Genomic DNA, 228,554 nt, shown 5'->3' with positions numbered 1-228,554 from the left:
GGCCTCGTCGATGGAGGCATCCAGTGCGCCGCGGAGTTCGTCCGGCGACTGGGCGGTCCGGAGCGCCTCCTCGGCCCGATTGCGCAGACGTGTCAGCGGCGTCTTGAGATCATGCGCGATATTGTCGGAGACCTCCTGCATGCCAGACATCAACTCGCCGATCCGGTCGAGCATGGCATTGAGATTGAGCGCCAGCCGATCCAGCTCGTCGCCGGTACCGGAGATCGCGAGCCGTCCCTTGAGATCCCCCGCCATGATGGTCTGGGCGGTATCGGTCATGTCGTCGATGCGCTTGAGCACGCGCCGCGCCACAAACCAGCTCGCGAAGCAGCCCAGCACGAAGACGAGCAGAAGCGACCAGCCGGCCGCCCGCCGGATCACCACGCCCAGCCGGTCCCGTTCCTCGAGATCCCGGCCGACGAGCAGCCTGAAGCCGGCCGGAAGCACGAAGACCCGGACGATGGCGCGGCTCGGCGAGTCGAGCGCGTCGCTGCTGCGGGAATATTCGATCTCGCTCTCACCCGGCAGGTCGAGAGCGCCCGGCTGCAGTGCCTCGACATTTCCGGCCAGACGCTCGCCGACCGGCGTCGTCACGAGATAAAGCGAAGCGCCCGGCGCGCGCGAGCGCCGCTCGATGATATTGACGAGGCGCCTGATGCCACCCAGGCGCTGCTGCTCGGCGAGCCCCTGGATCTCGGCGTCGATCGTCGATCGGATCTGGTCATCCAGCAGCCGCTTGGCATTCCAGGCGACATAGCCGAGCACAAACCCGGCGAAGAGCGCGAAGATGACGAGATAAATCGCGGTCAGCTTGAAGGCGGTGGTGCGGAACAGGTTCGGCAGGAAGCGCTGCTTCCTCTTCGGAGCCTGAGACGCACCGGAGCCCGGCGAGACGATGTCAGCGGGTCGTGTCACGAACCATGTATCCCGCGCCGCGAATGGTGTGGATCATCGGATGCTCGAAGCCCTTGTCGACCTTCGAACGCAACCGCGAGACATGCACGTCGATGACGTTGGTCTGCGGATCGAAATGATAGTCCCAGACATTTTCGAGCAGCATCGTGCGCGTCACGACCTGCCCGGCATGCTTCATCAAATACTCGAGCAGGCGGAATTCGCGTGGCTGCAGCGGTATCTCGCTGTCGCCGCGCGTGACCCGGTGGGCCAGCCGGTCGAGCACGAGATCGCCGACGCGATAGGTCGTCGGCTCCGAGGCCGGCGCCGCACGCCGCCGCGACAGCACCTCGACGCGCGCCAGCAGCTCGGAGAAGGCATAAGGTTTCGGCAGATAGTCGTCGCCGCCGGCACGCAAGCCCTTGACGCGGTCATCGACCTGCGCGAGCGCCGACAGGATCAGCGCCGGCGTCGCATCGTTCTGCTCCCTGAGCGAACGGATCAGCGACAGGCCATCGAGGCGCGGCAGCATGCGATCGACCACCAGAACGTCATAGCCGCCCCCCTCCGCCATCGCATAGCCCTGCAGGCCGTCGGCGGCATGATCGGCAACATGCCCAGCCTCGCGAAAGGCCTTGACGAGATAGGCCGCCGCTTCGGCGTCGTCTTCAACGATAAGGAGTCGCATGACGGCAGGTTACCTCAGGAAACTGAAAAACGGCAGGCCGGATGAATACATCCGGCCTGCCGCGTTAAGGCTGGTTTACCTGGCAGGGGCGACTGAAGGCCAGGAAGCCTGCCCAACCTTGTTTAGGCGGCCGGCTGACGGCCGACCTCGAAGCTGACCTCGCGCTCCTTGCCGTCGCGCCACACGGTCAGGGTCGTCTTGGTACCCGGTGCGAAGACCGCGATCTTCTTGGAGAGATCGCGGGCGTCGGCGACCTTGTCGCCATTGACGGCGATGATCGTGTCACCACGCTTGATGCCTGCCTTGGCGGCGGGACCATTGGCCTGCGCCTCGGCGATCAGGGCGCCATGCGGCTCCTTGAGGCCGATCGCATCGGCGACTTCGGCGGTGACCGGCTGGATCTGGACGCCGATGAAGCCACGGGCCACGGAGCCATCCTTCTTCAGCGAGGCGACGACGCTGTCGACCGTGGCAGCGGGAACGGCAAAGGCGATGCCGACATTGCCGCCCGACGGCGAGTAGATCGCGGTGTTCACGCCGACGACCTCACCCTTCTGGTTGAAGGTCGGGCCACCCGAGTTGCCGCGGTTCACGGCCGCATCGATCTGCAGGAAGTCGTCATAGGGACCAGAGCCGATGTCGCGCCCCTGGGCCGAGACGATGCCCGCGGTCACGGTGCCGCCGAGGCCGAAGGGGTTGCCGACAGCCAGCACCCAGTCGCCGATGCGCGGCTTCGTCTTGGCGAGCTGGACGAAGGGGTAGTTGCCCTCCTCGGTGACCTTCAGCAAGGCGATATCGGTCCGCGGATCGGTGCCGATGACCTTGGCCGCAAGCGTCTTGCCGGAATCGGTGACGAGCTGGACCTCGGTCGCGTTCTGAACGACGTGGTTATTGGTCACGACATAGCCGTCCTGGCTGACGAAGAAGCCCGAACCCTGCGACATGCCCTGACGCGGCTGCGGCTTGCCCTGACGCGGGCCCTGGCCCTGGCCCTGACCCTCTTCACCGAAACGGCGGAGGAAGCGCTCGAGCGGGTGGCCGGGCGGCAGACCTTCGATGCCGCTCTCGCCATCCTCGGCGGAGGCGGCAGCGACGCTGGTCTTGACGCGAACGGAAACGACAGCCGGCTTCACGTGATCGACCATGTCCGCAAAGGACGGGAGCTGGGTCTGGACGCCGGAGAGCTGGATCGGCTGGGCAAAGGCGCTGTGATTCTGCATGAGAGCGCCATCCGCGAGACCAGCGGCAAGACCGATGCCCAGCGTGGCCGCACCGGCGATCAAGGCGCCGCGCTTGAGGATGGACTTGGAAGTGGTAGGGGTCGTCATGGTTTTACCTCTGCGACTGACGGCAGGGGCATTCCCTGCTTGGTGTCGTGACCATGACGGGTGGCGCCTTACCCCGTTTTCGCGCCGAGATGACGTTTTTGTAAGGTTGAGCGGACGGCGCCCCCCAGTGCGCTTGACGATTGAGACGGCGCTCCTGTCTCATGGGGGGACGATGACTTTGCCGGACTGGCCTTGACGATGCGCGTTCTCACATTCGCGGCGATTGCCGCCCTCGCACTGGGCAGCAGTGCCGCTCCTCGCAAACCATCACGGCCTACCAAACCGGTTTGCGGCTCGCCCAGAAGCGCGGCTACGCGAACGCGGAATGCTACGCGCAGGTGTTTGCACGGCATGCCGTCGTGGTCGAGAAAGCCAGCGGAAACCGAGGTTGGTTTGCTCCCTCGACACCGGCCTACAATGCCGAGCTCCGCCGCCGCTGCGGCGTCGACCGGCTGGCCGATCTCGCGGCCCGCAAGCCCGCCCGCATCGCAGGCCGCAACACCTATGCGGGGCCCCAAACCCAGGGCGGAGCCTACCTTGCGGGCACGAAGATCGCGGCTCAGCGCGGATATTCAGGAGACAAGGTGGCCTGCTTTGCCCGGGTCTTCGCCGAGCACGCGACGTTCAGGCCATCGCCGATCCGTACCGGCTTTGTGGATTGGAGCGCCAACCTGGGCCCTACCATAACGGGCGAGATGCAGAATCAGTGCGGCATCTCCATCTGACCTGAGCGTCGGTGTTTGCGGCGGATTTCCCGAAGAGTGTAATCCGCCCTTCGGGCCGATGCTTTAGTTGCCGTCCCGCCTGATCAGCGCGTCAACCCGTGCCTGTTCGTCGTCGCTCAGGGGTTTCGTCTGCTGCCCGGCCGACGTCCGCATCAGCCGGCTTCTCCGGCCGAGATAGGCAAGGCCGAAGGCAAGGATCAGGAACGGCGCGACCCACAGCGCAATGGTGCGGATATTGAGGGGAGGACTGAGCAGGACGAAATTGCCGTAACGTGCGACGACGAAATCGCGCACGGCCTCATCCGTATCTCCGGCCACCAGCCGCTCGCGCACGAGGATGCGCAGGTCGCGGGCAAGTGGCGCGTCGGAATCGTCGATCGACTGGTTCTGGCAGACGAGGCAGCGCAGGCCGCCGGAAATCTGGCGCGCCCGCTGCTCGAGCGTGGCGTTCGGCAGGACCTCGTCCGGCTGCACCGCCCTGACCGGGCTGGCGCAGAGCAGGCCGAGCATCAGCAAGGCAAGGACGCGACGCATGCGTTCACTCCGCCGGCTGGATGACGGCGCGCGTCGCGGCACGCCGCGGCACGGCGAGACGGAAGCGCCGGTCGGTCAGCGACAACGCTCCGCCGAAAGCCATGACGACGGCACCGATCCAGATCAGCAGGATGAGCGGCTTGTCATAGACCCTGACCGCGATTCCGCCGCCCTGCGGCTCGCCAAGGCTGACATAGACCTGGCTGAGGCCGTCGGTCCGAATGCCGGCCTCCGTCGTCGGCATGGCGCGGGCGGTATAGACCCGCTTCATCGCCTCGACGGGTTTCAGCTGTCTGTCGCCGGCAGAAACGCGGAAGCGCGCCACATCCTCGGTAAAGTTGGGGCCCTTGCGCGGCGTGACCGTCTCCAGGACCACGGTATAGCGGCCGCTGGTCAGGCTCTCGCCCGGCTTCAGCACGCCGATCCCCTCCGCGCTCCATGCGGCAGCCGCGATACCGATCACGCTGAGGCCGACGCCGGCATGGGCGAAGGCCGTACCCCAGGCCGAACGCGGCAGGCCGATTGCGCGCGACAGCATCGCCGAGGCGCCGCTCGCCCGCCGCACCACGCGCTCGCCGATATCCCAGGCCGCACCTGCGATGAGGAAGACGCCAAGCCCGATACCAAGCGGCGCCAGGACGGGGCCGCCACGCATGACCGCAACGACCGCAAGCCCGGAGACGATTGCGAGCACGAGAGCAGCCGACATGCGCTGCGCCGCACCAAGCAGATCACCGCGCTTCCAGGCCAGCGTCTGGCCGATCGGCAGCAGCAGCAGCAAAGGCACGACCACGGGTACGAAGGTGGCGTTGAAGAACGGGGGGCCGACGGAAATCTTGTCGCCGGTCAGCATCTCCAGCACCAGCGGATAGAGCGTACCGATGAAGACGGTCGCGCAGGCGGTCGCGATGAAGAGATTGTTCACGACCAGCGCGCCCTCCCGCGAGATCGGGGCGAAGAGGCCGCCCTGCCGCAACAGTGGCGCGCGCCAGGCGAAGAGCGCCAGCGAGCCGCCGACGAAGAAGACCAGGATCGCAAGGATGAAGAGGCCGCGGCCGGGATCGCTGGCGAAGGAATGCACCGAGGTCAGGACGCCGGAGCGAACGATGAAGGTGCCCAGCAGCGAAAGCGAGAAGGTCAGGATCGCGAGCAGGATCGTCCAGACCTTCAGCGCATCGCGCTTCTCCATCACCACGGTGGAGTGAATCAGCGCCGTGCCGGCCAGCCAGGGCATCAGCGAGGCATTCTCGACCGGGTCCCAGAACCACCAGCCGCCCCAGCCAAGCTCGTAATAGGCCCAGTAGGACCCCATCGCGATGCCGAGCGTCAGGAAGACCCAGGCCAGCAGCGTCCACGGCCTGACAGCGCGCGCCCAGACGGCATCGATGCGCCCGTCGATCAGGGCGGCGACCGCGAAGGCATAGGTGATGGAGAAGCCGACATAGCCGACATAGAGCAGCGGCGGGTGGATCGCGAGGCCGAGATCCTGAAGGATCGGGTTGAGGTCCTGGCCCTCGCCCGGTGCCGGATCGAGCCGCCGGAACGGGTTCGAGGTCAGGAGCACGAAAGCCAGGAAGGCGACCGTGACGCAGCCCTGCGCAGCGAGTGTTCCGGCCCTGAGACGCGTGGGCAGCGAGCGGCGCGATAAGGCGACCAGCGCGCCGAACAGCGTCAGGATCAGCACCCAGAGCAGCATGGAGCCTTCGTGATTGCCCCAGGTCGACGTCACCTTGTAGATCAGCGGCTGAGCCGAATGCGAATTGGCGACGACGTTCTCGACCGAGAAATCCGAGCGCACATAGGACACGACGAGCGCAAGGAAGGAGAAGGCGACCAGCAGGAAGCAGGTCACCGCCGCCGTCGGGCCAACCGAAGCCAAGGCGGCATCCCGCCGCGAGACGCCCCAGAGTGGGACGAGCGCCTGGACGACGGCGACACCCAGCGCCAGCGCGAGCGCGAAATGTCCGATCTCGACGATCATCCTGCCCTCACCGCTGCGGCTTCTGCGCACCGGCGTCGCCGGGCTGCCAATGGCCTTGCTTCTTCAGTGCGTCCGCGACTTCGCGCGGCATGTAGGTTTCGTCATGCTTGGCGAGAACCGAATCCGCTCGGAACCGGCCTGCGGCCTCAAGCACGCCTTCCGTGACGACGCCCTGCCCTTCGCGGAAGAGATCCGGCAGGAGGCCATCATAGCTCACCTGGACAGTGGTCTTGCTGTCGGTAATGGCGAAAGTCACGCGCTGGCCAGGCCCGCGAGACACGGACCCCGTCTCGACGAGGCCGCCGAGCCGCATGCGCGTGCCGGGCTGCAGCCCCTTTTCGGCGATTTCCGTCGGTCCGTAGAAGAAGACGATCGAATCGCGCATGGCGAAGAGCACGAGGCCGGCGGCAAGGCACAGGACTGCGCCTGCCGCTCCGATCAGGGCAAGGCGACGTTGCTTGCGGCTCATCCCGCGGCGCGGCGCCAAGACTCGCGACGGTTCTGTGGCGGTCATGGCGCGGGCTCCCGCAATCCGAGTTCTCCGGCCAGGGCATCGAGTTGGCCAAGCGCTGCACCATCATCGGCGAAGCGCTGGCGGGCCGCGATGATCGCCTCTCGCGCTGCCGGCTTGTCGCCGAGCACGACCTGCGAACGGATCAGTCGCGTCCATTCGGCGAAGGTGCCGCCGCCCATCTTGAGGCGCTCGGCAAGACCATCGACCATGCCCCGGATCGCGAGCTGCTGCTCGCCCGGCGGCAACGCCGCGATCGAGGCGCCGGTGGACGGTGCGGCCTCCAGCCCCTCCAGGCGCAGGCGCACCGTCCCGACCCAGGTCGCATCAGCTGGAGCATCGGCGAGCAGAGCGCGCAGATCCGCAATCGCGCCGGCACTGTCGCCGTCCTGCTCCTTGGCAATCGCCAGGAAGAAGCGGGACCGGGCATTGCCGCCATCGAGCTTGACCGCTTCGGTCAGGGGCTGGCGCGCTTCAGCCGTCACCACGCCGCCTGCGGCAAGCGCACGCGCCTCGCCAAGGCCGGCCAGCAATTCGGCATTGGCTCCGCCATGCTCCAGCGCCGCCGCGAAGGCCCGCGCCGCCTCGTCGTAACGACCCTGGCGCAAATAGACCGGCGCCACGACGGACCAGCCCCGCGCGTCGCCGGGGTTGGCCGCCAGATGGGCCTCGATGCGGCTGACCGCGAGCGCAAAATCCTGAGAAGGGTCCGATTTCAGCCGCGCCGAGAGCGGCTGATCCGGTCGCTCGGGCGAGCCCTGGGCGCCATAGAGCAGAAGGGCAAAGAGCGGCACGCAGGACAGTGCGATCGCCGAGGCTGCACGCCGCCGACGCAACGCAGGCTCGCTGTCTCCCGTGGGGACAGCCTCCCCGTCCGCCGCACGCAGCAGCCTGCGCCCGGCCTCGGCGCGCGCAGCGTCCGCCTCGGTGCCGCCGATCAGCCCGCGGCCAAAATCGCGGTCGATCTCGGCAAGCTGGGAGCGATAGAGACTCTTTGCGTCGGTAACCTCGGCAAACGCGTTCGCGTCTCCGCGCCCAAGGGGCCAGAGCAAGGCGAAAACCGCCGCCGCCGTCATTGCCGCAAAGATGATCCAGATCAGCATGTCGCGTTCATAGCCAATCGCTGACGCCGTATCATGTCTGCCGATGGCGACAAAGGGTCACGTCGGCACCGTCAAACCGAAGGAAGCAGCAGGCGCGCCCGCAAGCCACCGAGGCGGGAGCGCTCGAGCGTGAGCTCGCCGCCATAGAGCTTGGCGAGATCGACCACGATCGAGAGCCCGAGGCCGGAGCCCGGCGTCGTCTCGTCGAGCCTGCGGCCGCGCTTGAGCACGTCGAGCAGGGCCTCGGACGGCAGCCCGGGACCATCATCGTCGATCAGCAGCGCGATCCGCCCCTCTTCGGCTTCGGGAGCCAGGCTCACCTCGACCGTCGAGCGCGCCCATTTGAACGCGTTGTCGAGCAGATTGCCGAGCATTTCCTCCAGATCCTGCCGCTCGCCGCGAAAGCGGACATGGGGCGGGACGTGGTGCATGCCGGTGATGCCGCGCCCCTGCGAAATCTTGGCGAAGGTGCGGATCAGCGCGTCGAGCGAGGGCGCAACTTCGGTGACGCTGCCGAGCGCGCCGGAGAGTGCGGCCGCCCGCGCGCGGTCGAGATAATACTGCACCTGGTCGCGCATGATCGCCGCCTGGTTCCGCACCGTCTGCGGCAGATGCGGGTCGCTTGCCTCGGCTTCGTTCAACATCACGCTGAGCGGCGTCTTCAGGGCGTGGGCGAGATTTCCGACCTGAGTCCGGGCCCGTTCCAGGATTTCGCGGTTGGCGTCGATGAGCTGATTGAGTTCGCCAGCCAGCGGCGCAAGATCAGGCGGGTATTTTCCGGCGATCCGGGCGGCCTCGCCGGTTCGCACCGAACCGACCGCTGTCCCAAGCCTGACGAGGGGGCGCAGACCGAAGCGAACCTGGATCAGGGTCGAAGCCACGAGCGCGAGCCCGAGCAGCAGGAAGGTCAGCGTCAGCGCCAGGCGGAAATCACGAATGTCGCCTTCGATTTCGTCGGCGGGGGCCGCGACGCCGACGATGAAGCGGCCATCCTCGCCGACATCGATCTCGCGCTCGATGATGCGCAGGCCTCTCTCGTCCGGCCCAGAGACATAGCTCTCACGCAAGCCGCGCGCATTCGGTGTCAGCTGCTGGTCGAGAAGCTTCGGCAACTGCCCGCCGACGAGGGAGCGCGAGGTGCGCACCACGGGCTTCTCGCCGTCGAGCCGGACGATCTGCCAGTACCAGCCCGATAGCGGCAGATCGAAACGCGGCTCGCCGAGATCACCGATCGCCTGGCGTTCGGTTTCCGGCGGCGCGGCGAGATCCGCGACCAGTTCCTTGATGTAGACGCTGAGCCGCTCGTCGAAGCCACGCTCGGCCGAACGGCGGTAGAATGTCGTCAGGCCGAACCCGGCGAGCGCCAGCACCAGCGCGCAGCACACGGCCGCCGACAGGAAGAGGCGAGCGCCGAGCGAATAGCGATGCGATTTGCCCGGCATGGACCGTCGTCAGACCTTGGCAGGCGCAGCGGCGATGTAGCCAAGCCCACGGACTGTCTCGATGATCTCGACGCCGAGCTTCTTGCGGAGACGGCCGACGAAAACCTCGATGGTGTTGGAGTCCCGGTCGAAATCCTGATCGTAGAGATGCTCGACCAGCTCGGTACGCGAGACGACACGCCCCTGATGATGCATCAGATAGGCCAGCAGCCGGTACTCGTGCGAGGTGAGCTTGACCGGATTGCCGTCGACGACGACCCGGCTGGCGCGTGTGTCGAGCCGCACCGGGCCGCAGGTCAACTCCGAGGTGGCATGGCCGGCCGCGCGGCGCAGCAGCGCCCGGACGCGGGCCAGCAGTTCCTCGATATGGAACGGCTTGACGACATAGTCGTCGGCGCCCGCATCGAAGCCCGAGACCTTGTCGCTCCAGCGATCCCGTGCAGTCAGAATCAGCACCGGCATGGTCTTCTCGGCCCGGCGCCAGCCCTGGAGCACAGTCACGCCATCGACCTTCGGCAGGCCGAGATCGAGGATCACCGCATCATAGGGTTCGGTCTCTCCGAGATAGAGCCCCTCCTCGCCGTCGAACGCCTTGTCGACGGCATAGCCGGCATTCTCCAGCGCGGTCACGATCTGGCGATTGAGGTCCTTGTCGTCCTCGACGACGAGCAGTCTCACGTCGGCTCACTCCTGTCTTGATGTCCCGGGGCCGGATGCCTTCGCCTGAAGGCTGCCGCTCAGCGAATGGTTGAGACCTTGCCGGACTGGCCCTCGAGCGTCACCCGGGCCACGCGACCGTCGCGCTTCAACGTCGTTACAACATAGACGAATTCATCGCCCTGGCGACACAGCCTGATACGGACGACCTCGCCCGGCGCGGCGTTGCGCGCATGCCTGGAGGCCTGGGCCGGCTGGATCACCCGCCCATCCGACACCGCCTCGCGCATCTCGTCCGCCGACAGGCAGGAGATGGGCTCCTGGCTGTCGATCGTGACAATCGGGAGGGGCTGGGCAAGCAGTGTCAGGGCGAAGATCGTTTCGACGGGCATCATCGACATTCGCTAATCCCGAGCAACTGAACACGCCATGAATGGGCGGCTCGCGTATCGTCAGGATATGCCAGTGCACCGCCAGCCGTCCACGCCATTCCTGTCCCTTGCCCACAACCTTGCGGATTTATGCATAGACGATCTCAATCTCGGTTTGCAGACGCCCGTCTCGCGGAGTCCGGCATTTCCGCGTCCCGCCGGCCGCGCGCGCCGCTGGCTGGCCTGACGAAAAAGCCCCTCCAGCGTCAGCCGCCGGCTCCGATTGCAGGTTCAATTATGCGGTTCGACGCGCTATCGCTCCCAGCACACGAGGAGAGGAGATCAGATGAGCGTCAGAGGTTCGATTGGCCCTGGCGGGCTCGCGCTCGCAGCGATTCTGGCGGCAACGCCGGCCCTGGCCGTGCTCGGCGGACGCGACGGCGGACCGTCTGCCGCGTCGACGCTGATGGTTCTCAATGCGCGCGGCGGCGTCTGCTCCGGGATCGTCCTGTCACCGCGAACGATCCTGACCGCGGCCCATTGCGCCGACGGCGGCGTCGAGCTGCGCATCCACTGGAAGGACGGCAGCGGCGAACCGGTGCTGATCGCTCCTGCCACGGTCTCGTTCCACCCCGGCTTCGATGCGAAGGCGATCACGGCGCGGCGCCGCTCGATCGATCTCGCGCTGGTGCGCCTCTCCGCACGGCTCCCGTCGCGCTTCTCGCCCGCCGCCTTGATCGATGGCGGCCTGCCACGCGCCGGTTCGGAGATAACGCTTGCGGGCTATGGGGTCTCCCGGGAGGGAGAGGCCCGCACCACCGGCACCTACCGCTCCGCCACTCTGGCGACGGTCGAGCCCTATGGACCAGGGAAGATCCTGCTCTGGGCGGCAGATCCTGCTGGTGCGGGCAGTCGTCCCGGCGCCGGCGCCTGCCAGGGCGATTCCGGCGGCCCGATCTGGCAGGGCAGTGACGGTGTTATCGCGGTGACAAGCTGGTCCACCGGCCCGAAGGGCAAGAATTGCGGCCTGCTCAGCCAGGGCGTTCTCGTCGCGCCGCAGCGAAACTGGATCGACCGCACCTTGTCGCAATGGGGCGAGAGCGCATCCTGGACAACCGGTCGCTGATCGAAACACTGGACTGGCTCGAAACAGGCCATAGAGTGGCAATGTGAACCCGGCGGTTGCTTCATGATGTCTCGTGCTCCGATCCTTGCCCTTGCCGCAGCACTTTGCGCGGCAGCCTCCCCGGCAGCGGCCGTCGTCGGTGGCGCTCCTTCGCGAGGGCTCGATGGCCCGCGCGCGTGGACGGTCAGGGTCGAGACCAGCCGCGGCGAGCTCTGTTCCGGCGCGGCGATCGCGCCTGAACTCGTCCTGACCGCGGCGCACTGCCTGATGGGCGGTGGGGCCGTCCGTGTGGTGAGCCTGGATACGCGCTTTCGCGAGCGCAGCCACCCGGTGATCGGGGTCCTGCCGCATCCGAGCTTCGTTCCCGGCACCACGCCGCGCACCCAGCCCGGGACCGATCTCGCCGTTCTCAGGCTCGCCTCTCCCCTTCCCGCCGATATCGAACCACTCTCGCTGGGCAGCGGTCTCTGGCAGGGCGAGACCGTGACGATGGCAGGCTATGGCCTCTCGTCCGAGAACAACAAGCGCACCGCGCGGCGGCTGCGGGAGACGCCGCTCGTCAATGCCGGAAACTACACGACGTCGAACACGGTGAAGGTCGCGGTCGACACGCAGGCACTGGGCGAGACGCCTGGCGCGGGTGCCTGCCGTGGCGATTCCGGCGGCCCCGTCCTGCGCGGCTCGGCGGCCTCGCGGGATCTGGTCGGCATCGTCAGCTGGTCGAGCGGCCCGCTGAATTCGCGCGTCAGACGGATTTGCGGCGGTTTCACCGCCATTACGCCGATCAGCGAGCACCGCTCCTGGATCACCGAGGCCAGCGGCCGGCTTCTGGCGCTTGGCGAAGGCGGGCGCCAGGAGGCCCCGGTCGCGCCGCGCGCCAGCTATAGCTGGTGGTTCAGCCGCTGAGCCGAACCCGGCGGCTCAGGCGGCCGCTCGCGTCGGCAGGGCCGCGCGACGCGTGAGGTTCACAACCCGGCCGGGAACGCCCGAGCCGGGCTGCAGAGGGCAGACCACGGGGAAGCGCGGCGGTTGAAGGAGACTCAGGTCTCCTCCTTCTCCACCCATTTGAACGTCGCGGACGGAACATATTGATCCATCCTTTCGAGCAGGGTCGCCGGCTCGGTATCCGTCATGGCCATGGCGCGGTGGTTCTGCTTCAGGAAGCCGGCCTCAACCGTGTTGTCCAGGAAAGTCGCGAGCGGATCGTAGAAGCCGCCGATATTCAGGAAGCCGAGTGGTTTGGTGTGAATGCCGAGCTGGCCCCAGGTCCAGATCTCGAAAATCTCCTCGAAGGTGCCAATGCCGCCCGGCATCGCGATGAAGCCATCCGAGAGTTCGGCCATCCTCGCCTTGCGCGTGTGCATGGTGTCGACCACTTCGAGCCGGGTCAGCCCGTTATGGCCGATCTCCTTTTCGCGGAGCGCGCGCGGGATGATGCCGTGGACCTCGCCTCCGGCCGCGAGCGCCGCATTGGCAACGGTGCCCATGAGACCGACAGCACCGCCGCCATAGACGAGCGTCAGCCCGCGCCTGGCGATCTCGGCGCCCATGGCCCGGGCGCCGGCGGCGTAGACCTCGTCATTGCCCGGGTTGGAGCCGCAAAAGATACAAACCGATTTCATGCGCCCAGCGCCTGCAGGATGCGGGCCCAGGAACGCTGGCCCTTGTGGAAGGAAGAGAGGTCGTATTTCTCGTTCGGCGAGTGAACGCGGTCATCATCGAGACCGAAGCCGACGAGCAGAGTGTCCATGCCGAGCGTGCGCTTGAAGTCCCCGGCGACCGGGATCGAGCCACCCGAGCCGATGGTCACCGCCTTGCGGCCCCATTCCTCGGTCAGCGCGGCCTGCGCCTTGAGCAGGGCCGGCGAATCGACGGGAACGGCGATCGCCGGCGAGGCGCCATGCGCTACGAACTCAGCCGTGACATCCGCCGGCAGTCGCGCCCGCACAAAGGCCTGGAAGGCGGCCGCGATCTTCTGCGGATCCTGCTTGCCGACGAGGCGGAAGGAGATCTTGGCCGAAGCCTTGGCCGCGATCACCGTCTTGGTGCCTTCGCCGATATAGCCGCCCCAGATGCCGTTGACGTCGCAGGTCGGGCGCGACTGGATCTGCTCGATCAGCATCCGGCCCTTCTCCCCGATCGAGTGCTTCAGGCCGATCCCCCCGAGGAATTCCGCTTCGGTCAGGCCGAGCGCCTGCCAATCCGCCTTCTGCTCGGCGGTCGGTTCCTCGACCCCGTCATAGAAGCCGGGAATGGTGATCCGCCCGGTCTCGTCGTGGAGCGCCGCGACGATGCGTGAGAGCACATGGATCGGATTGGCGGCGGCGCCACCGAACAGGCCCGAATGCAGGTCGCGGTCGGCGCAGTTGATCGTCACCTCCTGATAGACCAGCCCGCGTAGCGAGGCGGTGATGGCCGGCGTTTCCCGGTCCCACATGCCGGTGTCGCAGATCAGCGCCACATCGGCCTTGAGCTCCTCGGCATTCGCCGAGACGAAGGGCGGCAGATTGGGAGAGCCGGACTCCTCCTCGCCCTCCACCAGGATGGTGATGCCGACCGGCAGGTCGCCGGTTTCCTTCAGCGTCGCCCGCAAGGCCTCGATGAAGGTCATCACCTGGCCCTTGTCGTCACAGGCTCCGCGCCCCGTGATGACCTTGCGGCCGGGCGCGATCTCCTTGACCACGGGCTTGAAGGGGTCGCTCTCCCACAGGTTCAACGGGTCGACCGGCTGGACGTCGTAATGGCCATAGAACAGCACATGCGGCGCACCAGGCTTGGGCCGATGGCCGACGACGATCGGCTGGCCGGGCGTTTCGCGCAGCGAGGCCTTGAAGCCGAGCGATTCGAGATCGTCCCGCAGCCATTCCGCGGCGCGGCGGCTATCGGCGGCATAGGCCGGATCGGTGGCGATCGACGGTATCGCGATCCACGACGCCAACCGGGCCAGCGAGGCATCCAGTTCGGCATCGAGGCGGGAGAGAATCGCAGGAAGCTTGGGCATGTCGCTCGATCTCACTATGGGCTCAAGGCATGAGCGGATTTTAGGTTGCATCATCATGACAAGCCACGGGGCCGGCGCCAGCAGGCCGGCCGGCATGGCTGCCCCGCGTCGCCGGCTATTTTCGCCCGCCCATCATCGATCCGAGCACTCCGCGCAGGATGGCCGAGCCGATCTGGCGCCCCATCGTCGAGGCGGCCGAACGGGCTGCCGACGTAATGATCTTTTCCGTCATGCTGGGCGGAAGCCTCCCGCCCCGGCTGCCCGGGCCGGTCTTCGGCCGCTCGCCATTGCCGACGGCATCCCCGAGCCAGCCACCGATCGTATCCATGATGCCGCCGCCGCCAGTCGAGGCCTCGACCGGCGAGCCATCGGCGTTCAGGCCCTTGCGCTTCATCAGTTCTTCATAGGCCGACTCGCGGTCGATCATCGTGTCGTATTTCCCGGCAAAGCCGGAATCGCGCATGCACTGGGCACGCTCCTGCGCCGAGACCGGGCCGACCTGCGCCATGGGCGGCGCGATCAGCGTGCGCTCGACCATGGTCGGCGTGCCCTTGCCCTCCAGCGTCGAGGTCAGCGCCTCGCCGACCGCAAGCTGGGTGATCGCTTCCTCGGTCTTGAATTTGGGGTTCTGGCGGAAGGTTTCGGCGGCCGCCTTGACCGCCTTCTGATCGCGCGGCGTGAAGGCGCGCAGCGCGTGCTGCACACGGTTGCCGAGCTGGGCCAGAACCGTGTCGGGAATATCGAGCGGGTTCTGCGTGACGAAGTAGACGCCGACGCCCTTCGAGCGGATCAGCCTGACGACCTGCTCGACAGCCGTCAGCAGCGCCTTCGGCGCGCCGTTGAAGAGCAGGTGAGCCTCGTCGAAGAAGAACACCAGCTTCGGCTTGTCGAGATCGCCGACCTCCGGCAGTTGCTCGAACAGCTCCGAGAGCAGCCAGAGCAGGAAGGTGGCATAGAGCCGTGGATTGGCCATCAGCTTGTCGGCCGCGAGCATGTTGATGACGCCGCGCCCGTCACGGTCGGTCCGCATCAGGTCGTTGATGTCGAGCGCCGGCTCGCCGAAGAACAGATCGCCCTTCTGGTTTTCCAGCACCAGCAGGGAGCGCTGGATCGTCCCGACCGACTGGGCCGTGACATTGCCGTATTTCGTCGTCAGCGACTGCGCGTTCTCAGCGATGAAGGAGAGGATCGCGCGCAGGTCCTTGAGGTCGAGCAGCAGCAGCTTCTGCTCGTCGGCAATGCGGAAGGCGATGTTGAGCACCCCCTCCTGCGTGTCGTTGAGATCGAGCAGGCGCGAGAGCAGCAGCGGCCCCATTTCCGAGATGGTGGCGCGGACAGGATGGCCCTGCTCGCCGAACACGTCCCAGAATACGGTGGTGAACTGGTCGGGCTGGTAGGTCACGCCGATCTCCTCGGCGCGCTTGAGGAAGGGCGGCTTCGAATCGCCCGGCGCGGCGACGCCGGACAGGTCGCCCTTGATGTCGGCTGCAAAGACGGGAACGCCGTGACGCGCAAAGCCTTCGGCCAGAACCTGCAATGTCACCGTCTTGCCGGTGCCGGTTGCGCCGGTGATCAGGCCATGACGATTGGCAAGCTTGAGCAGGAGCGATTCGGGCTTCCAGCTCTTGCCGATCAGAATCGTGCCGTCATCCGCCATGAGATTCGCCTATGCTGTTGTCGAAGCGTCAAGCGATGGGTGTAGCGAAACGGGCCGACCGGCGGAAGCCTGAACCCTGTTTGATTCAGATCGTAAATATGTAAACTATCGCCCAGCGGCACAGGCCGACCCCTTGAAGAGGACAAACCGATGGATGAACTGATCTCCCGCATCGTGGCGGCTTCCGGTCTTGATGAAGGCCTCGCCCGCAAGGCGATCGGCATCATCCTCGCCTTCCTGCAGAAGGAAGGCCCCGCCGCAGAGATCGAACAATTGATGTCCGCCCTGCCCGGCGCACAGGAGCTCGCTGATTCCGCCAATGGCGGCAAAGGCGGCCTGATGGGCATGGTTGGCGGCCTGATGGGCGGTAGCGGCGGCGTCATGGCACTCGGCGGGCAACTGATGGGCGCCGGGCTCTCGATGGGCCAGATCCAGAGCGTGTCCAAGGAGATGTTCGCGGTCGGCCGCGAAAAGGCCGGCGAAGACGCGATGGGCGCGATCGTCGGAGCGATTCCCGGGCTCGGCCAGTTCGTCTGATCGCCATTCCGGCTTGAGGTCGGAACGCCGCCCGGCAACGGGCGGCGTTTTTCGTTTCGGCCGGGGGTTTGCGCACGCGGCGTTGGACGAAGTAGGGATGGCGGTGCGTCTGCGCACGTGGCATCACGCATTCGCAATTGCAGCATGCCGCAAGCAGGGAGACCGGCGCGCATGAACTCGGCCTCGACATCCGATCTGCCCTTCATGGAGGCCTTTCCGCTGCCCGATCAGGCGCAGTGGCGCGCCGCCGTCGACAAGGTTCTGAAGGGTGCCGACTTCGAGAAGCGCCTCGTCGGGCGGACCGCCGACGGCATCCGCATCGAACCGCTCTATGCGGCAGTCAGCCCGCAGACGCGGCCGGCGCGGTCACAGGCCGGGCGCTGGCATGTCAGCACGCGGGTCGACCACCCCTCCCCCGCAGAGGCCCGCGACCTGGCGCTCGCCGATCTCGAAGGCGGCGCTGACGCGCTCGTTCTCAGCTTTGCCGGCGCCCGCGCGGCCCGAGGCTATGGGCTTGTCGCCGATGATGTCGCCACGCTGGATGCCGCGCTCGACGGCGTGATGCTCGACCTGATCAACTTGCGGATCGACCCCGCGGCGGGCGGCCGCATCAATGCGCTCCTGCTTGCCGCGCTTGTCGAGCGTCGTGGACTAGACCCCGCGACGACGACAATCGACTTCGGGCTCGACCCGATCGGCATCCTGGCCAGCCAGGGCGTGTTCGCGGCCTCCTGGCCCGAAATCGGTCGCCGCCTTGTCGAGACGATCGACGCACTGAAGGCGCGCGGATTCGCAGGCCCCTTCCTCACGGCCGATGGACGCCCCTATCAGGAGGCTGGCGCGAGCGAGGCGCAGGAACTCGGCGCGGTCATGGCGACCGCGATCGCCTATCTGCGTGCGCTGGAAGCCGACGGCATGTCGCTCGATCAGGCCCGCGACGCCATATCCTTCGTCCTCCTCGCCGATACCGACGAGTTCATGACCATCGCCAAGCTCCGGGCCGCTCGGCTGCTCTGGCAGCGCGTGCAGCAGGCGTGCGGGCTTGATCCCAAGCCCATGGTGCTGAACGCCGAGACGGCATGGCGCTCGCTGACCCGGCGCGACCCCTGGGTCAATCTGCTGCGTGCGACGGTCGCAACCTTCTCGGCCGGCATAGGCGGGGCGGACTCTCTCACCGTCCTGCCATTCACCGCCGCGCTCGGCCTGCCCGACGCCTTTGCCCGCCGCGTCGCCCGCAACACCCAGCTCGTCCTGCTGGAGGAAGCCAATCTCTGGCGCGTCGCCGACCCCGCCGCAGGGGCTGGCGGTTTCGAGGCTCTGACCCAGGCGCTATGCGAGCAGGCCTGGACCAAAATGCAGGATCTGGAGCGCGAAGCCAGTGACGGCCGGCCCGGCATCGTCGCGGCACTCACCAACGGACATGTCCAGCAGGGCCTTGCCCGACAGCGCGATATTCGCGCCAAGGCCATCGCGACCCGCCGGGAGCCGATCACGGGAACCAGCGAGTTCCCGAATCTCGCAGAGGCTCCGGTCAAGGTGCTCGACATCGCGCCGGTCGAGCGGACACGCTCCTCGCCATCCACGACCAGGGCAGCCGGTCAGGAGCAAGCGGTGTTGATCAGCCAGCTTGCAACGGGTGCGACGCGCGCGGATGCCTCGACGGCTCCTGAACAGGATGGGCTGAAGGTCGAAGCGCTGCCCTCAATGCGGCTGGCCGAGGCGTTCGAGGCCCTGCGCGACAAGGCGGATGTGCTGACGCAGGAGCGCGGCAAGCGCCCGAGCGTCTTCCTCGCGACGCTGGGGCCTGTCGCCGATTTCACGGGGCGCGCCGGCTTCGCGCGGAACCTGTTCGAGGCCGGAGGCCTCTCGGCTCCGGGCCATGACGGCTTCCCCGGCAATGGCGGGACCGACATTCCGGCACTGGTTGCGGCCTATCGGGCCTCGGGCGCGCGCCTCGCCTGCCTCTGCGGCTCGGACGCCGGCTATGCGGCAGAAGCGGTTGCCGCCTCGGAGGCGCTGCGCGCCCAGGGCGCGACGGTTTGGCTCGCCGGCAAGCCCGGTGAAATGGAACATGCGTTGAACCAGGCCGGTGTGGCCGCGTTCGTTTTTGCGGGAGCCGATGTCGTCGCCGCGCTTGAACAGGCGCAGGCGATCGCGGCTGCCTGATACGGAGAGCAGTGCCTTGACGCCCATCGCCCTCACCATTGCCGGCTCCGATTCCAGCGGCGGCGCCGGAATTCAGGCCGATCTCAAGACTTTTGCGGCGCATCAGGTCTATGGCGCCAGCGTCATCGTCGCGCTGACCGCGCAGAACACCACGGGCGTCACCGCCATCCACGCCGTACCGGCCAGTTTCGTCGCCCAGCAGATCGACGCCGTCTTTTCCGATCTCGACGTGGCGGCGGTGAAGATCGGCATGCTCGCCACGGCCGAACTGATCGCGACGGTTGCAGAGGGCCTGGTTCGACACAAGGCACGCAACATCGTGCTCGACCCGGTGATGGTCGCTGCTTCAGGGGCTCGTCTGCTCGAGGACAACGCCATTGACGCCATCCGCCGCCTGCTCTTCCCGCTCGCGACGCTGGTCACGCCCAACCTGCCGGAAGCAGCGGCGCTGCTTGGCTCCGCGATGGCGACAAGCGATGCGGCGATCGACGAACAGGCCGAGAGGCTGATCGGCTTCGGCGCCGAAAACGTGCTGTTGAAGGGCGGGCATGGCAGCGGCGAGACCAGCACGGATCTGTTGCTCCTGGCCGGAGGCCAGCGCCAGCGCTTCAGCGCGCCGCGCCATGATACGCGCAATACCCACGGCACCGGCTGCACGTTGTCCTCGGCGATCGCGTCCGGCCTGGCCAAGGGATTGGCGCTGCCCGAAGCGGTCGGCCAGGCGAAGACCTATATCTCGGCAGCCATCGCTGCCGCCGACCAGGTTCCGGTTGGCCATGGCCATGGACCGGTGCATCATTTCCACCATTGGTGGGACAGGACCGACGGGAGAAAGCCATGACCGCGATCCCGGATTTCACGACGCTCGCCTTCGACGATCGCACCCCGGCAGCGGCCCTGGTTCCGGCCCCGGCAATGGAGCCCTGGCTGACGCCGGAGAGCATCCCGGTCAAAGCCATCTATAACGCGGCCGACCGCGACGGGCTTGGCTTCGTCGACAGCTTGCCGGGCCTGCCGCCCTATCTGCGTGGCCCCTACCCCACCATGTATGTCAACCAGCCCTGGACCATTCGGCAATATGCCGGCTTCTCCACGGCGGAGGATTCGAACGCCTTCTACCGGCGCAATCTCGCCGCCGGGCAGAAAGGGCTCTCGGTCGCCTTCGATCTCGCGACCCATCGCGGTTATGACAGCGACCATCCGCGCGTCGGTGGCGATGTCGGCATGGCAGGCGTCGCGATCGACTCGATCTACGACATGCGGACGCTGTTCTCCGGCATCCCGCTCGATCAGATGAGCGTGTCGATGACGATGAACGGCGCGGTCCTGCCGGTTCTTGCGCTCTATATCGTCGCGGCCGAGGAACAGGGCGTGCCGGCGGCCAAGCTCTCGGGGACCATCCAGAACGACATCCTCAAGGAGTTCATGGTCCGCAACACCTATATCTACCCGCCCTCGCCCTCGATGCGGATCATCGGCGACATCTTCGCCTATACCTCGGCGAACATGCCGAAATTCAACTCGATCTCGATTTCCGGCTATCACATGCAGGAGGCGGGAGCGACGCAGGACCTGGAACTCGGCTACACGCTTGCCGATGGCGTCGAGTATATCCGCGCCGGGCAGCAGGCCGGTCTCGGCGTCGATGTCTTCGCGCCGCGGCTCTCCTTCTTCTGGGCCATCGGCATGAACTTCTTCATGGAAGTGGCAAAGCTGCGCGCGGCCAGGCTGATCTGGGCCAAGCTCGTCAAGGATTTCGGCGCCCGGAACGAGAAGTCACTGCCGCTGCGCACGCATTGCCAGACCTCCGGCTGGTCCCTGACCGCGCAGGATGTGTTCAACAACGTGCCGCGCACGATGATCGAAGCGATGGCGGCGACGCAGGGCCACACCCAGTCGCTCCACACCAATGCGCTCGACGAAGCGCTGGCGCTCCCGACCGACTTTTCCGCCCGGATCGCCCGCAATACCCAGATCCTGCTGCAGCAGGAGAGCGGCACGAGCCGGATCATCGATCCCTGGGGCGGCTCCTATTATGTCGAGCGGCTCACCGCCGAACTCGCAGCCAAGGCCTGGGGTCATATCCAGGAAGTCGAGGCTCTCGGCGGCATGGCCAAGGCGATCGAGGCGGGCATTCCGAAGCTGCGCATCGAGGAAGCAGCCGCCAAGACCCAGGCACGCATCGACGGCAAGCAGCAGTCGATCATCGGGGTCAATATCTTCAAGCCGGAGAACGAGGCCTCGATCGATGTGCTCAAGGTCGACAATGCCTCGGTTCGCACCCAGCAGCTCGACAAGCTCCGTCGTCTCAAGGCCGAGCGAAACGAAGCCGAGACACAAGCCGCGCTGACGGCGCTCACCCATGGTGCCGCCGGCGACGCCAACCTGCTCGATCTCGCGGTCAAGGCGGCCCGCGCCAAGGCGACCGTCGGCGAGATTTCCATGGCGATGGAGACAGTCTTCGGGCGGCACCGGGCCGAGATCAAGTCGATTTCCGGCGTCTACAAGCGGGAGGTCGGCATGGAAAATCCGGCGGTGACACGCGTGCAGATGATGACTGAAGCCTTCGAGGAGGCCGATGGTCGCCGGCCGCGCATCCTCGTCGCCAAGATGGGCCAGGACGGGCATGACCGCGGTCAGAAGGTGATCGCGTCGGCCTTCGCCGATCTCGGTTTCGACGTCGATATCGGACCGCTTTTCGCGACGCCGGACGAAGCCGCGCGGCAGGCCGTGGAGAACGACGTCCATATCGTCGGCGTCTCCTCGCTGGCGGCCGGGCATCTGACGCTGGTGCCAGAGCTGAAGGCGGCGCTGGGCAAGGCCGGCCGGCCCGACATCATGATCGTGGTTGGCGGCGTGATCCCGCCCCAGGATTTCGAGGCGCTGATCGAAGCCGGTGCGAGCGCGATCTTCCCGCCGGGTACCGTGATCGCCGATGCGGCCGAGAAGCTGCTCGAGGAACTCAACCAGCGGCTCGGCTACAGCCAGCGCACCGCTGCGGAATAGCAGACGGGCGCGGCTGGAAGAGCCGCGCCCGCGCCATGATCACCAGCTGTCGCTACACGAGATCAACGCCAGCCGTAGCCGTAGCTCTCGTAGTGACGAGGGCGGGCATAGCGCCGGTCGTCCTCGCCGAAGCGGCGCCACTGACGCTGTCCCCAATAGCCGTGGAACGCGGGCGGTGCCGGGCGCCAGCCATAGGCCGGGCGCTCCTGATAGCGATCCCAGCGGCCGTCAAAGGCTGCGGCGGAGCCCGTCCCCGCCAGGCTTGCCGCGCCCAGGGTCGCAGCGCCGATGATGAAGGTCGCGAGGCCGGCTGAGGCGAGTTTGCGGAACATGGTCCTGATCCTGTGTGGCGGCCCGGGCGATCCCCTTGCCTGACACCGACATTCGCAGGTTCCGTCTGAACGGCCCTTGAGGGGGCTATTCACCAGCCGTTCAAGCGCTGGCCATTTGATCGCGCTTCAGGAGCAGGGAAGCCGCAATGACGACGAGCGCGACTGCGCCGATCATGATCGTGCAGGCCGCATTGATCTCAGGAGAGACGCCCAGCCTGACTGCCGAATAGAGCCGCATCGGCAGGGTCGTCGCGCCCGGCCCGGTCGTGAAGCTGGCAATCACGAGATCGTCGAGCGAGAGCGTGAAGGCGAGCATCCAGGCGGCGGCGACCGCCGGCCAGATCAGCGGCAGGGTCACGGTCCAGAAGGTGACGACAGGAGTGGCGCCGAGATCGCGCGCCGCTTCCTCCAGCGAACGGTCGAAGCCGGCGAGCCGCGACTGCACGACAATGCAGGCGAAGCCGAGGCTGAAGGTGGCGTGGGCGATCGTGACGGTCCAGAAGCCGCGCTCTACCTGCGCCGAGACGAAGAGCAGCAACAGCGACAGGCCGGTGATCACCTCCGGCATCACCAGCGGCGCCAGCACCATGCCGGAGAACAGGGTGCGCCCGCGAAAGGCGCCATAGCGTGCGAGCGCCAGCGCGGCCAAGGTCCCGAGCGCGGTGGCGACCGTCGCCGAGACGAAAGCGAGACGGATGCTGAGCCAAGCTGCGGTGAGCAAGGGCTCATTCGCCATCAGCGCGCCATACCAATGCGTCGAGAACCCGCCCCAGACCGTCACGAGCCGCGAGGCGTTGAAGGAGTAGGCGATGAGCGCGAGGATCGGCAGGTAGAGAAAGGCGAAGCCCGCCACCAGCGCCATGATCAAGCCGGGACCGAGCCGCTTCATGCCGCCCCTCCCCGCGTCAGCCGCGCCCGCTGCAGCAAAGCGAGCGGCGCGACCAGCACGAACAGCAGGACGACCGCGACGGCGGAGGCAAGCGGCCAGTCGCGGTTCGAGAAGAATTCGCTCCAGAGCACCTTGCCGATCATCACGGTATCGGGGCCGCCGAGCAGATCGGGAATGACGAACTCGCCGACCGCCGGAATGAAGACAAGCGCCGAACCCGCCAGGATGCCGGGGATGGACAGGGGCAGCGTCACCGTCGCGAAGGCGGTCGATGCCGGGGCACCGAGGTCGGCGGCAGCCTCCAGCAGCGAGCGATCGAGCTTCTGCAGCGTCGCGAAGAGCGGCAGCACCATGAAGGGCAGATAGGAATAGACCATGCCGATCAGTACGGCGGCTTCCGTGTTGAGCAGCCGAAGCGGCTCGCTCGTGACACCCATGCCGGTCAGGACCGTGTCGAGCAGCCCGTCGGGCCGCAGGATTCCGATCCAAGCGTAGACGCGGATCAGGAAGGAGGTCCAGAACGGCAGGATGACCAGCACCAGCAGGATGCCCTGCCAGCGCCTCGGCGCACTCGCCATCGCATAGGCCAAGGGATAGCCGATCGCGAGCGCGATCAGCGTCGTCAGCGCGGCGATGCGCAGGGAGTAAAGATAGCTCTGCCAGTAGAGCGGGTCGTCGCCAAGGAGCTTGAAATTCTCGAGGTCCAGCGCGGCAATGAACTCGCCGAGCTGGGAGAAGCCCTCGAAATGCGGCGTATAGGGCGGCAGATCGGTCGCGGCGTCCGAGAACGCCATGCGCAGGACGATCGCAAAGGGCGCCAGGAAGAACAGCAGCAGCCAGAGATAGGGCACGGCCACGACCAGGCGGCCAAGCCGGCGCGCCGAAGCATTCCCCGTCCTCATGGCGGCAGGACCAGCCCGGCCTCGACATCCCAGGAGAGCCAGACCCTGTCCTCCCAGGCGAAGGGACGGTCGATCCGGCGGGTGCGGTTGGCAAGCGCAACCTTGAGCAATTGCCCGTCATCGCCGCCGACCATCACCTGCACCATGGTGAAATCGCCGAGATAGCCGATATCCCAGATCTCGCCGGCGACCTTGTTGGCCGCCTGCGCCGGCTCGTCATGGCCGAGCGTGATCTTTTCGGGCCTGAGGCCAACGAAGATCGTCTCTCCCGTGGCAAGCGAGGCCGCCTCCTCGTCGAGCTCGACCGCGCCGGCCATCGCCGTCTCGACCCGTACGATCTCGCCGGCGACGGATGTCACACGACCTTCGAGGATGTTGATGTCCCCGACGAATTCCGCGACGTAGCGGCTGGTCGGCGCCTCGTAGATCTCATCGGGCGGGCCGATCTGGACGAGCCGGCCATGGTTCATCACCGCCATGCGGTCGGCCATGGTCATCGCCTCGTCCTGGTCGTGGGTGACGACCATGAAGGTGAGGCCGAGTTCGCTCTGCAGATCCATCAGCTCGAACTGCGTCGACTCGCGCAGCTTGCGATCGAGCGCCGCCATCGGCTCGTCGAGCAGCAGGAGCTTCGGACGTTTGGCGAGCGAGCGTGCCAATGCGACGCGCTGGCGCTGGCCGCCGGACAGCTGGTCCGGGCGACGTTTCTCGAGCCCGTCGAGCTTGACCAGAGCCAGCATCTCGGCGACGCGGCGCGTGATCTCCTCGCGCGGCAGCCCTTCCCGTCTCAGGCCATAGGCGATGTTGTCGCCGACGCTGAGATGCGGGAACAGCGCATAGGACTGGAACATCATGTTGATCGGCCGGCGATGCGGCGGCACGGCGGTGATGTCGACGCCGTCGAGCAGGATCTCGCCGGCATCCGGCTGCTCGAACCCTGCCAGCATGCGCATCAATGTGGTCTTGCCGCATCCAGACGCGCCGAGCAGCGCGAAGAATTCGCGCGGGTAGAGCGCAAGCGACAGGTTGTCGACCGCCGTCACCATGTCGAAGCGCTTGGTGACATTTCGGAAGACCACCAGCGGCTCTGCCGCCGGGTCATTCCATGGCTGGAAGGCCCGGCGAACGCTGCCGGGCGAAGCCTTGCGCTTCGCCCGGAGCGGAGCCGCAGCCCCGGCATCGCGCGCGTTCATTTGCCGGTCTTGATGCGGGTCCAGAGCCGGTTGACCACCCTCTGGCTCTTCTGATCGTAGGGAGTGATCGTGTAGAGCCGGCTCATCACGGCTTCCGAGGGATAGATGCCGGGATTGTCGCGCACCGCCGCCGAAAGCAGCGGTTTTGAAGCGATATTGCCATTGGCATACTGGATGAAGTCGGAATTCTTCGCCGCCATCTCGGGCCGGTTGACGAAATCGATGAACTTCAGCGCCGCATCCGGATTGGCGGCATCCTTCGGAATGACGAAGGAATCGAACCACATCAGCGCGCCTTCCTTCGGGATGGAATAGGCGATCTCGACCTTGTTCTTGGCCTCTTCCGCCCGCTTTTTCGCCTGCAGGATGTCGCCGGAATAACCGACCGCGAGGCAGATATCGCCATTGGCGAGAGCGTTGATGTATTCCGAGGAATGGAATTTCTGGATGTGCGGGCGGATCTTGCGCAGCAATTCGCCGGCCTTGTTCAGATCCGCCTCGTTCTTCGAATCCGGATTCAGGCCGAGATAGCGCAGCGCCGCCGGGAACATCTCCTCGACCGCATCGAGGACGTGCACGCCGCAATTCGAGAGCTTCTTGAGCTGGTCGGGTTCGAACAGGATGCGCCAGGAATCGATCACCGCGTCGGGGCCGAGCCGCTCCTTGATCTTGGCGACGTTGTAGCCGATGCCGGTCGTGCCCCACATGTAGTTCACGGCAAACTTGTTGCCGGGATCATATTTCGCGAGACGCTGCTGGATCTCGGGCCAGGCGTTCTTCAGGTTCGGAACCTTGGCCGTGTCGATCGGCGTGTAGAGATTGAGCGGGATATGGCGCGGCAGGAACGAGGCCGTGACCACGATCAGGTCATAGCCGGTCTTGCCCGCGAGCAACTTGGTCTCGACCGTCTCCATCTGGTCGAAGGTGTCGTAGACGACGGTGATGCCGGTTTCCTTCTTGAAGGCATCGAGCACCTCCGGATCGACATAGTCCGACCAGTTGAAAATGCGCAGCTGCTTGTCCTGCGCGCTAGCGGCCGTGCCCGAAACCAGCGCCCATCCAAGCGCCATGGCTGTCGCAAGGCCCTTCAGCCCCCGTACCGATGAACCCAATCTGCCCCTCCTTAGCGGGTGAATCTCCACCCGGCGCGCGGCACGCTATCAGCTTGCAGCGAAGCCTCAACCACCTTTTCGTGAAGTCATGTCGCAGTGTCTTTTCTTGCGATGCCGCAATCGGGCTCACTATCGTCCTGCGATGCATCATCTGCGCCGCGTCTTGACTCTCTTTGTCGTCCTTTTCCTGCTGCCCGTCGCAACGCATGCGGCCTGGTGGCAGCTGCAGCCGCTCGCCGCCGACTGGCGCCGGGCGGACTGGTCCAGCGCCAGGCTCCTGCCGGCCGCAGCGACCGTGCCCGAGGCGACGATCCATGTCTTCGCCGCCCGCGTCGGACGCTGGCGCGGGATCTTCGCGCATCATTCCTGGCTGGTGGTCAAGGAGGCGGGCGCGAGCGCCTATACGCGCTTCGATGTCGTCGGCTGGGGCAATCCGGTGCGCATCAACCATCGCGAGGCCGATGGCCGCTGGTTCGGCAACGTGCCGGAGCTGGTGACGGAGGTGAAGGGCGACGCAGCCGAGGCGCTGATTCCGCGCATTCGCGCTGCCGTGCAGAGCTATGCCTACAGTACGTCAGGCAGCTATTCCGCCTGGCCGGGGCCCAATTCGAACAGCTTCGTGCAGCACGTGCTCGCCGAGATTCCCGAACTCGCCCATGCCCTGCCGCCAACGGCGATCGGGAAGGATTGGCGCGATGACGGCTTGTTTCTCGGCATGGCGCCGAGCCGCACCGGCATCCAGGTCTCGCTCTTCGGGGTCGCCGGCATCACGCTGGCCTGGGTCGAAGGCGTCGAGGTCAACCTGCTCGGGCTCGTCACCGGATTCGACATCCGCCAGCCGGCACTGAAGCTGCCGGGCTGGGGAAGAGTGGGCGTCTAGGCGCGCTCGGCATGCCGCGCCAAATCAGAGGCCGAATGCCCGTAAATGGCAAGCAGGGATGGCCGGTTCGACACCGGCCATGAAGCTCCCGCTCAGACCGCCTCGAAGGCCTGCGCCAGATCCGAGATCAGATCCTCGATATTCTCGATGCCGACCGAGATGCGGATCAGCGCATCGGTGAGGCCGATCTCCTCGCGCAACTCGCGGGCGACACCCGAATGGGTCATCGCGGCGGGATGCGAGACGAGCGTCTCCGTGCCACCGAGGCTGACCGCGAGCTTCATGATCTGGAGATTGTCGAGCAGCGCGAACGCTTCCTTCTCGCCCCCTTTGACGTCGAAGGAGAAGGTCGAGCCCGGCGCCGAGCACTGCTTGTCGAAGACCGGCTTGCGCGGATCGCCGTCCTTCAGATCGCCAAGGTAATGCAGCTTGGCAACCTTGGGATGGCCCGCGAGATATTCTGCCACCAGCCGGGCGTTCTCGTTGGCGCGGCTCATGCGGATGTCGAGCGTCTCCAGCGAACGCATCAGCATCCAGCAGGAATTCGGATCAAGCTGCGTGCCGAGCGACGAGCGCCAGCCCTTGACCTGGCGGACGAGCGCATCCTTGCCGCTGATCGAGCCGCCGACGAGATCGCTATGCCCGCCGACATATTTGGTGAGCGACAGCAGCGAGAGATCGGCGCCATGCTGCAGCGGCTTCTGGAATTTCGGGCCGAGCATGGTGTTGTCGACCACCACGGGCGGGCGATGCCCCTGGGACTTCTCGAGCTCGTCGGCGATCATCGCGCAGGCTGCGAGATCGACCAGCCCATTGGTCGGGTTGGCCGGCGTCTCGACCAGGATCATCCCGACGCGCCCCTTGGCGGCGGCGGCCTTGGCGGTCGCACGCATCTGCGCGACATCGACGCCGTCGGTGAAGCCGAACGGCGTCACCCCGAAAGCACCCATCTGGTTCTTCAGCAGCGTCTCGGTGCCGCCATAGAGCGGCCGGCTGTGGATGACGGTGTCTCCGGGGCGCAGGAAGGCGAAGCAGGTCGTTGCGATGGCCGCCATGCCGCTGGCGAAGACCGCGCAGCGTTCGGCCTCGTCCCAGATTGCCAGGCGATCCTCGAGGATCTCCATGTTCGGATGGTTGAAGCGCGAATAGACCAGGCCGGACTTCTCGCCGGGCTTGAGCTGGCGGCGCCCCGAGGTGAGGTCGAAGAAATCCTTGCCCTGCTGCGCGCTCTCGAAAACGAAGGTCGAGGTCAGGAAGACCGGCGGCTTGAGCGAACCCTCCGACATCGCCGGCGAGTAGCCATAGCCCATCATCAGCGTCTCGGGATGGAGCTTGCGGTTGGCGATGCGGTCCTTGTGATAATTGTCCTGGCTCATCGCACTCTCCTCTGCCGGTCAGGCTGCCGACCTTGCGGCACCAGAAAGGCAGGTTAGGCCGATCCGCGCGGCATTGCATGAATGATCCCGTCGGGATTACATCCCGTTTGCGCATCTTCCTGCTCAGATATCGAATTCGAGGAGCATCTTATGCTCGATACGACAGACCGCCGTATGCTTGCCGTGCTGCAGGAGGACGGACGCATCACCAATCAGGACCTGTCACAGAAAATCGGCCTGTCGCCGACGCCCTGCCTGCGCCGGCTGAAGCGACTGGAAGAGACGGGCGTGATCAGGGGCTATGCCGCGGTCGTCGATCCCAAGGCCTATGGCCTACCCTTCAGCGTCTTTGTCTCGATCCGCCTGAGCCAGCAGACCCAGGAGCATATCAGCGAGTTCGAGAAGGCCGTCGAGAGCTGGAACGAGGTCGCCGAGTGCTACCTGATGACCGGGTCTCAGGATTACCTTTTGCGGGTGCTGACGGACGGGATCGAGGGCTATGAGCGCTTCCTGAAGCAGAAGATCACGCGGCTGAAATGCATCCACTCGGTCGAATCCAATTTCGCGATGGCGACTATCAAGAAGCGCAACGGCCTGCCACCGCTCTGAGCCCTATCTGCCGCCAAACAGCGCCTGCGCCGCCGCATTCGCCATCTTCCCCTGCTCGTGTCCGACGCCCGGCACGACGATTTCGCGCCATGGGCTGGCAACACCGAGGCGCTTGGCTTCTGCGGCTGCAACTCGCGTGAAATTCTCTCCACGCGCGAAGCGGTTGGGGCCTTGCGCCTCTGCGCCCCTGGACTTGTTGAGTTGCGGGTGGCCCGAGTCGGTATCCTGGTCGCCCAGCATGATCAGCGTCGGTTTGGCGAGGGCGGCCTTCGTGCTCGCCTCGGTCGCCGGCGTGCCGTCGAGCGAATAGGGGTAGCTGAAGCCGCCGGCCGCCTCTTTGCCGACAGGCAATGTGCAGTAGCCGGCGTTGGCGGTGACCGCTGTCGAGAACCGCGCCTCCGGCATCAGGATCGCCATGCGGTGGACGAACTGCGCCCCGGCTGAATGGCCAAACAGCACATAGCCCGTGTCCGTGACACGACTGCTCTTCAAGGCCTGGTCATAGAAGCGCTCGATGACCGAGTAGACCCATTTCGCCCGGTCCGGCTCCCCCTGGACTCCGCCCTGCTGATAGAGGCGTGTCGGAAAGCGCTCCTTGTCGAAATGCGGGGCGGCAATGATCAGGCCGTGCCGGTCTGCCGCCTCGACCCAGCTGTCGCGCGCCGACGCGGCGTTGCGCAGCAGTCCGTGCAGCGAGATCACCAGTGGGCAACGCTTGTCGGCGCAGGCCTGCGGCACATAGGTCTCGATGTTGATGGTCTCGGTACCGGTGGGCGAAACGTCCTCATGCAGGACATGCGAGCGCCCGGCTTCCTGGAACGGGGTCAGGTCATGCGCCTGCCCGGCCAGAGGCATGAGCACAAGCAGGCACGCAGCGCGCAACAACACTCGTGGCATCGGCGTCTCCCTGAAGGCAGCGCGATGCTGCCCCCAAGACGAACCGCTCCGCAAGCCTCAGGAGCCTGTACGGTCCATGGCGCGCCGCACCACCTGCGTCACTTCGCTGTCCGTCAGGAACAGATCATGCCTCAGCATGCTCCAGCCGCGGCCGGAAGTGTCGGCGACACGCACGCCCAGAGCCTCGAGCCGCGAGCGCTCGGCCGCGCCGGCCCGCGCCACGCCACCGGCGATACGCGAGGAGATGGCGAGGGCCCTGTCATCGGGGTCGATGATCAGGGTCATGCGCTGGGCAAGCGGACCCAGCCGCGAGACCGTCTGCTCGAACGCGTCGATGTCGATATCGGGCGATGCGAAGACGATCGAGCCGATCTGCGAGGAGACGTCGGCGGAGTCCCGGAGCTCCCGCAGGCCTTCCAGCGTCAGGAATGTGCCCATCGAATGCGCGACGATGTGGATGCGCCCCACGGTCGGGTTGGCGACGAGGGCGCGCAAGGCCTGGACGAAGCCCTCGCGCGACCACAGCGCGCTCTCGCGGTCATAGCCGTAGTCGAAGAGCTTGCCGCCGGAGGGCCAGGTGAAGAGCGCGGTGCGCCCCTGGAACTTCAGCGCATGCGAAAGCTGCCCGGCGCTGCGGGCGGCGGATTCGAATGTCTCGTTATAGCCGTGGACGTAGAGCAGCACGTCACGCCCGGTCGCAGCCTCGCCGAAGGCACGGGCCGCATTGGTCGAGGTCCGGTTGCTGACACCGACGACGCGCCAGTCGCTGCCGACGGTCGCCGCGACAACCCCGCGTCCCGGAGGGGAAAGCCGCGCTTCGGCGAAACTCAGGCCCGTGCCGCGATCCGGCCCGAAGAACGGCTCGCGGTCACCGAGAGACTTTCGCGTGGTCGCGACCAGGAGCACCGGCTCTCTGCCGAAAGGGGACGACTCCGCATGGGCCGTTTCCGAGAATGGCGAGATCGCCGCCTCTGTCTGCGCGCAGGCCGACAATGCGAGCGAAAGCAGCGCTGCAAGCGCAACGAAGCGACGGGAAGGGGCGTGCCGCGCAGCGGACATGGGCGATCGAGAATTCCAGTGTTGCAGGAATGCGGGCGGAAATGGCCAGCCCGGCCTTAAGGCCAAGCTAACGCGGCCATAATGGGGCAACCTTGCAGCAATCTTCGCGCAAGGCTCGCGCGTGTCCCTGGTGCAACAGCCGCTCTATTGCTGGATAATTGCAGCCGGGGCCGTGACCACGAGCTCCAGCGTGCCGCCGACGGTGCCGACCACGCCGCCGGCGATATCGCCCAGGCGATCGCCGAATTGAGGGCCGCGCATTGCGATTCCCCTGTCCGCCTGCAGCCGCTTGCCGATCATCTGGACGACCTTGGGTGAGGCGGCGAACTTGCCGTGGTTGAGACTGTCGCTGGTCGAGACTTCGGACAGATCGATGATATCGACCCCGGATTTCGCCAGCTCCGCGACCGTATCCTTGTCGCTCGCGGAGATCGCCCCCAGGCGCTTCTTGTCGCCGGCGAAGCGGCGCGAAAATTCGAGCGCCTTGTCGTCGGCCGAGACAAAGACCGTCACCGGCGTCTTGATCTCGCGCATCACCGTCTTGAACACATCGAGATCAACATCGGGCGCAGCCAGCATGACGTCGCGGAGCTTTCCGCCGAAATTGCCGTCGCCGCGAATGGATGCCTGCCGCAGGGTTTCCAGCGTCAGCTGCGTTCCCATGGAATGGGCGAGAATGTCGATGCGGCTCGGACCGAGGTCTTTGGCGATCGCGCGCAGGTTCATCTCGAGGAAATCGCGGGAATAGAAGGCGCTTTCTCGGTCGTAAGGGTAGGCCAATAGCTGCCCGCGCGAGGGCCACGTGAACAGCACCGGCACGCCCTTGAAATCCGAGTCATGGACGATCTGGGCGAAACGATAGGCCGCGTCGGCAAAGCTCGTGTTGTAGCCGTGAACGAAGACGAGGACCTCGCGCTCCTTTGCCGGCCTTGCCGCGATCTCGCGCCGGACGCGCGCGACAATCGGGGAGAGGTCGATCCGCTCCACCGAAGTCACCGCGAAATGCTCGGCCGGGTTGGTCTTGCCGTAGCTGCCGGGAAGCTCGAGCTCACCCGACTTGTGCGCCTTCGGCACCGAGATATCGATCTTGGCGAAGGAGAGGTGCCGTCCCCGTTCTCCGGTGAAGTATTGCGGTTCCGCTCCCATCTCACGGGTCGAGGCCACGAAAACCCGCACGGTCCCGACGATATCGGCTGGATTGACGCTGGTGAGCGACAGGTCTCTGGGCGGGCCGCCGCATGCCGCGAGGCCAAGTGGAGCCAGCAAGGCCAGCGCAATCAATCGAACCCGGAACGCCGCACGCATCATGACCGATCTCGTCTCATTGACGTTGCGGATGTTCAAGAGGCGCGGATGACACAGTGATGACCGAACTCGCGGCTTGTCGCCCGAGGCCAAGGCTTGCTAGGTGCCTGTCATGGCTGACGTCTCCACCCTCGCCGATGCAATTCTCTCCGGTGAACGGGCGGCCCTGGCGCGTGCCATCACGCTCGTGGAATCCCGCCGGGCCGATCATCGCAGGCAGGCCCATGCACTGATCCAGCAGGTGCTGCCGCACACCGGAAAATCGATCCGGGTCGGCATCACCGGCGTTCCCGGGGTCGGCAAGTCGACCACCATCGATGCACTCGGCACCTACCTGACAGGGCTCGGTCACAAGGTCGCCGTGCTGGCGGTCGATCCATCCTCGACGCGGAGCGGCGGTTCGATCCTGGGTGACAAGACGCGGATGGCCCGCCTTGCCATCGACCCCAGCGCCTATATCCGCCCCTCCCCGTCTTCCGGCACGCTCGGTGGCGTCGGAGCCAAGACGCGCGAAACGATGCTGCTCTGCGAGGCCGCCGGCTTCGACGTCATCCTGGTCGAGACGGTGGGCGTCGGCCAGTCGGAGACCGCGGTCGCCGATCTCACCGATTTCTTTCTCGTGCTGATGCTGCCCAACGCCGGCGACGAATTGCAGGGCATCAAGAAGGGCATCATCGAGCTCGCCGACATGATTGCCGTCAACAAGGCGGACGGTGCCGGAGCCGTGGCGGCGAAGGCCGCAGCGGCGCAGTACCGCGCGGCCCTGCACATTCTCGCCCCCGTATCGAGCGTCTGGTCCACTCCGGTGGTGACGGTCTCGGGGCTGACGGGCGATGGGCTCGACGCGCTCTGGGCGAAGGTCGAGGATCATCGCCAGCGGATGGGTGCGAGGAATCTGATCCAGGAGAAGCGTCGCCAGCAGGACGTCAAATGGATGTGGGCCATGGTCGAAGACCGCCTGCGCGCCAGGCTCCGGCATGATCCCGTCCTCAAGGCACGAACCCCCGCGCTTGAAGCAGCCGTAGGGGCAGGAGAACTCAACCCCACCCTGGCGGCCGACGAGATCGCGCGGGCGCTCGGCCTTTGAGGTGAGTGATCGCGACGGATGGGGCTGGCCGGCCGGCGCGCGGGCCTGAAACGGTACAACCAGGCCGGCACGCGGCTTGTACGCCTGCGGCGTCATGGAGGCCCTCATGGCGATTTCTCGACGTTCCCTGCTCGCCGCGACCTTTTTTGGGACAGCAGGATCCGTTGCTCCGGCGGCAGCGCAGCAGGCAATGCGGAGCGAACCGGTGCGCGCGCTCGGTCAGCTCGGACTGGAGGCCACTCATTTCGGACTTCGCCCCGGCTCCGCCGACGATCAGTCGCGGCCACTTCAGAATGCGCTCGCGGAAGCGGCCAGGCGCGGCGCGCCCTTGCTGCTGCCGCCGGGGCGCTACCGCGTGTCCAACGTCATCCTGCCCGAGGGCTCACGGCTGGTCGGTGTCCCCGGCGCCACGCAGCTCGTCGCGGCGCAAGCAGGCCCGCTGCTCATCGCCCGCCGCATCAAGCGCACGGCGCTGACAGGGCTCAGTCTCGACGGGCTCGACATCCGCGCCAGCGAGCGAGCCGGACTTGTGGCAGCCGAGGAGGTCCTGGAGCTCACCCTGAATGAATGCGAGTTCGCCAATGCGGGCTCGGTCGGCCTGACCCTGAGCCGAACGGCGGGGCGGATCCAGGCCAGCAGGTTTCGCAGCATGCGCGAATCGGCGCTGTTCTCGCTCGATTCGCGCGGGCTTTCGATCGAAGGCAACCAGATCGAGGATTGCGGCAATAACGGCATCCAGATCTGGCGCAGCCAGGCGGGCGACGATCAGTCGCTCATTCGCGGCAACCGGATGAATCGCATCCGTTCGGATTCCGGCGGCGACGGGCCCAATGGCAACGGCATCAGCCTGTTCCGCGCCGGCGGTGTCATCATCGAGAGCAACAGCCTGCGCGACTGCGCGCTGACCTTCATCCGGAACAACTCCGGTTCGACGGTGCAGATCATCGGCAACCAGGGCAAGCGCTGCGGCGAGACCGCGCTCTATTCGGAATTCGCCTTCGAGGGCGCCATCATCAGCGGCAATCTGCTGGAGGATTGTGCCATGGGCATAAGCGTCACCAATCTCGACCATGGCGGGCGGCTCGCCGTCGTCGCCAACAACATCATCCGCAACGCCCAGAAAGGTTATGCCCCGAAAGGCAAGGAGCCGGTCGGGGGCATGGGCGTGCATGTCGAGGCGGAGGCCACCGTGACAGGCAATGTCGTGGAGAATGCCAGCGATGTCGGCATCGCGCTCGGCTGGTCCTGGGCCATGCGCAACCTCGCGGCCACCGGCAATATCGTCCGCAAGACCGGGATCGGCATATCGGTCTCGCTGGTGCCGAAGGAACGCAACGCCCTGATCGCCAACAATGTCATTGCGGACGCGAAGCTCGGTGCCGTCCTCGGCACCGAATTCGGCAAGATCGTCACTGGCGACCTGACGCAAGGCGCCGACAAGCGGGCGACCGGCATCCGTGTCGAGAACAACGCGGTGAGCTGAAGCACCGGCCCGAAGGTGGGTAGCGGTCCTTCGGGAAAGCGGAAGGAAATCACAAAAGGTTAGACGATCGGACCGGATACGGTATCCGGTCCGATGATTTAGGCGCTGGCTGCCGCCCTCACCCGCCCGACCTCGATGCCGTTCCAGTTCTTCAGGACGCTTTCGCGCAGCGGCGCAAAGCTCGCCGCTTCCGTCTCGCTCATCGGCAGGAAGCGCGCGATCAGCGAGGCCATCACCACCTCGGCCGCGCGCCCTGCCCCGTCATCGCATTTCAGCGCAATGCCCAGCCCGAGTTCCGGAATCGCGCCGCAATAGACGCCTTCCGCGCCGGTCTTAATGAAGATGCGCTCGCGCAGGAGTTCCATCGCGCGCGTGTCGAACCGGCCGGTTCCCGCGACCATGAAGGGGTGAGCAGCGACCGCCTTGCGGATGCGCAGTGCGGCCTCGGCGCGCTTCGGCCCAAGCCCGTGGCCGGAGCCGAGACGGGCGAAGCCCAGCGCCAGCGACGTCAGCGGCACGGCATAGGTCGGAATCGAGCAGCCGTCGGTGCCCATGAGATCGGCGGAGTGGGCCGCGCCTGTCACCTCTTCGAGCGCGCCGCGCACCGCCTTCTGGACGGCGTGGCCGGCCTTCACGTAGCCGGTCGGGTCCTCATCCAGGCCGCAGGAGAGGCAGACGAAACCGGCATGCTTGCCCGAACAGTTGTTGTTGAGAGCGGTCGGTTCCTGGCCTGCCTTGGAGATGGCGCGCGCCGCAGCCTCGTTCATCGGCCAATGCGCACCGCATTCGAGGCAACCGGCATCGCGACCGGCTTTCTTCAGCATGCCGAGCGAGGTTTCGGCATGAGCCGGCTCGCCGGAATGCGAGGCGACGGCAAGCGCGATCTCGGCTTCGGTCAAACCGTAGCGGTCGGCAGCGCCGCTCTCGAACAGCGGCAAGGCCTGGATCGCCTTCACCGCCGAGCGCGGGAACACGGGGCGCTCGACATCCCCCAGCGAAAGCACCACAGCGCCGTCCGCATCGACCACGATTGCAGCGCCGCGATGGCGCGATTCGACGACGGCGCCGCGCATCACCTCGGCAAGAACGGGGTTTTCCATAACGATCTCCAGGCTCGCAGAGGCCATGCACATGGTGCCCAGCCTTGTGGCGTTTGCGTCTCGACCTGTCAAAAGCCATAGCGCAGACTGGCGTGGCCTGCGATTCAGGACGTGGTCCGCAGCCGCAGAGCCGGAGAAGCCGAGCCAGCCATGTCGACGGATTACGAGACAGAATACAATAACCGCGCCCGCGTGCCGGAGCATCCCGGAATCATTGCCGGCTGGCAGGCGGACGCCGCGGCCTATCGCGGTATCGCGGTCAGCGAACTCGGCATCTCCTATGGCCCGGGCGAGCGGCAACATTACGACCTGTTCAAGCCCGAGGCGGTCAAGGGCAACGCCATCGTGCTCTTCATCCATGGCGGCTACTGGCAGGCGCTCGACCGTTCCTATTTCTCGCATATGGCGCGCGGCGTGAACCGGCTCGGCGTCCCCATGGCGGTCGCGGGCTACGATCTCTGCCCACAGGTCGAGCTCGGCCACATCGTCTGGGAGCTGCAGCAGGCGGCGGCGGCCCTCTGGCGGCAGTTCAACCGACCGATCGTCGCATCGGGCCATTCGGCCGGCGGCCATCTCGCCGCCTGCCTGCTCGCCACCGACTGGAAGAATGTCGACCCCGACCTGCCGGACCAGCTGGTGCCGGCAGCCTATGGCATCTCCGGCCTCTACAACCTGAAGCCCCTGACCGAGACGAGCATCAACAAGGCGCTCGGACTCGACATGGAATCGGCCGAGCGGGAGAGCCCATTGTTCTGGCCGGCCCCCTCGGGATTGCTGATGGACGCCGTGGTCGGCGGGGCCGAGAGCGATGAATACCTGAAGCAGAGCCGCCGCATCACCGATGTCTGGGGCCTGGAAGGCGTCAGGACGCACTATGGCGAGATCGACAGCGCGAACCATTTCACCGTCCTTGCCGATCTTCCCGACCCCGAAAGCGCAATGAGCAAGCGCCTCGCCGAACTCGCAGGCGCTTGATCTTCCGGCGCGAGGCTCTATCCAGAGGGACAGGATTTTCGGAGCGCGTGATGCAGACCTTCTTCGTCGAGATCAAATGCAAGCTCGGCAAGACCTATGAGGTCGCCAGCGAACTCGCCGATCGCGAGATCGCCTCGGAGATTTATTCGACCGCCGGCAATTACGACATCCTGGCCAAGTTCCACGTCGCCGCGGATGTCGATATCGGCCATTTCGTAGCGCAGAAGGTGCAGTCGATCCCCGAGATCGCCGACACGCACACGATCATCACCTTCAAGGCGTTCTGAGGCCCTTTACCGACCTCATCCTGCCACGTGCAGGCATGCTCCGGCCCTACGAATCCGTGGAGAAGGACATTCTCCACGCGGAGGCTGCTGGCCATGCCGACACCGATCCGCCAAAATATCCACTGAACTCGGGAGGTTCTTTCAATGAGAAACGTCGCTACATTCGCCAGCCGCGCCGCCATGGCCGCGGCGCTGTCTCTGGTCGCGGGTGGCGCTGTCGCGCAGGAATTGCGCATCGGCATCTCGGCCGAGCCGAGCGCGATGGACCCGCACTATCACAACCTGACCCCCAACAACATGCTGGCCCGGCACATCTACGAGCCGCTGGTCGGCCAGGACGCCTCGCAGCGGCTGGTGCCCAGCCTCGCCGAAAGCTGGAAGGCGATCGACGACACGACCTGGGAGTTCAAGCTCCGCCAGAACGTCAAGTTCCATGACGGCTCGCCCTTCACCGCCGACGACGTGCTCGCGACGTTCCAGCGCGCGCCGAACGTGCCCAAGAGCCCCTCGAGCTTCTCGGCCTATGTCCGCGGCAAGGAGATCAGCAAGGTCGACGACTACACGATCCGCATCAAGACCGCCGCGCCGGCGCCGCTGGTGCCGACCGATCTTTCGACCTTCGGCGTCATCTCCGCCAAGTGCAAGGACACCACCACCGAGGAATTCAACGCCGGCAAATGCGCGGCGGGCGGCACCGGCCCCTACAAGCAGGCCGAGTTCGTCTCGGGCGACCGCGTCGTCATGACCGCCAATGACAGCTGGTGGGGCGGCAGCAAGGATCTCTGGAAGAAGGTGACGTTCCGTATCGTCACTTCGGCGCCCACCCGGGTCGCGGCCCTGCTCGCCGGCGATGTCGACATGATCGAAGCCGTTCCGACCTCGGATGTCGCCAAGCTCAAGGGCGACAAGAACCTGAACGTCGTCAGCCAGGTCTCGAACCGCGTGGTCTATTTCCACATGGACCATTTCCGCGACATCTCGCCCTTCATCAAGGGCAAGGACGGCTCCGAGATCAAGAATCCGCTGAGGGATGTCCGCGTCCGCAAGGCGCTGTCGATGGCGATCAATCGGCCGGGCATCGTCGAGCGCATCATGGAGAAGGAGGCGATCCCCGCCGGCCAGCTCCTGCCCGATTCATTCTTCGGCACCTCCAAGAACCTGAAGCCGGTCGCCTTCGATCTCGCCGGCGCCAAGAAGCTGCTGGCCGAGGCCGGGTACCCGAGCGGCTTCAAGATGAAGATGCACGGGCCGAACGGGCGCTACACCAACGACACCAAGATCATCGAGGCCGTCGCCCAGATGTTCGCGCGACTCGGCATCGAGACCGAGGTCGAGACGCTGCCCCCGGCCAACTTCTTCACCCGCGCTTCGCAGGGCGCAGCGGGCAATGTACCGGAATTCTCCTTCATCCTCGTCGGCTGGGCGGCCGGAACGGGCGAGTCCTCGGACTCGCTCAAGGCGCTGCTTGCGACCTTCAACCCGCAGAAGGGCATGGGAGCGACAAATCGCGGCCGCTACTCCAACCCGGCCTTCGACGCGAAGGTCGAGGAAGGCCTGCGCACGGTCGACGACAAGAAGCGCGATGCCATCTTCGGCGAGGCGATGGAGATCGGCATGAACGATGTCGGGCTGATCCCGACACATTTCCAGCTCAACACCTGGGCTGCCCGCAAGGGCTTCAAGGTCGAGCCGCGCTCCGACGAGTACACGCTCGCGACCTCCGTCACCAAGCAGTGACCGCGTCGGCGGATTGACGTCGTTCCCGGGCTCAGGCCCGGGAACCTCTCGCCGATGACCGCTGGTCACCGAAGGGTCGGAGCAAACCCGGCCACGCTGTTTTGAGCGCTGCGTTCGCGCACACCATCCCGCTCGCGAAGGAACCAACCCGATGGCTGCCTTCATCCTTCGTCGCCTGGCGCAGGCCCTCTTCGTCATCGGCGCGATGCTGGTCATCGTCTTCTTCGGCGTGAACGTCGTCGGCGACCCGATCTACATGCTCGTCTCGCCGGAGATGAACCAGGAGCAGATCGCCGAAACGGCCCGCTCGCTCGGCCTCGACCGACCGATCTGGGAACAGTTCCTGATCTTCCTGAAGAATGCCATGCAAGGCGATCTCGGCCGCTCCTTCGTGCATGGCGAGTCCGCGATCAAGCTCATCCTGTCGCGCATGCCGGCGACGCTGGAACTCGCCCTTGTCGCGCTTTTCATGGCGATCGTGATCGGGCTGCCGCTTGGCCTCTATGCGGGGCTGAAACCGGAGAGCAAGGCCTCGCGCGCGATCATGGCGATCTCGATCCTCGGCTTCTCGCTGCCGACATTCTGGGTCGGGCTGATGCTGATCCTCGCCTTTGCCGTCGGATTGGGCTGGTTCCCCGCCACGGGCCGGGGCGAAACCGTCTCCGTCTTCGGCATCGAGACTTCGCTGCTGACGCTCGACGGCTGGCAGCATGTGGCCCTGCCGGCGCTGAACCTCGCACTGCTCAAGATCTCGCTTGTCATCCGCCTGGCACGGGCCGGGGCACGCGAGGCGGCCCTGATGGACTATGTCAAATTCGCCCGTGCCAAGGGCCTTTCGCAGTGTCGGATCATCGGCGTCCACATCCTGAAGAACATCATGATCCCGATCGTCACCGTGCTCGGGCTCGAATTCGGCTCGCTCGTCGCCTTTTCCGTCGTGACGGAGACGATCTTCGCCTGGCCCGGCATGGGCCGCCTCCTGCTGGAGGCGATCACCCGGCTCGATCGACCGGTCATCGTCGCCTATGTCATGGTTGTCGTCGTGCTGTTCGTGACGATCAACCTGCTGGTCGATCTCGTTTATTCCGCGCTCGATCCGCGCGTCCGCCTGACGGAGGCCAGCACGTGAGCGAGACCAGTCTGCCCACGGTCACGACGACCCCGACCGCGCCGGCCAGGGAAGAGACGCCGCTGCGGCGCTTCGTCCGCAGCTTCATCGAGGATCGCGTTGCGCTGATCGGCCTCCTGGTCTTCGCGACGATCGTGCTGCTGGCGCTCGCCGCGCCGCTGATCGCCCCGCAAAACCCCTATGACCTCGCGGCGGTTGATGTGATGGACTCCCGCCAGCCGCCAGGCGCCGTGGCCGGCGAGGGCTTTACGATGTGGCTGGGCTCCGACGGTGTCGGCCGCGATCTGCTCTCCGGCATTCTCTACGGCCTGCGCATTTCGCTGATGGTGGGGGCCTTCTCCGGGCTGATCGCCGCGACCGTCGGCATGACCGTCGGACTGATCGCCGCCTATGCCGGCGGCAAGGTCGAGACCGTGATCATGCGGCTCGTCGACCTGCAACTATCGCTGCCCTCGGTCCTCGTCGCGCTGATCCTGGTCGCTGCGCTCGGCAAGGGCGTCGACAAGATCATCATTGCCCTCGTCATCGTGCAATGGGCCTATTACGCCCGCACCGTCCGCGGCTCCGCGCTGGTCGAGCGCCGCAAGGAATATGTCGAAGCGGCGCAGTCGCTCGGCCTCTCCCATGCGCGCACCGTCTTCCGCCATATCCTGCCGAACTGCCTCGCCCCGGTCATCGTGATCGCGACCGTGCAGACCGCGCATGCGATCTCGCTGGAGGCGACGCTCTCGTTCCTCGGAGTCGGCCTGCCGCAGACGGAGCCCTCGCTCGGCGTGCTGATCGCCAACGGGTTCCAGTACATGATCTCGGGCAGCTACTGGATCTCGGTCTTCCCCGGCCTCGCCTTGCTCATGACCATCGTCTCGATCAACCTGGTCGGCGACAGGTTGCGCGACGTGTTGAACCCGCGCCTGGAGAAGTGAAGCCATGAGCGATCACGTGCTCCAGGTCAGCGATCTCAAGACCCATTTCTTCACCCGCGCCGGCACGGTGAAATCGGTCGACGGGGTCTCGTTCCATGTCCGTCGCGGGGAAGTGCTCGGCCTGGTCGGCGAATCCGGCTCGGGCAAATCGGTCACCGGCTTCTCGATCATGGGGCTGATCGATCCCCCCGGCCGCATTGTCGAGGGCTCGATCAAGCTCAACGGCAAGGAGCTCGTCGGCCTCGGGGAGGACGAATTCCGGAAGGTCCGCGGTCGCGAGGTCGCGATGATCTTCCAGGATCCGATGATGACGCTGAACCCGGTCCTGCGCATCGACACGCAAATGATCGAAGCCGTCACCGCCCACGAGAAGGTCTCGCACAAGGCAGCGCGGGCCCGCGCCCGGGATGCCCTCGCCAAGGTCGGCATCCCCTCGCCCGAAGAGCGGTTGAATGCCTATCCGCACCAGTTCTCGGGCGGCATGCGCCAGCGTGTCGCGATCGCGATCGCGCTGCTGCATCGTCCACCGCTGATCATTTGCGACGAGCCGACCACCGCGCTCGACGTCACCATCCAGAGCCAGATCCTTGCCGAGATGCAATCCCTCTGTGCCGAAACCGGGACTGCCCTGGTCTGGATCACCCATGACCTCGGCGTCGTCGCCGGGCTCGCCGACCGGATCGCGGTGATGTATGCCGGCCGCATCGTCGAGGCGGGCGCGGTCGATCCCGTGCTCGACACGCCCTTGCACCCCTATACCGCCGGCCTGCTCGGCTCGCTGCCGAGCGAGGGGGAACCTGGTGAGATGCTGCGCCAGATCAGGGGCTCGACGCCTTCGCTCGCTCGCCTGCCGCAGGGCTGCGCCTTTGCCCCACGCTGCGACTACGCTCAGGGCGACTGCCTCACGATCGCGCCAGCCACGACGGCTTTCCCCGGCGAGCGCGGCGTGCGCTGTCATCATCCCCTGAGCGGAACCGGGGTTGCGGCATGAACGATACACCGATCCTCACCCTCGAAAGCGTCTCGAAGCGCTTCGCCAAACCGCTCGACGCGGCCGCGAAATTCGCGAACTGGTTCGGCGCCGGCAATACCGAAGAGGTCGTGCACGCGGTCGACAGCGTCGATCTCTCGATCCGGGCCGGCGAGGTCGTCGGGCTGGTCGGCGAATCCGGCTGCGGCAAATCAACGCTCGGACGGGTCGTCGCGGGGATTCACAAGGCGAGCGCCGGCCGCGTGAGCTGGCGCGGGCGCTATACCGACGAGATGGGCACCGAGGAGCGCCACGCTGCGACGCTGGCCATCCAGATGATCTTCCAGGACCCGATGTCCTCGCTCAACCCGCGTATGCGGGTCAGCGACATCGTCGGCGAAGCGCCCGTCGTGCACGGGCTGACGACACGCGCCGGCCAGGCGGATTATGTCGACGATATTCTCAATCGCGTCGGCCTCGACCCGACCTACAAGCGGCGCTATCCGCACCAGTTCTCGGGCGGCCAACGTGCCCGCATCGGCATCGCGAGAGCACTGGCGGTGAAGCCGGAATTCCTCGTCTGCGACGAAAGCGTGGCTGCTCTCGATGTCTCGATTCAGGCCCAGGTCCTGAATCTTTTCATGAAGCTGCGCGACGAACTCAACCTGACCTACCTCTTCATCAGCCACGACCTCGGCGTCGTCCGGCACCTCTCGGACCGGGTCGTGATCATGTATCTCGGCCGTGTCGTCGAGGCCGCGCCCTCCGCCGCCCTCTTCAAGGGGCCGCAGCACCCCTATGCCCAGGCACTCCTCGCCAATGTGCCGACGATCACGGCTCGCAAGAAGCGTTTTGCGCCGGTCAGCGGCGAGATCCCCTCGCCGCTGCACCCGCCATCAGGTTGCCATTTCCACCCGCGCTGTCCGCATGCCGGGCCGCGCTGCAAGGCGGAGCGGCCGGAGCTGAAAACGATCGCGTCCGGCCATGTCGCGGCCTGTCACTTGCATGACGGCGGCGTCGGAGCGATGGCGGCCTGAAGCGATCCTGTCGTTTCGGTTGAATGATTGTTGCCCCCGGCACGCTTGACGGCACCGCGTTTCCGGGCGACCTCCAAGCTGATTTGGCCTTGGGCCGTGGAGCCAGGAACGCAGGACGATGAAAAGCACCTTGTCGACGGATCTTCGCTCGGGCGCGCTCGTCTACCACCGCCTGCCCCGGCCCGGTAAGCTCGAGATCCAGGCAACGAAGCCTCTCGGCAACCAGCGCGACCTGGCGCTCGCCTATTCTCCCGGTGTGGCTGCCGCCTGCGAGGCGATCGTCGACGACCCCGCGGAAGCCGCCGAACTGACCTCGCGCCAGAACCTCGTCGCGGTCATCACCAACGGCACGGCCGTTCTCGGCCTCGGCGATATCGGCCCGCTCGCCTCCAAGCCGGTGATGGAGGGCAAGGCGGTCCTGTTCAAGAAATTCGCCGGGATCGACTGCTTCGACATCGAGGTCGACCAGAAGAACATCGAGAAATTCGTCGATGTCGTTGCGGCGCTGGAACCGACCTTCGGCGGCATCAACCTCGAGGACATCAAGGGTCCCGAATGCTTCGAGATCGAGGAGCAGCTCAAGGCCCGGATGAACATCCCGGTCTTCCATGACGATCAGCACGGCACCGCGATCATCGTCAGCGCCGCGATCCTGAACGGGCTCGATCTCGCGGGAAAACAGATCGGCGACGTCAAGATCGTCGTCTCCGGCGCCGGCGCAGCCGCGCTTGCCTGCCTCAACCTTCTGGTCGAGCTCGGGGCCAAGCGCCGGAATATCTGGGTCACCGACCTTGAAGGCGTGGTCCACAAGGGCCGCAACACGCTGATGGACCGCTGGAAGGAGGTCTATGCGCAGGAGACCGATGCGCGGACGCTCAGCGACGTGATCGGCGACGCCGATGTCTTCCTCGGCCTGTCTGCCGCCGGCGTTCTGAAGCCCGAGATGGCCAAGCGCATGGCGGCGAGTCCGCTGATCCTGGCGCTGGCCAACCCGAACCCGGAGATTACGCCGGAGGATGCGCTTGCCGCACGTCCTGACGCGATGATCTGCACCGGCCGCTCGGACTATCCGAACCAGGTCAACAACGTCCTGTGCTTCCCCTACATCTTCCGCGGCGCGCTCGATGTGCACGCCACGACGATCAACGAAGCGATGAAGCTCGCCGCCGTGCGCGCGATTGCATCGCTGGCGCGGGAGGCCACGTCCGACATCGCGGCGCGCGCCTATGGCGGCGAATCGCAGACATTCGGCGCGACCTCGCTGATCCCGAATCCGTTCGATCCGCGCCTGATCCTGCGTATTGCCCCGGCAGTCGCGCAGGCTGCGATGGATACCGGCGTCGCACGCAAGCCGCTGGCCGATATCGAGGCCTATCGCGAGGACCTGTCGCGCTTCGTCTTCCGTTCCGGCTTCATCATGAAGCCGCTCTTTGCGCAGGCGAAGGCCGACCCCAAGCGCGTCATCTACGCCGAAGGCGAGGATGAGCGCGTGCTGCGCGCCGCTCAAGTGGCGCTGGAGGAAGGCATGGCCGTGCCGATCCTGATCGGCCGCCCGAGCGTCATCGAAACCCGGGTGAAGCGCTTCGGCCTGACGATCCGGCCAGGCATCGATTGCGAGGTGATCAACCCCGAGGATGATCCGCGTTATCGCGACTACGTGCAGACCTATCTCGAGATCGCCGGCCGGCGGGGCATCACGCCGGAGGCCGCACGCGTGCTGGTGCGCACCAACAACACGGTGATCGCGGCACTCTCGGTGATGCGCGGCGAGGCCGATGCCATGATCACCGGCCTGGAAGGGCGCTTCCTGTCGCGGCTGCGGCACATCAAGGACATCATCGGGCTTGCGCCCGGCGCACGTGACATCTCGGCGATGACGCTGATCATCACCAACAAGGGCGCCTTCTTCCTGGCCGACACCCATGTGAAGCATGATCCGACCGCCGAGGAGATCGCCGACATGGCGGTGATCGCGGCGAGCCATGTCTCGCGCTTCGGCATCACGCCCAAGATCGCCCTGCTCTCGCATTCGGATTTCGGCGCGGCCGACACCCCCTCCTCGCTGAAGATGCGCAAGGCGGTCTGCCTGATCCGCGAGCGCGCGCCGGAACTCGAATGCGACGGTGAGATGGAGGCCGACACCGCCCTCCTGCCGATGGTGCGCGACAGGGTGCTGCCCTCCTCGCATCTCAAGGGCGTCGCCAATGTGCTGATCTTCCCGAATCTCGACGCCGCCAACATCGCCTACCAGTTCGCCAAGGTGCTGGCGGATGCGCTCCCGGTCGGCCCGATCCTGATCGGAGCGGCCAAGCCGGTGCATATCCTGACCGGTTCGGTGACGGCACGCGGCGTCGTCAACATGACGGCCGTGGCCGTGGTCGAGGCGCAGGAACGCGCTGCGGCTTCGCCAGCCTAGTCAGGAGGCGTTGCAGCGGCGCCGTTTCCTGCCATTCTGCGGTGCTCCGGCGGACCGGGATTGCGGGGAACAGGCCATGCGCATCACCAGGATGCTGCTGCGGCTCGCGGCTGTCATGCTTCCGATCCTGGCCGCGGCAGCGGCCAGCGCGCAGGAGCCCCTGCGCGAGGAGAGCACCTTCCTCCGGATCAAGCTCGACGGGCGTGACATCAGGCTCGAGGCGCTGATCGTCAGGCCGGAGCGTGCTGAGGGTCGCCTCCCGCTGGCGCTGATCACTCATGGCAAATCCTCGAGCAGCGTCAGCATGGGCGATTTGCGGGCGGCGTCCTACGCCACCGTCGCCCGGGATTTTGCCCGGCGTGGCTGGCTCGCTGCCGTCGTCATGCGTCGTGGCTTCGGCCAGTCGGACGGGCCCTTCCCGGCCTCGACCTCCTGCGCCGATCTCGATTTCACCAGCCGATTCGAGGCGGATGCCAGCGAACTCGAAGCCGCCCTGCGGGTGCTGCAACAGCGCGACGATGTCGACCCGGCGCGCGCCATTGCGGTCGGAGAATCGGCGGGAGGCGCGGCGGTCCTGGCGCTCGCCCAGCGCAAACCAGCGGGCTTGCGCGGCATCGTCAATGTCGCCGGCGGCCTGAATATCGACAGCTGTGTCGACAAGGCGCGCGATGCGCTGGTCGGCATCGTCAAGGGCTGGCAGGTGCCCGGCGCGCCACCACAGCTCTGGATCTATGCGAAAAACGACGAGCTGTTTCCGCCCGCGCTCGTCGACCGCATGCGCGGCGCCGCACGCGATGCCGGCGGCGATATCCGCTTCGTCGAGCTGCCCGAAGTCCGGCCCACTGGTCACCTGATCTTCCGTCACGGACAGGCCCGGTTCTTCTGGCTGCGCGAGGTGGACGCGTCGCTGCGTGCCTGGAAGCTGCCGACCTGGTCGCCTGCCCAGGCAAGGGAGCTCTTTGCCAAGCTGGGGCTGACGGCACGCGCCGCCGCATTCGAGCAGTATTTTGCAGCGCCCGGCGAGAAGGCGATGGCGCTCAGCCGGTCACGCAAGCATTTCCGCTACACCTTTGGCTCCCAGACGCTCGATCGCGCCAAGGAAGCGACGCTGAACGATTGCGCCAAGGCCGCTGGCGATTGCGTGATCGCCTTCGAGAACGACACGTTCATGCTGCCCTCCGGCGGCGCCCCGTAAACGAAAACGGGGATCAAGACTTTTCCTGCCTGCAAGTTTTTTTCCTGCTTGGCAGCGCGCGAGCAGCGCGCTCTACTCTCCCGGTCATGTCAGGAACAGGCAGGAAGACCTGCCCTCAGGGGAGTTTCGTCATGTTCAGGATCACGCGCCGCGCGGCGCCGCTCGCCATTGCCGCGGCTCTGGCGCTCGCCACCACCACGGTCGCACAAGCCCAGGTCACCTTCCATCGCGGCAACGACTCCGATCCCGAGACGCTCGACGCGCATAAGACCTCGACCGTGTCGGAAGCGCATCTGCTGCGTGATCTCTCCGAAGGGCTCGTCATCCACCACATCAACGGCACCGTCGTGCCCGGCGTGGCCGAAAGCTGGACGATCAGCCCGGACGGCAAGACCTATACGTTCAAGCTGCGCCCCAATGCGAAATGGTCGAACGGGGACGCGGTGAAGGCCTCGGATTTCGTCTTCTCGCTGCGGCGGATGGTCAATCCCGAGACGGGGGCGAAATACGCGAACATTCTCTATCCGATCCTGAACGCGGAGAAGATCAACAAGAGCGACGGGGGCGCGAAGCTTGCCGATCTGGGTGTAACGGCCGTCAATGACACGACGCTCGAGATCAAGCTGGAGCGATCGACCCCGTATTTTCTCGAATTGCTGACGCACCAGACCGGACTTCCGGTCCATCCGGCCTCAGTCGAGAAATTCGGTAGCGATTTCGTCAAGCCGGAGAACTGGGTTTCGAACGGCGCCTATGTGCTCAAGGAGTTCGTGCCGAACTCCCATATCAAGCTTGAAAAGAACAAGGCCTTCCACGACGCGGCCAACGTCAAGATCGATACGGTGATCTATTATCCGTCGCCGGACCTCGCCGCCGCCGCCCGGCGCTTCCAGGCCGGCGAACTGCATATGACGACCGACATCCCCGCCGACCAGATCAAGCAGCTGCGCGAAAAACTGGGCGATCAGGTCAAGATCGCGCCCTATCTCGGCACCTATTTTCTCATCATCAACAGCTCGAAGAAGCCCTTCGACGATGTCCGCGTCCGCCAGGCCCTGTCCATGGTGCTCGACCGTGAGTTCATCGCCGACGAGATCTGGGGTGGCACGATGCTGCCGGCCTATGGCGTCATTCCGCCGAATATCGGCAATTACGGCACGGCCGCCGAAGCCGACTTCAAGAACGCCTCGCCGCTCGACCGCGAGGAGAAGGCCAAGCAGTTGCTCAAGGATGCGGGCTTCGGGCCCGGCATGCCCTTGAAGATACAGCTCCGCTACAACACGACCGACAACAACCGACGCACCGTCATCGCCATTGCCGAGCAGTGGAAGGCACTCGGCGTCGAGACCAGCTTCATCAACACCGACGGCAAGACCCATTTCGCCCTTCTGCGTGACGGTGGCGATTTCGACATCGCCCGCTATGGCTGGATCGGCGATTTTTCGGACCCGCAGAACTTCCTGTTTCTGTTCCTCAGCGACAACAAGGGGTTCAATTCCGGCAAGTACAACAACCCGACCTTCGACGGCTTGCTGGCCAAGGCCGCCGACGAGATCGACCTGACCAAGCGCGCCGCGATCCTGCGCGAGGCCGACGCGATCCTGGCTGCCGAGGTGCCGTGGATTCCGGTGATGTTCTATTCGTCGAAGAACCTGGTCTCGCCCAAGCTCGTCGGCTTCCAGCAGAATCTGCGCGGCGCGCTGCCGACACGCTTCATGAGCCTGAAGCCGTAAGAAACCCGCGTGTCATGGCCGGGCCTGCCCGGTCATGACACCGCAGACGGCCCGGTTCATTCGGAATGCTCTCCTTCATCCTGCGTCGCCTCGCCATCGCGATCCCGACCCTGTTCGTGATCGTGACGATTTCCTTCTTCCTGATGCGCGTCGCACCGGGCGGGCCGTTCGACCTCGAACAGCCGCTGGAAGCGAAGGTGATGGAGAACCTGCGCCGGATCTATCAGCTCGACCGGCCGCTCTATCAGCAATATCTGACCTATCTCGCGGCTTTGATCAGGGGTGATTTCGGCCCTTCCTTCTACTTCCGCGACTTCTCTATCGCCGAGCTCTTCGCGCAGGGGCTGCCGGTCTCGATGCGGCTGGGCGCATCGGCACTCGCTCTTGCCCTGCTGATCGGCGGCCCGCTCGGCGTGCTCGCAGCCTTCCGCCAGAACGAGCATGCCGACCATGCGGTGATGGGTTTTGCCACTGCCGGCATCACCATTCCCAATTTCGTGGTCGCGCCCGTGCTGCAGATCGTCTTCGGGCTGATGCTGGCCTGGTTGCCGGTCGGTGGCTGGAATGGCGGTGCGGTCCGCAACACTATCCTGCCGATCGTGACTTTGGCGCTGCCGCAGATCGCGGTGATCGCGCGGATGACCCGCGCGGCGATGATCGAGACCCTGCGCGCCAACCATATCCGCACCTTGCGGGCACAAGGGCTTTCCAGCGTGACGGTCGCACTGCATGCGCTGCGCGGCGCGGCCCTGCCCGTCGTCTCCTATCTCGGGCCGGCCGCCGCGGCCTTGCTGACGGGCTCGGTCGTGGTCGAGAGCATCTTCGCCGTTCCCGGGATCGGCCGCTATTTCGTCGAGGGTGCGCTCAACCGCGACTACACCCTGGTGATGGGCACGGTCGTTGTCGTGGCGATCTTCGTGCTGGTCTTCAATCTCGTCGTCGACGTTGTCTATGCGCTGCTCGATCCGCGCGTCAGGCTGGAGTGAGCGCATGAGCGAGATCACGCTTGCCCCCCTGCCCGTCACCGGGCGCTCGCTCTGGCAGGATGCGCGCATCCGCCTGATGCGCAACCGCGCAGCGGTCGCGAGCCTGATCGTGCTGGCGCTGATGACGCTGGCCTGCCTGATCGGCCCGTTGATGACCGGGCATCCGCATGATCGGGTCTACCAGGACTATGTCCGTGTGCCCGCCAGCATCGACAGCTATCCCAAGGCCGAGGCGATACCAGCCGCCGTGCAGCGCATCGCCTCGCGCGTCCGGGCGACGGCGAGCGATATCGCTGTAGGCCAGGATAGCGTGCGCCTGACGCTGACGTCACAGCGCCCGATCGATCAGCGGCTTCTCGTCTATTTCGATCGCTCAGACCAGTTCGGCACACCGAAGATCCTGGCCAATGAGGAAGATGGCCGCAGGCTCGCTCTGGAAGTGCCGATCAAGCGGCAGCGCTTCTGGTTCGGCACCGATGCCAATGGCCGCGACCTGCTGACCCGCACGCTGATCGCCGGGCGGGTCTCGCTGGCGATCGGACTGCTCGCGACGGGTGTCGCGCTCGTGATCGGCGTCAGCTACGGCGCCACAGCAGGCTATCTCGGCGGACGCATCGACATGCTGATGATGCGCATCGTCGACGTGCTCTATTCGCTGCCCTTCATCTTCTTCGTCATCCTGCTGGTCGTCTTCTTCGGCCGGAATTTCATCCTGATGTTCCTTGCCGTCGGCGCGATCGAATGGCTCGACATGGCCCGGATCGTTCGCGGACAGACACTTTCGATCAAGCGACAGGAATATGTGCTGGCGGCCGAGGCGCTCGGCGTCACGACCGGCGGCATCCTGAGGCGCCATGTCATTCCCAACACGCTTGGCCCGGTTATCATCTATGTCACGCTGCTGGTGCCGAAGATCATCCTGCTCGAGAGCTTTCTCTCCTTCCTCGGCCTTGGCGTGYAGGAGCCGATGACGAGCTGGGGCGTGCTGATCTCGGACGGCGCCCGCTCGATCCAGGGCGCGCCGTGGATGCTGATCTTCCCGGCGAGCTTCCTGGTGACCACGCTGTTCGCGCTGAACTTCCTCGGCGATGGCCTGCGCGACGCGCTCGATCCCAGGGATCGCTGAGATGGGGGACGCTCCGATCCTCGACATCCGCGACCTGCGCGTGCGCTTCCGGACCAATGATGGGCTGCTCGATGCGGTGAACGGCGTCGATATCGCTGTCGGAGCCGGCGAATTCGTCGCCATCGTCGGCGAATCCGGTTCCGGCAAAAGCCAGACAGTGATGGCCGCGATGGGCCTGCTCGCTGGGAATGGCGAGGTGGAAGGCTCGATCCGCTATCGCGGCACGGAGCTGCTCGGGCTGAAACCCAAGCAACTCAATGCCTATCGCGGCCGGAAGCTCGCGATGATTTTCCAGGAGCCCATGACATCGCTCGATCCGCTGTTCCGGATAGGCAGCCAGATGGCCGCGCCTCTGCGCAAGCACCAGGGATTGTCACGCAGCGCCGCGCGGGCGCGGGCGCTCGAACTCCTGAAACTCGTCCAGATTCCCCGGCCGCAGGAACGGCTCGATGCCTATCCGCACGAGCTCTCAGGCGGGCAGCGCCAGCGCGTCATGATCGCGATGGCGCTGGCCAATGATCCCGATATCCTGATTGCCGACGAACCCACGACAGCGCTCGACGTCACCATCGAGGCCGAGATCCTGGCGCTGATCGCCGATCTCAGAAAGCGGCTCGGCATGGCCGTCGTCCTGATCAGCCACGATCTCGGGCTGGTGCGGAAATATGCAGAGCGCGTCTATGTGATGAAGTCTGGCGAAGTGGTGGAGAGCGGAACCACTGAGGTCCTCTTCGCAGCACCGAGCCATCCCTATACCAAGCTGCTGCTCTCGGCAGAGCCCGCAGGCCATAAGAAACCTGCGCCGAAGGGCGCCCCGATCCTGCTCGAGGCCCGTGACCTGCGCGTCAGCTACGATCTCGGTCGTGGCTTTCTCAAGCGCAGGAACGCCTTGCTCCACGCCGTCGACGGTGTCGATCTGACCCTGCAGCGCGGCCAGACCATCGGCATCGTCGGGGAGTCCGGCTCGGGAAAGTCGACGCTGGGAAAGGCGCTCCTCAGGCTCGTGCCGGCCAGCGGGCAGATCCGGTTCGAGGACCGGGCGCTGGCGCCGCTCGATCGCTCGCAGATGCGGCCCCTGCGCAAGAGCCTGCAGGTCGTCTTCCAGGACCCGTTCGGCTCGCTCTCGCCGCGGCTCACCGTAGGCGAGATCGTCAGCGAAGGGCTGCTGGTCCACGCGCCCCATCTGACGCGCGCCGAACGCGACATGCGCGCGGCGCAGGCCCTGGAGGAGGTCTCGCTCGATCCGCGCCTGCGCAACCGCTATCCGCACGAATTCTCGGGCGGCCAGCGCCAACGCATCGCGATCGCGCGCGCGATGATCCTGCACCCGGCGCTGGTCGTACTGGACGAGCCGACCTCGGCGCTCGATCGTACCGTGCAGAAGAGCATCGTGGCGTTGCTCAAGGACCTCCAGGCCCGCCACGACCTCTCCTATCTCTTCATCAGCCACGACCTCGCCGTGGTCCGCGCCATGGCCGACACGATCATGGTGATGAAGGATGGCAGCGTCGTCGAAAGCGGACCAACCGAGGCGATTTTCGCCGCACCGCGAGAGGGCTACACGCAGAGGCTGATCGCGGCCGCGCTCAAGGCGTAAACGGAAGATATCCGGTCCGGCCCGGTAGCCGTGGCGGTCCTTGTCCGTTCGGCGCGGCAGTGTTGCGCCCGACGCCGATCTGCAAGCCGGCTTTGGCACTCGCCTCCCGCCCGCGCCTCCGCTACCAATGCCGACGTTCCTTCAACCACGAGACCGAAGCCGATGAGCCGTATTGTCTATGTGAATGGTGAGTACCTGCCCGAGGAAGAGGCCAGGATCTCGATTTTCGACCGCGGCTTCATCTTCGGCGACGGCATCTACGAGGTCTCGGCGGTGCTCGGCGGCAAGCTGGTCGACTGCGACGCGCATCTTGCCCGTCTGGAGCGCTCCTGCGGGGAAATCCGGCTCGCCCTGCCCTGGTCGCGCGCCGAACTGACCGCCATCCATGAGGAGCTGATCAAGCTCAACAACATCGACGAGGGCGGTATCTATCTCCAGGTCTCGCGCGGCGCTGCCGACCGTGACTTCGCCTTCCCGAAGGATGTGGCGCCGACCCTGGTGATGTTCTCGCAGGCCCGCAACCTGAGCGAGGCCCCCGCCGCCAAGACCGGCATCAAGGTCGTCTCCTGCCCGGACCTGCGCTGGGCCCGCCGGGACATCAAGAGCGTCAACCTGCTCGGGCCGGTGCTGGCCAAGCAGTTCGCCGCCGAAAGCGGCGCGCAGGAAGCCTGGCTGGTGGAAGATGGCGTCGTCACCGAAGGTGCGTCCTCGACCGCCTGGATCGTCAAGGGCAAGACGCTGATCTCGCGGCCGCTCTCGAACAAGGTCCTGCCGGGCATCACCCGCAAGGCTGTTCTGGCTTTCCTCGCCGAAACCGGCTTCACCTTCGAGGAACGCACGTTCACGCTGGATGAGGCGCTCGACGCCGAGGAGGCCTTCATCACCTCGGCCAACAGCTTCGTGATGCCGGTGGTCTCGATCGACGGCCATACGATCCACAATGGCGCGCCGGGCCCAACCGCGATCCGCCTGCGCGAGATTTATATCGACTTCGCCAGGAAGGGCGGCGTGCTGGGCTGATCGCCCACACGCTCCCCCGCGACATAGGTCGCGGCGACATTGCGCTCGTCACCCAGCGTGACGAGCACGAAGAGTTCCTCGGCGAGATCGCGCGCCGTTTCCAACCGGTGCGCCATGGCCCGCGTCGCAGCCGGGTCGAGCACCACGACATCCGCCTCACGGCCGGGCTCGAGCGAGCCGATGAGATGATCGAGCCCCAACGCCACCGCATTGCCGCGCGTGATGGCATGGAGCGCCGCAAACGCCGAAAGCGACTGGCCCTGCAGCTGCAGCACCTTGTAGGCCTCGGCCATGGTCCGCAGCATCGAATAGCTGGTGCCGCCACCGATATCGGTCGCGACCGCAACCCGTACGCCTTCTCGCTTCGCCCGGGCCCAGTCGAACAGACCTGAACCGAGGAAGAGGTTCGAGGTCGGACAGAACACGGCGACAGCTCCGGCCTCGGCAAAGGCACGCCATTCGTGCTTGGTCATGTGGATGCAGTGGCCCATCAGGCTCTGGCGGCCGAGCAGGCCGTAATCCCGGTAGATGCCGGCATAATCATCGGCATTCGGATAGAGCTGGCAGGCCAATGAGATCTCGGCCTGGTTCTCATTGATATGGGTCTGGACGAAGCAGTCCGGATGTTCAGAGGCGAGCCGCCCGGCAGCGGCCAGCTGCTCTGGTGTCGAGGTCACCGCAAAGCGCGGCGTGATCGCATAGAGCTGGCGTCCCCGGCCGTGCCAGCGCTCGATCAGGGCCTTGCTGTCGGCATAGCTGCTCTCGGCCGTATCGGTCAGCGCCGCTGGGGCGTTGCGGTCCATCATCACCTTTCCGGCAATCATCCGCGTGTTGCGGCGCTCCGATTCGGCGAAGAAGGCTTCGGCCGATTGACGGTGAACGGAGCAGTAGACGGCCGCCGTGGTGGTGCCGCTCGCCAGCAGCTCGTCCAGCAGGAACCGCGTCAGCTTCTCCGGATGTCCCTGCTGTGCCAGCTTCTGCTCCTCGACGAAGGTGTATTTGTTCAGCCACTCCATCAGCGGCGCCCCATAGGAGGCGATCACCTGGGTTTGCGGCATGTGCAGATGCGCGTCGATGAAGCCCGGCATGATCAGGTTCGGCCGGTGATCGACGATTTCCGCCTCTTCCGGCAGCGTCGGCAGCAGCTCCGATGCGGCGCCGACGGCCTTGATCAGTCCGTCGGCGATGACGACCAGGCCATCCCCGATGAAGCGATGCGCCGCGTCGCCGGAGGTCTCGGGATCGCCGACGAACCAGAGCAGGCGGCCACGCAGGGCGCGAAGGCGACGGTCTTCGTTCACGGGCTCGTGCTCCGGCTCAAAATCACGTCATATCTGCACCAAATCAAAGCTTTCGGCCAAGCGTCGAACATGCCTAATCTGGAGGCATGATTTGGATCTGTGAGCGGCCGGGCCGCCATGCGTGAGATAGTGCGCTTCCTCTACGGCGATGAGCTGGTCGAGATCGCGTCCAGCGATCCGACCCAGACGCTGCTCGACTGGCTGCGCCTCGAGCGCCGCCGGACCGGCACGAAGGAAGGCTGCGCCGAAGGCGATTGCGGAGCCTGCACCGTCGTCGTCGGGCGCCTCGACGGCGGCCGATTGCGCTATGAGGCGATCAACGCCTGCATCCGCTTCCTGCCGACGCTCGATGGCTGCCATCTGCTCACCATCGAGCACCTGAAGGGCGCGGACGGACGCCTGCACCCGGTGCAGCAGGCGATGGTCGATTGCCACGGCTCGCAATGCGGCTTCTGCACGCCGGGCTTCGTGATGTCGCTCCTTGCGCTCTGGCTGAACGAGCCGGCGCCGGAGCTGGGGCGAATCGAGGACGCGCTCGCGGGCAATCTCTGCCGCTGTACCGGCTACGAGCCGATCATTACCGCGGCCCGTCGCCTCTACGAACACACCGACCGGAAGCAGGATCGCTTCGCGCTTTCGGCGCCCGGCATCGCCGCCCGGCTGCATGCTTTTGTGGATCAGGAAACGCTGGCACTCGCCCATGGCGCGCGACGCTTCCTGTCGCCGGCGACAACAGACGCCCTCGCCGATCTCGTCATCTCCCATCCCGAGGCCGTTCTCGTCGCCGGCGCGACCGATGTCGGTCTCTGGATCACCAAGGGGATGCAGCAGCCGCAAACCATCATCCATCTCGGCCGTGTCGAGGACCTGCGTGCAGTCAGCGACGAGGGCGATCATCTGCGCATCGGCGCCATGGCGAACCATATCGATGTCCGCACGGCACTCGCGGCGCTCTCGCCGCAACTCGACGAGCTGATGCGCCGCTTCGGCGGCGAGCAGGTGCGCAATGCCGGGACGATCGGCGGCAATATCGCCAATGGCTCACCGATCGGCGATCTGCCGCCAGCGTTGATTGCGCTTGGCGCAACTCTGGTGCTGCGGCGCGGCAGCGAGCGACGCGCGCTGCCGCTCGAAGCCTTCTTCCTCGACTATCGCAGCCAGGACCGGAAGCCAGGCGAATTCGTCGAGGCCGTGCTGGTGCCGAAACTGCAGAATGACGCTCTGTTCCACATTTCGAAGATCTCAAAGCGCTTCGACGAGGATATCTCGGCGGTGTGCGGCGCCTTCCTGCTGCATCTCGACGAAGCCAATCGGGTGAGCGAGGCACGGCTCGCCTATGGCGGCATGGCCGGTATCCCGAAACGGGCCGCCGCCGCGGAAGCCGCGCTGCTCGGGAGGGATTGGGACGAGGCTGCGGTCGCTGCCGCCATCGCCGCCCTGCCCCGGGATTTCACACCGCTGACCGACATGCGCGCCTCGGCGGCGTACCGGCTGAAGGTGGCCGGCAATCTCCTGCGCCGGTTCCTGATCGAAACGACGGCGCTTGACGTCGACACGCGCGTCGCGGGCCTGCTTGCGGAGGCTGCCCATGGCTGACGCGCGCAAACGGCTTGAGACCGAGGTCGTGGCCGGGCCGCTCGGCCGGACCAGCAATCATGATTCCGCCGCCAAGCATGTCGCGGGTGAAGCCCTCTATATCGACGATATCGCCGAGCCGGCCGGCCTTGCGCATGCCTATCTCGGCCTTTCCCAGGTCGCGCATGGGCGGCTGATATCGCTCGACCTCGCGGCCGTGCGCACGGCCCCCGGCGTTCTCACCGTGTTGACGGCCGAGGATATTCCGGGCGCGAACGACATCAGCTCGACGCATCGACATGACGAGCCTGTCTTCACGACGCAGAATATCCTGCATCACGGCCAACCGCTTTTCGCGGTTATCGCGGAAACCCGGGATCTGGCGCGCCGCGCCGCCGCGCTGGCCAAGGCGGCCTATGAGGAAGCCGCTCCGCTGCTGGATGTCGCAGCGGCCCGCGCGGCCGGCGGCGAGCTTGTCACCGACCCGCTGAAGCTGGAGCGCGGCGATGTCGCGGAAGCGCTTGCTGCCAGCCCGCGCCGGCTCAAGGGGTCGATGGAGATCGGCGGGCAGGATCATTTCTATCTGGAGAGCCAGATCGCGCTCGCCATCCCCGGCGAGGACGAAGACATGCTGGTGCTGTCCTCGACGCAGCATCCGAGCGAAGTCCAGCACATGGTCGCGCAGGTGCTCGCCGTCGGCTCCCACGCCGTCACCATCGAGGTCCGGCGCATGGGCGGCGGCTTTGGCGGCAAGGAGACGCAGGCCAATCTCTTCGCCTGCGTCGCCGCGCTCGCTGCCCGCAAGCTGAAGCGCCCGGTAAAGCACCGGCCCGACCGCGACGACGACATGGTCATCACCGGCAAACGCCATGATTTCGTGGTCGATTACGAGATCGGCTTCGATGACGAGGGGCATATTCACGCGGTGGACGCGGTCTATGCGGCGCGCTGCGGCTGGAACGCCGATCTCTCGGGCCCGGTCACCGACCGCGCGCTGTTCCACATGGACAATTGCTATTTCTACCCGGCGGTGCGCGGACGTTCGCAGCCCCTGCGGACCAACACCGTTTCGAACACGGCCTTTCGCGGCTTCGGCGGCCCCCAGGGCATGGTCGGAGCGGAACGCTTCATCGAGGAGGTTGCTTTCGCGACCGGGCTCGACCCGCTCGAGATCCGCAGGCGCAATCTCTATGGCGCGGTCGGTCGCGACATCACGCCCTATCACCAGCAGGTCGAGGACAATATCGCCGGCGACGTGATCGCCGAACTTGAACGGCGTTGCGATTACCGCGCGCGCCAGGCGGGGATCCGTGAGGCCAACCGCAAGAGCCCGGTCATCAAGCGTGGCATCGCGCTGACCCCGGTCAAGTTCGGCATCTCCTTCACCGCGACCTGGTACAATCAGGCAGGCGCCCTGGTGCATGTCTACACGGACGGCACGGTGGCGCTGAACCATGGCGGCACCGAGATGGGCCAGGGCCTCTATGTGAAGGTGGCGCAGGTCGTGGCGCAGGCTTTCGGGATCGGCCTCGACCGGATCAAGATCACCGCGACGACCACCGGCAAGGTGCCGAACACCTCGGCGACAGCCGCCTCCTCCGGCTCCGATCTCAACGGCATGGCCGCGCTCGATGCCTGCGAGACGATCAAGGCGCGGCTCATCGCCTTCGCGTCGAAGCGCTGGGAGGTTTCAGCCGAGGAGATTGCCTTCCTGCCGGGCCGGATCAGGATCGGCACGCAGGAGATGAGTTTCGCCGAATTCGTCGCGGCAGCCTACATGGCCCGCGTCCAGCTCTCGGCGACCGGCTTCTACGCGACGCCGAAGATCCATTGGGATCGCAAGGCCGGGCGTGGCCACCCGTTCTATTATTTCGCCTACGGCGCTGCTGCGGCCGAAGTCGCGATCGACACGCTCACCGGCGAATACAAGGTCGAGCGGGTCGACATCCTGCATGATTGCGGCACGTCGCTGAACCCGGCGATCGACAAGGGCCAGATCGAGGGCGGCTTCGTGCAGGGCATGGGCTGGCTTACCACCGAGGAACTCTGGTGGGACGACAAAGGCCGGCTCAAGACCCATGCGCCCTCGACCTACAAGATCCCCGTCGCCTCCGACCGGCCGCGCATCTTCAATGTCGACCTGCTCGAGAACGCCCCCAATCGCGAGCCGACGATCCACCGCTCCAAGGCGGTCGGAGAGCCGCCGCTGATGTTGGCGATCAGCGTGCTCCACGCCTTGTCGGACGCGGTCGCGAGCGTCGGCGATCATCGCTTCTGTCCCCGTCTCGACGCGCCGGCGACGCCGGAGCGCGTACTCGATGCGGTCGACCGCATGCGGGAGCAGGCACGGGGCGCGGCGCCATGACCGGGCTGGCGACTTTCCTCGAAGCCCATCTCGAGCAAGGCGCCATCCTTGTCAGCATCGAGCGCGCCGAAGGATCGACCCCACGCGAAACCGGCGCGACGATGGTCGTCACCGCCGAGGGCAATTCTGGGACGATCGGCGGCGGCCAGCTCGAATTCCACTGCACCGACATCGCCCTTGAGATGCTGGCGAGCGGCGAGATCTCGCGACGCCTCGATATTCCGCTTGGGCCGCAAATGGGCCAGTGCTGCGGCGGCCGGGTCGGTGTCGTGCTGGAGCGGGCCAGGCCGTGCCATCTCGCGACTCTCCAGGCCGCCGAAGCGGCAAGGTGCGCAGCGCAGCCTGCCGTCCTCATCCTCGGCGCCGGCCATACCGGGCGCGCGCTTGCCGAGGCCCTCATGCGCCTGCCGCTGACGGTCATTCTGATCGACGACCGCGAAGCCCAGATGCACGATCTTCCCGTTGGTGTCGCACCGCTACGACTGGACGACCCGGCCGAGGCGATCACATCGGCCCAGCCCGGCACCGCCTTCGTGATCCTTTCGCACAGCCATGCGCTCGACTACCGGCTGACCGAGGCTGCGCTCCTGCGCGGGGATGCCGCCTATGTCGGCATGATAGGCTCGGCGACGAAGCGCGCACGCTTCGCTGCCAGCTTCCGCCGCCGGCACCCTGCAAGCGATGCCCTGGCGCGCCTGACCTGCCCGATCGGCGGGGATGATGTGGACGACAAGCGCCCTGAGGTCATCGCCGCCTTGACGGCAGCCGAACTGGTGCGGAGCTTGCTTGCCAAGCAACTGGCTTCCGGGCAAAGCGTGGCGCAGGGCCGACAAGGTCCGGGGAGAAGGGCAGGAGATGACGGCGTCGCCGCATGACAGGACGGATACGCCGCCCCGGCTCGTGCTGTCGGGCATCTCCAAGAGCTTTCCCGGCGTGAAAGCCAATGACGACATCAGCTTCAGCGTGAAGCCCGGCGAGATCCACGCCCTGCTCGGCGAGAACGGAGCGGGCAAGTCGACGCTGGTCAAGGTCATCTACGGCGTTCAGCAGGCCGATTCGGGCAGCATCTCCTGGGATGGCCGGCCTGTTTCGGTCCCCTCGCCCAAGGCGGCGCGGCGGCTCGGCATCGGCATGGTCTTCCAGCATTTCTCGCTGTTCGATGCGATGACGGTGATCGAGAATATCGCACTCGGCCTCGACGAGGCCGTGGATCGCGAGGAGCTGAAGACCCGCGTCGCCAAAGTTCTGCAGAGCTATTCGCTGCCGCTCGATCCCGAGCGCGAGGTCCATACGCTCTCGGTCGGCGAGCGGCAGCGCATCGAGATCGTCCGCTGCCTGCTGCAGAAGCCGAAGCTCCTGATCATGGACGAGCCGACTTCGGTCCTGACACCGCAAGAAGTCGAGCGTCTGTTCGAGACCCTGCGGCAGATCGCGTCCGAAGGCTGCTCGATCCTCTACATCAGCCACAAGCTGCACGAGATCAAAGCCTTGTGCGACACCGCCACGATCCTGCGCGCCGGCCGGGTCGTCGCAACCTGCGACCCGCGGCAGGAGACGACGCGGCGCATGGCCGAGCTGATGATCGGCGCCGAATTGCGCCAGATCGAGAACGCCCATTCCGGCAGGATCGGCAAGCGCCGGCTGATCGTGTCGGGCCTCTCCCTGCCCGGCGAACCGCCCTTCGGCACGAGCCTGCGCGACATCAGTTTCGAGGCACGGGCCGGCGAGATCCTCGGCATCGCCGGCGTCGCCGGCAATGGCCAGGCCGAGCTGCTCGGCGCGCTGTCCGGCGAGCGCCTCAGTGCGGTGCGGAACGCCATCATGCTCGACGGCAAGCCCGTCGGCAGCGAGGGAGCGGGCGAGAGGCGCAGCGCCGGCCTCGCCTGCGTTCCGGAGGAGCGCAACGGACACGCCGCCGTGCCGGATTTCTCGCTGGCCGAGAATGCCATCCTGACGGCGCGCTACCGGCTGCCACTGGCACCTCGCGGCTTCATCCGCCTCGGAGCGGTTCGGCGCTTCGCTCAGGCCGTCATCGGCCGGTTCGACGTGCGCACCACCGGTCCAGGCTCTCCGGCCCGCTCATTGTCCGGCGGCAATCTGCAGAAATTCATCATGGGCCGCGAGATCGGCCAGGAACCAGGTGTCCTCGTGGTCTCGCAGCCGACCTGGGGGGTCGATGCGGGCGCCGCAGCAGCGATCCGGCAGGCGCTGGTCGATCTGGCGGCGAAGGGCTCAGCGGTCGTGGTGATCTCGCAAGACCTCGATGAACTGCTCGAACTGGCAGACCGGCTCAGCGTCATCAACGAGGGTCGGCTCTCGCCGCCCCGCCCGGTCGCAGAGCTCGCGATCGACGAGATCGGCCTGATGATGGGCGGCATTCACGGCGCAGCCCAGCCCGAAGGAGCGCCGCTTCATGCTTGAATGGCGCCGCCGCCGCGAACCAAGCCGGGCGATGCTCTATCTGAGCCCGTTGATCGCGATCGCGCTCACCATGGCGACCGGCGCGATGGTCTTCACGGCAATGGGTTATGACGGGCTGACCGCGGTCTTCGACTTCTTTCTCGTACCCTTCCTCGAGCCGCATCGCTGGCCGGATCTCGGCGTCAAGGCGGCGCCGCTGGTGATGATCGCGCTCGGCCTCGCCATCGGTTTTCGCGCCAATGTCTGGAATATCGGCGCCGAGGGCCAGTACATCATGGGCGCCATCGCCGGCACCGGCGTTGCCCTCGCCACCTATGAGATGAGCGGCTGGTGGATCCTGCCGGCCATGGCTCTCGCCGGCATCCTCGGCGGCATGGCCTGGGCTGCGGTCCCGGCTCTGCTGCGCGTCAGGCTTCAGGTCAGCGAAATCCTGACCAGCCTGATGCTGACCTATGTCGCGGTGCAGGTGCTGTACTACCTCGTGCGCGGTCCATGGAAGGATCCGGACGGCTTCAACTTCCCGCAGACGCGCATGTTCACGGCCGATCAGACGCTGCCGGTCGTCATCCCCGAGACGCTCGTCCATCTCGGCATTCCGCTCGCACTCGTCATTGCCGTCATTGCCTGGCTGGTGTTGGAGAAGACGACCGCGGGCTATGCGGTGAAGGTTGTCGGGCTCGCACCGGCTGCGGCGCGTCACGGCGGCTTCAGCGCCGAACGGACGACCTGGGTGACGTTGCTGATCGGCGGCGGCCTTGCGGGTCTTGCCGGCATTTTCGAGGCTGCAGGCCCCTTCAGCCAGCTTACCCCGCAGTTCCCGGTCGGCTACGGATTCACCGCCATCATCGTCGCCTTCCTCGGCCGCCTGCACCCGCTGGGCATCGTGCTCGGCGGCGTCGTTCTGGCGGCAACCTATGTCGGCGGCGAGATCGCCCAGACGACCGTGCGCCTGCCCCAGGCCGCGACCGGCATGTTCCAGGCGATGCTGCTGTTCTTCCTGCTCGCGACCGATGTGCTGGTCCGTTATCGCATCGCCTTCAGGGCAAGGCCGGCGAAAGTGGCGCCGCGATGAACAGCGTCATCCTGGTCTCGATCATCATGACGCTCGTCGCAGCGTCGACACCGATCCTGCTCGCGGCGCTCGGCGAGCTCGTCGTCGAGAAGTCGGGCGTGCTCAATCTCGGTGTCGAGGGCATGATGCTGACCGGGGCCGTCGCCGGTTTCGCGGTCGCCTTCAGCACCGGCAGCGTTGCGCTTGGCCTCATCGCCTCCGTGATCGCCGGCATCGCAACCGCGATGATCTTCGCCGTGCTGACGCTCAGCCTGACCGCGAACCAGGTCGCGACGGGCCTGGCGCTGACGATTTTCGGCGTCGGCGCCTCCTCGCTGATCGGCGCCGGCTTTGTCGGCCGCACGATCGATCGTCTGGGGCCCCTGTTTCCCGAAGCGCTTTCCGGCCATCCCTGGCTGCGTGCGCTCTTCGGGCACGACATCATCGTCTATCTCTCGCTTGCCCTGGTTCTCGGCGTGAGCATTTTCCTGCGCCGGACGCGCGCTGGATTGATCCTGCGGGCGGTCGGCGAGAATGACGCCTCGGCCCATGCCATCGGCTATCCCGTCATTGGCATCCGCTATGCGGCGATCGCCTTCGGCGGCGCGCTGGCGGGCCTCGGCGGCGCCTATTTCTCGCTGGCGCTGACGCCGATGTGGGCTGACCGCCTCACTGCCGGGCGCGGCTGGATCGCGCTCGCGCTCGTCGTCTTCTCCGCCTGGAAGCCCGGCCGACTCCTGCTCGGGGCCTATCTCTTCGGCGCGGTGATGACCTTCGAGCTTCAGGCCAAGGCTGCCGGCATCACCTGGCTCGCGCCGGAGGTGCTGGCGATGGCCCCCTATCTTGCGACAATCCTGGTTCTGACGATGATGTCGCTCGGTCGCAAGACGGGCCGGCTCGATGCGCCCGCATGTCTCGGCAAACCCTTCTCGGCGTCCTGACGGCGCCGCCAACCCCGTGGGGAGAACAACCATGTCATCCATCATCACCCGCCGCACGCTCGTAGCCGGCGGCGCCGCGGCGTCCGCCCTGCCCCTGCTCGGCCGCAGCGCCTTCGCGCAGGCGCCACTGGGTGTCGGCTTCATCTATGTCGGTCCGATCGGCGATCACGGCTGGAGCTGGACGCATGATCAGGGCCGCAAGGCGCTCGAGAAGCAGTATGGCGACAAGATCAAGACCAGCTTCATCGAGAACGTCGCCGAGGGGCCGGATGCGGCGCGCGCGTTGCGCCAGCTGGCGCAGGCCGGCAACCAGCTGATCTTCGCGACCTCCTTCGGTTTCATGAACCCGACCATCCAGGTCGCAAAGCAGTTCCCGAAGCTGAAATTCGAGCACGCCACCGGCTATCAGCGCGCCGAGAACGTCGCGACCTACAATGCCCGCTTCTATGAGGGCCGCGCCGTGATCGGCACGATTGCAGGCCACATGTCGAAGAGCGGCCAGGCCGGCTACATCGCCTCCTTCCCGATTCCAGAGGTCGTGATGGGCATCAACGCCTTCACGCTCGCCGCCCGCAAGGTCAACCCGAACTTCAAGACCAAGGTCATCTGGGCCTCGACCTGGTACGACCCGGCCAAGGAAGCCGACGCCGCCAAGGCGCTGATCGACCAGGGCGCCGATGTGATCACCCAGCATACCGACAGCCCCGCCGCCCTGCAGGCGGCCGAGCAGCGCGGCGTCTTCGCCTTCGGCCAGGCGTCCGACATGAGCGCCTTCGCGCCCAAGGCGCATCTCTCGGCGATCGTCGACGACTGGTCGGGCTACTACATCAAGCGCGTCAAGGAGGTCATGGACGGCAGCTGGAAGTCGGGCGACGTCTGGGGCGGGATCAAGGACGGCTTCGTCAAGCTCGCCCCGTTCAATCCCGCGATGACGCCGGCCGCACGCGCAGGCGCGGAAGAAGTCCAGAAGGGCATCGTTGCCGGCACGCTCCACCCCTTCACCGGCGAGCTCAAGGACCAGAAGGGCGTGCTGCGCCTCAAGGCCGGCGAGACCGCCCCCGACGAGATGCTGGCGAAGATGGACTGGTACGTCGACGGCGTTCAGGCCTGAGCGCGCAGGCCAACCTATCCTGACGTCATCCCCGCAGCCGGATCGAGACTTCGGCTGACGGGAATGACGGAGGCGGCATGACGCCCCGAACGATTCAGCATCAAAGCCTCTTGCAGATATTTTAAGCTTGAAACAAAATGAGGAACATACGAGCCGGAAGGGGATGGGGATCTCCGCCGGCCAGTAGGCTCCTTGCAGGTCCCGGGAGGACATCGGACATGAAGCTCAAACTCGCATTGTCTATCGGCACGGCGCTCGTCGCGCTGGGTGTTGCCGGCGCACAGGCCCAGGAGCCGATCAAGATCGGCGTCGTCAGCGTTCTTTCCGGCCCGCAGGCGGCTCTTGGCCAGCAATTGCGCGACGGCTTCCAGCTCGCAGTCGACCAGATGGGCGGCAAGCTCGGCGGACGGCCGGTGCAGATCACGGTGATCGATGACGAGCTCAAGCCCGATGTCGCGGTCGGCAAGGTTCGCGGCTTCGTCGAGGGCGGCAAGGTCGATTTCGTCGTCGGACCGGTCTTCTCGAACATTCTCGGCGCCATCGCCAAGCCGGTTCTGGACTCCGGCGCGGTGCTGATCAGCCCGAATGCCGGCCCTTCGACGCTTGCAGGCAAGGCCTGCCACCAGAACTTCTTCGTGACCTCGTACCAGAACGACCAGGTCCACGAGGTGCTCGGCAAATACGCTCAGGACCAGGGCTTCAAGCGCGCCTACATCATGGCGCCGAACTACCAGGCGGGTAAGGACTCGCTCGCCGGCTTCAAGAACTACTTCAAGGGCGAGGTCGTCGACGAGGTCTATGTCCCGTTGAACCAGCTCGATTTCTCGGCAGAGCTCGCCAAGATCGCCTCGGCCAAGCCCGACGTCGTCTTTGCCTTCATGCCGGGCGGCCTCGGCGTCAATCTGGTCAAGCAGTGGTCGCAGGCCGGCCTGCAGGGCAAGATCCCGTTCCTCTCCGCCTTCACGGTCGATGAGTCGACCCTGCCCGCACAGCAGGACGCTGCGGTCGGCCTCTTCGGCGGCATGACCTGGGCCCCCAATATGGACAATCCGCAGAACAAGAAGTTCGTCGCGGATTACGAGGCTGCCTACAAGATCGTCCCTGGCTCCTACGCCATGCAGGCTTACGATGCCGCCCTGCTGATCGACTCCGCGGTCAAGGGTGCCGGCGGCACGGCCGACAAGGACAAGCTGCGGGCCGCGATCCGGAAGGCCGACTTCAAGTCCCTGCGCGGCAACTTCAAGTTCAACAGCAATGGCTACCCGATCCAGGACTTCTATCTGGTCAAGGTCGCCAAGCGCGCCGACGGCAAGTTCCAGACCGAGATCGCGCAGAAGGTGTTCTCGGACTATGCCGACCCGCATGCGAAGGATTGCGCGCTGAAGTGAGGAGACTGCCCGGGGGAGCTCATGTCCCTTCGTCTCTCTGGGAGGAGAGAAGAGCTTGGATGATGGCAGGGTGCCGGAGAGCAGCCGCCTGTCATCGGAGCAGGACATCAGCTCCCCTTGGCGACATCCTCACCCTCGCCGCCGCCCCTGCCCTTTCCGGGGACGGACGCCCGCCCATGCCTGACTTGCGTCTCGCTGCGCCCGCCTAGCATGCTGCGAAAAGTTGCGACGGTTTTCGCATTCGGCATGCTCTAAATTATGAGAATCGATCGCGTTTTCTGCGTTGGACGACTTTGTCCAAACGCAGCGTGATCAAGGGGCGCCCCGCGCCGGCCAACGAATATCGAGCTGATGACCACCAGTCTCCTCATCGTCCAGATCCTGAACGGGTTGCAGCTCGGCATCCTGCTGTTCCTGGTGGCAGCGGGGCTGACGCTGGTCTTCGGCGTCATGGATTTCATCAACCTGGCCCATGGCGTGCAGTACATGCTGGGGGCCTATCTCGCCGTGACCTTCGTCGGGCTGACCGGAAGCTTCGTGCTGGGGCTGCTGCTCGCCCTGGCGGCTGCGCTCGTCATCGGGCTAGCCCTCGAATTCCTGGTCTTCCGCCATCTCTATGAACGCGACCATCTCGACCAGGTTCTCGCGACCTTCGGGCTCATCCTGCTCCTGAACCAGGGCGTCAAGATCGTCTGGGGTGCGGCGCCTCTCTCCGTCCCGGTCCCGGAATTCCTCTCGGGCTCTGTGCGCTTGATGGACGGCATTCTCTATCCGACCTATCGCTTCGCCCTGATCGGCGCCGGGCTCGCGGTCGGCGGATTGCTCTGGTTCATCGTCGAGCGGACGCGTACCGGCATGCTGTTGCGGGCCGGGGCCTCGAACGCGCCAATGGTTTCGGCACTCGGTGTCGATATCCGCAAGCTCTTCATGGTCGTCTTCGCCTTCGGAACCATGCTGGCCGGATTTGCCGGCGCGATGGCGGCGCCGATCCTCTCGGTCGAGCCCGGCATGGGCGACACGGTGCTGATCCTCGCCTTCGTCGTCATCGTCGTTGGCGGCATCGGCTCGATCCGCGGCGCCTTCGTCGGTGCGCTGATCGTCGGACTGGTCGACACGCTCGGGCGCTCCTTCATGAATGACCTGCTGCGCCTGTTCATGAGCGCCCCCTCGGCCCGTGCGACGGGAGCCGCTCTCTCCTCGATGCTGATCTACCTGGTGATGGCCATCGTCCTGTTCGTGCGTCCCGAAGGCCTGTTGCCCGCCAAGGGCCGGACATGAGCGCGGCGCCCACCATCGCCGGCGCAGCCGGGTCCATCCCATCCCGGCCGAGATCGCGCTCCGTCCTGGCGCTGGTGCTCTTCGCGGCGCTCGCGCTTGCCCCGGTCGCCGTCTCGCTCGGCGTCCCAGCGCATTGGCTGTCATTGCTGACGCGGGCGATGATCTTCGCGATCGCGGCCCTGTCGCTCGACCTCATCCTCGGTGTCGGCGGGCTGGTCTCCTTCGGGCATGCCGCCTTCATCGGCATCGGCGCCTATGTGACCGGCATCATGATCACCGAGGGTCGCACCGAAACCCTGCTGATCCTGCCCGTGCTCCTCGTCGTCTGCGCCATCTTCGCGGCGGTCACGGGCGCGGTCTCGCTGCGCACGCGCGGCGTCGCCTTCATCATGATCACGCTGGCCTTCGGGCAAATGGTGTTCTTCCTGGCGCAGGCGCTCTCGGCCTATGGCGGCGACGATGGCCTGACGCTCTATGCCCGCAGCACGATCGCCGGCCTCGACATCGCGGCAAGCCGGACCGGCTTCTTCTACATCGTGCTGGGCGCACTCATCGGCTGCTACGGGCTGGTCCGCATCATCGTCGCCTCCCGCTTCGGCCGCGTGCTGCGCGCGGCGCGCGAGAACGCGACGCGCGTGACCGTGACCGGCTACGATGTCGGACGCGTGCGCCTGATCGCCTATGTCATCAGCGGCATGATCGCGGGCCTGTCCGGCTTCTTCCTCGCCAACCAGACGGAATTCGTCAGCCCCGCCTTCATGTCCTGGCAGCGCTCGGGCGAACTGATCTTCATGGTCGTGCTCGGCGGTGTCGGCTCCCTGCATGGCGCGATCATCGGCGCGCTTGCCTTTCTCTTCGCCGAGGATGTGCTCGCCGGGATCACCGAACACTGGAAGGCGATCTTCGGGCCTCTCATCGTTCTCTTCGTGCTGTTCACACGCGGCGGCATCGTCGGCATCCTCGCAAGGATACGGGGACGCAGCGATGGCTGAGCCCGTCCTCGCCCTCGATGGCGTTCGCAAGTCCTTCGGTGCGCTGAAGGTGACCGATGGCGTCAGCTTCTCCGTCGCTCCCGGCGAATTGCATGCCCTGATCGGCCCGAACGGCGCCGGCAAGACCACGCTCGTGCACCAGATCTCCGGCATGCTGCGCCCGGATGCCGGCAGCATTCGCTTTCGCGGCGCCGACATCACCGGACTATCGCCGGAGAAGCGCGCGCGCGCCGGGCTCGCGCGCACCTTCCAGATCACCTCGACCATCGCTTCGCTCTCGGTGCTGGAGAATGTGGCTCTCAGCGTGCAGGCGCGGGCGACGCATCCGCTGGCGCTGTTCCGCAACGCCGCCCGCGACGAGCGCCTGAACGGTCCCGCCTGGGCGGCAATCGAAGCGGTCGGTCTCGGCGAGCGCGCCCATGTGCCGGCCGGCCGGCTCTCGCATGGCGAGAAACGCGCGCTCGAGATTGCGATGGCACTGACCCTCGAGCCCGCCGCGATTCTGCTCGACGAGCCGCTGGCCGGTGTCGGGCACGAGGAAGGCGCACGCCTGATCGCGCTGCTGAAGAGCCTCAAGGGTCGCTACGCCATGCTGCTGGTCGAACACGACATGGAGGCGGTGTTCGCGCTCGCGGACAGGGTCAGCGTGCTGGTCTATGGCCGGGTCATCGCCTCTGGTGAACCGGCCGCCGTCCGTGCCGACCCGACCGTGCGCGAAGCCTATCTCGGCGAGGAGGGCTAGGCATGCTCGTCGTCGAAGCTCTGGATGCCGGCTATGGCGAAGCGCAGATCCTGTTCGGCGTTGATCTCGCGATCGCCGAGGGCGAGGTGGTGACCTTGCTCGGCCGCAACGGCATGGGCAAGACCACGACGATCCGCGCCATCATGGGCCTGATTCCGGCGAAGGCCGGCCGCATCAGCGTCTCCGGCCGCGACCTGACCGGCGCTCCACCCTTCCGGATCGCGCAGGCCGGAATCGGGCTGGTGCCTGAAGGCCGCCAGATCTTTCCGACGCTCAGCGTGGAAGAAAATCTGATCGCCACGGCAGCCAGCCGCTTCGGCAAGCCGCGCTGGGATGTCGAGCGCATCTACACGTTCCTGCCGCGCCTCAAGGAGAGGCGAACCAATCGCGGCAACCAGCTTTCCGGCGGCGAGCAGCAGATGCTGGCGATCGGCCGGGCCCTGATGACCAACCCCAAGCTGGTCATTCTCGACGAGGCGACGGAAGGGCTGGCGCCGATCATCCGCCAGGAGATCTGGTCCTGCCTTGCCGCGCTGAAGGCTGATGGCGAATCGATCCTGGTCATCGACAAGAATGTCGATGCGCTGGCCAGGATCGCCGACCGGCATATCGTCCTGGAAAAGGGCCGCGTCGTCTGGCGCGGATCGAGCGACGACTTGCGCAGCGACAGTGCTGTGAAAGATCGCTTTCTGCATCTTTAGAGAAGGAGAGACCGATGAAGCCACTGACAGCCGGCGTGACGAGGGCCAATCAGGGCATCGATGCCATCTCATGGAATATTCTCGGCCAGACCTATGTCCCGAAGACGCTGAGCGAGGATAGTTTCTCCTGGCATGCGACCTTCCCGCCCGGGACCTTCGTGCCGCCGCATGTCCACCCGACGCAGGACGAGTTCATCTATCTGCTCGAAGGCCGGCTTGACCTCGTTCTCGACGGAGAGGAAGCGCATGCCTTGCCCGGCGACCTGATCCGCCTGCCGCGCAACGTTCCGCACGGCATCTTCAACAAGAGCGACAGCCCGGCCAAATGCCTGTTCTGGGTCGCCCCCACCGGCCGGCTCTACGACCTGTTCTGGGCGATCCATTCGATGCCGGAGCAGAACCCCGCGGAGGTCGTCGCGCTCGCCGCCAAATACGAGATCGACTTCCTGCCGCCGCCTCCAGACGGGGCGTGACAAACCCCGCGGCGGGGAAGAAACCGGCCCGCGCGGAAACCGCGCCCGTGCATCCTGCGTTCATCTGCCGGCACTAGTCTGCCGAGCAATGATGGAGGATGAAACATGAGGAAGGCGACGCTTTCCCTTGGCTTGCTCGCCGCGTTCGCGGCGGGCAACGCGGCAGCGATGCCGCTCCCGGCGCCTGGCGAAGCGGGCCTGCCGCTCACGCGGGCCCAGATGCGCTGCAATGAATTCCGCTGCATCAATCCGCGCAGCGGCGTCTACACCGAAAGCACCTGCGACTATCGCGGCTGCTATCCGAGCAGCCGCCCGCGTGGGCGGCTTGGCCCCTATGGCGAGGACTATCGCTTCGGGCGCCGTCGGCTTGACGATGATGACGACTATCCGCGCTACCGGGGATATCGCCGCTATCGCGAAGACGACGATGACGACGATTGATTTTCGCGGCCCCCTGCCCTCCGCGTTCGAGCATCCGCCACGATCCGACATGCAGCGTGCTGGAAGGACAACGCGTGCCGAGCCGTGCCCAGAGGAATCTGCTGAACAGCCGTTAAGGTTAATGCAAGGTTAAGGCTGCGCGACTCGCGCTAAAGTGGCAATTGTCCCTCTTACGTAGCGGTAGGCAGAATGCCTGCGGCGGAAGTTTGGAGGGGGCGGCATCATGACGACCGAACGCCGTGAAGTTCCACGGCAGCGCACCCTGCTGGGCGCGCGCATCGTCTTCAACAACCGCCAATCCACGCTCGACTGCGTGGTGCGCAACCTTTCGGACGTTGGCGCCATGGTGCTCATCTCCGATGCCGTTGCCTTGCCGGCAGCATTCGAGCTTGAGATCGAGCATAAGCGACACGTCTACGGCGCACGCTTTCGGTGGCGCGATGGCGAGCGCGTCGGGATCGCCCTGGACGGGCGGCCTGCCTCAACCGCCGAAATCGTGCCTCTCGACCACGCCCGGCGCTTGAAGCAATGCGAGCAGAGCAATGCGCAGCTGAAGGCGCGCATTCAGCAACTGACCGAAGCCGGCTGATCGCCCCTCAGCGCCGGGTCAGCTGCTCCGGCGCAAAGCCGGCCTTGCCGGCATAGGATTTCACGATGGCCTCACGCCTTGCGTAACTCATGACCCGTTCGACATCGTCGAAACCATTCGGCGCGAGCGCCTCGACGGCATCGATCACACGTTCGGGGCCGCCAACCCGGTTCAAGGCCACGACCTGCGCCGTTGCCGGCAGGCGCACAGCCTCATAGGCCGCCAGCGCCTGACGCGGATGCTCGCTGCGGACCAGCGCATCGGCAAGCGCGCGCGCATCAAGGATCGCCTGCGAGGCCCCGTTCGAGCCGACCGGGTACATCGGATGAGCGGCATCGCCGAGCAGCGTGACGCGGCCATGGGTCCAGCGCGGCAGCGGATCGCGGTCGCACATCGGGTAATCCCAGAATCCGGGCGAGGCCTGGATCAGCGCAAGGATGTCGACGCCGGGAATCGAGAAGCGGCGGGCATAGGGCAGCACATCCTCAAGCCTGCCCGGTTTCGACCAGGCCTCCTTCGGAGGTGGCTTCGCCGGATCCCCCGTCCGGATATTGACGACCCAGTTGGTCAGCCGCGTGCCGGGCTTGCTGCCCACGGCGATCGGATACAGCACCAGTTTTCCGGCCATGCCGCCGGCGATGATCATGCTCTCGCCGTCGAGGAAGGCCGGCCAGTCACAAGCCCCGCGCCACATCTGCACGCCATTCCAGCGCGGCGCCCCCTGGTTGGGGAAATAATGTCCGCGCACGCTGGAGTGGATGCCATCGGCCGCGATCAGCACGTCGGCACGCGCCGTCTCGCCGGCCTCGCCGCGCCGCGCATCGGTAAAATGGGCTGTCACTCCGCCCTCGTCCTGGACGAAACCCTGCAGCCGGCGCCCGGTTCGCAGAGCGCCCTCCCCCAGGCGCTCGCGCACAGCCGCGCAGATCACCCCCTGCAGGCGGCCGCGATGGATCGAGAACTGCGGCACCGGCGCCCCCGCATGGAGGCCACGCGGCTCGCGCCAGACGGTCTGGCCAAAGCGGTTCATGTAGATGAGTTCGCGCGTCCGGATCGCGACGGCATCAAGCGCCGGCAGCAGGCCGAGCTCGTCCAGTTCGCCGATCGCATGCGGCAAGGTGTTGATGCCGACGCCGACCTCGCGGATATCACTCGACTGCTCGTAGACGGTGGCGGCGATGCCGCGCGCGTGCAGCATCAATGCGAGCGTCAGGCCGCCGATTCCGCCTCCGACGATAACAACCTTCATGCGTCCCCCCGCATCAGTGTTCATTATTTTAAACTTGAAATAACAGGGTAAGATTTGTCAATGACCCCTGTCCTGGTGGCCGCCCCGCTGATTTTTTGCACTCCAGAGGCGGGAACGAAGCGAAATGCTGTGCGTATCTAGCCCCAATGCCGTGTTTTTGGACGTCAACCGTGCCAAGTGGCAGTTTCGCATAGGGCGGACATCCAGTCGTCGCGCGATTCGCGACGGCAGCAGGAATTAGCGTCCTCCCCAGCGACGACTAAGCAACACCGTTCTTCAGGAGAGTTTCATGACCAAGAACGAACTGATCGCCGCCATTGCCGACGAAACCGGCAAGACCAAGACCGACGTGTCCGCCATCCTCGGCTCGCTCGCAGCCGTCGTCGCCAAGACGCTGAAGTCCGGCGACGATGTTACGCTCGGCGGCGTCGGCAAGCTGTCGGCGGCCAAGCGCGAAGCCCGCGAGGCCCGCAACCCCTCGACCGGCGCCATGATCCAGGTTCCCGCCAAGACCGTCGTCAAGTTCAAGGTCACCAAGGACCTCGCCGACGCGGTGGCGTAAGCCGATCATATTTTAAAGCAGCACCTGGCCTTCGGGCCGGTGCTGCTTGACCCCGCCGCGGCCATCCGCACAGTGGGGCGATGTTCCTCCGTCTGTTCACCGATCTGCGCGCCGCCAAGGTTCCCGTCACGCTGCGGGAGTACCTGGCCTTGCTCGAAGGCGTGGAAGCCGATCTCGCCGAGCACCGCGTCGACGAATTCTATTATCTCGCTCGCACCTGCCTGGTGAAGGACGAGCGCCATCTCGACAAATTCGATCAGGTCTTCGCCCAGGTATTCAAGGGCATGGAGACCCTGCAGCAGGCGATCGAACAGGCCGGCATTCCCGAGGAATGGCTGCGCAAGCTCGCCGAGAAATTCCTGACCGACGATGAAAAGCGCGAGATCGCGGCAATGGGCTGGGACAAGCTCTGGGAGACGCTGAAGCAGCGGCTCGCCGAGCAGCAGGGCCGGCATCAGGGCGGTTCGAAATGGATCGGCACTGCAGGAACCTCGCCCTATGGCGCCTATGGCTATAATCCCGAGGGCGTCCGCATCGGCCAGGACAGCAACCGCAACTTCCGGGCGATCAAGGTCTGGGACAAGCGCGAGTTCAAGGATTTCGACGACACGCGCGAACTCGGCGTGCGCAACCTGCGCGTCGCATTGCGGCGGCTGCGCCGCTTTGCCCGCACGGGAGCGGCTGAAGAACTCGACCTCGACAACACCATCTCGGAAACGGCAAAGCACGGCTATCTCGACGTGCAGTTGCGGCCCGAGCGCCGCAACGCGGTCAAGGTGCTGCTATTCCTCGATGTGGGCGGCTCGATGGACTGGCATATCGAACTGGCGGAGGAGCTGTTCTCGGCGGCGCGGGCCGAGTTCAAGCATTTCGAGCATTTCTACTTTCACAACTGCCCCTACGAACGGGTCTGGCGCGAGAACAGGCGCCGGCACGATCAGGTCATATCGACATGGGACATCCTGCGGACCTATTCGGCCGACTATCGCATCGTCTTCGTCGGCGACGCCTCGATGAGTCCCTATGAGGTTGCAATGCCCGGGGGCTCGGTCGAGCACTGGAACGAGGAAGCGGGCGAGGTCTGGATGCAGCGCCTGGCCGGTCATTTCCCGAAATCGGTCTGGCTCAACCCGGTCCAGCAGCACCTCTGGAGCTATACCCAGTCGATCCGTCAGATCGGCGGGCTGATGGGCGGGCGCATGTTTCCGCTGACACTGGACGGGCTGGACGGCGCCATGAAGGTACTGGGCCGCTGACAAGTCCGCGGGGAGCCGCTATGGCTGCCGCCATGCAAGATGACGATGATGCGCTCCCGCCGTCCTGGCGCCAGCGTCCCAAGCCGGTCGGCTTCGAAATCACGTACCGCCTGAAGGGCGATACGCTCGAGATCGACAGCACACGCAAGGTCGATCAGGTCAGGCTCTCGGCGGTCGAGCAGGTTCGCTTCGTCTATGCGCCGAGCAATATCTCCTCGAAGGGATTCAAGACGCAGCTCAGGCTGAGCGACGGCAAGAGCATCACCTTCGGCAACCTGTCCTGGCGCTCGCTCACCGACATGGAGCGTGACGATGCCGGCTATCGTGCCTTTGTCGAAGCGCTGTCGGCCGCAATCGTCAGGGCCAATCCGCGCGCCCGTTTTCTCGCCGGCAAGCCGAACTGGAACTGGCTGCTGCTGACCGTGGTCAGCGGCCTGTCCCTGCTCATGTTGATCATGTTCACGCTGCGCGCCTTCCTGCAGGGCTCCAGCTCGGCGGGATGGCTGGGTATCCTGCTTGCCCTCGCCTCGCTCTGGCAGGTCGGGCCGATGGTCAAGCTCAACCGCCCCCGCGAGCTGCAGACAGGCGAAGTACCGGACGACCTGGTGCCGCGCGCCTCGGCAGGCTGACAGGCCGCTTTCCGGCCGCCTCAGCCGCTGCGCACGACCAGCACCGAGCACTTCGCGCGGCGCACGATGGCCGATGCATTGGAGCCGATGACATAGGCGAGCATGCCGGGCTCATGTGAGCCGATCACGATCAGATCGGCGCCGCTCGCATCAGCTTCCGCCAGCACCTCTCCATGGATCGAGCCGACCAGCACCTTTGCGGAAACACGATCCGGCGGCAACGGAATGCCCGCCGCGATATCGGCGAGCTTGGCCTCCGCCTCGCTCTGTTGTTCGGTGTCGAAATCAGCCGGCACGAACTCCATGTAGGTGATCGGCACGAGCGACCGGACATAGACCAGCCTTATGGTTCCGCCTGACGCTTCGGCGAAGGACACCGCCGCGTTAATGGCGAGCGCCGCGAAGTCAACCTCGGCAAGATCAACGGGAACCAGAATCGATCTGTACATCGCATCCCCCCGATTTTCGGCATCGCCAGATTCCGCAGCCGCCGCCCTACGATACCACATCCAGGCACGCGCAGCGTTCCGCATGGTTGCCATGATAGGGCGGAATTGACGCAGCCCGGGCCTCGCCTAAGAGTATCGCCGCACGGAAGCAGTCTTGTGAAGTCCGTGGCGGCGCCGATGGCCGTTCCTCCTGTCCGGTAATCCGATGACCGACGCCCAGCCCGCCTCACGCCCGCCACGCGGGCTGCTGCACTCGCCTGCCGCCTTCCTGATGGTGCTGGCCTTCGTCAACTGGCTCGGCTTTGCAAGCTGGAGCGCGCTGCTCAACAATTTCGCCAAGGAAGCCGCCGGCTTCACCGGGCAGGATATCGGCATCCTGCAATCCGTCCGCGAGATTCCAGGCTTCCTCGCCTTCACGGCGATCATCCTGTTCTGGTTCATGCGCGAGCAGATCCTCGCCTATCTCAGCCTGCTCACGCTCGGCTTCGGGGTTGCGATCACCGGCTTCTATCCCAGTCTCGGCGGGCTCCTGATCACCACCACGATCATGTCGCTCGGCTTCCATTACTACGAGACCGCGCAGCAATCCCTGCAGCTGCAATTGCTGCCCAAGGCGGAGGCCCCAAGGCTTCTCGGCAAGATCGCAGGCGCCTCGGCCGCCGCACAGCTGCTTGCCTTCGGCTCGATCGCGCTGATCTGGCGGCTGTTCCAGCCGGGTTACACGATCATCTTTGTGGTGGCGGGCCTGCTCACCATCTGCCTGACCGGCGCCACCTGGCTGCTGTTTCCACGCTTCCAGGGTGCCGTGCCGCAGAACAAGGGCTTCGTCCTGCGCAAGCGCTACTGGCTCTATTATGCCCTGACTTTCATGTCGGGCGCGCGCCGGCAGATCTTCATGGCCTTTGGCGGCTTCCTGCTGGTCGAGCGTTTCGGCTACGATGTCGCAGCGACGGCTACGCTTCTGCTTGCGACCTACGGCATCAACACCTTCGTGGGGCCGATGCTCGGCCATCTCGTCGGGCGTGTCGGCGAACGTGCGACGATCCAGCTCGAGAACATCTCTCTGATCGCCGTCTTCGTCGGCTATGCGCTGGCAAGCCACGGGCATTTCGCCGGCTGGGGCGTCTTCGTCGCCGGGGCACTCTTCATCGTCGACGGGGTCTTCTTCACGCTCGTCCTGGCGCAAAGGACCTATTTCCAGAAGATCGCGGACCCGGCCGATATCGCCCCGACCTCTGCAGTGGCCTTCACGATCAACCACATCGCCGCAGTCTTCCTGCCCGTGACCTTCGGACTGCTCTGGATCCGCGACCCTGCGATCGTCTTCTACATCGGCGCGGCGGTCGCCACCGTCTCGCTGACGCTGGCTTTCCTGGTCCCGCGCCATCCCGTACCCGGGCGCGAGACAATGCTGGCGTCAGTCGTGCCGGCTGCGGCCGAGTAAGACCGCCCTAGGCCCGACTGCTCAGCCCTGACGGGCCGGCGTGCGCACGACGAGACCGTCGAGTTCGTCGCGAACCCTGATCTGGCACGAGAGCCGCGAGGTCGGGCGCACGTCGAACGCGAAGTCGAGCATATCCTCTTCCATGGACTCGGCATGGCCGGTCTTCTCGGCCCAGGCATCGTCGACATAGACGTGGCAGGTCGCGCAGGCGCAGGCACCGCCGCATTCGGCTTCAATGCCGGGAATCCCGTTGCGCACGGCCGTTTCCATGACCGTCGAGCCGGTCTCGGCCTCAACGGTACGGCTTTCTCCCTGGGCATCGATGAAAGTGATCTTCGGCATCATAAACTCCGGCGGGGCCAACGCCGGCACCGCTTAGAGCATTTCCAGGCATTGTGGAAAGAGCGTTGACCGCCTGACCGCCCCTCAGGCGGCGCAATCGATCGTGGAAATCGCAGCGCGTGCCTCGGCCGCGGCCAGGGCCAGGGCATCCATCGCATTGTCCCTGCGCGCCGGATCATCGCCAGCCAGTTGGCGTTCCATGGCATCGGCGGCTTCGGCAACCGACCAGGCTCCGATCGCGCTGGCCGCTCCCTTCAGGGTGTGCGCCGCGTCCATTCTGGCCTTGATGTCGCTGCCGGAATGGATCGTCCGCAAATGGCTGATGCATTGCTGCGCGAAGAGCGTCAGCAGCTCGCGCTCGAGGTCGTGATCGCCGCCGGTCTGGCGGGCGAGGTGAGCAAGATCAATGGCTTTTTGGGGCATTGGAGCACTCGGAAACACGCATTTTGTACGAGCCGACTTGGCGGCTCCCATGCTCAAACAAGCCCCAACATGGTGAACGAGGCGTTAACGACGTTTGTGAATCGGGGCCTCAAATGGGTTCCAATCGCATAGAGCCTCCACTACCCTTCCAACTGGTAAATGATGGGCGCATTGTCCCTCCTGATGTCGGTCGCCAGAGGCGGCGCCCGGCAGCGCGAGGGTCGCGGCGATGTCGACCCATCGAAGTAGCGTTGCGAGGCGGCAATCATGACCCGACAGAACAAGCTCCAGGACCCGACAGAAGCGGCGATGTCCGCGATCGAGGAGGCCCTGCGGCTCGACCAGTCGAAGCCCCTCGGTGCGGAGCCCCACCCATCCGAACCGAAGCTGCCTTCGGCCACTGAAGGCGATCTCAAGCTCGACCTGCCTCGCGTCGAGCCCGCGCCCAGGCCGCCGGAACCCGCCCCCGCACCGCAGGCAGCGGCCCCACGCCCGGCGATCGCGCCCGATACCAGCCGCGTCGCCAATGACGACCGCCGCGATTCCAGTTCCCTCGTCCAGGCTTTCTCGGTCCGCCCCTCGCGCCGCCCCTCCTGGTTCGCGGGCTTTGCCTCGCTGCTCTGGCTCGCCGGCGTCGCCTTCGTGCTCGTCGGCCGCTTCGGGTCGTTCAGCGGCGGCGTGCCGGAAGGCCTCGCCGGCTTCGGCCCTGGCGAATGGGCCATGCTCGCATTGGCGATCGGCACCCCCATCGTCTTCTTCTTCGTGCTCGCAGCACTGTACCGCCGCACCCAGGAGATGCGCCTCGTCTCGCGGGCGATGACTGAGGTCGCGTTGCGCCTGGCCGAGCCGGAAGTGGTCGGCGCCGATTCCGTTCTCTCGTTGAGCCAGACGATCCGTCGCGAAGTCGCTGCCATGGGCGACGGCATCGAGCGCGCCGTCGCACGCGCCGGCGAACTGGAGACGATCGTGCGCGGCGAGATCGCCACGCTCGAGCGCGCCTATGCGGATAACGAAATCCGGCTGCGCGCACTTATCGACGAGCTCGTCACCCAGCGCGAATCCGTCGTGGGCAATGCCGAGCGCGTGAAATTTGCGATCAGCGGCGCCCATGAGTCCCTCTCCAAGGATCTGGAGAGCGCCAGCCGCAGCATTGCCGAAGCCGTCTCTCAGGCCGGCGACCGCGTCACCGGCTCGCTCGGCGAGAAGGGCGACCAGATCACGGTCGCCCTCGGCCGCGCCGGCGAGCGCATGATCGACGAGATCAGCGGCCGCAGCCACGAACTGGTCGAACGCCTGCAGATCACTTCAGGCGAGGTCAGCGAGCGGCTGTCCGGCGCCAGCGACAACCTGTCGACGATGCTCGACGGGCGCGCCCAGGAAATTGCCTCCTCGCTGGAGCGTACCGGCCAGGTTCTGACAGAGGGCCTAACCTCGGGCGCCCGCGACGTCACCAAGGCGATCAGCGAGACCGGCTCGCAGGTCGTCGAGACGCTGACGGCGCGGGTCGAGACCGTCAACGAGACCCTGAGGCAGACGGGCGAAAGCCTGGCCCAGGAGATCTCGGAGCGGGGCACCACCGTCGCCGAGCGCTTCGAGCAGAGCGGCCGCACGCTGGTCGGCCTGATCGAGGGCCAGAGCGAGACGCTGACCCAGCGTATCGCGGAGACCGGAGAGACCCTGCGCAGCTCGCTCTCGAGCGAAGGCGAAAGCGTCACCACGCGCCTCGCCGAGGTCGGCCGCGGCGTCCACAGCCTGCTCAGCCGGCAGCATGAGAGCATGGCTTCGCGCCTGCTTGAAGTCGGCAACAACGTGCACGGGCTGATCGACAGCCAGGGCGAGACGCTGGTCAGCCGCCTCACCGAGACGGCCCGCACCGTCGAGGACGTGCTGCGCGAACGCGGCGACGCCATCGTGCTGCGTTTCGACGAGGCGAGCAAATCGCTGGGGGATACGGTCGGCCGCCAGGGCGACGAACTGACGACCCGGATCACCGATGTCGGCACCAGCCTGCATGGGCTCTTCACCGAGCAGGGCGGCAGCCTCGTGACCCGCCTCTCCGAGACCGGCGAGATCGTGCATACCCTGCTCGATCAGCAGGCCGAGAAGCTCACCAGCCGCGTCTCCGGCGCCGGGAAGGATGTCGAATCCCTGCTCGACCGCCATGGCGAAACGCTGGCCGCCCGCCTCGGCCAGACCGGCGAGGACGTGCACAAGCTCCTGAACGAGCAGGGCGATGCGCTCGTCGCCCGCCTCGGCCGCAGCGGCAAGGATGTCCAGAACCTGATCGGTCAGGAAGGCGACAACCTGGTCGCGCGCCTCGGCCTTGCCGGGCAGGAAGTCCACAGCCTGATCAGCGAACAGCGCAGCTCTCTCATCACCAGCCTGTCCGAGACCGGCACCAAGGTCAGCGCCCTGCTCGAAGAGCAGACCGGCGGCATGACGGTGAAGGTCTCGCAGGCCGGCCTCGACATGCAGGATCTGCTCAGCGGCCAGAGCCAGGCGCTGGTCACGCGGGTCGCCGATGTCGGCCGCTCCGTGCACAACCTGCTCGCCGAACGCGGTGGCGCACTGATCACCCAGCTTGCCGAGACCGGAGAGAACCTCCACCTCAAGCTCGGCGAACAAGGCGATGCGCTTGCGACCCGCGTGACGGAAAGCGTCGAGAGCGCCCGCTCCGCACTTGAGCAGCAGCAGGCCGGCTTCATCGCCCGCCTCGGCGAAACCAGCCAGGAGGTCGGCGCCCTGCTCGGCGAGCAGCGCGAGACGATGATCCGCGATCTCGTCAGCACCGGCCGCGAGGTTCACACCCTGCTCGGCGAGCAGAGCGAGGATCTGGCACGGCGCATGACCGACGCCACTCGCAGCCTCACCGAGACCATCAATGTCGATGGCCGCCATGTCGCCGAAACTGTCAGCGAAGCGACACAGGGGTTGCGCGCCACCTTCACCGTGCATGCAGAAGACGCGCGCACGCTTCTTGCCGACACCGGCAGGGAAATCGTGCTGGCGCTGACCCAGCAGGGCGGACGCGTCAACGAGGCCCTGGCCGCCAATGCCGAGTCGATGCTGCGCTCGGTCGAGAACCGTGCCCAGGCGCTGAACGAGACGCTGGCAAGCCGCCACGACGCGCTGAACCAGCTCTTCGATACGCAGGGCCGCCAGATCGACGGCACCCTGGCTGCGCGCCTCGCTGCCTTCTCCGAGCTGTTCGAGACCCAGGGTCGGGGTATCGAGGCCACGCTCAACGAGCGGCTTGTCTCCCTGTCCCAGCTCTTCGACTCGCAAGGGCGCGTCATCGAGCACGGCCTCAACGAGCGCCTCGCCGCACTCACGCATCTGTTCGACTCGCAGGGCCGCGGCATCGAGACCAATCTCAGCGAGCGTCTCGTCGCCTTCACCCAGCTGTTTGAAACGCAGGGTCGTGGCATCGAGACCAGCCTTAACGAACGCCTCGCCGCCTTCACCCAGCTGTTCGACACGCAGGGCCGTGGCATCGAGACGGGCCTCAACGAGCGCCTTGCTGCCTTCACTCATCTGTTCGACACGCAGGGTCACGGCATCGCGAATGGCCTCGACGAACGCCTCGAAGCGTTCAACCAGCTGTTCGACAGCAAGGGCCACGGTATCGCCAGCGGCCTCGACGAACGCCTCGAAGCGTTCAACCAGCTGTTCGACAGCAAGGGCCAAGGCATCGCCGGCGGCCTCGACGAACGCCTCGAAGCGTTCAACCAGCTGTTCGACAACAAGGGCCAAGGCATCGCCAGCGGTCTCGACCAGCGCCTCGCCGCCTTCAACCAGCTGTTCGATACCAGGGGCTACGGCATCGCGAGTGGCCTCGACCAGCGCCTCGCCGCCTTCACCCAGCTGTTCGATACCAAGGGGCACGGCATCGCCAGCGGCCTCGACGAACGCCTCGCAGCCTTCACCCAGCTGTTCGACAGCCATGGTCACGGCGTCGCGAGCAGCCTCGACGAACGCCTCGCGGCCTTCACCCAACTGTTCGACACGCATGGCCACGGCATCGCAAGCGGCCTCGACGAACGCCTCGCCGCCTTCACCCAGCTGTTCGACACACAGGGCCGCGACATCGAGAGCGGCCTTGGCGAACGCCTTGCCGCGTTCACGAGCCTGTTCGACACGCAGGGTCGCGAAGTTGAAGCCGCGCTCGGCATCCGCCTCGACGCTTTCGAAGACATCGTGGTCCGTCAGGGCGGAGCCCTTGCAACCAAGCTCAGCACGGACACGCGCGAATTCACCGAATCCGTGGCGGCGCGCCTGAACGAGGCCGAGCGGCTGCTGACCGGCGACGGCCAGGCGCTGGCCGACCGCATCGGCACCCGCGCGGCAGAGGCCGCCGATATTCTCGCCGCCCGAACCCAGGAAGCGGCGACGGCCATGGAAGAGCAGATCAAGGTGTTCGAGGAGCGTTCCGGCGCCAAGAGCGCCGAGATCGCCACCTCCCTCGACGGGCTCATTGCCCGCATCGACGGCAATCTCGGCTCGCGGGCCACCGCGCTCAACGAGGCGCTGGTCGAACGCACGGTCGACATCGCCCGCGTGCTTGCCGAAGGCGGCCGGGAGGTCACCCGAGCCCTGGCGGCAAAGGCAGACGAGATCGGGGATGTCGTCACCTCGAAGAGCGAGTCGCTCACGCGTACGCTCAGCGAGAAGGCCGATACCATCAACGCCACCCTTGGCGGGCGGGCGTTGCAGATCGCCGATACGCTCGACCAGAGCGTCGCGCGCTTCGAGGAGCGCGTGGTCAACCGTCTCGACTCCGTCTCCGGGACGCTCGACACGCGCGGCCAGCAGATCGCCGACACGCTGCACAACAAGTCCGAGGAGATCTCGGTCTCGCTCGGGGCCCGCGCCGACGAACTGCGCGCCCTGTTCGACGACAAGGGCGGCGGCATGGTTGCGGCGCTCGGCCTGCGCGGCGAGGCAATCGCCAACGAGGTCGCGTCGGTCGGCGAAACCGTGGTCAGCGCCATCGAGAGCCGCGGCTCTTCGATCCTCGCCGGCCTGCGCGAACGCGGCACCGAGATCACGGCTGCGCTCGACACCTCGTCGGCGGGGCTGCGCGACACGCTCGAGGTCGGAACGCGCCAGTCGGTCGAAGCCCTGGTCAGCACCAACGAGCAGCTTCGCGGCGAGCTCGGCGGCATGCTTGGCCGCCTGGGCGAAGCCAACAAGCTGATGCAGCAGATCGTCAACGGCGCGAACAAGAACCTCGGCGCGATCGAGGCCGGCCTGTCGGAGCGCGTCAGCGACCTGCAGGCAGTGCTCGCCACCGTCATGGACGAGACCAAGGGGGCGACGGAACAGGTCGCGGCCCAGGTCGAGGAGCTCAAGGCCTTTTCAGAAGGCACCTTGCGCCAGACCGCTGCGCTTGTCGGCCAGCTCGACGGCCAGGGCACCTCGCTTTCCGAGGTTACCCAGGCAAGCACGGCTGCGCTGCATGCTGTTGCCTCGCGGCTCGAGCAGGTCGAGGCGCGTGTCGGCAAGGCTCTCACCGATCGCAAGGACACGCTCGAGGAAGTGCATGGCCTGATCTCGGGCAAGACCGACGACATCGAAACGATCACGCGCTCCTTCGCGGCCTTGATCGACGAGTCGCTGAGCAGCGCCGAAGCACGCGCACGCCAGATCGGCGGCGTGCTGACAGAGTCGGCCGAAGCCACGACCGGCGCGATCATGCAGCAGTTCGAGATGATCCGTGCCACCACGGGCAAGGAGCGCGAACGCACTGCGCACGCTCTGCGCTCGGCCTATGAGCAGGTCAGCGGAGAACTCGGCAACGAGCTGTCCAAGGTCACGGAACGCTTCCAGGGCGCCGCCGAGGACATGCGCAAGATCTCCAGCGAGATCCAGCGCGAGCTCGAGGCGACACGCTCCGAACTGAAGCGCGGCGTCCTCGACCTGCCGAAGGAGACGCAGGAATCGACGGCTGAGATGCGCCGTGTGGTTGCCGAGCAGATCAAGGCGCTCAACGAGCTGACCGAAATCGCGACGCGCGCCGGCCGCAATGCCGGCCCTGCCGAAGCCCCGGTTCGCCGTCCGGCTGCGGTCATGCCGGCAGCCCCGGCCTATTCCGCCTCCGTCACGCAGGCACGCGTGACGACCCTGGCCGAACCGCTGCGGCCCTCGATCGATGCGACAGCCGAGGCTGCCAAGCCGGAACCGCGCGCCGATACGAAGGCAGCCCCGGCTCGCCCGACGCCCGCACCGGACGCTTCGCGCCGTCAGGCCACACCGGAACAGCCCCCGGCCAAGTCCGGCTGGCTGTCCGATCTGCTGAACCGCGCCTCGCGTGAGGACCGGCAGGCGGAGCCGAGCAAGCCGACTGCGCACTCGATCGAGAAGCTCGATTCGCTCTCGGTCGATATCGCCCGGATGATCGACCACGATGCGGCCGTCGAGCTCTGGGACCGCTACAAGCGCGGCGAGCGCAACGTCTTCACGCGCCGGCTCTACACCCTGCAGGGTCAGCAGACCTTCGACGAGATCCGGCGGAAGTACCGCCGCGATGCGGAGTTCAAGGAGACGGTCGACCGCTACATCGACGAGTTCGAGCGCCTGCTCGGCGAGGCGGCCAAGGACGACCGTGACTCGATGGTGGCGAAGACCTACCTCACCTCCGAGACCGGCAAGGTCTACACCATGCTGGCCCATGCGAGCGGGCGCTTCGAGTAAGCGCCCCTCCACCACCCCGAAATGCAAAACGGCCGCCCAATCGGGCGGCCGTTTTCATTGAAGTCTTGCGAACTCGATGTCGCTTTCGCCTAGCTGTGGAGCGTCAACAGGTTGTCCGCGTCGCGAGCGAGTCTGCTGATGGGTGTCTTGGCCTAGATTCCGCCGTGGGGGCGATGCCAGTTGTAGTGATGGAGCCAGCGCGGCAGCTCTTCGGCTCTGCGCTCTGAGTGGGGATAGGGTCTGGCATAGGCCCATTCGCGTAGCGCCGTCTGGATGAAGCGTTCGGCCTTGCCGTTGGTTCTGGGCGTGTAGGGCCTGGTCCTGATCTGGCGCAGGCCGAGGTCGCGGCAGGCGTGGCGGAAGGCATGGGCTTTGTAGCAGGGGCCGTTGTCGGTCATGACGCGCGCGACGGAGACGCCGAGGCCTTTGTAATAGGCGACGGCGGCCCTGAGGAAGGCGACCGCGCTGAGCGCCGTCTCGTCCGGCTTGATCTCGACGAAGGCGAGCCGGGAGGCATCGTCGATGCAGACATGGGCGAACTCCCAGCCCGCCCCGACGCTGCGGCCGGCGCTGCGATCCCCGGTGATGCGATGCCCCGGCTCCCTGAACCGGTTGAGCTTCTTGATGTCGAGATGGATCAGTTCGCCGGGGCGAGCGCGCTCGTAGCGGCGCGCCGGCTCGGCCGGGTCGAGGTCGCGCATCCGGCTCAGCCGCGCCCGCCGCAGGATCCGGCTCACCGTGGCCGGCGAGACCTTAGCCTGCTTGGCGATGGCCTGGCCGCTCAGCCGCTGGCGCCGCAGTGCGATGATCTGCTCGACCCGGCCTGCCGGCGTCGGGCGATGCAGCCGGCGCGGACGCGACGAGCGGTCCGCCAGCCCGGCCATGCCCTCGGCGGCGAAGCGGGCGATCCATTTATGGACGGTCTTGAGGCTGACGCGGGCCGCCTTGGCGATCACGCCAGAAGCCGTGCCTGCCGCCGCCATGCGCACGATCCGCTCTCGACCCAACTGCGTCAGACGGGCATTCTTGTGAATGTTCATCCGGTCCTCCTTCGATGGAGACTGAAGCTTCGCAACCTCAGCTTCCTCGCTCGGGACCGGATGGACAACCTATTGAGAGCTCACACCTAGATCATGCTGCGAAAGAGCGGCAACGGCTTTTCGCATCGAGCAATGCTCTCAACTATGAGAGTCGATCACGTTTTCTGTGTTTGGACGATTTCGTCCAAACACTGCGTGATCTAAGCAGCCCAGCGGACGATATCGATCAGCACCTTCGACAGCGCCTGGTCGAGCGCGTGGGCGGCGGCGGCACCGTCGACGGCACCGACGGGCACCCTGGCCGAGAACAGTTTGGCGCGCTGGATGTGCCCGGTCCGGTCCCCGACCAGCTTCGCGGTGATCTCGACGACGGCGGAGTTCGTCGCAGCATCGATATTGAAGCTGCGGATATCCGTGTTGAGCTGGAAATCGGGAACGATCCGTTCACCCGGCAGCGAAACCGACGCGATGCGGCTGCCGTTCTCGAAAGTCTGGAGCAACCGTATCTGCACCAGCTTCGGAACCCGGTCGGCCCATTGCGTGCCGCCGAGGAACGACAGCGCGCCGGCAGAGTCCCGGACAATCATGCGATCGGAATCGAGGGTCTGGACCGTCGTCGGCTCGTTGATGACGAGGGCTGCGCGCGCTCCTCCGACCCGGCCGAAATCGCGCGGTGCAGACAGATCGTAGGTGGTGGGCGTCGCGCCGCCGCTGCAGCCGCTCAGCGTGAGCGAGACGGCCAGGACGAGAGCGGCGATCGGCGTGAAGCCAGGTTCTGGCGCAAGGCGGGACGACATCGGCATCTGACTAGCGCGATCCGCTATACTGGGGAAGCGGCGGACGGCCGCCAAAGATGAACTGTTGCGGATTGCGCTCGATATTGCGCAGCGCCCGGTTGAAATCCGTCAGCGTCCGACGGCCTTCGGCTGCGAGGTTCTCGATGTCGCGCAAGCCCGGCCCGGTAAAGCGGTTGATCCCGGTCGTGATCTCCGCAGTGCGCTTGTCGAGGTTCTCGGCAAGGGTGCGGATCGAGCGCGCAGCATTGCCGACCTCGGCCAGCGCCCCCTGCCCGTCCCCGGAATTCAGGAACCCCTGCGCGGCCTTGAGCACGCCCTCGACCTGATCAGCCGCCTTGTTGAGCTTCTCGCTGATCGAGGCGACATCCTTCACCACCTTGCCGACATCCTCGCTGTTGTCGCCTAGTGCGGCGGTGAACTTGTCGACATTGGCGACGATGTTGGCGACCTTGCGCTGGTCGACGGACTTCACAACCTCGGTCAGTTCATCGCTCAGGCTGCCGAGTTTCTGCGAAAGCGGGGCGATTGTATCGGCGATCTGGCCGAAGCTGCTCATCAGCTTGTCGATGCCGTCGGAATTGTTGCCGAGTGCGGCGGAGAATTTCTCGACATTCCTGACCGTGTTGCCGATCGAGCCGGCATTGTCCTTGACGAGCCCCTCGATGCCGCCGAGCACCTCGTCGGCCCGCTTGGCGATCGTGCGCACCGTTTCGAGAATGTCCTGGAACTCGGACCGTTCGGCAATGATCGTCGGCAGGCTCTGGCCAGGCTGAGGCTTCAACACAGGGGAATCCGGGTCACCACCCAGCAACTGCACGGCGACGACGCCCGCGAGGCCCTGAGCCTCGATCCGGGCCCGGGTGTCCACCCTGAGCGGCGTGGTATTGTCGACCTGAACGACGGCGTAAATCCGGCGAGGATCGTCCGGCAGCAGTTCGATGCGGGTGACCTCGCCAACACGCAGGCCATTGAAAAGCACGCTGGAACCGCGCCCCAGTCCGGTGACGGTGCCGCTGAAGACGATCCGGACATCCTGCCGGCGGCCCGCCAGGCCACTGTTGAACCAGTAGACGAAGCCGAACATCGCCGCGAGGACCGCGAGCGTGAAGAGACCGACCAGTGCGTAGTTCGCGCGCGATTCCATTAGCGCAACGTTAGAGCAGGATTCTTCAAGGGGCGAAGCAGCTTTCGGGCAACATTCTCCTCCAACGCGTCAATCGAGGCCGGGTTTCGCGGCCCTGGTCGCTTATCGAACGCGCCTCACGACCTTCTCTGGTCGGCAGGGAGGCGAGCCTGGGCCCGTTCGCCACCAAAATACGCCTTCAGCCAGGGGTGATCGGAGGCCAGCATCGTCGCGATCGGCCCGACCGCGATGACGCGTTTGTCCGCCAGCGCAGCGATCCGGTCGCAGGCCGAATACAGGCTGTCGAGATCATGCGTCACCATGAAGACGGTGAGGCCGAGCGTTTCCTTCAGCGTCATGATCAGTTGGTCGAATTCGGCAGCGCCGATCGGATCGAGGCCCGAGGTCGGCTCGTCCAGGAAGACGATCTCGGGATCGAGCGCCAGCGCCCGCGCGAGCGCGGCGCGCTTGATCATGCCGCCCGAAAGCTCGGAAGGCGCCTTGTCCGCCGCATCGGGCCTGAGACCGACCATCTCGAGCTTGAGCATCGCCATCTCGTCGAGCAGCGCGGGCGACAGCTTCAGGTATTCCCGCATCGGCACCTGGATGTTCTGCTTGACGCTGAGAGCCGAGAAGAGAGCGCCGTGCTGGAACATGACGCCAAAGCGCTGTTCAAGGGTGCGTCGCGCAGGCCCTTCGAGATCGTCGACATTCTCGCCGAAGACCTCGATCGTGCCGCGCTGCTTGCGCACGAGCCCGAGGATCGTGCGGGTGAGGACGGATTTTCCCGTGCCGGAACCACCGACGAAACCGAGGATCTCGCCGCGCATGACGTCGAGATCGAGGCCGTCCATGATCACCTTGTCCCCGAAGGCGACCTTGAGATTGCGCACCTTGATGACAGGCTCCGGCGCGTCCTGGTTGCTCCCGGACGGTTCGGCCGCGTCATGCGACGGCGGATATCCCGCCGACTGGCCCCAGTTTGCGCTCATGCCCGGCCCACCGCCCTCAAAACTGGATGGATGCAAAGAACATGGCGAAAAGCCCGTCCACCAGGATGACCATGAAGATCGCCTTCACCACCGAGGCCGTGACCTGACGGCCGAGCGACTCGGCCGAGCCCTGGACGGCGAGACCTTCGATCGAGGCGATCAGACCGATGACGAAGGCCATGAAAGGAGCCTTGATCAGCCCGACGGCGAAATGCTTCCAGGTGATCACCGATTGGAGGCGCGCCAGGAAGGTATCGATGCCGATGCCACCATAGAGCCAACTCACCAGCGCCGCCCCCGCCAAGCCGGCCATGGAAGAGATGAAGGTGAGGATCGGCAGCGAGATGATCAACGCCAGGATGCGCGGAACGACGAGGACCTCGATCGGGTCGAGCCCCATCACCCGCAGGGCATCGATTTCCTCGCGCATCTTCATCGAGCCGATCTCGGCGGTGAAGGCCGAGCCTGAACGGCCGGCAATCATGATCGAGGTGAGCAGTACCCCGAGCTCGCGCAGAATCAGGATGCCCGTCAAATTGACGACGAAGGCCGAAGCGCCGAACTGCTGCAGCTGGAATATGCCCTGCTGGGCGACGATGCAGCCGACCAGAAACGAGATCAGCATGATGATCGGCGCGCCATTGAAGGCGATCAGCTCGATCTGATTGACGAGCGGCGGTCCCCTGAACTTGCGCGGACCGAACATGACGCTGACGGAGCCGACCACCACCTCGCCGAGGAACATCGCTCCGCCGACCATGTCGCGCCCGAAGCGGACCATGGCCTCGCCGATATTCACCAGCACGCTGACAATGCCGAAATGATGGACCGTCGGCGGGACGGAGCAGTCGTGGATATTGACCTCGGCCAGCAGCACCGCGTGCTCCGGCCTCCGGCTGACGAGTTCGACCGAGCCCCCGGCGGCCTCGCGCTGGTTCTTCAGCCGGTTGAGAACATAGGCGCCGAGCGTATCGAGCCGGATGATCGCGGAGAGATCGAGGGTCGCGCGCGACACCGAGGCGATGCGTTCGCCCATTTCAGCGATCAATTCCTCGATGCGCGGCGCGCGCTCGGCGCTCCAGGAGCCGGTCAGCTCGATGGCGAGGCTACCTGCATCGTCGTGAAAGACGGCCTGGGGTTCGGCGGTGTCGAGGCTCGCCATGGTCTCCCTGATGTCCCTCGATCGGCCTCATCGGACCTCCGTCCGCGCATGGCACCCTAATGCCAGGTCAGGCCCTATCCCCGAAACCTGTATCGCCGTGCCGGGCACGCTTGGCAAGCGTCGTCGCGCTGCATCGCTGTCGCTGCGAACGCTCCCACCGCGTGATCGGCGCGCTCCGGTTTTTTTGTGCATCGAGGCGCCTTTCAATGCCGCATGGCAGCACTTCCTTAATCAATTCTGTCGCACGGTTTTCGCTGGATCATCACGACTGCCCGGCCCGAATCGGTCAGTCTCCCCGAGAGCAGGTTCGTCATGGGCGACGCGCGTTCGCTGACACCGCTGAGCGAGACCGACTACGAGGCTATCGCCGCGGCAGTGATGGAGACCGCGCGCGGGCGCTGGTTCATGGCCGAGCACGCCAAGCGAAACCGGCAGGCCGACACCGCTCAGGTGCTCGCTGCCATCGACAGGCTGCAGCATGCCATGGGCGTCTCTGCTGCTCCGGCGTCGAGCGGACCAGATGTGAGCGAGGCCATCGCGCTGATCATGGATCTGCGCAGCGATCTGGAACGGATCAGCGGCAAGGCCGGCGAGCCGTCGTCGCGTCTCGCTGCACGTATCGAGACCGCGGCCGGCAGCATCGTCGGCGCGACCGAGAGCATCCAGGAAGCTGCCTGGGGCCTGCGCGAGAGTGGCGCAGCGGAAGTGATGTGCGACCTGCTCGATCGGCGGGCGACGGAGATCTATGCGGCAAGCGCCGTTGTCGAGGGCACCGCGCAGCAGATCGGCAAGATCGCCGACACGATCGCCATGCTCGACAGCAGCCTGCGGGCCATCGCCGGCAGCATGCATGTCGCCCCCGACACAAGCCGGATCACGCCGCTCCCGATGCCTGCCAAGGCGCTTGATCTGCGCGAGGCCGTTCCACTCTCGACCTATGACGACATCGAGATCGTCGAGATCGACGACAAGCCGCGCTCCACCCTGCACGAGACCCCGCGCATCCGGACGAGAGCCTCCAATCATCGGCGACTCAGCACGATTCAGATGATGGAGGAAGACCTCGTCTTCGCGGAAGCCCCCGAGGCTGCGGTCACAGTGGCTGCGCCGAAGCCGAGAGCCGCGGCGACGACGTCGGAGGTCGAGCTGCGCAAGATCGAAGCGCTCCCGGTCGACGAGAAGCTCGCCTTCTTCGCCTGATCAGCCGGGTTTCGCGACAAAACTATCCATCTTGCCGGGGTTCAGCAGGCCGTAGGGATCGACCTCGTGCTTGAAGCCGAGCTGGTCGGCATCGGCCCGCTTGTGGCGGCTGCCACCTTCGAGCGAGACGACATGCGGGTTCGCGATCATCACGCCCGCCTCCTCATGCAGCGCGATGATCTCGTTCAGCCGCTCCGGGGTCGTGTAGCGCAGAATCGGCAGGGCGCTCGCGGTCACGCGTCCACCGAAGCGGATGAATTCGTGATGAGGCAGCACCTCGTCCGGGAAGCGTGTGATCATCTCGCGGGCGCTCGCGACCAGCCGGTCATGCGGGAACAGGCACTGCAGATAGGTGATCGAGCGATCGCTCTTCAGCCATTGCAGCGTCGTGTGGTTCCAGGTGTACTCATAGAGCGGCACCGTGCCCGGCCCCTCCTCCGAGGGCGCCTCATAGGTCACCGTTCCGCGCGCACCGATGATCGCCTTGAAGGGGCCAAGCGAGGCCTCCGCGATCATGCAGATCAGGATGCTCTTGCCTGGCGGGCAATGCTGCTTCAACGCGCCGAAATAGGACGGGATCGGCGATGAGATCGGCGTCACCAGCTTCTTGACCACGCCGTCTGCCAGCGCGACGTCATAGCCGGCCTGGAACGCCTCGATGTAATCGTCGAAGGCGACGATGACGTCGATCCACGGCCAGGCCGGGGCCAGCGGCATTTCGAGCGCGGTGATGATGCCGGTCGTGCCGTAGGCGCGGTTGACCTTCTGGGCTGCGTCGTCGCGCAGCTCGAGAATGCGCGGCTCCTCCTCCACCGTGACGACGCGGGCCGCGAGGATATTGCCCGGTTCGCGCAGGCCGCCATAGGTCACGGAGCCAACGCCGCCCGAGCCGCCCGCGACGAAGCCGCCGACAGTCGCCGACCGTTTGGTCGAGGGATGCATGCGCAATTCGTAGCCGGATGGCCGGGTCGCCATGTCGATATCGAGCAACCTGGCGCCGGCCTGGACGCGGATCGCGCCGGGCTTCTGCCACTCGATCGCGGTCAGTGCGGTGATATCGAGCAGGACGCCGCCTTCAAGCGGCACGGCCTGACCGTAATTGCCGGTTCCCGCGGCACGCACCGTCAGCGCGATGCGTCGCCTGGCACAGGCCGCCGCAACGCGCACCACATCGGCCTCGTCGCGCGGACAGACGATGATATCGGCCGACTTGTTCGCCAGTTCGGCATTGAGGATCGGCGAGTACCAGAAGAAGTCGCGCGAGCGCTTGCGCACGACCTGCGGCTCATCGATCAGCGGGATGTCGGCGATATCGGTCTTGAAGCCCGCGATATCGTAGCGCGAGGGCTGAACCGCCCTCGGTTTGCGGTCCGGGACGGCGTTCATGATCAATTCTCCCGCTTCAGCGCGCTTTCATGCCAGCGCCGCAACAGCAGATGCGAGATCCAGCTCGTCACCAGGAAGATCGCGATGCCCGAGAGCGAGATCATGATCAGGGCGGCGAAGACCCGCGGAATCTTGAGCTGATAACCGGCTTCGAGGATGCGATAGGCGAGGCCCGACTCGCTCCCACCCGTTCCGGCAACGAACTCCGCCACCACCGCGCCGATCAGGGCAAGACCGCCGGAGATCTTCAGGCCCGCCAGGAAGTAAGGCAGCGCGGCCGGCAGCTTGAGATAGCGCATCGTCTGCCAGCGCGTCGCGCCATAGAGCTGGAAGAAATTGATCAGGTTGTGGTCGGCCGAGTTCAGCCCGAGGATCGTGTTCGACAGGATCGGGAAGAAGGCGACGATCCAGGCGCAGATCAGCAGCGACAGGTTGATGTCGCCGGCCCAGATGATGATCAGCGGCGCGATCGCGACGATCGGCGTGACCTGGAGGACAACCGCATAAGGCAGAAGCGACATCTCCAGCCATTTCGACTGGGTGAAGAGCACGGCCAGCGTGACGCCGACGACCACGGCTGCGAAGAGCGCCATGAAGGTGATGCGCAGCGTGATCCAGAGCGAGCCCGAAAGCGTGCCCCAGTCGGCGATCAGCGTTTGCCCGATCAGCACCGGCCCGGGCAGGATATAGGGTGGGATCTCCTTCCAGCGGACGAGGAACTCCCACAGGCCAAGCGCCAGCACGCCAACCGCGATCGGCGCCAGGATGCGGGGCCAGGCGCTGGCGGGCAGGCCGAGGATGCGGGGCTCGGCCGCGAAGATCGGGCGCGCTTCCGCATCGGTCCCGTCATGGGGCACATGCGGCATGGTGGTATCCAGGGACGGCGCGCTCATGAGCCGATCGCCTCCTTGAGCTTGCCGGAAACGACACGACACAGATGCGCGTAATCGGCCGAGGTGCGGAACAGCTCGTCGCGCGGATAGGGAGCATCGACGTCGAGATCGGCCATGACGCGCCCGGGACGAGCCGCCATGACGACGATGCGCTTCGACAGGTAGACCGACTCGAACACCGAATGGGTGACGAAGACGGCGGTGAACTTCGTCTTCCACCAGAGCTCGAGCAGGTCGTCATTGAGGCGGTGACGGGTGATTTCGTCCAGCGCCGCGAAGGGCTCGTCCATCAGCAGGATCTTTGGCCGCATCACCAGCGCACGGGCGATCGAGACGCGCATTTTCATGCCGCCGGAAAGCTCGCGCGGATAGGATTTCTCGAAGCCCTTCAGCCCGACCAGCGCCAGCATCTCGGCCGAGCGCTCCTGCGCCTCGCGCTTCGGCACATGCTTGAGGATCAGCGGCATCATCACGTTGGACAGAGCATCCGCCCAGGGCATCAATGTCGGGTCCTGGAAGACGAAGCCGAGATCGCGCTCCGGCTTGCCGGAGGCGTCATGGCTCGTCGTCGGCCAGTCGATCGTGCCCGTCGATGGCGCACCCAGGCCTGCGATCATCCGCAGCAAGGTCGACTTGCCGCAGCCCGAGGGGCCGAGCAGGCTGATGAACTCGCCCGTGCCAAGGTCGAGATTGACGTCGCGCACGGCCAATGTGCCGTTGGCGAACTGCTTCGAGACATGCCGGACTGATACGAGCGGCCTGGCGCCGCTGCCTTCGACATGAGGTCTGCTCAGATAGGCTGTGTCCAAAGCCTGATGATCCATCTTGCTGCTGTCGAACGTCTTCCGGTCATCCCGGACGGATCGGCGCCGCCGCGCCGACCCGGGGTCCATGAAGGGCGGAAGCCGCCTACGCCTTGCCGACGCCCTTGTTGATGAACTCGAGGCTATAGGCCTTCTTGATGTCGATGCCAGCAGGGAAGACGCCGGCCTCCGTCATCATCTTGTAGAAATCGGCCCAGCGCGCATCTGTCATCGCGCCGATGCCAAGCGTCAGCGCGTCCCCCGAGAGCACGATGCCGTTCTCGTTCATGACCTGGCGGGCATAGGCGAGCTTCTCGCCGTCCATGTCGGGATTGTCCTTGAGGATCAGCGCGTTGGCGGCCTCGATCGCCGGGCCGCCCTTCATGTACTCGGCCCAGCCTTCGAGAGTCGCGGTGACGAAGCGCTGCACCACGTCCTTCTTCTCGGCGACCATCTTCTTCGAGATGTTGATGGTCGTGTTGTAGTTGCCGAAGCCGGAATCGGCGAGCAGGTGCACGACCGGGTTCACGCCGGCCTTGCGGATCGCGAAGGGCTCGGAGGACAGGAAGCCCTGCTGCGAGATCGTCTTGTCGGCCAGGAACGGCGCCATGTTGAAGGTGTAGGGCCGGATCTGCTCGTCGGTGAAACCGAACTTCGCCTTCAGGAAAGGCCAGAAGCTGGTGCGTCCGCCGGCGCCGACCAGGATCGGCTTGCCCTTGAGCGCAGCCAGCGTGTCGTTGCCCTGGCCCGGATGCGAGATCAGGACCTGCGGGTCCTTCTGGAAGATCGAGGCGATGCAGAGGAAGGGCAGGTTCTCCTGGGCATAGCGGATCGCCTCGAACGAGTTCGACATGATCATGTCGACCCGGCCACCGAGCAGGAGCTGCGACGGGTTCTGCTGCGGGCCGCCCATGCGGATATCGGCGTCGATGCCGTATTTCTTGTAGATGCCGTTGGCGAGGGCGAGATAGAAGCCGCCATGTTCGCCCTGGGCGCGCCAGTTGGTCTGGTAGCTGACCTTGTCCAGCGTCTGGGCATTGACCCTGGCTCCGGGAACCGGGATCAGAGCGGAAGCGGCCGAGCCGCCGATCAGGCCGAGCGCAGCGCGACGGCTCAGGCGATACTTCATCGTCATGGAACGGACCTCCAGGAACAGGCTAGCCAGCGGCGTCCGCGCCGCGCTGTGGCCACCAGCGAGCAACATATATGCCACGCTGCCAGGCGCGCTGGAAATCCGGCATCGCATTATTACGCACAGAGATCGGGCATTTGCCCAATTCCTCGCCAGATCTGCAACACCTGAAGTGATCAACAGCCGCGACGGCGCCATGCGGCCACGCGGCTTCCTCCGCCGGCACTTCCGGCTATGGTGGCGCCGTCCACGGAATCCGAGATCAGCATGACCAGCCCTGCCCTCTCCGCACTTCGCGCCGAACTCGCAGATCTGACGATCTATGACGACGCGCCGTCGCTCAGGATGCACAGCCGCGACTTCTTCTGGTTCTCCCCCGTGCTGAAGCCGGATCTCGAGGGCAAGCAGGCTGAACTCGTGATCCTGCCGAAGACCAAGGACGAGGTTCGCCGCGTCGCCTCGGCCTGCGCGCGCCATCGCGTGCCATTGACGGTTCGCGGCGGCGGCACCGGCAATTACGGCCAGGCCGTGCCGCTCGAAGGTGGGGTCGTGCTCAACCTGTCCCGGTTCAGCCGCGTGGTCTCGACCACGCTCGGCGCGGGCCGGTTCGAGGCTGGCGCGAACATGCTCGATATCGACAAGGCGCTTGCCCCGCTCGGGCAGGAGTTGCGCATGCATCCCTCGACCCGGGCACAGGCAACGCTCGGCGGCTTCATCGCAGGCGGAGCTGCCGGCGCTGGTTCCTGCACGTGGGGACAGATCGACAATCCAGGCGCGGTCATCGCTGCCGAAGTCATGACGGTCGAGCCGGAGCCGCGGCTGATCGAGCTGCGCGGCAAGGACATCCTCAAGGTCATGCACGCCTATGGCGTCAACGGCATCATCACCGAGGTCGAGGTGCCACTGGCACCCGCCCATGCATGGGCAGAACGGATCGCGACCTTCGAGACCCTTGGCCAGGCGGCCGCCTTCGGCCAGGCCTTCACCGAATGCGACGGTATCGCCAAGAAGCTGATCAGCATCCACGATCCCCGCATTGCCCCGTATTTGCGCCGACTCGCCCCCTGGCTGGGCGAGAACAAGGCCTTCGCCATCCTGATGGTCTCGGAGCCGCAGGGCGACGAGCTCGACCGGCTGATTGCCGAGATGGGCGGAACGGTCACCTTCTCGCGCGCAGCGGCTGAAGCCCGCGCCGCGGCATTCGGGGAGCATCGCGAGAAGGGCGCGCCCGGCCCGCTCTACGAATACACCTGGAACCACACCACGCTGCATGCGCTGAAGGTCGACCCCGACATCACCTATCTGCAACTGCGCTTCCCGCCGGTCCGCAACCTCGAACTGCTGGCCTGGGCCGAGACGCATTTCCACGAGGATGTGCTCTTCCACATCGAGTTCCAGCGCCGGCAGGGCAAGGTCTACCATTCCAGCCTGCCGCTGGTGCGCTTCACCACGGCCGAACGCCTGCACGAGATCATGGCGCAGGCCGAAGAAGCGGGCATCCAGGCCTCGAACCCGCATAGCTGGGTCCTGAACAACGCCGGCTGGAAGAAGGTCGATGCGCCGCAACCGGAGTTCAAGCGGATCGCCGATCCGCAAGGACTGATGAACCCCGGCAAGCTGTTGAACTGGCAAGCCGATGCTGCGCAGGCGGCGGAATGACGAGCAGACAAGGACGGATTGAGCGATGAGCGCGCGTTTCTGGGGCGACCTGAAGACCACCGATTTCGAGGGGCTGTCGCCCGACAACACCGTGGCGGTGCTGCCGCTGGCGGCGATCGAGCAGCACGGGCCGCATCTGCCGGTCTCGGTCGACACCACCATCATGAATTCCATGCTGGCCGAGGCGATGCCGCTGGTTCCCGCCAATCTCGATGTGCTGGTGCTGCCGACGCTGCCGATCTGCAAGTCGAACGAGCATCTGCATTCGCCGGGCACGCTAACCCTGTCCTGGGAGAGCGCGACGCAGAGCTGGCTCGAGATCGGCGAAAGCGTTCGGCGCGCCGGCCTGCGCAAACTCGTCATCGTCACCTCGCATGGCGGCAATATCGACCCGATGAAGGTGGTCGCGCGCGAACTGCGCGTGCGCCACGGCATGCTGGCTGTCACCACCGCCTGGCGCGCCTTCGGTCTGCCGCAAGGCGTCTATGCCGATCTCGATGCCAATCACGGCATCCATGCCGGCGACATCGAGACCTCGCTGATGCTGCATTTCCGGCCGGATCTCGTCGACATGGGCAAGGCCGGCCATTTCGAGCCGAGCACGATCAAGATGCAGGGCGAGTACGCCTGGCTCAGGCCGACTGGCCTGCATGCGCATGCCTGGATGGCGCAGGACGTCAATCCCAGCGGCGCGGCAGGCGATGCCAGCCTGGCGACGGCCGAAAAGGGCAAGGCGACAGCGGCCCTTCAGGCGAAGGGTTTTGCCGAGCTGCTGGCAGACGTCGCCAGGTTCCCGCTCTCGCAACTGCACAAGGCGTCGTAATCGGCAGCCTCAATCGGGGTCGAGCAGGCGCGGTCCCGCGCCCTGCTCGCCCAACCGATCCCAGGGATTGTGCAGCGGGCAGCTCTTCACCGAGAGGCAGCCGCAGCCGATGCAGTCGGTCAGGTGGTCGCGCAGCCGCGTCAACCGGTCGATCCGGCGCTCCAGCTCAACCTTCCAGACCGATGACAGGCGTGACCAATCCTCCGCCGTCGGCGTGCGCTCCGATGGCAAGGCCTTGAAGGCGTCGCCGATCGTCTTCAGCGGGATTCCCGTGCGCTGCGCCACCTTGATGATCGCCACGCGCCGGAGAACCTCCCGCGGATAGCGGCGCTGGTTTCCGCTGCTCCGCGCGCTCCGGATCAAGCCTTTCGCCTCATAGAAATGGATGGTGGAGACAGCGAGCCCGCTGCGCCTCGCCACCTCGCCGACGCTCATCTCATCGAAGAAATGGGCGTGATCCGCTTTGCTCATCGACGCTTGACCTTAACCTTGCTTGAGGTTTTATAACCCTGCGCTTCCGATGTGCAAGCAGCCTGGAGCGCGACCATGCACCGCCCGTTAGACCGCAGGATCCACCTCGCCCTGATCTATGGCAGCACCCGTGAGGGGCGGCTCTGCGACCGGGTGGCCAACTGGGCGCTGTCGCAGATCGAAGGCGAAGGCCCCTTCGTCGTCGATGTCCTCGATCCGCTGACGCTCGACCTGCCGAAGCGCCACCCACGCGGCGAAACTCCGACAGTGCGCCTGCTCAGGGAGCGGATCGGGCGCGCCGATGGCTTCATCGTGGTCACGCCGGAATATAACCGCGGCTATCCGGCGCCGCTGAAGTTCCTGATCGATCTCGTCGGGGCGGAGTGGCGCGGCAAGCCGGTCGCCTTCGTGTCCTATGGCGGCGTCTCGGGCGGCTTGCGCGCCATCGACCAGTTGCGCCAGGTTTTCAACGAGTTGCACGCGGCCACTATCCGCGACGTTGTCTGCTTTGCGCATGCCTGGAGCCAGTTCGACGAGACCGGCCAGCTCCTGGATGCGACCAAGGCCGAGCAGGCGATGGCAACCATGCTGGCGCAACTGCACTGGTGGGCGACAGCGCTGCGCGATGCCCGGGAAAACGTCCCCTATGGTACATTCGCGGCTTGAATCGATCAGCAATCACCGACGACAATAGGTCGGAGAGGGGTCATCAAATGGCCCCTTTCAACCTACATATTTTATAAGACGGCTAATGAAATTCAGCTAGATTGGCTGCGCTTCGCGAGGCCCTTGGCACCCCCGATTCGGAGACCACCGTACGAGATGAACGCAGTCGACAGCACCACCTCGGTCCTGATCCACCTCGCAGGGGCGGTGGCTCTGCTGATCTGGGCCGTACGCCTGGTCAGGACGGGCGCCACGCGGGCTTTCGGCTCCTCGCTCCGACAGGCGCTCGCGCGTTTCACGCGCAACCGCTTCACGGCGCTGGCGAGCGGAGCGGCGGTGACTCTGGTGCTGCAAAGCTCGACGGCGACGACGCTGCTGCTCTCCTCGTTCGCGGGCCAATCGCTGATCACGCTGCCGATGGCGCTTGCCGTGCTGCTCGGAGCCAATATCGGCACGGCGCTCGCAGCCTTTCTCGTGTCGCTCGATCTTGGCTGGATCTGGGGGCTTTGCCTCGCCGTCGGTGTGGCGCTCTATCTCGCCAACGAGGCGATGGACCGGGCCCGCAATATCGGCCGTGTCCTGGTCGGCATCGGGCTCATCCTGCTCTCGCTCGTCGAGCTGAAATCCGCTGCCGCTCCGCTCGCACAGTCCCCGACCTTCAAGCTGATTCTGCAGGCACTGGCCGGCGAGCCGGTCATCGCCGTGCTTGTGGCCGTCGCCGCGACCTGGCTGACCCATTCCAGCCTTGCCATCGTGCTGCTGATCGCTTCGTTCTGGTCGGGCGGGCTGCTCTCCCCGACCATGGCCGTGACACTGATCGTCGGAGCGAATCTCGGCAATGCCCTGGTCCCGGTCATCGACCAGCTCGGCGCCCCGATCGCGCAGCGCCGTGTCGCGGTCGCCAATCTGCTGACGCGCCTCGTCATCGCCGTCATCGTGATCCCGTTCGCCGGCCCGCTCGCCGGCTGGTTCTCGTCCCTGTCTCTCCATCCCGGACGGCTCGCAGTCGAGCTGCATCTGGCGCTGAACATCGCCGGCGGGCTGCTGTTCCTGCCCTTCATCACACCAATTTCCAACCTCGTCCTGCGGCTCATGCCGAGCGCGCCGACAAACGAACGCGTGATCCGCCCGCTCTATCTCGACCCCGGTGTGCTCGACAGCCCATCGGAAGCGCTTGCCTGCGCGATGCGCGAGACGCTCCATCTCGGCGACCGCGTCGGCGAGATGCTGAAGGACACGCTGACCCTGCTCGATGGCGACCAGATCAAGCTCTCCCGCGAGATCTCGCAGGCCGATGACGGTGTCGACACGATCCACGAGGCGATCAAGCTCTATCTGGTACGGCTGTCCCGGTCCGAGCTGAGCACAGAGGAAAGCCGCCGGCTGCTCGAGATCGTCACGTTGAACACCAATCTCGAGCATATCGGCGACGTCATCGACAAGAACCTCCGGGAACTGGCCGAGAAGAAGATCCGCAAGGGCTATCGCTTCTCGGCGGAGGGGCTTGCCGAGATCAGCGCACTGCATGCGCGGGTGTCCCACAGCCTGCGGCTGGCCTTGAACGTCCTCGCGACACGCGACATCGCATTGGCGCGTCAACTCTTCGATGAGAAGGCCGTGATGCGTTCCGCCGAGCGCCGCGCGACCGAAAGCCATTATGAGCGGCTGCGCAGCGGCGTGCCGGAATCGATCGAGACGAGCTCGATCCATCTCGACGTGCTGCGCGATCTCAAGCGCATCCACGGGCACATCACGTCGATCGCCTATCCCATCCTCGAGACGGCCGGCGAATTGCGGGAGAGCCGCCTCAGGCACCGCGAAGCATCCGCTGCCGAGGCTGATTTCGATCTTGGCATGGTACCGCAACCCAAGGGCTGAGCCCGCTCGCCAGCCCTCGCGGATGTATAGTCCAAAGGCGTAGGTCTTTGGGAGGCTCCGAGGGTTTCTCCTTGATCTCAATCCGGAGCGAGCATTGATCAACGCTGAGCACTATCGACTTCACAAAATAGAACTGGCCGCTGGCGAGCGGGAGAACGCATGATGAGCTGCATTGCCACTATCCGGAGACACTCATGCGGCTCCAACTCCTCCGCAATGCCACGCTCAAGCTTGTCTATGCGGGCAGGACATTCCTGATCGACCCTGATTTCGGCCCCATGCACGGCCGTCCATCTTTCACCGGCAAATCCGCAAACCCGATGGTCGAGCTGCCCGAGCCGATCGAGAGCATTCTCGATGGTGTCGACCAGGTGATCGTCTCGCACCTGCATTCCGACCATTTCGACAGCGTCGCGAAGGAGCGCATTCCCAAATATCTGCCGCTGACCTGCCGCCCCGGCGACGAGGACAGGATCGTGGAGGCGGGTTTCCAGTCAGTCAGCCCCGTGGAGTGCTTCCAGCGGATCGGACCGATTATCCTGAAGCGCGTTCCGGCGCAGCATGGCAGCGGCGCGGTCGTCGAGAAGATGGGGCCCGTCATGGGCTTCAGCCTGGAGGCCCCAGGCGAGCCGACGCTCTATTGGTGCGGGGACAGCATTCTCTATCCGCCGCTGCTCGAAGCAGTTTCAGCGACCGCGCCGGATGTGATCGTCACCCATTCCTGCGGTGCCCTCTGGGACAACACCCTGATCGTGATGGACGACGCCCAGACGCTGGCACTCTGCGAAGCAGCCCCCGAGGCCATCGTCATCGCGACCCATATGGAGGCGCTCGACCATGCGAGCATCAACCGGGCGGCCCTGCGCAAGGCCGCCGAACAGCGCGGTATCGGGCCAGAGCGCCTGCTGATCCCCGGCGACGGCGAAACCATCGAAATCAGGGAGCCCGCGCGGGTTTGACCGCGCGGTGCTGGGTTACTCCCCCGCTTTGGCGGTCTTGGCGTAGATGTCGCGATAGCTGTCGCGCAGCAGGTTCTTCTGGACCTTGCCCATGGTGTTGCGCGGCAGTTCGGGCACGATGAAGACCTGCTTCGGCAGCTTGAACTTGGCGAGGCGCTGGTCGAGCGCCTTCGAGATCGACGCGGCGGTGATCTCGGCCCCGGGCTTGACCACGACCACGGCCGTGACGCCCTCGCCGAAATCGGGATGGGGACAACCGATGACCGCGCTCTCGATCACGCCCGGCATCTCGTCGATCTCGGTCTCGACTTCCTTCGGATAGACATTGTAGCCGCCGGTAATGATCAGGTCCTTGCCGCGCCCGACGATATGGACATAGCCGGCGGAGTCGATCTTGCCGAGGTCCCCGGTGATGAAGAAGCCATCGTTGCGGAACTCGGCCTTGGTCTTCTCCGGATTGCGCCAGTACCCCTTGAAGACGTTCGGGCCCTTGACCTCGATCATGCCGATCTCGTCGGCACCGAGCGTCCTGCCGGTTTCCGGGTCGGTGACGCGCGCGCTCACGCCTGGCAGCGGGAAACCGACCGTGCCGGCAACACGCTCGCCCTCATAAGGGTTGGAGGTGTTCATATTGGTCTCGGTCATGCCGTAGCGCTCGAGGATGGCGTGGCCGGTGCGCTCGCGCCATTCGCGATGCGTCTCGGCGAGCAGCGGCGCCGAACCGGAGACGAAGAGGCGCATATGCCGGGTCGCCTCCTTGGTCAGGCGCGGATCCTGCAGCAGCCGGACATAGAAGGTCGGCACGCCCATCATACTGGTCGCCTGCGGCAGGTATTTCATGATCTGCTCGGGATCGAATTTCGGCAGCAGGATCATCGAGGCGCCGGCGAAGAGCACGACATTGGTCGCGACGAAGAGGCCATGCGTATGGAAGATCGGCAGCGCATGCAGCAGCCGGTCATTCCTGCTGAAGCGCCAGTAGTCGACGAGCGCGAGCGCATTCGAGGCCAGGTTGTCATGGCTCAGCATCGCGCCCTGGGAGCGCCCGGTCGTCCCCGAGGTATAGAGGATGGCGGCTAGGTCGTCCGGTCCACGTGCGACATCGGCGAATTCTGCGGAAGCGCCGCCGGCCTTGTCGAAGAGCGTACCTGTCGCGACACCGAGCGTTTCCAGCTTGGCACCGGCCTTCTCGGCGTAGGGCCGCAGGGCCTCGGCCTTGCCCGGATCGCACACGAAGACCGCGGGCTCGGCATCTCCGAGGAAATACTCGATCTCGGCCGGCGTGTAGGCGGTGTTCAGCGGCAGGAAGACGGCGCCGGCGCGGATCGTGCCGAGATAGAGCATCAGCGCCTCGATGCTCTTTTCCACCTGCACGGCGACGCGATCGCCCGGCTTCACGCCGAGCGCCACCAGGGCATTGGCGAAGCGGGCGGACACCGCGACCATCTCGGCATAGCTGTAGCGACGGCCGTCACCGAGAAGCGCGAAGGGCGCGTCGGGTGCGGGAATGCGCGCGGTGACGAGGTCGAACAGATGATTGGCCATGACAGGTCTCAGGTTTTGGTTCAGGCGGAGACGGGACGGAGCAGCTTGCGGACGGCGGACGATGCGACGACGGTGTTGCGGCTGGCGAAGGCCTCGTGATTGGCTTCGATATCGCCGAGATCATAGCGGTAATTGACCATCACGCCGTGCGACTCGCGCAAGCCCCGGGCCGAGAGATTGCCGCCTATATTGATGCGTTCCAGCCTTGCGCCGTTGCCGAGATGGAAGCGCGCGACAGGGTCGATGACCCGCCCCGACGACGCGCGGGCGCGCAGCAGATACTGCGCCGCCATCTGGCCCAGCAGCTTGTCGCGCCGCGCCCTCTCCTGTTCGTCGAGAGCCATGGTCTCGCCGACCGGGCGCGCAAGCTCGGAGAGTTCCTCATTGGTGAGCAGCGGGTCGCCAGGCTCGGCGACGATGCCCGCGAGCCAGCGCGCAAAGCCGGGAACGGGCGAAAGAGTGACGAAGGTATCCAACCCGGGCAGTTCGCGCTTCAGGTCCTCGGCGACCTGCTTGATCAGAAAATTGCCGAAGGAAATGCCACGCAGCCCCTCCTGGCAGTTCGAGATCGAATAGAACACCGCGGTGGACGCATTCTGGGCCGCGAGGACCTCGCGCTCTTCACTCAGGACTTCGGCGATGCTGCGCGGGATCGCGCCCGTCAGCGCAACCTCGACGAAGATCAGCGGCTCGTCGACAAGCTGCGGATGGAAGAAAGCGAAACAGCGCCTGTCTGCCGGCTCGAGCCTGCGGCGCAGATCATCCCAGCCCTGAATCTCGTGCACCGCTTCGTAGCGGATGACCTTTTCCAGCACATTGGCCGGTGTGTGCCAGTCGATGCGGCGCAAGACCAGGAAGCCGCGATTGAACCAGGAGCCGAAGAGATGCCGGAAATCATCATCGACCGGCTTCAGGGCCGGGTCGGCCTCGATCGCCTCGAACAACGCCTCCCGCATGCGGACCAGCACATGGGTGCCGCCGGGCGCGAGGTTGAGGCGGCGGAAAAGTTCCTGCCGGCGCGGCTCGGAGGCAATGTGCAGCGCTGCGATAGCAGCCGCGTCCGGCTCATTCTGGTAGCGCGCGATGGCGGCGTTCAACTTCTCCTGATCCGGACCGAAGCGATCCTGCAGCAGGCGGAAGAAACCGAGGCGCCCGGGCGGATCGAGCCGTTCCCATTGCTCGAGAACGGCCTGCGCCAACGCCATGCCGGAGGCCTCACCACGCCCTGACAGCAGGTCCTCGCAGAGCCGGTCAAGCGAGCGGTTGCGGTTCCCGGCAAAACGCTCAAGGCCAATCAGTGCGCGGCCCCGGTCCGCCACACTCGTCAGGAGTTCGCCGAGAAACGCCATGTCCATCCCCGTCTCCGCTGCCGTCGTGGTGCGATCCTATACGAGTTTTTCTGCGCCGGAATGAACGGCCTGTCCTGCTCGAGCATCGGCCCGAAAAGTGGATTGCGGTTTTCGGAGAAGCCGATGCGAACATAGAAGCTAGGTCATCGGACCGGATGCGATATCCGGTCCGATGACCTAGCGGAGCAGGCTCCATGCCTTCAGGAAGAAATCGGGCGCGCCGAAATTCCCGGATTTCAGGGCAACCGCCATCGCAGGACTGCCGACGACGCGGGTCCACGGCACACCGGGGTCGATCTCGGGGCCAATCTCGAGCGTCTGGATGCCGAGGCCCTGGACAACGGCGCCCGAGGTCTCGCCACCGGCGACGAGCAGGCGCGTGACACCGCCCTTGGCGAGCAGGCGCGCCGTTTCAGCGAAAGCCTGCTCGACGATCTCACCGGCCTTGTCGCGGCCAAGCTGCCCCTGGATCGCGGCGACTTCGGCCGGGTCATCGCTGGAATAGACGAGGAAGGGTCGATCGGCCGGTTGCGCCAGCGCCCAATCGGCCAGAATTCGTGCCGTCTGCTCGCCGGTGGCCAGAGCGAGCGGATCGACCTTCAGCGCGGGATATCCGGCTTCAAGCGCCGCCTTGATCTGCCCGCGTGTGGCAGTGGAGCAGCTGCCCGAGATAATGCCGGCCCGCCCCTCGGGCGCCTCGAGATGGGCCGCGATATCGCGATCCGGCAACAGCCCTGCCTTGCGGAAGTTCTGCGGCAGCCCCATCGCGATGCCGGAACCGCCGGTCAGCAGGACCGCCCCATCGACAGCAGCGCCCAGCACCATCAGGTCGTCATTGGTCAGCGCGTCGGTCACGACATAGCGCACGCCCTGCCCCGCCAGTTCCACAAGCCGGTTCTTGACCGCGCCGGCCCCAGCCAGGACCGTGGCGTATCCGATATGGCCGACAGGGGTCTCGGTCTGTGCCGCCATCAGGCGCATCAGGTTTGAATCCCGCATCGGCGTCAACGGGTGGTCCTTCATCGAGCTCTCATGCAGAGGCACGGAGCCGACGAAGAGATAGCCCTGATAGATCGAGCGGCCATTCGCCGGAAAGGCCGGGCAAATGATGACGCTTTCCGCGCCGAGCCGGCGCATCAGCGCGTCCGCCACGGGGCCGATATTGCCGTGCGGGGTCGAGTCGAAGGTCGAGCAATATTTGAACAGGATCTGGCGCGCGCCGGCGGCGAGCAGCGCCTCGCAGGCGGCGAGCGACTGCGCCACTGCTTCCGAAACCGGATTGGTACGCGACTTCAGCGCGACGACGACCGCATCGGCCTCCGGCAGGGTTGCATTGGCCGATGGCGCGCCGATCACCTGAACCGTCCGCATCCCGGCCCGGTTCAGCATCAGGGCGACGTCGGTCGCACCCGTCATGTCGTCGGCAATCACACCCAGAAGCATCCGTCCCATTCCCTGTTTCCAGCGCATACAAACTGCGCCTGATACCCGTATCCGTCTGGCGCAGTGCATATCAGAGATCATGCCCTGCGTGCGCGTAGCCCGGACATGCCGGCCTCAGCCAGAAGCGGAGAGCTTGGCCGCCAACTTGCATACAAGCCGAACGGCGACCCGGGAACAATACTCCGCAAGAATGATGCAGCGCATGATCGACGCCCGCCGAAACTTGCGCCAACTTGGTGCTGAACGGGACCAACCCGGGAGGCTCTTCGCTTTCGGATTCTGCATATCGACCTAGCGGCGCAAGCAGCCTGCGTTCGGCAGGCCATGCGCCAGATCTCTATCCGGCCGCGCGAACGCGCCTCACACAGAAAATCCAACAGGGGAAAACCGATGAAGCTCATTGCCGCGCTGGTTTCAGCGACCTTCCTGACGATCGCGAGCCTGCCAGCCATGGCGCAGGCGCCGAACACGCTGCGTGTCGGCCTGCAGGAAGACCCCGACGTGCTCGACCCCCACAAGGCGCGCACCTTCGTCGGTCGCATCGTCTTCATGGGGCTGTGCGACCGGCTGCTCGATATCACGCCTGACCTCAAGCTCGTCCCGCGGCTGGCGACCGAATGGTCATTCTCCCCTGACGGGCTGACGCTGACCATGAAGCTGCGCAGCGATGCGAAGTTCCATGACGGCGAGCCCTTCAATGCCGAAGCGGCAAAGGCCAATCTGGAGCGGGCGCGCACGCTGCCGGACTCCCTGCGGAAATCGGAACTCGCCTCGGTCGACAGTGTCGAGGCCGTCGATGCCACCACGCTCGTGCTGAAGCTCAAGCGCCCCGACGCGACCCTGCTTGCCCAATTGACCGATCGCGCCGGCATGATGCTGGCTCCCAAGAGCCTCAGCGGCGATGTCGGCGCCAAGCCGATCTGCTCCGGCCCCTACAAGTTCGTCGAGCGCGTCCAGAACGACCGCATCGTGCTGGAGAAGTTCAAGGAACACTGGGAGGCCGCGAACTACCAGTTCGACCGGGTGCTCTATCGTTCGATCCCCGACACCACCGTGCGTCTCGCCAATCTGAGAGCCGGCGAACTCGACATGCTGGAGCGCCTTGCGCCGACCGACGTGCCGGGCGCCCGGGGCGACAAGTCGCTCAAGATCGCCAGCACATCGAATCTCGGCTATCAGGGCATCACCATCAACACGTCCAATGGCGAGGCGGCGAACCAGCCGATGGGCAAGGACAAGCGCGTCCGCCAGGCCCTGTCGCTCGCGATCGACCGCAAGGTCCTGAGCCAGGTCGTGTTCGAAGGGCTGTACGAGCCGATGATCCAGCCGTTCAACCCCGGAAACCCCTATCTCAGCGCCGACTTCCCGGTGCCGGCGCGCGACGTCGCCAAGGCGAAGGCGCTGCTCAAGGCAGCCGGTGCCGAAAAGGTCTCGGCCGAGCTCTTCGTCACCAACAATCCCGTCGACGCGCAGCTTGGCCAGGTCATCCAGGCAATGGCTCAGGAAGCCGGCATCGACATCCAGATCCGCTCGAGCGAATTCGCGAGCCAGCTGCGCGACCAGCAGCAGGGCAAGTTCCAGATGAGCCGCATCGGCTGGTCCGGCCGCATCGACCCCGATGGCAATATCCACCAGTTCGTGACGTCGAAGGGTAACCAGAACGACGGACGCTACAGCAATCCGGAGGTCGACAAGCTGCTCGACCAGGCCCGCACCGTCTATGACGTCGCCGAGCGCAAGAAGCTCTATGACGCAGCGCAGGCAATCCTGCAGGACGAGCTGCCGATCGTCTATCTCTACAACCAGACGGTGTTCTTCGCGCTGCGCTCCAACATCGATGGCTTCGTGATCAATCCCGACGGCATGATCCGGCTCGCCGGGTTGAAGAAGAAGTGATGACCGCCTCTTCTCGAACCCCACACCCTCGTCAGCTCCGGGCGACCCTTGCGTCGCCCGGAATGGCGGCCGGGCTTAGGGGGCAGCCATGCTGACCCTGATCGGCCGCCGCGTCTTGATCGCGATCCCGACACTCTTTCTGGTGTCGCTGTTCGTCTTCGCCCTGCAGCGAGCCTTGCCCGGCGATCCGTTCCTCGTCATCGCCGGCGAGGAGCGCGATCCGGAGGTGATCGCCCGGCTGCGCGAAATCTACCGGATGGACGATCCCATCGTCGTCCAGTTCTTCGCCTGGCTCGGCCAGGTCGTGCAGGGCGATTTCGGCCGCTCGCTGCGAACCGGCGAGCCGGTGCTCGGGCTGATCCTGCAAAAGCTGCCTGTCACCATCCAGCTCGCCACGGCCTCGATCCTCGTCGCCGTCGCGATCGGCGTCCCGGCGGGCATCATCGCCGCCCGCAACAAGGGGACGGCCCTCGACTATTCCGCCAGCGCGCTCGCGTTGTCGGGTCTCTCGATTCCGAATTTCTGGCTCGGCATCATGCTGATCCTGCTCGTCTCGGTGGAGCTCAAGCTCCTGCCGGCATCGGGATATGAGCCGATCTTCAGCAACCCGATCGGCGCGATCGAGCGGCTGATCATGCCCGCCTTCGTGCTGGGCGGCGGGCTTGCGGCTTTCCTGATGCGCCATACGCGCGCTGCGATGCTGGAGGTCCTGCAGTCCGACTATGTCCGCACCGCGCGCGCCAAGGGGCTCGACGAGCAGACGGTCGTCAACCGCCATGCGCTGCGCAATGCCCTGATTCCGATCATCACCCTCTCGACGCTGCTCTTCGGCGAGCTGCTGGCCGGAGCTGTGCTGACCGAACAGGTCTTCACGATTCCCGGTTTCGGCAAGCTGATCATCGACGCCGTGTTCAATCGCGATTACGGCGTGGTGCAAGGCGTCGTCCTGTGCACTGCAATCGGCTTCATCCTGATGAACCTGCTTGCCGACCTGCTCTACATCCTCGTCAACCCACGCCTGAGGGACGGCTGATGGCGAACATCGCATTGGACCGCCCGTCCCCGACCAGCTCGTTGGAACCATTGCCGGCGCGAAGCCCGCGCGCCTGGACGAAACTGCTGCACAACCGCTCCGCCCAGATCGGCGGGGCGCTCGTGCTGATCTTCGTGCTGATGGCGATCCTGGCGCCGCTGCTGCCGCTGGCAGACCCGCTGAAGTCGAACTTCCTCGCCATCCGCAAGCCGCCTTCGGCGCTGTACTGGTTCGGCACCGACGAACTCGGCCGCGACCAGTTCTCCCGCCTGTTCTACGGCGCGCAAACCTCGCTGCTGGCCGGCATCTTCTCGGTCTCGATCGCGCTGGCGGTCGGAGTACCGTTCGGGCTGCTGGCGGGGTGGTATGGCGGCTGGATCGACATCGCGATCTCGCGCGTCACAGAAGCGATGCTGGCCTGCCCCTTCCTGATCGTCGCGATTGCGTTTGCAGCGATCCTCGGCCCCTCCTTGACCAACGCCATGATCGCGATCGGCCTCTCGGCCGTTCCGATCTTCATCCGGCTGGTCCGGGGCCAGGTGCTCAGCATCAAGGCCGAGGATTTCATCGAGGGAACGCGCGCGATCGGTGCCCGCGACATGCGGATCCTGTTCCTTCACGTCCTGCCGAACACGCTTTCGCCGATCGTGGTGCAATCCACCCTGTTCATGGCGCAGGCGATCATCCTGGAAGCGGCCCTCTCCTTCCTCGGCCTCGGCCAGCAACCCCCCGCTCCGTCCTGGGGTCAGATGCTCAACGTCGCCAAGAATTTCATGGAGCAGGCGCCGTGGATGTCGGTCGCGCCCGGGATCACCATCTTCTTCGCCGTTCTCGGCTTCAACCTGCTCGGCGACGGCCTGCGGGACGCGCTCGACCCCAAAGAACACTAAGCAAGCCTAGGGATAGCATCATGTTCACGACCCGCCCCGAAATCCTCGGCACCTTTGGTGTCGTCACCTCGACGCATTGGCTCGCGACGGCCTCCGGCATGGCCATGCTGGAAAAGGGCGGCAACGCCTTCGATGCCTGTGCCGCCGCAGCCTTCGTGCTCCAGGTCGTCGAGCCGCATCTGGTCGGCCCGGCCGGCGACATGCCGGCCGTGTTCTATTCGGCCGAGACGAAGAAGGTCGAAGTCATCTGCGCGCAGGGCCCGGCTCCGCAGGCAGCCACCATTGCGGCCTTCAAGGAACTCGGCCTCGACCTGATCCCCGGCTCGGGACTGCTCTCGACGGTCGTGCCCGGCGCTTTCGGCGGCTGGATGACGCTGCTGCGCGACCATGGCCGCCTGTCGCTGCGTGAGGTTCTCGAGCCGGCCATCGGCTATTTCGAGAACGGCCATCCGATGCTCCCGCGTGTCTCCGACACGATCGGCTCCCTGACCGATCTCTTCACCAATGAGTGGCCGACCTCGGGGGCGGTCTATCTGCCGGGCGGCAACGTGCCGAAGGGCAAGGAACTCTTCAGCAACAAGGCCGCGGCGGAAACGTACAAGCGCATTCTGTCGGAAGCGGAAGCCGCCGGCGGTTCGCGCGAGAAGCAGATCGAGGCTGCTTACGACACCTGGTACAAGGGCTTCGTCGCGGAAGCGATGGACGCATTCTGCCGCACGACCGAGGCGATCGATTCCTCCGGCCGCCGCCACAAGGGCCTGCTCACCGCCGACGACATGGCGCGCTGGAAGCCGACCTACGAAACGCCCGCGAGCGTGAACTATCACGGCTGGGAGGTCTTCAAGATCGGTCCCTGGGGCCAGGGCCCCGTCTTCCTGCAGACGCTGAAGATCCTGGAAGGCATCGATATCGCCGCGATGGGACCGGCCAGCCCGGAATTCATCCATCACGTCACCGAGGCGATGAAACTCGCCTTCGCCGATCGCGAGGCCTATTACGGCGATCCGGATTTCGTGAAGGTGCCGATGGCGACGCTGCTTTCGGAGGATTACGCCCGCGGCAGGCGCAATCTCATCACCGACAAGGCCTCGCATGAGCTGCGCCCCGGCATGATCCCCGGCTTCGAGGAGCAGGTCGGCAAGATGCTGGCGAATATCCGCATCGCCGGGCAGAGCGGCGCCGGCGGCGCAACCGTCGGCGAACCGACGCTCGCCTCGATGGTTGCATCGTCGAAGCGCGGCGATACCGTTCATATCGACGTGATCGACAAATGGGGCAACATGATCGCCGCCACGCCGTCTGGCGGCTGGCTGCAATCCTCTCCCGTCATCCCCGAGCTTGGCTTCCCCCTGAACTCGCGCGCGCAGGCATTCTGGCTGGAAGAGGGCCTGCCGGCCTCGCTCGCGCCGCTGAAGCGCCCGCGCACCACGCTGACGCCGACACTGGCCTTCGAGAATGGCGAACCGCGCCTGGCTTTCGGCACGCCGGGCGGCGACCAGCAGGAGCAATGGCAGCTCGGCATGTTCCTGCGCCGGGTGCACCACGGTCTCAACCTGCAGGAGGCGATCGACCTGCCGCTGTTCCACACGCAGCACTTCCCCTCGACCTTCTATCCGCGCGAAGCGCGGCCGGGGCATCTCACGGTCGAGGAGAGCATCGGCGCTGCGGCGATCGCCGATCTGGTCCGGCGCGGCCATGATCTCGAGAAGGCCCCGGCCTGGACCGTCGGACGCCTGACCGCGGCGGAGAAGAGCAGCAATGGCCTCTTGCGTGCCGCGGCGACGCCACGTCTGATGCAGGCCTACGCCGCCGGCCGCTGAGAAGGATTGCTCCATGACCTGGTCTATCGTCGCCCGCGATGCGGCGACAGGCGCCTATGGCGTCGCGGTTTCCACCTGCGCCTTCGCCGTCGGCTCGCGCGTGCCGCAGGGCGCGGCGCGCACGGGGGCGCTTGCCACACAAGCCTTCCTCAACCCGCTCTATGGCATCGATGGCCTGCGGCTTCTGCTCGAAGGCCGCCCGGCCGCCGAGATCGTCGCCAACCTCACAGCGGCCGATGAGGGGCGCAATCATCGCCAGCTCCATGTCATCGACCGGGACGGCAAGATTGCCGCTCATACCGGTTCGGCCTGCATCGACTGGTGCGGCTCGGTCGAAGGCCCGCAGGTCTCGGTGGCTGGCAACATGCTCGCCGGACCGCAGGTGATCGAGGAAACGCTGAAGGCCTATATCGCGGCCTCGGCGCTCGATTTCGACGAGCGCTTGCTGGTTGCGCTCGAGGCCGGAGAGCGGGCCGGCGGCGACAAGCGGGGTCGCCAGTCCTGCGCGGTTCGGATCTGGTCGACCGATGCCTTTCCGAGCTTCGACATCCGCGTCGACGATCACGCAGACCCACTCGCCGAATTGCGGCGGCTCTGGCGCATCGCGCACCAGCGCTCCGTGCCCTACCAGGCCGCCTCGCCGTCTCGTGCCCGACCGGCGGGGATCACGGACCGCACCGAGCTCGATCGGCTGTGCAGCGAGTATGCTGCTGCCTGGAATGCGAGGCACCCCGAGAGCTGAGCCCTTCGGCCGTCCGGGGCGTGGCATCGCGCCTGGCCCCGGCTTCGGATGGGCGCCAAGCACAATCTCTGCGTCAATGCTGCAACAGGGCGCCGTGATCGTCGGCAGTCCTGTCGCCGTCTTGACGCAGATCAATCACTTTCCCCGAGCACTGGCGAAGAACGGTCCCACCGGCCGGGCAAGTTGCGATGGATTGAGTCGCCCACCGGCAGCAGCTGGGGACCATCATGACGACACGCCTTCTCCCGACCGCTCTGAGCGCCGTCCTGCTCGCAGGCACCGCGCTGACAAGCGCTGAGGCAGCCGATCTGCCCTCCTACAAGGTACAGCCGGTCGCGCCGATTCTGGCGCAGTGGAGCCCCTGGATGATCCGCGGGCGCGCACTCGTCGTGGTACCGCAGGAGGATGCCTCGCTCCGGATCGGCGGCGTCACAGTTCCCGGCGCGGACGTCAGCATCTCGACCTCGGTCGTGCCCGAACTCGACATCAGCTATTTCTTCACGAAGAACATCGCCGCCGAGCTGATCCTTGGCGTCACCCCGCATCGCGTCAAAGGCGCTGGTGCTCTCGCCGGAGCGCGGATCGGCTCTGCCTGGCTGCTGCCGCCGACGCTGATGCTGCAATATCACTTCACTGATCTCGGGCGCATCAAGCCCTATGTCGGCGCCGGCGTGAACTACACGGTCTTCTTCAACGAGAAGGCCAAGGGCGGCTTCACCGATTTCGATCTGAAGGACAGCTTCGGCCTCGCCCTGCAGGCCGGCTTCGACTACATGATCGACGACCACTGGGGCATCAACTTCGACGTGAAGAAGATCTTCCTCGAGCCGAAGGTCAAGGTGAACAACGGCCTGGTCAGCGGCAAGGTCAAGATCGATCCCTGGCTGATCGGGACAGGCGTCACCTACAAATTCTGAGCTGAAAGATGTTCAGGCTCCCCCGCCGGGTGCGGCGAGGGAGCCTTGAGAATCGGTCCGGAACGTGGATTACGGCTTGGGAAGGCCGATGCAGACACTGAAGGTCAGATCATCGGACCGGCTGCGCGATCCGGTCCGATGATCCTGTTGTCAGGTCAGCCTGCCGCGCGCCGCGACCGGTAGTTCGCCGATCAGCTTGTCGCCGCGCACCGTGATCAGCCTGTCGACCATGTTGACGACGACGCAGACATGGTTCGGCACGATCCGGACGACCTCGCCGACCTTCGGCCGTTCATTCGAGGCCGCAAGGTCGAGGAAGCCATGCTCCTCGGCGAATTTGGCAATCTTGGCGGACGGATACTCCAGAATATAGCCGTGCCCTTCGAGGCCGCCGGTGTCGCTCGTCAGCGTCTTGGACCCTGAATCGAGGATGCCGCGCTCCGGGCCGGCACGGCTCACCACCGTCGCATAGACCGTCAAGGCGCAGTCATCGAGGCTGGCGACGCCCGCCGCGACCTGCATGCGGTCGTTGAAGATCGAGGTACCGGCGCGGTGCTCGGTCGCGCCCTTGAGCTTGCCGATATTCGGAATATTGGGCGAGCCACCGGTCGAGACGATGCCGGCCTCGAGCCCCGCATCGCGCAGGCCCGCATTGGCCGTGTCGAGGAAGAGCTGCGTCCGGTCCCAGCCATCCTCCGGCGGATACATCAGGAAGCCGGCGAAGCGCAGGCCCTTGGAACCGGCGATCATCTTGGCAAGCTCGACCGCCTCACCAGGCGTCTCGACGCCGGCGCGCTGGCGACCGGTGTCGCATTCGACCACGACCTCGAGGTCGCGCCCGGCGATCTCGGCGGCCGTCGGCAGGCCGGCGATGGTGACGGGATTGTCAGCCGCCACGATCATCCGCACACGGCGCTGAAGCGCGCCGAGGCGCCCAAGCTTCTCCTCGCCGAGGATGTTGTAGCTGATCATGATGTCGTCGAGGCCGCCATCGGCCATGACCTCGGCCTCGCCGAGCTTCTGGCAGGTAATGCCGCGGGCGCCGGCCTCGCGCTGCAGGCGCGCGAGCTCGGGCGATTTATGCGTCTTGATATGCGGACGATTGGCGACGCCGGCGGCGTCGCAGGCGGCCTGGAGGCGCGCGATATTGGCCTCGACCTTATCGAGATCGATGACGACGGCCGGCGTGCCGTAGACGCGGGCAATTTCCTCGGCAAGCGCGGTCATGGCAGCACCCGGATGATGACTTCGATCTCGACGGTCATGTTGTTGGGCAGCGAGCCCATGCCCACGGCCGAGCGGGCGTGACGGCCGTTCTCGCCGAGAACGGCGACGAACAGGTCCGAGCAGCCGTTGATCACCTTGGGCTGTTCCGCGAAATCCGGCACCGCATTGACCATGCCGAGCAGCTTGATGACCTCGACCTTGTCGAGCGAACCGGCGGCCTCCTGCATAGCCGCGAGCAGACCAAGCCCGGTCTGCTTGGCGTGTTCGTAAGCCTCTTCGACCGTGACATTGGCGCCGACCTTGCCGGTCGGATAGCTGCCATCGGCCCGACGCGGCCCCTGGCCGGAGAGATAGACGATATCGCCAGCCCGCTTGAAGCGGACATAGTTGGCGACCGGCGTCGCGACGTTGGGCAGTGTCAGCCCGAGTTCCTTGAGCCTGGCTTCGGCAGACATGGTGTTTCCTCTATCGTTATTGTGGCGCGGCGTTCCGCGGACGGCACACAACGCGCGCCCGTGAGACTCCGACGTGAGATGCCCGGGTCAAGCCCGGGCTTGTCGGCAGCACGACCTGGCCTTAGGCCGCCACCTTCTTGAACTTGTTCGTGCGCTTCGGGTGCCACCACTTGCCCTTCAGCACCACGCCCTCGGAAACGAACTTCTTGTCGCCGATCAGGTGCTCCCCGACGACGTCGACATAGTCGAACTTGCCTTCCTTGACGGTGAGGATGGTGGCGTCGCCCAGCGAGCCGACCCTCAGCGAGCCGTATTCGGGACGCTTCAGCGCCATGGCGGCATTCACGGTCGAGGCTGCGATGACGTTGTTCAGGCTCATGCCCATGCAGAGGAACTTCGACATGGTGGTGACCTGGTCATAGGCCGGCCCGTCGATGCAGAGCTTGTGAACGTCCGACGAGATCACATCCGGCTCGAAGCCATTGGCAAGCATGGCGCGCGTCGTCTTGAACGAGAACGAGCCCTTGCCATGGCCGATATCGAAGATGACACCGCGCTTGCGGGCGGCGAGCACCTCCGGCTTCACCGTGCCCTGGGCCGTCGCGGGTGCGTTCGGGAACGGCCGGAAGGCGTGGGTCAGTACGTCGCCCGGCCGCAGCATGCCGATGACTTCCTCATAGGATGGCGGCGGATGGTCGATATGGCACATCAGCGGCATGCCGACCTCGTTGGCCACCTGCAGCGCGATGTTCAGAGGCACCGTCCCGGACGTGCCCGAGGCATGCAGGCCGACGCGGACCTTGATGCCGACGATATAGTCGCGATTGGCGTCGGCGACTTCGACGCAATCAATCGGATTCATCATGCGCAGGTCGCCGCTCTCGCCGACCATGACGCGATGATCGAAGCCGTAGATGCCGGCATGCGAGACATGGAGATAGGCCAGGATGCGGGCCTGGCTCTTCTCGATCACATGCTTGCGGAAGCCGGCCCAGTTGCCCGGGCCCGCGCTGCCGGTGTCGACCGAGGTGGTGACGCCGGACATGCGGCAGAACTCGTCGGCATCGATGCCGAGCGATGTACCGCCCCAATAGACATGGGTGTGGAGGTCGATCAGGCCGGGCGAAACGATATAGCCCGAGACATCGCGAACTTCAGTATCGGCGCCGCCCTTCAGGTCCTTGCCGAAGCCCGAGACCTTGCCGTCGGTGAAGGCGACATCGAGAATGCCGTCATGCTTCTGCGAGGGATCGATGACCCGCCCGCCTTTCAGGATGAGATCGTGGTTCATGGCTGGTCCTTTGACGGCAAACTCAGAGCGGTGAGATAGCGCCCTTGCGCTCCACGATCATCCGGTATTGCTCCGGCTCGCGGTGGCGGGCGAAATTGAATGTGGATGCCTTGTAGCTCTTGCCGAGATCGAGATCACAGCGGGCGACGACGAGTTCGTCCCCCTCGGTGACGGCCTGGGCCACGACCTCGCCGGTCGGCGCAATGATGCAGGATCCGCCGATCTGGTCGACGCCGGCCTCAAGGCCCGCCTTGGCCACGCCGACAACCCAGGTGGCGTTCTGGTAGGCACCGGCCTGCATGACGAGCTGATTGTGGAAATTGCCGAGGCGGTCGTGGTCGGGCGCCGGGGGGTTATGCTTGGGCGTGTTGTAGCCGAGCACGATCAATTCGACATCCTGCAACCCCATGCTGCGATAGCTCTCGGGCCAGCGCCGATCATTGCAGATCATCATGCCGATATTGGCATCCATCGTCCGCCAGACGGGCCAGCCGAGATTGCCGGTCTCGAAATAGCGCTTCTCGAGATTCTGGAAGGGAGCGCCCGGCCGGTGCTCGGGATGTCCGGGCAGATGGATCTTGCGATATTTGCCGACGATCGAGCCGCTCTTGTCGACCAGGACCGCGGTGTTGAAGCGGCGCTTGCGCCCGTTCTCGAAGGCGAGCTCGGGATAGCCGAGATGGAAGCCGATACCGAGACGGGCGGCCTCCTCGAAGAGCGGCGCCGTCTCGTTCGAGGGCATGGCACTCTCGAAATAGGAATCGATCTCGTCCTCGTCATCCATCCACCAATGCGGAAAGAAGGCTGTCAGGGCGGCTTCTGGATAGACGACGAAATCGCAGCCATGCCCCTTGGCCTGGCGCATCAAGGCGATCATGCGGGCGACGGCCGAAGCGCGGCTTTCATCCCGATGGATGGGGCCGAGCTGGGCTGCGGCCACCGTCAGAATTCGACTCACCTTGTTTCCTCCTCAGCGCACCGGCCAGCATCGCGATCATCCAGGGCAGGCGAAAGCCGGTCAGCCCGCATGGACGCCATCGGATTTCCGCAGACCGCACCCCGAACCCGGGGTGCGAAGCCAATGGACGCTGCGGCAGAGCCAGCCGGCATGGTGGATGCGGTTCCCCTCAGAGGCTCTTTGCCAGGCGGGGATCGAGCGAGTCGCGCAGGCCGTCACCGAGCAGGTTCACGGCAAGCACCGTGATCGACAGGAAGACCGCCGGGAACAGCACGATATGCGGCCGGACCTGCCAGAGCGCCCTACCCTCGGCCATGATATTGCCCCAGGACGGCGTCGCCGGCGGAATGCCGGCGCCGATGAAGGAGAGGATCGCCTCGACGATCATCGCGCTGGCGCAGATATAGGTCGCCTGCACGGTCATCGGCGCGATGGTGTTCGGCAGGATGTGGCGCATGATGATGCGCGGCGCGCGTGCACCGGCGGCCACCGCCGCCTCGACATAGGGCTGCTCGCGCAGGCTGAGCACCACGCCGCGCACCAGGCGGGCGACGCGCGGGATTTCGGCAATGGTGATGGCGATGATGACGTTCTGGACCGAGCCGCGCGTCAACGCCATCAGCGCGATCGCCAGCAGGATCGGCGGGATCGACATCATGCCGTCGATGCCCCGCATGACGATGCCGTCAGCCCGGCGCACGAAGCCTGCGAAAAGGCCGATCGCCAACCCGACCAGAGACGACAGGATGGCGACGGTGAAGCCGACAATCAGCGAAACCCGCGCGCCGTAGATGACACGGGAATAGATGTCGCGCCCGAGCATGTCAGTGCCGAACCAGTACTGCTCCGAGGGCATCCTGGTGCGCCTCGCCGGCGCGATCGCGGTCGGATCGACAGTCCAGAGCAGCGGCGCAAGGATGCCGATGAGGATCATGAGCAGCAACAGGCCGCCGCCGATCGCGACCGAGGGGTGCCGGCGCATGAAGCGCAACAGGTTTCTCAAGGGTGATCTCTCTGGCGCGATCCCGGCCAGAGCGGGAGCCGCCACGGCGGCAGGGCTCTCGGAGCGCGTCGTCAATAGCGTATCCTCGGATCGAGAAGCGTGTAGACCAGATCGATGATGAGGTTCACCAGCACGTAGACGAAGCTGAACATCAGGACGACGCCCTGAATCACGGGATAGTCGCGCCGCAGGATGGCATCGACCGTCAGCCGGCCCAGTCCGGGAATGGCGAAGACGCTCTCGGTCACCACGGCACCGCCGATCAGCAGGGCGATGCCGATGCCGATGATCGTCACGATCGGGATCGCGGCATTCTTCAGCGCATGCAGGAACAGGACGCTGCGCTGGCCGAGCCCCTTGGAACGGGCCGTGCGGATGTAGTCCTGCTGCAGCACCTCGAGCATCGTCGCGCGCGTAATGCGGGCGATCAGCGCGATATAGACGAGGCCGAGCGTGACCGAGGGCAGGATGAGGTTCCGGAGCCAGGGCCACAGCCCTTCCGAGAGCGGCGTGTAGCCCTGCACCGGGAGCCAGTCGAGTTTCAGCGCAAAGACATAGGCCAGGAGATAGCCGACGACGAAGACCGGGATGGAAAAGCCGAGAACGGCAAAGGCCATCGCGAACTTGTCGACCCAGGTGCCTGCCTTCCAGGCCGCGATCACCCCCATCGGCACCGCGACGACGACCGCAAAGATCAGCGTCAGCACCATCAGCGAGACTGTCGGCTCGATGCGCTGGGAGATGAGCTGCGTCACCGGCAGCGAGGTGAAGATCGATGTGCCGAGATCACCCTGCAGCACCCTGAAGAGCCACTCGCCGAACCGTATCAGGTAAGGGCGGTCGAGCCCGAGGCTCAGCCTGATCTTCTCGACATCCGCGGGCGTCGCCTGATCACCCGCGATGACCGCCGCCGGGTCCCCCGGCGCTATGTAGAGGAGAGAAAAGACGAACAGCGCCACGAAAGCCATCACCGGGATGGTCGTGATGATGCGTCTGACGATGAAAGCCAACATCGCGGCGCTGTATCCCTATCGTTGCAAATCAGGCCTTGGAGACGCCCCAGAAGAACGGCAACGGCCCGCTGACGACGCCCGAGACGTTCTTCCGCCAGGCTTGGTAGCCGAGATAGAAGCCGGTCGGCGCGTAGACGACATTCTGGACCGCCGCCTGGTTGAGCCGGCCCATGGCCGCCTTCTCCTCGGCGAGATCCTTGGCGTTGAACCAGTTCGTCACCTCGGTCTCGACGGCAGGCACGTCCGGCCAGCCGAACCAGGCCTTGTCGGCATTCGCGCGGATAGCCGTATACGAGGCCGGATTGATGCAGTCGGCGCCGGCATGCCAGGTGTGGAACATGCTCCAGCCGCCCTGGCCCGGTCCGGTCTTCTGGGCGCGCCGGGAACCGACCGTGCCCCAGTCTGTGGCGACGAAATCGACATTCATGCCGATGCGCTTGAGCAGATCGGCCGTGACGTCGCCCATCGCCTTGGTGGCGGACATGTCCTGCGCCACGACACAGACCACCGGCTCGCCCTTGTAGCCGGACTCGGCCAGCAGCTTCTTGGCGGCCTCGATATTGCGCATCTTGAGCATGTCGCCGCCCTGCTCGGTGTAGAGCGGGGTGCCCGGCGTGAAGAAGCCGGGAAGCGGCTTCCAGAGCTTGTCGTCCTCGCCGACAAGCGCACGCATGTAGTCTTCCTGGTTCATCGCAGTCAGCACCGCCTGGCGCACCTTCAGATTGTTGAAGGGCGGGTGCAGGTGGTTCATGCGGAAGGCGCCGATATTGCCGAGCGGATCGCCGATATCGACATTGATATTCTTGTTGGCCTTGAGCACCGGCACGAGATCGGCGAGCGGCGTCTCCCACCAGTCGATCTCGCCATTCTGCAGCGCAGCGGCTGCCGTCGCCGGATCAGGCATGATCACCCACTCGATGCGATCGACCAGCATCTTCTTGCCGCCGGCGAGCCAGTTCGCCTGCTCGGAGCGCGGCACGTAATCGGCAAATTTCTCGAAGACCGCCTTGGCGCCCGGCACCCACTCATTGCGCAGGAACTTCATCGGTCCGGAGCCGACATATTCGGTGATCTGCTGGAACGGATCGGTCTTGGCGATGCGCTCGGGCATGATGAAGGAACAGGGAGCGTTGTTCTTCGCCAGCGCCAGCAGCATCTTCGGGAAGGGCTGCTTCAGCGACCATTTCCAGCTCCGGTCGTCGACCGCAACCAGTTCGTTCTGGATGGCGCGGAGCATCAGGCCCATCGGGTCGCGCGCCGACCAGCGCACGAGGCTCTGCACCACGTCCTTGGCGAGCACCGGCTCGCCGTCATGGAATTTGAGGCCGGGGCGGAGCTTGAAGGTCCAGGTCAGGCCGTCGGAGGAGACCTCCTCGCTTTCGACCATCTGGCGCTGCGGCTGGAACTTGTCGTCGATGCCGTAGAGCGTATCCCAGACCAGCGCAGCGGCGTTGCGAACGACATATTGCGTGCCCCAGATGGGGTCGAAATTCGCGAGATTGGCCTGCGGCACGAAGCGCAGGGTCTTGGCCGCTGCTCCTTGCGACAAGGCCGGCATGGACAGCCCCCCGGTGGCGGCCAGAGCGCCGGCACCAGTGGCAGATTTCAAGAATGTCCTGCGATCCATTACTCTCTCCCCTGAAACGGCTACCTCTGACGGGCGACCTTGAGGCGAGTGTGGGCGAGAAAGATCACCCTGACAACACGCCGCGCCGGTCGAAATCCGCGGCTGGGAGGCTAGCAGAGTCCGTGCCAAACGGTACCGGTTGGCCCCCAACGCCATGCACCCGCGCCAATCGAGCATAAATCCGCAGAAAATTGCGCAACGTCGGCTAAATCGATTTGATCGGCGCGCAGCTGGCCTAATCACAGCGTTTTCCCAGCACGCGAAAGGTCCTCGCCGACCGGCGAAGACGAAGCGCCCGCTCAGGCCTCGTCACGCGCCGCGCGCCAGACGCGCCCCCCTTCTGTCGCCCCGCAGAGTTCTGCTAGGCATTCGGGCGTTGACGCGGGTTTTTTGGGCAGGTCCATGCGCTTGGCAGTGGGGATATTGGTTCTGGGCTGCGCATTGGCGCTATCGTTCGGCGCCACCGTATCGGGTCAGGATCAGCCCCGTGTTCTGAAGCGGGTGAAGAGCTCGGCCGCTCCGGAAAGCACCGCACCAAGTCTCGAAACGGTGCCGTTCGTCGATGCGCATGTCCATCTCAACGACGAGGCCATGCAGATCGAACTGATGCGGCATTACGGGGCGAAGCGTGCCGTCGTGTTCTGGGGGCGCAACGGCGACAACGGGTCGATTGCCGATGCCGTCAAGCGCCGTCCCGACCTGTTCATCGGCTTTGCCTCGATTTCTCCGGAGCGCAGGGCTCATCGAAAGGCCTGGGAGGATCAGGACCTGGCGCTGCTCGAGGAGCTCGACGGTCTCCTGGCCACCGGCCAGTTCAAGGGTATCGGCGAGATATCGGCAGTGCATTTTCCGTCGCCCGGGTTTCCCGAGGCGAACTACGATCCGGCGGGCCCGATGATGAGCGGGATCATGGCCCTGGCGCGCAAATACCGCGTGCCTGTCCTGGTCCATGTCGAATCGACACGGATGCGCGAACTGACATCGCTGCTCGAGGCCTTTCCCGATGTGAACCTGATCTGGGCCCATGGCGGTTACACGCCGCTGTTCCTGGCCCGCAGGATGCTCGAACGGCACCCCAACCTCTACTACGAGCTGAGCGCGCGAACCTGGCCAAGGCACCCGCGGTCCCCCGACTACACGATCCTGCAAGACGGCAGGAGTGTCTGGCCGGAATGGCTTGAGCTCATCGAGACGATGCCCGGCCGCTTCATCATCGGAACCGACGCAAGCCATCGCTCGCTGGAGAGCGAGCGGATGAAATTCGAGAGCGTGCAGTCTTTCCTGCGCCAGCTCAGCCCGGCAACACGGGAACGGGTGGCACAAGCCAATCTGCTGGGGCTGTCCGAACCCAGGCCCTGACCGGCCCGGCTTCGCTCTTCAGGCCACTCTGACGGGCGCGTCGACACGCGCGAAAGGCTGCAATGCCTCAAATGCCGCCGCCGCACGCAGAACCAGCGCATCCCGGCCGAACGGCCCGACGATCTGCAGTCCCGCCGGCAACCCGGCCGATGTCAGGCCGCAGGGCACGGAGATGGCCGGTGCCTGGGTGATGTTGAAGGGGTAGGTGAATGGCGTCCAGCGCGTCCAGTCATCGCCATATCCGCCGTGGCCGGGGGCATTCCGTCCGACCTCGAAGGCCGGCAGGGGCAAAGTCGGCGTGAGCAGCAGATCGAAGCGCTCGTGGAACTGCGTCATATGACACGCAAGCGCATTGCGCTGGTTGAGCAGGGCGTCGACATAGGCCGAGCCCGGAATCTGCTCGCCAGCCTCGGCCACGGCCACGAGACCCGGGTCCATCTGCGCGCGCTTCTCCGGCCCCGCTCCGCGCAGGGCCAGGGCAGCCCCCGCCGACCACAATGTCATCAAGGTCTCAAGCGGATCGTCGAAACCGGGATCGACCTCCTCGACGCTCGCACCCAGCTCACGGAACGCAAGCGCCGCCGCCGCGGCGAGCGCTGCGATCTCGGGGTCGACGAGATGGTTGCCGCCAAGGCGCGGCGACCAGGCGATGCGCAGGCCCTTCACGCCACCGGCAAGGCCCGCAACGTAGTCCGGCGGGGGCTCGATCATCGCGGTCATGTCCCGGCCATCAGGCCGACCGATCGCGTTCATGGCGAGCGCCGTGTCTGCGACGGTGCGGGTCAGCGGGCCGAGATGGGCGAGGAAACCCATGGTCGAAACGGGATAGGCCGGCACGCGGCCATAGGTCGGCTTCAAGCCGACGACACCGGTGAAGGCCGCCGGGATTCGGACTGATCCGGCACCGTCGGTTCCGATATGGATGCAGCCGAGATTGAGCGCTGCGCATGAGGCCGCGCCGGAAGAGGAGCCGCCCGGCCCGGTTCGGACATCCCAGGGATTGCGCGTGATGCCCGAGAACGGTGAGTCGCCGACCCCCTTCCAGCCATATTCCGGCATCGTCGTCTTGCCGAGGAAGACGGTCCCGGCCTCACGCAACCGCGCCGCAGCCGGAGCGTCTTCCGGCCAGGGCGCGCCGGAGGCCAGCGCGGAGCCGCGGCGCATCGGCCAGCCCCTCACGCCGATATTGTCCTTGATCGTGACCGGCACGCCGTCGAGCGGACCGAGCGGAGCGCCCTTGAGCCAGCGTGCCTGCGAGGCCTCGGCCATGGCGAGCGTGACCTCGGCATCGCGCACGACGAAGGCGTTGATGTCGGGCTCGAAACGCTCGATGCGGTCGAGCGCGTCCTTGGCGACCTCGACCGGCGAGAGGCTGCGCCCAGCGTAGAGCTTGTTCAGCGCGACAGCAGACAGGGAAGCGATTGCGGTCATCGGCATCTCTCGTGAGGAGGAAGGACCAGGGCTGGGAGCAGAAGTCTTTCGCGGCGCGCGCCGCGCTTGATCAGTTATTCGCCACGCGCCAGGCGGCACTGAGCAGGACATTGGCGCCGGCGACCATGTCCTCGTCAGTGCTGAGCTCCGCCGGGTTATGCGAGAGGCCGCCGATCGAGGGGATGAAGATCATCGCCGTCGGGCAGATGCGCGACATCATCTGGGCGTCGTGTCCCGCGCCCGAGATCATCCGGCGGATCGGCAGGCCGAGTTCAGCTGCGCTCATCTCCACGCCGTAGATCAGCTCCGATGCGAATTCGACCGCCGGAAAGCGGGCAAGATCGCGGAAGCCGATCTGGATGCCGTCCCGCTCGGAAAGCTCCGCGCAGAACGCCCGGACGGCCGCCTCCGCCTCAGTCAGGAGCGCGTCCTTGGGATTGCGCAGGTCGAGCGACATGACCACGCTTTCCGGCACCACGTTGACGTTGCCGGGCTCGACGCGGATGACGCCGGAATTGGCAAGCTGGCCCGGAATCTTGCCCGTCAGCTCATTGGCGAAGAGGTTGATGCGCGCAGCCGCCAGCCCGGGATCCCTGCGATAGGCCATCGGCGTCGTACCGGCATGGCTCGGGCGGCCCTTCAGCGTCAGCTCAAGCCACGTGATGGCCTGGATGCCGGTGACAGCGCCGAGCCCACCGCCCTCGCCTTCGAGCACCGGCCCCTGCTCGATATGGAGTTCGAGATAGGAATGCGCCTTGAGGAAGCCGGGCCGTGCCGGGCCGTGATAGCCGATCCGCTTCAATTCGGTGCCGAGCACCGCCCCTTCGGCATCCTTCTCGGCATGGGCCGCTTCCACGCTCATGCCGCCGGCCCAGACATAGGAGCCGAGCATATCGGGATGAAATCGGGCGCCCTCTTCATTGGTGAAGGCGATCACCGCCATGTCACGCTTCGGCTGCAATCCTGCATCGCGCAACGCCGCCAGCACCTCGAGGCCGGCAATGACGCCGAGCGCACCATCGAAGCGCCCGCCGGTGCCGACCGTGTCGATATGGGAGCCGAGGATGACGGCAGGTCCCTCCTCTCGCCCCTTCAGGATTCCGACGACGTTGCCGATCGCGTCGACCTTCACGTCGAGCCCGAGCGCCTGCATCTGCCCGACGAGCCAGTCACGCCCCTGCTTGTCCTCGTCGGAGAGAGCGAGCCGCCGGCAACCGCCTTCCGGCGTCGCGCCGATCCTCGACAAGGCTTCGAGCCTCGAGACCAATCGTGGCCCGTCGATCCGCAGGTTCGAGCTCATTCGCCAACTCTCCCAAAAGGCCGGCCACAGGCCGCTAACGCATAAAGCATGAACGATGCCGGCCGCTCAGCCGGCGAGCAAGGCCGGCTTGCGCTTCTCGACCCAACCGGTTGCGTCCTCATAGGCCTGCGCGGCCTCGAGCAGCAGACGCTCCGCGTGGTTGGGCCCCCAGAGTTGCATGCCCATGGGCAAGCCCGCAGCGTTGAAGCCGACCGGGACACTGATCGCCGGACAGCCCGACATCGTCACCGGGATCACCACCTCCATCCAGCGATGATAGGTGTCCATCGCGCGGCCCGCGATCTCGCGCGGCCAATGCGTTTCGACGGCAAAGGGAAAGACCTGGGCACTGGGCAGGACAAGCAGGTCATAGCGTCCGAACAGGCCGCGCACATGCTGATACCAGGACGAGCGCAGATTGGAGGCCTTCATCACGTCGAAGGCCGAGAGCTTGAGGCCCTGCTCGACCTCGTGGCGCGCTTCGGGCTTGAGAAAGTCGCGCCGTGCCGGATCCGCATGGATGGGGGCCAGGCTCGCACCGACCTGCCAGGCCCTGAGTCTCGTCCACGCCTGCCAGACGGCTTCGGGGTCGAAACCGAGGCTCGCCTCCTCGACCCGCGCCCCCATGTCCTCGAAGGCCTTCAAGGCTTCGCGGCAAAGCGACAAGACGCCATCCTCCATAGGCAGGTGCCCACCGAGATCGCCAAGCCAGCCGATGCGGAGCCCGGCGATGTCGCGCTTGAGATTGCCCAGGAAGGCGGCCGGCTCCTCGCGGATCGAGAGCGGAACGCGCGAATCGTAGCCCGACTGCACGGCGAGCAGCGCGGCAAGATCGCGGGTCGTGCGCGCCATGGGACCAGCTACGCCCATCTGCGGAATGAAGACCTCGTCGCCACTCGAGGGCACGCGGCCATAGCCCGGCCGCATGCCGAGCACGTTGTTGAAGGCAGCCGGATTGCGCAGCGAGCCGGCATGGTCGCTGCCATCGGCCACCGGCAGCATGCGCATCGCAAGCGCAACGGCAGCGCCACCGCTCGAGCCCCCCGAGGTCTTCGACTGGTCATAGGCGTTGCGCGTTGCCCCGAAGACCGGATTGAAGGTCTGCGAGCCCAGGCCGAATTCCGGCGTATTGCTCTTGCCGATGATGATGGCGCCAGCCGCCTTCATGCGCTCGACGAAAATGGCGTCGCTTTGCGCGATCTCGTCCTTGAAGAGCGGCGAGCCTTGCGTCGTCGCGAACCCCTTGGCCGCGGCAAGGTCCTTGATGGCCTGCGGGAAGCCGTGCATCCAGCCACGCGACCGGCCTGCTGCCAATTCGCCATCCAACGCCTCGGCTTCCCCCAGCAGATCGGAGCGGTCGCGCAGGGCCACCAGGGCATTGACCGTCGGGTTATGCCGCTCGATCTGATCGAGATAGGCGCCCATCACCTCGACACAGGACAACTTGCGCGCGTGGATCGCGTGCGACAGCGCAACAGCGTCCAGGCCGACGATGTCGCCGGCCATGGCGGCGTTTCTCAAATCTGACATCCTTGACGGTTCCTCTGTCTTCTTCTTGCCGGTGATGATGGCCGCCATGGCCGAATGCCGGTAGCGACGTTTGCGCAGGGGCCGGATCGCGAAAACGCGCAGCGGGCCGCTCCCACACGCTCACGCGCCGAGCGCGGGCAAGCCCAGCGTGGCTGACCCTGTCCTGCACAGAAAATGGGCGCTAGAAGCGACGGCCCATGACCGATCTGGCCCTCCCCACTGCGCGCGCTCATCCCTGGCTCACAGAAGTCAGGGCCATGCTCGCCCTGAGCTGGCCCATGGTGCTCACCAATGTGGCGCAGACGGCGATGACGGCAACCGATGTGGTGATGATGGGACATCTCGGCCCCGACTCGCTCGCGGCCGGAGCGCTCGGAGCCAATCTCTACACGGCCGTCCTGATTTTCGGCATCGGGGTCATGGCAGCGGTCGCGCCGATGATCTCGATCGAGCTCGGGCGCAACCGCCATGCAGTGCGCGACGTGCGCCGCACCGTGCGCCAGGGTCTCTGGGTGGCAGCGACACTGGTTGGACCGATGTGGCTGTTCCTGTGGCAGGGCGAAGCGATCCTGCGCGCCATGGGGCAGGATCCAGCGCTTTCCGCGGCGGCCGCGAGCTATGTCCACACCCTGCAATGGAGCCTGCTGCCGTTCTTCTTCTATCTGGTCCTGCGCGGCTTCGTCGCGGCCTTGCAGCGGCCATTCTGGGCCTTCGTGGTCGTGCTGTTCGCCGTCGCATTCAATGTCTTTGCCAACTGGTGCCTGATGTTCGGGCGGCTCGGCTTCCCGGCCCTCGGTCTGCCGGGTTCGGGGATCGCCACCGCACTCTCCTCGACCCTGATGTTCCTTGGACTTGCCATTGTCGTTTCGGTCGACAGGCGTTTCCGGCGATTTCATCTTTTCGGGCGCTTCTGGGTACCGGACTGGCCGCGATATCGCGCCTTCTGGCGGCTCGGCTTCCCGATCGGCCTGACGCTCGCCTTCGAGGTCGTGATCTTCAACGGCGCCGCCTTCCTGATGGGGCTGATCGGCTCGACCTCGCTGGCCGCGCATGCGATCGCCATTCAGATCGCGTCCCTGACCTTCATGGTGCCGATGGGGATCGGCCAGGCCGGCACCGTGCGTGTCGGCCGCGCCTATGGTGCCGGCGATCGCGACGGCATCACGCGTGCCGGCACCACCGCGATCGTGCTCGCGATCTCCTTCATGGCGCTGACCGCGCTCGTGATGCTGCTGGCTCCGCACCTGCTGGTCGCGCCCTTTCTTGATGCCAGCAAACCGGGTTCGCAGGCAGTTGCCGAACTCGCGATGCGCTTCCTCCTGTTCGCAGCGATCTTCCAGATTGCCGATGGGGCACAGGTGGTCGGTTCCTGCATCCTCAGGGGCCTGCGCGACACGCGCGTGCCGATGATCCTGGCCGGCCTGGGCTATTGGGGCATCGGGCTGCCGCTTTCGGCGGCTCTCGGCTTCTGGACACCACTTGCCGGCAGCGGAATCTGGATCGGGCTGGCGACCGGCCTTGCCGTGGTGGCGATGCTGATGCTGTGGCGCTGGTCGCAGCGCGAAAGGCTCGGCCTGGTCGCGCCCGCGTCGACGCCAAGCTAGGTTGCACCGGCATTGCAGGGCGGACACAGCAAGCCGCCAGCGATGTCCCCAGTTTTCAGGGGTTTGCGCGATTCGGCGCTGTTTTTGCCAAGCATCCGCCTGATCGCCCGATAACACGGCCGATTTTCCGGTGTTCTCGAGCTGTTGCGGATTCAGCACAGCCAGCTGAAGACACAATTTCGCCGCACTGTGTTCACCCCACGGCCACGCCATCCGCCTTGAACCCCATTGGGCGAAGACGTGGAACACGGTGGAACTGCGCGATCGCTCGTCCGTTGCTAGTCCCGCAAGACCAAGAATACGCGAGCCAAACTGATGTCCTTCGACTCGATCGCCGGCGCACTCCGCCATCGCCTCTTCAAGCGCATGATGGTGCTGCTGTTGCCGCTATCGCTGGCAGCCTGTGTCGGCGCGCGCCAGCAAGCCCTCGAGGCCGCGAGACCTGCCGGACCGAGCGCGGCTGCACTCGCCATGTATGGCGAGATGCCCGACGAGAAGTTCCCTCTGCCTGAAACCGACATTACCGAAGTCGACCCGCGCTTCCTGAGGCAGGAAGTCGCCTATCCGACCAGCGAGCGGCCCGGCACGATCGTCGTCGATACCAACAAGCGCTATCTCTATCTGGTCCGAGAGAACGGCCGTGCCATCCGCTACGGCATCGGCGTCGGCAAGCAGGGCATGTCCTGGCGCGGTCGCGCAACCGTTGCCCGCAAGGCAGCCTGGCCGCGCTGGACCCCGACCCCTGCGATGATCGCGCGTGATCCTGCCAAGAACCGCCCCTGGGCCGGCGGCATGGACGCGGGCCTCGAGAACCCGCTCGGCGCGCGCGCGCTCTATCTCTATCAGGGTGACCGCGACACGCTCTATCGCATCCACGGCACCTCGGAGCCCTGGACCATCGGCACGGCGGTTTCGAGCGGCTGCATCCGCATGTTCAACCAGGATATCATCGACCTGCACAGCCGCGTGCCCACCGGCACCACCGTCGTGGTCCTCAACCGCACCCCGCTGCTGAAGCCGGAGCCCGGCGAGAATTTCGACGAATTCGTCTCCGAAGGTGTCGAGCCGGCCGAGCCGATCGAAGGCTGATTGCCACCCTCCGTCATCGCCCAGAGATTGGCGCGCATCACCAACCCATAGGGTTCGGTGTTGCGCGCCTCTTCATTTCCCAGCGCCACAAATTGATATAGGCGGTGCTAGGGCGGGGAGCCGTGCTCCAGCTGCCGCATACGAGAGGCCCGGATCAATCCCGCTCCGGCCCGCGAGAGAGGACGACACCTCATGCGCGTGACGATGATCGGTTCGGGCTATGTTGGCCTGGTCTCGGGTGCCTGCTTCGCTGATTTCGGCCATGTCGTGACCTGCGTCGACACCGACGCTCGCAAGATCGAGGCGCTCAACCGCGGCGAGATCCCGATCTTCGAGCCCGGCCTGGACGATCTCGTCGCCAAGAATGTGCGCGAAGGCCGCCTCTCCTTCACGACCGAGCTGGCCGGTGCCGTCCGCGGCGCCGACGCGGTCTTCATCGCAGTCGGTACCCCGGCCAGGCGTGGCGACGGCCACGCCGACCTCTCCTATGTCTATCAGGCCGCTCGCGACGTCGTGGCCGAGCTTGAAGGCTTCACCGTCGTCGTCACCAAGTCGACCGTTCCGGTCGGCACCGGCGACGAGGTTGAGCGGATCATGCGGGAGAGCCGGCCGGAGGCCGATTTCGCTGTGGTCTCGAACCCGGAATTCCTGCGCGAGGGCGCCGCGATCAGCGACTTCAAGCGTCCGGACCGGATCGTGATCGGCACCGACGATGCACGCGGGCGCGCCGTGATGGAGGACATCTACCGGCCGCTCTATCTCAATGCCGCGCCCCTTCTCTTCACCTCGCGCCGAACCTCCGAGCTGATCAAATACGCCGCCAACGCCTATCTCGCGACCAAGATCACCTTCATCAATGAAATGGCCGACCTCTGCGAGGCCGTCGGCGCGAATGTCCAGGAGGTCGCGCGCGGCATCGGCCTCGACAATCGCATCGGCGCGAAGTTCCTGCACGCCGGCCCCGGCTATGGCGGCTCCTGCTTTCCGAAAGATACGCTGGCCTTGATGAAGACGGCGCAGGACCTCGCTGCTCCGCTGCGGATCGTCGAGACCGTCGTCGCCGTCAATGACCAGCGCAAGCGCGCCATGGCCCGCAAGGTGCTCGCCGCTTGCGGTGGTTCGGTGCGCGGCAAGCGAATCGCCATCCTTGGCCTCGCCTTCAAGCCGAACACCGACGACATGCGCGAAGCGCCCTCGATCGCGATCATCACCGCGCTACAGGATGCCGGGGCCGAGATCGTTGCCTATGATCCCGAAAGCATGGATGCGGCCAAGCCCCTGCTGCCCGGGATCTCCTACGCGAGCGACGCCTATTCCTGCATCAGGGGCGCAGATGCGCTGGTCATCGTGACGGAATGGGACGCTTTTCGCGCGCTCGATCTCGCCGCGGTCAAGGCCGCGCTCCGCGAACCCGTCGTTGTCGATCTGCGCAATATCTACCGCTCGGACGACATGCGCCGCCGTGGCTTCCAGTACAGCAATGTCGGCAATGCCTGATCGACGCACTGCCTTGATAGCGTCACAGGCAGCCCCCACCTCTTGACGCGGCGGCGCACCCGCGCCGTCCAAACGAGAGGAGATGACGATGACGCCGCAAGAACGCGACGTGATCGCCGGGATTTTCGATCGCCTGAGACAGGCGGCCAACCAGCCCCGCGACCCCGAGGCTGAACGCTACATCGCGGAGCGCCTGCGCGAGCAGCCCTATGCGCCCTATGCCATGGCGCAGGCCGTCTACGTTCAGGAACAGGCGCTGACCAACCTTCAGGCCCAGGTCGAGGAACTGCAGGCGCAGGTTCGTGACCTGCAGAGCCGACCGAGCGAGGCTCCGGCGCAAGCCGGCGGCTTCCTGTCGGGCATCTTCGGCGGCGCATCTCGGCCAGCTGACGCCCCGGCACGCAGCGGTTCCGTGCCGGCCTTCCCGGCGCGCCCGGCAGGGCAGGCCCCATCGGCCGCCTGGACCGGTCAGCAACCGCAGCAGCAGCCAGCCCCCGGTCAGGCTTTCGGCGGCCCGCAAGGCCAGCAGCAGGCAGGCCCCTGGGCGAACCAGCAGGCCCAGGCGCCCGGACGTGGCGGTGGCTTTATGGCCTCAGCGCTGACGACGGCAGCCGGCGTCGCTGGCGGCATGATGCTCGGCAATGTCCTGACCAACGCCTTTGGCGGCGGCAAGGGCGGCGAGGCAAAAGCCGCGGAGACGGCAGATGCCAGCAAGGCGGCCGACGCCAGCAAACCGGCCGATACGGCTGAAAAGGATGCCGGCACCGCCGACAACCAGCAGGCGGCCTATGATCAGGGTGCTTCCGACCAGGCAACCTACGATCAGGCCAGCTACGACGAGCCCTATGAACCCGGCCAGGACGACGACCCCATCGATGATGGCGGCGACTGGGCCTGATTCCGGCTGCGTCCACCCGTACCAACAACGGCTCGCCCTCCGGCGGGCCGTTTTCGTTGGGGGCCTTCCCAACCCGGCGCGCACCTCTTAGATTAGAATAATTCTAATCTAAGAGGTGATCATGAAACGCATCGACGATCTGGACGAGGCCGAGATCCTCGCGCTCGCGATCGCCAATGAGGAAGAGGATTCCCGAATCTACCTTTCCCTCGCCAATCGCCTTCGGCCGATCTACCCGCATTCCGCCGAGGTCTTCGACGAGATGGCGGCGGAAGAGCAAAGTCATCGCCACAGCCTACTTTCGCTCTATGAGCGGCGCTTCGGCAAGGAACTGCCCTACATCACCCGCCAGGATGTGAAGGGGTTCCTGAAGCGCAACCCGGTCTGGCTGATGGACGGGCTGCGACTCGACACCGCCCGGACGCAAGCGGCGCTGATGGAAGAGGAAGCCTCGGGCTTCTACGCTCGTGCAGCGCAACGGGCGCATGACGTCGAGACGCGCAAACTGCTGGCTGACCTTTCCGAAGCCGAGAAATCGCATCAAAGCCTGGCGCAGCGCCTCGGCGAAACCATCCTGACCTCGGATGCGACCGCCGAGGAAGACCAGACCCGTCATCGCCTGTTCGTGCTGCAGATCGTTCAGCCAGGGCTTGCCGGATTGATCGACGGTTCGGTTTCGACGCTCGCGCCGATATTCGCGGCCGCCTTCGCGACCCATGATTCCTGGAATGCCTTCCAGGTCGGCCTCGCCGCATCGGTCGGCGCGGGCATCAGCATGGGCCTCACCGAAGCTCTCTCGGATGACGGGACCATCACGGGACGGGGGCATCCCTGGGTGCGTGGTGCTGCCTGCGGCGTCGCGACCACGGTCGGCGGGCTCGGCCATACCCTGCCCTACCTCATCCCCGATTTCTGGACCGCCACGGCCATCGCCGGCATCATCGTGGCGATCGAGTTGATCGTGATCGCCTGGGTCCGCTGGCGCTATATGGAGACGCCGTTCACATCGGCGATCGTCCAGATCGTGCTCGGTGGCCTGCTGGTCCTTGCGACCGGCATTTTCATCGGCAGTTCGTGACGGCTGCGCAGGTGGTGCGCCGCCTCAGATCACCAGCACCTTTGCGCCGACCCGCACCCGGCCATAGAGGTCCGTCACATCGTCATTGGTCATCCGGATGCACCCCGAGGAAACGGCTTGACCGATCGTGTGCGGCTCGTTCGTGCCGTGGATGCGATAGAGCGACGACCCGAGATAGAGCGCGCGCGCGCCCATCGGATTCTCGGGCCCGCCGGACATGAAGCGCGGCAGATCCGGGCGGCGTTTCAGCATCTCGGCCGGCGGCGTCCAGCTCGGCCATTCCGCCTTGCGCGTCACAGCCTTCATGCCAGCCCATTCGAAACCTGGTCGCCCAACGCCGATGCCATAGCGCAAGGCGCGGCCACCAGGCTGGACGAGAAAAAGAAACTTCCGCGGCGTGTCGATGACGATGGTGCCCGGTTTGTGCGGGCCGTCATAGGCGACTTCCTGCTTCTGGAAACGCGGATCGAGCACGCGCTCGATCGGCCGTTGCATCTGCATGGGCTCACCGAGCGCGGCCATGCGGCGCCCCGGAGCCCGCGGCTCGGATGCCTGCTCGAACGGATCGGCGCCATAGCCCTGCCCGGGTACGACGCGCTGGCCATAGGCGGAGTAGCCGCCCGGCCGATTATAGACCGCCCCGCCCCGGCCCTGGGGCGTCGGGTCCCGACCGGTCATCAGCATCTCGATGAAGCCGCCACCGTAGTTGCCACGCGCGGTAGAGCCGGTCACCAGAGGATCGGCTGGGCGCCCGTAGCTCTGCGCGGAGACGGGGCCGTTGGTGGCGCACATCCCGGACAGGATCGCGAGCGGAACGAACAGGACGGGACGCATGACGCAACTCTCTTCAGCAAGCTGCGAAGAGCCTGGGGAGCCGCCCTCAAAGGAATGGTGAATCGCTGCCGCTTCGTCAGCGTTTCCGCCAGCAATCGCGTGACTTCAGCGAATTAACCTTAGCAACCCGCCTAGAGAGAGAGTGAACGAAGCGTTTCGGGTGACCGTGCAGAGCTCTTCGGCCGGCGCCGGGCTATCGGGCAAACCTTGCCATCTCATCGGGCCGCGCGGCTTTTGCGCATGACCCACCACAAGGAAAGCCGGGAGCGGCTCCGCATCACGTCGCAACCCAGGATGACAACCGCATAGACGAGCGCCCCCACGCCGACTTGGAGCACGAGTTCGATGGGGGCCGCGAAACGGCCGGACAGCGGCCAGGTTGCAGCAACCATCGACAGCACGGCGAGGAGCACGCAGGCGCAATCTCGCAGCGGCGGCCAGACCGGCAGCGAACGGAGTGCCGCAGCCGCAGTCACCCCGAGCGCGACAATGAAAGCACTTGCCTGCGCATAGGCGTAACGCTGCGGTCCCGCCGCTCCGAGGGGAGTGAGCACCAGCAGCAGATTGCAGGCCAGGCCGAGGCCCGTTGCCATGGGCGCGATGCGGGTGCGCTTGTCCAGGAGAAAGACCGGGATGAAGGCCGCCTGCGAGATCGTCAAAGCCACGAACCCGGGGATCAGGATCGACATATAGGCCGAGAAATGACCGTGAAAGCTCGGCGGAACCAGAATCCGTTCAAAGGCGGGCAGGACAAGCCAGAGTCCGGCGGCTGCGGGGAGCGCCACCATCAAGACCACGACGACGTTCTCCGCGATACGACGCAGTGCCGCCCGTCGCCCGCGCGTCTCGTCGAGGCGAATGACCTCTCGCAGGAGCACGATCTCCAGGGTCGAGGCGAGCGTGCCGAAGAGCTTCAGCCCCATATCCGAGGCCAGGGAGAAATAGCCGGCCTCGGCAAAGCCATGGGCGCCGGCGAGCAGGGAGCGGTTGATCAGCGGGATCAGCGAGTAGACCGCATTGCTGCCGATCAGCGGCAGGGAATAGATGAAGAAGCTCCAGGCGACGGCCTTGTCGGCCGCCGACAGCGAAAGCGGCGCATCGGCCAGCGCCCGCCGGACGAGAAGCAGCGCCACCACCACGCTGATCAGGCCGCCAAGCAGAACAATGGCGGGATCATGCGTGATCCAGGCTCCGCCAACCATCAGGATCAGCGCCAGAACGTTCTTGACGATGATCAGCTTGGCATAGGCGGCGTCGAGGAAGCGGGCCCGCGCAATCGCGCCATGATAGTCGAACAGCCCAGCCCCGATGCCGCCGAGCACGGCAGCCGCAAGCAGCATCGCCGGCAGGCGGAAATCGATGCCTGCCACGATCGCCGCGATCAGCAGGCCGGACAGGGCAATGCTGATGCCGGCCGCCAGGATATCCAGTGTCGCGCGGATCTCCGGCTGCTTCTCGCGTGCCGCCAAGGAGTAGAAGCGGATCGCGGAGACCCTCAGCCAGTCGAGCAGCGCGGTGTTCACCAGCACGACGATGGCCGCGCCAATGGCGTAGAGTCCAAAAGCCGCGGGCCCGAGAAAATAGGCGATGAGCAGACCGAGGACGAAATTCAGCCCGGCATTGATGATGAAGGGCACGAGAACAGTCATATGATCCCGGTCATGGCGCCAGCACGAAGCTGCCGCGCGACTCACACGGCAACCACATCATCGATATACAACTGCCCTAACCGTCCGCTCGTGCATTTCCAAGCGGAAGCGCGTCGAATATCTGGCCATTCGCGTTCCGGATTCCGCGGGTGCCGAGCGACCGGCGCAGCAGCGCCGAAACTGACTGCCGATGCGGCATGTGCATTGCTGAGCTGAACGGCATGCGCGCAGCGGTTGCGCATCCCCCTTGCGCCAATCCGGATTGGCCTGCATCGCTGCGGCATGACCGCAAGCCTCCCGCCGCTTCGCGCCGCGCGCGACGATGATTCAGAACCGCTCGCCGCCCTGATCGCCGCGAGCTTCGCCGAATATCCCGATTGCCATTTCGACTGGTCGGAGTTTCCGGAGTTGCGGAGGCCGGCGAGCCATTTCGCGGCCAAGGGCGGCCGGCTCTGGATCGCAGAGGCGCCTGATGGCGGGATCGCCGGGTCGCTCGGCATCTTTCCAGTTCCCGAACAGAATGCCGCCGAGCTTGCGAAGGTCTACGTTTCTCCCGCCTGGCGCGGCGCCGGCCTTGCGCAGGTGCTCTTTGCAGAGGCGCTGCGCTTCGCGGAAGCCGGCAACCATGCAGAGATGATCCTGTGGTCCGACGCGCGCTTTGCACGCGGCCATCGCTTCTACGAGAAGCTCGGCTTCGTCCGCTGGCCGGGGCAGCGCTATCTCGGCGATATCTCCTTCAGCTGGGAGTATCATTTCCGCAAGCGCCTCACCGGCCAACCGGAATGACCGCAGGCACAGCGCTCCGAGCCGTCTTCGGCATCGCCCTGCTCACCGCAATGGACGCGGTGATCAAGGCGCAGATGCAGCACCATCCCTTCATCGTCGCCCTGTTCATGCGCTTTGCCGCAGGCGGCCTTTGCGCCCTCATCGTGCTTGCGGCGGTGCGCCCGGCCTTCCCGACCCGCAGCAGCCTGATCGGCAATGTCGTGCGCGTGCCGCTCGTCGTGCTCACCGCCGGCAGCTTTTTCTATTCCATCTCGGTGCTGCCTCTGGCGGAGGCGCTTACCCTGTCCTTCCTCGCGCCGGTCTTCGTCGCCCTGCTCGGCGGATTTTTGCTCAAGGAACGGCTCGACGGGCGCATTCTCCAGGCCCTCGGCTTCGGCCTGCTCGGCATGCTCGTCATGGTCTGGCCCAGGCTGCAGGGCGGCGTCACCGGAGCGGAGCTCGGCGTCGCCGCAGCCCTGTTCTCAGCAGTGTCCTATGCGTTCAATCTGATCCTGCTGCGACGGATCGCCGTGAAGGAACATCCGGCCGTCATCGTCGCCTTCCAGAATTGCGGGCCGGCGCTCTGCCTCGCCATTCCTGCCTGGCTCGCCTTCGTGCCCATGACCGGCAAGGACCTGCTTGCCTATCTCAGCGCCGGCCTGCTCGGCGTCGCCGGCCATCTCATGCTGACCTCCGCCTTTGCTCGCGCAGCCGCGTCGCGGCTCGCGCCAATCGAGTACACGGCGCTTGTCTGGGCGAGCCTGCTCGGGTTTGCCTTCTTCGGCGAAATTCCGCTCTGGACCACCTATGCGGGCGCCGTCTTGATCGTCGCCGGCGCCGTTGCGGTCAGCAGACGCTAGAGCATCGGCCCGAAGGCTGGATTTCGGCTTTCGGGAAGGCCAATGCAAACACGGACGATCAGATCATCCCGCCGGATGCGATATCCCGTCCGACAATCGAGCCGCTGCCGCAAAAGCGCCCGATTGATTGCGACTTCTGCAGCCGCCCGAACAGCACGCGGAGGGGCCCGCGGTTGAGTGCGTTCTTCATCGCGGCAGCGCTGTGATCCATGAGGTTCTTCCGACATCCGCGTCACGGATCGCAAGCCCATGGCGCCATCGGCTCGCTCGGTCTGCATGTCGGTCTTTTGGGGGCTTTGATCTGGCTCCCCAGTATCGAGCCGTTGACACCGGCCCCGGAGGACAGCATCGAGGTCGAGTTGGTCACGCAGCAACAGGCCGAAGCCGTGGCCGAACCAAGGCAGCAGGAGCCCGTTCCCGAGGCTCCGAAGCCTGCACCGCCAGAGATCACTGCCGCAGCGCCGCAGTCTCCTCCGCAGCCCCGGCCCAATACCCCTCCTGTCGTTGCGGCGCCCGTCATGATCCGAGCAAGACGAACGCTATCCGGCAAGGTCCTTGCCGAACCGCGCAGCCGGCAGGCGCGGGAAGCCCTGACCCAGCTGGATCCCTCAGAGCGCATCGAGCAATTATGCAACCTCGAAGCGATGAGCCAGATCCAGGCATGGAAAGCAGAGTTCCAGCCGGACAGGGTTGTCGCCTACGCCATGGCGGACACCAGATTCTCGGCGGGAATGCTGCAGGCCGACGGCGCCGCCTTCCGCAGCAAGCAGCAATGGTACAGGCTCAGGTTCAGATGCGAGACCACGCCCGATCGCAGCAAGGTTGCCGGTTTCGAGTTCCTGGTCGGCGATGCGGTTCCCCGCAGCGAATGGTCCGCGCGGAATCTTCCCACGACGCACTGAAGGAGGCGGTAGCGCCCTGGCAGGCGCCGTGATCCATCAGCCATCCGGCTGCCCACAATAGGCCTCGATCCGATAGCCGTCGGGATCGATTGCGAAGGCCGCGTAATAGTTCGGCCCGTAATCCGCCCGCAGCCCTGGCACGCCATTGTCCTTGCCGCCCGCCTTCATCGCTGCCGCATGAAAGGCGTCGACGCTCGCCCGACTGGGGGCCGCGAAGCAGAAGTGCAGGTTCGAGCCCGGATCCGGCGGGACAGGAGCCTGGGCCCTGCCGATCCAGAATGCGACCGCATCGCCGCCATAGCCCAGCGAATTGTCGTCATGGCTCAGGCAGCGGTAGCCGAGGGCACTGAGCGACGCGTCGTAGAAGCGCTTTGCGCGAGCGATCTCGCGAACGCCAATCGAGACATGGTCAAGCATGGTGGTTCTCCTCAGGGGGCTTCAGGTGGCGAGGCGCCGGGCGCGGAAATCGGCCTGCAGGCGCCAGGTCTTTCCGTCATCGGATGAAAGGTCTCCGAGCCAGCGGAAAGCGTTCGGTGTGATCTCGGTAAAGCGCCACCGGATCGCCGTGCCGTCCTCCAGCTTGCCGTGCTGGACGATATCTGGCCCCTCGGACCGACCGAGCTGACGCGTGTAATACTGCTTGAGCGGGTCGCTCCAGAGGATATGCCAGGCGTCGAGCGCGGGGTCGTAGACCCTCAGCGTCGTGCCGTGGAAGAAGCCGGGCAGGATCCAGACATCCTGGATCGCCCGTCCGCCCAGCACCCAACCGAAACAGATCTCACCCTTGCCTTCGTGCCGAGTGCCATCATCGGCATGCATCACGGCATCCATCGCCCATGCCCCGATGAGCCAGCTGTAGAGACCCATCTGCTCGACCCGATCGGGAGCGGGCCCGTCGGCATGGAGTACCTCCTTCAAAGCGGTGATGGCCACTGCCATGTTCAGGCTCCAGTGCTGTGCAATGTGCCCCGAGTTAGGCTGCTCTCACCGCTTTGCGCTTGGGAAAAATTGCTGAATTAAGATGACCGCGACGTCGCAACTTCTGGCATCCGGCCCGGGCTGGCGGGTGCGTGACATCGTCTGCACTGCGGGCCCGTCCGATCCTGCCTTCGAGGAACGGCATGAGCATTGCTGCATCGCTGTCGTCACCGCGGGCAGCTTTCAGTATCGCTCTTCACTCGGAACCGCCGTGCTCGCGCCGGGCGCGATCCTGCTCGGAAATCGAGGCACGTGCTTCGAATGCGGCCACGAACACGCTATCGGCGATCGCTGCCTCGCCTTCCAGTTCGAGCCCGAACACCTGGAAGACATCGTAGCCGGCGTGCCGGCAGCCAAGCGGTTCGAATTTGCGCGGGCCTGCCTGCCACCGTCGCTGGCATCGTCCCGGCTCGCGGCAGTAGCGGAGGCCGCGCGCTGCGATGCAAACCAGCTCGAGGAGATCGCGGTTCGGCTTGCTGGCGCTGTCGCAGCCCTGCAGAATGGCGAGCCCCCGGCGGCAGTCGCCCCCAGCGCCCAGGACGCGCGCCGGGTCACCAGAGCATTGCGGCTGATAGAAGCTGAAAGCGAGCAGCCGTTGACGCTCGCCGGTCTCGCCCGCGAGGCGGCGATGAGCCGCTATCATTTTCTGCGAACTTTCCGGACGCTCATCGGCATGACGCCGCATCAGTTCCTGCTGCGGACACGGATGCACCGTGCCGCAACGATGCTTCGCCGGTCCGACCTGACGATCGCGAACATCGCGTTCGATGCAGGCTTCGGCGATCTCTCGACCTTCAATCGCCGCTTCCGGCAGGTGATGGGGGCCAGTCCGAGTGCCTATCGCGCCCAGCCCTAGCGCCAGCGATGGTAGGTCAGCGCGAGCCCGATGCAGTGTTCGAGCGGCCCGACAGGAATCTCCTCCTCCTCCCGGAAGACGAGGGCGCGGCTGCCTTCGAAGCGAAAGGTGTCGGGGTAGTGACGCGCGAAGGTCTCGACCAGTGTCGTCTGGCAATGGACATACATCGCGTAGTGCTTGCTCGATCCCTTCAACGCAGCGACCCTTACGGTCGTCCCCACACGCTGTTTCACAGGGAAATAGGCAGGCTCGCCCCATTTCAGGGTTTCGACGAGTCCGCCGAGCCCGGTCGTCCGGGCGCCTGTGTCGAGGATAAGCTGACGCAGCCGGAGCAGCGGCGTCCTCAGCGGCTCAGCGAATGACTGAAAAGCTGCGTCGACCGCGAGATCCTGGAACGCTGCGAATTGCATGGACAACTCCGCCCCGGGGCATCGGCGCGTATCCTAGTCACGAACCGCTGGACGACGCCACTTCAGCGGCCTGCCGCAACGCCGACCGGAAAGATCATGCAGGTTTCGGTGCCATGCGCGAGCAGCTTGCCGCGCTCGTCGGTGAGCCTGCCTTCGGTCGTCGCGATCGTGCCGCCGCGATGGATCAGCTTGCCTTCGCACCGTACGATCCCGCCACCCGGCATCACCGGGCGGACATAGTTGATCTTCATCTCGAGCGTCGTGTAGCCCTCCCCGGCCTTCAGCGTCGCGTGCGCCGCACAGGCCATGGCTGAATCGAGGATCGTCGCGGTCCAGCCGCCATGGATCGTGCCAAGCGGATTGAAGTAGCGCGCCGACGGCTTGCCGACGAACACCACCCGCCCCTCCTCGACCTCCGCGAGATCGAAATCCATGGCATCGGCGAAGGGCGCGCCGGGATGTCGCCCCTCCATCATGCCACGCAGGAAGGACACACCGTCTTCGGCCAGCAAGACTTCGCGTGAGACGACGCCGATCTTTCGCGACATGGACAGCCCTCGATTAACGTGCAGATACACGTTACTGAGAAGCCGCGCACGGTCAAGGCCTGCTTCCACCCGAGACAGCGTTCAGGTCGCGCCGCGGGCAACCCGCCGCAAGGCCCGCAGGCCATCGCGGGTCTCGTTCCATCGTTCCCGGCCGAGCCCGCCCTCGATGCGCTCCTGCGCCGCCTGCCAGTAAGGGATCGCGGCCTCGATCGCCGCGCGGCCCTTGTCGGTCACGGCATAGACCAGGGCCCTCCCCTTGCACTCCAGCGGTTCGATCAGCGCCTCCGCGGCGAGCAATTGCAGGTTGCGGGTGAGCGAGGTGCGTTCCAGCGCAAAACGCTCGGCCAGCTCGGTCACGGATCGGAAGGCGCCGGTGCTGAGCGCCGAGAGCAGGACGAACTGGGTGATCTTCAGCCCGCTCGGCCGCATCGCCTCGTCATAGGCGCGCGTGACGGCGCGTGCAGTCATTCGAACATGCAAGGCGACGCAGGAACGGGCGATGTCGTCAAGCCGGGGATCGGGCACGGGCTCGGTCATTCCAACAGGATAGCGCGTCGCATGGGATTGCGCAGCATCCCTCTTGCCATGCCCTGTCTTGCGACGCCCCGCTTGCCGCGCCGCAATTTCGATTCACTTTCCGCCGAGAAGCTTCCTTGACTCATCCGGGGGGCGAGCCTATCTCCGCGGCATCCGTTAGCACTCGATCCTCGAGACTGCTAACAGATGCCGGCAGCGTTTCCACGCAGGCCGCGCGTTCCGTTTCTACCTTCTTAGAGGAAGACAGAACCATGAAGTTCCGTCCGCTGCATGACCGCGTCGTGGTCCGTCGCCTTGATGGCGAAGAGAAGACCAAGGGTGGCATCATCATCCCCGAAACCGCCAAGGAAAAGCCCCAAGAGGGTGAAGTCGTCGCCGTCGGCCCTGGCGCCCGCGACGAAGCCGGCAAGCTCGTTGCCCTGGACGTCAAGAAGGGCGATCGCGTCCTCTTCGGCAAGTGGTCGGGCACCGAGGTCAAGATCGATGGCCAGGATCTCCTGATCATGAAGGAATCCGACATCATGGGCGTCGTCGGCTGAACGCCACGCGACCTCCATTCCCCGTTTTCATTAAGGAGTAGCTCGCATGGCTGCTAAAGACGTCAAGTTCTCCACCGACGCGCGCGACCGGATGCTGCGCGGCGTCGAAATCCTCAACAACGCCGTCAAGGTCACGCTCGGTCCCAAGGGCCGCAACGTCGTGATCGACAAGTCGTTCGGCGCTCCCCGCATCACCAAGGACGGCGTCACCGTCGCCAAGGAGATCGAGCTCGCCGACAAGTTCGAGAACATGGGCGCCCAGCTGGTGCGCGAAGTGGCCTCGAAGCAGAATGATGCCGCCGGTGACGGCACCACGACGGCCACCGTGCTCGCCGCCGCGATCATGCGCGAAGGCCTGAAGTCGGTTGCCGCCGGCATGAACCCGATGGACCTGAAGCGCGGCATCGACCTCGCGGTCGAAGCCATCGTCACGGACCTGAAGAAGAACTCGAAGAAGGTCACCTCGAACGCGGAAGTCGCGCAGGTCGGCACCATCTCGGCCAACGGCGACGAATCGGTCGGCAAGATGATCGCCACCGCGATGCAGAAGGTCGGCAACGAGGGTGTCATCACCGTCGAGGAGGCCAAGACCGCCGAGACCGAGCTTGATGTCGTCGAAGGCATGCAGTTCGACCGTGGCTATCTCTCGCCCTACTTCATCACCAATGCCGAGAAGATGGTTGCCGAGCTCGAGGACCCCTACATCCTCGTTTTCGAGAAGAAGCTGTCGTCGCTCCAGGCGATGCTGCCGATCCTCGAGGCCGTCGTTCAGACCGGCAAGCCGCTGCTGATCATCGCCGAGGACGTGGAAGGTGAGGCTCTCGCCACCCTCGTCGTCAACAAGCTCCGTGGCGGCCTGAAGGTCGCGGCCGTCAAGGCTCCGGGCTTCGGCGATCGCCGCAAGGCCATGCTCGAGGACATCTCGATCCTGACCGCCGGTCAGCTGATCTCGGAAGACCTCGGCATCAAGCTCGAGACCGTGACGCTCAACATGCTCGGCCGCGCCAAGAAGGTGCGTATCGAGAAGGAGAACACCACGATCATCGACGGCGCCGGCAAGAAGAAGGACATCGAGGGCCGCGTTGCGCAGATCAAGGCGCAGATCGAGGAGACCTCGTCTGACTACGATCGCGAGAAGCTCCAGGAGCGTCTGGCCAAGCTCGCTGGCGGCGTCGCGGTGATCCGCGTCGGCGGCGCGACCGAAGTCGAAGTCAAGGAGAAGAAGGACCGCGTCGACGATGCCCTGAACGCGACCCGCGCTGCGGTCGAAGAAGGCATCCTGCCGGGTGGTGGCGTGGCGCTCCTGCGCGCGCTCCAGACCGTCAAGTCGATCAAGACCCAGAACGACGACCAGAAGACCGGCGTCGAGATCGTCCGCAAGGCGATCATGGCCCCGGCCAAGCAGATCGTCGACAACGCTGGCGATGACGGCGCTGTCGTGGTCGGCAAGCTGCTCGAGTCGAAGGACTACGCCTACGGCTACAATGCCCAGACCGGCGAGTACGGCGATCTGGTCAAGGCCGGCATCATCGACCCGACCAAGGTCGTGCGCACGGCGATCCAGGACGCGGCTTCGGTCGCCGGCCTGCTGATCACCACCGAGGCGATGATCGCCGAGCTGCCGAAGAAGGACGCCATGCCGGCTATGCCGGGCGGCGGCGGCATGGGCGGCATGGACTTCTGATCGAAGTCCATCGCTTCTCGCGAATACGACGGAGGCCCGGCGCAAGCCGGGCCTTTTTCATATCTGCCAGCCCCTGGCTCTGCCTCGGTGCGCGACAGCGGCCCGACGCGTCACGCAACCGCCATCCCGCCGTAATCGCGCCGTCGCGTCCCGCTGAGCAAATGACGCTCACTGTTTCAGGGGCCAGATATGCTCACACGTCGCACCATGATTGCCGGCCTTGGCGCCCTCACCTGCCTTCCCGCGCTGGCCCAGAGCGACTGGCGCCAGAGCATCAAGGAAATCCGCTTCGGCGTCTCGTCGGCAGAACATGAGGCGGGCGCGATCGCCCGCAACCAGCCGGTGATCGACTATCTCACAGGCAAGCTCGGCGTTCCCGTGAAACTCTATCGGGTCAGCGACTATGCCGGCCTCGTCGAGGCACTGCGGGCCGACCAGCTCGAGTTCGCCCGCTTCGGGCCCGCGGTCTACTCGCTCGGCCGGCGTGTCCTCGGCGACAAGCTGCAGCCTCTGTTCCGCGACATCGATAACAACGGCCAGGAAGGCTATTACTCGGTCATCGTCGTTCGTGCCGACAGCCCCTACAAGTCGGTTGCGGATCTGAAGGGCAAGAACTTCGCCTTCGCCGATCCGAACTCGACGTCGGGCTTCGCCTTCCCGTCCTATTTCCTGCGCAAACAGGGCTTTGATCCGCAGAACCATTTCGGCGGCACCGTCTTCTCCGGCGGCCACGACAACTCCGTCCTGGCGCTGGTGCGCGGCCAGTTCGACGGGGTGGCGACCTATCAGGTCAACGAGACCTCCGGCGTCGTCCAGCGCCTCACCGCGCGCAACATGATTCCGGCAGGCGCGACACGCGTGATCTGGACCTCGCCCCTGATCCCCTCCAGCCCGTTCTCGACACGGGCCAACCTGCCCCAGGGACTGAAGGATGCCTTCGTCGCTGCGATGATGGCGATGAAGGCGGAGGCACCCGAGGTCTGGAAGGTCTACACCGACGGTCAGGTTTCCGCTTACGCCCCGGCGAAGCACGAGGACTATCTCGATGTCATCGCGGTGACGGAGGAGCTTGAAGCCCGGCGCAAGCAGAAGCCCGCAGGCTGAGCGGCGATCTGCCGCCGCAAGGCGGCACGACAGGCGTTTTCAACAATGAAGTCGCCGATGGAAGCCGGGAATTGGTTCCGCGGGCCGCACCGGCTCTTGCATCGACTTTGGTTGTAAGCCCTATTCCCGCAAGCTGCGGCATTCCGCCGCGCTCTGTGGCACTCTCTTGCGAAGGTCTGCTCCATGCTGAACTCGCCCGCCCTTGCCGACGGCGCCAAGCTCGTCGGCCGCATCCTGCTTGCCCTGATGTTCGTGCTCGCTGGCTACTCCAAGATCAGCGGCTATGCCGGTACACAGCAGTACATGGCCTCGGCTGGCGTGCCCGCCATTCTGCTGCCTCTCGTGATCGCGGTCGAGCTTCTGGGCGGCCTGATGGTCGTTCTCGGCTGGAAGACGCGTCTTGCAGCGCTTGCCCTTGCCGGTTTCACTCTGGCTGCGGCGCTGCTGTTCCACCTGAACTGGGCCCAGCCGATGCAGCAGCTCCTCTTCATGAAGAACCTCTCCGTCGTCGGCGGCTTCCTTGTGCTGTTCGCCGCGGGGCCCGGCCGGCTGTCGCTCGATCGCGGCTGACGTCGCATCACAAATCGCTGAAATCGACACGCCCGGCCTTGAGCCGGGCTTTTTTGTCTGATCCGGTCGGCTAGAAGATATTATCCGCATGCGCCGACGCTGGCGCGAGTTCCCCGGTAAGGAAGACCTGATGCGTCTTTTGAGTTTCTTTGTCGCTGCTCTCGCCGCCATCGCGCTCGTGGCGGGGCAGCTGAGCGGCAGCGGCGGCATGCTCGGTATGGGCGCCGTGGGTGTGCTGCTCGCACTCGCCACCTATCGCTCGACCGAGACCAGCTTCTTCCTGAAGATCTTTTCCGGGATTTTCGGTGTTGAGTACGTCGTCTTCGGGGCCGGCTCGGTGCTCGCGCAGCTTGGCTACTGGCCTGCCGATTGGGCCGCGATCGCTCCCCCTGCCAGCCTCGCCACGACAGTCGCCGTCTTCGGCATCCTGATCTATGCGATCTCCTTCATTCCGATGATCCAGCGCATCTCGCGCCTGGCATCGCCCTATTTTTCCTCGACCGAGACGACGACGGCGTACCTTTGGCCGTTCGGCACCTATCAGATCCAGCTCGGGCGCCTCGGCGTCATCCTGCTGATCTTTCTGGTAATCCTGAATCAAGCGCAGGTCGGCATCTCGCTGCGTCTGAGCTTCTTCAATCGCGATTTCTACAACGCGATCCAGGAGAAGGATGCGCCGTCATTCTGGTATCAGCTGATCTATGTCTTCAGCGTCTGGGCCGCCATCTCGGTGGTCTCGAACCTGATCGAGATGTTCGCCAACTACACGCTGCTGATCCGCTGGCGGCGCTGGATGGCGGAAAAATACAGCAAGAGCTGGCTCGGCAACGCCACTCATTACCGGATCTCGCTGGCGGGCACTGCCGACAACCCTGACCAGCGTATCGCGGAAGATACCCGCGCCTTCGTCAATCAGACCTACAACTTCGCCCTGCCGCTGCTGTCGCAGATTTCGACACTCGTCTCGTTCTCGATCATCCTCTGGTCGATTCCCGTTCCGATCACCATTCCGGGCACCGAGATCATCATCCCGGGCTTCCTGCTGTGGATGGCGCTGATCTACGCGATCGCGGCGACCTGGATCACGCATCTCATCGGCAAGCCCCTGATCGGACTCGAATTCGAGCAGGAACGCCGGGAGGCGAACTTCCGCTTCTCGCTGGCGCGTCTGCGTGAATATTCCGAGCAGATCGCGCTGATGCGCGGCGAAGCCTCCGAACAGCGGCATCTGAGCCAGCGCTTCGGCGACATCGTCTCGAACTTCTATCGACTGGTCTGGAGCCGGGTGAAGCTGACCAGCTTCACCCTGTCCTATAATCAGGCGAATGTGGTCGTGCCCTATGTGCTGCTCGCACCGCATTACTTCACGGGCATCATCACGCTCGGCATCATGACGCAGGTTGCCTCGGCCTTCGATCGAGTCCAGACGGCGATGTCGTTCTTCATCAACAGCTATCAGGCCATCGCCTCCTATCTGGCCTCGATCAACCGCCTGACCACTTTCGAGGCGGCGATCGGGCAGGCGCAGGCCGCCACGGCCGGCGAGAAGGGCATCCACCAGACCGAACTCCCCGGGAACGAGGTCCATATCGACGGCGCGACACTGACGCTGCCGAACGGCACGCCGATCGTGCGGATCGACGGGCTCGATCTCGGCACTGCACGCTCGACACTGGTGATCGGACCGTCAGGATCGGGAAAATCGACGCTGTTCCGCGCCATAGCCGGCATCTGGCCCTTCGGTGAAGGCAAGGTCGGGGTTCCCGCCAGCGCGCGGATCATGCTGCTGCCGCAGCGCCCCTACCTGCCGCAGGGGACCTTGCGCGCGGCCATGTCCTACCCGGCGCTCGACGACACCTATACCGATGCCGACATCGCGACGGCGATGACCCAGGTCAAGCTCGCCCACCTGATCGACCGGCTCGACGATGTCGACCTCTGGGCACAGCGCTTGTCAGGCGGTGAGCAGCAGCGCCTCGCCGTCGCGCGCGCCTTGCTGGCCAAGCCCGACTGGCTCTTCCTTGACGAGGCCACCGCCTCGCTCGACGAGAAGCTGGAAGGCGAGATCTACGACCTCATCGACCGGACACTGCCGCAGACGAAGATTGTCTCGATTGGGCATCGCTCGACATTGCGGGAGATGCACGACGAAATCGTCGTCATGCAGCCGAACGCGGATGGAACGCACAGTCCCCGCGCGATGGTTCGTGAGCCAGTCGTTCAGTCGTGAGTCAATGAGCGCCCGTAGCCGGGCGCTCGTCTGCCTTTCCCGCATCACGCTTCGTGTCGGGAAAGGCGGATCGTCAGGAGAACTGAAGCCGGCGGCTGACCGTCGTCAGATGCCGCGGTCGAAGCGCAGCTCGCCCGAGGCGGTCTTGATCACCAGCCTGCCCTCGACGAGGTCCCAGTTGCGAGCTCCGCGCAAGGCGACCAGATAGGCCCGCTCGAATTCGGCAGCGCCCTTGTCGCAGGAGCGCTTGGTGATGGCCATGGGGCCGACCGCGATCCCCTGCTGGCGCAGCGGGTATGCCGCAGCGGAAAACGTGTTGCAGCCGCTGTAACCGGTGCCACGCAGGTTCGAGTCGATCTGCAGTGTGGCCTTGCGATCGGCGATCGACTTGCCGTTCATCGAAATCGCTGTCCAGGAGGCGCCCAGGGGGAAGGTTTTTTCCTGTTTCGGCGCCGCAGGCGCCTGCTCCGGCTGGTTCTGCATATCACGCGGCGACATCGCCTTTCGCTGGGCGGAAGCCGGCGACGCGATCAGCAGGGGTGCGAGGCTCAGGGCGAAGACAGCGGCGTAGCCAAGGCGTCGATTCATCATTTCTCTACCTATGCGGGGCCGGGACGATAGCCCACGCCCCGCTCTCATGGAAACGCCTAGAACCGTATCGCGTTGGGATCAACTGCGATCATTGCGACAACGTTGCTTTGCCGAGTGGCAGCGCCAGCAACGTCACGCGGCATCGCGTCGGAAATGGGGCCGGCTTCAGCCCAAGGCGGCGCCAGATGTCGCTCAGATTCGCGCCAGCAGGCGCTCCAGCAGGGGATTGGCCTTGCGGAAGACATAGGCTGGGGCGTTGACGGTGATCTCGTCAGCGCCGGAGCCGGCCAGATCGTCGACCAGTGCGAAGACCGCCTTCTCCGGGCAATGGATGGCCAGGATACCGCTCTCGGCGTGCGCACCGAAGGGCAGCCGAGCGCCATGTCGCTCCACCATCTCCTCGATGGCCGCAGGCTTCGCATCGGTGAGCCGCGCGCGGATCTCCCGGACGGAACGCCCCTCCTCCTCGGCCGCGATGCGCGAGAGAATGGCATTGGCGGCGGCGCGTGCGCGCGGGCTCCACGGCGCCCGCACCGAGGCGACGAGATTGGCCTCGGAGGCCAGCATGACACCATCGTCCAGAATCTTCAGGGCGTTGGCGGCCAGCGTCGCGCCAGTGGTCGTGATGTCGACGATGATTTCGGCGGAGCCGGCGGCCGGGGCCCCCTCCGTCGCGCCCAGGCTTTCGACGATGCGGTAGTCGCCAAGCCCGTGCTCGGCGAAGAAGCGGCGTGTCAGGTTCACATATTTGGTGGCGACGCGCAGTTTGCGGCCATGGCGTGCGCGCATATGGCTCGCGACATCGTCGAGATCGGCCATGCAGCGGACATCGATCCAGGCCTGCGGCACGGCGACCACGACATTGGCGTGGCCGAAGCCGAGCGGCGTCAGCATCTCGACGGCGGCATCGGCATCGGCCACCTGCTCGCGCACGAGGTCCTCGCCCGTGATCCCGAGATGGGCCGCGCCGGAGGCCAGTTGCGAGACGATCTCCGAAGCCGAGAGGAACGCGACTTCCGCGCCATCCAATCCCGCGATCGTGCCGCGATAGTCGCGCGAGCCACGCGACTGCACGAATTTCAGTCCGGCACGGCCGAAAAAGGCAGTGGCGTTTTCCTGGAGCCGCCCCTTGGAGGGGACCGCGAGAACCAGCGGAGCGTCGCTCATGATGTTTGTCCCGTCAGCCGGTCGAGCCAAAGCGAGGCGCCGACTGCCGGGGCCGGCTGAGGCGCACCGAGGCGACCGAGCACGTTGTCGTAGCGGCCACCTCCGGCAACGGGCCGGCCGTCGCTGCGGCCCAGGTCATGCAGCTCGAAGATGAAGCCGGTGTAATAATCGAGATTGCGGGCGAAGCCGGTCGAGAAGGAGATCTGGCCGACATCGACACCGCGCGCCGCAAGGAAGCCGGTGCGCTCGTCGAAGGCGTCGAGTTGCTGCCCCAGGTCGAGCGAAGCCTGGTCGGAAAGGGCCCGCAATGCGGCCGACGCCGCATCGGGATCACCCGTGACGGCAAGTGCCTGGCCGAGCACGGCCTTCACATCCTCATTGACCGGGTTCTCGCGCTCAGCGGCACGGGCCAGGAAGCGTTCGGCGATATCGCCGGCGGAGCGGCCTCCGACCGTCGAGATCCCCGCGATCGACAATACATCCTCGACAAAGGCCTTGGCCGCCTTGGGATCCTGCCCCTCCAGCGCCTTGAGCAGTCCCGCATGAGCCGTTTCGCCAGTGGCTGCCGGTGGATCGAGCGCCTCGACCGCCTCGGCCGCCTTGCCCTGCACGACCGCGCGCATCAGCCGGCGGCGCGCCCCCTGCGGCACGGCCAGACCATCGAGCAATGCGCCGAGCAGTGCGACGTCGCCCATCAGAACACGCGGCTGCGTCAAGCCAAGCGCCGCCGCCGCCTCGATCGTCAGTGCCATGATCTCGGCATCGGCTGCGGCAAAATCCTCGCGGCCAAAGGACTCGAGCCCGGCCTGTGCGAATTCACCCGGCTCACGCGAGCGCATGCGGAAGACCGGGCCGGCATAGGCATAGGCCATCGGCGCACTCACGCCCGCCGCGATGTGATCCAGCGCCACCGGAATCGTATATTCCGGGCGAAGGCACCAATCGCGGCCATCGGCGTCCTGCGTCATGAAGATGCGCCGGCGGATATCTTCGCCTGAGAGATCGAGAAAGACATCGGCCGGCTGCAGAATCGCCGGCTCGGCGCGCTGATAGCCCTCAGCGGCGAGGAGCGCGATCACGGTGTCGATGCTGGCGCGTGTGGCGGACAAGGGCAGCTTCCTGTTGCGCGGCTGTCCTAGCAGCCGCGTCATGGATTTTCGATGGTTTTTAGGGAATTGGGTTAGCGGGATTTGGCGACCGACTCGTTGCCGACGGTTTCCGTCATGGTCGGGCTAGTCCCGACCATCCACGTCTTTGCCTACGATGAACGCTCAAGACGTGGATGCTCGCCACAAGGGCGAGCATGACTTTCAATCAGCCGTGTCGCTTCAGCACCCGCTTCACCCCCTCGACCAGCTCGGTCACCGGCACGGCGAACTGGGCCTCGGCCTGCCTCGCTTTGTGCTCGGCCGAATCCTTGACGTCGCGGCTGGCGGCGGCGAGTTCCGCGCCGAGGATCAGGTCCTTGATCACGATCGTGCCGGCCTCGCGCTCGGAGGAGCCCTGGATCACCGCACAGACCGCGCCGCGCTTATCGGCATATTTCATCTGGGCGTTGAAGCCGGAGCCGCCGAGATAGAGATCGGCACGCAGCAAGGGCTTGCCGTCCCCGTCCCGGGCCTGGCGGAGCTGAGACACGAATGCCTGATAGGCCGGCATATGCTCGGGCGTCTTGTTGTCCATGGCGGTGACGACGACGAGCGGCAGTTCGTTCTTCGTGTCGACCAATGGCGACTTCACCGCCTTCAGTGCCGAATAGAGCCGCGAGACGCCGATCGAGAAACCCGTCGCCGGCACCGGTTCCGGCCGGAAGCGGCCGACCAGCCCGTCATAACGTCCGCCGCCGGCGACCGAGCCAAAGCGCACGACCTGGCCGTCGTCATTGGTGACCGGGAAGGTCAGCTCCACCTCGTAGACCGGGCCGGTGTAATATTCGAGGCCGCGCACCACGGAAGGATCGATGACGACGCGGTCGGCATAGCCAGCCGCTGCGATCAGATCCGCCATCATGCGCAGTTCCTCGGCCCCTTCATGGCCAACGGGCGTCGACGCGAAGCCATCTGCGAGACGCTGCGCGGTCGCGGCATTGTCCGCAGCCCTGGCATCAAGAATGGACAGGACGCGCGTGGCCTGTTCGGCGCCCAGCCCCGCACCCTTCGTAAAATCTCCGCTCTCGTCCTTGCGCCCGTCACCCAGCAGCAGCCGCACGCCGTCGGGGCCGAACTTGTCGAGCTTGTCGATCGCGCGCAGCACGGTCAGCCGGCGCCCGGCATTCTGCTCGCCGCCAAGCCCGATCGCCTCCATCACGCCATCGAGCACCTTTCGGTTGTTGACCTTGACGACATAGTCGCCGCGCTTGATGCCGAGGCGCTCCATCGTGTCGGCAGCGAGCATGCAGATCTCTGCATCGGCCGCGACCGAGCCCGAACCGACGATATCGGCATCGAACTGCATGAACTGACGGAAGCGCCCGGGCCCCGGCTTTTCGTTGCGGAAGACGTAGCCGGCGCGATAGCTGCGATAGGGCTTTGGCAGCGCATCGAAATTCTCGGCGACATAGCGCGCGAGCGGCGCCGTCAGGTCATAGCGCAGCGAGAGCCACTGCTCGTCATCGTCCTGGAAGGAGAAGACACCCTCGTTCGGCCGGTCCTGGTCCGGCAGGAATTTCCCGAGCGCATCGGTGTATTCGACGAAGGGCGTCTCGACCGGGTCGAAGCCATAAAGCGAAAAGCTCTCGCGAATGACGGACAACATGCGCTCGGTCGCCGCCACATCGGCAGGACCGCGGTCGATGAAACCACGCGGCTGGCGGGCTTTCAGCTTGTCGGGTTTCGACATGGTTCAGGCTTCACTTCTTGAACGAGATGCGGAACAGCCCGCAGGGTAAGGTCCCGCGTTCGGTAACTTGACCGGGCAACGGGGGCAAGCACGCTTGCCCCTCCCCGAGCGGGAAGCGCCTATTCGGCCGCGAACAGCATGTCCTTCTGCTGACGCGGATCGCCGAGGGGAGCATCCTTGATCCCCGCCCTTGCCAGCTTCTCCGGCAGCGGCCCGCCGGTGGCCCAGTCGAGCAGCTCGGCGGTATGGACGACCGGGGTCGTCGCGCCCCGGTCGGCAAAACCCTTCGCCAGCTGGGTCATGCAGCCGATATTGCCGGTGGCGACGATCTGCGGCTTCGTCTTCTCGATATGGCCGATCTTGCGTTCGCGCAGCTGCCCCGCGATCTCGGGCTGGAGGATATTGTAGACACCGGCCGAGCCGCAGCAGATATGGCCCTCCGGCACCTCCTTCACCTTGAAGCCGGCTCCGCTCAGAAGGCGCTTCGGCCCGTCCTTGAGCTGCTGCCCGTGCTGCATCGAGCAGGCCGAGTGATAGGTCACCGGCAGCGCGACCTCACGGACATGGCGCAGCTCGAGCGTCTCGAGGAACTCGGTGACATCCTTCGCGAGGCTCGAAATCGTCGCCGCCTTCTCCGCATAGGCCGGCTCGTTGCGGAACATGAAGCCGTAATCCTTGATCGTGGTGCCGCAGCCTGAGGCGGTGATCAAGATGGCATCCAGCCCCTCGCCGTCGACCTCGGCCATCCAGGCGTCGATGTTGCGCCGGGCAAAGACGTGACTGTCCTGTTCGCGCCCCATGTGATGGACGAGCGCGCCGCAGCAGCCCTCGCCCTTCGGCAGCACGACCTCGACGCCATGGCGCGTCAAAAGGCGGATCGTCGCTTCGTTGATGGCGGGGTCGAGCACCGGCTGGGCGCAGCCTGAAAGCAGCGCCACGCGCTTGCGGCGCACGGCCGTGACGGGGAAAACCTGCGGCCCCTCCATGGTCGAGCGCGCCGGCAGGCGTGCAGGCGCCAGCGCCAGCATCGCCTTCAGCCGCCCGCCGACCTGCGGCAGCAGGCCGAGAAGGCTCCCGAACGGCTTGCCCAGCATCGCCGCCAGCATCGCGGCGCGGAACCGACCGGGATAGGGCAGGATCGCAGCGAGCACCCGGCGCAACGCCTCGTCATGCCAGGAACGCTGATAGGTCTCCTCGATATGGGCCCGGGCATGATCGACAAGGTGCATGTAATGCACGCCGGAAGGGCACGTCGTCATGCAGGAGAGGCAGGAGAGGCAGCGGTCGACATGCTTCACCACCTGCTCGGTCGCCGGCTTGCCGTTCTCCAGCATGTCCTTGATCAGGTAGATCCGCCCGCGCGGGGAATCGAGTTCGTCGCCCAGCAGCAGATAGGTCGGGCAGGTTGCCGTGCAGAACCCGCAATGCACGCAGGTGCGCAGGATCTTCTCCGACGCCGGCAGGCGCGGATCGGAGGCCAGATGTTCGGGCGTGAAGTTGGTCTGCATCGCTCAGGCCCCTCCCTGCCAGATTTTGATCCAGTCGGCGGGGTAGATCAGCATGATGATATTCAGGGTCAGGTTGTCACGGATGAGGTAGCCGACCACCAGCTCCATGCCGAGCGCAAGCGAAATGGTGAGCCAGACGGGCAGGACACGGGCGAGAAGGAAGCCGACGATCATCGCCGCGATATCGGAGACCGAATTGATGATGCTGTCGCCGGTATAGCCGAGCGAGATCGTCATTTCCCGGTAGCGATCGATGATCGCCGGGCTGTTCTCGGCAATTTCCCAGGCGTTCTCGATCAGGATCGCCAGAAGAAGCGCCTGCCCGAACGAGATCGGCAGGCCGGTCAGCCGGCGCACCGACCAGAACAGGCCATAGAAGAGGAAGCCATGGATGATGTGGGAGAAGGTGTACCAGTCGGCAATATGCTGGGAGTTCTCCGACGAATTGACGTCGCCGTGCCACGGCTTGACAAAGCCGCATTTGCAGATCGGCTCGCGGCCCATGACAAACAGGATCAAGGCGGCTGCGGCAATCATCAGAGCCGCGACGAGGGCGATCGTGCCCGGCTTGAACCGCCCCGGCGCCCAGGCTTGGCGGCGCCCCCCTTCAGTGCGGATCTCACGCGCGGCGGCTATCTGGTCGAACACCATCAAATCCCCGCATACATTCGGCCAGGCTCGAAGATTCCGGCCGGGTCGAAGCTGTTCTTGATTCCGGCCGTGACCCGCATCAGCGGCTCGGCCAGTGGTTCGAAGACCGGTACAACAGCGCGAACCGCGTGGGGTGCGCGCACCAGGGTCGCGTGACCGCCAAGCGACCTGATCGCAGCACGGATCGCGGCGGCTCCAGCGTCCTCGTCAGGCGGCACGGCGAGCCAGACCAGGCCGCCGCCCCAGTCATAGAACCAGCGCGCTTGCGGCAAGGCTTGCATGATCGCCGCCGTAGCACGCGGGGCCCTCGTCGGAGCAAGCGAGAGCCGCCAGACGGCTTCATGGCTGCCGGCGAAGAACCTCGCATCCCGTACGGAATGCCACAGCTCCTGCGAGGCGGCCCCCTCGATCAGTTCGGGCGCGCCGTACTGGCTCAGCAATTCGCCCAGCGCATCGGCGCGATAGGCGATCGAGCTCGCGAAATTCTCCAGCCTGAGCAGCGTGCGGGCCTGGTCGTCTCCGATGCCGGCCGGCAGATGCGCCGCCGCCATCGGTTCGAAGGGCGAGCCGAGCGCGGCCGAAAGCAGAGCGACCGCCGCCTCGTCGGCAAGGCCGGGCCAGGCCAGCGTGACCGCGCATTCCGGCGCCGGCAACACGCGGAAGGTGACTTCGGTCAGGAAGCCAAGCGTGCCGTGGGCACCGCTCACCAGCTTGACCAGATCGAGCCCGGTGACGTTCTTCATGACCCGGCCGCCGGACTTGATCGCCTCGCCCCGACCGTTGATCAGCCGGATGCCGATCAGCGAGTCGCGGGCTGCACCAGCGTTGATCCGGCGCGGACCAGAGATATTTCCGGCTGCGACGGCACCGATCGTCGGCTCGCCCTCCGTGCCCAGCAATGCGCGATGATCCATCGGCTCGAAGGGCAGCATCTGGCCGCGGTCGGCCAGCGTCCTCTGGATCTCCGCCAGCGCCGTGCCGGCCCTGGCGCCAATCACCATCTCGGACGGCTCGTAGAGCGTGATGCCAGTCAGACCAGCGCTGGAGATGGTGCTCACGACCTGGGTCGGGCGCCCCAAACCGGTCCGCGTACCGCCGCCGCGAATGGTCACAGGCGTGCCGTTGGCAGCGACGGAGGCAACGACGGCGCACGCCTGGGCTTCCGTGGTGGGGGTGTGAATGGTCACGCGGCGACCCTGCCATCGAGCGGAAAGACCTTGGCCGGATTCAGCAGCCACTCGCTGTCGAAGACCGCCCGCACCCGCATCTGCTGGTTGAGATCGGCTTCGTTGAACTGCACGCGCATCAGATCGCGCTTCTCGATGCCGACGCCGTGTTCGCCGGTGAGGCAACCGCCCACCTCGACGCAGAGCTTGAGGATGTCGTTTCCGGCATCCTCGGCTTTGCGCGCCTCGACGGGGTCGTTGCAGTTATAGAGGATCAGCGGGTGGAGATTGCCGTCGCCCGCATGGAAGACATTGGCGACGCGCAGTCCATAGCCTTTGACGATCTCTGCCATGCGCTGCAGCACAAACGGCAGTTGCCCGGTCGGGATCGTACCGTCCATGCAGATGTAATCGGCGATCCGGCCCGTCGCACCGAAGGCCGATTTGCGGCCCTTCCAGATCGCGGCGGTCTCCATCGCCGACTTGCTTTCCTTGACCGTCTTGACGCCATGCTCGCGCGCGATCGCGACGATGCGCGCAAGCTGGGCGTCCATTTCCGCGTCCGAGCCCTCGACCTCGATGATCAGCAGCGCCTCGACATCCATCGGGTAGCCGGCCTTGGCGAAGGCTTCGCAGATCTCGATCGCCGGCTTGTCCATGAACTCCATCGCGACGGGGATGATGCCGGCGCCGATGATGGCGGCCACCGCAGCACCTGCCTGCTCGCTGCTCGGGAAGCCGAACAGCACCGGGCGCGCGCCCTCGGCCGAGCGCAGGATCCGCACGGTCGCTTCGGTGACGATGCCGAGCTGGCCTTCGGAACCGACGATCAGGCCGAGCAGGTCGAGACCCGGGGCATCGAGATGGGCGCCCCCGATCTCGACGATCGAGCCATCGAGCATCACCAGGGTCACGCCCAGCACATTGTTGGTGGTGACGCCGTATTTCAGGCAATGCGCGCCGCCGGAATTCATGCCGATATTGCCGCCGATCGAGCAGGCAAGCTGGGAGGACGGGTCGGGCGCATAGAAAAAGCCCTCGGACATCACAGCCCCGGTGACGGCGAGATTGGTGACGCCGGCCTGCACCCTGGCGGCGCGGTTGGCATAGTCGATCTCGAGGATGCGATTCATCTTCGAGACACCGATGACGACGGCATCCTCCTGCGGGATCGCGCCACCGGCAAGCGAGGTGCCAGCCCCCCGCGGGACGACGGGAACGCCCTGCTCGCCGCAATAGCGCAGCACCGCCGCGACCTCCTGCGTCGTCGAGGGCAGCACGACCGCCAGCGGCATGCGGCGATAGGCGGTGAGCGCATCGGTCTCATAGGGCCTGCGCTCGTCATCGGAGGTGATCAGGGCCTCGGGCGCCACCAGTCCGGCAAGCCCGGCGATGATCGCATCGCGGCGCGCCAGGATGTCCGCGCGCGGCGCGGGAAAGGCAATGGCGCTCATGGTCTCCTCCTCCGGATGTCAGCTCTCGCGATATCACCCACACCCGGTTTCATACAAACAGGTTAGACCAATTCGAACCCGCTTGCAGCGCGACCAAAAGCCATGATTATTTCCAAAATGGAAAAGGTGGGCGAGCATGGACCGGTTCGGCGATCTGGATGTCTTCGCGCATGTGGTGACGGCCAAGAGCATGTCCGCGGCGGGGCGCGAATTGAAACTCTCGCCGGCGGTGATCTCGAAGCGCATCCGCCGGCTCGAGGAGCGCCTTGGCGTGCGGCTGCTGCAGCGCACCACGCGGCAGTTGTCGCTGACCGAAGCGGGACAGGGCTTCTATGAGCGCGTGGTCTCGATCCTGTCCTCGATCGAGGATGCCGAGGCCTGGGTCGCAAGCGGCGCGGGCCAAGCGCGCGGGACCTTGCGCGTCTCCGCTCCCACCTCCTTCGGCCGGTTGCATATCGCGCCGCATCTGAAGCCCTTTCTCGACGCCAACCCGATGGTGACCGTCGACCTGATCCTGAGCGATTCCTTCGTCGACATCATCGCGGAAGGATTCGACCTCGCGGTGCGGATCGCCGACCTTCAGGATTCGAGCCTCGTCGCCAAGCGGCTCGCGCCCAATCATCGCGTGCTCTGTGCCGCGCCGGACTATGTCGCCACTCGCGGAATACCGGCCAGCATCGAGGAGCTCTCTCACCACACGCTGATTGCCCATAACGCCGACCAGTGGCGGCTGGACGGACCGTCCGGTCCGGTCGGCGTGCGCGTCAACGGGCCGATTCGGACCAATTCCAGCGAGGTCGTGCGCGAGGCGCTGCTCGCCGGCGTCGGCATCGCATTGCGCTCGACCTGGGATGTCGGGCCGGAACTGAAGACCGGGCAGCTCGTCAGGGTCCTGCCGGATTACTCGGTCGGCAAGCGTGTCGCCGTCTACGCGGTCTATCCCAGCCGCCGGCACATGGAGCAGAAGGTGCGCGTCTTCGTCGATTATCTCGCGGAGCTCTATGGCGCGACGCCGTACTGGGATGCGGGGCTTGATCTATGATGCGGCTCCCGCCCGCCCGTCATGGGGCATCTGCGCAGCGCCGGATTGCCCGGACACGTGGCTTGCTCGATCTTCGACACATCACTGGAGAAACCCGTTCATGTTCGGCTTGATCGAAGGCACCGGCGTCGAGGTTCTGGACCCGCGCTTCCACCGGGTCGTGCCGGGCTCGGCGCGGGTCGAGAGGCTGTGGACCGGAGCCCGCTGGTCCGAGGGGCCGGCCTGGTTTCCAGCCCATCGCAGCCTGGTCTGGTCCGACATCCCGAACAACCGCATGCTGCGCTATGACGAGATGAACGGCCAGGTCGGCATCTTCCGCCAGCCGGCACGGAACTCGAACGGCAATACCGTGGATCCGCAGGGCCGGCTCGTCACCTGCGAGCATGGCGGGCGGCAGGTGACCCGGACGGAGCATGACGGCTCGATCACCGTGCTTGCCGACAACTGGCAGGGCAAGCGGCTGAACTCCCCCAATGACGTCGTGGTGAAGTCCGACGGCTCGATCTGGTTCACCGACCCGGATTACGGCATCGGCAGCGACTATGAGGGCGACAAGGCGGATGGCGAGATCGGCCACTGCAACGTCTACCGCATCGATCCGGTCAGCGGCGCGCTCTCGATCGTCGCCGACGACTTCGTCAAGCCGAACGGCCTCGCCTTCTCGCTGGACGAGAGCGAGCTCTATATCGCCGATACGGGGGCGAGCCATGACCCGGATGGGCCGCGCCACATCCGCAAATGCGCCGTGACGGGGGACGGCGCGTCGCTGGGCCGCTCGGAGATCTTCGCAACCTGCTCGGCCGGCCTGTTCGACGGCTTCCGGCTCGATGCCACCGGCCGCATCTGGACCAGCGCGGCGGACGGCGTGCATGTCTATCACCCCGACGGCACCTTGATCGGCAAGGTGCTGATTCCCGAGATCGTCGCCAATGTCTGCTGGGGCGGCGCGAAGCTGAACCGCCTTTTCATCTGCGGCACGACATCACTCTACTCAGTGATGACCCACGCCAACGGGGCGACCTGGCCGAAGCGCTGAACCGCGCTCAACTCTGCGGCGGCTCCGACTTCATCCGGACCACCAGCAACGGCATGGCGAGGCCGAGCAGCATGAAGCGCGCAAGATGGTGCGCGCCGACATAGAGCGGATCGAGCCCCATGGCGAAGGCAAGCATCGCCATCGCCTCCAGCCCTCCCGGCGCAAAAGCGGCCATTGCGCTGGCATAGGGCACGCCCGCAAGCCAGGCGGCCGGCCAGGCGAAGGCGAAGGCGACCACCATCGAGACGAAGAAGCCGCCAATGGCGAGCGGGAACAGCCCGGCGATTTCGCCGCGCTTGAGGTTGGAGACGCGCCCGCCCATCGCCGCGCCCAGCATGACCATCACCACGGTCGCGATCTCGGGCGGGAGCGTGCCATGGACCACTCCGGTGCCATGCAGCACGGCACTGGCCATGGTTGCGCCCAGGATGAAGGGCGCGGTGACGCCGATGCGCTCGAAGACGAGCCCGGTGACCAGGGCCACACCAAGAACCAGCGCCATATCCGGCGCGCTGGCGACGATCACCGCCGGCATCTGACCGACGCTGCCATCGCTCAAGGCCCGCATCAGACTGGGCAGGATCGCGACCAGGACAAGGATGCGGAAGAGCTGGATCACCGCGATGCGGCCAAGATTGGCCCCCTTGGCATGGGCAACGGCGATGACCGCCGAGAGCGCGCCAGGCGCGGCGGCCAGCAGGGAATCAATCCAGGACCAGCGCGCGACGTAACGCAGATAGGCGCCGGTGGTGAGCATGATGGCCGCGAGCGCGACGAACAGGACCGCCAGCGAACCGGGATAGCGCGCCGTTGCCGCAAGCGCCTCGGGCGTCGCGGAGGAGCCGATCAGCACCCCCGACATCAGCATGGTCGCATCGAACCAGGGCTTGCGCAGATCGGGCAGGCGCTTGGCGACGCCGACGATCGAGACGATCAGCATCGAACCCGAGAGCCAGGCGGCCGGCACGTCGAACAGCGCGAAAATGGCGCCGCCGAGGGCGGCGCAGGCAATCACGGCCGCTTCACGCGACAATGTCTTGAGCCTGTAGGGGATGTAAGCCGGGCCGGTCATGTCACTCGGAGCAAGCGCCGAGGAGACACGACGCAGGGCCGATCAATGAACGCGGCGCGCAATCCGGTCAAACAAGGAGATGCTATCGCCGCGCAAGGCTGGGCTGCGCCCAGCGGGGCCTATGACGTCAGCGCCCTTTGCAGCCGCGCCACCGCCTCGACGAGGTCAGAGGATTTGCGCGCGAAGCAAAGCCGCAGGCCCGTCTCGCCTCCGGGGCCGAAAGCGGTGCCCGGCGCCAGGCCGACATTGGCCTCATCGACCAGTTCGATCGCCAGCGCGCGCGAATCCTCGCGGCCGTCGACACTGAAGAACTGGTAGAAGGCGCCATCCGGCGCGGTCAGCGAAACCCGGTTCGTCGCCTTCAGGCCTTCGAAGATGATCTTCCGGCCTTCGGTCGCACGCGCGATCTGCTCGGCGACGAAGGGCTCGCCCTCGGTGAGAGCGGCGATCGCGGCGCGCTGGACGAAGACCGGCGACCCCGAGGTCGAATACTGGATCAGGTTCTCGACCACCTGGCCGAAGGCGGCCGGCACCTCGATCCAGCCGATGCGCCAACCCGTCATGGCCCAGTTCTTCGAGAAGGTCTGGACGAAGAGGACGCGATCCTCCGCCTCCATCACGTCGTGGAAGGAGGCTGCGCGCGGCGCCCCGCCATAGACGAAGCGGCCATAGATCTCGTCGGCGATGATCCAGATACCGTGCTTGCGAGCCAGGGCAAGCAGCGCGGCCATCTCGTCCTTGGTCGCGGTCCAGCCGGTCGGGTTCGCCGGGGAGTTGATGACGAGCGCGCGCGTCTTCGGCGTGATCGCCGCGGCGAGCTTGTCGAGATCGAGCGTGAAGCGGCCGTGCTCCAGATCCATCGGCACGCAGACAGCCTTGGCTCCCGCCACGCCGATGGCCGCAGCGAAATTGGGCCAGGCCGGCGTCGGAATCACGAGTTCATCGCCAGGTCCGGCAATCATCCTGACGGCGATCTGAACGGACTGCATGCCCGAGCCCGTGACGAAGAAGCGGTCGGCGGAAAGCGGCTGACCGTAGAGCGCCGTGTGGTAACACGCGAGCGCCTCGCGCAGCTCCGGAATACCGCGCTGCCAGGTGTAGAAGGTCTCGCCATCAGCCAACGACTTGTTGGCGGCACGGACGATGAAATCGGGCGTCGAGAGATCGCCCTCGCCGACCCAGAGCGGGATCAGGCCAGGCTTCAGCCGGCCGTGATTGACCACCTCGACGATGCCGCTTTCGGGTGCATTACGGGCCTCTGGCCTCAACTCGGCAATCAGGCTGGCGCCCGGCAGCGTGCTCGTCGTCATCGGCTTCGACCTCGCAAGTTCAATGCCTCACCTTTAGCCGAAGCGGCGAGCGGGAGGCATGAAATCGCGAGATCGGGTTGATCGCTCGCGGTGATGAATTGCCCGCGAGCGGTGAGCGAAATCAGGCGTTCTTCTGCTTCAGCAGATCGCGGATTTCGCCGAGCAGCACGACGTCCTGCGGCGGGGCCGGCGGCTCGGCCGGAGCTGCCTTCTGGTCCCGCTTCACCCGGTTGATGCCCTTCACGACCAGGAACAAGGCAACGGCGATGATCAGGAAATTGATGGCTGCAGTGACGAAGCTGCCATAGGCGAACACGGCGCCCTGCTTCCTGGCCTCGGACAGGATCGGGCTGGTGACCGCGCTATTGAGGCCGAAGAAGTAATTGGAGAAATCGAGACCGCCCAGCGCGCCGAAGATCGGCATGATGATGTCGCTGACGAGAGAGTCGACGATCCTGCCAAAGGCCGCGCCGATGACCACGCCGATGGCGAGGTCCATGACGTTGCCCTTCATTGCAAATTCTTTGAATTCCTTCAGCATTGCCCTGCCCCTTCACCTCGGGATGATCGGCTTCACGCCTACCGGACGGCGTGCACGGATGTCGCAGGCTAATTGAGAGTTGCAGCGGTTAGAAGCCCGTCAGGGCGCCGACCTTTCGTCAGTGCACAGTCTTGGCCGGGGTTGAACGGACGATAGCACGCTGCCGCAGCGCAACGGCTGGGCAATAGCAGCCCGCGCCCAGCGGGAAATCTCCGGTCCAAGGCCTCGCGAGATCAAGAGCTTAGGCAGCGCCTCGGCCGAAAGCCGCATCGCGCTGGGCGCGCACATGCACTACGCTGCGCTGCTGCCGCTCTGGCATGGAGGCAAGATGATCCCGGCCTGGTCCGTCGTTCTGGTCGCGCTCGGCTATCTCTGCGTGCTGTTCGCCATCGCGCACGCTGCCGATACCTTCGGCCGCAAGCTGATGGGCGGGCCGGCGCGCACGACGATCTATGCGCTGGCGCTCGGCGTCTACTGCACCTCCTGGACCTTCTACGGCTCCGTCGGCTTCGCCAATCGCGCCGGCTTCGATTTCCTTGGCATCTATGTCGGGCCGATCCTGGTCATCGGCTTCGGCTATCGCTTCGTCACGCGTATCGTCGAGATCGCCAAGTCGCAGAACATCACCTCGATCGCGGATTTCGTCGGCGCGCGCTACGGCAAGAGCGAGCGGGTGGCCGCGCTCGTCTGTCTCGTCGCCGTGATCGGCGCACTGCCCTACATCGCCTTGCAGCTCAAGGCCGTCGCGAATTCGCTCTCGGTGTTCCTGACCGCAACCGGCGGCCAGGCGCTGACGCCGGATGTCCCGGTCCTCAGCGACCTCGCCTTCCTCGTCGCCATGGTGCTCGCCGGCTTCGCCTGTGCCTTCGGCACACGCCATATCGATGCAACCGAGCACCAGGACGGGCTGGTGCTGGCGATTGCGGCCGAGTCGCTGGTCAAGCTCGTGGCGTTTCTCGCGCTCGGGATCTTCGTCGCCTATGGCCTGTTCGATGGCTTCGGAGACCTCCTCGCCCGGGCGGCGAAGATGCCGGACGGGGCGCCTCCGATCTGGGAGCGGACCTCGAGCTGGCCGACCTTCCTGACGCTGACGCTGCTCTCGTCCTTCGCCGCGCTGCTGCTGGCGCGGCAATTCCACATGACGATCGTCGAGAACCGGGACCCGGGCGACGTCCGCCGCGCCGCCTGGATGTTTCCCCTCTATCTCGTCCTGATCAATCTCTTCGTGCTGCCGCTGGCGGCGGCGGGCGAATTGCTGATGCCGGGAAGCGGCATCGATCGCGACATGACCGTGCTGCTGCTGCCGCTGGAGCGGGGTGCAGGCTGGCTCGCGCTGTTCGTCTTCATCGGCGGGCTCTCCGCCGCGACCGCGATGGTGATCGTCGCCTCGGTCGCGCTCGCCATCATGATCTCGAACCATCTCGTCATGCCGCTGCTGGTGCGCGGCCGTGGCCTGCTGAGCGACCCGGACCGGGCCATCCCGAGATCGCTGCGTTCCGGCCCGACCGGCGGCGACCTCGGTTCGCAGGTCGTGATCATCCGGCGCTTCGCCATCCTCGCCGTGATCCTGATGGGCTACGCCTATTACCGGGCGGCAGGTGAAGCGGCACTGGTCTCGATCGGGCTCCTGTCCTTTGCGGCAACCGCACAGATCGCGCCGGCATTCTTCGGCGGATTGCTCTGGCGGCGCGGCACCGCGCTCGGCGCCGTCGCAGGCTTGACGACGGGCACGCTGACCTGGGCCTACACGCTGCTGGTCCCCAGCCTCGCATACCCCACCAGCGTCTGGAGCGAGATCGTGGCCAAGGGGCCGCTGGGCATCGCGTCATTGCGGCCGGAAGCCCTGCTCGGCCTCGATCTGCCGGCCCTGCCGCACGGCGTGTTGTGGAGCCTCGGCCTCAACCTTCTCTGTTATGTCGGCTTCTCCCTGCTGCGACCGGCCAATGCCATGGAGCGCCTGCAGGCCAACTCCTTCGTCACCTCCGATCGCGCAACGATGGCCCAGTCCTTCTCGCTCTGGCGGTCCAGCGTCACGGAGGCCGAGCTGCAATCGACCATCGGTCGCTACCTCGGCCAGGAGCGGACGCAGCGCGCATTCGAGGGCTTCTCCATCGGGCGTGGCGAGGTTGCCAGCAGCAGCAATCGCGAGGCCGACATCCACATGCTGCGCTTCGGCGAGCATCTGCTCTCGTCGGCCATCGGCGCGGCATCCTCACGGCTTGTGCTCTCCCTGCTGCTGCGCCGCCGGAACCTGTCGACGGAAGCCGCCTTCAAGCTGCTCGATGATGCTTCGGCAGCCCTGCAATATAATCGCGACATTCTGCAGCACGGGCTCGACCATGCCGGCCAGGGCATTACCGTGCTCGACCGGGACCTGCGGCTGCTCGCCTGGAACCAGGCCTTCATAGAGCTCTATGACCTGCCGCAGTCGCTGGTGCGGTTCGGCACCGGGCTCGACGAGATCGTCCGTTTCAATGCTGCCCGCGGCGCCTATGGCGATGGCGAGCAGGATGAGTTGATGGCCGCGCGGCTCGAGAGCTTTGTCAATGACCGCGAGCCAGTCCGGCTCAAGCTCTTTCCCTCGACCAAGGTCATCGAGATCCGCTCGAATCCGCTCCCCGATGGCGGCCTGGTGACGACCTATACCGACATCACCGAGACCGTCGCCGCGCATGAAGAGCTCGAGCGGACCAATGAAAGTCTCGAGCGACGCGTCGCCGAACGCACCGAGGAAATTCTCCACGTCAACGCCGAGCTTCAGCGCGCCAAGGCCGAAGCCGAGGAGGCGAATGCGTCCAAGACGCGCTTCCTGGCCGCCGCTAGCCACGACCTGCTGCAACCCCTCAATGCCGCGAGGCTCTATGCGACGGCACTGGTCGAGCGTGACCGGATCGCCACCAGCCCCGAACTCGCCGAGAATATCGATGCGTCGCTGGACGCGGTCGAGGAAATCCTGACGGCACTGCTGGAGATCTCGCGTCTCGACGGGGGCGCACTCAAGCCGGAACTGACCAGTTTCAGGCTCGACGAACTGATGCGCCAGCTCCAGCGCGAATTCGAGCCGAGCGCTCAGGAACGGGGGCTGCAGCTGGTGTTTTCGCCCAGTTCCGTCGCGCTGCGCTCGGACCGGCGCCTGCTGCGCCGGCTGCTGCAGAACCTGATATCGAACGCGATCAAATACACGCCGAACGGCAAGGTCCTGGTCGGCTGCCGCCGTCGCGGCAATCAGGTTTCGATCGAAGTGCTCGATACCGGCCTCGGTATTCCTGCCAGCAAGCAGAAGACGGTGTTTCGCGAGTTCCAGCGGCTCGATCAAGGGGCCAAGGTCGCCCGTGGCCTCGGGCTCGGGCTTTCAATCGTCGAACGCATCTCCCGCACGCTCGACCACAAGCTCACCCTGACCTCCACGCCAGGGCGCGGGACGCGGTTCTCGGTGATGGTGCCGCGAACGGCGCCGCTTCCGGCCATGGCGACCAGCAGCACCCCGCCCCCGACGCCTGCGGGGCAATTGGCCGGCCTCAAGCTCCTGGCGATCGACAACGAACCCACGATCCTCGATGGCATGAAGCGCCTGCTCGAAGGATGGGGCTGCGCCGTCGCGACAGCGCCCGGACTGGACGAAGCGCTTGCGCAGGTTCAGGCCCACGGCATGCCGGACGTGATCATCGCCGACTACCATCTCGACCATGGCGACGGGCTGAGCGCGATCGCGGCCTTGCGCGATCGTTCCGCCAGGCGCGTTCCCGCGATCCTGCTAACGGCCGATCGCTCGCCTCAAGTGCGGGAGGCGGCTGCCGCATTCGACGTCCATATCCTCAACAAGCCGCTGAAGCCCGGAGCACTCCGAGCCCTGCTTGCGCAATGGCGCGCGATGCGTCTTGCCGCTGAATAGCAGGGAGACCTGCCCCACTCAGCGCTCGGCGGCGCCGGCCTGGCGCATCGCCTCCTCCGAGGCGAGAAAAGCCGCGACCTCGGCGCTCTGCGGCGGGCTCTCGGCGCTGATTCCGATATCGGCGAGAATGCGGGTCACCGGCACGTAGCTCCTGGTCGCACGATCGTAGAGGGCAGCTCGCACCAGCGCCACGGCAGCGACGATCTCCGTGCCGTCGCGCCCCCGACTGAGAATGCGATGCTGCATCACCAGCCAGTTCTCGGTCCAGCACAGGATCCGCGTCTCCAGCGCGAAGGGGCGGAACAGGCGCAATTCACGCCTGAAACGAATCATCCCGGCATTGACCACCGGCACCCAGCCCTCACGCAGCACCGTGCGCCAGAGCCCGGTACGCAGCATCAGGTCGGTACGCCCGAGATCCATGAGACTCCAGTAGCGGCCATTGTTCATGTGCAGGCTGGTGTCGAGATCGTGAAACCAGACACGGAACGGCAGGACCGACATGTCGAAAGGTGGCTTCAGCCTGGATCGGAAGGGCGTGGTGACAAGAAGCCAGAGCAGGCGCAGCCAGAGGTTCATGCAGGCTCCTGTGGAGTGTCGCCGTCAGACGGCGCGCCCCGTTCCCGATGTCGCGATGATTGGCCATATCATCGTCACCGACTCGCGCCACTCTTTCGCACGTCCTGCAGCGGAACTCGCCATGCCGACACTCCATGTTTCGTCCCTCGCCCGGCTTCACGAGACGGTCGCATCGGTCGGTGCCAGCCATGTCGTGACCTTGATCAACGTCAACACGGTCGTGGAACGCCCGGCCGGCATTCTGCCCGAGCGGCATCTCTTCATCGGCATGTCGGACATCACGGCGCCGCTGGACGGGCATGTCCTGCCCGACGAGGACCATGTCCAGCGCTTCCTGAGCTTCATCCGCGACTGGGACCGGGCCGCGCCGATCGTCTTTCACTGCTGGGCGGGCATCAGCCGCTCGACCGCGGCGGCCTACATCGCGACCTGCGCCCTGCGGCCCCAGCGTGACGAGGCGGAGATTGCGCTTGCGCTGCGCAGCGCATCTGCCTCGGCCACGCCCAACGCCCGGCTCGTCTCGATCGCAGACCAGATCCTCGGACGCTCCGGTCGCATGACCACCGCGATCGAGAGCATCGGCCGGGGCGCGGACGCGTTCGAAGGCACTCCGTTCCGCATCGATCTCGATTGAGGCGGCGCCGGCCTTGCTGCATCGTGGTGGTGACATGCCCAAAGTCACACCCCCCGCCATCGAGATCGGCCTCGCGGCAGCGATCGTCGCCTTCACCGGCAACCAGCCGCATATCCTGACGGCGCAGGTTCACGACGGAGACGCCACGCCGGGGCTCCCCTACGGCCCGTTCGACCCGCTGGCGCATCGCACCTTCGAAATCGGCCTGCGCTCCTGGGTTGCGGACCAGACCGAACTGTCGCTCGGCTATGTCGAACAGCTCTACACGTTCGGGGATCGCGGGCGGCAGGCGGAGATCCGCGACACCGGCCCCCATGTCGTCTCGGTCGGCTATCTCGCGTTGACGCGCGCGCCATCCCTTCCGGAGCAGGTCGCATTCCAGCCCTGGTATGGCTTCTTTCCCTGGGAGGACTGGCGCGCCGGCCGCCCGGCCGTACTCGACACGACCATCCTGCCCCAGCTCGACGATTGGGCGCAGGACAAGGCGGCCGAACGCGCGGAGCAGGAGAGGCGCGCCCTGTCGCGCCAACAGCGCATCGCAAGTTGCTTCGGACTCGGTGGCGTGCCCTGGGACGAGGAGAAGACGCTCGAGCGCTACGAACTGCTCTACGATGCCGGGCTCGCCTATGAGGCGCTGCGCGACCGGCGCCCCGATGCACTGCCGCGCTCCCCCAGTCCCCTGCTGGGCCGGCCGATGCGCTTCGACCATCGCCGCATCCTCGCGACCGCGATCGGCCGGCTGCGCGCCAAGCTCAAATACCGCCCGGTCGTATTCGAGCTGATGCCGGACGCCTTCACCCTTACCGCGCTGCAGAACACGGTCGAGGCGATCTCGGGCCGGCACCTGCACAAGCAGAACTTTCGGCGGCTGGTCGAAAGCGCAGCGCTGGTGGAGCCGACTGGCACGATGACCCGCACCGCCGGGCGCCCCGCCGCGCTCTTCCGCTATCGCCGAGAAGTCATTGCCGAGAGGCCGGCTCCGGGCCTGCGCGTCGGCGGGCGCAACCTCGGAGGGGAGCGGTAGTTTTGTGCGGGATGCGAAGGGAGTTGTCGTGCATATCAGCGCGACGGCCGAGAAACTGAGCAGAAAATTGCTTGCTTCTTACGAAATTTGCGACAATGCATCGCCCTCAAGAGGGGCCAAAGCCATGACGATCGAACTCGATTCCCGCGACCGGACCATTCTGCGCATCCTGCAGACCGATGGGCGGATCACCAATTCGGACCTCGCCGAAAGGGTTCACCTCTCCCCGTCCGCCTGTCTGCGCCGCGTCCGGCAATTGGAAGAAAGCGGGCTGATCCGCGGCTATGCGATGATGCTCGACGACAAGATCGCCGGCTTCCCCGGCACGGCCTTCGTCTTCGTTACGCTGGACCAGCAGGGGCGTGCCTCGCTTGAAGGGTTCGAGCAGGCGGTGCAGAATCTGCCCGAAATCCTGGAATGCCATCTGCTGGCTGGCGCGCACGACTATCTGATGCGGGTCATCTATCGCGACAGCGCTGATTTCGAGCGCATCCACACCGACATCATTACCCAGCTGCCGGGCGTCACGCGTGTGCAATCGACGCTGACGCTGCGCACGATCAAGAAGACCTCCGCATTGCCGGTCTGATGCAGGGTTGCAGCGAACAGGGCCAGAGCCGATAAGAGTGGCCCAACGGGAATCGCCGATCTTGACCGACGCCAAAACCAATTCCGATATCGCCGCCCTGCCCTTCGAAGAGGCGCTGAAGCAGCTCGAGAGCATCGTTGCCCGGCTCGAGCGCGGCGACGTTCCACTCGAGGAATCGATCGACATCTACACCCGCGGTGAAGCGCTCAAGGCACGCTGCGACGCCCTGCTGAAGCAGGCCGAGGCCCGTATCGAAAAGATCACGCTCGGCGCCGACGGCAAACCGGCCGGCACGACGCCGCTGGACGTCGACAAGTAAGCCGGCGCGGCGCACGGGCTAGAGCATCGGCCCGAAAAGTGGATTGCGGTTTTCGGGAAAACCTATGCAAAGACAAAGAGTTAGATCATCGGACTGGATACGATATCCGGCCCGATGATTTAGGCGGAGAGCAGCGCCTCGATAAGCCCGGATGTTCTACCTGGCCTACCAGGACGAAGGGCGCCTGCTCGCCGGCAAGCCGGTCCTGATCGCCGCGACCGCCGGCAATGTTGCGGAGGCCTATACGCCTGCGGGCCAGAACCGCTTTTCGCTTCGCGAGCTTCTCCGCCCCCTGGAAGCGACGGCCCATCGCTGCGGCCTCGCCTGGCAGGAACCCTTTCTGATCTACGAGACACGCAAGGCCGACACTGAGGCGCTGCAGCTCGCCGGAGAGCACTATGCCGGCCGGATCAGCCGCCTTCCGCGGCCCGTCCCGGAACCAGTGCGGGAACCGATCCAGGCCCTGCACGCCGCCAATGCCGGCCTCCGGCTGCTGGCCGGAACCAGCCTCGCGAGGACGACAGGTTAGCTGCGACCTGCACGGCCTTGGATACGGCAGAGCTGCCGCGCGCCGGAAGCCGGAGCGCGGCACACACGCCCGCAGGCTTAGCCTGCCTGTTCCGAGCGGCTGGACACCTTCAGGATCGCAGCTCCCAAGGCGGATTTCAGGACGGCCCCCACCATGAAGGGGACGACGCCAAGGAGCAGCGCGCGCTCGACGCCGATCAGGGTCGCAAGCCATGCTGCGCCGATCACCAGGCAGAGAGCATTGCCGAGCAGCATCGCGGCAAACGACCACACGAGCCTGCTCCCGCCCCAGCCGCGTTCGGCAAGCCAGCCGACCATGGCGGCCACGATCGGGAAGGAGAAGAGATAGCCGCCCGTCGGGCCCATGAAATGCGGCAGGCCGGACGCGCCGCCGGCGAGAACCGGCAGCCCGAGCGCCGCCTCGAACAGCCAGGCGAAGACAGTGACGGCACCAAGACGCCAGCCATAGAATGCGCCGATCAGCGTCACCGCCAGCGTCTGCATCGTGATCGGCACCGGAACCATCGGCACGCTGATTTGCGAGGCCAGAGCCAGGAGCAGGGTTCCGAACAGCACGGCGCCCACTTGCACGAGGACAGGGCGGCTGCTCAGGCGCAACGGGCTGCCTCCCGGCTGCGTCGGAGCATAGGTCATTTCGTTCATTGCGATCTCCATCAGTGATCAGATGCATATTATCTATAATTTATGAATCCGATCTATGATGGACTCCACATCGCGGCGAAGAATGCAAGCCCCCTGCCGCCATGCAGCTGTCATCCGACGATCGAAAAGGCCTCGCGCGTGCCACCGGAGGACGTGCGGACCGGCTTGGTCCCGATCCACTGGACATGCCGCGCAAGCGTCGCCGCCGCGGCCTCGATTTGTCCTTCGCGCAACGCGGAGAGGATAGCACGGTGGTCATGATCGGTGCGCGACTCCCATTCCGAACGCCAGGCAGCGAACAGGAACCGGGCGCTGGTCGCATGCAGATCATCGATCGCAGCCAGCAAACGCGGCATGGCGCAGGGAGCGAGGATCAGCTTGTGAAAGCGCCGGTTCGCATCCTCCCATGACCTCACATCCTGCGATTTGTCGCCGGCACGCGTCGCTTCCTCAGCCTGTTCGAGAATCGCCCGGGTCAGATGTGGCGCGGCATGGCGCAGCGCCAGCACCTCCAGCGCCGCCCGCATTTCCGCGACCTCGCGGACCTCCCGCAGATCGAAAGCGGCAACCCGCACGCCCCGGCGCGGCTCGCTGACGGCCAGCCCCTGCGCTTCCAGCCTTTGAAAGGCCTCGCGCACCGGCACATGGCTGGCGCCGAACTCGGCCGCGACATGGTCCTGGCGCAAGCGGGTGCCGGGCTCGATCGCTCCAGAAATGATCCGGTCGGCCAGAGCGCGGCTGATCCGGATGGCGAGCGTGTCTTTCTGTTCGCTGGTCATTTTTTATAGATAATTTTGTTGTGATCTCCTGTCGAGCGCTTCGGATTCCCGGCGCATACCGATGCCGCTTGCCCCGTGGCGGCGTTGCGGCCAGACTCACCGTCAGATCCTGGGAGATCCCTCATGTCGCATCAGCCCGCCGATGACCCGATCCTGGGTGATGCCCGCTCCTGCCAGGCGATCGAGCAGGTCATCGTGCCGCGCGCTCATGACCTCGGCGGGTTTTCGGTCAGGCGCGCCCTGCCCTCGATCGGCCGGAAGATGGTCGGACCGTTCATTTTCTTCGACCAGATGGGCCCCGCCGAATTCCTGCTCGGCGAGGGTATCGATGTGCGCCCGCACCCGCATATCGGGCTGGCGACCGTGACCTATCTCTTCGACGGCGAGATCATGCATCGCGACTCGCTCGGCACGGCGCTGCCCATTCGCCCCGGTGCGGTCAACCTGATGACGGCGGGACGCGGCATCGTTCACTCCGAACGCACTGCGCCAGAAGAGCGTCTCAAGGCGCCGAAGCTCTATGGCATCCAGACCTGGCTCGCCTTGCCGAAGAGCCATGAGGAGGTCGCGCCGGAATTCATCCATCACGCTGCGCCCGAACTGCCGCGCATCGTCGAAGGCGGCAAGCGCATCAGCCTGATCATGGGCTCGGCCTACGGCCAGACCTCGCCGGTGAGATTCCCCTGGGATACGCTCTATGCCGAGGCGGTGCTGGCACCCGGCGCCATCCTGCCGCTTGACCCCGATTACGACGAGCGCGCGGTCTATATCGTCTCCGGCAAGATCGACATTGCCGGAGAGGAGTTCGGCGCCGGGCAATTGCTCGTCTTCAAGCCGGGCGACCGCATCTCGATCCTCGCGATCGACCAGAGCCGGCTGATGCTGGTCGGCGGCGAACCGATGGATGGCCCGCGCCATATCTGGTGGAATTTCGTCTCCTCCTCGAAGGAGCGCATCGACCAGGCGAAGGAGGAATGGAAAGCCGGCCGCTTCGACACCGTTCCCGGCGACGAAGCCGAGTTCATTCCCTTGCCGGAGAGCTGAGGGCAGTCCCGCGCAGCTCAGGGCTGCACGCTTGCTGGCCTGAGCCTGCGGGCCGTGCGTGTCCAGATCCGTGGGAAACGATGAAGTCGTCGGACACACAGCCATTCGAAGCCTGCCATTATCCGGCCTGCAATCCTGACCGCAACTCGGCCGAAGAGAGTTCGCCCGAAGGAATCGCCCTCAGCGCCGGCATGCGGGAGGCCAGGATCGCGGCGACCGAGAGCGCGAAGAGGATGACGGGGAGCCAGATCGCCAGCTCAAGCCCGAGCCACTCGCCAGCAAGCCCCCCCGCAATCGCGCCTAACGGACGCATGCCATACATCGCCGTCGTCAGCGTGGCACTGACGCGACCGAGCAAAGCCGGCGGAGTCACCGCCTGGCGCAGACTGGTCTGAATGATGCCCCAGAGAATCGGTCCGAAGCCGAAGAGGAAGAAGGCGAGCGCCAGCGCCGCAAGGCCGAGCGTCGCCGGAGCGATGGCCAGCAGCAGCGCGCCGAGGAGCGATGAAGCTGGGCCGAACACGAGAAGCAGCCCGGTTGGCAGGCGCGCGATCAGTGCGGCGCCGAAGAACGCGCCAAGGATCAGGCCGGCACCATAGACCGACGAGGAGAGACCGATCGTCTCCGGGGCGAGCAGCAGAATGCGCGCGGCATAGGGTGCGAACAGCGCCATGAAGGCGAAGAAGGCAAGGTTCCACGCGATGGCGCAGAGCGCGATCGGCCTGAGATAGGGATGTTGCAGGACGAAGGCGCCGCCTTCCGCAATGGCCCGGTGCAACGGCTGGCGTGCGGCTGTCACCGGCCGCTCAGACGGCAGGCGCATGGCAAGCGCCAGGACCACGATTCCACATAGGGCACACAGCGCCAGCCCGAGCGCGCCGATGCCTCTTGCGACAGCCCAGCCGGCGAGCAGCGGCGCGGCCAGGCTCAGCACCGCACGGCCGAGTTCCATCCGACCATTGGCACGCGGCAGATCCCTAACCGCCACCATGCGCGGCAAGAGCACGAAAATGGACAATGCGATGACAACCGGGCCGGTCGCGGCAATGAAGGCCGAGAGGGCCAACGCCCAGTTCGTATGCCCTGAGATGAGCAGCGCCGCGCCGATCAGCGAGCCCGACAGCAACAACCCGCCTCCGGCGAGAATCAGTGAGCGGGGCGCAACCCGGTCCGCCCACACCCCCGCAGGCAGCGAGACGACGAGCCATGCCGCCGACTGAGCCGCGACAAGCAGGCCGACAAGCCGACTGCTGGCGCCAGCCTCCGTCGCTGCGAGCGTGATAGTGTCGAGCGCCAGCTTGTCGGCGAACTGCGCGACGATGCCGGCCAGGAGCAGGCCGAGGGGAAGGTGCGACGACATGGCGGGTTTCCGTCTTTGCGAGGTTGCCGCCAGCGTCCCACGCCGAGGACATCAGCCCCACCCGTTTCCTGTCTTCCGGCGCTGTGATGACCCGCCGGTTTGCCAGCGCCGCTCGCAGGCTTTATTCGAAGTCGATCACCTCGAAGGAACGTGTCGCTCAACCGTGCCCCGCCCTGCCACTCCACTTCTCGATCAAGTGTCCGATCCCGCCGCATTGCGTCGCCTGGACGATGTCCAGTTGCGTCAGCTCGCCGACGAACTTCGCGCCGAGACCATCGATGCCGTCTCGGTCACCGGCGGCCATCTCGGCGCTGGCCTCGGCGTGGTCGAGCTGACCGTCGCCCTGCACCACGTCTTCGACACCCCGGATGACCGCCTGATCTGGGATGTCGGCCATCAGGCCTATCCGCACAAGATCCTGACCGGCCGGCGCGACCGCATCCGGACCCTGCGCCAACCCGGAGGCCTCTCCGGCTTCACCAGGCGCAGCGAGAGCGAGTACGACCCCTTCGGCGCCGCTCATTCCTCGACCTCGATCTCGGCCGGGCTCGGCATGGCGGTCGCGCGCGATCTCGCCGGCAAGCCCAACAATGTCATCGCGGTGATCGGCGATGGAGCGATGTCGGCGGGCATGGCCTATGAGGCGATGAACAATGCCGGAGCGCTCGGCTCCAGGCTGATCGTCATTCTCAACGACAACGACATGTCGATCGCGCCGCCGGTGGGCGCGATGTCAGCCTATCTCGCGCGGCTGGTCTCTGGACGCACCTATCGCTCGCTCCGCGAGGTGGCAAAATATCTGGCGGAGAAGCTGCCCCGCTTCTTCCACGAGAAGGCCAGGCGCACCGAGGAGTTCGCGCGCGGCTTCTGGACCGGTGGAACGCTGTTCGAGGAGCTCGGCTTCTATTATGTCGGGCCGATCGACGGTCACAATCTCGACCACCTGCTTCCGGTGCTGCGCAATGTCCGCGATGCGCAGAGTGGGCCGATCCTCGTCCATGTCGTGACGCAGAAAGGCAAGGGCTATGCCCCTGCCGAGGCGAGCGCCGACAAGCACCACGCCGTGGTGAAGTTCGATCCCGTCACCGGGCAACAGGCCAAAGCTCCTGCGAATGCTCCGAGCTACACCAAGGTCTTCGCCAATGCGCTGATCAAGGCGGCGCGCGAGGACGAGAAGATCGTTGCCGTCACCGCCGCCATGCCCTCGGGCACCGGTCTCGATGCATTCGGCAAGGAATTTCCGGGCCGGACCTTCGATGTCGGCATTGCCGAGCAGCATGCGGTGACCTTTGCCGCCGGCCTGGCAAGCGAGGGCTACAAGCCGTTCTGCGCGATCTACTCGACCTTCCTGCAGCGCGCCTATGATCAGGTCGTGCATGATGTCTCCATCCAGAAGCTACCGGTGCGCTTCGCGCTCGACCGGGCCGGCCTTGTTGGCGCCGATGGCGCGACCCATGCCGGGGCCTTCGATGTGGCCTATCTCGCCTGCCTGCCCGACATGGTGGTGATGGCCGCAGCCGACGAGGCGGAACTGACCCATATGGTTGCGACCGCCGCCGCCTATGATTCCGGGCCGATCGCCTTCCGCTATCCGCGCGGCGAAGGCGTCGGCGTGGAGATGCCGCAAACCGGCATTCCGCTCGAGATCGGCAAGGGCCGGATCGTCCGCGAAGGGTCACGCGTGGCCATTCTGTCGCTGGGCACACGGCTTGCAGAGAGCCTTGCGGCCGCCGAGTTGCTCGCTCAGCGCGGGCTCTCGACCACGGTCGCCGACGCACGCTTCGCCAAGCCGCTGGACGAGGCGCTGATCCTGCGGCTCGCCCGCGAGCACGAGATCCTGATCACCGTCGAGGAAGGCTCGGTTGGCGGCTTCGGCAGCCATGTCCTTCACCTGCTGGCGAGAACCGGAATGCTCGACGGCGGGTTGAAGGTGCGAACACTGACATTGCCCGATCTCTATCAGGACCAGGACAAGCCGGATGTGATGTACGCGCTGGCCGGGCTCGACGCCGCAGGCATCGTGCGCAGCGTCGAGCAGGCGCTGGGCACGCCGGGCGCCGTGCGCCGCGCCTGAGCGCGGGCGGCTGAAATCATGAAGAGCCGGGCGGACCAGCTTCTCGTCGAGCGCGGCTTCTTCGAGAGCCGCGCACGGGCACAGGCGGCGATTGCTGCGGGCCTGGTCTCCGCCGGCGGCATCGCCGTGCGAAAAGCCTCTGAAATGATCGCGCGCGATGCCGAGATCCTGGCCGAGGCGCCGCATCCCTATGTCTCGCGCGGCGGGCTGAAACTGGCGGCCGCGCTCGATGCCTTCGGCTTCGATCCGGCCGGGCTGACCTGTGTCGATGTCGGCGCCTCCACCGGTGGCTTCACCGACGTCCTGCTCCGGCGGGGCGCGAGCCACGTGTTCGCCGTCGATGTCGGGCGGGACCAGCTTCATCCGAGCCTGAGAGGCCTTGCGCGCGTCACCAGCCTCGAAGCGCGCGATATCCGGGCGTTGGCGGCGGGAGAATTTGCCCCGGCTCCCGCGCTCGCCGTGATCGATGTCAGCTTCATCTCGCTGAGGCTTGTCCTGCCGACCGTTGCCGGCCTGTTGACGCCCGAGGCCCGGATCGCGGCGCTGATCAAGCCGCAATTTGAAGCCGGACGAGCGGCGCTCAAGAAGGGCGTGGTGCGCGATGAAGCCGTGCACGCCCAGGTCTGCGCGGAGATTTCGACGCTGTTCGCGGAACTGGGCTTCGCGGTCAGCGGCCCGATCCCCTCACCGATCGAGGGCGGCGACGGCAATCGCGAGTTTCTGATTGGCGGCTACCGGTCAGGTTAGATCAAACCGCAGATCACTTTTCGGGCCGATGTCTTCTGCGCACGCATCGGCTTTCCCGAAAACCGCAATCCACTTTTCGGGCCGATGTCTTCTGCGTACGCATCGGCTTTCCCGAAAACCGCAGACCACTTTTCGGGCCGATGCTTTCTGTGTTCGCATAGGTTTTCCCGAAAACCGCAATCCACTTTTCGGGCCGATGCTTAGGACGCTAACTCAGTTCGCGAACAGGGCATCGATATTGCTCTGCAGTGAGCGGACATCGAAGTCGTCGGTGTCGATCTGGCCGTTGACGTTGATGAAGAGCGTGGTGTGACCGATCAGACTGCGCAACGCTCCAGCTGCGACCTCGACGACTGCCGCGACGTCCTCGCCTTCATCCAGATCCCCGAGCAGCGCGGTCGCCGCAGCGATCAACTGGCTCATGGTGCGGCAGAGCTCTTCGAAAGCCTCGATCTGACGAGCGTCGAGCTGGTCGTAGGCAGCAAGCGCCTCCGGTGCGCAGCGCAGCCGCGAGGTCTGGAAATGCTCGCGATAGCCGACTGCCCGCCAGCTGCGGAGCTCGTCGATGATGCCGCGATCCATCGGCACCAATTCGATCAGCATCAGCGCTTCGCCATAGCGATTGAGATAGTCGGTCGAGAGCGGGGGCTTCCCGGTCGGACCCAGCCGTTCATCCGCGTCAACGGCCAGCGCTCTCATCGCGGGGGCGGTCATCCTCAGGCCTCTGAATTGGCGGGACTATGCTCGACCAAACCCGAATAAAGTGTTGATCCGAGCGGTAAGGCTTGGCACATCCAGCGCGACATGTGTGGTCGCTACGCCATTACCCTTCCGCCTCAGGCGATGCGCGAACACTTCGCCTATCCCGAGCAGCCCAATTTTCCGCCGCGCTACAACATCGCGCCGACGCAGCCCGTGCCTGTCATCCGCAATCATGAAGGCGGACGACAGTTCCTGCTGATGCGCTGGGGCTTCATTCCCGGCTGGGTCAAGGACACCAGGGACTTTCCGCTGGTGATCAATATCCGCAGCGAGAGCGCACGCGAGAAACCGTCCTTTCGCGCTGCTTTCAGCCGCAGGCGCTGCCTGATGCCGGTCGACGGCTTCTATGAATGGCATCGGCTCGACAAGGAGAGCCGCCCCTATCTGTTCCGCAAGCCGGATCACGGCCTCTTTGCCTTCGCCGCCCTGTGGGAGACCTGGCATTCGCAGGACGGCTCCGAGATCGACACGGTTGCGATGGTCACCGGTCCGGCCAACGGCCTGATGTCAGCCTTCCACCACCGCTGCCCCGTCATCCTCGCACCTGCGGATCACGCAGCCTGGCTCGATGCCAGCGCGCGCGACGACGATGTCGCAACGCTGCTGAAGCCTCCGGCGGAGGATTTGCTGGAAGCGGTCCGGATCGGGACCGCGGTGAACCGGGTCAGCAATGACGGGCCTGAAGTCCAGGCCCCCTATGACGCGGCAACGGAAAACCGGGCACCGCCCGCAAAGCCGCGCCGGCCGGTGGAGCCACCGGCGCAGGGGAGCCTGTTCTGAGCAGCGTGCCCGTCTGCAGCCAAGCCTGACGGGCTGTCGTCTTACAGCACGGCGCCGGGGTTCAGGATGCCCTGCGGGTCGAGCGTCGCCTTCAATGTCTTCATCAGCGCGAGTTCGACCGGATCCTTCACGCTCGGGAGCAAGTAGCGCTTGAGCCGGCCAATGCCGTGCTCGGCCGAGATCGAGCCATGCATCTCGGTGACGATGGCATGGACGGCGCGATTGATCTCATTCCAGCGCGCCAGGAAGGCCTCCTTGTCGGCCCCGACCGGCTGGCTGACATTGAAATGGATATTGCCGTCGCCAAGATGACCGAAGGGCACCGCGCGGCAGCCGGGGATCATCGCCTCGACCGTCGCAATGGCGCGAGCCAGGAAATCCGGCGTTGCGTGCAACGGCACGGAAATGTCGTGCTTGATCGAGCCGCCCTCGAAACGCTGCACCTCCGACAGCATCTCGCGCAGCTTCCAGAAATCCTTGCGCTGTTCCAGCGAGCCGGCCAGCGCGGCATCGGTGATCAGGCCGTTTTCCAGTGCCTCGCCCAGGAAGGATTCGACAGCCTCATTGAGACCGACCGCGCTTTGAGCCGAAACCTCCATCAGCACGTACCAGGGCGACGGCTCCGAAAGCGGGTCACGGGTGCCGGCCGCATGGCGCAGCACGAATTCAAGCCCGATGCGCGGCATGAGTTCGAAGGTCGTCAATGTGCCGCCCGCGCCGGCCTTGGCGGCGTTGAGCAAGGCCAGCGCCTCCGCCGGCCCCGGCAGCGCAAGGAAGGCCGTGGCGCGCGCCGCGGGAAGCGGGAAGAGCTTGAGCACCGCAGCGGTGATGACGCCGAGCGTTCCTTCGGCTCCGATGAAGAGGTTCTTCAGGTCGTAGCCGGTATTGTCCTTGCGGAGTTGCCTGAGCCCGTTCCAGATGCGGCCGTCAGCCAGCACAACCTCGAGCCCCATGCAGAGCTCACGAGCATTGCCATAAGCGATCACGGCGGTGCCACCGGCATTGGTCGAGAGATTGCCGCCAATGGTGCAAGTGCCCTCCGAGGCGAGCGAGAGCGGGAAGAGCCGTCCGGCCTCTTCAGCCGCCTCCTGCGCACGCTGGAGCGTAACCCCGGCCTCGACGATCATGGTGTCGCCTTCGGCATCGACGGCACGAACCTTGTCGAGCCGCTGCAGCGAGAGAATGATCTCACGCCCGTCGGCAACCGGGATCTGCCCCCCGACAAGCCCGGTATTCCCGCCCTGCGGCACCAGCGTCGTCCCGGTCTCGGCTGCAAGCCTGACGATCGCCGCGACCTCCTCGGTCGAGCCCGGCCGCACGACTGCCGTCGCCTGGCCGCGAAACAGATCCCGCCATTCCTTGAGATAGGGCAGCATCGCATCAGGCTCGGCGATGATGTTGCGCGCGCCGACGATGCCGGCCATCCGGTCCAGAACTTGAGCGCTCATAGGGTCTCCGGGGTCACTTCTTGCCTGAGCGCCGAAACCGGGCGACCAGCTCTATGTGAGCGGAATATCGGAACTGGTCGACCGGCGTGACACCGTCCAGCGCATATCCGCCCGCGACCAGAAGCGCCGCGTCGCGTGCGAAGCTCCCGGCATCGCAGGAGACATAGACGACGGTCGCGACCTTGGACGCGGCCAGCCGCTTCACCTGCGCCTCCGCGCCTGCGCGAGGCGGATCGAGCACCACCGCATCGAAGCCGTTCAGCTCGGACTCAAGCAGAGGCCGGCGAAAGAGATCGCGTTGCTCGCCCGTGACGGCCTTCAGCCCTTGCGTTGCGCTCGCGGCCCTGAGCAAAGCCTGCACGGCTGCCTTGTCGCTCTCCAGCGCATGAACCTGCGCCTTCTCCGCCAGCCGGAAGGTGAAAGGTCCGCATCCCGCGAAAAGATCCGCCACGCGCTTCACCTTCGGCAGCGCATCGACGACGAGCGCAGCGAGACGCTCCTCGCCTTCCGCCGTCGCCTGGAGAAAACCGCCGGGGCCGGGCGCAACATAGGCTCGCCCCATGGCCTGCAAAGGCGGGCGGCGCTCGACGATGACATCGCCATGCATGGCGAGCCGGGCGAGATCGAGCCGTTCGGCCACCTCAGTCAGGGTGAGGCGCAGCTTGCCTCCGGCAGGGCCGTGGCCGCGAATATCGACATCGAGCCCGGCCTCGGAGGTCGTAACCTGAAGGTCAAGCGGCTTGTTCGAGCCCCCCAGCCGGTTGGCGAGCAGCTGCGCGACGGCAGGAGCGCGCGCAAGGCCGGGAGCCAGAACCGGACAGGCCTCGACGGCAATGAGGTCATGACTGCGGGCCATCATGAAGCCGACCATCATGCCCGCGCCTTCGCGCCGGGCGTGGAAGGTCACACGGCGCCGACCCACTCCATGCGCATCGACCACCGCCGCTACCGGCGCATCGATCCCGACACGGGCGAGCGCGGTCACGATCTGCTGCCGCTTCCAGTCCTGATAGAGTGCCGGAGGCATATGCTGCGCCGCGCAGCCGCCGCAGCGGGTAAAGAGCGGGCAGATCGCCGCCACCCGCGATTCAGCGGGCGCCAGGATCTCGACGAGTTGCGCGCGGTCGCCATCGCGAACGACCCGCACCGTCTCCCCGGGCAGGGTATAGGGCACGAAGACCGCCCCTTGGGACGTCTCGGCAATGCCGTCGCCGCGCTGGCCGAGATGCGCGATCGTGAGGGTTTCGTTCATGGCGAGAATGGACATGCGGATTTACGTTTGTGACCTTCGGTTTAGGTTCGCCTATCAGGTTGAACCGAAAGAGGGAAATTCGGTCGCCCAATCCACGCAATTCGAAAAATTCTTCCCGTGAAACGAGAAGAAAATTCTCTATCTTGACGTGCAGCGCCGCTCCGGCCCGACCGGAGACGCGTCTCGGCCCGAGGAGCGATTTCCATCATGACGATCCGCAACGGTGTCATCGAAGCCATCGGCAATACGCCCCTGATCAAGCTCAAGCGTGCCTCGGAGATGACCGGTTGCACGATCCTGGGGAAGGCCGAGTTCATGAACCCGGGGCAATCCGTCAAGGACCGCGCCGCCCTCGCGATCATACGCGATGCCGAGGCGCGCGGCCTCCTGAAACCCGGCGGCGTGATCGTCGAAGGCACGGCCGGCAATACCGGCATCGGGCTTGCCCTCGTCGGCAATGCACTTGGGTATCGCTCGGTGATCGTGATCCCCGAGACGCAGTCGCAGGAAAAGAAGGACATGCTGCGGCTTGCCGGCGCGACGCTGGTCGAGGTGCCTGCGGTCGGCTACGCCAATCCCAATAATTACGTGAAGGTCTCGGGCCGTCTCGCCGAGGAACTGGCGAAGAGCGAGCCGAACGGCGCGATCTGGGCCAACCAGTTCGACAACATCGCCAATCGGCAGGGTCATATCGAGACGACCGGGCCGGAGATCTGGCGACAGACGGACGGCAAGGTCGACGGCTTCATCTGCGCGGTCGGCACCGGCGGCACGCTTGCTGGCGCCGCGATCGCGCTGAAGAGTTTCAACCCAAAGATCCGCATCGGCCTTGCCGATCCGATGGGGGCGGCCCTGCATTCCTGGTTCACGACCGGCGAATTGAAGGCGGAAGGCTCCTCGATCACAGAGGGCATCGGTCAGGGCCGGATCACCCGGAATATCGAGGGCGCTCCGATCGACGTCTCCTTCCAGATCCCTGACGAGGAGGCGATCCCGCTCGTCTTCGAACTGCTGGAACATGAAGGGCTTTGCCTCGGCGGTTCTTCCGGCATCAATGTCGCCGGCGCGATCAGGCTGGCAAAGGAGATGGGTCCGGGTCACACCATCGTGACCATCCTCGCCGATTACGGCACACGCTATCAGTCAAAGCTGTTCAATCCGGCATTCCTGCGCTCGAAGGGCCTGCCTGTTCCTGGCTGGCTGACGCGCGGCAGCGAGGGCCTGAAGGACGTGATGGCCCGCGTGCTGGCGTGACACCGTGCTGCTGAACCGCAGGACATTGGATGGCATCGCAGCCGGGCGCGTCACGCTTGTGTTCCGCCGCTGGCACCGGCCCAGCGTCAGGGCGGGCGGCACGCTCCTGACGAGCATCGGCCTGCTGGCGATCGAGGGCGTCGAACCGGTCGCGGAGATCAGCGAGGACGACGCGCGTGCCGCAGGACATGTCATGCGTGAAAGCCTGCTTGCAGAGCTTTCGAGCCGCGAGGGCCAGCTCTACCGGATCCACCTGCGGCTTGCCGGGCCAGATCCACGCATCGCCTTGCGGGCGGAGGCCGAGCTTGGCGAGCCGGAGATGCACGACATCGAAACGCGCCTCATGCGCCTCGACACGCGCCGGGCCTGGACGCTGGCGACGCTCGCGCTGATCGCGGCTCATCCGGCACGGCGCGCACCAGAGCTTGCGGCACTGCTTGGCAGAGAAACCCTTCCGTTCAAGCAGGACGTGCGCAAACTCAAGGCGCTCGGGCTGACGGAAAGCCTGACGAGCGGCTATCGCCTGTCGCCGCGCGGGGAGGCGCTGCTCCAGCGCCTCCCGCCCCGGTGACGGAGCAGCGATCTACTGGATCGGCTCGACGCTGCCCGTGGTCGTGCAGACCTCCAAGGCAACCTTCAATCCAGGCGTCAGAGCCATTTTTTCCAGCGGAAGAAGACATAGGGTACGACTGCCGCGACGACCATCATGCCGATGGCGATCGGGTATCCGAACTGCCAATCCAATTCCGGCATCGTCTTGAAGTTCATGCCGTAGACCGAGGCGATCAGCGTCGGCGGCATCAGGGCGACGGCGACGACCGAGAACAGCTTGATGATCTTGTTCTGCTCGATGCTGACCAGACCCAGCGTGGCATCGAGCATGAATTGCAGCTTGCTCGAGAGGAAGGTCGCGTGCTCCTCGATGGCCTGGACGTCGCGGATCGAGGTCCGCCATTCCGGTGCGAAGCCGCTCGCGGCCTTCTTCGGCCGCTTGTAATTGGCCGACAGGAAGAGCAGCACGCGCTCGATTGCCACCATGCTCTCGCGCACATTCGAGATGATGTGCTCGTACTGGCCGATTTTCTGGATCACGCCCTGATAGGCGCTGCCCTGCTCGACCTCGGCCGCCTTGCCGTCGAAGATCCGGCGCGAGGCACCGTCGATCTTGTCGCCGACACCGCGCAGCACCTCGGCGGCTCGGTCGACGATCGCCTCGATCAACCCTTCCATGATGGCTTCTGGCTGCATGCCGCAGCCGCCCGGCTTGGCGACCCGGTTGAGAAAGATGCCGAAGGCACCGGGCTCGTCATAGCGCACGGTCACCAGCGCCTTCTCGGTCAGGATGAAGGTGACGTCCGCCAGCTTGGGGACATTGCTGTCCGACTGGCAGATCACCCGCGCCGTCATGTAATGGGCGCCGTTCTCGGTATAGATGATCTCGGACGGCTCAAGGTCATGCATCTCCTCGCGCGTCGGGATCGAGATGCCGAGATGGGCCTCGACCCGCTTGTCGTCCGTGGAGGTCGGATTGAGGAGATCGATCCAGACGGCTCCCATCGGGATCGGCTCATCCTCCGAGAGCGGGCGATGGGCCAACCGGTCGCCATGGTCGGGGCAGATGCTGTGGATCAGGAGCATAGGGGAGCGACTCGTCGGCAGCCGACAGGCCGCTTTGCTGCAGGGCAGGAACTCCAAGCCACCAACGATGTCAAACCGATGACGCGCCTCGCGGCGCGCTTCACACCCCGCCCTTCACACCGGCTGGCGGCTTGCTGTCGGCGGGCACGAAGAAGTCCGGCATCAGCGGCACTGACGGATCGACGCGGTAGGCCGAAAAGTCGGTGACGCCTTCGCCGGCCATGAAGCTGTCGTCGATCAGGAAATTGCCGGAAAACTGCCGCGACGACTTCAGGAAGATCATATGCGCCGCATCGGCCAGGATCTCGGGCGTGCGGCTCGCCTGCACCATCTTGTCGCCGCCGAGCAGATTCTGGACGGCCGCTGTCGCGATGGTGGTGCGGGGCCAGAGTGCGTTGACCGCGATGCCCTTCGGGGCGAGTTCGCCGGCCAGGCCCAGCACGCACAGGCTCATGCCGTATTTCGCGATGGAATAGGCGAGATGCGGCGCGAACCAGTGCGTCTTCATGTCGAGCGGCGGCGAGAGCATCAGGATATGCGGGTTCTCCGCCTTCTCCAGATGCGGGATCGCATATTTCGAGACCATGAAGGTGCCGCGCGTGTTGATCTGGTGCATCAGATCGAAGCGCTTCATGTCGGTCATCTGCGTGTTGGTCAGATTGATCGCGCTCGCATTGTTCACGACGATGTCGATGCCGCCGAAGGTGGCTGCCGTCTTGGCAATGGCGTCCGCGACCGCAGCCTCATCGCGCACATCGACCATCAGCGGCAGGCATTTTCCGCCGGCGGCCTCGATTTCGGCGGCGGCGGTATGGATCGTGCCCGGCAGCTTCGGATGCGGCTCGGCCGTCTTCGCGGCAATGGTGACATTGGCGCCGTCGCGGGCCGCCTTGAGCGCGATCGCGAGCCCGATGCCGCGCGAGCCGCCGGTGATGAAGAGCGTCTTGTTCTTGAGCGACATGGTCTCTCTCCCTCTCAATCTGGAATGGTGAAACGGGCCGGCTGAGTGCCGTCCTTATCGGTGAAGCCATAGGCTCGCGCGAGATCGGCAACATGCAGCACGGTCCCGGCGTGCCGGTTGACATCGGGATCAGCGGCGAGCGCGGCGACGGCCCTGCCGGCATAGAGTGGCGTCTCCGTCGTCTCGGCCGCCATGCCGGCATCCTGCACGCGCTCGGTCAGGACATGGCCGGGCGAGAGGCCGAGCGCGGTGACACCGTAAGGCCTGAGTTCCTGCGCCATGGCGAAGGTCAGCCGGTTCATCGCAGCCTTGGCGAGATCGTAGACGACATCGCCGAGATAGCCCGCACCGGTATCGAAACCCACGGTGACGATCAGCCCCTTGCGCATCTGGACCATGGCCGGCGCAACGGCCTTCGCCAGCAGGAGCTGCGCATAGACGCCACTCTCGAAGCCCTGGCCCAGCCGTGCAGCCGGGCGGCGCCAGAACGGCGTGCCAAAGGCCGATCCGTCGGGGTACCTGTCGCCGTCATAGCCCTCATTGCCGCCCCAGACCGCATCGACGACGCAATCGAGCCGGCCGAAGCGTCGCAGAGCCCAGGAGACAAGCTGATCGACCTCGCGCTCCTGCGTATGGTCGCAGCGATAGGGATGCCCTTTGCCGCCGGCCGCCTCGACCTCGCGCGCCGTGTCCTCAAAAGTCTCCGGCCGCTGGTCCGTGCGGGGGCCGGCCTCGCTGGAGCGGCCGGTAACGATGACGGTTGCCCCTGCTTCGCCCAGGGCCCGCGCGATGCCGCGCCCCAGGCCGCGCGAGGCTCCCGCAACGAGGCAGATGCGGCTAGCGAGCGGCGCTGCCGCAAGGTCGGCGCTGGTCACCACCGGAGCGACAATTCCGGTAGCGCAGACATCGGCAATCCTCTAGACGAACCGTCCCCCGAATCAGGAGAGCCGGAATGGACAGCGCAGACGTCGCCGCCTGCTGGGAGGCCAATGCCGAAACCTGGACGCGCCATGCGCGCGCCGGCTACGACCTTTATCGGGATGCCCAGAACACGCCGGCTTTCATGGCGAACTTGCCCTCCGTCAGCGGGCTCGAGGGCCTCGATATCGGCTGCGGCGAAGGCACCAACACCCGCGGGATTGCGCAGGCCGGCGCCCGGATGACCGGCATCGATATCGCGCCGACCTTCATTCGGCACGCACAGGAGGCGGAAGCTGCCGCTCCACTCGGCATCTCCTACCAACTCGCCGACGGCATGGATCTGCCTTTCGCAGATGGAAGCTTCGACTTTGCCACCGCCTTCATGTCCCTGATGGACATGCCTCGTCAGGATCTCGTCCTGGCTGAAGCGGAACGTATCCTGCGGCCCGGCGGCTTCCTGCAATTCTCCATCCTGCATCCCTGTTTCGCCACGCCACTCCGCCGGGTACTGCGGGACGAGAACGGCACTGTGCTCGGGATCGAGGTGCGCGAGTATTTCCGCGCCACCAATGGCGAGATCGAGACCTGGCGCTTCGGGGCTGCGCCGGCGCATGAGAAGGCCAGGGTCGAGCCGTTCAAGGTGCCACGCTTCCACCGCACGCTGAGCGACTGGATCAACCTCCTCATCACGACGGGCTTCACCATCGAGCATATGCACGAGCCGACTATCGACGCGGAAACCGCGGCGCGCGAGCCCTATCTTGCGGATACCCGCGTCGCACCGCTGTTCCTGCACCTGCGCGTGCGCAAGGCCGGCTGAGGCGCACGGCGCCCCGTTCACGCGGCGAAGACCATGTCGGCCTCGGTCACGGCGCCAGCGCCTTCCGTCACGGCGAGTTCCAGCCCCGGGGCCTCGATGGCGCCATGCTCGGCAAAGAAGCGGGCTGTCGCCACGGCTGCGGCGCCGGTCTCTTCAGTGCGCATGGCAAGCGCCTTCTTCGCCAGGCCGGTTCCACCCTGCGCCAGGGCGAAGAGCTTGAGATAGGGCGTCGCACCGGCGAGCACCTCGGCAGGTTTCGCCCCCATAGTCGCGAGCATCCACTCGGTTGCACGCTCCAGCGCGTCGACCGCGCTCTTCAGCCGATCGGCGGTGCGGCCGAAGCCGGGCGTGTTGGCCGCCGCAACCTCGTCCGCCACGCCCCGCATCTCGGCGATCAACGCCCTGACGGCATCGCCGCCTGACAGCGGCAGCTTGCGCTGCACGAGATCGATGGCCTGGATGCCGTTGGTCCCCTCGTAGATCGTGGCGATGCGGGCATCGCGCAGATGCTGGGCCGCGCCGGTCTCCTCGACATAGCCCATGCCGCCATGGACCTGGATGCCTGTCGAGGCGACTTCGACGCCGATATCCGTCGCATAGGCCTTCGCCACCGGCGTCAGAATCGCGGTTCGTTCGGCGGCCTGCTTGCGCTTGCCGATATCGGTCTCGCGATGCGAACGATCGAGCGCTTCCGCGACCATGTAGGAAATCGCACGCGCCGCCTGCGTCTTGGCCCGCATCTCCATCAGCATGCGGCGAATGTCGGGATGCACGATGATCGGGCTCATCGGCGCGCCCTTCGGCGCATCGAGTGCCGCGCCCTGCTTGCGTTCATGCGCGAAGGCGAGCGCCTGCTGATAGGCCCGCTCGGCGATGGCGACGCCCTGGAGCGCAACGTTCAGCCGGGCGTTGTTCATCATCGTGAACATGCAGGCGAGGCCACGGTTCTCCTCGCCGATCAGCCAACCGATCGCTCCGCCATTGTCGCCATAGGCCATCGAGCAGGTCGGGGAGGCATGGATGCCGAGCTTGTGCTCGATGCCGGAGCAGCGCAGGTCGTTATGGGCGCCGAGCGTTCCATCTGCGTTGACGAGGTATTTCGGCACGAGGAAGAGCGAGATGCCGCGTGTGCCGGGAGGCGCATCGGGCAGCCGGGCGAGGACGAGATGCACGATGTTCTCGGTCATGTCGTGCTCGCCATAGGTGATGAAGATCTTCTGGCCGGTGATGCGATAGGTGCCGTCCCCGGCGCGCTCGGCCTTCGAGCGCAGCGCGTTGAGGTCGGAGCCGGCCTGCGGTTCGGTGAGGTTCATCGTGCCCATCCACTCGCCGGAGACGAGCTTGGCGAGATAGGTCTCCTTCAACTCCGCCGAGCCATGGGCATGCAGTGCCTCGATCGCACCGACGGTGAGCAGCGGGCCAAGCGCGAAGGCGAAGGCGGCGGAGTTCCACATCTCGGTGCAGGCCGACTGCACCAGCGCCGGCAGGCCTTGCCCGCCATAGGCTTCCGGAGCCGGCAGTGCGTTCCAGCCAGCCTCGGCCCAGGCCTTGTAGGCCTCCTTCCAGCCGGGCGGCGTGGTCACCGCCCCATCCCTCAGCGTCGAACCGACCTTGTCGCCGACCATATTGAGCGGCGCGATCACATCGCCCGCAAATTTCGCCGCCTCGCCGAGGATCGCTTCGGTCATTCCGCCGTCGAGTTCGGGGGCCAGGCCATCGGCAACGAGCCGGTCCAGCCCTGCCACATGGCGCAAGGTGGCGACGATGTCCTCGACCGGGGCGCGATAGCTCATGGCCTTCTCCCTGAATGCCCTGCCCGCCTGGCAATGTGCCGGCGCAAGGTCTGCTGCCGTCGTTATGCGTTGACGGCGATGTTAGCGACGAACTATCCCCTTCGCCACGCGCCAGCCTCACGACTTTCCGCCATACGCACTGCCGCGCAACACAGTTTATATATGAACCATTCCAGGTCAACGGGCTCCGGGATACGTCCGACCCGCATTCTGCAGGCCGATGCCGAAGGCATTGCCGAGGCCGCGCGCCTGCTGCGCGCCGGAGGTCTCGTCGCGCTGCCGACCGAGACCGTCTATGGATTGGCCGCCGACGCGACATCCGGCCACGCCGTCGCCGGCATCTATGCGGCAAAGGAGCGGCCGAGCTTCAATCCGCTGATCTCGCATCTGCCGAGCGTCGAGGCAGCACGGCGCGAAGGCCTGTTCGATGCCAATGCGCTGGCACTGGCAAAGGCCTTCTGGCCCGGGCCCTTGACGCTGGTCGTGCCGGCTTCGTCCGCCTGCCAGGTCAGCGAGCTGGCACGCGCCGGGCTTGCCTCCGTCGCGTTGCGCGTGCCGTCGCATCCGCTTGCCCATGCCATTCTCGAGGCGGCGGGACGCCCGATCGCCGCCCCCTCCGCCAACCGGTCGGGCCGGGTCAGCGCCACCAGCGCAGAGCATGTGCTGGCCGATCTCGATGGCCGGATCGATGCCGTGGTGGATGCCGGGCCGGCCGAGGTCGGTGTCGAGTCGACGATCATCGCCTGCCTCGATGGGGCGCCCAGGCTGCTTCGGCCGGGCGGCGTCTCCCGCGCGGCGATCGAGGGCGTGATCGGCCGCCCGCTGGTGCTCGCCGGCGAGGCTGGCGCCGCACCGATTTCGCCCGGACTGCTCGCCTCGCATTACGCGCCCGCTGCCGCGGTGCGGCTGGACGCCGAAGCGCCCCGCACCGGAGAAGCCTGGCTCGGCTTCGGACCGGAGCCAGCGGGCTTCGTCGCGCCGGCGATTTCGCTCAACCTGAGCCCGCGCGGCGATCTCGCGGAAGCTGCAGCCAATCTCTTCGGCTACATGCGCCAGCTCGATGCGCAGGGCCCCAAGGCGATTGCGATCGCATCGGTGCCCGCGCACGGCCTCGGGGAAGCCATCAACGACCGATTGAGGCGCGCTGCGGCACCGCGCTGAGCCCCGCAAACAGCGCCTTGCAATTGCGCAAGATCTCGCGATGCTGCCGCCGCAACCGGAGCCTGCGTCGATGAAGTCCAATCTCGCCTGGGATGATTTCAGGCTGGTCAAGGCGATCGCCGATCACGGCGGGCTGACGGGTGCGGCTGCTGCTCTCGGGGTCAATCATTCCACCGTGTTCCGCCGGCTCGGGCAGATCGAGGAACAGCTCGGCCTGCCCCTCTTCGAACGCCACAAGACGGGCTATGTCGCTACCTGCGCCGGCGAAGAGATGGCCGTCCTGGCGAGCCGCATGGAGGAGGATGTCACCGCCTTCGACCGGCGCCTGGCCGGGCGCGATGTCGCCCCGTCCGGCGAGGTCCGCGTCACCACGACCGATACGCTCTTCCTCAACATGCTGCTGCCGATCTTCGCGGCGTTCCGCCAGGCGCATCCGGCGATCCGGCTGGATGTCGCCATCGGCTACCAGACGCTCAACCTCTCGAAGCGCGATGCCGATGTTGCGATCCGGGCCAGCGATTCGCCCGGGGAAACGCTGGTCGGGCGCCGGCTCGCGACGCTGAACTGGGCGATCTATGGCCGCAGCGAGGACGGGCTCACCTCGGAGGAAGCCGCCGATCCTGCCGTTCTCTTCGAACGGGACTGGGTCACACTCGGCGACCAGCTCGGTTATGTGAAGGCGGCACGCCATGTCCGCGACCATGTCGCGCCGGAGCGGATCGCGCTCAAATGCTCGGCCGTACTCGGCCTCACCGAAGCCGTCGAACAGGGGATCGGCATCGGCCCCCTGCCCTGCTTCATCGCCGATCAGCGCCCCAGCCTGACGCGCCTGACGGCGCCCAATCCGGATTTCTCGACGGGGCTATGGATCCTGACCCATCCCGATATCCGCAACGCGCCGCGGGTGCGTGCCTTCATGGACTTTTGCGGAAACGAACTCGCGAAGCACCGCGGCCTGATCGAAGGGACGGGGTGAGCCTTGGATCGCCGTGCGTCCTACCGGACGCAATGTGGCGATCCCTCTCTTTGCGTAGCATCGGACTTTTCCGAAAGGTGGATTCCACTTTTCGGTCCGGGGCTCTAGCCCACCTCGACCACCACCCGGCCCCGCACCTTGCCCTCGACGATCGCCTTGCCGGTCTCGATCACGCTCTCCAACGGAATCGTCGAGGTCATGGCAGCAAGCTTGTCGCGATCGAGATCGGAAGCCAGCCGCGCCCAGGCCTCGAGCCGGCGTAGTTTCGGGCACATCACCGAATCGACTCCGAGCAGCGAGACGCCTCGCAGGATGAAGGGTGCAACCGAAGCCGGCAGATCCATGCCCTGGGCCAGCCCGCAGGCGGCAACGGCGCCGCCATAGCGGGTCATCGCCAGCAGATTGGCGAGCGTATGCGAGCCAACCGCGTCGACGCCGGCGATCCAGCGCTCCTTGGCCAGCGGCTTGCCGGGGTTGGAGAGCTCATTGCGGTCGATGATCTCGGCTGCGCCGAGGCCCTTGAGATAGTCGGCCTCCTCGGCGCGGCCGGTCGAGGCGATGACATGCCAGCCCGCCTTCGCCAAAAGCGCGATTGCGACTGAGCCGACGCCGCCGGCGGCACCGGTGACCACGACCGGGCCGTCAGCGGGTTTCAGCCCGTGCTTCTCCAGCGCCAGCACGCAGAGCATCGCGGTGTAGCCCGCGGTACCGATCGCCATGGCGTCGGCCGGGGTCATGCCGGCCGGCAGCGGCACCAGCCAGTCACCCTTGACCCGGCTCTTCTGGGCATAGGCGCCAAGATGGGTCTCACCCGTGCCCCAGCCATCCAGGATGACGAGATCGCCCGGCTTGAAATCGGGGTGGCTGGAGGTCTCAACCCGGCCGGAGAAATCGATCCCGGGAATCATCGGCCAGCGCCGGATCACCGGCGCCTTGCCAGTGATCGCGAGCCCGTCCTTGTAGTTCACGGTCGAGTGCGTGACGCGGACGGTGACGTCACCCTCCATCAGATCGGCTTCGGCGAAATCCGTAAAGGCGAGGTTCGGGCCGGTTTCGCCCTTCGTCGCGACGAGCGCCTTAAAGCTGGACATGCATCACTCCTGTCGTGCCAACTGGTCACGGCAGGAGTGGAACGAGCCCGGGCAATCCGCAAGGCGCAAGCATGTGCGCCTTTGCCTCGTCCCGATCAGGCGGGCTGCGGCACCGCGCGCGTCACAGGCTTCTCGACGATCGGCAGGTTGATCAGGGCGGAGGCGACGCCCAGAGCGACCGAAAGCCACCAGACGATCTCGTAGGAGCCGGTGCGCTCATAGAGGATGCCACCGAGAAGCACGCCGAGGAAACCGCCGACCTGATGCGAAAAGAAGGCGAAGCCATAGAGCATCGCCATGTATTTCGTGCCGAACATCAGCATGACCAGCGAGGAGGTCGGCGGCACGGTCGAGAGCCAGAACAGGCCGATCACGACGCCGAAGGCCAGCGCGGTGGCCGGGCTTGCCGGCAGCAGGATGAAGGCCGCGATGGCAACCGCCCGCCCCAGATAGATCCAGGCCAGCAAATGGCGCTTCGGCATGCGGGAGGTCAGCCAGCCGGAGCCGAGAGAACCCGCCGCATTCGCGAGACCGATCACGGCAAGTGTCCAGCCGCCGACCCAGGCGGGCATTCCCGCATCCTTGAGATAGGCCGGCATATGCGCGGTGATGAAGGCGAGCTGGAAGCCGCAGGTGAAGAAGCCGAGCACGAGCAGGACGTAACTGCGATGCTTGAAGGCCTCCGTCAGGGCCTGCGTGACGCTCTGGTTCGGCAGGTTGACGGCCGAAGCAACCTGCCTGGCCTCTCCGGTCTTGCGCGTTCCCAGCATGATGGCGAGCGGCATCACCAGCAGCACCGAGCCGGCGAAGACGACAAGCGCCTGATGCCAGCCGATCTGCTCGATCATGATGTTGCCGATCGGCGGGAACAGGAACTGGCCGAAGGAGCCGGCCGCGGTCCCGGCACCGAATGCCATCGGGCGCCATTGCTCCGGCAGCAGCTTCCCGAAGGCAGCCAGCACGAGATTGAACGAACAGGCCGAAAGGCCGAAGCCGATCAGCACACCGGCGCCGAGATGCATCGTCATCGGCGTCGTGGCATAGGCCATGACGACGAGGCCGGCGGCATAGAGCAACGCACCGAAGCACAGCACCCGCACCGTACCGAACCGGTCGGCCACGGCGCCGGCAAAGGGAGCGCCGAGGCCCCAGAGCAGGTTCTGCAGGGCAATGGCGATACTGAACGTGTCGCGCCCCCAGCCGAATTCCAGCGTCATCGGGATCTGGAACAGACCGGCGCTGGCGCGGGGGCCGAAGGTGATCAGCGCGATCAGACAGCCGGCAGCGACGACGATTTCAGGCGCGTATCTGCGCCCAGTGGCCGCACTCATTGGGAGCTCCGACAATAGGACAGAAGGAGAGCAAGTTTAAACGTGTGGCTGCACGTTATCGTTTCGTCCCGCGCCGCAACAATGTCTTTTCGTGAAATTCCACATCACGGCCGCACATGGAACGCGGGTCGCCGAAGAACGCGCGCCTGAGCGCGGCATTAACCGGCTCTCAACCCTACCGGATGGATAACGGGATCGTCGAAAAGCGCGCCTTGGCTGCGCGGCCGACCCCCGGTGTTGTCAAGGCGGGCAGAGCGTTGAGTCAGTTGCGGTTACGGCGTCGCACGAGGCGAATCAGGGCGTTGGGTCTGAAATGGGCCCTGGCCACGGTCGCGCCCTGGGCGCTGTCCGTCGGGCTGCTGGTTTCCTTCACCGCATCCGCCGGGCAAAATCACGACGGCGACGCAATTCCCTATTCCATGCTGCGGCGCGCGGCGCCCTCGCCCGAATCCGTGCTCGAGGAAGGCCCTTCGATGCTGGTTGCGGCCAGCGCCTTCCGCCTGCCGGGCCTCACGCTGTCATCCTCGATCCAACAGGCTCATCTCTCCTTCGACGACCCCGAACGGCGTATCGCCATCGATCCGCGCCAGCCGCGCGAGGACATGAAGCGCACGGCAAGCGCCTTCCCCGAGGTCGACCGCAGCGCCAAGGGCGACCTGCTGCCGGGCCTGCGCCCGGGCCTGACGCTTACCCCGCAGCCACGCGAGCTCGAACGTGTCGTCTTCGGCGACAACCAGCCGGGCCTGATTTCGGGCGGCTTTGCGCTCGACGCCGTGCGCGAGGGCGAAAGCAGCGACGGTCCGCAAGTGGGGTTCGAGCCCTATGCCAATGACGAGGGACTGACCGACCCAGCCCTCTCGGACTCCTCGCCGAGCTCGCCGAAGCGGATCATCACCTCGCCGCGGGAAGCCGAGCTGAAGCTTGAGAGCATCGACGGCTCGACCCCCTCGGTTCCGCCCCCCTCGGCACAGTCCTCGTCGACTCCGACCGTGAACTACAGCGTCGCCACGATCGCGCGGACGACCCCGCCGGCCGTGGCCGCCGCACGGCCCGCCGCCAGCGGCAAGGCCGCCGCTCCCGCAACCAGCGTCGCGCGCAAGAGCGATCCGGGGCCGAAACAGATCTATACCGGGCTGATCCTGCCGGAGAACATGGCGCGCGAGCAGCGCTGCCTCGCCGAAGCCGTCTATTTCGAGGCTCGTTCGGAATCCGAGGAAGGCCGGGCTGCGGTCGCGCAGGTCGTGCTCAACCGGGTGAAGAGCGGGCTTTATCCGGACTCGGTCTGCGGCGTGGTCTACCAGAACCGGAACCGCTACCTCGCCTGCCAGTTCACCTTCGCCTGCGAGGGCAAGTCGCTGCGAATCACCGAGCCCGAGCCGTGGCGCGCCTCCGTGCGCATCGCACGCGAGGTCTTTGAGGGCACGACCTATCTCGCGGATGTCGGCGCCTCCACGCATTACCACGCGGACTATGTTCGGCCGTACTGGGCCAAGAAGCTGAAGAAAATGGACGTGATCGGCCGGCACGTCTTCTATCAGCTGAGGCCGGGCCAGACTTAGTCTATCCTGAATTTTCAACCGCGGGCCCTGACTCCAAACAGATTGAATACCGGGCTTGTTTGCGAGAATGCGGGGTCTTGGCTTGCGGGAGCGAGGCTGCATCGAGGCACCTCTGGCCGGCCCGGAGGTCACCCCACGGGCGGGCCCCCTGCCCTGGAAACCTCTGTCGGCTCCATGAGGGTGCTCAGCGAAAGCCCCTGCGCCAGGACCTGATCCTTCCGGGCAGCACCAGGCAGGACGCTCATGAAAGTCATCCTGTCAGCTTGACCCGGCCCGTCGCTTGGAATTGCATCTATGATGCCTCAGAACCGCGCGTGAATTGAATGCAGCTTCAGTCCCTGATTACCTGCCCGCATTGCGGACACGCGGCGGCCGAGACGATGCCGACCGACGCCTGCCAGTTCTTCTACGAATGCAAGGGATGCGGCGCATTGCTCCGGCCGAAGCAGGGCGATTGCTGCGTGTTCTGTTCCTATGGCTCGGTTCCCTGCCCACCCATTCAGGAGGCTGTGAACGGAGGATCCGGCAACTTGTCCTGCTGCGCCTCTCCTGGTCCGAGCGGAACGTGATCTGAGCCCGGGGGATACAGCCCGAAGCTGCGTCCATCTCGGCTGCACGCTGAACGAAATCGTTCTTGCCACCGTGCCCGGCCGGGACTTGCGGCCCGCTCTACCCTTGAGCCGGGAGGCTTCCGCTGCGTAGGGCTCGCCGGCCTGCTGCCTTTGCATTCCAATTCAGTATTCGAGGCCTTGCCGGACGCGCCGGATCATGGTTAATTTTACCTTGTTTTCGCGTTTACCTTGCGTTCATCACTGCCGGCTGGCTTTCTGCCTCCAACACGGCGGCGCCAGGACGCCGCCGGGGAGGTCGGAGTCAGACATGCGAGGCAAGGTGTTTTCCGCTTCCGCATTGGCCGCTTCGGTGGCTGCGGCCGCGCTGCTGCTCGGCGCCCAGGGCGCCCAGGCTGGCGGTGGCTGCTATGGCTCCGCCTGCTACACGCTGCAGCAGTCGCCCCCGGTCTATGGCACGATCAACGAGACCTATGTCGCGCGCCCGGCCCAGACGCAGTCGCGCATCATTCCGGCCGAATATGAATACGTCACCGAGCAGGTGATGGTGCATCCGCAGCGGGTCATCCCGCGCTATCGCCCGGCCCAGTACAGCACGGTTGCCGAACAGGTCCTGATCTCACCGGCGGGGCGTCGCTGGGAGGTGAGCCGCGATCTCTATGGCAATGTCACCGGTTGCTGGGTCGACGTGCCGGCGCGCTTCGGCATCCAGCAGCGCACGGTCGAGATCAGCCCGGCGAGCACCGATTACGAGACGCTGCCCGCGGTCTATGGCCAGCGTCAGCGCAAGGTCATGGTGCGCCAGACGCAGGTCGTGCACGAGACGATCCCCGCTCTCTACGAAACGCGCCAGCGCCAGGTGCTGATGAGCCCCGGCTCGCAATACTGGGCGCGCGGCCGCTATTGAGTTCACGCCTACCGAGAGTTTAGACGCAGACCCTTTTAACCACGGAAATGACCTTACGCCCCGGCTTCGGCCGGGGCTTTTTTTCATGCGATCTCGATATCGAGCCCGAGGTCGAGCACGCTGGCGGAATGGGTCAGGGCGCCCACCGAGATCATGTCGACGCCGGTCGCCGCAATCGCCGCGACAGTGTCGAGCGTGATGCCGCCGGAGGCCTCGACCTTCATGCGGCCGCCGACCATCGCAACGCCCGTGATCAGATCGGCAACGGACATGTTGTCGAGCATGACGATGTCGGCGCCTTCGACGAGGACCTCCTCGAGCTGGGCCAGGGTATCGACCTCGATCTCGATCTTGACGAAGTTACCGGCCTGGCGCTTGGCCGCCTGCAGCGCCGGGCGGATGCCGCCGGCGACGGCGACATGGTTGTCCTTGATCAGGATGGCGTCATCGAGCCCATAGCGATGGTTGCCGGCGCCGCCGCAGCGAACGGCGTATTTCTCGAACGCGCGCAGGCCTGGCGTGGTCTTGCGGGTGTCGACGATCATCGCCTTCGTGCCCGCGGCCTTGGCTACATAGGCCGCTGCCAGTGTAGCGATGCCCGAGAGCCGACCCATGTAATTCAAGGCGACACGCTCTGCCGAGAGGACGGAGCGGGCCTCCCCCTCGATGCGAGCCACAATGGCGCCGGGTTCGAGCCTGTCGCCATCCGACATGGCGGCCTCGAAGCGAACCGACGGGTCGTATTGCCGGAGGGTTTCGCGGGCGAAGGGCAGCCCGGCAACGATGCCGCTCTTGCGCGCGGCGATCACCGCGCTTGCCCGCTTGCCGGCCGGAATCGTCGCAAGGGTGGTGATGTCACCGGCTCGGCCGAGATCCTCGATCAGAGCGGCACGCACCGCTTCGGTGATGAGCAGGGGATTGAGGACGGCTTGGCTCACGTCGGGCTCCGGATCAGGACAGGGCGCGGCGCGCGGCAGGCGGCGCCGATAATGTCAGCTTGCTGCGCGTCGCCAGCGCCGTGCTGGCGTGCGGAAAATCGCTGCGCCAATGGCCGCCACGGCTCTCGCGCCGGGCAAGTGCGGCTGCAACGATGATGAGGGCGGCACTCGCCATGTTGACGAGCGTCGAACTGTCCGCAGCCTCGGCGATGGCCTGGAGCTGACGCGACGCGGCAAGCAGCCCTGCCCCGTCACGCACCACGCCTGCCCTTTCCGACATGATCGCGCGCAAGCGCTCGATCGCGCGCTGGTCCGCGGCCGTCGGCAGACAGGCCGCCGTGCCGCTCATGCGGACCGGCTTCCCCCTGGCTTTCATCACCAACGGGCGGCCCTTCAGGTGCTCGGCGACACGTGCGCCGAAAACCACCGCCTCCAGAAGGGAATTCGAGGCGAGCCTGTTGGCACCATGCAGGCCGGTGCTGGCCACTTCACCGGCGGCATAAAGGCCGGGAAGCGTCGTGTAACCATGAGCGTCCGTCGCCACACCACCCATGTGGTAGTGCTCGGCCGGCGCCACCGGCATGAGCTCGGTCGCTGGATCGATGCCCGCCTTGCGGCAGGCGGCGGTGACGGCGGGAAAGCGCTCGGAAAACTCCGCGCCGATCGCCGCCCTTGCATCGAGGAAGGCACCGCGCCCGGCCGCGATCTCGGCGAAGACGGCGCGCGCCACGATATCGCGTGGGGCGAGCTCGGCGTCCTTGTGGGCAGCCAGCATGAACCGCTCGCCAGCGGCATTGACGAGAATGCCGCCATCGCCCCGGATCGCTTCGGTCGCCAGCGGGGCGGGATCGAGCCCGAGCGCCAGCGCGGTTGGATGAAACTGCACGAACTCCGCATCGGCAATCGTCGCGCCGGCGCGTGCCGCCATGGCCAGTCCTTCGCCACGCGCCTCCGCCGGGTTCGTGGTCAGCGCGTAGAGATGGCCGATGCCTCCCGTGGCCAACACGGTCGCGACAGCATGAAATCGCGTCGCCTCGCGCGCCGCCCCGTGCTCGCCGCGCGCCAGCACGCCCGTGCAGGCGCCATCCGACAGAAGCAGGTCCTCGGCAATGAACCCTTCCCGGACGGTGATCGAAGGCGTCTGCCGCACCGCCGCAATCAGCGCCTGCATGATCGCGGCGCCGGCACCATCGCCGCCGACGCGGACGACGCGATGCTCCGAATGGGCGGCCTCGCGCGATTGCACGAGGCGCCCGGCGAGATCGCGATCGAAGGGGACGCCATAGGACAGAAGATCATGGACGCGTTCGGCAGCCTCATTGGCAACCATGCGCGCGACGGCCTCGTCGACGATGCCGGCACCCGCCGCGATCGTATCGGCAGCGTGTTTGCCGGCCGTGTCGCCCTCGGACATCGCCGCGGCAATGCCGCCTTGCGCCCAGCTCGAGGAAGAGCCCTCGCCGAGGGGGCGCGGCGCCAGCACCGTGCAGGGCAGCGGCGCCAGTTTCAGGGCCGTGAACAGCCCCGCCAGCCCGCCGCCGACGATGAGGATATCCGCTTGGATGTCAGGCATGAGGGCCAATCCGCCGCCAGGGCCCCTCCCCCCTGGGGGGAGAGGCATGCAGGCTTTACATCGTCAGGTTGACCATGCGCTCGACCGAGCGGCGGGCCTTCTCGGCCATCGCCGGATCGATCACCACCTCGTGCTGCATATAGACCAGCGATTCGAGGATCTTGGGCAGGGTGATGCGCTTCATATGCGGGCAGAGATTGCAGGGCCGTACGAATTCGACGCCCTTCGTCTCGGCTGCAACATTGTCCGCCATCGAGCATTCGGTGACGAGCAGGACGCGGCCCGGCAGCTCATGCTTGACCCAGTCGATCATGCCCTTGGTCGAACCGGCGTAATCGGCAACGGCGACGACCTCCGGCGGGCATTCCGGATGGGCAACGATCTTGATGCTCGGATCGGCCTCGCGGTAGCGCACGAGCTCTTCGGCGGTGAAGCGCTCATGCACCTCGCAGGCGCCGGCCCAGGAGATGATCTTCACCTTGGTCTGCGCCGCGACGTTCTTCGCCAGATACTGGTCAGGCACGAAGATGACTTCCGGCACGCCCAGGCTCTCGACCACCTGCACGGCATTCGAGGAGGTGCAGCAGATATCGACCTCCGCCTTCACATCGGCCGAGGTGTTGACATAGGCGACGACCGGACGGCCGGGGTAGCGCTCGCGCAACAGGCGGATATCGGCGCCCGTGATCGAAGAGGCCAGCGAGCAGCCGGCCTTCATGTCCGGCATCAGCACGATCTTTTCGGGGCTGAGCAGCTTCGAGGTCTCGGCCATGAAATGCACGCCGCCCTGCACGATGACCTCTGCCTTGGTCTTCGAGGCCACCTTGGCGAGCTGCAAGGAGTCGCCGACGATGTCGGAGACACAATGGAAGATCTCCGGCGTCATGTAGTTATGGCCGAGGATGACCGCGTTGCGGACCTGCTTCAGCTCGTTGATCGCCTTGATCGTCGGCGCGAAGAAGGGCCACTCCACTGCCGGAATGACGGCCTTGACCTTCTCGTAGAGATGCGCCGTCGCCGCCTCGACCTCAGGCGTCCAGGTCAGGTCGGGCATCGGCAGTGGCCGGAAGCGCGGATCGTCCCTGCGGCGCGCGACAGTGACCGGGGCGACAGCGTTGTCGGCCTCGAAGCCCCGAGACTTTTCCAAGCCCAAAGACATGGCATCCTCCTCATCCCTGCGATGCCGGAGCTCCGCTCCGGGTCGCCGCCGGCCTGTTGCTAGCCAGCTATGCTCGTTTTGAGCATAAGGATATTAGCACGTCTCCCCGATGCTGACCAGCACTCGGCATCCCGCGCCAGCGCGCGGTCCTTCATGTGTTTGGGGAATATGGCAGGCAGTCAGGCGATGCCGCCGGTGACCAGCGCCAGGACGCCAAGACCGAGCACGAAGGCCAGGATCCGGGCGGGCATCCCGACAAGGGCGCCGGGAGGGCGGCCCGTCACGAAACCAAAGACGACTTCGATGAGGCCGAGCCCGATCAGGACGAACAGATAGCGCGGGAAAGCTGCCGATCCCGCCAGCCATCCAATGTGAGCCGCGAGTGCGACAAGGCCTCCGAGGCCTGCGCCTGCAGCGAGGAAGAACAGTTCAACCCGGCTGAAGCGCATGCTGCGGCTCAGCGCCGACGGAAGTTCTGATTGCGCGGCGGCCCACCCGGAGCCGGTCCCGCCGTCTTCTGACGGAAGTTGATGCGGCCACGATCAAGATCATAAGGCGACATCTCGACGACGACCCGGTCTCCGGCGATCGTGCGGATGCGGTTCTTCTTCATCTTGCCGGCCGCGTAGGCCAGGATCACATGGTCATTGTCGAGCTTCACCCGATAGTTTCCATCGGGCAGCACCTCGACCACCGTGCCGTCGAACTCGAGAAGTTCTTCTTTCGCCATTCCTTGGTCCTTCTTCTGCGCCTTGGGCGGACGACCGGATCAGAGGGATCCGCCGGCCCGATCGTCCCCTGGCTATCCGCGCGTCAGTTCGCGCGGCGCCGGGCGCCGCCATTGCGACGTTGCTCTGTTCTTTGCTGCAAGAACGCGACGCCGCCAAGTCCTTCCTTGCCGGCAACGCTGTCTTTTCGCGCCGAAGGCGCCTCAGTGCGCTGCGGCGGACGGTCATTGCGCGGTGTCTCGCTGCGCTGACCGCCGGCATGCTGGGGCTTGCCCGCCTGCTGCGGCTTCGCGCCCTGGCGCTGGCCCTGCGGCCGGCCATGATCGCGCCCGCCACCGGAGCCCTGGCCATTGCGGCCGCGACCCTGGTTCTGCGGCGGCTTCTTGGGCGTGCGGCCATCCCAGTGCGGCACCTCGCCGACCGGGGTCAGCGAAACGCGGGTCAGCTTCTCGATCGCCGCCAGATCGCCGCGCTCTTCCGGGGTGCAGAAGGCAATGGCGACGCCGGTGGCGCCAGCGCGCGCGGTGCGGCCGATGCGGTGGACATAGGTTTCGGCCACGTTCGGCAGGTCGAAATTGACGACATGGCTGACGCCGTCGACATCGATGCCGCGCGCCGCGATATCGGTCGCGACCAGAATGCGCAGTTCGCCATCACGGAAGGCACCAAGAGCGCGCTCGCGCTGGCCCTGGCTCTTGTTGCCGTGGATGGCCGCCGACTTGATGCCGGACTGCTCGAGCTGGCGCACGACCTTGTCCGCACCATGCTTGGTGCGCGTGAACACGATCGCGCGCTCCATCTCCGCCACGCCGAGCGTCTTCGCCAGCAGCGCCGGCTTGTGGCCGGGATCGGTGAAGATGACGCGCTGCTCGACCTTCTCGGCAGTCGTGGCAACCGGCGTCACCGCGACCTCGACCGGATTGGTCAGATAGGCCGAGGCGATCTCGCGGATCTGCTTCGGCATGGTCGCCGAGAACAGAAGCGTCTGGCGCTTGGCCGGGATCAGCGTCGCAATCCGGCGCAGGGCATGGATGAAGCCGAGATCAAGCATCTGATCGGCCTCGTCGAGCACCAGGAACTCGATCTCGCGCAGCGAGACTGCGCGCTGGTCGACGAGATCAAGCAGGCGGCCGGGCGTGGCGACGAGGATGTCGACGGTCTGGCCAAGCGCACGGATCTGCTTGCCGACTGGCACGCCGCCGAAGATCACGGCCGATTTGACCGTGGTGAACTGGGCGTAGGTGCGGATGCTGGTCTCGATCTGCGCCGCAAGCTCACGCGTCGGGCTCAGGATGAGTGCGCGCACCGAACGCGGCTGCATGCGCCGGGGGTTGTTCAGCAACCGGTGCAGCATCGGCAGCGAGAAGGCGGCCGTCTTGCCCGTGCCCGTCTGGGCCGCGCCGAACAGATCCTTGCCTTCGAGAATAGGGGGGATGGCCTGCGCCTGGATGGGCGTCGGCTTGGAATAACCTTCAGCCGCGAGCGCCTTGAGAAGCTGCTCGGCGAGGCCGAGGTCTGTAAATTGTGTCAAAACAGGTCTTTCTGAAGCCGAAACGCAAGGGGCGCATGTGGAAACCGGCTGCGCCACCGAATGGGTTCGGCATTGAAGTACGTCATTCCGCCCGGCGAACCGCTAGCCACTGCGCCGAAAGGTATTGTTGTAAAGGTATCGATAGAGAGAGCCGGGAGAGTGCGAGCACCCTCCCGGTCAGTATTCAGCCTCAGGCGACGACGAGGTTGCCGGCCGAGGACTTGCCGGTCTTGCGATCGGCGATCAGCTCGAAGGAGACGACCTGACCATCGCGAAGTTCGCGCAGACCAGCACGCTCGACAGCGCTGATGTGGACGAAAACGTCCTGGCCGCCGGCCTCAGGGGTGATGAAGCCATAGCCCTTGGTGGTGTTGAACCACTTCACGGTGCCCTTGTTCATAGGGTAGTCCTTACGTTTCAGATCCGCGTTCGTATGTGGAAGACACGACTTGACGCGCGGACGCCTCGCCGTGGCCTTGATAACGATGTGTGGTGGATCTGAATCGTGCCCGCCGACCGGGAAATCCCGCGCGGAGGATTGGCCAGAACCCGGCCGCATCTCGTCTTACATGGGCGGCACTAGCATAAATTGCAATGCGGGTCCAGCGCAGCGCCCTGATGCGCAACGCCCCCCTTCCCGGCATCCGCGCAAGACGGGAGCATCGGGGAAGGCGGCCCGCGGAGGCCCGCTCTGCGTCGAGGCTGCATCCCTCGACCCGTCGCATCAACGTCTTCGTGGGCGTGCCGACAGAATAACCGCAATGAGCGATGTCAATCGGCAGGCCGAACTCTTTGCCGATCTGGTCTTCGAACGGGGACTGCTCGCTTGCGCCCTGGAACGGATGCCTTCCGGGCCGCTCCTCAGCTTTGACGCGGCGGATGGTCCGACCAGGGGCCGTCGCTAGCGCTCATTCGATCTCGCCCAGAAGCCCGACGAGGCCGCCAAGATCCGCCAGGCGGCGATAGCGCTGCTCCGCGACCGGTTCCTCGGCATGTTCGAGCACCCAGGTCAGTTCATGCGGCACATGCACGGCCCAGGCCCCCGCCTGCAGCGCCGGCACGATGTCCGACTTCAGCGAGTTGCCGACCATCATCGCATGTCTCGGCCCGTCACCATGACGCGCGAAGATGCGCTCATAGGTCGTGACACTCTTGTCGCTGACGATCTCGACCGCCTGGAAGAAATCGCCCAGCCCCGACTGGGCGAGCTTGCGTTCCTGATCGAAGAGATCGCCCTTGGTGATCAGTACCAGCCTGTATTCGGAGGCCAGCGCCTCCAGTGTTTCCTGCGCCCCCGGAAGCGTCTCGACCGGATGCGCCAGCATCTCGCGCCCGGCGGCAAGGATTTCGGCGATGACGGAAGCCGGCACATTACCGCTTGTGACCTCGATCGCGGTCTCGATCATCGAGAGCGTGAAGCCCTTGATGCCAAATCCGTAGAAGCCGAGATTGCGACGCTCGGCGTCCAGCAGCCTGCCGGAGATTTCGGCGGCTTCGCCGTGCTCGCCGAGCAGGGCGACGAAACGCTCCTCCGTCAGCCGGAAGAACTGCTCGTTCTGCCAGAGCGTGTCATCGGCATCGAAGCCGATCGTGGTAAGCGCGCGAGACGGCACGGTTCAGCCCTTCAACTCGGATATGAAGCGGTCGAGCTCGGCATTGAAGCGCGCCGCATCCTCGAAATAGACGGAATGGCCAGTTTCGGGAACGCTGACGAAGCGGCCCCTGGGAGCATGGGCAGCGACCGCCGCGACGCCACAAGGCGGGACGACGAGGTCGTCGGCGCCGGAAAGGAACAAGGCGGGACAATCGAGTGCGGCGAGGTCGGCCGGCGGGCGGTTGCGCGCCTCCCAGATGCGTTGCCGAACCAGCGCCTTGTCCAGACCTGCATTGATGCGGTCGATCGATTTGTAGAGTTCGTAGAGCGCCGGCAAGCGTTTCGCGAAGGCTTCGCCGCAGGCCGGATGGATGCCGCTCCTGGCCCAACGCGGCAGTGTCTCATCGACACGCTGCTGCCAGGCCGCGAGTTCGCTCGAGATATTCCTTCCGGCCTTGCCGAAATCGAGCGTGCCGGTGGTGCAAGCCATGACGAGCCCGCTCACCCGACCGGGGTTCGCCAGCGCATAATCCACACAACTCCAGCCGCCCATGGATTGCGCGACCAGAACCGGCCGCTCCAGCGACAGATGGGAGATCAGCGCGGCGAGGTCGCCGGCATAGTCTGCCGGATCGGGGCCGCCGGCCACCGGCTCCGACGGCGCGAAACCGCGATGCGCGAAGGTGACGCAGCTGTACTGCGGACTGAAATGAGCGACCTGCTGCCACCAGGACAAATGATTGCCGCCCAGTCCATGAGCGAAGACGATGGGCGGGCCAGAGCCCGTGACCTCGTAATAGAGCTTGCCGAAGGGGCGGGAGAGTTGGCCGATACGCGTCTGCATGGCGCGAAACTAGACCGGCGGCCGTTCTCGCGGCAATGCAGGATTGTCGGTCTCAGGCCGAGCATGGCGCAGGCCCGGGACCGACGTCCAGGAGATGGTCGGCTCGAGGCCGACCATCAGGATCTCCCTGCTCAGGCGTCCTTGGCCTTGATCGCGCCCAGTGCGGCTTGCGCCGCGGCCAGGCGTGCGATCGGCACCCGGAAGGGCGAGCAGGAGACGTAGTCGAGACCGATGCTCTCGCAGAAGCCGATCGAGGCCGGGTCGCCACCATGCTCGCCGCAGATGCCCAGCTTGATCCGCGGACGGCTCCGGCGACCGCGCTCGACCGCGAGCTTGACGAGTTCGCCGACGCCCTCCTGGTCGATGGTGACGAAGGGGTCGAATTCCAGGATGCCCTTGGCGGTATAGGAGCCGAGGAAGGAACCCGCGTCGTCACGGCTGATGCCGAGCGTGGTCTGGGTCAGGTCATTGGTGCCGAAGGAAAAGAATTCGGCGCTCCGGGCGATCTCCTCGGCACGCAAGGCGGCGCGCGGCAGCTCGATCATCGTGCCGACCTGGTAGGTGAACTCGGTCTTGCTCTCGCCGATCACGGCCTTCGCCATGGCGTCGATGCGGGCCTTGACGAGGTCGAACTCGGCGACGCCCATCACCAGCGGCACCATCACCTCCGGGATGACCGGCTTGCCGGTCTCGCGCGCCGCGATCACGGCCGCCTCAAAGATGGCGCGAGCCTGCATCTCGGCGATTTCAGGATACGCTACCGCCAGCCTGCAGCCGCGGAATCCGAGCATCGGATTGAACTCGTGCAGCTCGGCCGCCCGGCGCCGGAGCACGTCCGGCGTCACCGCCATGGCGCGCGCCACCTCGGCGATCTCCTCGTCGGTATGCGGGAGGAACTCGTGCAGCGGCGGATCGAGCAGCCGGATCGTGACCGGCAGGCCCTGCATGATGGTGAAGAGCTCGACGAAATCCTGCCGCTGCATCGGCAGGAGCTTGGCCAGCGCGTCGCGCCGTCCCTTGTCGTCGCCGGCGAGGATCATCTCCCGCATCGGCAGGATGCGATCCTCGTCGAAGAACATGTGCTCGGTGCGGCAGAGTCCGATGCCCTCGGCGCCGAAATCACGGGCAGCGCGGGCATCGCGCGGCGTCTCGGCATTGGCACGGACCTTGAGTCGCCGAACCTTGTCGGCCCAAACCATCAGCGTGCCGAAATCGCCGGAAAGCTCCGGCTGCTGCATCTTGACCTCGCCAAGCAGAACCTGGCCGAGGGTGCCGTCGATCGTGATGAAATCGCCGGCCCGCAGTGTGGTCGGCCCCACGGTCATCGTGCCCTTGGCATAGTCGACCCGGATCTGGCCGGCGCCGGAGACGCAGGGCTTGCCCATCCCGCGCGCCACGACCGCCGCATGCGAGGTCATGCCGCCACGCGTGGTCAGGATGCCTTCGGCGGCATGCATGCCGTGGATATCCTCCGGGCTGGTCTCGACCCGGACCAGGATGACCTTGCGGCCCGTCTTCTTGGCAGCCTCGGCATCGTCTGAATTGAAGACGATCTCGCCGGCCGCCGCACCGGGCGACGCCGGCAGGCCGGTCGTCAGCACGCGGCGCTCGGCCTTGGGGTCGATTGCCGGGTGCAGGAGCTGCTCGAGAGCGCCAGGCTCGACGCGGCCGACCGCCTCCTCCTCGCCGATCAATCCCTCCTGCGCCAGATCGACCGCGATCCTGAGCGCGGCCTTGGCGGTACGCTTGCCGGACCGGGTCTGCAGCATCCAGAGCTTGCCCTCCTGGATGGTGAACTCCATGTCCTGCATGTCGCGATAATGCTTCTCGAGGATGCCGTAGATCCGGCAGAGCTCGGCATAGGCCGCGGGCATCGCCTTCTCCATGGAAGGCTTGTCCGAGCCGGCGGCCTGACGCGCCACCTCGGTGATGTCCTGCGGAGTGCGGATGCCGGCAACGACATCCTCACCCTGCGCATTGATCAGAAACTCGCCATAGAGCGCGTTCTCGCCGGTCGAGGGATTGCGGGTGAAGGCGACGCCGGTGGCCGAGGTCTCGCCCATGTTGCCGAAGACCATCGACTGGACATTGACGGCCGTGCCCCAGGAGGCAGGGATACTGTTGAGTTCGCGGTATTTGATCGCGCGGGCATTCATCCAGGACGAGAACACTGCGCCGACGGCGCCCCAGAGCTGCTCCTGCGGCTCCTGCGGGAACTCGGCACCGAGCGCCTTCTTCACGATGTCCTTGTACCGACCGGCAAGCACCTTCCAGTCATCGGCCGAGAGATCGGTATCGAGATGCAGGCCCTTGCGCTCCTTGTAGTCTTCGAGCGCCTCCTCGAAATGGCCGTGATCGACGTCGAGCACGACGTTCGAATACATGGTGATGAAGCGGCGATAGCTGTCCCAGGCGAAGCGGGCGTCGCCCGAGGCCTTCGCCACGGCCTCGACGGTGACGTCGTTGAGGCCGAGATTGAGGACGGTGTCCATCATGCCCGGCATCGAGGCGCGAGCACCGGAGCGCACCGACACCAGAAGCGGATTGGCAGGATCGCCGAAGAGCTTGCCGGTGAGACGCCCCATCTCGGCAAGCGCAGCCTTCACCTGCCCGGCGAGATCGGACGGGAAATTCTTGCCGTTATCGTAATAATGGGTGCAGACCTCGGTGGTGATCGTAAAGCCGGGCGGAACCGGCAAGCCCAGATTGCTCATCTCGGCGAGGTTCGCACCCTTGCCGCCGAGCAGGTTCTTCATGCCCGCTTCACCCTCGGCCTTGCCGTCGCCAAAGGTGTAGACCCACTTCCCACCAGCCATCACAACTACCTCTTCATCCAGCCGGGCTCAGCAACGCGCCGGCGATCCAAAAGTTTCATGCGAAGCGCCGCCGGCAGAGACAGCCGGCAGCAGGGACGGGCGAGGTCATGCCGAAAAGCGGATGAACAATCAATGAGCGAGGCTGCAGCAGAATTGCTGCAGATCTGCGACGCTCCTCAGCCACGCGAAGGGTTGCGCGCCGCACGCGGCCAACGCAGCGGCCAATTGACGATACGTTCGGGCAGGTCGTCCTCATCCACGTCATCTTCACTGGCGAAGACCCGGCCGCGCACGGAGACGCCGGCCGCAACGACCGTCTCCGGGTCGCCAGACACCAGCGGATGCCACCAGGGCAGGTCACGCCCCTCCCCGACCAGCCGATAGGCGCAGGTCGGCGGCAACCAGGGCAGCGTGCGAACGTCTTCCGGGGTCAGCGTCACGCAATCGGGAACGAGCGTCGAGCGATGGGAGTAATCCTTGCACCGGCATGTCCCGGCGTCGAACAACCGGCAGCCGATATCGGTCGCGTGGATGCGACCGGTATCGTCGTCCTCGAGCTTCACCAGGCAGCAGCGCCCGCAGCCGTCACAGAGCGATTCCCACTCCTGCGCGGTCATCTCGTCGAGCGTCTTGCTAAGCCAGAATGGCTCTGGCCGGATGGGTGCGTCCGTCATGAAGGCGCTTATGCGCCCTCGTGGAGTTCGTGGGAAGCGCCGCGATGCCGCGCATCCCAGCTGCGCATCGATCCGGGCGGACTGTTTCGCTATGGCACGGATCGTCTGGCGCGAAACCTGCTGTTCATCTGCTTAAAGGATGACGCTGGCCTTCCCGTGCGCGAAGGTCGATCCTATGTCCCTACCAAGGGGCACTTTGGGTTGCCAACACCATCCGGTCGCGGCAGGAGATAACCGCAGTTTTTCGTCAGGGTGGCCCGGGCGGCGATGGAGTTCAGGAAGGCAAACTGGACGACCCGTCTCAAGCGCTTCGCGCTTGCCGTCGATTCATGGATCGACGACACGCTCTGGGGCGCAGGCCGTCGCGCGGGCGAAGCCTATGAACGTTTGCGCAGCTATGCCGACCGGCTGACGGTCTCCGGCGGCAAGCGGCTCGCAGCGGAGTTCGCGAGCGAGGGCCTGAATGTCGGGATCGCCGGCGCTCTCGTCATGCTCATGCTCGCAATCCCGGCCTTCCACGAGGGCCGCGAGGAGGCGCTCAAGCATCAGGTCTTCGCGGTGACATTCCTGGACCGATACGGCTCCGAGCTCGGTCATCGCGGCGCGCGCCATGACGATTCGCTGAAGCTCGAGGAACTGCCGGACCATCTCATCAAGGCCGTCCTGGCAACCGAGGACCGGCGCTTCTACGACCATTTCGGCATCGACATCTTCGGCACTTTTCGCGCGATCACCGTGAACGCGCGCGCCTCGGGCGTGGTTCAGGGCGGCTCGTCGCTGACCCAACAGCTCGCCAAGAACCTCTTCCTGAGCAATGAGCGGTCGCTCGACCGCAAGATCAAGGAAGCGTTCCTGGCTCTGTGGCTCGAATACAGGCTGACCAAGAACGAGATCCTCAAGCTCTATCTCGACCGCGCCTATATGGGCGGCGGCACCTTTGGCGTGGCGGCTGCGTCAGAATATTATTTCGGCAAATCCGTGAAGGATGTCAGCGTTGCCGAGGCCGCCATGCTGGCAGGACTGTTCAAGGCGCCGACCAAATATGCGCCGCATGTCAATCTGCCGGCAGCCCGTGCCCGCGCCAATGACGTACTGAACGCGATGGTCGATGCCGGATTCATGACCGCGGGCCAGATCGACAGCGCGAAGCGCAACCCGGCCACCCCGGTCGACCGCAAGCGCGACGTCAGCCCCGATTACTATCTCGACTGGGCCTTCGAAGAGGTTCGCAAGCTGGCTGATGAGGGCAAGATCGGCCCGGACCGGGTCCTGACCGTCAAGACGCCGCATGATCCGGCGATCCAGGATCGTGCCGACCACGCGATCGAGACGATCCTGCGCCAACACGGCCCGGCCTATCATGCGAAACAGGCGGCGACCGTGGTGATGGACCCCGACGGCGCCGTGCGCGCGATCGTCGGGGGGCGCGACTATGGCGCGAGCCAGTTCAACCGCGCGACGGCAGCAAGGCAGCCCGGCTCTTCGTTCAAGCCGTTCGTCTATGCGGCAGCACTCTCCGCGGGGCTTTATCGTCCTAACACGATCGTGACCGATCGCCCGGTCTGCATCGGCAACTGGTGCCCGAACAATTACGGACGCTCCTATGCCGGGTCCATCCCGTTGACGGTGGCGCTGGCGAAGTCGATCAACACGATCCCGGTGCAGATGTCGATCGCGATCGGCCGCGCCACCGGCGAGACCCACGAGGCGCGCGCGGCACGCATCGGCCGGATGAAGATCATCGAGACGGCGCACGCCATGGGCTTGACCACGCCGCTGACCGACACGGTCTCGCTGCCCATCGGCGCAGCCGAAGTCACGGTCATGGATATGGCCGCAGGCTATTCCGTGTTCGCCAATGGCGGGCTGCGGGCCAAGCCCTATGCCGCGATCGATATCCATAATTCGCAGGGCGAGCTGATCTACCGGCATGATCGCGACGATGGCACCGGCAAGCGCGTTCTGAGCGTCCAGGTCGCGCAGGACATGAACTTCATGCTGTCCAAGGTTCCGACCGAAGGCACCGGGCGCCGCGCCGCGCTCGACGGCGTCGTCACGGCCGGCAAGACGGGCACCACCAATGGCTACAAGGACGCCTGGTATGTCGGCTATTCCGGCAATCTGGTCGGCGCGGTGTGGTTCGGCAACGACGACTCGTCGGAGACGGCGAATATGACGGGTGGCTCCCTGCCGGCAATGACCTGGAAGGAGATCATGCAGTTTGCCCATCAAGGGCTGGAGCTGAAACCGATCCCGGGTGTCACGCCTGTGACCGACCCGAAGGTCGCAGCACTCGCCAAGGCCAATGCTCCGGCAACCGATGCCGCAGCGCTGGGCGCCGGCGCAGGACATATGCCACGCCAGTCCTTCGAGGTTCTCTCGGCGGTCGGCGCGATGTTCCGCACGATTGAGCCGGTGCGGGCGGCAGGACGGACGGCCCAGGCCGGCATCCAGGACCTGACGCCACCGGGTGGCGCAAGCCGCATCCGCTGAACAGGCTTAGCCGTGCGCCTCCTCACGCTCTCCTACATCATCGCACTCGGTGCCGGGCTCGGGCTCGCTTCGGCGCATTATGCCGTCGCGGAGCGCCCTCCGCTCGGACGGCTGCAGGTCGGTTCATGGACCGCCTGGCCACGCAGCGGCGGGCGTGATGTCGATCCCTATATGCGGGCCTATCTGGCCCGTGGCGTGCATCTGCCGCTTGGCTCCGGCGAAGGGCTCGAGTTGATCGCCGAACGCGACGAGAGCGGCCAGGTGCTCGACGGGCGCTGCCGCTATCTCGTCACCGGAACGACGCCGACGACGCGGGGTTGGACACTGAACGTCACGGACGCCGATGGCCACGCCTTTCACCTGCCGCTCGAACGCAGCGGATTCACCGATGCCGAGATCGTGCGCGACGAGAGCGCCGGAGTCCGGGTGGTTGCCGGGACGACGCCGGAGGCGGGTAACTGGCTGCCATTGCCCATTCGCGGGCGGTTCCAGTTTCGGCTGAGGCTCTATGATACCCCGATCTCGGGACATGCCAGCGAACTGCGCCCCGAGTCCCTTCCCCGCATCGGCCGGATCGATTGCCGATGACAAGTTTCGAGCCCTCCCACGGAGTTTCCGGCCCGGTCGTCGGGAAGGCAAAGCGGGCGATGAATTGGCGTCTGCGCATCACGACCGCGATCCGCCGCTTCGCACTGGCGACGCTGGCCGGGCTGGTGCTGGCCGGAATCGTCCATATCGTGATCGTGCTGCTGATCCCGCTCTTGTCGGAGCGCGATGCGGCAACGGCCTATGCGGCCTTGGGCGCCGGGGGCCAGGCCGAACTGGTATCGGCGCAGACCGCAGGCCTGCCGGCCCCGCGTGATGCCGACCCTGCCCTGGTGACCGCCGTTTGCAGCTATGATCTGAGTGCCGGCCCGATGCGGGTGGTGGCTCGCGTCGGATCACTGCCGCTGGGACTATCGCTGCACCGGCGTGGCGGCGGTGTCGGCTACGCCATCACGGACCGCGCCGCGATCCGCGGGGTTCTGGAATTCGTGGTGATGACCAGCGAACAGCTCGACGAGCGATTGGCACGCGACGAGGAGGGAGAGACCACCCGCGAACTGCGTGTCGTGTCCGACACGGAACAAGGCCTGATCGTCGCGCGTGTCCTGGCGAAGCTGCCTTCCGACCGGCCCGATGCCGAGGCGATGGCCAAAGGCGTCGCCTGCGGCCTGGCGGATTGATCAGCCCTTGTAGACCACCGGCCTGGACGGCTCGTCACTCCGGAAGGTACCGATCAGCGGCAACTTGCAGAGGGGCCCGGCCTCGGCCTCGAGCGCCATGATGCTGCGTTCGGCCCTGACCGCGTCGCGCGCCGGCATCTCGACGACGAGATTGGCCAGCGCATAGCGGTAGCTTTCCAGCCGGAAGGCGACACGCTCGCAGACCCAGAGAATCAGGCCTTCATTCTCGATCACGCGCGCCAGGGCCGGATCGTTCTGATCGGGCGGCACGAGAGGCGATGCCTCCAGCGTCTTCATCCGGATCCGGTCTGCCGCCACCACCCTGGCTGCATTGCCACGGAACGGCCCGATCAGCAGGCGGTCGGCGTGGGCATCCTCGGCCAGCCGATTGTAGCGCGAGGCCTGCGACCGGAAGGAGCCGGATATCAGCGACCGATGATAATCGGAGATGTTGCTGGACTGAGCGGCTGCCGGCAGGATTCGGGCATGGGCCAGATCGGAGACCTGGCGCTCGAAGACATTGCGTTCATGTGCCGGCATGACGAAGCGCCAGGCGCGATCGCGCAACTGCTCCTCGTCGTCTGTCATATGGAAATACGATACGGCCTCGCCACGTGCGATCGCGGAGCCGAGGCCGATGCTTGGCGCAATGGTATCGTTCCAGATACCGGGACGCGGGCGGCCGAAGTCGCCGCTGCCCGGCGCACAGCCCGCTGCCGACAGGGCCACCGCCAGAGCCCATTGCAGGCTCCCCCTGCCCGCACCGGAACGCATACGCCGCAACAGGAGCATCACGCCGGCTGCCTGACACTCTTCGGAGCGGACTTGGCACGGGACCGGGTGCTCGGCTTGCGCTCCGGCCTGCCGGAAGCGCGCGGCTCCGGCGGGCGCTCGTAGCGAACACCGGTGAAGAACAGGATCGTTCCGGCTTCCCGGGGAATGGCCGGGAGCAGGCCAGCAAGCCTGCGCCGACGCGGCGCGAAAGGAATGACGACGGCCATGATGCGCCTCCTTGGTTGGCGCCTTGGTTGCGGTCGAGGCAGGGAACGGATGGCACGGCGCGGGCCGGCGCCGGCAGCCGAGGCCCTCAAACCGCATCAGGCCCCGACATGGTTAACGCCACATTAACGCGTCGGGCATAAGTTGACGGAAACCACCCGAGTCTCCGACGAGTTGTCAGTATGCCGTCCCGAATCTCCGCCGATCTTGCGCAGCTCGCTCGTCTCGCGCGTGACGGCGGGCTCGATCTCAGCCAGGTTTCACTGCGTGTGAAAGCCGATCTGCTGATGTCGACTGCCCAGCCCTCCAGCGAGGATCTGGAGGCGTTTCGGGAGATGGCACTCGCCCTGATTCCCGCCATCGATGAGGGCACAGCCATCATCCTAGCGCGCAAGCTTGCCGGGTGGCGCCATGCGCAGGCCGATGTCCTGCAGGCGCTCAAGGCACGCGGTGGGGCTGTCCTGTCGACGCTGATGCGCCATGGCGGCCCGGTCTCGCCCTCCGAGCTCGAAGACATTGCGGCCCATGGCGACGCAGCAGCTGCCATTGTCGTTGCCGAACGGGCCGACCTGCCGGCCAAGGCCAGCCTGATGCTGGCGGGTCGGGGCGAGCGGGCAGTCGATCTCGCGCTCCTCGCCAACCCATCCGCCCCCCTGCCCCGGCCCGTGCTCGATCTCCTGCTCGACCGGGCGCGAGACGATGCCGCCTATGTGCCGGGCCTGCTTGTGCGGCGAGACATCAACAGCGCAGACCTTATCCCGCTCTTCCTGCATGCCGGAGCCGAACGCCGCCGCGCCACAATCGAATCGCTTGCGGCGCTGGAGGCGGTCAGCCCATCGGAGAGACGCCCGGCGCCGACGCCGGAGACCTTTGCAGGCTGGCTCGCCACCGCCGAACAGGATCGCGATGGCCTCTTCGGTGCGCTCTCGAGCCAGCTGGGCACGGGCATCCGCCTCGCCGAGGCAATGGCCCGCGATCACTCGCGCGACCTGACGGCACTGACCTTGATCGCCGGCGGCGTCAGCGTCGAGGATGCGACGCGCCTCCTGATCCGGCTTGGCGACGATGCCGCCCATTCGGTGGAGCGCATCTTCGCCCTGGTGGCGCTGATGCGCTCGGTCACCCCAGGGGTGGCCTATCGGCTCGTCATGCAGATATCCGGCGAGAGCAAGGGTCTGTCCAGCCGCAAGGGCCAGCACCAACCCCTCCTCGACCCGAGTGGAACGCCTGCCCGTTCCGGCGCCGCCAGGCCCGAAACTCGCTCGGTCCTCGACGAGGTCAGACGCGGACTTCGCGGCGGGCGCGAGCACGGCTGAGCGTTCGTATACGCTGCCGGGAGTCAGCCCTCGGCAAGGGCCAGTCTGGGATCGCCCTTCCGGTTCTCGATCTCGACGAGCCAGAGGTCCGGATCGAAACGACGTTCGCGCTCCACCCGTTCCTCAACGCTTAGCGGGTCGGAATCGAGGATCAGCTGAAAGCGGCGTGCGCCGCCTTCGTCCGCCAGCGCCTGCGGCGCAGGCCCGTAGAGCGCGGCGGTGCCGTCAAGCCGGTCGAGTTTGACGAAGATCGCCCCGGCCTCGCTGGCACCGCGGCGGCGCAGGACGGCATCGAAGCCGTCGAGTGCCGCCTGCCGCAAATAGGCTGAGACCCAAAAATCGCTGGTAAGACGCGCCATCGTAGGAAGGTACGCGATCTGCCTCAGTTTTCCACGGTGCGGCGCGGCGAAGCCGGCTTGGCCGAAGCCACGCCCCGGATTTCCGCCGGAGGCCGCATGTCGACACCGTTGATCAGATCGGCGATCGGATCCCGGTCACGCACCGGGGCGGGAGCACGCTGTGCGGCCGCCTGGGTCGGCGCAGGGCGCGGGGCCGCATTGACGGATGCCGGTGGACGCGGCGCCGCTTCACGAGCCGCCTGCGTCAAGCCGCCCGGGCGCGAAGGGGGCAATTGCGCGGGCTCCGCCGGAACGGATGCGGCCGGGGCGGGAGCAGCGGCTGCTGCGGCAGGGGCCTGCTCGGTGCGCCGCTCGGCGTTGCGCGGCGACGGGGTGGCCGTCGTGGATTGTGAGAGGATTGGCGAGGGATGACGCGCCTTCTGAAACAGGAGCGCGTTCATCAGGATGGCCGCGGCGGCAGCCGAGAACAGGGTCAGGATCAGGCTACGACCCGGGCGACGCAAGGTTGCGCGCCAGATCCGCATCAGGAAGGACGCCTTGCGGCGAGCCGGCGGGGCGCGTCTCGCCGGAGCGGACAGGGTCGCGTTCGAGTGAGCGCGGGCTGCGAGTGTGACGGACATGGTCGGCTCTCGATCAGGCAGTCAGACGATAGGGTTCTTTGGTTTCGAAGCCGCGGCGCGGCGCTCGGGCGAAGGTAACGATCTTTGCGGGCTCGGAGGCCTGGGCGACGCCGCCAACCGGCAACCTCACCGAGACGCGCGTGCCGACACCTGGAGCGCTCTCCACCGTCAGGCGGCCGCCATGCAGGCCGACGAGGCCACGCACCACCGACAGGCCAAGACCGGTGCCCTCATAGGCGCGGTCATAGGAGCCCTTGGCCTGGAAGAAGGGGTCGCCCAACCGTGGCAGATCCGCGGCCGCAATGCCGATGCCGGTATCGGACACCGAAAGATCGAGCATATCGCCGTCACGCACCACGGCCAGCGTGACCCGGCCGCCAGCCGGCGTGAACTTGATCGCGTTCGAAAGCAGATTCAGCAGGACCTGCTTCAGCGCACGACGGTCGCCACGCAGCAACGGCAGATCCGGGCCGATGACGCGTTCCAGGGCAACCTTCTCCGCTTCGGCACGTAGCGCCATCAGCCTGCAGCCGTCCTGGGCGAGTTCCGCAAGATCGAGCGGCTCCTGCTCGATCGCCATGACTCCGCTCTCGATCTTGGAGACATCGAGCAAGGTATTGACGACATCGAGCAGGTGATGGCCCGAAGCATGAATGATATTGGCGTATTCGAGGCGCTTGCCAGCATCGAGCAGGCCGTAACTGTCGGTTCCCAGCATTTCCGAGAAKCCGATGATCGCGTTCAGCGGTGTGCGCAGCTCATGGCTCACCGTGGCGAGAAACTGTCCCTTCTCGTCGCTCGCACGGACGGCCTCGGCATGGCCGCGCGCCCGCTCTTCGTCGAGCGCACGACGCGCGGTGACGTCGCGCATGACGCAAACGACCGCAGCCCCGTCCCGCGGCCCGGCATTCGCGACGCGATGCGCCTGCATCTCGAGCCAGAGGGCCACCGGAGAGGACGGCGTTCCCGGCTCGTCCTGGCGCGGCACGAACAGCGTGCGGAAGCAGGCGCTCGCTGTCCCGTCACCGTGCGCGGCATCGCTGAGCGCCTTGAGGAAAAGGGGGCGGTCGGCGACATGGACACGCTCGAGCAGCCCTCGCCCGATCAGCTCGCGCGGCTCTGCGCCCGTCAAGGAGGCCGAAGCCGCATTGGCGAAGACAACGGCGCCGGTCGCATCATGCCAGGTCACGAGGTCTCCAACATGGTCGAGCAGGAGCTGCGCACGCACGCCGGAGGCGCGATGTTCGCGCATCTCGTCGTCACGCCGCCACAGGAAGCCGAAGGCAACCACCGCGACATGCAGGATTGCGGCAGCAGCCAATAGCGGCATGGCAGCGGAGACCCAGGGAGCCGGCTCCGCGGACAGGCCGAATGCATGCACGATTGCGACCGAAGCTAGGGCGCCGGCAGCGATGGCGCCGGCGCGGGCAACATAAGCCCGCGAGCCGAAGAACATGGCCTCCGCCGGAATGGCGGCGAGCCACAGCAGGAGTGGCGACGCGATCCCGCCGGTCATACCGGAAAGCGCGACGATCAGGAGCGCCAGCGCTGCGGCCGAAATGCAATGGGCGAGTTCGAGCCGCCCGCTGCGCGAGAGAATGAAGACAGCCAGCAACGGAAGCGTCACCGCAATCAACACAAGCAGTTCAAGCGCGCCCATCGTACCCCGCCAGGCGAGATAGGCCGGAGCCAGGCTCAGGGCCACCGCGCCGAGCGCCAGCCGCGTCAGCATGAAGCGCTCGTGGCGGATGCGCTCAACGGAATTCGGCAGCACCGATGGATGAACCATCGCCGCTACCTGTGTCCTGATCGCCGTCATCGTGATGGGAAAACGCAACGCTCACCTCGGCAGGCCGACTTGCCTGTAACATCCCGATCCTTGCCGAGCCGGGTTTAAGCGGGGTTTAAGGCGATTGCCGACCGAACGCGCCGAACCTGTTCCGCGGAGAGAAATTCGACAAATTGTACAGATAGTTAGAGCAGTTCGGCCGACGAATTCCATCCATTTCGATGTTCGCAGCAGGGTGAACGGAAGCTGAAGATAGAGCAGCGCCTTCGATTCAAATGCATTGCTTACAAATGACGCGATCTTTTGAGATCCGGATCTAGGATGTCTTCGGGATCAGGGGCGAGCCGGCATTGCCGGCAACCGGGGAAACGAGCGATGGCCTATCTTCTGCGCAGCCTGGCGGTGATCGGGGTCATCGCCCTCAACTCACCCGTCCATGGCGGCAAAGCCGAAGATGGCGGCGCGGCTGATACCCTGCGCAACGTGGCGAAGGCTGCGAGCCAGGTCGATGTCAGGACAGTGGCGAATGGCGCCATGGCCGCCCGCGAGGCCGCAGAGATCCTGGCTGGTCTCGATCCGGAAACGCGCTCCCGCTTCCTGGCGCTCACGCTCAGTGCAGCGAACCAGAAACCTCTGGCCACTACCCGCTAGCAGACTCGCACCTATATCTTGAAGGGCGAGCGCTTGACGGGGGGCGCCGGTCGGCCGAAGACGCTCGCCGTTGCCGCCCCGCCCATGGCGCGGCTCCGAGCGGACAGGACATGAGCGCAAGCCTCGACGAGATCATCGCCAATTTCGAGCTGCTCGAAGAGTGGGACGACCGCTACCGGTATCTCATCGAGCTCGGCCGCAGCCTCGTCCCGCTGCCGGAAGAAGCGCATAACGACGACAACAAGGTCCGCGGCTGCGCCAGTCAGGTCTGGCTGGCGGCACGCAGGGAAGGCGGCCCCGGCGCAGGGACGCGCCTGCATTTCCTGGGGGACAGCGATGCCCATATCGTACGTGGCCTCGTTGCGCTGGCACTCGCGATCTATTCGGGCCGCACCGCCCAGGAGATCCTCGCGACGGACGCATTCACGATCTACCAATCCCTCGGGCTCGCAGCCCATCTGACGCCGCAGCGCTCGAACGGCGTGCGCGCGATGATCGAACGCATCAAGACCGATGCCCGCAGGGCGGCCGCCTAAGACTGCTCAAGACCGAATGCTGCGGGCGCAGTGGAGCTGTCGCGCGGCAGGTTAAGCCTCGCCTCCTGCCGCATCCTCATTTGCTTCGCTGGGGGATGTCGGTGCCCCCAGGCAACGGCAGGGACCGATGAGCCGAGGCACGACGCGATTCCCGCCAAGCACGCCGGCAAGCGGCAGCGCCATGAAAAAGGCCGCCGGGAACCCGGCGGCCAGACGAACTGTTTGGTCGCAAGCGCTGCCCGCATTGGTGGCAGCGCCGTCCTCCGCGACAAGCAATCAGCGGCGCTTGCGACGCTGCTGACCCAAGCCCATTTTCTTCGCCAGCTGCGAGCGTGCCTCGGCGTAGTTGGGGGCCACCATCGGGTAGTCGGGCGGCAGACCCCACTTTTCGCGATACTGCTCGGGCGACATATTGTACTGCGTACGAAGATGACGCTTCAGCGACTTGAACTTCTTCCCGTCCTCAAGGCAGATCAGATAGTCGGCCGTGATGGATTTCTTGACCGGAATGGCCGGCTTGGGCGCCTCGGCAGGCACAACCGGCGCAACACCACCAACAACGCGGCTCAGGGCGGCATGCACATCGCTGATCAAAGCGGGCAGTTCGGACGTAGGAACAGAATTGTTCGACACATAAGCGGACACGATGTCCGCGGTCAGCTCGATGAAATCCGAGCCGTCGTTGTCGGTCATGGCGAAAATACTCCTTATGTGTTCTTGGACAAAAAAATCGTCGGATCGGCCTGAACGTCCCGCGACTGAAGCCTTCGTTCTTCCAGCCCAGCAGCTGGTCAAGAGCTGCCCAAGCCAGAATCACAAAAAGCGAGACGACGAGGAAACGGTTTAATGCATAGAAAACACTCTCGCAAGACAATAATCGATCGCATGAATACATTCAAACGCCCGACTTACTGCGCCCACGAACATTGTTCATAGCGTCCGTATTGTGTCGCGGCCATGATCATGCTCGGTCTGGTTGTCTTGCTCGCGCCACACACCGGCCTTACCTGTTCATTGCGCGCGCGAAGTACCCAAGTGTCCTATGCCTACCCGGATTTGAACTCCGAACCTTCGTGAACATCGCAACAAACGACGTTGACTACGCAACGATACCCACATCGCCCTCAATCCTTAACGCCATCCTAAGACAGTGCGAGCCCTGCCGTGACCAAACGCCTCCCCTTGCATCCCCGTGCCGAGAAGCGGCCGAAGACCCGTACCGTTCACGGAGTTGCGCTGAGCGACGCCTATGGCTGGCTCAGGGCCGAGAACTGGAAGGATGTTCTCCGGGACCCCGGCAAACTGCCTGCAGATATTCGCGCCTATCTTGAAGCTGAGAACACCTATTGCGCAGCATTGATGGCACCGACGCGTGCTCTGCAGCGCGATCTGGTCAAGGAAATGCGCGGCCGGATCAAGGAAGACGATGCAGCCGTCCCACAGCCGGACGGCGCCTTCCTCTATTATTCGCGCTATCGGCGCGGCGGCGAACACCCGCTGATCTGCCGCAAGCCGCGCATCAGGCCCGAAAAGGGCGAAGCACGCGAGCAGCTCCTGCTCGATGCCGACGCCCTGGCGAAGGGCAAGGACTTCTTCGAGCTCGGCGACGCGGCCCACAGCCCCGATCACAGCTTGCTTGCCTGGAGTGCGGACGAGGCGGGCTCGGAGCTCCACGACATCAAGGTCCGCGACCTTGCCACCGGAGCGGATCTGGACGACCGGATCACCGACACCACCGGCGACATCGTCTGGGCGCCCGATTCACGCTCCTTCGCCTATGTCCGTCTCGACGCCGATCACCGCCCGTCGCAGGTCTTCCGCCATCGACTTGGCACCGGGATGGACGAGGACGAACTCCTGCATGACGAGCAGGATGCAGGCATGTTCGTCGATATCGACGAGACCCAGTCCGGCCGCTTCCTGCTGATCTCGATCAGCGATCATGAAACCTCGGAGACCCGCTTCGTCGATCTTGCCGCACCGCAGGCTGAGCCGGTCCTGATCGCGCCGCGCGAGACGGGCCGCCAGTACAGCGTCGAGCATCACGGCGACGACTTCCTGATCCTGACCAATGCCGATGCCGAGGACTTCAAGATCGTCTCGGCCCCGCTCGCATCCCCATCGCCGGAGAACTGGCAGGACCTGATACCCCACCGATCAGGCCGCCTGATCCTCAGCCATCTCTGCCTGAAGGATCGGCTCATCCGGCTCGAACGCGAGGATGGCCTGCCGCGCATCGTCATCCGCGACCTCGCCAGCGGCGCCGAGAGCAGCATCTCCTTCGACGAGGAGGCCTATGGTCTCGGCCTCGATGCCGGCTACGAATTCGAAACCGACACGCTGCGCTTCCTCTATGCCTCGATGGCGCGCCCCGCCGAAACCTACGACTACAACATGGCGACGGGAGAGCGGACGCTGCTGAAGCGCCAGGAGGTTCCGTCCGGCCACGATCCGGCGGCCTATCGGGTGCGACGCGTCTTCGCGACGGCGAAGGACGGAGCCAGGGTCCCTGTCTCGCTTCTGCACCGGGCCGACCTTGCCCTCGATGGTTCAGCCCCCTGTCTGCTCTATGGCTACGGCTCCTACGGCGCGGCCATGTCGGCCTCGTTCCGGACCAATCCGCTCAGCCTGGTCGATCGCGGCTTCGTCTATGCCATTGCCCATATCCGCGGCGGCACCGACAAGGGCTGGCGCTGGTATCTCGACGGCAAGCGCGAGAAGAAGGCCAACACCTTCACCGACTTCATCGCGGCAGCCGAGATGCTGGCCGATACCGGCTTTACCGCACGCGGCCGCATCGTCGCGCAGGGTGGCAGCGCCGGCGGCATGCTGATGGGCGCAATCGCAAACATGGCCCCGGAGCTGTTCGCCGGCATCATCGCCGAGGTCCCCTTCGTCGATGTGCTCAACACGATCCTTGACGACACGCTCCCGCTCACCCCGCCGGAATGGCCGGAATGGGGGAACCCCATCCGGGATGTCGAAGCCTTCCACATGATCAAGAGCTATTCGCCCTATGACAACGTCCAGGCGCAGGCTTACCCGCCGCTCCTCGCGATGGGCGGGCTCACCGACCCTCGTGTGACCTATTGGGAACCGGCAAAATGGGTCGCGCAATTGCGCGCGACCATGACCGGCGGCGGGCCGGTCCTGCTGCACACCAATATGGAGGCCGGCCATGGCGGCTCGGCCGGGCGCTTCGACTCGCTGAAGGAGGTGGCGCTGGCCTATGCCTTCGCCATCCACACGATCCGCGAGGGATGGCCGGAGCAAGCAGCCGCCAAGAGCTGATCAGCCACCAAGCCTGCTCTTCTCGCTGGCGAGATAGGTCTTGAGCTCGTCCATCGAGGCGAATTTGTATTCGCCATCGGGCGTACGAGCCTGGATGGAACCATCGGCATACATAGTGAAATGCGTGTCGCCGACCTGATAAGCTCCGACGACGCCCTCGTCGGAGGTCGCCGGGCCGGGCGGCTCGGGAACCGTTTCCGTCTCTTCGCCGGAGATTGCCTCCTCGGCTTCATCCAGCGGCTCGCCCTCAGCCTCGGTCTCCTCGAAGACCGGCTCGATCCGAGATTCCGCCTCGGTCGTTTCCGGTTGGACCTCCGGCGCATCCGCACTCTCGACATCCGGCTCCAGCCGTGGCGCTCCGCTGGTCAGCGGCGGCCAGCGCGGTATCGTAGGCTCATCCGCCACTTGCTCGGGCTCGCCAAAAGTCGGCTCACGTCGGCCGAAGGCCGGTGCCATCCAGGCGGCGGCCTCGTCGATCTCGCGATCGCGCTGATCGAACGATGTTTCTCCCACCGGCAGATCGGGCTCCGGTTCGGGCTCGAAATCGGGTTCCGGGCGCTGCGGACCGAACGAGAGATGCTGGCGCAAGGCGCCGAAATCATCGGCTTCCACGGGGGGCTTGGCCTCCTCCGGGCGCGGCCTCTCGACCTGCGGCCACCAGGCTGGCGCTTGAGGCGAACGCAGGTCTTCGTCACCCGCCACAGCGCCCGTGTCGGCGTCCTCGACCTCTCCGGCGGCTTCGTCCTCATGCTGCGTCACGAAGGAAGCGGCAATCGACGGGGTGACAACGTCCGGCGCAAGCTCGGGCAGCACCGCTTCCGTTTCATGCGGCTCATGCAGCTCGGCCGTGGGGGCATCCGCCCCGCCCTTTTCGGGCTCCTCGACCGCGTCAATGGCCTCCTCACGCCGGTCAGCGGGCAGCTCCGAGGGGTGCGTGATCTCATCGAACAGATCGCTGATCACAGGCTCAGGCAAGTCCTGGGCGGCAGCGGGAGCATCCTCAGCGCCACCCCGCATTGAAGCTGCCAGGGCCCCGCCGGCGGCGACAAGGCCGGCCCCTGCTGCCACGGTGCCAAGGCCCGGAAGCGTCGACCGGGCTTCGCCCGGGATCGTCCGTACATCGTCATCCATCTCCACCGATGCCCGCGCCGCGTCAGCGGCGGAAGGCCCGGCTGAGGGCACCGTCCGCGCATCGGCAATCGCCACCCTGACGCGGCGCAGTTCCACCAGGACCCACGACAGGGCAAGCAGGATGATCCCAGCAGCGACAGCCACGCTGCCGGCTATGACCAGGGTGAAGCCGCGCTCGAGCACGAGGTAGGGCCAGCCATTAACGATGGCAGCGATGCCACCGGCAAAGAACCCCAGGCCCAACAGAACGAAGATCGTTATCAACGCAGTACCCTCAGTATCCACCGGAGGCAGGCGGCTTCATCGCCTCTCCGATCATCTTCTAACGTATTGAATAAGAGACTGTTTCACAATTCGCACTGAACTATGCCTGCAAATGGCCTGTTCATTGTGCCCCGTCCCGCATGTTTCGGGCCATTTGCTCCGACGCAATATCATGGCCCACGGCGCGCCAAGCCGGTTGCCGGCCGGAAGCGGGAGGCTTAACTATCGCGTGGAATGGCGGCTGTTCCGCCGGGCTGGCAAGTCCCAAGCCGTTCATGACGAAGCCATTCTCAGCAGTGTGATTTGACAGCCTAAGGAGAGGCCAAATGACCTTTACCCTTCCCGATCTGCCCTACGCCCATGACGCGCTCCAGCCGTTCATGTCGCGGGAGACGCTGGAATATCACCACGACAAGCACCACCAAGCCTATGTCACCAACGGCAACAACGCGATCAAGGGCACCGAATTCGAGGGCAAATCGCTCGAAGAGATAGTCAAGGGCTCCTACGGCAAGAACCCGGCTGTCTTCAACAATGCCGGCCAGCACTACAACCACCTCCATTTCTGGAAGTGGATGAAGCCCAATGGCGGCGGCAAGCTGCCGGGCGCGCTGGAGAAAGCCGTCGTCGATTCGTTCGGCTCCGTCGACAAGATCAAGGAAGACTTCGTTGCGGCCGGCGTTGGCCAGTTCGGCTCCGGCTGGGCCTGGCTCGAGGTCAAGGGCGGCAAGCTCGCGATCAGCAAGACCCCGAATGGCGAGAGCCCGCTGGTTCACGGCGGCACGCCGATCCTCGGCGTCGATGTCTGGGAGCACTCCTACTACATCGACTATCGCAACCGCCGTCCCGACTACCTCAAGGCCTTCCTAGAGAGCCTGGTGAACTGGGACTACGTTGCTGAACTCTACGACGGCGCCAAGGCCTGACGGCAGCGCAGTCGTGACCCTATGCGACGGGGCCCTTTCGGGCCCCGTTTTGCATTCTTGGCAGGGTGACGGTCAGGCCGCCACGCTGTGCAGGAATTGGTCGACCGTCGCGCGCAGCCGCAATGCCTGGGCCGCAACCTCGCCAGCGGCATCCCGAACCTGCCCCGCAGATTGTCCGGTCTCCTCGACGCTGTCCGCGAGCACGCTGAGATCGCTCGACACCGACAGCGCTGAAGAGCTTGCCATCGCAACGCCGCTGGCAATCTCGCCGGTCGCGATCGCCTGCTGCTCGATCGAGGTTGCGACCGCGTTCGTGAAGTTCTCGATCGCGCCCATTCGGTTGGCGATGTTCAAAATGGCGCCGACGACCTCACCGGTCGCCCCCTGGATGGCGCCAACCTGTGTCACGATCCGATCTGTTGCATCCGCCGTCTGCGCCGCAAGACTCTTCACCTCCGACGCAACGACCGCGAAGCCACGCCCAGCGTCGCCGGCGCGCGCAGCCTCGATCGTCGCGTTGAGCGCCAGCAGATTCGTCTGTGCGGCGATGTCCCGGATCAGATTCACCACCTCGCCGATCGCGCGGGCGGTTTCGTCCAGCGCTTGCACCGAACCCGCGGTGTCGCGCGAGGCTGAGGCTGCCTCGACGATCTCGGTGCGGACATGCCGGATCTGAAACTCGACCTCGCGGATGGCCGCGCCCATCTCTTCGGCGGCCTGTGCGGCGTTCTCGACATTGGCCGAGGCCCCGTGCGAGTTCTGGGCGGCGCGGGCCGCACGTCCCGACGACTCTGCTGCAACACGCGCCAAACCATCCGACGCTTCGCTCATCCGTTCGGCATTGTTCTTGAATGCCTCCAGCGCAGCACCAACCTCGCCCCGGAACAGGGCAATCGATTCGTCGACGCGGCGCTGCTGGTAGCGGCGTTCGGCCTCGGTGACGTGCTGGGCCTCCTGGAGGGCCGCACGCTCTCCCAACCGGACCTTGAGCACGCTGAGCGCCTGCGCGATCGCGCCGATCTCGTCGCTCCGGTCTGCCGCGTCGATCGGTGTATCGAGCTTGCCGTCGGAGATGCTGACGATGGCCTGGGTCATGCTCTTCAGCGGCCGCATCGTGCGCGACAGGGAAACCCAGAGCAGCGGTCCGAGAATGAGCAGGATCAGAACGCCGATGCCGATCGTGACGAACTGCTCAAAGGAGGCCCGCGCATTGAGGCGCGTCTTGTCGAACCGGACGGCGACATAGCCGACCTGCTTCTGGTTCGGCCCAATCCGCACCGAACGAAGCTGGACGAGGTAGACATTATCCTCAAGCTGAAGAGTATCGCGCTCCTTCAAGGCATCCCAGGGCTCGCGCCCAAGTGCCGCCGCCAATGAGCGTGGGGTGAGCGAAAGCCTGCTCTCGGTCGATTCGCCGGCGCTCGCCAGGGCAACGATGTCATCGGCGACGAAGCCGGCATTGAAATCGGGGTCCTGACGCAGCGATTCGAGGATGTATCCCAGTGTCGTGGTGTCACGGGACAGAATTAGCGCCGGAGCGGCATTCGTGACCATGCTGGTCAGCGCAGCGATCTTGTGCTCGAGATCGTCGCGGGTCTGGGCCTGATTATAGCGTGATGCCACGATCACGAGGATGAGGATGGCCGCCGCGACGATGGCAATCGCCGCCCCAGCGATCCTGCTGCCGAGCGAGAGCGAACCGCGTGTTCCAGCCGAGCGCTTCGATGCAACCATCGCGATCGCCCCAGATCGCTTCAACCATGCCATAGCGCCGAGATCTCCGCCGGAGGCTGCAAGGGTAGGATCCGAACGGACCGGTGCTTACAAACTGAGCGATCACGGTAAATTTTCGATTGCGTAGGGTTAGCTTCGCGGCAAAGTTTTTAGCCGGCACCGACCTGTGGTCAAAACAGCTCCGAGAAGCGCGCAATTCTGAAGCCCGGCGGAGGCACGAACGCGGCAAGGGCAGCGTGTTCGAGCGCGCGCGTGGCGATCACCGGATCGAGCCGCGCCAGTTCGTCATCGATATGTCCGGGATGACACATCACAAGATGTGCCGCTCCGGGCGCGATCAGGAAATGGCGCAGATCCGCGCCGAAGTCGCGTTCGGAATCGAATGGCGAAACGCCAGAGAAGCCCCGGTTGACCGGGATCCCGCGCCGCAAAGCCTGCGAGCGCAGGCCCACGGCCAGACCAGCGATCACCAGTGCCTTGCCTACCGCCACCCCGCGCTGGCGGATCGCCCGGGCCGAGTCGGCCGGATCGCGCAGATAGACCGTCCCTTCCGGGTAGCGGCGCTGGATCGCCCGCAGCACCGCTCCGCGGACGCCCGGCAGCACGTGGACGTGCTGATGGCCGTCGACAAAATCCGGTGCGTGGCCCAGCGCGTCCTCGAAGGCTTCGAGCTGACGGCCGATCTCGCCCGCGATCTCGGCGCGGGCTGCGGCCGAGGTCGCCGCCGCCCGCGCGAGATCGCCGAGCCTTGGGAACATGCCCGCTGGCGCGACCCGCTGCATCGGCCCAAGCGGGGCAGCGCAGGTCAGATTGAGATGCAGCCCGAGATCAGCCCTGCCGGAAAAGCTGCCCAGTTCGGAGGCAAGGCGCTGCCAATGCGGCCGGTTTGTCATTGCGCCCGTCGCCGAGAGCTTTCCAAGCGCAAGCAATTCCAGGATCGAACGGCTAACGCCTTCGGTCATGGCAAAATCATCGGCACAAAGAACGAAACGGATCGTCATCGATTTCGTTGTCCAGGGTTCATCCGCGATGGTGTAAGGGGCCCGTCGTAGGACTTGTGAGCACAACAGCTTTACGGTTCTGTGCCCATCGCGTCACCCGTGTCGAGCCCGGCTTCGCCGGAGGGCGGGGCCGGCCCGTCCTGGCCGGATCAAGAGGTCAGTCGTGTCGGAAACTTCGCCCGCTCCCAGCCTCGCAGTGCAGCGCCCCGCGCCTGCCCGGCCGGAGCTCTCCATCGTCGTCCCCGTTCACAACGAGGCCGATAATCTGCCGCTTCTCGTCGAGCGCCTGAAATCCGTGCTGACAGGCGTGGTTTCGTCCTGGGAAATGATCTGCATCGATGACGGCAGCCGCGACGGCTCGCTCTCCGTGCTGCGCCTGCTGAACGCCAGCGACCCGCGCATCAATGCCGTGTCGTTCAGCCGCAATTTCGGCAAGGAGATCGCCATCGCCGCCGGGCTCGACCATGCTTCGGGCGATGCGGTGGTGATCATGGACGCCGATCTGCAGCATCCGCCGGAAACCATCCTGACCTTCCTCGCCAAGTGGCGGGAAGGATATCTCAACATCTACGGCCAGCGCGCCGACCGCTCGGGCGAGAGCCGGCTGAAACGCGGCTTCGCCAAGGCTTTCTATCGGGTCTTCGCCAGTTTCGGCGAGACGGAGTTGCCGGAGGGCGCGGGCGATTTCCGCTTGCTCGACCGCCGCGTCGTGGACGCGTTGCGCGCCCTGCCGGAGCGGGCACGGTTTTCCAAGGGTCTCTATGCCTGGGTCGGCTTCCCCTCGACCGGCGTGACCTTCGAAGTCGCCGAGCGCCAGCACGGCGTCACCAAGTTCAGCTTCCGCAAGCTGTTCAGCTTCGCCTTCGACGGGTTGTCCTCGTTCTCGACCGTGCCGCTCAAGATAGCGACCTGGACGGGGGTGATCATCGCCCTGATCTCGACCTTCAGCGCCTTGTTCTTCCTGTTGCGGACGCTGCTCTACGGCACCGACCTGCCTGGCTTCCCTTCGCTGATCGTGTCGATCATGTTCTTCTCGGGCATCCAGCTGATTTCGCTCGGGCTGATCGGCGAGTATGTCGGACGCATCTTCGCGGAAGTGAAGCGCCGGCCACTCTACCTGATCGGCGAGCGGGTCGGTTTCAACGCGCGCGCCGTCGATCATCCGCGCGGCGACGCATTGCCGCCATTGATCCGCTAAGAATGGTGCAGACGATTCGGCTTGTTCCGGCGCAGGCGAGCGCGCCTTGGGGCAAGAGCGAGGCCTGGAGTTCGAGCATGACGCCGTCCGCACGCCGGAAACCACATCCCGGCCGCATGCGCTGATGTTCAGGAAGATCCTGTCCGTTGGCGGCTTCACGCTGCTCTCCCGCCTGAGCGGTTTCCTGCGCGACATCGCTCTCGCCGCCGTGCTCGGCGCCGGCGCGATGATGGATGCTTTTTCCGTCGCGTTGCGGCTGCCCAATCATTTCCGCGCGATCTTCGGCGAGGGCGCCTTCAACCAGGCCTATATCCCGGCCTATGCGCGCATCAGGCAGCAGACCGGAGACGCCGCGGCGGCGCTCTTCGCCAACCGCGTCTTCACGCTGAACCTGATCGTGCAGGTCGTTCTGCTCGCACTCGCCCTGCCCCTGATGCCCGAGGTCGTGCGCCTGCTCGCGCCCGGCTTTGCCAACGATCCTCAGCGCTTCGAGCTTGCGGTCGCGCTGACGAGGATCACCTTCCCCTATCTGCTCTTCATCACGCTGGTGACGTTGCTCGCCGCGAACCTGAACGCCGTCGACCGTTTCGCAGCCGCAGCGGCAGCGCCGGTCCTGCTCAACATCTGCCTGATCGCGGCACTGTTCATCGCCTTCCTGTTTCCGAGCGCAGCCTATGCCGCCGCCTGGGGCGTCGCCGTCGCGGGCCTGCTCGAATGGCTGCTGCTGGTGCTTGCGGCCCGGCAGGCCGGCGTGTCGACGGCGCTGACGCGCCCGCGTGTCGATGCCGATGTGAAGAGCTTTCTCAAGGCTTTCGGCCCGGCCGTCATCGGCTCCGCCGGCGTGCAGATCGCGCTGTTCGCCGACACGATCATCGCCTCCCTGCTGCCGCGTGGCGCCTATGCCTCGCTCTACTATGCCGAACGGCTCTACCAGCTGCCGATCGGCGTGATCGCGATCGGGGTGGGTACGGTGCTGTTGCCGACCATGAGCCGCCTGATCGCGGCCGGCGATATCCACGGCGCGGACAAGGCGCAGAACCGGGCCGTGGCGCTGACGCTGGTCATGGCCGCCCCCTTCGCCGCAGCCTTCCTCGCCATCCCGGAGCTGATCGTCTCGGCCCTGTTCGAACGCGGCCGTTTCGATGCGGCAGCAAGCCAGGCGGCGGGCGCAGTGCTGTTTGCCTATGCAATCGGGCTCCCGGCCATCGTGCTGATCCGCTCGCAGGTCTCCGCCTTCCAGGCTCGTGGCGACACCACGACGCCAATGCTGGTTTCGCTTGCCGCCATCGCCGCCAATGTCGCACTCAAGCTGCTGCTCTGGCGCGATTTCGGCGCGCCCGGGCTTGCGTTGGCGACGGCAACCGGAGCCTGGATCAATGTCGGTGCCTTGTTCGTCCTGGCGCTGCGCCGCGGCTGGACGAAACCGGACCGGCAGCTTCCCGGGCTGATCGTCATCACCCTCGCAGGTGGTGTGATTGCCGGGCTGGTCGCCCGTGTGCTCGCGCCCGGTGTCCTGGCCGCACTGGCGCATGTCCCGGTCGAGCCGCGCCTTCTGGCACTCACCGCGATCGGGCTGGTGGCCGCGAGCCTCTATCTCGTGATCGTTGCTGGCGGGTTGAAGGCGGCAGGCCTGTTCCGGCTCCTGCGCTGACCGGCAGATTCGTCAGGCCCTGAGCCGGGCTGCTCCGGAGCGAATGCGCGCGGCGGCCTCCGCAACCATGCGCTCGACGATCTCGGCTGCCGTCGGGATATCCGAAATCAACCCGGCAGCCTCGCCGAAGATCACTGCGGCGCCCTGCGGATCGCCGGCCATGAAAGCCGCCTTGTAGGCCGGGGCCTCCGCTTCGATCACGTCCTTGAGTTCATGGTCCCGGCCAACCCATTTCGCAATGAAGGCGTTGGCGCTGACCCGGATATCGAACGGTCTTGGCCAGTCGAGCTGGCGGACGATATCGGGGAGCGACGAGCGCACGGTCTCGTCCCCCGTCGCGGCGACGGCGACCGCATGGTGATTGGCGTGAACCAAGGCCTCACGGCTCGCCCAGAAACGCGTACCGACCAGAACGCCGTCTGCCCCCAGCATCAGGGCCGCCGCGAGTCCACGGCCATCGGCGATGCCGCCCGCCGCCAGCAGCAAAGTATCAGGGCTTTCGCGTGCGAGCAGATCGGCCACTTCCGGCACGAAAGGCAGGGTCCCGCGCGCTTGACCGTGACCACCGGCTTCGGCGCCCTGCGCGACGATGACGGCTGCGCCGGCCCGCAGCGCCTGCCGGACATGAACAATCGACTGGCACTGGCAGATCATCGGCACGCCAGCCGCCGCGATCTCGCCCGCAAAGGGTGCAGGATCGCCAAAGGAGAGCATCAGCGCCGCAGGCTGATGCTCGAGAACCTTGCCAAGCAAATGCGGCTGCCTCGCAAGCGACCAGGTGATGAAGCCGCAGCCGGTCCGGGTATTGCCGGCTGCGGCGAATTGCTGGTCCAGCCAGGCATCATCGCCGTAACCGCCGCCGATCAAGCCCAGCCCGCCGGCGCGCGTCACAGCGGCGGCCAACGCCCCGCCCCCGGCCAGAGCCATCGGCGCGGACAGGATCGGATGATCGATCCCGAAGCGCTCGGTGAGCCGGGTGGCGAGGCACGCCACAGTGACTAGGCGGTCTTGGAGTGCGCGAAGTCCATGTAGAGTTCGCGCGCCTTGCGGAACAGCGGGCCGGGCTGGAGCGCGGTGTTGTCGATCCGGGAAACCGGCATGACCTTCGAGTAGTTGCCGGAGATGAAGATCTCGTCGGCCTGCTCGAAATCGCTGTAGCGCAGGCTGGTCTCCTCGACCGTGATACCGTCCTGGCGCAGCAGCGAAATGACGCGCTGGCGGGTGATGCCGTTCAGGAAGGTGCCGTTCGCGACCGGGGTCTTCACCACGCCGTCCTTGGCCATGAAGATGTTGGACGTCGCCGTCTCCGCGACATTGCCAAGCATGTCGAGCACCAGCGCGTTGTCGAAACCGGCCGCCTTGGCGGCGCGCAGGACACGGGCATTGTTGGGGTAGAGGCAGCCGGCCTTCGAGTCCGTCGGCATGGTCTCGAGCGTCGGGCGGCGATAGGCGCCCTGCGTCACCGAGAAGCCGTTCGACGGCACCGGCATCGGAGCCTCGAAGAGGCAGAGGCAGAACTTGGTCGACTCAGGGTCGGCCATGATGGTCGAGAGACCGTCTGCCTCGCCCCAGTACATCGGCTTGACATAAAGCGCCGTGCCCGGGGCGAATTTCTTCGCGCCTTCATAGGTCTTGGCGATGATCTCCTCAGCCGACATCGTCGCCTTCAGGCCGAGCGCATGGGCCGAGCGGTTTACGCGAGCCGCATGCTTGTCGAGATCGGGCGCCTTGTCCTCGA

General features: G+C 65.7%; 203 protein-coding genes and 3 pseudogenes (2 of these 206 running past the window's edge). 102 read left to right on the top strand and 104 right to left on the bottom strand.

Annotated elements, in window-relative coordinates:
• The 3 genes from AB4118_RS07555 to AB4118_RS07545 form a co-directional block, all read right to left on the bottom strand.
• Positions 1–843, bottom strand: the 5' portion of a protein-coding gene (locus AB4118_RS07555) for a HAMP domain-containing sensor histidine kinase (protein ID WP_441489235.1). It extends 615 nt beyond the left edge of the window; the window shows 843 of its 1,458 coding nt (coding positions 1–843); its start codon is at positions 841–843; its stop codon lies off the left edge, out of view.
• A gap of 55 nt (positions 844–898) precedes the next feature.
• Positions 899–1,582: a response regulator transcription factor gene (locus AB4118_RS07550; RefSeq protein ID WP_043241143.1), complete on the bottom strand. Its 684-nt coding sequence runs from the start codon at positions 1,580–1,582 to the stop codon at positions 899–901.
• Between the two features lie 122 nt (positions 1,583–1,704).
• A complete protein-coding gene (locus AB4118_RS07545; RefSeq protein ID WP_441489148.1) occupies positions 1,705–2,910 on the bottom strand; it encodes a S1C family serine protease in 1,206 nt (401 codons plus the stop codon).
• A gap of 287 nt (positions 2,911–3,197) precedes the next feature.
• Between AB4118_RS07545 and AB4118_RS07540 the strand changes: the two genes are divergently transcribed.
• Positions 3,198–3,635, top strand: coding sequence for a hypothetical protein (locus AB4118_RS07540; RefSeq protein ID WP_441489147.1), 438 nt, complete (start codon positions 3,198–3,200; stop codon positions 3,633–3,635).
• A gap of 63 nt (positions 3,636–3,698) precedes the next feature.
• On the opposite strand, the gene AB4118_RS07535 is transcribed toward AB4118_RS07540, so the two are convergent.
• The 7 genes and pseudogenes from AB4118_RS07535 to AB4118_RS07505 form a co-directional block, all read right to left on the bottom strand.
• Positions 3,699–4,169: a cytochrome c-type biogenesis protein gene (locus AB4118_RS07535; protein WP_441489146.1), complete on the bottom strand. Its 471-nt coding sequence runs from the start codon at positions 4,167–4,169 to the stop codon at positions 3,699–3,701.
• Positions 4,170–4,173: 4 nt separating this feature from the next.
• On the bottom strand, positions 4,174–6,150 hold the full coding sequence (locus AB4118_RS07530; protein WP_441489145.1) for a heme lyase CcmF/NrfE family subunit: 1,977 nt from the start codon (positions 6,148–6,150) through the stop codon (positions 4,174–4,176).
• A gap of 7 nt (positions 6,151–6,157) precedes the next feature.
• A complete protein-coding gene (gene ccmE / locus AB4118_RS07525; protein ID WP_441489234.1) occupies positions 6,158–6,619 on the bottom strand; it encodes a cytochrome c maturation protein CcmE in 462 nt (153 codons plus the stop codon).
• A gap of 848 nt (positions 6,620–7,467) precedes the next feature.
• Positions 7,468–7,737 (bottom strand): annotated as a pseudogene (gene ccmI / locus AB4118_RS07520) (c-type cytochrome biogenesis protein CcmI); the annotation flags it as partial.
• Between the two features lie 98 nt (positions 7,738–7,835).
• The gene (locus tag AB4118_RS07515) at positions 7,836–9,206 is read right to left on the bottom strand and encodes a sensor histidine kinase (RefSeq protein WP_441489144.1); all 1,371 of its coding nucleotides are present in this window, start codon (positions 9,204–9,206) and stop codon (positions 7,836–7,838) included.
• A 9-nt stretch (positions 9,207–9,215) separates the two neighbouring features.
• Positions 9,216–9,884, bottom strand: a complete 669-nt coding sequence (locus AB4118_RS07510) for a response regulator transcription factor (RefSeq protein ID WP_043241156.1) — start codon at positions 9,882–9,884, stop codon at positions 9,216–9,218.
• A 59-nt stretch (positions 9,885–9,943) separates the two neighbouring features.
• Positions 9,944–10,264 carry a PepSY domain-containing protein gene (locus AB4118_RS07505; RefSeq protein ID WP_441489143.1) on the bottom strand — a complete coding sequence of 107 codons (321 nt, stop codon included), beginning with the start codon at positions 10,262–10,264 and terminating at the stop codon, positions 9,944–9,946.
• 316 nt (positions 10,265–10,580) lie between these two features.
• Here AB4118_RS07505 and AB4118_RS07500 point away from each other — a divergent pair, with 316 nt between their 5' ends.
• A complete protein-coding gene (locus AB4118_RS07500; protein WP_441489142.1) occupies positions 10,581–11,360 on the top strand; it encodes a S1 family peptidase in 780 nt (259 codons plus the stop codon).
• A gap of 63 nt (positions 11,361–11,423) precedes the next feature.
• Positions 11,424–12,266, top strand: coding sequence for a S1 family peptidase (locus tag AB4118_RS07495; RefSeq protein WP_441489141.1), 843 nt, complete (start codon positions 11,424–11,426; stop codon positions 12,264–12,266).
• 134 nt (positions 12,267–12,400) lie between these two features.
• On the opposite strand, the gene AB4118_RS07490 is transcribed toward AB4118_RS07495, so the two are convergent.
• The 3 genes from AB4118_RS07490 to AB4118_RS07480 all read right to left on the bottom strand — a co-directional run bounded on the left by AB4118_RS07490 (position 12,401) and on the right by AB4118_RS07480 (position 16,018).
• Positions 12,401–12,982, bottom strand: coding sequence for an LOG family protein (locus AB4118_RS07490; protein ID WP_069877270.1), 582 nt, complete (start codon positions 12,980–12,982; stop codon positions 12,401–12,403).
• Positions 12,979–14,361, bottom strand: a complete 1,383-nt coding sequence (locus AB4118_RS07485; protein WP_441489140.1) for a dipeptidase — start codon at positions 14,359–14,361, stop codon at positions 12,979–12,981. Before AB4118_RS07485 ends, AB4118_RS07490 begins: the two co-directional genes overlap by 4 nt.
• A gap of 115 nt (positions 14,362–14,476) precedes the next feature.
• Positions 14,477–16,018, bottom strand: coding sequence for a helicase HerA-like domain-containing protein (locus AB4118_RS07480; protein ID WP_441489139.1), 1,542 nt, complete (start codon positions 16,016–16,018; stop codon positions 14,477–14,479).
• Between the two features lie 150 nt (positions 16,019–16,168).
• Here AB4118_RS07480 and AB4118_RS07475 point away from each other — a divergent pair, with 150 nt between their 5' ends.
• From AB4118_RS07475 to scpA, 4 genes are all read left to right on the top strand, one after another.
• The gene (locus AB4118_RS07475) at positions 16,169–16,555 is read left to right on the top strand and encodes a DUF2267 domain-containing protein (RefSeq protein WP_441489138.1); all 387 of its coding nucleotides are present in this window, start codon (positions 16,169–16,171) and stop codon (positions 16,553–16,555) included.
• Positions 16,556–16,726: 171 nt separating this feature from the next.
• Positions 16,727–18,721, top strand: a complete 1,995-nt coding sequence (locus AB4118_RS07470; protein ID WP_441489137.1) for a methylmalonyl-CoA mutase family protein — start codon at positions 16,727–16,729, stop codon at positions 18,719–18,721.
• Positions 18,722–18,737: 16 nt separating this feature from the next.
• Positions 18,738–19,562, top strand: coding sequence for a bifunctional hydroxymethylpyrimidine kinase/phosphomethylpyrimidine kinase (gene thiD, locus AB4118_RS07465; RefSeq protein ID WP_441489136.1), 825 nt, complete (start codon positions 18,738–18,740; stop codon positions 19,560–19,562).
• The gene (scpA, locus tag AB4118_RS07460; protein WP_441489135.1) at positions 19,559–21,727 is read left to right on the top strand and encodes a methylmalonyl-CoA mutase; all 2,169 of its coding nucleotides are present in this window, start codon (positions 19,559–19,561) and stop codon (positions 21,725–21,727) included. Before thiD ends, scpA begins: the two co-directional genes overlap by 4 nt.
• 62 nt (positions 21,728–21,789) lie before the next feature.
• On the opposite strand, the gene AB4118_RS07455 is transcribed toward scpA, so the two are convergent.
• From AB4118_RS07455 to AB4118_RS07435, 5 genes are all read right to left on the bottom strand, one after another.
• Entirely contained in the window at positions 21,790–22,059 is a 270-nt protein-coding gene (locus AB4118_RS07455; RefSeq protein ID WP_069877276.1) for a hypothetical protein, read from the bottom strand.
• 100 nt (positions 22,060–22,159) lie between these two features.
• Positions 22,160–22,948 (bottom strand): ABC transporter permease, encoded by a 789-nt coding sequence (locus AB4118_RS07450; protein WP_441489134.1) that lies wholly within the window; start codon positions 22,946–22,948, stop codon positions 22,160–22,162.
• Positions 22,945–23,811, bottom strand: a complete 867-nt coding sequence (locus AB4118_RS07445) for an ABC transporter permease subunit (protein WP_441489233.1) — start codon at positions 23,809–23,811, stop codon at positions 22,945–22,947. Before AB4118_RS07445 ends, AB4118_RS07450 begins: the two co-directional genes overlap by 4 nt.
• A gap of 35 nt (positions 23,812–23,846) precedes the next feature.
• Positions 23,847–25,043 carry an ABC transporter ATP-binding protein gene (locus AB4118_RS07440; protein ID WP_441489133.1) on the bottom strand — a complete coding sequence of 399 codons (1,197 nt, stop codon included), beginning with the start codon at positions 25,041–25,043 and terminating at the stop codon, positions 23,847–23,849.
• Positions 25,040–26,113 carry a polyamine ABC transporter substrate-binding protein gene (locus AB4118_RS07435; protein ID WP_441489232.1) on the bottom strand — a complete coding sequence of 358 codons (1,074 nt, stop codon included), beginning with the start codon at positions 26,111–26,113 and terminating at the stop codon, positions 25,040–25,042. Before AB4118_RS07435 ends, AB4118_RS07440 begins: the two co-directional genes overlap by 4 nt.
• Before the next feature lie 205 nt (positions 26,114–26,318).
• On the opposite strand from AB4118_RS07435, the gene AB4118_RS07430 reads away from it, so the two are divergent.
• Positions 26,319–27,035 carry a DUF3750 domain-containing protein gene (locus AB4118_RS07430; RefSeq protein ID WP_441489132.1) on the top strand — a complete coding sequence of 239 codons (717 nt, stop codon included), beginning with the start codon at positions 26,319–26,321 and terminating at the stop codon, positions 27,033–27,035.
• A 92-nt stretch (positions 27,036–27,127) separates the two neighbouring features.
• Here the strand turns inward: AB4118_RS07430 and AB4118_RS07425 are convergent, their stop codons facing one another.
• Positions 27,128–28,411 carry a cystathionine gamma-synthase family protein gene (locus AB4118_RS07425; RefSeq protein ID WP_069877282.1) on the bottom strand — a complete coding sequence of 428 codons (1,284 nt, stop codon included), beginning with the start codon at positions 28,409–28,411 and terminating at the stop codon, positions 27,128–27,130.
• Positions 28,412–28,561: 150 nt separating this feature from the next.
• Between AB4118_RS07425 and AB4118_RS07420 the strand changes: the two genes are divergently transcribed.
• The gene (locus AB4118_RS07420) at positions 28,562–29,020 is read left to right on the top strand and encodes an Lrp/AsnC family transcriptional regulator (protein WP_441489131.1); all 459 of its coding nucleotides are present in this window, start codon (positions 28,562–28,564) and stop codon (positions 29,018–29,020) included.
• A gap of 3 nt (positions 29,021–29,023) precedes the next feature.
• On the opposite strand, the gene AB4118_RS07415 is transcribed toward AB4118_RS07420, so the two are convergent.
• From AB4118_RS07415 to AB4118_RS07405, 3 genes are all read right to left on the bottom strand, one after another.
• On the bottom strand, positions 29,024–29,917 hold the full coding sequence (locus AB4118_RS07415; protein WP_441489130.1) for an alpha/beta hydrolase family protein: 894 nt from the start codon (positions 29,915–29,917) through the stop codon (positions 29,024–29,026).
• A gap of 57 nt (positions 29,918–29,974) precedes the next feature.
• Positions 29,975–30,976: an alpha/beta hydrolase gene (locus tag AB4118_RS07410; protein ID WP_441489129.1), complete on the bottom strand. Its 1,002-nt coding sequence runs from the start codon at positions 30,974–30,976 to the stop codon at positions 29,975–29,977.
• Between the two features lie 144 nt (positions 30,977–31,120).
• Positions 31,121–32,284, bottom strand: coding sequence for an alpha/beta hydrolase (locus tag AB4118_RS07405; RefSeq protein ID WP_441489128.1), 1,164 nt, complete (start codon positions 32,282–32,284; stop codon positions 31,121–31,123).
• A 109-nt stretch (positions 32,285–32,393) separates the two neighbouring features.
• Between AB4118_RS07405 and meaB the strand changes: the two genes are divergently transcribed.
• Positions 32,394–33,368 (top strand): methylmalonyl Co-A mutase-associated GTPase MeaB, encoded by a 975-nt coding sequence (gene meaB / locus AB4118_RS07400; protein WP_441489127.1) that lies wholly within the window; start codon positions 32,394–32,396, stop codon positions 33,366–33,368.
• 94 nt (positions 33,369–33,462) lie between these two features.
• A complete protein-coding gene (locus AB4118_RS07395) occupies positions 33,463–34,851 on the top strand; it encodes a TIGR03808 family TAT-translocated repetitive protein (RefSeq protein WP_441489126.1) in 1,389 nt (462 codons plus the stop codon).
• Positions 34,852–34,949: 98 nt separating this feature from the next.
• Here AB4118_RS07395 and AB4118_RS07390 read toward each other — a convergent pair whose 3' ends face one another.
• Positions 34,950–35,951: an asparaginase gene (locus AB4118_RS07390; protein ID WP_441489125.1), complete on the bottom strand. Its 1,002-nt coding sequence runs from the start codon at positions 35,949–35,951 to the stop codon at positions 34,950–34,952.
• Positions 35,952–36,101: 150 nt separating this feature from the next.
• Between AB4118_RS07390 and AB4118_RS07385 the strand changes: the two genes are divergently transcribed.
• From AB4118_RS07385 to AB4118_RS07320, 14 genes are all read left to right on the top strand, one after another.
• Complete coding sequence (locus AB4118_RS07385) at positions 36,102–36,926, top strand: alpha/beta hydrolase (RefSeq protein ID WP_441489124.1); 825 nt, start codon at positions 36,102–36,104, stop codon at positions 36,924–36,926.
• 50 nt (positions 36,927–36,976) lie between these two features.
• Positions 36,977–37,213 (top strand): Lrp/AsnC ligand binding domain-containing protein, encoded by a 237-nt coding sequence (locus tag AB4118_RS07380; protein ID WP_038361355.1) that lies wholly within the window; start codon positions 36,977–36,979, stop codon positions 37,211–37,213.
• A gap of 144 nt (positions 37,214–37,357) precedes the next feature.
• Positions 37,358–38,950 (top strand): ABC transporter substrate-binding protein, encoded by a 1,593-nt coding sequence (locus AB4118_RS07375; protein ID WP_441489123.1) that lies wholly within the window; start codon positions 37,358–37,360, stop codon positions 38,948–38,950.
• 151 nt (positions 38,951–39,101) lie between these two features.
• Complete coding sequence (locus AB4118_RS07370; protein ID WP_441489122.1) at positions 39,102–40,079, top strand: ABC transporter permease; 978 nt, start codon at positions 39,102–39,104, stop codon at positions 40,077–40,079.
• Entirely contained in the window at positions 40,076–41,002 is a 927-nt protein-coding gene (locus tag AB4118_RS07365; RefSeq protein ID WP_441489121.1) for an ABC transporter permease, read from the top strand. Before AB4118_RS07370 ends, AB4118_RS07365 begins: the two co-directional genes overlap by 4 nt.
• A 4-nt stretch (positions 41,003–41,006) precedes the next feature.
• The gene (locus AB4118_RS07360) at positions 41,007–41,993 is read left to right on the top strand and encodes an ABC transporter ATP-binding protein (RefSeq protein ID WP_441489120.1); all 987 of its coding nucleotides are present in this window, start codon (positions 41,007–41,009) and stop codon (positions 41,991–41,993) included.
• On the top strand, positions 41,990–43,009 hold the full coding sequence (locus AB4118_RS07355) for an ABC transporter ATP-binding protein (protein WP_441489119.1): 1,020 nt from the start codon (positions 41,990–41,992) through the stop codon (positions 43,007–43,009). Before AB4118_RS07360 ends, AB4118_RS07355 begins: the two co-directional genes overlap by 4 nt.
• Before the next feature lie 118 nt (positions 43,010–43,127).
• Positions 43,128–45,425 carry an NADP-dependent malic enzyme gene (locus tag AB4118_RS07350; protein WP_441489118.1) on the top strand — a complete coding sequence of 766 codons (2,298 nt, stop codon included), beginning with the start codon at positions 43,128–43,130 and terminating at the stop codon, positions 45,423–45,425.
• A 76-nt stretch (positions 45,426–45,501) separates the two neighbouring features.
• The gene (locus tag AB4118_RS07345; RefSeq protein ID WP_441489117.1) at positions 45,502–46,620 is read left to right on the top strand and encodes an alpha/beta hydrolase family protein; all 1,119 of its coding nucleotides are present in this window, start codon (positions 45,502–45,504) and stop codon (positions 46,618–46,620) included.
• A 131-nt stretch (positions 46,621–46,751) separates the two neighbouring features.
• Positions 46,752–48,353 (top strand): peptide ABC transporter substrate-binding protein, encoded by a 1,602-nt coding sequence (locus tag AB4118_RS07340; RefSeq protein ID WP_441489116.1) that lies wholly within the window; start codon positions 46,752–46,754, stop codon positions 48,351–48,353.
• Between the two features lie 65 nt (positions 48,354–48,418).
• Positions 48,419–49,339, top strand: a complete 921-nt coding sequence (locus AB4118_RS07335) for an ABC transporter permease subunit (RefSeq protein WP_441489115.1) — start codon at positions 48,419–48,421, stop codon at positions 49,337–49,339.
• Positions 49,340–49,343: 4 nt separating this feature from the next.
• Positions 49,344–50,465 (top strand): ABC transporter permease subunit, encoded by a 1,122-nt coding sequence (locus AB4118_RS07330; RefSeq protein ID WP_441489114.1) that lies wholly within the window; start codon positions 49,344–49,346, stop codon positions 50,463–50,465.
• A gap of 1 nt (position 50,466) precedes the next feature.
• A complete protein-coding gene (locus AB4118_RS07325) occupies positions 50,467–52,062 on the top strand; it encodes an ABC transporter ATP-binding protein (protein ID WP_441489113.1) in 1,596 nt (531 codons plus the stop codon).
• Positions 52,063–52,224: 162 nt separating this feature from the next.
• Positions 52,225–53,082 carry a D-amino-acid transaminase gene (locus AB4118_RS07320; protein WP_069877297.1) on the top strand — a complete coding sequence of 286 codons (858 nt, stop codon included), beginning with the start codon at positions 52,225–52,227 and terminating at the stop codon, positions 53,080–53,082.
• Here AB4118_RS07320 and guaD read toward each other — a convergent pair.
• Entirely contained in the window at positions 53,043–54,383 is a 1,341-nt protein-coding gene (guaD, locus tag AB4118_RS07315; RefSeq protein ID WP_441489112.1) for a guanine deaminase, read from the bottom strand. The genes AB4118_RS07320 and guaD overlap by 40 nt on opposite strands.
• A gap of 117 nt (positions 54,384–54,500) precedes the next feature.
• Here guaD and xdhA point away from each other — a divergent pair, with 117 nt between their 5' ends.
• The 15 genes from xdhA to AB4118_RS07240 all read left to right on the top strand — a co-directional run bounded on the left by xdhA (position 54,501) and on the right by AB4118_RS07240 (position 70,451).
• Positions 54,501–55,979 carry a xanthine dehydrogenase small subunit gene (gene xdhA, locus AB4118_RS07310; RefSeq protein WP_441489111.1) on the top strand — a complete coding sequence of 493 codons (1,479 nt, stop codon included), beginning with the start codon at positions 54,501–54,503 and terminating at the stop codon, positions 55,977–55,979.
• A complete protein-coding gene (xdhB, locus tag AB4118_RS07305) occupies positions 55,972–58,323 on the top strand; it encodes a xanthine dehydrogenase molybdopterin binding subunit (RefSeq protein ID WP_441489110.1) in 2,352 nt (783 codons plus the stop codon). The genes xdhA and xdhB overlap by 8 nt, the downstream gene beginning before the upstream one ends.
• Complete coding sequence (xdhC, locus tag AB4118_RS07300; RefSeq protein WP_441489109.1) at positions 58,320–59,198, top strand: xanthine dehydrogenase accessory protein XdhC; 879 nt, start codon at positions 58,320–58,322, stop codon at positions 59,196–59,198. The genes xdhB and xdhC overlap by 4 nt, the downstream gene beginning before the upstream one ends.
• Positions 59,179–60,744: an ABC transporter ATP-binding protein gene (locus AB4118_RS07295; RefSeq protein WP_441489108.1), complete on the top strand. Its 1,566-nt coding sequence runs from the start codon at positions 59,179–59,181 to the stop codon at positions 60,742–60,744. The genes xdhC and AB4118_RS07295 overlap by 20 nt, the downstream gene beginning before the upstream one ends.
• Positions 60,737–61,816: an ABC transporter permease gene (locus AB4118_RS07290; protein WP_441489107.1), complete on the top strand. Its 1,080-nt coding sequence runs from the start codon at positions 60,737–60,739 to the stop codon at positions 61,814–61,816. The genes AB4118_RS07295 and AB4118_RS07290 overlap by 8 nt, the downstream gene beginning before the upstream one ends.
• A complete protein-coding gene (locus AB4118_RS07285; protein WP_441489106.1) occupies positions 61,813–62,736 on the top strand; it encodes an ABC transporter permease in 924 nt (307 codons plus the stop codon). The genes AB4118_RS07290 and AB4118_RS07285 overlap by 4 nt, the downstream gene beginning before the upstream one ends.
• 31 nt (positions 62,737–62,767) lie before the next feature.
• Positions 62,768–63,847, top strand: a complete 1,080-nt coding sequence (locus AB4118_RS07280) for a BMP family ABC transporter substrate-binding protein (RefSeq protein ID WP_441489105.1) — start codon at positions 62,768–62,770, stop codon at positions 63,845–63,847.
• Positions 63,848–64,065: 218 nt separating this feature from the next.
• On the top strand, positions 64,066–65,235 hold the full coding sequence (locus AB4118_RS07275; protein ID WP_113515589.1) for an ABC transporter substrate-binding protein: 1,170 nt from the start codon (positions 64,066–64,068) through the stop codon (positions 65,233–65,235).
• Between the two features lie 351 nt (positions 65,236–65,586).
• Positions 65,587–66,513 carry a branched-chain amino acid ABC transporter permease gene (locus AB4118_RS07270; RefSeq protein WP_069882119.1) on the top strand — a complete coding sequence of 309 codons (927 nt, stop codon included), beginning with the start codon at positions 65,587–65,589 and terminating at the stop codon, positions 66,511–66,513.
• The gene (locus tag AB4118_RS07265) at positions 66,510–67,505 is read left to right on the top strand and encodes a branched-chain amino acid ABC transporter permease (RefSeq protein WP_441489104.1); all 996 of its coding nucleotides are present in this window, start codon (positions 66,510–66,512) and stop codon (positions 67,503–67,505) included. The genes AB4118_RS07270 and AB4118_RS07265 overlap by 4 nt, the downstream gene beginning before the upstream one ends.
• A complete protein-coding gene (locus AB4118_RS07260; RefSeq protein WP_441489103.1) occupies positions 67,498–68,247 on the top strand; it encodes an ABC transporter ATP-binding protein in 750 nt (249 codons plus the stop codon). Before AB4118_RS07265 ends, AB4118_RS07260 begins: the two co-directional genes overlap by 8 nt.
• A gap of 2 nt (positions 68,248–68,249) precedes the next feature.
• Positions 68,250–68,948, top strand: a complete 699-nt coding sequence (locus AB4118_RS07255; protein WP_441489102.1) for an ABC transporter ATP-binding protein — start codon at positions 68,250–68,252, stop codon at positions 68,946–68,948.
• A 14-nt stretch (positions 68,949–68,962) separates the two neighbouring features.
• Positions 68,963–69,421: a cupin domain-containing protein gene (locus tag AB4118_RS07250; RefSeq protein WP_069877310.1), complete on the top strand. Its 459-nt coding sequence runs from the start codon at positions 68,963–68,965 to the stop codon at positions 69,419–69,421.
• 105 nt (positions 69,422–69,526) lie between these two features.
• Positions 69,527–69,862 (top strand): hypothetical protein, encoded by a 336-nt coding sequence (locus tag AB4118_RS07245; protein ID WP_441489101.1) that lies wholly within the window; start codon positions 69,527–69,529, stop codon positions 69,860–69,862.
• A gap of 223 nt (positions 69,863–70,085) precedes the next feature.
• Positions 70,086–70,451, top strand: a complete 366-nt coding sequence (locus AB4118_RS07240) for a PilZ domain-containing protein (RefSeq protein WP_441489100.1) — start codon at positions 70,086–70,088, stop codon at positions 70,449–70,451.
• 7 nt (positions 70,452–70,458) lie between these two features.
• On the opposite strand, the gene AB4118_RS07235 is transcribed toward AB4118_RS07240, so the two are convergent.
• Entirely contained in the window at positions 70,459–71,700 is a 1,242-nt protein-coding gene (locus AB4118_RS07235; protein WP_441489099.1) for a flavin-dependent oxidoreductase, read from the bottom strand.
• Between the two features lie 277 nt (positions 71,701–71,977).
• Here AB4118_RS07235 and AB4118_RS07230 point away from each other — a divergent pair.
• The 3 genes and pseudogenes from AB4118_RS07230 to AB4118_RS07220 form a co-directional block, all read left to right on the top strand.
• Positions 71,978–72,262 (top strand): annotated as a pseudogene (locus AB4118_RS07230) (HU family DNA-binding protein); the annotation flags it as partial.
• Positions 72,263–72,342: 80 nt separating this feature from the next.
• Positions 72,343–73,518 carry a vWA domain-containing protein gene (locus AB4118_RS07225; protein WP_441489098.1) on the top strand — a complete coding sequence of 392 codons (1,176 nt, stop codon included), beginning with the start codon at positions 72,343–72,345 and terminating at the stop codon, positions 73,516–73,518.
• A 32-nt stretch (positions 73,519–73,550) separates the two neighbouring features.
• Entirely contained in the window at positions 73,551–74,147 is a 597-nt protein-coding gene (locus tag AB4118_RS07220) for a hypothetical protein (RefSeq protein WP_441489097.1), read from the top strand.
• Positions 74,148–74,167: 20 nt separating this feature from the next.
• Here AB4118_RS07220 and AB4118_RS07215 read toward each other — a convergent pair whose 3' ends face one another.
• A complete protein-coding gene (locus AB4118_RS07215; protein ID WP_069877316.1) occupies positions 74,168–74,596 on the bottom strand; it encodes a universal stress protein in 429 nt (142 codons plus the stop codon).
• 205 nt (positions 74,597–74,801) lie between these two features.
• On the opposite strand from AB4118_RS07215, the gene AB4118_RS07210 reads away from it, so the two are divergent.
• Entirely contained in the window at positions 74,802–76,040 is a 1,239-nt protein-coding gene (locus AB4118_RS07210; protein ID WP_441489096.1) for an MFS transporter, read from the top strand.
• A gap of 21 nt (positions 76,041–76,061) precedes the next feature.
• Here the strand turns inward: AB4118_RS07210 and AB4118_RS07205 are convergent, their stop codons facing one another.
• Positions 76,062–76,382 (bottom strand): 2Fe-2S iron-sulfur cluster-binding protein, encoded by a 321-nt coding sequence (locus AB4118_RS07205; protein ID WP_069882120.1) that lies wholly within the window; start codon positions 76,380–76,382, stop codon positions 76,062–76,064.
• 84 nt (positions 76,383–76,466) lie between these two features.
• A complete protein-coding gene (locus AB4118_RS07200) occupies positions 76,467–76,805 on the bottom strand; it encodes an Hpt domain-containing protein (protein ID WP_441489095.1) in 339 nt (112 codons plus the stop codon).
• A gap of 267 nt (positions 76,806–77,072) precedes the next feature.
• On the opposite strand from AB4118_RS07200, the gene AB4118_RS07195 reads away from it, so the two are divergent.
• Positions 77,073–83,498 carry an apolipoprotein A-IV repeat region-like domain-containing protein gene (locus AB4118_RS07195; RefSeq protein ID WP_441489094.1) on the top strand — a complete coding sequence of 2,142 codons (6,426 nt, stop codon included), beginning with the start codon at positions 77,073–77,075 and terminating at the stop codon, positions 83,496–83,498.
• 89 nt (positions 83,499–83,587) lie between these two features.
• Here AB4118_RS07195 and AB4118_RS07190 read toward each other — a convergent pair.
• The 5 genes and pseudogenes from AB4118_RS07190 to AB4118_RS07170 all read right to left on the bottom strand — a co-directional run bounded on the left by AB4118_RS07190 (position 83,588) and on the right by AB4118_RS07170 (position 88,612).
• Positions 83,588–84,538 (bottom strand): annotated as a pseudogene (locus AB4118_RS07190) (IS481 family transposase).
• 200 nt (positions 84,539–84,738) lie between these two features.
• The gene (locus AB4118_RS07185) at positions 84,739–85,335 is read right to left on the bottom strand and encodes an ABC-type transport auxiliary lipoprotein family protein (protein WP_441489093.1); all 597 of its coding nucleotides are present in this window, start codon (positions 85,333–85,335) and stop codon (positions 84,739–84,741) included.
• A 10-nt stretch (positions 85,336–85,345) separates the two neighbouring features.
• Positions 85,346–86,479 carry an MlaD family protein gene (locus AB4118_RS07180; RefSeq protein WP_441489092.1) on the bottom strand — a complete coding sequence of 378 codons (1,134 nt, stop codon included), beginning with the start codon at positions 86,477–86,479 and terminating at the stop codon, positions 85,346–85,348.
• Positions 86,480–86,595: 116 nt separating this feature from the next.
• Complete coding sequence (locus AB4118_RS07175; protein ID WP_441489091.1) at positions 86,596–87,450, bottom strand: ABC transporter ATP-binding protein; 855 nt, start codon at positions 87,448–87,450, stop codon at positions 86,596–86,598.
• Between the two features lie 16 nt (positions 87,451–87,466).
• Complete coding sequence (locus AB4118_RS07170; RefSeq protein WP_441489090.1) at positions 87,467–88,612, bottom strand: MlaE family lipid ABC transporter permease subunit; 1,146 nt, start codon at positions 88,610–88,612, stop codon at positions 87,467–87,469.
• 312 nt (positions 88,613–88,924) lie between these two features.
• Between AB4118_RS07170 and AB4118_RS07165 the strand changes: the two genes are divergently transcribed.
• Positions 88,925–89,812: a hypothetical protein gene (locus AB4118_RS07165; RefSeq protein ID WP_441489089.1), complete on the top strand. Its 888-nt coding sequence runs from the start codon at positions 88,925–88,927 to the stop codon at positions 89,810–89,812.
• Here AB4118_RS07165 and AB4118_RS07160 read toward each other — a convergent pair whose 3' ends face one another.
• The 4 genes from AB4118_RS07160 to AB4118_RS07145 form a co-directional block, all read right to left on the bottom strand.
• The gene (locus AB4118_RS07160) at positions 89,813–91,198 is read right to left on the bottom strand and encodes an FAD-binding oxidoreductase (RefSeq protein ID WP_441489088.1); all 1,386 of its coding nucleotides are present in this window, start codon (positions 91,196–91,198) and stop codon (positions 89,813–89,815) included.
• Between the two features lie 2 nt (positions 91,199–91,200).
• On the bottom strand, positions 91,201–92,091 hold the full coding sequence (locus AB4118_RS07155) for an ABC transporter permease (protein WP_084651136.1): 891 nt from the start codon (positions 92,089–92,091) through the stop codon (positions 91,201–91,203).
• The gene (locus AB4118_RS07150) at positions 92,088–92,900 is read right to left on the bottom strand and encodes an ABC transporter ATP-binding protein (RefSeq protein WP_441489087.1); all 813 of its coding nucleotides are present in this window, start codon (positions 92,898–92,900) and stop codon (positions 92,088–92,090) included. The genes AB4118_RS07155 and AB4118_RS07150 overlap by 4 nt, the downstream gene beginning before the upstream one ends.
• Before the next feature lie 100 nt (positions 92,901–93,000).
• Entirely contained in the window at positions 93,001–94,029 is a 1,029-nt protein-coding gene (locus AB4118_RS07145) for an ABC transporter substrate-binding protein (protein WP_441489086.1), read from the bottom strand.
• 264 nt (positions 94,030–94,293) lie between these two features.
• Here AB4118_RS07145 and AB4118_RS07140 point away from each other — a divergent pair, with 264 nt between their 5' ends.
• Both AB4118_RS07140 and AB4118_RS07135 read left to right on the top strand, forming a co-directional pair.
• Positions 94,294–95,685 (top strand): FAD-binding oxidoreductase, encoded by a 1,392-nt coding sequence (locus AB4118_RS07140; RefSeq protein WP_441489085.1) that lies wholly within the window; start codon positions 94,294–94,296, stop codon positions 95,683–95,685.
• A gap of 25 nt (positions 95,686–95,710) precedes the next feature.
• Positions 95,711–96,508, top strand: a complete 798-nt coding sequence (locus tag AB4118_RS07135; protein ID WP_441489084.1) for a creatininase family protein — start codon at positions 95,711–95,713, stop codon at positions 96,506–96,508.
• Positions 96,509–96,517: 9 nt separating this feature from the next.
• Here AB4118_RS07135 and soxR read toward each other — a convergent pair whose 3' ends face one another.
• Positions 96,518–96,979, bottom strand: a complete 462-nt coding sequence (soxR, locus tag AB4118_RS07130; RefSeq protein WP_441489083.1) for a redox-sensitive transcriptional activator SoxR — start codon at positions 96,977–96,979, stop codon at positions 96,518–96,520.
• Positions 96,980–97,054: 75 nt separating this feature from the next.
• Between soxR and AB4118_RS07125 the strand changes: the two genes are divergently transcribed.
• The 3 genes from AB4118_RS07125 (at position 97,055) to AB4118_RS07115 (ending at position 100,482) form a co-directional block, all read left to right on the top strand.
• Positions 97,055–97,645 carry an NADPH-dependent FMN reductase gene (locus tag AB4118_RS07125; protein WP_441489082.1) on the top strand — a complete coding sequence of 197 codons (591 nt, stop codon included), beginning with the start codon at positions 97,055–97,057 and terminating at the stop codon, positions 97,643–97,645.
• Positions 97,646–97,801: 156 nt separating this feature from the next.
• Positions 97,802–99,523 (top strand): Na/Pi cotransporter family protein, encoded by a 1,722-nt coding sequence (locus AB4118_RS07120; RefSeq protein WP_441489081.1) that lies wholly within the window; start codon positions 97,802–97,804, stop codon positions 99,521–99,523.
• Positions 99,524–99,717: 194 nt separating this feature from the next.
• A complete protein-coding gene (locus tag AB4118_RS07115) occupies positions 99,718–100,482 on the top strand; it encodes an MBL fold metallo-hydrolase (RefSeq protein ID WP_441489080.1) in 765 nt (254 codons plus the stop codon).
• 15 nt (positions 100,483–100,497) lie between these two features.
• Here the strand turns inward: AB4118_RS07115 and AB4118_RS07110 are convergent, their stop codons facing one another.
• The 3 genes from AB4118_RS07110 to otnK all read right to left on the bottom strand — a co-directional run bounded on the left by AB4118_RS07110 (position 100,498) and on the right by otnK (position 104,819).
• Positions 100,498–102,027, bottom strand: a complete 1,530-nt coding sequence (locus AB4118_RS07110) for a malonate--CoA ligase (RefSeq protein ID WP_441489079.1) — start codon at positions 102,025–102,027, stop codon at positions 100,498–100,500.
• Positions 102,028–102,047: 20 nt separating this feature from the next.
• Positions 102,048–103,382, bottom strand: a complete 1,335-nt coding sequence (locus AB4118_RS07105; RefSeq protein WP_441489078.1) for a malonyl-CoA decarboxylase — start codon at positions 103,380–103,382, stop codon at positions 102,048–102,050.
• 171 nt (positions 103,383–103,553) lie between these two features.
• Positions 103,554–104,819: a 3-oxo-tetronate kinase gene (otnK, locus tag AB4118_RS07100; protein WP_441489077.1), complete on the bottom strand. Its 1,266-nt coding sequence runs from the start codon at positions 104,817–104,819 to the stop codon at positions 103,554–103,556.
• A gap of 390 nt (positions 104,820–105,209) precedes the next feature.
• Between otnK and AB4118_RS07095 the strand changes: the two genes are divergently transcribed.
• From AB4118_RS07095 to AB4118_RS07070, 6 genes are all read left to right on the top strand, one after another.
• Positions 105,210–106,715: an ABC transporter substrate-binding protein gene (locus tag AB4118_RS07095; protein ID WP_441489076.1), complete on the top strand. Its 1,506-nt coding sequence runs from the start codon at positions 105,210–105,212 to the stop codon at positions 106,713–106,715.
• 88 nt (positions 106,716–106,803) lie between these two features.
• Positions 106,804–107,748, top strand: a complete 945-nt coding sequence (locus tag AB4118_RS07090; protein WP_113515563.1) for an ABC transporter permease — start codon at positions 106,804–106,806, stop codon at positions 107,746–107,748.
• Complete coding sequence (locus AB4118_RS07085) at positions 107,748–108,638, top strand: ABC transporter permease (RefSeq protein ID WP_441489075.1); 891 nt, start codon at positions 107,748–107,750, stop codon at positions 108,636–108,638. Before AB4118_RS07090 ends, AB4118_RS07085 begins: the two co-directional genes overlap by 1 nt.
• Positions 108,639–108,658: 20 nt before the next feature.
• Positions 108,659–110,458 carry a gamma-glutamyltransferase family protein gene (locus AB4118_RS07080; RefSeq protein WP_441489074.1) on the top strand — a complete coding sequence of 600 codons (1,800 nt, stop codon included), beginning with the start codon at positions 108,659–108,661 and terminating at the stop codon, positions 110,456–110,458.
• A gap of 13 nt (positions 110,459–110,471) precedes the next feature.
• Positions 110,472–111,200: a DUF1028 domain-containing protein gene (locus AB4118_RS07075; RefSeq protein WP_441489073.1), complete on the top strand. Its 729-nt coding sequence runs from the start codon at positions 110,472–110,474 to the stop codon at positions 111,198–111,200.
• Between the two features lie 227 nt (positions 111,201–111,427).
• Entirely contained in the window at positions 111,428–112,117 is a 690-nt protein-coding gene (locus AB4118_RS07070) for an OmpW/AlkL family protein (protein ID WP_441489072.1), read from the top strand.
• A gap of 150 nt (positions 112,118–112,267) precedes the next feature.
• Here AB4118_RS07070 and AB4118_RS07065 read toward each other — a convergent pair whose 3' ends face one another.
• The 7 genes from AB4118_RS07065 to AB4118_RS07035 all read right to left on the bottom strand — a co-directional run bounded on the left by AB4118_RS07065 (position 112,268) and on the right by AB4118_RS07035 (position 119,691).
• Positions 112,268–113,344 (bottom strand): D-TA family PLP-dependent enzyme, encoded by a 1,077-nt coding sequence (locus AB4118_RS07065; RefSeq protein ID WP_441489071.1) that lies wholly within the window; start codon positions 113,342–113,344, stop codon positions 112,268–112,270.
• Positions 113,341–113,799, bottom strand: a complete 459-nt coding sequence (locus AB4118_RS07060; RefSeq protein WP_113515557.1) for a RidA family protein — start codon at positions 113,797–113,799, stop codon at positions 113,341–113,343. The genes AB4118_RS07065 and AB4118_RS07060 overlap by 4 nt, the downstream gene beginning before the upstream one ends.
• Positions 113,800–113,920: 121 nt before the next feature.
• Positions 113,921–115,090, bottom strand: coding sequence for an amidohydrolase/deacetylase family metallohydrolase (locus AB4118_RS07055; protein ID WP_441489070.1), 1,170 nt, complete (start codon positions 115,088–115,090; stop codon positions 113,921–113,923).
• Positions 115,091–115,112: 22 nt separating this feature from the next.
• Positions 115,113–116,048, bottom strand: a complete 936-nt coding sequence (locus AB4118_RS07050; protein WP_441489069.1) for an N-carbamoyl-D-amino-acid hydrolase — start codon at positions 116,046–116,048, stop codon at positions 115,113–115,115.
• A gap of 169 nt (positions 116,049–116,217) precedes the next feature.
• Positions 116,218–117,126: an ABC transporter permease gene (locus tag AB4118_RS07045; RefSeq protein ID WP_371331779.1), complete on the bottom strand. Its 909-nt coding sequence runs from the start codon at positions 117,124–117,126 to the stop codon at positions 116,218–116,220.
• Positions 117,123–118,064, bottom strand: coding sequence for an ABC transporter permease (locus tag AB4118_RS07040; RefSeq protein WP_441489068.1), 942 nt, complete (start codon positions 118,062–118,064; stop codon positions 117,123–117,125). Before AB4118_RS07040 ends, AB4118_RS07045 begins: the two co-directional genes overlap by 4 nt.
• Before the next feature lie 28 nt (positions 118,065–118,092).
• Positions 118,093–119,691: an ABC transporter substrate-binding protein gene (locus AB4118_RS07035; protein ID WP_441489067.1), complete on the bottom strand. Its 1,599-nt coding sequence runs from the start codon at positions 119,689–119,691 to the stop codon at positions 118,093–118,095.
• A 402-nt stretch (positions 119,692–120,093) separates the two neighbouring features.
• On the opposite strand from AB4118_RS07035, the gene AB4118_RS07030 reads away from it, so the two are divergent.
• The gene (locus AB4118_RS07030; RefSeq protein ID WP_441489066.1) at positions 120,094–121,050 is read left to right on the top strand and encodes an amidohydrolase family protein; all 957 of its coding nucleotides are present in this window, start codon (positions 120,094–120,096) and stop codon (positions 121,048–121,050) included.
• Between the two features lie 18 nt (positions 121,051–121,068).
• On the opposite strand, the gene AB4118_RS07025 is transcribed toward AB4118_RS07030, so the two are convergent.
• The 3 genes from AB4118_RS07025 to AB4118_RS07015 all read right to left on the bottom strand — a co-directional run bounded on the left by AB4118_RS07025 (position 121,069) and on the right by AB4118_RS07015 (position 125,311).
• The gene (locus tag AB4118_RS07025; RefSeq protein ID WP_441489065.1) at positions 121,069–122,481 is read right to left on the bottom strand and encodes an amidase; all 1,413 of its coding nucleotides are present in this window, start codon (positions 122,479–122,481) and stop codon (positions 121,069–121,071) included.
• A gap of 70 nt (positions 122,482–122,551) precedes the next feature.
• Positions 122,552–123,781, bottom strand: a complete 1,230-nt coding sequence (locus AB4118_RS07020; protein WP_441489064.1) for a Zn-dependent hydrolase — start codon at positions 123,779–123,781, stop codon at positions 122,552–122,554.
• Between the two features lie 66 nt (positions 123,782–123,847).
• A complete protein-coding gene (locus AB4118_RS07015) occupies positions 123,848–125,311 on the bottom strand; it encodes an amidase (protein WP_441489063.1) in 1,464 nt (487 codons plus the stop codon).
• 197 nt (positions 125,312–125,508) lie between these two features.
• Here AB4118_RS07015 and AB4118_RS07010 point away from each other — a divergent pair, with 197 nt between their 5' ends.
• From AB4118_RS07010 to mbfA, 5 genes are all read left to right on the top strand, one after another.
• A complete protein-coding gene (locus AB4118_RS07010) occupies positions 125,509–126,915 on the top strand; it encodes an MATE family efflux transporter (protein ID WP_441489062.1) in 1,407 nt (468 codons plus the stop codon).
• Between the two features lie 315 nt (positions 126,916–127,230).
• Positions 127,231–128,004, top strand: coding sequence for a L,D-transpeptidase (locus tag AB4118_RS07005; RefSeq protein ID WP_441489061.1), 774 nt, complete (start codon positions 127,231–127,233; stop codon positions 128,002–128,004).
• 192 nt (positions 128,005–128,196) lie between these two features.
• Positions 128,197–129,501 (top strand): UDP-glucose dehydrogenase family protein, encoded by a 1,305-nt coding sequence (locus AB4118_RS07000; protein WP_113515549.1) that lies wholly within the window; start codon positions 128,197–128,199, stop codon positions 129,499–129,501.
• 88 nt (positions 129,502–129,589) lie between these two features.
• Complete coding sequence (locus AB4118_RS06995) at positions 129,590–130,399, top strand: DUF2076 domain-containing protein (RefSeq protein WP_441489060.1); 810 nt, start codon at positions 129,590–129,592, stop codon at positions 130,397–130,399.
• Positions 130,400–130,520: 121 nt separating this feature from the next.
• The gene (mbfA, locus tag AB4118_RS06990) at positions 130,521–131,477 is read left to right on the top strand and encodes an iron exporter MbfA (protein ID WP_441489059.1); all 957 of its coding nucleotides are present in this window, start codon (positions 130,521–130,523) and stop codon (positions 131,475–131,477) included.
• A gap of 24 nt (positions 131,478–131,501) precedes the next feature.
• Here mbfA and AB4118_RS06985 read toward each other — a convergent pair whose 3' ends face one another.
• Together AB4118_RS06985 and AB4118_RS06980 are read right to left on the bottom strand one after the other, a co-directional pair.
• Positions 131,502–132,311 (bottom strand): L,D-transpeptidase, encoded by an 810-nt coding sequence (locus tag AB4118_RS06985; protein ID WP_441489058.1) that lies wholly within the window; start codon positions 132,309–132,311, stop codon positions 131,502–131,504.
• Between the two features lie 215 nt (positions 132,312–132,526).
• Complete coding sequence (locus tag AB4118_RS06980) at positions 132,527–133,960, bottom strand: lipopolysaccharide biosynthesis protein (protein ID WP_441489057.1); 1,434 nt, start codon at positions 133,958–133,960, stop codon at positions 132,527–132,529.
• Between the two features lie 282 nt (positions 133,961–134,242).
• Here AB4118_RS06980 and AB4118_RS06975 point away from each other — a divergent pair, with 282 nt between their 5' ends.
• The 3 genes from AB4118_RS06975 to AB4118_RS06965 all read left to right on the top strand — a co-directional run bounded on the left by AB4118_RS06975 (position 134,243) and on the right by AB4118_RS06965 (position 136,487).
• The gene (locus AB4118_RS06975) at positions 134,243–134,746 is read left to right on the top strand and encodes a GNAT family N-acetyltransferase (RefSeq protein WP_441489056.1); all 504 of its coding nucleotides are present in this window, start codon (positions 134,243–134,245) and stop codon (positions 134,744–134,746) included.
• Complete coding sequence (locus AB4118_RS06970; protein ID WP_441489055.1) at positions 134,743–135,585, top strand: DMT family transporter; 843 nt, start codon at positions 134,743–134,745, stop codon at positions 135,583–135,585. The genes AB4118_RS06975 and AB4118_RS06970 overlap by 4 nt, the downstream gene beginning before the upstream one ends.
• A 209-nt stretch (positions 135,586–135,794) precedes the next feature.
• Positions 135,795–136,487, top strand: coding sequence for a DUF930 domain-containing protein (locus tag AB4118_RS06965; RefSeq protein ID WP_441489054.1), 693 nt, complete (start codon positions 135,795–135,797; stop codon positions 136,485–136,487).
• Between the two features lie 36 nt (positions 136,488–136,523).
• On the opposite strand, the gene AB4118_RS06960 is transcribed toward AB4118_RS06965, so the two are convergent.
• Positions 136,524–136,904, bottom strand: coding sequence for a VOC family protein (locus tag AB4118_RS06960; RefSeq protein ID WP_441489053.1), 381 nt, complete (start codon positions 136,902–136,904; stop codon positions 136,524–136,526).
• A 21-nt stretch (positions 136,905–136,925) separates the two neighbouring features.
• Positions 136,926–137,426 carry a hypothetical protein gene (locus tag AB4118_RS06955; protein WP_441489052.1) on the bottom strand — a complete coding sequence of 167 codons (501 nt, stop codon included), beginning with the start codon at positions 137,424–137,426 and terminating at the stop codon, positions 136,926–136,928.
• An 82-nt stretch (positions 137,427–137,508) separates the two neighbouring features.
• On the opposite strand from AB4118_RS06955, the gene AB4118_RS06950 reads away from it, so the two are divergent.
• Positions 137,509–138,321 carry a helix-turn-helix transcriptional regulator gene (locus AB4118_RS06950; RefSeq protein WP_441489051.1) on the top strand — a complete coding sequence of 271 codons (813 nt, stop codon included), beginning with the start codon at positions 137,509–137,511 and terminating at the stop codon, positions 138,319–138,321.
• On the opposite strand, the gene AB4118_RS06945 is transcribed toward AB4118_RS06950, so the two are convergent.
• From AB4118_RS06945 to AB4118_RS06935, 3 genes are all read right to left on the bottom strand, one after another.
• Positions 138,318–138,731 carry a DUF1801 domain-containing protein gene (locus AB4118_RS06945; protein WP_441489050.1) on the bottom strand — a complete coding sequence of 138 codons (414 nt, stop codon included), beginning with the start codon at positions 138,729–138,731 and terminating at the stop codon, positions 138,318–138,320. The genes AB4118_RS06950 and AB4118_RS06945 overlap by 4 nt on opposite strands.
• Positions 138,732–138,793: 62 nt before the next feature.
• The gene (locus AB4118_RS06940) at positions 138,794–139,279 is read right to left on the bottom strand and encodes a PaaI family thioesterase (RefSeq protein WP_441489049.1); all 486 of its coding nucleotides are present in this window, start codon (positions 139,277–139,279) and stop codon (positions 138,794–138,796) included.
• Between the two features lie 81 nt (positions 139,280–139,360).
• Entirely contained in the window at positions 139,361–139,747 is a 387-nt protein-coding gene (locus AB4118_RS06935; protein ID WP_176733255.1) for a MarR family winged helix-turn-helix transcriptional regulator, read from the bottom strand.
• 320 nt (positions 139,748–140,067) lie between these two features.
• Between AB4118_RS06935 and groES the strand changes: the two genes are divergently transcribed.
• From groES to AB4118_RS06910, 5 genes are all read left to right on the top strand, one after another.
• Positions 140,068–140,355, top strand: a complete 288-nt coding sequence (gene groES / locus AB4118_RS06930; RefSeq protein WP_055727595.1) for a co-chaperone GroES — start codon at positions 140,068–140,070, stop codon at positions 140,353–140,355.
• Between the two features lie 46 nt (positions 140,356–140,401).
• Positions 140,402–142,039, top strand: a complete 1,638-nt coding sequence (gene groL, locus AB4118_RS06925; protein WP_441489048.1) for a chaperonin GroEL — start codon at positions 140,402–140,404, stop codon at positions 142,037–142,039.
• Positions 142,040–142,228: 189 nt separating this feature from the next.
• Positions 142,229–143,143 (top strand): phosphate/phosphite/phosphonate ABC transporter substrate-binding protein, encoded by a 915-nt coding sequence (gene phnD / locus AB4118_RS06920; protein ID WP_441489047.1) that lies wholly within the window; start codon positions 142,229–142,231, stop codon positions 143,141–143,143.
• A gap of 183 nt (positions 143,144–143,326) precedes the next feature.
• Positions 143,327–143,713 (top strand): DoxX family protein, encoded by a 387-nt coding sequence (locus tag AB4118_RS06915; protein WP_441489046.1) that lies wholly within the window; start codon positions 143,327–143,329, stop codon positions 143,711–143,713.
• 130 nt (positions 143,714–143,843) lie between these two features.
• Entirely contained in the window at positions 143,844–145,943 is a 2,100-nt protein-coding gene (locus tag AB4118_RS06910; RefSeq protein WP_441489045.1) for an ABC transporter ATP-binding protein/permease, read from the top strand.
• Between the two features lie 105 nt (positions 145,944–146,048).
• On the opposite strand, the gene AB4118_RS06905 is transcribed toward AB4118_RS06910, so the two are convergent.
• The 8 genes from AB4118_RS06905 to AB4118_RS06870 form a co-directional block, all read right to left on the bottom strand.
• A complete protein-coding gene (locus AB4118_RS06905) occupies positions 146,049–146,531 on the bottom strand; it encodes an META domain-containing protein (RefSeq protein ID WP_441489044.1) in 483 nt (160 codons plus the stop codon).
• Positions 146,532–146,726: 195 nt separating this feature from the next.
• Complete coding sequence (gene hisG, locus AB4118_RS06900) at positions 146,727–147,701, bottom strand: ATP phosphoribosyltransferase (protein ID WP_441489043.1); 975 nt, start codon at positions 147,699–147,701, stop codon at positions 146,727–146,729.
• Positions 147,698–148,810 carry an ATP phosphoribosyltransferase regulatory subunit gene (locus AB4118_RS06895; protein WP_441489042.1) on the bottom strand — a complete coding sequence of 371 codons (1,113 nt, stop codon included), beginning with the start codon at positions 148,808–148,810 and terminating at the stop codon, positions 147,698–147,700. The genes hisG and AB4118_RS06895 overlap by 4 nt, the downstream gene beginning before the upstream one ends.
• Before the next feature lie 205 nt (positions 148,811–149,015).
• A complete protein-coding gene (gene hisS, locus AB4118_RS06890; RefSeq protein ID WP_441489041.1) occupies positions 149,016–150,539 on the bottom strand; it encodes a histidine--tRNA ligase in 1,524 nt (507 codons plus the stop codon).
• A gap of 119 nt (positions 150,540–150,658) precedes the next feature.
• Positions 150,659–152,047 (bottom strand): glycolate oxidase subunit GlcF, encoded by a 1,389-nt coding sequence (glcF, locus tag AB4118_RS06885; protein ID WP_441489040.1) that lies wholly within the window; start codon positions 152,045–152,047, stop codon positions 150,659–150,661.
• A gap of 3 nt (positions 152,048–152,050) precedes the next feature.
• Positions 152,051–152,605, bottom strand: coding sequence for a DUF2585 domain-containing protein (locus tag AB4118_RS06880; protein WP_441489231.1), 555 nt, complete (start codon positions 152,603–152,605; stop codon positions 152,051–152,053).
• A 92-nt stretch (positions 152,606–152,697) separates the two neighbouring features.
• On the bottom strand, positions 152,698–153,885 hold the full coding sequence (gene glcE / locus AB4118_RS06875; protein ID WP_441489039.1) for a glycolate oxidase subunit GlcE: 1,188 nt from the start codon (positions 153,883–153,885) through the stop codon (positions 152,698–152,700).
• A complete protein-coding gene (locus AB4118_RS06870; protein ID WP_441489038.1) occupies positions 153,882–155,318 on the bottom strand; it encodes an FAD-linked oxidase C-terminal domain-containing protein in 1,437 nt (478 codons plus the stop codon). Before AB4118_RS06870 ends, glcE begins: the two co-directional genes overlap by 4 nt.
• Before the next feature lie 136 nt (positions 155,319–155,454).
• Between AB4118_RS06870 and AB4118_RS06865 the strand changes: the two genes are divergently transcribed.
• Positions 155,455–156,360, top strand: coding sequence for a LysR family transcriptional regulator (locus AB4118_RS06865; protein ID WP_441489037.1), 906 nt, complete (start codon positions 155,455–155,457; stop codon positions 156,358–156,360).
• Between the two features lie 100 nt (positions 156,361–156,460).
• Positions 156,461–157,396, top strand: coding sequence for an SMP-30/gluconolactonase/LRE family protein (locus AB4118_RS06860; RefSeq protein WP_441489036.1), 936 nt, complete (start codon positions 156,461–156,463; stop codon positions 157,394–157,396).
• 7 nt (positions 157,397–157,403) lie between these two features.
• Here the strand turns inward: AB4118_RS06860 and AB4118_RS06855 are convergent, their stop codons facing one another.
• The 3 genes from AB4118_RS06855 to mscL form a co-directional block, all read right to left on the bottom strand.
• On the bottom strand, positions 157,404–158,468 hold the full coding sequence (locus AB4118_RS06855) for an AbrB family transcriptional regulator (protein ID WP_441489035.1): 1,065 nt from the start codon (positions 158,466–158,468) through the stop codon (positions 157,404–157,406).
• A gap of 119 nt (positions 158,469–158,587) precedes the next feature.
• The gene (locus AB4118_RS06850) at positions 158,588–159,778 is read right to left on the bottom strand and encodes a pyridoxal phosphate-dependent aminotransferase (RefSeq protein ID WP_441489034.1); all 1,191 of its coding nucleotides are present in this window, start codon (positions 159,776–159,778) and stop codon (positions 158,588–158,590) included.
• Positions 159,779–159,899: 121 nt separating this feature from the next.
• Entirely contained in the window at positions 159,900–160,319 is a 420-nt protein-coding gene (gene mscL / locus AB4118_RS06845; RefSeq protein WP_441489033.1) for a large conductance mechanosensitive channel protein MscL, read from the bottom strand.
• A 328-nt stretch (positions 160,320–160,647) separates the two neighbouring features.
• Here mscL and AB4118_RS06840 point away from each other — a divergent pair, with 328 nt between their 5' ends.
• Positions 160,648–164,211 carry a hybrid sensor histidine kinase/response regulator gene (locus tag AB4118_RS06840; RefSeq protein ID WP_441489230.1) on the top strand — a complete coding sequence of 1,188 codons (3,564 nt, stop codon included), beginning with the start codon at positions 160,648–160,650 and terminating at the stop codon, positions 164,209–164,211.
• 18 nt (positions 164,212–164,229) lie between these two features.
• Here AB4118_RS06840 and AB4118_RS06835 read toward each other — a convergent pair whose 3' ends face one another.
• Complete coding sequence (locus AB4118_RS06835) at positions 164,230–164,790, bottom strand: thioesterase family protein (RefSeq protein ID WP_441489032.1); 561 nt, start codon at positions 164,788–164,790, stop codon at positions 164,230–164,232.
• Between the two features lie 121 nt (positions 164,791–164,911).
• On the opposite strand from AB4118_RS06835, the gene AB4118_RS06830 reads away from it, so the two are divergent.
• From AB4118_RS06830 to AB4118_RS06810, 5 genes are all read left to right on the top strand, one after another.
• Complete coding sequence (locus tag AB4118_RS06830; RefSeq protein ID WP_441489229.1) at positions 164,912–165,424, top strand: tyrosine phosphatase family protein; 513 nt, start codon at positions 164,912–164,914, stop codon at positions 165,422–165,424.
• 34 nt (positions 165,425–165,458) lie between these two features.
• Complete coding sequence (locus AB4118_RS06825; protein ID WP_441489031.1) at positions 165,459–166,448, top strand: NUDIX hydrolase; 990 nt, start codon at positions 165,459–165,461, stop codon at positions 166,446–166,448.
• Between the two features lie 124 nt (positions 166,449–166,572).
• Positions 166,573–167,037: an Lrp/AsnC family transcriptional regulator gene (locus tag AB4118_RS06820; RefSeq protein WP_441489030.1), complete on the top strand. Its 465-nt coding sequence runs from the start codon at positions 166,573–166,575 to the stop codon at positions 167,035–167,037.
• A gap of 61 nt (positions 167,038–167,098) precedes the next feature.
• Positions 167,099–167,356: an exodeoxyribonuclease VII small subunit gene (locus AB4118_RS06815; RefSeq protein WP_441489029.1), complete on the top strand. Its 258-nt coding sequence runs from the start codon at positions 167,099–167,101 to the stop codon at positions 167,354–167,356.
• Positions 167,357–167,507: 151 nt separating this feature from the next.
• Positions 167,508–167,885: an NAD(P)H-dependent oxidoreductase gene (locus AB4118_RS06810; protein WP_441489028.1), complete on the top strand. Its 378-nt coding sequence runs from the start codon at positions 167,508–167,510 to the stop codon at positions 167,883–167,885.
• 77 nt (positions 167,886–167,962) lie between these two features.
• Here AB4118_RS06810 and AB4118_RS06805 read toward each other — a convergent pair whose 3' ends face one another.
• On the bottom strand, positions 167,963–168,538 hold the full coding sequence (locus AB4118_RS06805) for a biotin transporter BioY (protein WP_441489228.1): 576 nt from the start codon (positions 168,536–168,538) through the stop codon (positions 167,963–167,965).
• A gap of 119 nt (positions 168,539–168,657) precedes the next feature.
• Positions 168,658–169,326: a GntR family transcriptional regulator gene (locus tag AB4118_RS06800; RefSeq protein WP_441489027.1), complete on the bottom strand. Its 669-nt coding sequence runs from the start codon at positions 169,324–169,326 to the stop codon at positions 168,658–168,660.
• 123 nt (positions 169,327–169,449) lie between these two features.
• On the opposite strand from AB4118_RS06800, the gene AB4118_RS06795 reads away from it, so the two are divergent.
• Entirely contained in the window at positions 169,450–170,370 is a 921-nt protein-coding gene (locus AB4118_RS06795; protein WP_441489026.1) for a pirin family protein, read from the top strand.
• Between the two features lie 118 nt (positions 170,371–170,488).
• On the opposite strand, the gene AB4118_RS06790 is transcribed toward AB4118_RS06795, so the two are convergent.
• The gene (locus AB4118_RS06790; RefSeq protein WP_441489025.1) at positions 170,489–171,730 is read right to left on the bottom strand and encodes an MFS transporter; all 1,242 of its coding nucleotides are present in this window, start codon (positions 171,728–171,730) and stop codon (positions 170,489–170,491) included.
• 163 nt (positions 171,731–171,893) lie between these two features.
• On the opposite strand from AB4118_RS06790, the gene dxs reads away from it, so the two are divergent.
• On the top strand, positions 171,894–173,804 hold the full coding sequence (dxs, locus tag AB4118_RS06785; RefSeq protein ID WP_441489024.1) for a 1-deoxy-D-xylulose-5-phosphate synthase: 1,911 nt from the start codon (positions 171,894–171,896) through the stop codon (positions 173,802–173,804).
• A gap of 18 nt (positions 173,805–173,822) precedes the next feature.
• Entirely contained in the window at positions 173,823–174,551 is a 729-nt protein-coding gene (locus tag AB4118_RS06780; protein ID WP_441489023.1) for a TlyA family RNA methyltransferase, read from the top strand.
• 213 nt (positions 174,552–174,764) lie between these two features.
• Here AB4118_RS06780 and AB4118_RS06775 read toward each other — a convergent pair whose 3' ends face one another.
• On the bottom strand, positions 174,765–175,250 hold the full coding sequence (locus AB4118_RS06775; RefSeq protein WP_441489022.1) for a hypothetical protein: 486 nt from the start codon (positions 175,248–175,250) through the stop codon (positions 174,765–174,767).
• 105 nt (positions 175,251–175,355) lie between these two features.
• Here AB4118_RS06775 and AB4118_RS06770 point away from each other — a divergent pair, with 105 nt between their 5' ends.
• Positions 175,356–176,093: an SOS response-associated peptidase gene (locus AB4118_RS06770; protein ID WP_441489021.1), complete on the top strand. Its 738-nt coding sequence runs from the start codon at positions 175,356–175,358 to the stop codon at positions 176,091–176,093.
• Positions 176,094–176,134: 41 nt separating this feature from the next.
• Here AB4118_RS06770 and AB4118_RS06765 read toward each other — a convergent pair whose 3' ends face one another.
• Positions 176,135–177,541: an FAD-binding oxidoreductase gene (locus tag AB4118_RS06765; protein ID WP_441489020.1), complete on the bottom strand. Its 1,407-nt coding sequence runs from the start codon at positions 177,539–177,541 to the stop codon at positions 176,135–176,137.
• 13 nt (positions 177,542–177,554) lie between these two features.
• The gene (locus AB4118_RS06760) at positions 177,555–178,808 is read right to left on the bottom strand and encodes a class I SAM-dependent RNA methyltransferase (RefSeq protein WP_441489019.1); all 1,254 of its coding nucleotides are present in this window, start codon (positions 178,806–178,808) and stop codon (positions 177,555–177,557) included.
• Positions 178,809–179,000: 192 nt separating this feature from the next.
• Between AB4118_RS06760 and AB4118_RS06755 the strand changes: the two genes are divergently transcribed.
• Both AB4118_RS06755 and AB4118_RS06750 read left to right on the top strand, forming a co-directional pair.
• Positions 179,001–180,047 carry a cysteine synthase A gene (locus AB4118_RS06755; RefSeq protein WP_441489018.1) on the top strand — a complete coding sequence of 349 codons (1,047 nt, stop codon included), beginning with the start codon at positions 179,001–179,003 and terminating at the stop codon, positions 180,045–180,047.
• A 4-nt stretch (positions 180,048–180,051) separates the two neighbouring features.
• Positions 180,052–180,618 carry a hypothetical protein gene (locus AB4118_RS06750; RefSeq protein WP_441489017.1) on the top strand — a complete coding sequence of 189 codons (567 nt, stop codon included), beginning with the start codon at positions 180,052–180,054 and terminating at the stop codon, positions 180,616–180,618.
• Positions 180,619–180,695: 77 nt separating this feature from the next.
• Here AB4118_RS06750 and AB4118_RS06745 read toward each other — a convergent pair whose 3' ends face one another.
• The 3 genes from AB4118_RS06745 to AB4118_RS06735 form a co-directional block, all read right to left on the bottom strand.
• On the bottom strand, positions 180,696–181,685 hold the full coding sequence (locus tag AB4118_RS06745; RefSeq protein ID WP_441489016.1) for a magnesium transporter CorA family protein: 990 nt from the start codon (positions 181,683–181,685) through the stop codon (positions 180,696–180,698).
• Positions 181,686–181,785: 100 nt separating this feature from the next.
• Complete coding sequence (locus AB4118_RS06740) at positions 181,786–182,646, bottom strand: SDR family oxidoreductase (RefSeq protein WP_441489015.1); 861 nt, start codon at positions 182,644–182,646, stop codon at positions 181,786–181,788.
• Positions 182,647–182,660: 14 nt separating this feature from the next.
• Positions 182,661–183,524: an SDR family NAD(P)-dependent oxidoreductase gene (locus AB4118_RS06735; RefSeq protein ID WP_441489014.1), complete on the bottom strand. Its 864-nt coding sequence runs from the start codon at positions 183,522–183,524 to the stop codon at positions 182,661–182,663.
• 74 nt (positions 183,525–183,598) lie between these two features.
• Between AB4118_RS06735 and AB4118_RS06730 the strand changes: the two genes are divergently transcribed.
• On the top strand, positions 183,599–184,387 hold the full coding sequence (locus tag AB4118_RS06730; protein ID WP_441489013.1) for a class I SAM-dependent methyltransferase: 789 nt from the start codon (positions 183,599–183,601) through the stop codon (positions 184,385–184,387).
• A 17-nt stretch (positions 184,388–184,404) separates the two neighbouring features.
• Here the strand turns inward: AB4118_RS06730 and AB4118_RS06725 are convergent, their stop codons facing one another.
• Entirely contained in the window at positions 184,405–186,180 is a 1,776-nt protein-coding gene (locus AB4118_RS06725) for an acyl-CoA dehydrogenase (protein ID WP_441489012.1), read from the bottom strand.
• 162 nt (positions 186,181–186,342) lie between these two features.
• On the opposite strand from AB4118_RS06725, the gene AB4118_RS06720 reads away from it, so the two are divergent.
• Both AB4118_RS06720 and AB4118_RS06715 read left to right on the top strand, forming a co-directional pair.
• Complete coding sequence (locus tag AB4118_RS06720; RefSeq protein WP_441489011.1) at positions 186,343–187,341, top strand: L-threonylcarbamoyladenylate synthase; 999 nt, start codon at positions 186,343–186,345, stop codon at positions 187,339–187,341.
• 70 nt (positions 187,342–187,411) lie between these two features.
• A complete protein-coding gene (locus tag AB4118_RS06715; protein ID WP_441489010.1) occupies positions 187,412–188,317 on the top strand; it encodes a LysR family transcriptional regulator in 906 nt (301 codons plus the stop codon).
• 104 nt (positions 188,318–188,421) lie between these two features.
• Here the strand turns inward: AB4118_RS06715 and acuI are convergent, their stop codons facing one another.
• Complete coding sequence (acuI, locus tag AB4118_RS06710; RefSeq protein ID WP_441489009.1) at positions 188,422–189,408, bottom strand: acrylyl-CoA reductase (NADPH); 987 nt, start codon at positions 189,406–189,408, stop codon at positions 188,422–188,424.
• A gap of 95 nt (positions 189,409–189,503) precedes the next feature.
• On the bottom strand, positions 189,504–190,739 hold the full coding sequence (locus AB4118_RS06705) for an MFS transporter (RefSeq protein WP_441489008.1): 1,236 nt from the start codon (positions 190,737–190,739) through the stop codon (positions 189,504–189,506).
• 302 nt (positions 190,740–191,041) lie between these two features.
• On the opposite strand from AB4118_RS06705, the gene AB4118_RS06700 reads away from it, so the two are divergent.
• From AB4118_RS06700 to AB4118_RS06690, 3 genes are all read left to right on the top strand, one after another.
• On the top strand, positions 191,042–192,298 hold the full coding sequence (locus AB4118_RS06700; protein WP_441489007.1) for a cell wall hydrolase: 1,257 nt from the start codon (positions 191,042–191,044) through the stop codon (positions 192,296–192,298).
• 323 nt (positions 192,299–192,621) lie between these two features.
• Positions 192,622–192,867 carry a GDCCVxC domain-containing (seleno)protein gene (locus tag AB4118_RS06695; protein WP_441489006.1) on the top strand — a complete coding sequence of 82 codons (246 nt, stop codon included), beginning with the start codon at positions 192,622–192,624 and terminating at the stop codon, positions 192,865–192,867.
• Between the two features lie 310 nt (positions 192,868–193,177).
• On the top strand, positions 193,178–193,774 hold the full coding sequence (locus AB4118_RS06690) for a hypothetical protein (RefSeq protein ID WP_441489005.1): 597 nt from the start codon (positions 193,178–193,180) through the stop codon (positions 193,772–193,774).
• Positions 193,775–193,857: 83 nt separating this feature from the next.
• Here AB4118_RS06690 and nadC read toward each other — a convergent pair whose 3' ends face one another.
• The 11 genes from nadC to AB4118_RS06635 form a co-directional block, all read right to left on the bottom strand.
• On the bottom strand, positions 193,858–194,712 hold the full coding sequence (gene nadC / locus AB4118_RS06685) for a carboxylating nicotinate-nucleotide diphosphorylase (protein WP_441489004.1): 855 nt from the start codon (positions 194,710–194,712) through the stop codon (positions 193,858–193,860).
• A 13-nt stretch (positions 194,713–194,725) separates the two neighbouring features.
• Positions 194,726–196,285, bottom strand: coding sequence for an L-aspartate oxidase (locus AB4118_RS06680; RefSeq protein ID WP_441489003.1), 1,560 nt, complete (start codon positions 196,283–196,285; stop codon positions 194,726–194,728).
• Between the two features lie 55 nt (positions 196,286–196,340).
• A complete protein-coding gene (nadA, locus tag AB4118_RS06675; RefSeq protein ID WP_441489002.1) occupies positions 196,341–197,444 on the bottom strand; it encodes a quinolinate synthase NadA in 1,104 nt (367 codons plus the stop codon).
• 179 nt (positions 197,445–197,623) lie between these two features.
• Positions 197,624–197,893 (bottom strand): hypothetical protein, encoded by a 270-nt coding sequence (locus AB4118_RS06670; RefSeq protein ID WP_441489001.1) that lies wholly within the window; start codon positions 197,891–197,893, stop codon positions 197,624–197,626.
• 8 nt (positions 197,894–197,901) lie between these two features.
• On the bottom strand, positions 197,902–198,174 hold the full coding sequence (infA, locus tag AB4118_RS06665) for a translation initiation factor IF-1 (RefSeq protein WP_054207590.1): 273 nt from the start codon (positions 198,172–198,174) through the stop codon (positions 197,902–197,904).
• Between the two features lie 83 nt (positions 198,175–198,257).
• The gene (locus AB4118_RS06660; RefSeq protein WP_441489000.1) at positions 198,258–199,703 is read right to left on the bottom strand and encodes a DEAD/DEAH box helicase; all 1,446 of its coding nucleotides are present in this window, start codon (positions 199,701–199,703) and stop codon (positions 198,258–198,260) included.
• A 190-nt stretch (positions 199,704–199,893) separates the two neighbouring features.
• Positions 199,894–200,103, bottom strand: a complete 210-nt coding sequence (locus AB4118_RS06655; RefSeq protein ID WP_043233725.1) for a cold-shock protein — start codon at positions 200,101–200,103, stop codon at positions 199,894–199,896.
• Between the two features lie 508 nt (positions 200,104–200,611).
• On the bottom strand, positions 200,612–201,316 hold the full coding sequence (locus AB4118_RS06650) for an HAD-IA family hydrolase (protein WP_441488999.1): 705 nt from the start codon (positions 201,314–201,316) through the stop codon (positions 200,612–200,614).
• A gap of 3 nt (positions 201,317–201,319) precedes the next feature.
• Positions 201,320–202,141, bottom strand: coding sequence for an alpha/beta fold hydrolase (locus tag AB4118_RS06645; RefSeq protein ID WP_441488998.1), 822 nt, complete (start codon positions 202,139–202,141; stop codon positions 201,320–201,322).
• Between the two features lie 131 nt (positions 202,142–202,272).
• Positions 202,273–204,957 (bottom strand): pyruvate, phosphate dikinase, encoded by a 2,685-nt coding sequence (ppdK, locus tag AB4118_RS06640; protein WP_441488997.1) that lies wholly within the window; start codon positions 204,955–204,957, stop codon positions 202,273–202,275.
• A gap of 176 nt (positions 204,958–205,133) precedes the next feature.
• A complete protein-coding gene (locus AB4118_RS06635) occupies positions 205,134–205,631 on the bottom strand; it encodes a YcgN family cysteine cluster protein (RefSeq protein ID WP_441488996.1) in 498 nt (165 codons plus the stop codon).
• Between the two features lie 267 nt (positions 205,632–205,898).
• Here AB4118_RS06635 and AB4118_RS06630 point away from each other — a divergent pair, with 267 nt between their 5' ends.
• The 3 genes from AB4118_RS06630 to AB4118_RS06620 are packed head-to-tail and all read left to right on the top strand — an operon-like array spanning position 205,899 to position 209,350.
• Complete coding sequence (locus AB4118_RS06630) at positions 205,899–208,124, top strand: transglycosylase domain-containing protein (protein ID WP_441488995.1); 2,226 nt, start codon at positions 205,899–205,901, stop codon at positions 208,122–208,124.
• A gap of 12 nt (positions 208,125–208,136) precedes the next feature.
• Positions 208,137–208,712, top strand: a complete 576-nt coding sequence (locus tag AB4118_RS06625) for a DUF1214 domain-containing protein (protein ID WP_441488994.1) — start codon at positions 208,137–208,139, stop codon at positions 208,710–208,712.
• On the top strand, positions 208,709–209,350 hold the full coding sequence (locus AB4118_RS06620) for a DUF1254 domain-containing protein (RefSeq protein ID WP_441488993.1): 642 nt from the start codon (positions 208,709–208,711) through the stop codon (positions 209,348–209,350). Before AB4118_RS06625 ends, AB4118_RS06620 begins: the two co-directional genes overlap by 4 nt.
• On the opposite strand, the gene AB4118_RS06615 is transcribed toward AB4118_RS06620, so the two are convergent.
• The gene (locus AB4118_RS06615) at positions 209,351–210,145 is read right to left on the bottom strand and encodes a hypothetical protein (RefSeq protein WP_441488992.1); all 795 of its coding nucleotides are present in this window, start codon (positions 210,143–210,145) and stop codon (positions 209,351–209,353) included.
• Complete coding sequence (locus AB4118_RS06610; RefSeq protein ID WP_441488991.1) at positions 210,142–210,351, bottom strand: hypothetical protein; 210 nt, start codon at positions 210,349–210,351, stop codon at positions 210,142–210,144. Before AB4118_RS06610 ends, AB4118_RS06615 begins: the two co-directional genes overlap by 4 nt.
• Positions 210,352–210,531: 180 nt before the next feature.
• Here AB4118_RS06610 and AB4118_RS06605 point away from each other — a divergent pair, with 180 nt between their 5' ends.
• Positions 210,532–211,665 (top strand): DUF2336 domain-containing protein, encoded by a 1,134-nt coding sequence (locus tag AB4118_RS06605; protein WP_441488990.1) that lies wholly within the window; start codon positions 210,532–210,534, stop codon positions 211,663–211,665.
• 23 nt (positions 211,666–211,688) lie between these two features.
• Here AB4118_RS06605 and AB4118_RS06600 read toward each other — a convergent pair whose 3' ends face one another.
• Genes AB4118_RS06600 through AB4118_RS06590 form a run of 3 tightly spaced genes read right to left on the bottom strand, consistent with a single transcriptional unit; the run spans position 211,689 to position 214,481 of the window.
• Positions 211,689–212,024 (bottom strand): DUF1491 family protein, encoded by a 336-nt coding sequence (locus AB4118_RS06600; RefSeq protein ID WP_441488989.1) that lies wholly within the window; start codon positions 212,022–212,024, stop codon positions 211,689–211,691.
• A gap of 23 nt (positions 212,025–212,047) precedes the next feature.
• Positions 212,048–212,644, bottom strand: coding sequence for a hypothetical protein (locus AB4118_RS06595; protein WP_441488988.1), 597 nt, complete (start codon positions 212,642–212,644; stop codon positions 212,048–212,050).
• Positions 212,645–212,657: 13 nt separating this feature from the next.
• Positions 212,658–214,481, bottom strand: coding sequence for a PAS domain-containing sensor histidine kinase (locus tag AB4118_RS06590; RefSeq protein WP_441488987.1), 1,824 nt, complete (start codon positions 214,479–214,481; stop codon positions 212,658–212,660).
• 327 nt (positions 214,482–214,808) lie between these two features.
• Here AB4118_RS06590 and AB4118_RS06585 point away from each other — a divergent pair, with 327 nt between their 5' ends.
• Positions 214,809–215,084, top strand: a complete 276-nt coding sequence (locus tag AB4118_RS06585) for a hypothetical protein (RefSeq protein WP_441488986.1) — start codon at positions 214,809–214,811, stop codon at positions 215,082–215,084.
• 110 nt (positions 215,085–215,194) lie between these two features.
• Entirely contained in the window at positions 215,195–215,620 is a 426-nt protein-coding gene (locus AB4118_RS06580) for a SufE family protein (protein ID WP_441488985.1), read from the top strand.
• 276 nt (positions 215,621–215,896) lie between these two features.
• Here the strand turns inward: AB4118_RS06580 and AB4118_RS06575 are convergent, their stop codons facing one another.
• A complete protein-coding gene (locus tag AB4118_RS06575; RefSeq protein WP_043233741.1) occupies positions 215,897–216,313 on the bottom strand; it encodes a Ros/MucR family transcriptional regulator in 417 nt (138 codons plus the stop codon).
• A gap of 471 nt (positions 216,314–216,784) precedes the next feature.
• Between AB4118_RS06575 and AB4118_RS06570 the strand changes: the two genes are divergently transcribed.
• On the top strand, positions 216,785–218,911 hold the full coding sequence (locus AB4118_RS06570) for a S9 family peptidase (RefSeq protein WP_441488984.1): 2,127 nt from the start codon (positions 216,785–216,787) through the stop codon (positions 218,909–218,911).
• Here AB4118_RS06570 and AB4118_RS06565 read toward each other — a convergent pair whose 3' ends face one another.
• Positions 218,912–220,306, bottom strand: coding sequence for a DUF308 domain-containing protein (locus AB4118_RS06565; RefSeq protein ID WP_441488983.1), 1,395 nt, complete (start codon positions 220,304–220,306; stop codon positions 218,912–218,914). It lies immediately after the preceding gene.
• A 326-nt stretch (positions 220,307–220,632) separates the two neighbouring features.
• Here AB4118_RS06565 and AB4118_RS06560 point away from each other — a divergent pair, with 326 nt between their 5' ends.
• On the top strand, positions 220,633–221,232 hold the full coding sequence (locus tag AB4118_RS06560; protein ID WP_441488982.1) for a superoxide dismutase: 600 nt from the start codon (positions 220,633–220,635) through the stop codon (positions 221,230–221,232).
• Positions 221,233–221,304: 72 nt separating this feature from the next.
• On the opposite strand, the gene AB4118_RS06555 is transcribed toward AB4118_RS06560, so the two are convergent.
• Together AB4118_RS06555 and AB4118_RS06550 are read right to left on the bottom strand one after the other, a co-directional pair.
• Positions 221,305–222,966 carry a methyl-accepting chemotaxis protein gene (locus tag AB4118_RS06555; protein ID WP_441488981.1) on the bottom strand — a complete coding sequence of 554 codons (1,662 nt, stop codon included), beginning with the start codon at positions 222,964–222,966 and terminating at the stop codon, positions 221,305–221,307.
• 170 nt (positions 222,967–223,136) lie between these two features.
• A complete protein-coding gene (locus AB4118_RS06550) occupies positions 223,137–223,967 on the bottom strand; it encodes a ChbG/HpnK family deacetylase (protein ID WP_441488980.1) in 831 nt (276 codons plus the stop codon).
• A 163-nt stretch (positions 223,968–224,130) separates the two neighbouring features.
• Here AB4118_RS06550 and AB4118_RS06545 point away from each other — a divergent pair, with 163 nt between their 5' ends.
• Both AB4118_RS06545 and murJ read left to right on the top strand, forming a co-directional pair.
• A complete protein-coding gene (locus AB4118_RS06545; RefSeq protein ID WP_441488979.1) occupies positions 224,131–225,165 on the top strand; it encodes a glycosyltransferase family 2 protein in 1,035 nt (344 codons plus the stop codon).
• Positions 225,166–225,289: 124 nt separating this feature from the next.
• Positions 225,290–226,816 (top strand): murein biosynthesis integral membrane protein MurJ, encoded by a 1,527-nt coding sequence (gene murJ, locus AB4118_RS06540; RefSeq protein WP_441489227.1) that lies wholly within the window; start codon positions 225,290–225,292, stop codon positions 226,814–226,816.
• A 12-nt stretch (positions 226,817–226,828) separates the two neighbouring features.
• Here murJ and AB4118_RS06535 read toward each other — a convergent pair whose 3' ends face one another.
• Both AB4118_RS06535 and AB4118_RS06530 read right to left on the bottom strand, forming a co-directional pair.
• On the bottom strand, positions 226,829–227,809 hold the full coding sequence (locus AB4118_RS06535) for an NAD(P)H-dependent flavin oxidoreductase (RefSeq protein ID WP_441488978.1): 981 nt from the start codon (positions 227,807–227,809) through the stop codon (positions 226,829–226,831).
• 5 nt (positions 227,810–227,814) lie between these two features.
• Positions 227,815–228,554, bottom strand: the 3' portion of a protein-coding gene (locus AB4118_RS06530; protein ID WP_441488977.1) for a branched-chain amino acid aminotransferase. The gene runs 127 nt beyond the window's last position; only the last 740 of its 867 coding nucleotides appear in the window; its start codon lies off the right edge, out of view; the stop codon is at positions 227,815–227,817.

Origin of the sequence: Allobosea sp. 2RAB26 (assembly GCF_052115465.1) — a bacterium.
Classification (GTDB): domain Bacteria; phylum Pseudomonadota; class Alphaproteobacteria; order Rhizobiales; family Beijerinckiaceae; genus Allobosea.
Note: the sequence above shows the minus strand (reverse complement) of the source record. Positions and strands in the feature narration are given on the sequence as shown.

What these genes read in the sequence shown, in the direction of transcription:
- AB4118_RS07550 (WP_043241143.1), bottom strand. Translation starts at nt 1,582, where the DNA reads ATGCGACTCCTTATCGTTGAAGACGACGCCGAAGCGGCGGCCTATCTC.
- AB4118_RS07545 (WP_441489148.1), bottom strand. Translation starts at nt 2,910, where the DNA reads ATGACGACCCCTACCACTTCCAAGTCCATCCTCAAGCGCGGCGCCTTG.
- AB4118_RS07535 (WP_441489146.1), bottom strand. Translation starts at nt 4,169, where the DNA reads ATGCGTCGCGTCCTTGCCTTGCTGATGCTCGGCCTGCTCTGCGCCAGC.
- AB4118_RS07530 (WP_441489145.1), bottom strand. Translation starts at nt 6,150, where the DNA reads ATGATCGTCGAGATCGGACATTTCGCGCTCGCGCTGGCGCTGGGTGTC.
- ccmE (WP_441489234.1), bottom strand. Translation starts at nt 6,619, where the DNA reads ATGAGCCGCAAGCAACGTCGCCTTGCCCTGATCGGAGCGGCAGGCGCA.
- AB4118_RS07515 (WP_441489144.1), bottom strand. Translation starts at nt 9,206, where the DNA reads ATGCCGGGCAAATCGCATCGCTATTCGCTCGGCGCTCGCCTCTTCCTG.
- AB4118_RS07505 (WP_441489143.1), bottom strand. Translation starts at nt 10,264, where the DNA reads ATGTCGATGATGCCCGTCGAAACGATCTTCGCCCTGACACTGCTTGCC.
- AB4118_RS07500 (WP_441489142.1), top strand. Translation starts at nt 10,581, where the DNA reads ATGAGCGTCAGAGGTTCGATTGGCCCTGGCGGGCTCGCGCTCGCAGCG.
- AB4118_RS07495 (WP_441489141.1), top strand. Translation starts at nt 11,424, where the DNA reads ATGATGTCTCGTGCTCCGATCCTTGCCCTTGCCGCAGCACTTTGCGCG.
- AB4118_RS07490 (WP_069877270.1), bottom strand. Translation starts at nt 12,982, where the DNA reads ATGAAATCGGTTTGTATCTTTTGCGGCTCCAACCCGGGCAATGACGAG.
- AB4118_RS07485 (WP_441489140.1), bottom strand. Translation starts at nt 14,361, where the DNA reads ATGCCCAAGCTTCCTGCGATTCTCTCCCGCCTCGATGCCGAACTGGAT.
- AB4118_RS07480 (WP_441489139.1), bottom strand. Translation starts at nt 16,018, where the DNA reads ATGGCGGATGACGGCACGATTCTGATCGGCAAGAGCTGGAAGCCCGAA.
- AB4118_RS07475 (WP_441489138.1), top strand. Translation starts at nt 16,169, where the DNA reads ATGGATGAACTGATCTCCCGCATCGTGGCGGCTTCCGGTCTTGATGAA.
- AB4118_RS07470 (WP_441489137.1), top strand. Translation starts at nt 16,727, where the DNA reads ATGAACTCGGCCTCGACATCCGATCTGCCCTTCATGGAGGCCTTTCCG.
- scpA (WP_441489135.1), top strand. Translation starts at nt 19,559, where the DNA reads ATGACCGCGATCCCGGATTTCACGACGCTCGCCTTCGACGATCGCACC.
- AB4118_RS07455 (WP_069877276.1), bottom strand. Translation starts at nt 22,059, where the DNA reads ATGTTCCGCAAACTCGCCTCAGCCGGCCTCGCGACCTTCATCATCGGC.
- AB4118_RS07450 (WP_441489134.1), bottom strand. Translation starts at nt 22,948, where the DNA reads ATGAAGCGGCTCGGTCCCGGCTTGATCATGGCGCTGGTGGCGGGCTTC.
- AB4118_RS07440 (WP_441489133.1), bottom strand. Translation starts at nt 25,043, where the DNA reads ATGAACGCGCGCGATGCCGGGGCTGCGGCTCCGCTCCGGGCGAAGCGC.
- AB4118_RS07435 (WP_441489232.1), bottom strand. Translation starts at nt 26,113, where the DNA reads ATGGCGCTTGGATGGGCGCTGGTTTCGGGCACGGCCGCTAGCGCGCAG.
- AB4118_RS07425 (WP_069877282.1), bottom strand. Translation starts at nt 28,411, where the DNA reads ATGAGCCAGGACAATTATCACAAGGACCGCATCGCCAACCGCAAGCTC.
- AB4118_RS07420 (WP_441489131.1), top strand. Translation starts at nt 28,562, where the DNA reads ATGCTCGATACGACAGACCGCCGTATGCTTGCCGTGCTGCAGGAGGAC.
- AB4118_RS07415 (WP_441489130.1), bottom strand. Translation starts at nt 29,917, where the DNA reads ATGCCACGAGTGTTGTTGCGCGCTGCGTGCCTGCTTGTGCTCATGCCT.
- AB4118_RS07410 (WP_441489129.1), bottom strand. Translation starts at nt 30,976, where the DNA reads ATGTCCGCTGCGCGGCACGCCCCTTCCCGTCGCTTCGTTGCGCTTGCA.
- AB4118_RS07405 (WP_441489128.1), bottom strand. Translation starts at nt 32,284, where the DNA reads ATGATGCGTGCGGCGTTCCGGGTTCGATTGATTGCGCTGGCCTTGCTG.
- meaB (WP_441489127.1), top strand. Translation starts at nt 32,394, where the DNA reads ATGGCTGACGTCTCCACCCTCGCCGATGCAATTCTCTCCGGTGAACGG.
- AB4118_RS07395 (WP_441489126.1), top strand. Translation starts at nt 33,463, where the DNA reads ATGGAGGCCCTCATGGCGATTTCTCGACGTTCCCTGCTCGCCGCGACC.
- AB4118_RS07390 (WP_441489125.1), bottom strand. Translation starts at nt 35,951, where the DNA reads ATGGAAAACCCCGTTCTTGCCGAGGTGATGCGCGGCGCCGTCGTCGAA.
- AB4118_RS07385 (WP_441489124.1), top strand. Translation starts at nt 36,102, where the DNA reads ATGTCGACGGATTACGAGACAGAATACAATAACCGCGCCCGCGTGCCG.
- AB4118_RS07380 (WP_038361355.1), top strand. Translation starts at nt 36,977, where the DNA reads ATGCAGACCTTCTTCGTCGAGATCAAATGCAAGCTCGGCAAGACCTAT.
- AB4118_RS07375 (WP_441489123.1), top strand. Translation starts at nt 37,358, where the DNA reads ATGAGAAACGTCGCTACATTCGCCAGCCGCGCCGCCATGGCCGCGGCG.
- AB4118_RS07370 (WP_441489122.1), top strand. Translation starts at nt 39,102, where the DNA reads ATGGCTGCCTTCATCCTTCGTCGCCTGGCGCAGGCCCTCTTCGTCATC.
- AB4118_RS07360 (WP_441489120.1), top strand. Translation starts at nt 41,007, where the DNA reads ATGAGCGATCACGTGCTCCAGGTCAGCGATCTCAAGACCCATTTCTTC.
- AB4118_RS07355 (WP_441489119.1), top strand. Translation starts at nt 41,990, where the DNA reads ATGAACGATACACCGATCCTCACCCTCGAAAGCGTCTCGAAGCGCTTC.
- AB4118_RS07350 (WP_441489118.1), top strand. Translation starts at nt 43,128, where the DNA reads ATGAAAAGCACCTTGTCGACGGATCTTCGCTCGGGCGCGCTCGTCTAC.
- AB4118_RS07345 (WP_441489117.1), top strand. Translation starts at nt 45,502, where the DNA reads ATGCGCATCACCAGGATGCTGCTGCGGCTCGCGGCTGTCATGCTTCCG.
- AB4118_RS07340 (WP_441489116.1), top strand. Translation starts at nt 46,752, where the DNA reads ATGTTCAGGATCACGCGCCGCGCGGCGCCGCTCGCCATTGCCGCGGCT.
- AB4118_RS07335 (WP_441489115.1), top strand. Translation starts at nt 48,419, where the DNA reads ATGCTCTCCTTCATCCTGCGTCGCCTCGCCATCGCGATCCCGACCCTG.
- AB4118_RS07325 (WP_441489113.1), top strand. Translation starts at nt 50,467, where the DNA reads ATGGGGGACGCTCCGATCCTCGACATCCGCGACCTGCGCGTGCGCTTC.
- AB4118_RS07320 (WP_069877297.1), top strand. Translation starts at nt 52,225, where the DNA reads ATGAGCCGTATTGTCTATGTGAATGGTGAGTACCTGCCCGAGGAAGAG.
- xdhA (WP_441489111.1), top strand. Translation starts at nt 54,501, where the DNA reads ATGCGTGAGATAGTGCGCTTCCTCTACGGCGATGAGCTGGTCGAGATC.
- xdhB (WP_441489110.1), top strand. Translation starts at nt 55,972, where the DNA reads ATGGCTGACGCGCGCAAACGGCTTGAGACCGAGGTCGTGGCCGGGCCG.
- xdhC (WP_441489109.1), top strand. Translation starts at nt 58,320, where the DNA reads ATGACCGGGCTGGCGACTTTCCTCGAAGCCCATCTCGAGCAAGGCGCC.
- AB4118_RS07295 (WP_441489108.1), top strand. Translation starts at nt 59,179, where the DNA reads ATGACGGCGTCGCCGCATGACAGGACGGATACGCCGCCCCGGCTCGTG.
- AB4118_RS07290 (WP_441489107.1), top strand. Translation starts at nt 60,737, where the DNA reads ATGCTTGAATGGCGCCGCCGCCGCGAACCAAGCCGGGCGATGCTCTAT.
- AB4118_RS07285 (WP_441489106.1), top strand. Translation starts at nt 61,813, where the DNA reads ATGAACAGCGTCATCCTGGTCTCGATCATCATGACGCTCGTCGCAGCG.
- AB4118_RS07280 (WP_441489105.1), top strand. Translation starts at nt 62,768, where the DNA reads ATGTCATCCATCATCACCCGCCGCACGCTCGTAGCCGGCGGCGCCGCG.
- AB4118_RS07275 (WP_113515589.1), top strand. Translation starts at nt 64,066, where the DNA reads ATGAAGCTCAAACTCGCATTGTCTATCGGCACGGCGCTCGTCGCGCTG.
- AB4118_RS07270 (WP_069882119.1), top strand. Translation starts at nt 65,587, where the DNA reads ATGACCACCAGTCTCCTCATCGTCCAGATCCTGAACGGGTTGCAGCTC.
- AB4118_RS07265 (WP_441489104.1), top strand. Translation starts at nt 66,510, where the DNA reads ATGAGCGCGGCGCCCACCATCGCCGGCGCAGCCGGGTCCATCCCATCC.
- AB4118_RS07260 (WP_441489103.1), top strand. Translation starts at nt 67,498, where the DNA reads ATGGCTGAGCCCGTCCTCGCCCTCGATGGCGTTCGCAAGTCCTTCGGT.
- AB4118_RS07255 (WP_441489102.1), top strand. Translation starts at nt 68,250, where the DNA reads ATGCTCGTCGTCGAAGCTCTGGATGCCGGCTATGGCGAAGCGCAGATC.
- AB4118_RS07250 (WP_069877310.1), top strand. Translation starts at nt 68,963, where the DNA reads ATGAAGCCACTGACAGCCGGCGTGACGAGGGCCAATCAGGGCATCGAT.
- AB4118_RS07245 (WP_441489101.1), top strand. Translation starts at nt 69,527, where the DNA reads ATGAGGAAGGCGACGCTTTCCCTTGGCTTGCTCGCCGCGTTCGCGGCG.
- AB4118_RS07240 (WP_441489100.1), top strand. Translation starts at nt 70,086, where the DNA reads ATGACGACCGAACGCCGTGAAGTTCCACGGCAGCGCACCCTGCTGGGC.
- AB4118_RS07235 (WP_441489099.1), bottom strand. Translation starts at nt 71,700, where the DNA reads ATGAAGGTTGTTATCGTCGGAGGCGGAATCGGCGGCCTGACGCTCGCA.
- AB4118_RS07225 (WP_441489098.1), top strand. Translation starts at nt 72,343, where the DNA reads ATGTTCCTCCGTCTGTTCACCGATCTGCGCGCCGCCAAGGTTCCCGTC.
- AB4118_RS07220 (WP_441489097.1), top strand. Translation starts at nt 73,551, where the DNA reads ATGCAAGATGACGATGATGCGCTCCCGCCGTCCTGGCGCCAGCGTCCC.
- AB4118_RS07215 (WP_069877316.1), bottom strand. Translation starts at nt 74,596, where the DNA reads ATGTACAGATCGATTCTGGTTCCCGTTGATCTTGCCGAGGTTGACTTC.
- AB4118_RS07210 (WP_441489096.1), top strand. Translation starts at nt 74,802, where the DNA reads ATGACCGACGCCCAGCCCGCCTCACGCCCGCCACGCGGGCTGCTGCAC.
- AB4118_RS07205 (WP_069882120.1), bottom strand. Translation starts at nt 76,382, where the DNA reads ATGCCGAAGATCACTTTCATCGATGCCCAGGGAGAAAGCCGTACCGTT.
- AB4118_RS07200 (WP_441489095.1), bottom strand. Translation starts at nt 76,805, where the DNA reads ATGCCCCAAAAAGCCATTGATCTTGCTCACCTCGCCCGCCAGACCGGC.
- AB4118_RS07195 (WP_441489094.1), top strand. Translation starts at nt 77,073, where the DNA reads ATGACCCGACAGAACAAGCTCCAGGACCCGACAGAAGCGGCGATGTCC.
- AB4118_RS07185 (WP_441489093.1), bottom strand. Translation starts at nt 85,335, where the DNA reads ATGTCGTCCCGCCTTGCGCCAGAACCTGGCTTCACGCCGATCGCCGCT.
- AB4118_RS07180 (WP_441489092.1), bottom strand. Translation starts at nt 86,479, where the DNA reads ATGGAATCGCGCGCGAACTACGCACTGGTCGGTCTCTTCACGCTCGCG.
- AB4118_RS07175 (WP_441489091.1), bottom strand. Translation starts at nt 87,450, where the DNA reads ATGAGCGCAAACTGGGGCCAGTCGGCGGGATATCCGCCGTCGCATGAC.
- AB4118_RS07170 (WP_441489090.1), bottom strand. Translation starts at nt 88,612, where the DNA reads ATGGCGAGCCTCGACACCGCCGAACCCCAGGCCGTCTTTCACGACGAT.
- AB4118_RS07165 (WP_441489089.1), top strand. Translation starts at nt 88,925, where the DNA reads ATGGGCGACGCGCGTTCGCTGACACCGCTGAGCGAGACCGACTACGAG.
- AB4118_RS07160 (WP_441489088.1), bottom strand. Translation starts at nt 91,198, where the DNA reads ATGAACGCCGTCCCGGACCGCAAACCGAGGGCGGTTCAGCCCTCGCGC.
- AB4118_RS07155 (WP_084651136.1), bottom strand. Translation starts at nt 92,091, where the DNA reads ATGAGCGCGCCGTCCCTGGATACCACCATGCCGCATGTGCCCCATGAC.
- AB4118_RS07145 (WP_441489086.1), bottom strand. Translation starts at nt 94,029, where the DNA reads ATGACGATGAAGTATCGCCTGAGCCGTCGCGCTGCGCTCGGCCTGATC.
- AB4118_RS07140 (WP_441489085.1), top strand. Translation starts at nt 94,294, where the DNA reads ATGACCAGCCCTGCCCTCTCCGCACTTCGCGCCGAACTCGCAGATCTG.
- AB4118_RS07135 (WP_441489084.1), top strand. Translation starts at nt 95,711, where the DNA reads ATGAGCGCGCGTTTCTGGGGCGACCTGAAGACCACCGATTTCGAGGGG.
- soxR (WP_441489083.1), bottom strand. Translation starts at nt 96,979, where the DNA reads ATGAGCAAAGCGGATCACGCCCATTTCTTCGATGAGATGAGCGTCGGC.
- AB4118_RS07125 (WP_441489082.1), top strand. Translation starts at nt 97,055, where the DNA reads ATGCACCGCCCGTTAGACCGCAGGATCCACCTCGCCCTGATCTATGGC.
- AB4118_RS07120 (WP_441489081.1), top strand. Translation starts at nt 97,802, where the DNA reads ATGAACGCAGTCGACAGCACCACCTCGGTCCTGATCCACCTCGCAGGG.
- AB4118_RS07115 (WP_441489080.1), top strand. Translation starts at nt 99,718, where the DNA reads ATGCGGCTCCAACTCCTCCGCAATGCCACGCTCAAGCTTGTCTATGCG.
- AB4118_RS07110 (WP_441489079.1), bottom strand. Translation starts at nt 102,027, where the DNA reads ATGGCCAATCATCTGTTCGACCTCGTCACCGCGCGCATTCCCGCACCC.
- AB4118_RS07105 (WP_441489078.1), bottom strand. Translation starts at nt 103,382, where the DNA reads ATGGACATGGCGTTTCTCGGCGAACTCCTGACGAGTGTGGCGGACCGG.
- otnK (WP_441489077.1), bottom strand. Translation starts at nt 104,819, where the DNA reads ATGCTTCTGGGTGTGATTGCCGACGACATGACGGGTGCGACCGACGTC.
- AB4118_RS07095 (WP_441489076.1), top strand. Translation starts at nt 105,210, where the DNA reads ATGAAGCTCATTGCCGCGCTGGTTTCAGCGACCTTCCTGACGATCGCG.
- AB4118_RS07090 (WP_113515563.1), top strand. Translation starts at nt 106,804, where the DNA reads ATGCTGACCCTGATCGGCCGCCGCGTCTTGATCGCGATCCCGACACTC.
- AB4118_RS07085 (WP_441489075.1), top strand. Translation starts at nt 107,748, where the DNA reads ATGGCGAACATCGCATTGGACCGCCCGTCCCCGACCAGCTCGTTGGAA.
- AB4118_RS07080 (WP_441489074.1), top strand. Translation starts at nt 108,659, where the DNA reads ATGTTCACGACCCGCCCCGAAATCCTCGGCACCTTTGGTGTCGTCACC.
- AB4118_RS07075 (WP_441489073.1), top strand. Translation starts at nt 110,472, where the DNA reads ATGACCTGGTCTATCGTCGCCCGCGATGCGGCGACAGGCGCCTATGGC.
- AB4118_RS07070 (WP_441489072.1), top strand. Translation starts at nt 111,428, where the DNA reads ATGACGACACGCCTTCTCCCGACCGCTCTGAGCGCCGTCCTGCTCGCA.
- AB4118_RS07065 (WP_441489071.1), bottom strand. Translation starts at nt 113,344, where the DNA reads ATGACCGCGCTTGCCGAGGAAATTGCCCGCGTCTACGGCACGCCGGCC.
- AB4118_RS07060 (WP_113515557.1), bottom strand. Translation starts at nt 113,799, where the DNA reads ATGTCTGCCGAAGCCAGGCTCAAGGAACTCGGGCTGACACTGCCCAAC.
- AB4118_RS07055 (WP_441489070.1), bottom strand. Translation starts at nt 115,090, where the DNA reads ATGAACCACGATCTCATCCTGAAAGGCGGGCGGGTCATCGATCCCTCG.
- AB4118_RS07040 (WP_441489068.1), bottom strand. Translation starts at nt 118,064, where the DNA reads ATGTTGGCTTTCATCGTCAGACGCATCATCACGACCATCCCGGTGATG.
- AB4118_RS07035 (WP_441489067.1), bottom strand. Translation starts at nt 119,691, where the DNA reads ATGGATCGCAGGACATTCTTGAAATCTGCCACTGGTGCCGGCGCTCTG.
- AB4118_RS07030 (WP_441489066.1), top strand. Translation starts at nt 120,094, where the DNA reads ATGCGCTTGGCAGTGGGGATATTGGTTCTGGGCTGCGCATTGGCGCTA.
- AB4118_RS07025 (WP_441489065.1), bottom strand. Translation starts at nt 122,481, where the DNA reads ATGACCGCAATCGCTTCCCTGTCTGCTGTCGCGCTGAACAAGCTCTAC.
- AB4118_RS07020 (WP_441489064.1), bottom strand. Translation starts at nt 123,781, where the DNA reads ATGAGCTCGAACCTGCGGATCGACGGGCCACGATTGGTCTCGAGGCTC.
- AB4118_RS07015 (WP_441489063.1), bottom strand. Translation starts at nt 125,311, where the DNA reads ATGTCAGATTTGAGAAACGCCGCCATGGCCGGCGACATCGTCGGCCTG.
- AB4118_RS07010 (WP_441489062.1), top strand. Translation starts at nt 125,509, where the DNA reads ATGACCGATCTGGCCCTCCCCACTGCGCGCGCTCATCCCTGGCTCACA.
- AB4118_RS07005 (WP_441489061.1), top strand. Translation starts at nt 127,231, where the DNA reads ATGTCCTTCGACTCGATCGCCGGCGCACTCCGCCATCGCCTCTTCAAG.
- AB4118_RS07000 (WP_113515549.1), top strand. Translation starts at nt 128,197, where the DNA reads ATGCGCGTGACGATGATCGGTTCGGGCTATGTTGGCCTGGTCTCGGGT.
- AB4118_RS06995 (WP_441489060.1), top strand. Translation starts at nt 129,590, where the DNA reads ATGACGCCGCAAGAACGCGACGTGATCGCCGGGATTTTCGATCGCCTG.
- mbfA (WP_441489059.1), top strand. Translation starts at nt 130,521, where the DNA reads ATGAAACGCATCGACGATCTGGACGAGGCCGAGATCCTCGCGCTCGCG.
- AB4118_RS06985 (WP_441489058.1), bottom strand. Translation starts at nt 132,311, where the DNA reads ATGCGTCCCGTCCTGTTCGTTCCGCTCGCGATCCTGTCCGGGATGTGC.
- AB4118_RS06980 (WP_441489057.1), bottom strand. Translation starts at nt 133,960, where the DNA reads ATGACTGTTCTCGTGCCCTTCATCATCAATGCCGGGCTGAATTTCGTC.
- AB4118_RS06975 (WP_441489056.1), top strand. Translation starts at nt 134,243, where the DNA reads ATGACCGCAAGCCTCCCGCCGCTTCGCGCCGCGCGCGACGATGATTCA.
- AB4118_RS06970 (WP_441489055.1), top strand. Translation starts at nt 134,743, where the DNA reads ATGACCGCAGGCACAGCGCTCCGAGCCGTCTTCGGCATCGCCCTGCTC.
- AB4118_RS06965 (WP_441489054.1), top strand. Translation starts at nt 135,795, where the DNA reads ATGAGGTTCTTCCGACATCCGCGTCACGGATCGCAAGCCCATGGCGCC.
- AB4118_RS06960 (WP_441489053.1), bottom strand. Translation starts at nt 136,904, where the DNA reads ATGCTTGACCATGTCTCGATTGGCGTTCGCGAGATCGCTCGCGCAAAG.
- AB4118_RS06955 (WP_441489052.1), bottom strand. Translation starts at nt 137,426, where the DNA reads ATGGCAGTGGCCATCACCGCTTTGAAGGAGGTACTCCATGCCGACGGG.
- AB4118_RS06950 (WP_441489051.1), top strand. Translation starts at nt 137,509, where the DNA reads ATGACCGCGACGTCGCAACTTCTGGCATCCGGCCCGGGCTGGCGGGTG.
- AB4118_RS06945 (WP_441489050.1), bottom strand. Translation starts at nt 138,731, where the DNA reads ATGCAATTCGCAGCGTTCCAGGATCTCGCGGTCGACGCAGCTTTTCAG.
- AB4118_RS06940 (WP_441489049.1), bottom strand. Translation starts at nt 139,279, where the DNA reads ATGTCGCGAAAGATCGGCGTCGTCTCACGCGAAGTCTTGCTGGCCGAA.
- AB4118_RS06935 (WP_176733255.1), bottom strand. Translation starts at nt 139,747, where the DNA reads ATGACTGCACGCGCCGTCACGCGCGCCTATGACGAGGCGATGCGGCCG.
- groES (WP_055727595.1), top strand. Translation starts at nt 140,068, where the DNA reads ATGAAGTTCCGTCCGCTGCATGACCGCGTCGTGGTCCGTCGCCTTGAT.
- groL (WP_441489048.1), top strand. Translation starts at nt 140,402, where the DNA reads ATGGCTGCTAAAGACGTCAAGTTCTCCACCGACGCGCGCGACCGGATG.
- phnD (WP_441489047.1), top strand. Translation starts at nt 142,229, where the DNA reads ATGCTCACACGTCGCACCATGATTGCCGGCCTTGGCGCCCTCACCTGC.
- AB4118_RS06915 (WP_441489046.1), top strand. Translation starts at nt 143,327, where the DNA reads ATGCTGAACTCGCCCGCCCTTGCCGACGGCGCCAAGCTCGTCGGCCGC.
- AB4118_RS06910 (WP_441489045.1), top strand. Translation starts at nt 143,844, where the DNA reads ATGCGTCTTTTGAGTTTCTTTGTCGCTGCTCTCGCCGCCATCGCGCTC.
- AB4118_RS06905 (WP_441489044.1), bottom strand. Translation starts at nt 146,531, where the DNA reads ATGAATCGACGCCTTGGCTACGCCGCTGTCTTCGCCCTGAGCCTCGCA.
- hisG (WP_441489043.1), bottom strand. Translation starts at nt 147,701, where the DNA reads ATGAGCGACGCTCCGCTGGTTCTCGCGGTCCCCTCCAAGGGGCGGCTC.
- hisS (WP_441489041.1), bottom strand. Translation starts at nt 150,539, where the DNA reads ATGTCGAAACCCGACAAGCTGAAAGCCCGCCAGCCGCGTGGTTTCATC.
- glcF (WP_441489040.1), bottom strand. Translation starts at nt 152,047, where the DNA reads ATGCAGACCAACTTCACGCCCGAACATCTGGCCTCCGATCCGCGCCTG.
- AB4118_RS06870 (WP_441489038.1), bottom strand. Translation starts at nt 155,318, where the DNA reads ATGAGCGCCATTGCCTTTCCCGCGCCGCGCGCGGACATCCTGGCGCGC.
- AB4118_RS06865 (WP_441489037.1), top strand. Translation starts at nt 155,455, where the DNA reads ATGGACCGGTTCGGCGATCTGGATGTCTTCGCGCATGTGGTGACGGCC.
- AB4118_RS06860 (WP_441489036.1), top strand. Translation starts at nt 156,461, where the DNA reads ATGTTCGGCTTGATCGAAGGCACCGGCGTCGAGGTTCTGGACCCGCGC.
- AB4118_RS06855 (WP_441489035.1), bottom strand. Translation starts at nt 158,468, where the DNA reads ATGACCGGCCCGGCTTACATCCCCTACAGGCTCAAGACATTGTCGCGT.
- AB4118_RS06850 (WP_441489034.1), bottom strand. Translation starts at nt 159,778, where the DNA reads ATGACGACGAGCACGCTGCCGGGCGCCAGCCTGATTGCCGAGTTGAGG.
- mscL (WP_441489033.1), bottom strand. Translation starts at nt 160,319, where the DNA reads ATGCTGAAGGAATTCAAAGAATTTGCAATGAAGGGCAACGTCATGGAC.
- AB4118_RS06840 (WP_441489230.1), top strand. Translation starts at nt 160,648, where the DNA reads ATGATCCCGGCCTGGTCCGTCGTTCTGGTCGCGCTCGGCTATCTCTGC.
- AB4118_RS06835 (WP_441489032.1), bottom strand. Translation starts at nt 164,790, where the DNA reads ATGAACCTCTGGCTGCGCCTGCTCTGGCTTCTTGTCACCACGCCCTTC.
- AB4118_RS06830 (WP_441489229.1), top strand. Translation starts at nt 164,912, where the DNA reads ATGCCGACACTCCATGTTTCGTCCCTCGCCCGGCTTCACGAGACGGTC.
- AB4118_RS06825 (WP_441489031.1), top strand. Translation starts at nt 165,459, where the DNA reads ATGCCCAAAGTCACACCCCCCGCCATCGAGATCGGCCTCGCGGCAGCG.
- AB4118_RS06820 (WP_441489030.1), top strand. Translation starts at nt 166,573, where the DNA reads ATGACGATCGAACTCGATTCCCGCGACCGGACCATTCTGCGCATCCTG.
- AB4118_RS06810 (WP_441489028.1), top strand. Translation starts at nt 167,508, where the DNA reads ATGTTCTACCTGGCCTACCAGGACGAAGGGCGCCTGCTCGCCGGCAAG.
- AB4118_RS06805 (WP_441489228.1), bottom strand. Translation starts at nt 168,538, where the DNA reads ATGACCTATGCTCCGACGCAGCCGGGAGGCAGCCCGTTGCGCCTGAGC.
- AB4118_RS06800 (WP_441489027.1), bottom strand. Translation starts at nt 169,326, where the DNA reads ATGACCAGCGAACAGAAAGACACGCTCGCCATCCGGATCAGCCGCGCT.
- AB4118_RS06795 (WP_441489026.1), top strand. Translation starts at nt 169,450, where the DNA reads ATGTCGCATCAGCCCGCCGATGACCCGATCCTGGGTGATGCCCGCTCC.
- AB4118_RS06790 (WP_441489025.1), bottom strand. Translation starts at nt 171,730, where the DNA reads ATGTCGTCGCACCTTCCCCTCGGCCTGCTCCTGGCCGGCATCGTCGCG.
- AB4118_RS06780 (WP_441489023.1), top strand. Translation starts at nt 173,823, where the DNA reads ATGAAGAGCCGGGCGGACCAGCTTCTCGTCGAGCGCGGCTTCTTCGAG.
- AB4118_RS06775 (WP_441489022.1), bottom strand. Translation starts at nt 175,250, where the DNA reads ATGAGAGCGCTGGCCGTTGACGCGGATGAACGGCTGGGTCCGACCGGG.
- AB4118_RS06770 (WP_441489021.1), top strand. Translation starts at nt 175,356, where the DNA reads ATGTGTGGTCGCTACGCCATTACCCTTCCGCCTCAGGCGATGCGCGAA.
- AB4118_RS06765 (WP_441489020.1), bottom strand. Translation starts at nt 177,541, where the DNA reads ATGAGCGCTCAAGTTCTGGACCGGATGGCCGGCATCGTCGGCGCGCGC.
- AB4118_RS06760 (WP_441489019.1), bottom strand. Translation starts at nt 178,808, where the DNA reads ATGTCCATTCTCGCCATGAACGAAACCCTCACGATCGCGCATCTCGGC.
- AB4118_RS06755 (WP_441489018.1), top strand. Translation starts at nt 179,001, where the DNA reads ATGACGATCCGCAACGGTGTCATCGAAGCCATCGGCAATACGCCCCTG.
- AB4118_RS06745 (WP_441489016.1), bottom strand. Translation starts at nt 181,685, where the DNA reads ATGCTCCTGATCCACAGCATCTGCCCCGACCATGGCGACCGGTTGGCC.
- AB4118_RS06740 (WP_441489015.1), bottom strand. Translation starts at nt 182,646, where the DNA reads ATGTCGCTCAAGAACAAGACGCTCTTCATCACCGGCGGCTCGCGCGGC.
- AB4118_RS06730 (WP_441489013.1), top strand. Translation starts at nt 183,599, where the DNA reads ATGGACAGCGCAGACGTCGCCGCCTGCTGGGAGGCCAATGCCGAAACC.
- AB4118_RS06725 (WP_441489012.1), bottom strand. Translation starts at nt 186,180, where the DNA reads ATGAGCTATCGCGCCCCGGTCGAGGACATCGTCGCCACCTTGCGCCAT.
- AB4118_RS06720 (WP_441489011.1), top strand. Translation starts at nt 186,343, where the DNA reads ATGAACCATTCCAGGTCAACGGGCTCCGGGATACGTCCGACCCGCATT.
- AB4118_RS06715 (WP_441489010.1), top strand. Translation starts at nt 187,412, where the DNA reads ATGAAGTCCAATCTCGCCTGGGATGATTTCAGGCTGGTCAAGGCGATC.
- acuI (WP_441489009.1), bottom strand. Translation starts at nt 189,408, where the DNA reads ATGTCCAGCTTTAAGGCGCTCGTCGCGACGAAGGGCGAAACCGGCCCG.
- AB4118_RS06705 (WP_441489008.1), bottom strand. Translation starts at nt 190,739, where the DNA reads ATGAGTGCGGCCACTGGGCGCAGATACGCGCCTGAAATCGTCGTCGCT.
- AB4118_RS06695 (WP_441489006.1), top strand. Translation starts at nt 192,622, where the DNA reads ATGCAGCTTCAGTCCCTGATTACCTGCCCGCATTGCGGACACGCGGCG.
- AB4118_RS06690 (WP_441489005.1), top strand. Translation starts at nt 193,178, where the DNA reads ATGCGAGGCAAGGTGTTTTCCGCTTCCGCATTGGCCGCTTCGGTGGCT.
- AB4118_RS06680 (WP_441489003.1), bottom strand. Translation starts at nt 196,285, where the DNA reads ATGCCTGACATCCAAGCGGATATCCTCATCGTCGGCGGCGGGCTGGCG.
- nadA (WP_441489002.1), bottom strand. Translation starts at nt 197,444, where the DNA reads ATGTCTTTGGGCTTGGAAAAGTCTCGGGGCTTCGAGGCCGACAACGCT.
- AB4118_RS06670 (WP_441489001.1), bottom strand. Translation starts at nt 197,893, where the DNA reads ATGCGCTTCAGCCGGGTTGAACTGTTCTTCCTCGCTGCAGGCGCAGGC.
- infA (WP_054207590.1), bottom strand. Translation starts at nt 198,174, where the DNA reads ATGGCGAAAGAAGAACTTCTCGAGTTCGACGGCACGGTGGTCGAGGTG.
- AB4118_RS06655 (WP_043233725.1), bottom strand. Translation starts at nt 200,103, where the DNA reads ATGAACAAGGGCACCGTGAAGTGGTTCAACACCACCAAGGGCTATGGC.
- AB4118_RS06645 (WP_441488998.1), bottom strand. Translation starts at nt 202,141, where the DNA reads ATGCAGACGCGTATCGGCCAACTCTCCCGCCCCTTCGGCAAGCTCTAT.
- ppdK (WP_441488997.1), bottom strand. Translation starts at nt 204,957, where the DNA reads ATGGCTGGTGGGAAGTGGGTCTACACCTTTGGCGACGGCAAGGCCGAG.
- AB4118_RS06635 (WP_441488996.1), bottom strand. Translation starts at nt 205,631, where the DNA reads ATGACGGACGCACCCATCCGGCCAGAGCCATTCTGGCTTAGCAAGACG.
- AB4118_RS06630 (WP_441488995.1), top strand. Translation starts at nt 205,899, where the DNA reads ATGGAGTTCAGGAAGGCAAACTGGACGACCCGTCTCAAGCGCTTCGCG.
- AB4118_RS06620 (WP_441488993.1), top strand. Translation starts at nt 208,709, where the DNA reads ATGACAAGTTTCGAGCCCTCCCACGGAGTTTCCGGCCCGGTCGTCGGG.
- AB4118_RS06610 (WP_441488991.1), bottom strand. Translation starts at nt 210,351, where the DNA reads ATGGCCGTCGTCATTCCTTTCGCGCCGCGTCGGCGCAGGCTTGCTGGC.
- AB4118_RS06605 (WP_441488990.1), top strand. Translation starts at nt 210,532, where the DNA reads ATGCCGTCCCGAATCTCCGCCGATCTTGCGCAGCTCGCTCGTCTCGCG.
- AB4118_RS06600 (WP_441488989.1), bottom strand. Translation starts at nt 212,024, where the DNA reads ATGGCGCGTCTTACCAGCGATTTTTGGGTCTCAGCCTATTTGCGGCAG.
- AB4118_RS06595 (WP_441488988.1), bottom strand. Translation starts at nt 212,644, where the DNA reads ATGTCCGTCACACTCGCAGCCCGCGCTCACTCGAACGCGACCCTGTCC.
- AB4118_RS06585 (WP_441488986.1), top strand. Translation starts at nt 214,809, where the DNA reads ATGGCCTATCTTCTGCGCAGCCTGGCGGTGATCGGGGTCATCGCCCTC.
- AB4118_RS06580 (WP_441488985.1), top strand. Translation starts at nt 215,195, where the DNA reads ATGAGCGCAAGCCTCGACGAGATCATCGCCAATTTCGAGCTGCTCGAA.
- AB4118_RS06575 (WP_043233741.1), bottom strand. Translation starts at nt 216,313, where the DNA reads ATGACCGACAACGACGGCTCGGATTTCATCGAGCTGACCGCGGACATC.
- AB4118_RS06560 (WP_441488982.1), top strand. Translation starts at nt 220,633, where the DNA reads ATGACCTTTACCCTTCCCGATCTGCCCTACGCCCATGACGCGCTCCAG.
- AB4118_RS06555 (WP_441488981.1), bottom strand. Translation starts at nt 222,966, where the DNA reads ATGGTTGCATCGAAGCGCTCGGCTGGAACACGCGGTTCGCTCTCGCTC.
- AB4118_RS06550 (WP_441488980.1), bottom strand. Translation starts at nt 223,967, where the DNA reads ATGACGATCCGTTTCGTTCTTTGTGCCGATGATTTTGCCATGACCGAA.
- murJ (WP_441489227.1), top strand. Translation starts at nt 225,290, where the DNA reads ATGTTCAGGAAGATCCTGTCCGTTGGCGGCTTCACGCTGCTCTCCCGC.